240 protein-coding genes, 1 tRNA gene, 1 other RNA gene, 1 pseudogene, 1 CRISPR repeat array and 1 other annotated feature (1 of these 245 only partly in view) are annotated in these 230,686 nt (G+C 46.7%); of the genes and pseudogenes, 217 read left to right on the forward strand and 26 right to left on the reverse strand.

Annotated elements, in window-relative coordinates:
• The 17 genes from ACX4JR_RS07495 to ACX4JR_RS07575 all read left to right on the forward strand — a co-directional run.
• On the forward strand, positions 1-291 hold the 3' portion of the coding sequence (locus tag ACX4JR_RS07495; protein ID WP_476060383.1) for a DNA polymerase IV. The gene continues 897 nt to the left of window position 1, outside the view; 291 of the gene's 1,188 nt are visible here — the last part of the coding sequence; its start codon lies beyond the left edge, outside the window; the stop codon is at positions 289-291.
• The gene (locus ACX4JR_RS07500) at positions 284-580 is read left to right on the forward strand and encodes a hypothetical protein (protein WP_476060384.1); all 297 of its coding nucleotides are present in this window, start codon (positions 284-286) and stop codon (positions 578-580) included. The genes ACX4JR_RS07495 and ACX4JR_RS07500 overlap by 8 nt, the downstream gene beginning before the upstream one ends.
• 233 nt (positions 581-813) lie before the next feature.
• Positions 814-1,230 carry a PH domain-containing protein gene (locus ACX4JR_RS07505; protein ID WP_476060385.1) on the forward strand — a complete coding sequence of 139 codons (417 nt, stop codon included), beginning with the start codon at positions 814-816 and terminating at the stop codon, positions 1,228-1,230.
• Positions 1,231-1,378: 148 nt separating this feature from the next.
• Positions 1,379-2,809, forward strand: coding sequence for an MFS transporter (locus ACX4JR_RS07510; protein WP_476060386.1), 1,431 nt, complete (start codon positions 1,379-1,381; stop codon positions 2,807-2,809).
• Between the two features lie 311 nt (positions 2,810-3,120).
• Entirely contained in the window at positions 3,121-4,248 is a 1,128-nt protein-coding gene (locus ACX4JR_RS07515; RefSeq protein ID WP_476060387.1) for an FIST signal transduction protein, read from the forward strand.
• 3 nt (positions 4,249-4,251) lie between these two features.
• Entirely contained in the window at positions 4,252-4,419 is a 168-nt protein-coding gene (locus ACX4JR_RS07520; RefSeq protein WP_476060388.1) for a hypothetical protein, read from the forward strand.
• 351 nt (positions 4,420-4,770) lie between these two features.
• Positions 4,771-5,352 carry a DJ-1/PfpI family protein gene (locus ACX4JR_RS07525; RefSeq protein ID WP_476060389.1) on the forward strand — a complete coding sequence of 194 codons (582 nt, stop codon included), beginning with the start codon at positions 4,771-4,773 and terminating at the stop codon, positions 5,350-5,352.
• A 627-nt stretch (positions 5,353-5,979) separates the two neighbouring features.
• Positions 5,980-6,348 carry a hypothetical protein gene (locus ACX4JR_RS07530; protein ID WP_476060390.1) on the forward strand — a complete coding sequence of 123 codons (369 nt, stop codon included), beginning with the start codon at positions 5,980-5,982 and terminating at the stop codon, positions 6,346-6,348.
• 3 nt (positions 6,349-6,351) lie between these two features.
• Complete coding sequence (locus ACX4JR_RS07535; RefSeq protein WP_476060391.1) at positions 6,352-7,755, forward strand: ATPase domain-containing protein; 1,404 nt, start codon at positions 6,352-6,354, stop codon at positions 7,753-7,755.
• An 11-nt stretch (positions 7,756-7,766) separates the two neighbouring features.
• Positions 7,767-9,182: a sensor domain-containing diguanylate cyclase gene (locus ACX4JR_RS07540; RefSeq protein ID WP_476060392.1), complete on the forward strand. Its 1,416-nt coding sequence runs from the start codon at positions 7,767-7,769 to the stop codon at positions 9,180-9,182.
• A gap of 223 nt (positions 9,183-9,405) precedes the next feature.
• Positions 9,406-11,199, forward strand: coding sequence for an adenine deaminase (gene ade, locus ACX4JR_RS07545; RefSeq protein ID WP_476060393.1), 1,794 nt, complete (start codon positions 9,406-9,408; stop codon positions 11,197-11,199).
• Positions 11,200-11,239: 40 nt separating this feature from the next.
• Positions 11,240-11,512, forward strand: a complete 273-nt coding sequence (locus ACX4JR_RS07550; RefSeq protein WP_476060394.1) for an acylphosphatase — start codon at positions 11,240-11,242, stop codon at positions 11,510-11,512.
• 190 nt (positions 11,513-11,702) lie between these two features.
• The gene (locus ACX4JR_RS07555; RefSeq protein WP_476060395.1) at positions 11,703-13,403 is read left to right on the forward strand and encodes an FAD-dependent oxidoreductase; all 1,701 of its coding nucleotides are present in this window, start codon (positions 11,703-11,705) and stop codon (positions 13,401-13,403) included.
• A gap of 124 nt (positions 13,404-13,527) precedes the next feature.
• The gene (recJ, locus tag ACX4JR_RS07560) at positions 13,528-16,224 is read left to right on the forward strand and encodes a single-stranded-DNA-specific exonuclease RecJ (protein ID WP_476060396.1); all 2,697 of its coding nucleotides are present in this window, start codon (positions 13,528-13,530) and stop codon (positions 16,222-16,224) included.
• A 76-nt stretch (positions 16,225-16,300) separates the two neighbouring features.
• Positions 16,301-18,505, forward strand: a complete 2,205-nt coding sequence (locus ACX4JR_RS07565; protein ID WP_476060397.1) for a RelA/SpoT family protein — start codon at positions 16,301-16,303, stop codon at positions 18,503-18,505.
• A gap of 6 nt (positions 18,506-18,511) precedes the next feature.
• The gene (gene dtd, locus ACX4JR_RS07570; RefSeq protein WP_476060398.1) at positions 18,512-18,961 is read left to right on the forward strand and encodes a D-aminoacyl-tRNA deacylase; all 450 of its coding nucleotides are present in this window, start codon (positions 18,512-18,514) and stop codon (positions 18,959-18,961) included.
• 17 nt (positions 18,962-18,978) lie between these two features.
• Complete coding sequence (locus ACX4JR_RS07575) at positions 18,979-19,596, forward strand: MBL fold metallo-hydrolase (protein WP_476060399.1); 618 nt, start codon at positions 18,979-18,981, stop codon at positions 19,594-19,596.
• Between the two features lie 29 nt (positions 19,597-19,625).
• Here the strand turns inward: ACX4JR_RS07575 and ACX4JR_RS07580 are convergent, their stop codons facing one another.
• On the reverse strand, positions 19,626-19,823 hold the full coding sequence (locus ACX4JR_RS07580) for a hypothetical protein (RefSeq protein WP_476060400.1): 198 nt from the start codon (positions 19,821-19,823) through the stop codon (positions 19,626-19,628).
• 177 nt (positions 19,824-20,000) lie between these two features.
• Here ACX4JR_RS07580 and acsA point away from each other — a divergent pair, with 177 nt between their 5' ends.
• The 27 genes from acsA (at position 20,001) to ACX4JR_RS07715 (ending at position 46,736) form a co-directional block, all read left to right on the forward strand.
• Entirely contained in the window at positions 20,001-21,698 is a 1,698-nt protein-coding gene (gene acsA, locus ACX4JR_RS07585) for an acetate--CoA ligase (RefSeq protein ID WP_476060401.1), read from the forward strand.
• A 181-nt stretch (positions 21,699-21,879) separates the two neighbouring features.
• Positions 21,880-22,105 (forward strand) — a binding site (T-box leader).
• Between the two features lie 54 nt (positions 22,106-22,159).
• Positions 22,160-23,437, forward strand: a complete 1,278-nt coding sequence (gene hisS, locus ACX4JR_RS07590) for a histidine--tRNA ligase (RefSeq protein ID WP_476060402.1) — start codon at positions 22,160-22,162, stop codon at positions 23,435-23,437.
• 60 nt (positions 23,438-23,497) lie between these two features.
• Positions 23,498-25,297: an aspartate--tRNA ligase gene (aspS, locus tag ACX4JR_RS07595; RefSeq protein WP_476060403.1), complete on the forward strand. Its 1,800-nt coding sequence runs from the start codon at positions 23,498-23,500 to the stop codon at positions 25,295-25,297.
• A gap of 111 nt (positions 25,298-25,408) precedes the next feature.
• A non-coding RNA gene (gene ssrS, locus ACX4JR_RS07600) (6S RNA) lies at positions 25,409-25,590 on the forward strand.
• A 229-nt stretch (positions 25,591-25,819) separates the two neighbouring features.
• Positions 25,820-27,247 carry an ISLre2 family transposase gene (locus ACX4JR_RS07605; protein WP_476057840.1) on the forward strand — a complete coding sequence of 476 codons (1,428 nt, stop codon included), beginning with the start codon at positions 25,820-25,822 and terminating at the stop codon, positions 27,245-27,247.
• Positions 27,248-27,301: 54 nt separating this feature from the next.
• Complete coding sequence (locus ACX4JR_RS07610) at positions 27,302-27,475, forward strand: hypothetical protein (protein WP_476057841.1); 174 nt, start codon at positions 27,302-27,304, stop codon at positions 27,473-27,475.
• 172 nt (positions 27,476-27,647) lie between these two features.
• Positions 27,648-27,977, forward strand: a complete 330-nt coding sequence (trxA, locus tag ACX4JR_RS07615) for a thioredoxin (RefSeq protein ID WP_476060404.1) — start codon at positions 27,648-27,650, stop codon at positions 27,975-27,977.
• Positions 27,978-28,074: 97 nt separating this feature from the next.
• Positions 28,075-29,346 (forward strand): replication-associated recombination protein A, encoded by a 1,272-nt coding sequence (locus ACX4JR_RS07620; protein ID WP_476060405.1) that lies wholly within the window; start codon positions 28,075-28,077, stop codon positions 29,344-29,346.
• Between the two features lie 109 nt (positions 29,347-29,455).
• Positions 29,456-29,908 carry an RrF2 family transcriptional regulator gene (locus tag ACX4JR_RS07625; protein ID WP_476060406.1) on the forward strand — a complete coding sequence of 151 codons (453 nt, stop codon included), beginning with the start codon at positions 29,456-29,458 and terminating at the stop codon, positions 29,906-29,908.
• 18 nt (positions 29,909-29,926) lie between these two features.
• On the forward strand, positions 29,927-31,150 hold the full coding sequence (gene nifS, locus ACX4JR_RS07630; RefSeq protein ID WP_476060407.1) for a cysteine desulfurase NifS: 1,224 nt from the start codon (positions 29,927-29,929) through the stop codon (positions 31,148-31,150).
• Between the two features lie 55 nt (positions 31,151-31,205).
• Positions 31,206-31,583 carry a Fe-S cluster assembly scaffold protein NifU gene (nifU, locus tag ACX4JR_RS07635; protein WP_476060408.1) on the forward strand — a complete coding sequence of 126 codons (378 nt, stop codon included), beginning with the start codon at positions 31,206-31,208 and terminating at the stop codon, positions 31,581-31,583.
• 31 nt (positions 31,584-31,614) lie between these two features.
• Complete coding sequence (gene mnmA / locus ACX4JR_RS07640) at positions 31,615-32,706, forward strand: tRNA 2-thiouridine(34) synthase MnmA (RefSeq protein ID WP_476060409.1); 1,092 nt, start codon at positions 31,615-31,617, stop codon at positions 32,704-32,706.
• 193 nt (positions 32,707-32,899) lie between these two features.
• Positions 32,900-33,073, forward strand: coding sequence for a hypothetical protein (locus ACX4JR_RS07645; protein WP_476060410.1), 174 nt, complete (start codon positions 32,900-32,902; stop codon positions 33,071-33,073).
• 23 nt (positions 33,074-33,096) lie between these two features.
• The gene (locus ACX4JR_RS07650) at positions 33,097-33,294 is read left to right on the forward strand and encodes a YtxH domain-containing protein (protein WP_476060411.1); all 198 of its coding nucleotides are present in this window, start codon (positions 33,097-33,099) and stop codon (positions 33,292-33,294) included.
• 72 nt (positions 33,295-33,366) lie between these two features.
• On the forward strand, positions 33,367-34,407 hold the full coding sequence (locus ACX4JR_RS07655) for an AI-2E family transporter (RefSeq protein ID WP_476060412.1): 1,041 nt from the start codon (positions 33,367-33,369) through the stop codon (positions 34,405-34,407).
• A 152-nt stretch (positions 34,408-34,559) separates the two neighbouring features.
• On the forward strand, positions 34,560-37,199 hold the full coding sequence (gene alaS / locus ACX4JR_RS07660; protein WP_476060413.1) for an alanine--tRNA ligase: 2,640 nt from the start codon (positions 34,560-34,562) through the stop codon (positions 37,197-37,199).
• Between the two features lie 109 nt (positions 37,200-37,308).
• Entirely contained in the window at positions 37,309-37,572 is a 264-nt protein-coding gene (locus ACX4JR_RS07665; RefSeq protein WP_476060414.1) for an IreB family regulatory phosphoprotein, read from the forward strand.
• Between the two features lie 49 nt (positions 37,573-37,621).
• Positions 37,622-38,569, forward strand: coding sequence for an aldo/keto reductase (locus tag ACX4JR_RS07670; RefSeq protein ID WP_476060415.1), 948 nt, complete (start codon positions 37,622-37,624; stop codon positions 38,567-38,569).
• A 15-nt stretch (positions 38,570-38,584) separates the two neighbouring features.
• Positions 38,585-39,028, forward strand: coding sequence for a Holliday junction resolvase RuvX (gene ruvX / locus ACX4JR_RS07675; RefSeq protein WP_476060416.1), 444 nt, complete (start codon positions 38,585-38,587; stop codon positions 39,026-39,028).
• 62 nt (positions 39,029-39,090) lie between these two features.
• The gene (locus tag ACX4JR_RS07680; RefSeq protein WP_476060417.1) at positions 39,091-39,384 is read left to right on the forward strand and encodes a DUF1292 domain-containing protein; all 294 of its coding nucleotides are present in this window, start codon (positions 39,091-39,093) and stop codon (positions 39,382-39,384) included.
• Positions 39,385-39,535: 151 nt separating this feature from the next.
• On the forward strand, positions 39,536-41,155 hold the full coding sequence (locus ACX4JR_RS07685; RefSeq protein ID WP_476060418.1) for a VanW family protein: 1,620 nt from the start codon (positions 39,536-39,538) through the stop codon (positions 41,153-41,155).
• Positions 41,156-41,264: 109 nt separating this feature from the next.
• Complete coding sequence (gene mltG / locus ACX4JR_RS07690) at positions 41,265-42,338, forward strand: endolytic transglycosylase MltG (protein WP_476060419.1); 1,074 nt, start codon at positions 41,265-41,267, stop codon at positions 42,336-42,338.
• 8 nt (positions 42,339-42,346) lie between these two features.
• Positions 42,347-43,579: a peptidase U32 family protein gene (locus ACX4JR_RS07695; protein ID WP_476060420.1), complete on the forward strand. Its 1,233-nt coding sequence runs from the start codon at positions 42,347-42,349 to the stop codon at positions 43,577-43,579.
• Positions 43,580-43,634: 55 nt separating this feature from the next.
• Positions 43,635-45,332 (forward strand): peptidoglycan D,D-transpeptidase FtsI family protein, encoded by a 1,698-nt coding sequence (locus ACX4JR_RS07700; RefSeq protein WP_476060421.1) that lies wholly within the window; start codon positions 43,635-43,637, stop codon positions 45,330-45,332.
• 138 nt (positions 45,333-45,470) lie between these two features.
• A complete protein-coding gene (locus ACX4JR_RS07705; protein WP_476060503.1) occupies positions 45,471-46,238 on the forward strand; it encodes a helix-turn-helix domain-containing protein in 768 nt (255 codons plus the stop codon).
• Positions 46,239-46,340: 102 nt separating this feature from the next.
• Positions 46,341-46,517, forward strand: a complete 177-nt coding sequence (locus tag ACX4JR_RS07710; RefSeq protein ID WP_476060422.1) for a DUF362 domain-containing protein — start codon at positions 46,341-46,343, stop codon at positions 46,515-46,517.
• A gap of 30 nt (positions 46,518-46,547) precedes the next feature.
• On the forward strand, positions 46,548-46,736 hold the full coding sequence (locus tag ACX4JR_RS07715; RefSeq protein WP_476060423.1) for an FmdB family zinc ribbon protein: 189 nt from the start codon (positions 46,548-46,550) through the stop codon (positions 46,734-46,736).
• A 198-nt stretch (positions 46,737-46,934) separates the two neighbouring features.
• Here ACX4JR_RS07715 and ACX4JR_RS07720 read toward each other — a convergent pair whose 3' ends face one another.
• Together ACX4JR_RS07720 and ACX4JR_RS07725 are read right to left on the reverse strand one after the other, a co-directional pair.
• Positions 46,935-47,168, reverse strand: a complete 234-nt coding sequence (locus tag ACX4JR_RS07720; protein WP_476060424.1) for a glutaredoxin family protein — start codon at positions 47,166-47,168, stop codon at positions 46,935-46,937.
• Between the two features lie 89 nt (positions 47,169-47,257).
• Positions 47,258-48,229 (reverse strand): DMT family transporter, encoded by a 972-nt coding sequence (locus tag ACX4JR_RS07725; RefSeq protein WP_476060425.1) that lies wholly within the window; start codon positions 48,227-48,229, stop codon positions 47,258-47,260.
• 406 nt (positions 48,230-48,635) lie between these two features.
• Between ACX4JR_RS07725 and ACX4JR_RS07730 the strand changes: the two genes are divergently transcribed.
• The 31 genes from ACX4JR_RS07730 (at position 48,636) to ACX4JR_RS07880 (ending at position 77,133) form a co-directional block, all read left to right on the forward strand.
• Positions 48,636-49,604 (forward strand): MBL fold metallo-hydrolase, encoded by a 969-nt coding sequence (locus ACX4JR_RS07730; protein ID WP_476060426.1) that lies wholly within the window; start codon positions 48,636-48,638, stop codon positions 49,602-49,604.
• A gap of 280 nt (positions 49,605-49,884) precedes the next feature.
• Positions 49,885-50,628 carry a histone deacetylase family protein gene (locus ACX4JR_RS07735; protein WP_476060427.1) on the forward strand — a complete coding sequence of 248 codons (744 nt, stop codon included), beginning with the start codon at positions 49,885-49,887 and terminating at the stop codon, positions 50,626-50,628.
• A gap of 44 nt (positions 50,629-50,672) precedes the next feature.
• Positions 50,673-51,260 carry a molybdenum cofactor guanylyltransferase gene (gene mobA, locus ACX4JR_RS07740; protein ID WP_476060428.1) on the forward strand — a complete coding sequence of 196 codons (588 nt, stop codon included), beginning with the start codon at positions 50,673-50,675 and terminating at the stop codon, positions 51,258-51,260.
• Positions 51,261-51,288: 28 nt separating this feature from the next.
• Positions 51,289-51,819, forward strand: a complete 531-nt coding sequence (locus tag ACX4JR_RS07745) for a YqeG family HAD IIIA-type phosphatase (RefSeq protein WP_476060429.1) — start codon at positions 51,289-51,291, stop codon at positions 51,817-51,819.
• Positions 51,820-51,844: 25 nt separating this feature from the next.
• On the forward strand, positions 51,845-52,732 hold the full coding sequence (gene aroE / locus ACX4JR_RS07750; protein WP_476060430.1) for a shikimate dehydrogenase: 888 nt from the start codon (positions 51,845-51,847) through the stop codon (positions 52,730-52,732).
• Between the two features lie 22 nt (positions 52,733-52,754).
• Positions 52,755-53,510, forward strand: a complete 756-nt coding sequence (locus ACX4JR_RS07755; protein ID WP_476060431.1) for a prepilin peptidase — start codon at positions 52,755-52,757, stop codon at positions 53,508-53,510.
• 75 nt (positions 53,511-53,585) lie between these two features.
• Positions 53,586-54,746 carry a chorismate synthase gene (gene aroC, locus ACX4JR_RS07760; protein WP_476060504.1) on the forward strand — a complete coding sequence of 387 codons (1,161 nt, stop codon included), beginning with the start codon at positions 53,586-53,588 and terminating at the stop codon, positions 54,744-54,746.
• A 23-nt stretch (positions 54,747-54,769) separates the two neighbouring features.
• Positions 54,770-55,285: a shikimate kinase gene (locus ACX4JR_RS07765; RefSeq protein WP_476060432.1), complete on the forward strand. Its 516-nt coding sequence runs from the start codon at positions 54,770-54,772 to the stop codon at positions 55,283-55,285.
• Positions 55,285-56,367 (forward strand): 3-dehydroquinate synthase, encoded by a 1,083-nt coding sequence (aroB, locus tag ACX4JR_RS07770; RefSeq protein ID WP_476060433.1) that lies wholly within the window; start codon positions 55,285-55,287, stop codon positions 56,365-56,367. The genes ACX4JR_RS07765 and aroB overlap by 1 nt, the downstream gene beginning before the upstream one ends.
• Positions 56,368-56,408: 41 nt before the next feature.
• The gene (gene gspE, locus ACX4JR_RS07775) at positions 56,409-58,148 is read left to right on the forward strand and encodes a type II secretion system ATPase GspE (RefSeq protein ID WP_476060434.1); all 1,740 of its coding nucleotides are present in this window, start codon (positions 56,409-56,411) and stop codon (positions 58,146-58,148) included.
• A complete protein-coding gene (locus tag ACX4JR_RS07780) occupies positions 58,138-59,229 on the forward strand; it encodes a type IV pilus twitching motility protein PilT (protein ID WP_476060435.1) in 1,092 nt (363 codons plus the stop codon). Before gspE ends, ACX4JR_RS07780 begins: the two co-directional genes overlap by 11 nt.
• A 143-nt stretch (positions 59,230-59,372) precedes the next feature.
• Positions 59,373-60,347 (forward strand): type IV pilus biogenesis protein PilM, encoded by a 975-nt coding sequence (gene pilM / locus ACX4JR_RS07785; protein ID WP_476060436.1) that lies wholly within the window; start codon positions 59,373-59,375, stop codon positions 60,345-60,347.
• Positions 60,348-60,362: 15 nt separating this feature from the next.
• Positions 60,363-61,031, forward strand: coding sequence for a PilN domain-containing protein (locus ACX4JR_RS07790; protein WP_476060437.1), 669 nt, complete (start codon positions 60,363-60,365; stop codon positions 61,029-61,031).
• 25 nt (positions 61,032-61,056) lie between these two features.
• Positions 61,057-61,845, forward strand: a complete 789-nt coding sequence (pilO, locus tag ACX4JR_RS07795) for a type 4a pilus biogenesis protein PilO (protein ID WP_476060438.1) — start codon at positions 61,057-61,059, stop codon at positions 61,843-61,845.
• A gap of 25 nt (positions 61,846-61,870) precedes the next feature.
• The gene (locus ACX4JR_RS07800; RefSeq protein WP_476060439.1) at positions 61,871-62,383 is read left to right on the forward strand and encodes a type II secretion system protein; all 513 of its coding nucleotides are present in this window, start codon (positions 61,871-61,873) and stop codon (positions 62,381-62,383) included.
• A gap of 60 nt (positions 62,384-62,443) precedes the next feature.
• Complete coding sequence (locus ACX4JR_RS07805; RefSeq protein ID WP_476060440.1) at positions 62,444-64,123, forward strand: GspE/PulE family protein; 1,680 nt, start codon at positions 62,444-62,446, stop codon at positions 64,121-64,123.
• A gap of 16 nt (positions 64,124-64,139) precedes the next feature.
• Positions 64,140-65,363: a type II secretion system F family protein gene (locus ACX4JR_RS07810; RefSeq protein WP_476060441.1), complete on the forward strand. Its 1,224-nt coding sequence runs from the start codon at positions 64,140-64,142 to the stop codon at positions 65,361-65,363.
• A gap of 44 nt (positions 65,364-65,407) precedes the next feature.
• Positions 65,408-66,520: a type IV pilus modification PilV family protein gene (locus tag ACX4JR_RS07815; protein WP_476060505.1), complete on the forward strand. Its 1,113-nt coding sequence runs from the start codon at positions 65,408-65,410 to the stop codon at positions 66,518-66,520.
• 13 nt (positions 66,521-66,533) lie between these two features.
• Positions 66,534-67,121 (forward strand): prepilin-type N-terminal cleavage/methylation domain-containing protein, encoded by a 588-nt coding sequence (locus ACX4JR_RS07820; protein ID WP_476060442.1) that lies wholly within the window; start codon positions 66,534-66,536, stop codon positions 67,119-67,121.
• 14 nt (positions 67,122-67,135) lie between these two features.
• Positions 67,136-67,654: a pilus assembly PilX N-terminal domain-containing protein gene (locus ACX4JR_RS07825; protein ID WP_476060443.1), complete on the forward strand. Its 519-nt coding sequence runs from the start codon at positions 67,136-67,138 to the stop codon at positions 67,652-67,654.
• Between the two features lie 172 nt (positions 67,655-67,826).
• Positions 67,827-69,029 carry a type II secretion system F family protein gene (locus ACX4JR_RS07830; protein WP_476060444.1) on the forward strand — a complete coding sequence of 401 codons (1,203 nt, stop codon included), beginning with the start codon at positions 67,827-67,829 and terminating at the stop codon, positions 69,027-69,029.
• Between the two features lie 55 nt (positions 69,030-69,084).
• On the forward strand, positions 69,085-69,585 hold the full coding sequence (locus ACX4JR_RS07835) for a type II secretion system protein GspG (RefSeq protein WP_476057531.1): 501 nt from the start codon (positions 69,085-69,087) through the stop codon (positions 69,583-69,585).
• A gap of 31 nt (positions 69,586-69,616) precedes the next feature.
• Positions 69,617-70,108, forward strand: a complete 492-nt coding sequence (locus tag ACX4JR_RS07840) for a prepilin-type N-terminal cleavage/methylation domain-containing protein (RefSeq protein WP_476057532.1) — start codon at positions 69,617-69,619, stop codon at positions 70,106-70,108.
• A 23-nt stretch (positions 70,109-70,131) separates the two neighbouring features.
• A complete protein-coding gene (locus ACX4JR_RS07845; protein WP_476057533.1) occupies positions 70,132-70,509 on the forward strand; it encodes a type IV pilus modification PilV family protein in 378 nt (125 codons plus the stop codon).
• Positions 70,510-70,737: 228 nt separating this feature from the next.
• On the forward strand, positions 70,738-72,132 hold the full coding sequence (locus tag ACX4JR_RS07850; RefSeq protein WP_476057534.1) for an RRXRR domain-containing protein: 1,395 nt from the start codon (positions 70,738-70,740) through the stop codon (positions 72,130-72,132).
• Positions 72,133-72,232: 100 nt separating this feature from the next.
• A complete protein-coding gene (locus tag ACX4JR_RS07855; protein ID WP_476057535.1) occupies positions 72,233-72,694 on the forward strand; it encodes a prepilin-type N-terminal cleavage/methylation domain-containing protein in 462 nt (153 codons plus the stop codon).
• 50 nt (positions 72,695-72,744) lie between these two features.
• Positions 72,745-73,170, forward strand: a complete 426-nt coding sequence (locus ACX4JR_RS07860) for a hypothetical protein (protein ID WP_476057536.1) — start codon at positions 72,745-72,747, stop codon at positions 73,168-73,170.
• A 32-nt stretch (positions 73,171-73,202) separates the two neighbouring features.
• A complete protein-coding gene (gene pilM, locus ACX4JR_RS07865; protein ID WP_476057537.1) occupies positions 73,203-74,264 on the forward strand; it encodes a type IV pilus assembly protein PilM in 1,062 nt (353 codons plus the stop codon).
• Positions 74,264-74,920: a PilN domain-containing protein gene (locus ACX4JR_RS07870; protein WP_476060506.1), complete on the forward strand. Its 657-nt coding sequence runs from the start codon at positions 74,264-74,266 to the stop codon at positions 74,918-74,920. The genes pilM (ACX4JR_RS07865) and ACX4JR_RS07870 overlap by 1 nt, the downstream gene beginning before the upstream one ends.
• Positions 74,920-75,636, forward strand: coding sequence for a type IV pilus inner membrane component PilO (locus ACX4JR_RS07875; RefSeq protein ID WP_476057538.1), 717 nt, complete (start codon positions 74,920-74,922; stop codon positions 75,634-75,636). Before ACX4JR_RS07870 ends, ACX4JR_RS07875 begins: the two co-directional genes overlap by 1 nt.
• A 78-nt stretch (positions 75,637-75,714) precedes the next feature.
• A complete protein-coding gene (locus tag ACX4JR_RS07880; protein ID WP_476057539.1) occupies positions 75,715-77,133 on the forward strand; it encodes a TldD/PmbA family protein in 1,419 nt (472 codons plus the stop codon).
• Positions 77,134-77,290: 157 nt separating this feature from the next.
• On the opposite strand, the gene ACX4JR_RS07885 is transcribed toward ACX4JR_RS07880, so the two are convergent.
• Complete coding sequence (locus tag ACX4JR_RS07885) at positions 77,291-77,557, reverse strand: DUF3243 family protein (RefSeq protein ID WP_476057540.1); 267 nt, start codon at positions 77,555-77,557, stop codon at positions 77,291-77,293.
• Positions 77,558-77,836: 279 nt separating this feature from the next.
• On the opposite strand from ACX4JR_RS07885, the gene ACX4JR_RS07890 reads away from it, so the two are divergent.
• The 14 genes from ACX4JR_RS07890 to ACX4JR_RS07955 all read left to right on the forward strand — a co-directional run bounded on the left by ACX4JR_RS07890 (position 77,837) and on the right by ACX4JR_RS07955 (position 89,140).
• Positions 77,837-79,138: a TldD/PmbA family protein gene (locus tag ACX4JR_RS07890; RefSeq protein WP_476060507.1), complete on the forward strand. Its 1,302-nt coding sequence runs from the start codon at positions 77,837-77,839 to the stop codon at positions 79,136-79,138.
• 94 nt (positions 79,139-79,232) lie between these two features.
• Positions 79,233-79,682 (forward strand): type II 3-dehydroquinate dehydratase, encoded by a 450-nt coding sequence (gene aroQ, locus ACX4JR_RS07895; RefSeq protein ID WP_476057541.1) that lies wholly within the window; start codon positions 79,233-79,235, stop codon positions 79,680-79,682.
• A 9-nt stretch (positions 79,683-79,691) separates the two neighbouring features.
• Positions 79,692-80,762, forward strand: coding sequence for a M24 family metallopeptidase (locus ACX4JR_RS07900; RefSeq protein WP_476057542.1), 1,071 nt, complete (start codon positions 79,692-79,694; stop codon positions 80,760-80,762).
• 35 nt (positions 80,763-80,797) lie between these two features.
• A complete protein-coding gene (gene efp, locus ACX4JR_RS07905; RefSeq protein WP_476057543.1) occupies positions 80,798-81,355 on the forward strand; it encodes an elongation factor P in 558 nt (185 codons plus the stop codon).
• Positions 81,356-81,453: 98 nt separating this feature from the next.
• A complete protein-coding gene (locus ACX4JR_RS07910; RefSeq protein ID WP_476057544.1) occupies positions 81,454-81,897 on the forward strand; it encodes a CD1247 N-terminal domain-containing protein in 444 nt (147 codons plus the stop codon).
• Positions 81,898-82,111: 214 nt separating this feature from the next.
• Complete coding sequence (locus ACX4JR_RS07915; protein WP_476057545.1) at positions 82,112-83,800, forward strand: FAD-dependent oxidoreductase; 1,689 nt, start codon at positions 82,112-82,114, stop codon at positions 83,798-83,800.
• A 146-nt stretch (positions 83,801-83,946) separates the two neighbouring features.
• A complete protein-coding gene (spoIIIAA, locus tag ACX4JR_RS07920) occupies positions 83,947-84,936 on the forward strand; it encodes a stage III sporulation protein AA (protein ID WP_476057546.1) in 990 nt (329 codons plus the stop codon).
• Entirely contained in the window at positions 84,933-85,451 is a 519-nt protein-coding gene (spoIIIAB, locus tag ACX4JR_RS07925) for a stage III sporulation protein SpoIIIAB (RefSeq protein ID WP_476057547.1), read from the forward strand. Before spoIIIAA ends, spoIIIAB begins: the two co-directional genes overlap by 4 nt.
• 17 nt (positions 85,452-85,468) lie before the next feature.
• On the forward strand, positions 85,469-85,666 hold the full coding sequence (gene spoIIIAC / locus ACX4JR_RS07930; protein WP_476057548.1) for a stage III sporulation protein AC: 198 nt from the start codon (positions 85,469-85,471) through the stop codon (positions 85,664-85,666).
• Positions 85,667-85,679: 13 nt separating this feature from the next.
• Complete coding sequence (gene spoIIIAD / locus ACX4JR_RS07935; RefSeq protein ID WP_476057549.1) at positions 85,680-86,066, forward strand: stage III sporulation protein AD; 387 nt, start codon at positions 85,680-85,682, stop codon at positions 86,064-86,066.
• A gap of 6 nt (positions 86,067-86,072) precedes the next feature.
• Positions 86,073-87,245 (forward strand): stage III sporulation protein AE, encoded by a 1,173-nt coding sequence (spoIIIAE, locus tag ACX4JR_RS07940; protein WP_476057550.1) that lies wholly within the window; start codon positions 86,073-86,075, stop codon positions 87,243-87,245.
• A gap of 13 nt (positions 87,246-87,258) precedes the next feature.
• Complete coding sequence (gene spoIIIAF / locus ACX4JR_RS07945; protein ID WP_476057551.1) at positions 87,259-87,906, forward strand: stage III sporulation protein AF; 648 nt, start codon at positions 87,259-87,261, stop codon at positions 87,904-87,906.
• A gap of 15 nt (positions 87,907-87,921) precedes the next feature.
• Positions 87,922-88,533 carry a hypothetical protein gene (locus ACX4JR_RS07950; protein WP_476057552.1) on the forward strand — a complete coding sequence of 204 codons (612 nt, stop codon included), beginning with the start codon at positions 87,922-87,924 and terminating at the stop codon, positions 88,531-88,533.
• On the forward strand, positions 88,526-89,140 hold the full coding sequence (locus ACX4JR_RS07955; protein WP_476057553.1) for a SpoIIIAH-like family protein: 615 nt from the start codon (positions 88,526-88,528) through the stop codon (positions 89,138-89,140). Before ACX4JR_RS07950 ends, ACX4JR_RS07955 begins: the two co-directional genes overlap by 8 nt.
• Before the next feature lie 98 nt (positions 89,141-89,238).
• Here ACX4JR_RS07955 and ACX4JR_RS07960 read toward each other — a convergent pair whose 3' ends face one another.
• Entirely contained in the window at positions 89,239-89,661 is a 423-nt protein-coding gene (locus ACX4JR_RS07960) for a gamma-glutamylcyclotransferase family protein (protein WP_476057554.1), read from the reverse strand.
• Between the two features lie 235 nt (positions 89,662-89,896).
• Here ACX4JR_RS07960 and ACX4JR_RS07965 point away from each other — a divergent pair, with 235 nt between their 5' ends.
• The 32 genes from ACX4JR_RS07965 (at position 89,897) to spoIIM (ending at position 119,497) form a co-directional block, all read left to right on the forward strand.
• Positions 89,897-90,298, forward strand: a complete 402-nt coding sequence (locus ACX4JR_RS07965) for an Asp23/Gls24 family envelope stress response protein (RefSeq protein WP_476057555.1) — start codon at positions 89,897-89,899, stop codon at positions 90,296-90,298.
• 70 nt (positions 90,299-90,368) lie between these two features.
• Positions 90,369-90,728, forward strand: coding sequence for an alkaline shock response membrane anchor protein AmaP (gene amaP, locus ACX4JR_RS07970; protein ID WP_476057556.1), 360 nt, complete (start codon positions 90,369-90,371; stop codon positions 90,726-90,728).
• A 30-nt stretch (positions 90,729-90,758) separates the two neighbouring features.
• Positions 90,759-91,187 (forward strand): transcription antitermination factor NusB, encoded by a 429-nt coding sequence (gene nusB / locus ACX4JR_RS07975; protein WP_476057557.1) that lies wholly within the window; start codon positions 90,759-90,761, stop codon positions 91,185-91,187.
• Between the two features lie 130 nt (positions 91,188-91,317).
• Positions 91,318-92,169 carry a sulfide/dihydroorotate dehydrogenase-like FAD/NAD-binding protein gene (locus tag ACX4JR_RS07980; RefSeq protein WP_476057558.1) on the forward strand — a complete coding sequence of 284 codons (852 nt, stop codon included), beginning with the start codon at positions 91,318-91,320 and terminating at the stop codon, positions 92,167-92,169.
• The gene (gene gltA, locus ACX4JR_RS07985; RefSeq protein ID WP_476057559.1) at positions 92,169-93,581 is read left to right on the forward strand and encodes an NADPH-dependent glutamate synthase; all 1,413 of its coding nucleotides are present in this window, start codon (positions 92,169-92,171) and stop codon (positions 93,579-93,581) included. The genes ACX4JR_RS07980 and gltA overlap by 1 nt, the downstream gene beginning before the upstream one ends.
• A gap of 20 nt (positions 93,582-93,601) precedes the next feature.
• Complete coding sequence (folD, locus tag ACX4JR_RS07990; protein WP_476057560.1) at positions 93,602-94,489, forward strand: bifunctional methylenetetrahydrofolate dehydrogenase/methenyltetrahydrofolate cyclohydrolase FolD; 888 nt, start codon at positions 93,602-93,604, stop codon at positions 94,487-94,489.
• Positions 94,490-94,592: 103 nt separating this feature from the next.
• The gene (gene xseA, locus ACX4JR_RS07995) at positions 94,593-95,798 is read left to right on the forward strand and encodes an exodeoxyribonuclease VII large subunit (protein WP_476057561.1); all 1,206 of its coding nucleotides are present in this window, start codon (positions 94,593-94,595) and stop codon (positions 95,796-95,798) included.
• A gap of 19 nt (positions 95,799-95,817) precedes the next feature.
• A complete protein-coding gene (locus tag ACX4JR_RS08000) occupies positions 95,818-96,513 on the forward strand; it encodes a class I SAM-dependent methyltransferase (protein WP_476057562.1) in 696 nt (231 codons plus the stop codon).
• A gap of 336 nt (positions 96,514-96,849) precedes the next feature.
• Complete coding sequence (xseB, locus tag ACX4JR_RS08005) at positions 96,850-97,098, forward strand: exodeoxyribonuclease VII small subunit (RefSeq protein ID WP_476057563.1); 249 nt, start codon at positions 96,850-96,852, stop codon at positions 97,096-97,098.
• Positions 97,098-97,988, forward strand: coding sequence for a polyprenyl synthetase family protein (locus ACX4JR_RS08010; protein ID WP_476057564.1), 891 nt, complete (start codon positions 97,098-97,100; stop codon positions 97,986-97,988). The genes xseB and ACX4JR_RS08010 overlap by 1 nt, the downstream gene beginning before the upstream one ends.
• 696 nt (positions 97,989-98,684) lie before the next feature.
• Complete coding sequence (locus ACX4JR_RS08015) at positions 98,685-99,263, forward strand: hypothetical protein (RefSeq protein ID WP_476057565.1); 579 nt, start codon at positions 98,685-98,687, stop codon at positions 99,261-99,263.
• Between the two features lie 17 nt (positions 99,264-99,280).
• Entirely contained in the window at positions 99,281-101,227 is a 1,947-nt protein-coding gene (dxs, locus tag ACX4JR_RS08020) for a 1-deoxy-D-xylulose-5-phosphate synthase (RefSeq protein WP_476057566.1), read from the forward strand.
• A gap of 5 nt (positions 101,228-101,232) precedes the next feature.
• Positions 101,233-102,045, forward strand: a complete 813-nt coding sequence (locus ACX4JR_RS08025; protein WP_476057567.1) for a TlyA family RNA methyltransferase — start codon at positions 101,233-101,235, stop codon at positions 102,043-102,045.
• Between the two features lie 121 nt (positions 102,046-102,166).
• Positions 102,167-103,030: an NAD(+)/NADH kinase gene (locus ACX4JR_RS08030; protein WP_476057568.1), complete on the forward strand. Its 864-nt coding sequence runs from the start codon at positions 102,167-102,169 to the stop codon at positions 103,028-103,030.
• Entirely contained in the window at positions 103,023-103,631 is a 609-nt protein-coding gene (gene mnmM / locus ACX4JR_RS08035; protein ID WP_476057569.1) for a tRNA 5-(aminomethyl)-2-thiouridylate-methyltransferase MnmM, read from the forward strand. Before ACX4JR_RS08030 ends, mnmM begins: the two co-directional genes overlap by 8 nt.
• Entirely contained in the window at positions 103,628-104,083 is a 456-nt protein-coding gene (gene argR / locus ACX4JR_RS08040; protein ID WP_476057570.1) for an arginine repressor, read from the forward strand. The genes mnmM and argR overlap by 4 nt, the downstream gene beginning before the upstream one ends.
• A gap of 4 nt (positions 104,084-104,087) precedes the next feature.
• On the forward strand, positions 104,088-105,785 hold the full coding sequence (recN, locus tag ACX4JR_RS08045; RefSeq protein WP_476057571.1) for a DNA repair protein RecN: 1,698 nt from the start codon (positions 104,088-104,090) through the stop codon (positions 105,783-105,785).
• A 323-nt stretch (positions 105,786-106,108) separates the two neighbouring features.
• The gene (gene spoIVB, locus ACX4JR_RS08050) at positions 106,109-107,362 is read left to right on the forward strand and encodes a SpoIVB peptidase (protein ID WP_476057572.1); all 1,254 of its coding nucleotides are present in this window, start codon (positions 106,109-106,111) and stop codon (positions 107,360-107,362) included.
• 148 nt (positions 107,363-107,510) lie between these two features.
• Positions 107,511-108,281, forward strand: a complete 771-nt coding sequence (spo0A, locus tag ACX4JR_RS08055; RefSeq protein ID WP_476057573.1) for a sporulation transcription factor Spo0A — start codon at positions 107,511-107,513, stop codon at positions 108,279-108,281.
• A 158-nt stretch (positions 108,282-108,439) separates the two neighbouring features.
• Complete coding sequence (gene steA, locus ACX4JR_RS08060; RefSeq protein WP_476060508.1) at positions 108,440-109,561, forward strand: putative cytokinetic ring protein SteA; 1,122 nt, start codon at positions 108,440-108,442, stop codon at positions 109,559-109,561.
• A 21-nt stretch (positions 109,562-109,582) separates the two neighbouring features.
• Positions 109,583-110,473 carry a copper transporter gene (locus ACX4JR_RS08065; protein ID WP_476057574.1) on the forward strand — a complete coding sequence of 297 codons (891 nt, stop codon included), beginning with the start codon at positions 109,583-109,585 and terminating at the stop codon, positions 110,471-110,473.
• The gene (locus ACX4JR_RS08070; protein ID WP_476060509.1) at positions 110,463-111,143 is read left to right on the forward strand and encodes a glycosyltransferase family 2 protein; all 681 of its coding nucleotides are present in this window, start codon (positions 110,463-110,465) and stop codon (positions 111,141-111,143) included. Before ACX4JR_RS08065 ends, ACX4JR_RS08070 begins: the two co-directional genes overlap by 11 nt.
• Before the next feature lie 7 nt (positions 111,144-111,150).
• Complete coding sequence (locus ACX4JR_RS08075) at positions 111,151-111,999, forward strand: hypothetical protein (RefSeq protein ID WP_476057575.1); 849 nt, start codon at positions 111,151-111,153, stop codon at positions 111,997-111,999.
• Between the two features lie 91 nt (positions 112,000-112,090).
• Complete coding sequence (locus ACX4JR_RS08080; RefSeq protein WP_476057576.1) at positions 112,091-112,825, forward strand: nucleotide-binding protein; 735 nt, start codon at positions 112,091-112,093, stop codon at positions 112,823-112,825.
• Between the two features lie 85 nt (positions 112,826-112,910).
• The gene (locus ACX4JR_RS08085; protein ID WP_476057577.1) at positions 112,911-113,132 is read left to right on the forward strand and encodes a 4Fe-4S dicluster domain-containing protein; all 222 of its coding nucleotides are present in this window, start codon (positions 112,911-112,913) and stop codon (positions 113,130-113,132) included.
• Positions 113,125-114,189, forward strand: coding sequence for a 3-methyl-2-oxobutanoate dehydrogenase subunit VorB (locus ACX4JR_RS08090; protein ID WP_476057578.1), 1,065 nt, complete (start codon positions 113,125-113,127; stop codon positions 114,187-114,189). The genes ACX4JR_RS08085 and ACX4JR_RS08090 overlap by 8 nt, the downstream gene beginning before the upstream one ends.
• On the forward strand, positions 114,189-114,932 hold the full coding sequence (locus tag ACX4JR_RS08095) for a thiamine pyrophosphate-dependent enzyme (RefSeq protein WP_476057579.1): 744 nt from the start codon (positions 114,189-114,191) through the stop codon (positions 114,930-114,932). Before ACX4JR_RS08090 ends, ACX4JR_RS08095 begins: the two co-directional genes overlap by 1 nt.
• A 2-nt stretch (positions 114,933-114,934) precedes the next feature.
• Complete coding sequence (locus ACX4JR_RS08100; RefSeq protein WP_476057580.1) at positions 114,935-115,495, forward strand: 2-oxoacid:acceptor oxidoreductase family protein; 561 nt, start codon at positions 114,935-114,937, stop codon at positions 115,493-115,495.
• 83 nt (positions 115,496-115,578) lie between these two features.
• Positions 115,579-116,715 carry a M20/M25/M40 family metallo-hydrolase gene (locus ACX4JR_RS08105; protein ID WP_476057581.1) on the forward strand — a complete coding sequence of 379 codons (1,137 nt, stop codon included), beginning with the start codon at positions 115,579-115,581 and terminating at the stop codon, positions 116,713-116,715.
• 3 nt (positions 116,716-116,718) lie between these two features.
• Positions 116,719-117,801 carry a DUF3866 family protein gene (locus tag ACX4JR_RS08110; protein WP_476057582.1) on the forward strand — a complete coding sequence of 361 codons (1,083 nt, stop codon included), beginning with the start codon at positions 116,719-116,721 and terminating at the stop codon, positions 117,799-117,801.
• Between the two features lie 265 nt (positions 117,802-118,066).
• Positions 118,067-118,741, forward strand: a complete 675-nt coding sequence (locus tag ACX4JR_RS08115; RefSeq protein ID WP_476057583.1) for a hypothetical protein — start codon at positions 118,067-118,069, stop codon at positions 118,739-118,741.
• A gap of 96 nt (positions 118,742-118,837) precedes the next feature.
• The gene (spoIIM, locus tag ACX4JR_RS08120) at positions 118,838-119,497 is read left to right on the forward strand and encodes a stage II sporulation protein M (protein ID WP_476057584.1); all 660 of its coding nucleotides are present in this window, start codon (positions 118,838-118,840) and stop codon (positions 119,495-119,497) included.
• Between the two features lie 334 nt (positions 119,498-119,831).
• Here the strand turns inward: spoIIM and ACX4JR_RS08125 are convergent, their stop codons facing one another.
• From ACX4JR_RS08125 to ACX4JR_RS08145, 5 genes are all read right to left on the reverse strand, one after another.
• Entirely contained in the window at positions 119,832-120,026 is a 195-nt protein-coding gene (locus ACX4JR_RS08125) for a hypothetical protein (protein WP_476057585.1), read from the reverse strand.
• A 145-nt stretch (positions 120,027-120,171) separates the two neighbouring features.
• Positions 120,172-120,897 carry a LytR/AlgR family response regulator transcription factor gene (locus tag ACX4JR_RS08130; protein WP_476057586.1) on the reverse strand — a complete coding sequence of 242 codons (726 nt, stop codon included), beginning with the start codon at positions 120,895-120,897 and terminating at the stop codon, positions 120,172-120,174.
• Positions 120,898-120,942: 45 nt separating this feature from the next.
• Positions 120,943-121,116: a cyclic lactone autoinducer peptide gene (locus ACX4JR_RS08135; protein ID WP_476057587.1), complete on the reverse strand. Its 174-nt coding sequence runs from the start codon at positions 121,114-121,116 to the stop codon at positions 120,943-120,945.
• The gene (locus ACX4JR_RS08140; RefSeq protein WP_476057588.1) at positions 121,061-121,675 is read right to left on the reverse strand and encodes an accessory gene regulator ArgB-like protein; all 615 of its coding nucleotides are present in this window, start codon (positions 121,673-121,675) and stop codon (positions 121,061-121,063) included. Before ACX4JR_RS08140 ends, ACX4JR_RS08135 begins: the two co-directional genes overlap by 56 nt.
• Positions 121,659-122,495, reverse strand: coding sequence for a sensor histidine kinase (locus tag ACX4JR_RS08145; RefSeq protein WP_476057589.1), 837 nt, complete (start codon positions 122,493-122,495; stop codon positions 121,659-121,661). The genes ACX4JR_RS08140 and ACX4JR_RS08145 overlap by 17 nt, the downstream gene beginning before the upstream one ends.
• Positions 122,496-123,684: 1,189 nt before the next feature.
• Here ACX4JR_RS08145 and ACX4JR_RS08150 point away from each other — a divergent pair.
• The 3 genes from ACX4JR_RS08150 (at position 123,685) to ACX4JR_RS08160 (ending at position 126,597) form a co-directional block, all read left to right on the forward strand.
• Positions 123,685-124,527, forward strand: a complete 843-nt coding sequence (locus tag ACX4JR_RS08150; RefSeq protein ID WP_476057590.1) for a hypothetical protein — start codon at positions 123,685-123,687, stop codon at positions 124,525-124,527.
• Positions 124,528-125,082: 555 nt separating this feature from the next.
• Positions 125,083-125,238, forward strand: a complete 156-nt coding sequence (locus ACX4JR_RS08155; RefSeq protein WP_476057591.1) for a hypothetical protein — start codon at positions 125,083-125,085, stop codon at positions 125,236-125,238.
• A gap of 681 nt (positions 125,239-125,919) precedes the next feature.
• Complete coding sequence (locus ACX4JR_RS08160) at positions 125,920-126,597, forward strand: hypothetical protein (RefSeq protein ID WP_476057592.1); 678 nt, start codon at positions 125,920-125,922, stop codon at positions 126,595-126,597.
• Here ACX4JR_RS08160 and ACX4JR_RS08165 read toward each other — a convergent pair.
• Positions 126,551-126,979: a hypothetical protein gene (locus ACX4JR_RS08165; RefSeq protein ID WP_476057593.1), complete on the reverse strand. Its 429-nt coding sequence runs from the start codon at positions 126,977-126,979 to the stop codon at positions 126,551-126,553. The genes ACX4JR_RS08160 and ACX4JR_RS08165 overlap by 47 nt on opposite strands.
• A gap of 246 nt (positions 126,980-127,225) precedes the next feature.
• On the opposite strand from ACX4JR_RS08165, the gene xerD reads away from it, so the two are divergent.
• The 12 genes from xerD (at position 127,226) to ACX4JR_RS08225 (ending at position 137,207) form a co-directional block, all read left to right on the forward strand.
• Entirely contained in the window at positions 127,226-128,113 is an 888-nt protein-coding gene (gene xerD, locus ACX4JR_RS08170) for a site-specific tyrosine recombinase XerD (RefSeq protein WP_476057594.1), read from the forward strand.
• A 21-nt stretch (positions 128,114-128,134) separates the two neighbouring features.
• Positions 128,135-129,313, forward strand: a complete 1,179-nt coding sequence (locus ACX4JR_RS08175) for a phosphopentomutase (RefSeq protein WP_476057595.1) — start codon at positions 128,135-128,137, stop codon at positions 129,311-129,313.
• Positions 129,314-129,329: 16 nt separating this feature from the next.
• Entirely contained in the window at positions 129,330-130,634 is a 1,305-nt protein-coding gene (locus ACX4JR_RS08180; protein ID WP_476057596.1) for a pyrimidine-nucleoside phosphorylase, read from the forward strand.
• An 80-nt stretch (positions 130,635-130,714) separates the two neighbouring features.
• The gene (locus tag ACX4JR_RS08185) at positions 130,715-131,935 is read left to right on the forward strand and encodes a D-alanyl-D-alanine carboxypeptidase family protein (RefSeq protein WP_476057597.1); all 1,221 of its coding nucleotides are present in this window, start codon (positions 130,715-130,717) and stop codon (positions 131,933-131,935) included.
• A gap of 58 nt (positions 131,936-131,993) precedes the next feature.
• Positions 131,994-132,338, forward strand: coding sequence for an anti-sigma F factor antagonist (gene spoIIAA / locus ACX4JR_RS08190; protein ID WP_476057598.1), 345 nt, complete (start codon positions 131,994-131,996; stop codon positions 132,336-132,338).
• Between the two features lie 2 nt (positions 132,339-132,340).
• Positions 132,341-132,790, forward strand: a complete 450-nt coding sequence (gene spoIIAB / locus ACX4JR_RS08195) for an anti-sigma F factor (RefSeq protein WP_476057599.1) — start codon at positions 132,341-132,343, stop codon at positions 132,788-132,790.
• An 11-nt stretch (positions 132,791-132,801) separates the two neighbouring features.
• Positions 132,802-133,578 (forward strand): RNA polymerase sporulation sigma factor SigF, encoded by a 777-nt coding sequence (sigF, locus tag ACX4JR_RS08200; protein ID WP_476057600.1) that lies wholly within the window; start codon positions 132,802-132,804, stop codon positions 133,576-133,578.
• A 121-nt stretch (positions 133,579-133,699) separates the two neighbouring features.
• Positions 133,700-134,164 carry a stage V sporulation protein AC gene (gene spoVAC, locus ACX4JR_RS08205; protein ID WP_476057601.1) on the forward strand — a complete coding sequence of 155 codons (465 nt, stop codon included), beginning with the start codon at positions 133,700-133,702 and terminating at the stop codon, positions 134,162-134,164.
• An 11-nt stretch (positions 134,165-134,175) separates the two neighbouring features.
• Entirely contained in the window at positions 134,176-135,189 is a 1,014-nt protein-coding gene (gene spoVAD, locus ACX4JR_RS08210; protein ID WP_476057602.1) for a stage V sporulation protein AD, read from the forward strand.
• An 11-nt stretch (positions 135,190-135,200) separates the two neighbouring features.
• Positions 135,201-135,557, forward strand: a complete 357-nt coding sequence (gene spoVAE, locus ACX4JR_RS08215) for a stage V sporulation protein AE (protein ID WP_476057603.1) — start codon at positions 135,201-135,203, stop codon at positions 135,555-135,557.
• 32 nt (positions 135,558-135,589) lie between these two features.
• Entirely contained in the window at positions 135,590-135,697 is a 108-nt protein-coding gene (locus tag ACX4JR_RS08220; protein WP_476057604.1) for a hypothetical protein, read from the forward strand.
• Positions 135,672-137,207, forward strand: a complete 1,536-nt coding sequence (locus ACX4JR_RS08225) for a spore germination protein (RefSeq protein WP_476057605.1) — start codon at positions 135,672-135,674, stop codon at positions 137,205-137,207. The genes ACX4JR_RS08220 and ACX4JR_RS08225 overlap by 26 nt, the downstream gene beginning before the upstream one ends.
• A gap of 48 nt (positions 137,208-137,255) precedes the next feature.
• Here the strand turns inward: ACX4JR_RS08225 and ACX4JR_RS08230 are convergent, their stop codons facing one another.
• Positions 137,256-137,867, reverse strand: a complete 612-nt coding sequence (locus ACX4JR_RS08230) for a tetratricopeptide repeat protein (protein WP_476057606.1) — start codon at positions 137,865-137,867, stop codon at positions 137,256-137,258.
• Between the two features lie 244 nt (positions 137,868-138,111).
• Between ACX4JR_RS08230 and ACX4JR_RS08235 the strand changes: the two genes are divergently transcribed.
• The 18 genes from ACX4JR_RS08235 (at position 138,112) to aroH (ending at position 155,864) form a co-directional block, all read left to right on the forward strand.
• Positions 138,112-139,095, forward strand: coding sequence for an acyl-CoA dehydratase activase-related protein (locus ACX4JR_RS08235; protein WP_476057607.1), 984 nt, complete (start codon positions 138,112-138,114; stop codon positions 139,093-139,095).
• Positions 139,092-140,192 carry a CoA protein activase gene (locus tag ACX4JR_RS08240; protein ID WP_476057608.1) on the forward strand — a complete coding sequence of 367 codons (1,101 nt, stop codon included), beginning with the start codon at positions 139,092-139,094 and terminating at the stop codon, positions 140,190-140,192. Before ACX4JR_RS08235 ends, ACX4JR_RS08240 begins: the two co-directional genes overlap by 4 nt.
• A complete protein-coding gene (locus tag ACX4JR_RS08245) occupies positions 140,189-141,166 on the forward strand; it encodes an acyl-CoA dehydratase activase (RefSeq protein ID WP_476057609.1) in 978 nt (325 codons plus the stop codon). Before ACX4JR_RS08240 ends, ACX4JR_RS08245 begins: the two co-directional genes overlap by 4 nt.
• A gap of 89 nt (positions 141,167-141,255) precedes the next feature.
• On the forward strand, positions 141,256-142,614 hold the full coding sequence (locus ACX4JR_RS08250; protein ID WP_476060510.1) for a TrpB-like pyridoxal phosphate-dependent enzyme: 1,359 nt from the start codon (positions 141,256-141,258) through the stop codon (positions 142,612-142,614).
• Positions 142,615-142,747: 133 nt separating this feature from the next.
• The gene (lysA, locus tag ACX4JR_RS08255) at positions 142,748-144,091 is read left to right on the forward strand and encodes a diaminopimelate decarboxylase (RefSeq protein ID WP_476057610.1); all 1,344 of its coding nucleotides are present in this window, start codon (positions 142,748-142,750) and stop codon (positions 144,089-144,091) included.
• 94 nt (positions 144,092-144,185) lie between these two features.
• Positions 144,186-146,840 carry a CBS domain-containing protein gene (locus tag ACX4JR_RS08260; RefSeq protein WP_476057611.1) on the forward strand — a complete coding sequence of 885 codons (2,655 nt, stop codon included), beginning with the start codon at positions 144,186-144,188 and terminating at the stop codon, positions 146,838-146,840.
• A complete protein-coding gene (locus ACX4JR_RS08265) occupies positions 146,833-147,432 on the forward strand; it encodes a site-2 protease family protein (protein ID WP_476057612.1) in 600 nt (199 codons plus the stop codon). The genes ACX4JR_RS08260 and ACX4JR_RS08265 overlap by 8 nt, the downstream gene beginning before the upstream one ends.
• A gap of 30 nt (positions 147,433-147,462) precedes the next feature.
• Positions 147,463-148,446: a tryptophan--tRNA ligase gene (trpS, locus tag ACX4JR_RS08270; protein WP_476057613.1), complete on the forward strand. Its 984-nt coding sequence runs from the start codon at positions 147,463-147,465 to the stop codon at positions 148,444-148,446.
• 274 nt (positions 148,447-148,720) lie between these two features.
• Positions 148,721-149,266: a DUF2953 domain-containing protein gene (locus ACX4JR_RS08275; RefSeq protein WP_476057614.1), complete on the forward strand. Its 546-nt coding sequence runs from the start codon at positions 148,721-148,723 to the stop codon at positions 149,264-149,266.
• On the forward strand, positions 149,244-149,717 hold the full coding sequence (gene ytfJ, locus ACX4JR_RS08280; protein WP_476057615.1) for a GerW family sporulation protein: 474 nt from the start codon (positions 149,244-149,246) through the stop codon (positions 149,715-149,717). The genes ACX4JR_RS08275 and ytfJ overlap by 23 nt, the downstream gene beginning before the upstream one ends.
• A gap of 194 nt (positions 149,718-149,911) precedes the next feature.
• A complete protein-coding gene (locus ACX4JR_RS08285; RefSeq protein ID WP_476057616.1) occupies positions 149,912-151,693 on the forward strand; it encodes a chloride channel protein in 1,782 nt (593 codons plus the stop codon).
• A 122-nt stretch (positions 151,694-151,815) separates the two neighbouring features.
• Entirely contained in the window at positions 151,816-152,409 is a 594-nt protein-coding gene (locus ACX4JR_RS08290; protein WP_476057617.1) for a nucleoside recognition domain-containing protein, read from the forward strand.
• A 4-nt stretch (positions 152,410-152,413) separates the two neighbouring features.
• Positions 152,414-152,947 (forward strand): spore maturation protein, encoded by a 534-nt coding sequence (locus ACX4JR_RS08295; protein ID WP_476057618.1) that lies wholly within the window; start codon positions 152,414-152,416, stop codon positions 152,945-152,947.
• A 121-nt stretch (positions 152,948-153,068) separates the two neighbouring features.
• Positions 153,069-153,812 (forward strand): pseudouridine synthase, encoded by a 744-nt coding sequence (locus ACX4JR_RS08300; protein ID WP_476057619.1) that lies wholly within the window; start codon positions 153,069-153,071, stop codon positions 153,810-153,812.
• 84 nt (positions 153,813-153,896) lie between these two features.
• Positions 153,897-154,364 carry a hypothetical protein gene (locus tag ACX4JR_RS08305; RefSeq protein ID WP_476057620.1) on the forward strand — a complete coding sequence of 156 codons (468 nt, stop codon included), beginning with the start codon at positions 153,897-153,899 and terminating at the stop codon, positions 154,362-154,364.
• An 82-nt stretch (positions 154,365-154,446) separates the two neighbouring features.
• Positions 154,447-154,920 carry a hypothetical protein gene (locus ACX4JR_RS08310; RefSeq protein ID WP_476057621.1) on the forward strand — a complete coding sequence of 158 codons (474 nt, stop codon included), beginning with the start codon at positions 154,447-154,449 and terminating at the stop codon, positions 154,918-154,920.
• A gap of 128 nt (positions 154,921-155,048) precedes the next feature.
• Positions 155,049-155,471 (forward strand): HutP family protein, encoded by a 423-nt coding sequence (locus ACX4JR_RS08315; protein WP_476057622.1) that lies wholly within the window; start codon positions 155,049-155,051, stop codon positions 155,469-155,471.
• A 21-nt stretch (positions 155,472-155,492) separates the two neighbouring features.
• Positions 155,493-155,864, forward strand: coding sequence for a chorismate mutase (aroH, locus tag ACX4JR_RS08320; RefSeq protein ID WP_476057623.1), 372 nt, complete (start codon positions 155,493-155,495; stop codon positions 155,862-155,864).
• Positions 155,865-155,874: 10 nt separating this feature from the next.
• On the opposite strand, the gene ACX4JR_RS08325 is transcribed toward aroH, so the two are convergent.
• Complete coding sequence (locus ACX4JR_RS08325) at positions 155,875-156,285, reverse strand: YueI family protein (RefSeq protein WP_476057624.1); 411 nt, start codon at positions 156,283-156,285, stop codon at positions 155,875-155,877.
• A 207-nt stretch (positions 156,286-156,492) separates the two neighbouring features.
• Here ACX4JR_RS08325 and aroF (ACX4JR_RS08330) point away from each other — a divergent pair, with 207 nt between their 5' ends.
• The 17 genes from aroF (ACX4JR_RS08330) (at position 156,493) to ACX4JR_RS08410 (ending at position 172,910) form a co-directional block, all read left to right on the forward strand.
• A complete protein-coding gene (gene aroF, locus ACX4JR_RS08330; protein WP_476057625.1) occupies positions 156,493-157,299 on the forward strand; it encodes a 3-deoxy-7-phosphoheptulonate synthase in 807 nt (268 codons plus the stop codon).
• Positions 157,300-157,565: 266 nt separating this feature from the next.
• Positions 157,566-158,591 (forward strand): 3-deoxy-7-phosphoheptulonate synthase, encoded by a 1,026-nt coding sequence (aroF, locus tag ACX4JR_RS08335; RefSeq protein WP_476057626.1) that lies wholly within the window; start codon positions 157,566-157,568, stop codon positions 158,589-158,591.
• Positions 158,591-159,448: a prephenate dehydrogenase gene (locus ACX4JR_RS08340; RefSeq protein ID WP_476057627.1), complete on the forward strand. Its 858-nt coding sequence runs from the start codon at positions 158,591-158,593 to the stop codon at positions 159,446-159,448. The genes aroF (ACX4JR_RS08335) and ACX4JR_RS08340 overlap by 1 nt, the downstream gene beginning before the upstream one ends.
• A 6-nt stretch (positions 159,449-159,454) precedes the next feature.
• Positions 159,455-160,759, forward strand: coding sequence for a 3-phosphoshikimate 1-carboxyvinyltransferase (gene aroA, locus ACX4JR_RS08345; RefSeq protein WP_476057628.1), 1,305 nt, complete (start codon positions 159,455-159,457; stop codon positions 160,757-160,759).
• Between the two features lie 115 nt (positions 160,760-160,874).
• On the forward strand, positions 160,875-161,546 hold the full coding sequence (gene cmk / locus ACX4JR_RS08350; protein ID WP_476057629.1) for a (d)CMP kinase: 672 nt from the start codon (positions 160,875-160,877) through the stop codon (positions 161,544-161,546).
• A gap of 6 nt (positions 161,547-161,552) precedes the next feature.
• Complete coding sequence (locus ACX4JR_RS08355; RefSeq protein ID WP_476057630.1) at positions 161,553-162,137, forward strand: lysophospholipid acyltransferase family protein; 585 nt, start codon at positions 161,553-161,555, stop codon at positions 162,135-162,137.
• A 13-nt stretch (positions 162,138-162,150) separates the two neighbouring features.
• Positions 162,151-164,280, forward strand: coding sequence for a bifunctional 4-hydroxy-3-methylbut-2-enyl diphosphate reductase/30S ribosomal protein S1 (locus tag ACX4JR_RS08360; protein WP_476057631.1), 2,130 nt, complete (start codon positions 162,151-162,153; stop codon positions 164,278-164,280).
• A gap of 118 nt (positions 164,281-164,398) precedes the next feature.
• On the forward strand, positions 164,399-165,139 hold the full coding sequence (locus tag ACX4JR_RS08365; RefSeq protein ID WP_476057632.1) for a DUF1614 domain-containing protein: 741 nt from the start codon (positions 164,399-164,401) through the stop codon (positions 165,137-165,139).
• Positions 165,136-166,398: a stage II sporulation protein P gene (gene spoIIP / locus ACX4JR_RS08370; RefSeq protein WP_476057633.1), complete on the forward strand. Its 1,263-nt coding sequence runs from the start codon at positions 165,136-165,138 to the stop codon at positions 166,396-166,398. Before ACX4JR_RS08365 ends, spoIIP begins: the two co-directional genes overlap by 4 nt.
• 47 nt (positions 166,399-166,445) lie before the next feature.
• Positions 166,446-167,336 (forward strand): YIEGIA family protein, encoded by an 891-nt coding sequence (locus tag ACX4JR_RS08375; RefSeq protein ID WP_476057634.1) that lies wholly within the window; start codon positions 166,446-166,448, stop codon positions 167,334-167,336.
• Positions 167,337-167,361: 25 nt separating this feature from the next.
• Entirely contained in the window at positions 167,362-167,553 is a 192-nt protein-coding gene (locus ACX4JR_RS08380) for a capping complex subunit for YIEGIA (protein WP_476057635.1), read from the forward strand.
• Positions 167,550-168,032, forward strand: coding sequence for a DUF3189 family protein (locus ACX4JR_RS08385; RefSeq protein ID WP_476057636.1), 483 nt, complete (start codon positions 167,550-167,552; stop codon positions 168,030-168,032). The genes ACX4JR_RS08380 and ACX4JR_RS08385 overlap by 4 nt, the downstream gene beginning before the upstream one ends.
• On the forward strand, positions 168,029-168,505 hold the full coding sequence (locus ACX4JR_RS08390) for a DUF3189 family protein (RefSeq protein ID WP_476057637.1): 477 nt from the start codon (positions 168,029-168,031) through the stop codon (positions 168,503-168,505). The genes ACX4JR_RS08385 and ACX4JR_RS08390 overlap by 4 nt, the downstream gene beginning before the upstream one ends.
• 22 nt (positions 168,506-168,527) lie before the next feature.
• Positions 168,528-169,844 (forward strand): DUF512 domain-containing protein, encoded by a 1,317-nt coding sequence (locus ACX4JR_RS08395; RefSeq protein WP_476057638.1) that lies wholly within the window; start codon positions 168,528-168,530, stop codon positions 169,842-169,844.
• Positions 169,845-169,895: 51 nt separating this feature from the next.
• Positions 169,896-171,209: a ribosome biogenesis GTPase Der gene (gene der / locus ACX4JR_RS08400; RefSeq protein WP_476057639.1), complete on the forward strand. Its 1,314-nt coding sequence runs from the start codon at positions 169,896-169,898 to the stop codon at positions 171,207-171,209.
• Between the two features lie 27 nt (positions 171,210-171,236).
• Positions 171,237-171,827, forward strand: a complete 591-nt coding sequence (gene plsY / locus ACX4JR_RS08405; protein WP_476057640.1) for a glycerol-3-phosphate 1-O-acyltransferase PlsY — start codon at positions 171,237-171,239, stop codon at positions 171,825-171,827.
• Positions 171,828-171,863: 36 nt separating this feature from the next.
• Complete coding sequence (locus tag ACX4JR_RS08410; protein ID WP_476057641.1) at positions 171,864-172,910, forward strand: NAD(P)H-dependent glycerol-3-phosphate dehydrogenase; 1,047 nt, start codon at positions 171,864-171,866, stop codon at positions 172,908-172,910.
• A 60-nt stretch (positions 172,911-172,970) separates the two neighbouring features.
• Here ACX4JR_RS08410 and ACX4JR_RS08415 read toward each other — a convergent pair whose 3' ends face one another.
• Positions 172,971-173,444 (reverse strand): C40 family peptidase, encoded by a 474-nt coding sequence (locus ACX4JR_RS08415; RefSeq protein ID WP_476057642.1) that lies wholly within the window; start codon positions 173,442-173,444, stop codon positions 172,971-172,973.
• Positions 173,445-173,887: 443 nt separating this feature from the next.
• Here ACX4JR_RS08415 and spoIVA point away from each other — a divergent pair, with 443 nt between their 5' ends.
• The 7 genes from spoIVA (at position 173,888) to ACX4JR_RS08450 (ending at position 181,390) form a co-directional block, all read left to right on the forward strand.
• Positions 173,888-175,366 carry a stage IV sporulation protein A gene (gene spoIVA, locus ACX4JR_RS08420; RefSeq protein WP_476057643.1) on the forward strand — a complete coding sequence of 493 codons (1,479 nt, stop codon included), beginning with the start codon at positions 173,888-173,890 and terminating at the stop codon, positions 175,364-175,366.
• A gap of 204 nt (positions 175,367-175,570) precedes the next feature.
• The gene (locus ACX4JR_RS08425) at positions 175,571-176,869 is read left to right on the forward strand and encodes a homoserine dehydrogenase (RefSeq protein ID WP_476057644.1); all 1,299 of its coding nucleotides are present in this window, start codon (positions 175,571-175,573) and stop codon (positions 176,867-176,869) included.
• Between the two features lie 37 nt (positions 176,870-176,906).
• Positions 176,907-177,818, forward strand: coding sequence for a homoserine kinase (gene thrB, locus ACX4JR_RS08430; protein WP_476057645.1), 912 nt, complete (start codon positions 176,907-176,909; stop codon positions 177,816-177,818).
• A 13-nt stretch (positions 177,819-177,831) separates the two neighbouring features.
• A complete protein-coding gene (locus ACX4JR_RS08435) occupies positions 177,832-179,067 on the forward strand; it encodes an aspartate kinase (protein WP_476057646.1) in 1,236 nt (411 codons plus the stop codon).
• 21 nt (positions 179,068-179,088) lie between these two features.
• Positions 179,089-180,294 carry a cofactor-independent phosphoglycerate mutase gene (locus ACX4JR_RS08440; RefSeq protein ID WP_476057647.1) on the forward strand — a complete coding sequence of 402 codons (1,206 nt, stop codon included), beginning with the start codon at positions 179,089-179,091 and terminating at the stop codon, positions 180,292-180,294.
• 129 nt (positions 180,295-180,423) lie between these two features.
• Complete coding sequence (locus ACX4JR_RS08445) at positions 180,424-180,717, forward strand: autorepressor SdpR family transcription factor (RefSeq protein WP_476057648.1); 294 nt, start codon at positions 180,424-180,426, stop codon at positions 180,715-180,717.
• Positions 180,680-181,390 (forward strand): SdpI family protein, encoded by a 711-nt coding sequence (locus ACX4JR_RS08450; RefSeq protein ID WP_476057649.1) that lies wholly within the window; start codon positions 180,680-180,682, stop codon positions 181,388-181,390. The genes ACX4JR_RS08445 and ACX4JR_RS08450 overlap by 38 nt, the downstream gene beginning before the upstream one ends.
• A gap of 79 nt (positions 181,391-181,469) precedes the next feature.
• On the opposite strand, the gene ACX4JR_RS08455 is transcribed toward ACX4JR_RS08450, so the two are convergent.
• Positions 181,470-181,715 carry a hypothetical protein gene (locus ACX4JR_RS08455; protein WP_476057650.1) on the reverse strand — a complete coding sequence of 82 codons (246 nt, stop codon included), beginning with the start codon at positions 181,713-181,715 and terminating at the stop codon, positions 181,470-181,472.
• 125 nt (positions 181,716-181,840) lie between these two features.
• On the opposite strand from ACX4JR_RS08455, the gene ACX4JR_RS08460 reads away from it, so the two are divergent.
• The gene (locus ACX4JR_RS08460) at positions 181,841-182,194 is read left to right on the forward strand and encodes a hypothetical protein (protein ID WP_476057651.1); all 354 of its coding nucleotides are present in this window, start codon (positions 181,841-181,843) and stop codon (positions 182,192-182,194) included.
• An 81-nt stretch (positions 182,195-182,275) separates the two neighbouring features.
• On the opposite strand, the gene ACX4JR_RS08465 is transcribed toward ACX4JR_RS08460, so the two are convergent.
• The gene (locus ACX4JR_RS08465) at positions 182,276-183,379 is read right to left on the reverse strand and encodes a DUF362 domain-containing protein (RefSeq protein WP_476060511.1); all 1,104 of its coding nucleotides are present in this window, start codon (positions 183,377-183,379) and stop codon (positions 182,276-182,278) included.
• A gap of 256 nt (positions 183,380-183,635) precedes the next feature.
• On the opposite strand from ACX4JR_RS08465, the gene ACX4JR_RS08470 reads away from it, so the two are divergent.
• Positions 183,636-183,710 (forward strand) — tRNA-Val (locus tag ACX4JR_RS08470).
• 72 nt (positions 183,711-183,782) lie between these two features.
• Here ACX4JR_RS08470 and ACX4JR_RS08475 read toward each other — a convergent pair.
• Positions 183,783-185,216 carry an IS1182 family transposase gene (locus tag ACX4JR_RS08475; RefSeq protein ID WP_476057652.1) on the reverse strand — a complete coding sequence of 478 codons (1,434 nt, stop codon included), beginning with the start codon at positions 185,214-185,216 and terminating at the stop codon, positions 183,783-183,785.
• A 323-nt stretch (positions 185,217-185,539) separates the two neighbouring features.
• Between ACX4JR_RS08475 and ACX4JR_RS08480 the strand changes: the two genes are divergently transcribed.
• The gene (locus ACX4JR_RS08480) at positions 185,540-185,764 is read left to right on the forward strand and encodes a hypothetical protein (protein WP_476060512.1); all 225 of its coding nucleotides are present in this window, start codon (positions 185,540-185,542) and stop codon (positions 185,762-185,764) included.
• Between the two features lie 360 nt (positions 185,765-186,124).
• A CRISPR array of direct repeats spans positions 186,125-187,156; the repeat unit is 30 nt; unit sequence GTTTGTAGCCTACCTATGAGGGATTGAAAC.
• Positions 187,157-187,531: 375 nt separating this feature from the next.
• Here the strand turns inward: ACX4JR_RS08480 and ACX4JR_RS08485 are convergent.
• The gene (locus ACX4JR_RS08485) at positions 187,532-187,702 is read right to left on the reverse strand and encodes a hypothetical protein (protein WP_476057653.1); all 171 of its coding nucleotides are present in this window, start codon (positions 187,700-187,702) and stop codon (positions 187,532-187,534) included.
• A gap of 17 nt (positions 187,703-187,719) precedes the next feature.
• A complete protein-coding gene (locus tag ACX4JR_RS08490; RefSeq protein WP_476057654.1) occupies positions 187,720-187,848 on the reverse strand; it encodes a hypothetical protein in 129 nt (42 codons plus the stop codon).
• 33 nt (positions 187,849-187,881) lie between these two features.
• On the opposite strand from ACX4JR_RS08490, the gene ACX4JR_RS08495 reads away from it, so the two are divergent.
• Together ACX4JR_RS08495 and ACX4JR_RS08500 are read left to right on the forward strand one after the other, a co-directional pair.
• Positions 187,882-188,280, forward strand: coding sequence for a hypothetical protein (locus ACX4JR_RS08495; protein ID WP_476057655.1), 399 nt, complete (start codon positions 187,882-187,884; stop codon positions 188,278-188,280).
• The gene (locus tag ACX4JR_RS08500; RefSeq protein ID WP_476057656.1) at positions 188,244-189,311 is read left to right on the forward strand and encodes a stalk domain-containing protein; all 1,068 of its coding nucleotides are present in this window, start codon (positions 188,244-188,246) and stop codon (positions 189,309-189,311) included. The genes ACX4JR_RS08495 and ACX4JR_RS08500 overlap by 37 nt, the downstream gene beginning before the upstream one ends.
• A gap of 346 nt (positions 189,312-189,657) precedes the next feature.
• On the opposite strand, the gene ACX4JR_RS08505 is transcribed toward ACX4JR_RS08500, so the two are convergent.
• The 3 genes from ACX4JR_RS08505 to ACX4JR_RS08515 form a co-directional block, all read right to left on the reverse strand.
• Positions 189,658-190,830 carry a quaternary amine ABC transporter ATP-binding protein gene (locus tag ACX4JR_RS08505; RefSeq protein WP_476057657.1) on the reverse strand — a complete coding sequence of 391 codons (1,173 nt, stop codon included), beginning with the start codon at positions 190,828-190,830 and terminating at the stop codon, positions 189,658-189,660.
• A gap of 41 nt (positions 190,831-190,871) precedes the next feature.
• Complete coding sequence (locus ACX4JR_RS08510) at positions 190,872-191,723, reverse strand: ABC transporter permease (RefSeq protein WP_476057658.1); 852 nt, start codon at positions 191,721-191,723, stop codon at positions 190,872-190,874.
• A gap of 113 nt (positions 191,724-191,836) precedes the next feature.
• Positions 191,837-192,877, reverse strand: coding sequence for an ABC transporter substrate-binding protein (locus tag ACX4JR_RS08515; protein WP_476057659.1), 1,041 nt, complete (start codon positions 192,875-192,877; stop codon positions 191,837-191,839).
• Between the two features lie 595 nt (positions 192,878-193,472).
• On the opposite strand from ACX4JR_RS08515, the gene putP reads away from it, so the two are divergent.
• The 4 genes from putP (at position 193,473) to ACX4JR_RS08535 (ending at position 199,638) form a co-directional block, all read left to right on the forward strand.
• A complete protein-coding gene (gene putP, locus ACX4JR_RS08520; protein WP_476057660.1) occupies positions 193,473-195,005 on the forward strand; it encodes a sodium/proline symporter PutP in 1,533 nt (510 codons plus the stop codon).
• Between the two features lie 235 nt (positions 195,006-195,240).
• Positions 195,241-196,986 (forward strand): methyl-accepting chemotaxis protein, encoded by a 1,746-nt coding sequence (locus tag ACX4JR_RS08525; RefSeq protein ID WP_476057661.1) that lies wholly within the window; start codon positions 195,241-195,243, stop codon positions 196,984-196,986.
• Positions 196,987-197,028: 42 nt separating this feature from the next.
• Positions 197,029-197,703: a LysE family transporter gene (locus ACX4JR_RS08530; RefSeq protein ID WP_476057662.1), complete on the forward strand. Its 675-nt coding sequence runs from the start codon at positions 197,029-197,031 to the stop codon at positions 197,701-197,703.
• A gap of 120 nt (positions 197,704-197,823) precedes the next feature.
• On the forward strand, positions 197,824-199,638 hold the full coding sequence (locus tag ACX4JR_RS08535) for a DUF342 domain-containing protein (RefSeq protein ID WP_476060513.1): 1,815 nt from the start codon (positions 197,824-197,826) through the stop codon (positions 199,636-199,638).
• A 35-nt stretch (positions 199,639-199,673) separates the two neighbouring features.
• On the opposite strand, the gene ACX4JR_RS08540 is transcribed toward ACX4JR_RS08535, so the two are convergent.
• Entirely contained in the window at positions 199,674-200,420 is a 747-nt protein-coding gene (locus ACX4JR_RS08540) for a 2-phosphosulfolactate phosphatase (RefSeq protein ID WP_476060514.1), read from the reverse strand.
• Between the two features lie 131 nt (positions 200,421-200,551).
• On the opposite strand from ACX4JR_RS08540, the gene ubiB reads away from it, so the two are divergent.
• The 11 genes and pseudogenes from ubiB (at position 200,552) to ACX4JR_RS08595 (ending at position 211,513) form a co-directional block, all read left to right on the forward strand.
• A complete protein-coding gene (gene ubiB / locus ACX4JR_RS08545; protein ID WP_476057663.1) occupies positions 200,552-202,219 on the forward strand; it encodes a 2-polyprenylphenol 6-hydroxylase in 1,668 nt (555 codons plus the stop codon).
• 106 nt (positions 202,220-202,325) lie between these two features.
• On the forward strand, positions 202,326-203,129 hold the full coding sequence (locus ACX4JR_RS08550) for a flagellar motor protein MotB (RefSeq protein WP_476057664.1): 804 nt from the start codon (positions 202,326-202,328) through the stop codon (positions 203,127-203,129).
• Between the two features lie 45 nt (positions 203,130-203,174).
• Positions 203,175-203,957, forward strand: a complete 783-nt coding sequence (locus tag ACX4JR_RS08555; RefSeq protein ID WP_476057665.1) for a flagellar motor protein — start codon at positions 203,175-203,177, stop codon at positions 203,955-203,957.
• 26 nt (positions 203,958-203,983) lie between these two features.
• Positions 203,984-204,471: pseudogene (locus ACX4JR_RS08560) on the forward strand (chemotaxis protein CheW).
• Between the two features lie 10 nt (positions 204,472-204,481).
• A complete protein-coding gene (locus tag ACX4JR_RS08565; protein ID WP_476057666.1) occupies positions 204,482-206,611 on the forward strand; it encodes a chemotaxis protein CheW in 2,130 nt (709 codons plus the stop codon).
• Positions 206,595-207,659: a protein-glutamate methylesterase/protein-glutamine glutaminase gene (locus ACX4JR_RS08570; RefSeq protein ID WP_476057667.1), complete on the forward strand. Its 1,065-nt coding sequence runs from the start codon at positions 206,595-206,597 to the stop codon at positions 207,657-207,659. Before ACX4JR_RS08565 ends, ACX4JR_RS08570 begins: the two co-directional genes overlap by 17 nt.
• A gap of 63 nt (positions 207,660-207,722) precedes the next feature.
• Positions 207,723-208,022, forward strand: coding sequence for a flagellar biosynthesis anti-sigma factor FlgM (flgM, locus tag ACX4JR_RS08575; RefSeq protein ID WP_476057668.1), 300 nt, complete (start codon positions 207,723-207,725; stop codon positions 208,020-208,022).
• A 4-nt stretch (positions 208,023-208,026) separates the two neighbouring features.
• Positions 208,027-208,530 carry a flagellar protein FlgN gene (locus tag ACX4JR_RS08580; protein ID WP_476057669.1) on the forward strand — a complete coding sequence of 168 codons (504 nt, stop codon included), beginning with the start codon at positions 208,027-208,029 and terminating at the stop codon, positions 208,528-208,530.
• 148 nt (positions 208,531-208,678) lie between these two features.
• Positions 208,679-210,163, forward strand: a complete 1,485-nt coding sequence (gene flgK / locus ACX4JR_RS08585) for a flagellar hook-associated protein FlgK (protein WP_476057670.1) — start codon at positions 208,679-208,681, stop codon at positions 210,161-210,163.
• A 24-nt stretch (positions 210,164-210,187) separates the two neighbouring features.
• The gene (flgL, locus tag ACX4JR_RS08590; RefSeq protein ID WP_476057671.1) at positions 210,188-211,138 is read left to right on the forward strand and encodes a flagellar hook-associated protein FlgL; all 951 of its coding nucleotides are present in this window, start codon (positions 210,188-210,190) and stop codon (positions 211,136-211,138) included.
• A gap of 15 nt (positions 211,139-211,153) precedes the next feature.
• Complete coding sequence (locus tag ACX4JR_RS08595; protein ID WP_476057672.1) at positions 211,154-211,513, forward strand: flagellar protein FlaG; 360 nt, start codon at positions 211,154-211,156, stop codon at positions 211,511-211,513.
• Between the two features lie 53 nt (positions 211,514-211,566).
• On the opposite strand, the gene ACX4JR_RS08600 is transcribed toward ACX4JR_RS08595, so the two are convergent.
• A complete protein-coding gene (locus ACX4JR_RS08600; protein WP_476057673.1) occupies positions 211,567-211,974 on the reverse strand; it encodes a type II toxin-antitoxin system VapC family toxin in 408 nt (135 codons plus the stop codon).
• Positions 211,971-212,249 carry a ribbon-helix-helix protein, CopG family gene (locus tag ACX4JR_RS08605; protein ID WP_476057674.1) on the reverse strand — a complete coding sequence of 93 codons (279 nt, stop codon included), beginning with the start codon at positions 212,247-212,249 and terminating at the stop codon, positions 211,971-211,973. The genes ACX4JR_RS08600 and ACX4JR_RS08605 overlap by 4 nt, the downstream gene beginning before the upstream one ends.
• Before the next feature lie 248 nt (positions 212,250-212,497).
• Here ACX4JR_RS08605 and flgL (ACX4JR_RS08610) point away from each other — a divergent pair, with 248 nt between their 5' ends.
• The 13 genes from flgL (ACX4JR_RS08610) to ACX4JR_RS08670 all read left to right on the forward strand — a co-directional run bounded on the left by flgL (ACX4JR_RS08610) (position 212,498) and on the right by ACX4JR_RS08670 (position 224,221).
• Positions 212,498-213,697: a flagellar hook-associated protein FlgL gene (gene flgL / locus ACX4JR_RS08610; protein ID WP_476057675.1), complete on the forward strand. Its 1,200-nt coding sequence runs from the start codon at positions 212,498-212,500 to the stop codon at positions 213,695-213,697.
• Positions 213,698-213,773: 76 nt separating this feature from the next.
• On the forward strand, positions 213,774-215,603 hold the full coding sequence (locus tag ACX4JR_RS08615; RefSeq protein WP_476057676.1) for a motility associated factor glycosyltransferase family protein: 1,830 nt from the start codon (positions 213,774-213,776) through the stop codon (positions 215,601-215,603).
• 4 nt (positions 215,604-215,607) lie between these two features.
• Entirely contained in the window at positions 215,608-215,901 is a 294-nt protein-coding gene (locus tag ACX4JR_RS08620) for a hypothetical protein (RefSeq protein WP_476057677.1), read from the forward strand.
• Positions 215,902-215,952: 51 nt separating this feature from the next.
• Positions 215,953-216,579, forward strand: coding sequence for a pseudaminic acid biosynthesis-associated methylase (locus ACX4JR_RS08625; RefSeq protein ID WP_476057678.1), 627 nt, complete (start codon positions 215,953-215,955; stop codon positions 216,577-216,579).
• An 11-nt stretch (positions 216,580-216,590) separates the two neighbouring features.
• Positions 216,591-217,556, forward strand: a complete 966-nt coding sequence (gene pseB / locus ACX4JR_RS08630) for a UDP-N-acetylglucosamine 4,6-dehydratase (inverting) (RefSeq protein WP_476060515.1) — start codon at positions 216,591-216,593, stop codon at positions 217,554-217,556.
• A 2-nt stretch (positions 217,557-217,558) separates the two neighbouring features.
• Entirely contained in the window at positions 217,559-218,704 is a 1,146-nt protein-coding gene (gene pseC / locus ACX4JR_RS08635; protein WP_476057679.1) for a UDP-4-amino-4,6-dideoxy-N-acetyl-beta-L-altrosamine transaminase, read from the forward strand.
• Positions 218,649-218,834 (forward strand): DegT/DnrJ/EryC1/StrS family aminotransferase, encoded by a 186-nt coding sequence (locus ACX4JR_RS08640; protein WP_476060516.1) that lies wholly within the window; start codon positions 218,649-218,651, stop codon positions 218,832-218,834. Before pseC ends, ACX4JR_RS08640 begins: the two co-directional genes overlap by 56 nt.
• Positions 218,835-218,881: 47 nt before the next feature.
• On the forward strand, positions 218,882-219,601 hold the full coding sequence (locus ACX4JR_RS08645; protein ID WP_476060517.1) for a cytidylyltransferase domain-containing protein: 720 nt from the start codon (positions 218,882-218,884) through the stop codon (positions 219,599-219,601).
• Positions 219,601-220,665, forward strand: coding sequence for a UDP-2,4-diacetamido-2,4,6-trideoxy-beta-L-altropyranose hydrolase (gene pseG, locus ACX4JR_RS08650; protein ID WP_476060518.1), 1,065 nt, complete (start codon positions 219,601-219,603; stop codon positions 220,663-220,665). Before ACX4JR_RS08645 ends, pseG begins: the two co-directional genes overlap by 1 nt.
• A complete protein-coding gene (locus tag ACX4JR_RS08655) occupies positions 220,643-221,404 on the forward strand; it encodes a methionyl-tRNA formyltransferase (RefSeq protein ID WP_476057680.1) in 762 nt (253 codons plus the stop codon). The genes pseG and ACX4JR_RS08655 overlap by 23 nt, the downstream gene beginning before the upstream one ends.
• Before the next feature lie 668 nt (positions 221,405-222,072).
• The gene (locus ACX4JR_RS08660) at positions 222,073-222,291 is read left to right on the forward strand and encodes a PIG-L deacetylase family protein (protein WP_476060519.1); all 219 of its coding nucleotides are present in this window, start codon (positions 222,073-222,075) and stop codon (positions 222,289-222,291) included.
• 478 nt (positions 222,292-222,769) lie between these two features.
• Positions 222,770-223,822, forward strand: coding sequence for a pseudaminic acid synthase (gene pseI / locus ACX4JR_RS08665; protein ID WP_476057681.1), 1,053 nt, complete (start codon positions 222,770-222,772; stop codon positions 223,820-223,822).
• An 18-nt stretch (positions 223,823-223,840) separates the two neighbouring features.
• Positions 223,841-224,221, forward strand: a complete 381-nt coding sequence (locus ACX4JR_RS08670) for a polysaccharide biosynthesis protein (protein WP_476057682.1) — start codon at positions 223,841-223,843, stop codon at positions 224,219-224,221.
• A gap of 796 nt (positions 224,222-225,017) precedes the next feature.
• Here ACX4JR_RS08670 and ACX4JR_RS08675 read toward each other — a convergent pair.
• Positions 225,018-225,860: a helix-turn-helix domain-containing protein gene (locus ACX4JR_RS08675; RefSeq protein WP_476057683.1), complete on the reverse strand. Its 843-nt coding sequence runs from the start codon at positions 225,858-225,860 to the stop codon at positions 225,018-225,020.
• 211 nt (positions 225,861-226,071) lie between these two features.
• Between ACX4JR_RS08675 and ACX4JR_RS08680 the strand changes: the two genes are divergently transcribed.
• The 6 genes from ACX4JR_RS08680 to hepT all read left to right on the forward strand — a co-directional run bounded on the left by ACX4JR_RS08680 (position 226,072) and on the right by hepT (position 230,509).
• Positions 226,072-226,731, forward strand: a complete 660-nt coding sequence (locus ACX4JR_RS08680) for a hypothetical protein (protein ID WP_476057684.1) — start codon at positions 226,072-226,074, stop codon at positions 226,729-226,731.
• Positions 226,732-227,076: 345 nt separating this feature from the next.
• The gene (locus ACX4JR_RS08685) at positions 227,077-227,445 is read left to right on the forward strand and encodes a DUF8042 domain-containing protein (RefSeq protein ID WP_476057685.1); all 369 of its coding nucleotides are present in this window, start codon (positions 227,077-227,079) and stop codon (positions 227,443-227,445) included.
• Between the two features lie 280 nt (positions 227,446-227,725).
• The gene (locus tag ACX4JR_RS08690; RefSeq protein ID WP_476057686.1) at positions 227,726-227,974 is read left to right on the forward strand and encodes a hypothetical protein; all 249 of its coding nucleotides are present in this window, start codon (positions 227,726-227,728) and stop codon (positions 227,972-227,974) included.
• Positions 227,975-228,578: 604 nt separating this feature from the next.
• Positions 228,579-229,607, forward strand: a complete 1,029-nt coding sequence (locus ACX4JR_RS08695) for an Rpn family recombination-promoting nuclease/putative transposase (RefSeq protein WP_476057687.1) — start codon at positions 228,579-228,581, stop codon at positions 229,605-229,607.
• 52 nt (positions 229,608-229,659) lie between these two features.
• On the forward strand, positions 229,660-230,097 hold the full coding sequence (locus tag ACX4JR_RS08700) for a nucleotidyltransferase domain-containing protein (protein ID WP_476057688.1): 438 nt from the start codon (positions 229,660-229,662) through the stop codon (positions 230,095-230,097).
• Positions 230,087-230,509, forward strand: a complete 423-nt coding sequence (gene hepT, locus ACX4JR_RS08705) for a type VII toxin-antitoxin system HepT family RNase toxin (RefSeq protein WP_476057689.1) — start codon at positions 230,087-230,089, stop codon at positions 230,507-230,509. The genes ACX4JR_RS08700 and hepT overlap by 11 nt, the downstream gene beginning before the upstream one ends.
• Positions 230,510-230,686: the final 177 nt, after the last annotated feature.

The following is a 230,686-nucleotide window of genomic DNA, read 5'->3' on the forward strand; positions in this document are numbered from 1 at the left end:
TTTTTTTCCAGATCCCGAACCATGGCACAATATACCGACCTGCCTGATGAAATTTACCGCGCAGCATGTACTATTCTGCATAACCACTGGGATAACTCGTGGGCAGTAAGGCTTGTCGGGGTAACCCTCGGCAATTTAATTAAACGCGATTACTTCCAGTATGATATCTTCGGCGAGAGAATACGCCTGTCCAGGCTGGCCCGGGCCTGTGACACGATAAAAAATCGTTTTGGTGAGAAGGCAATTATGAGGGGCGTATCTCTTATGGAGGGAAGTATATTACATGGATAATAGGAACGTTTTGTGGGAAAAACACCGGATCTACCTTCCTGAAATGCGCAAAAGGGCCGTCCACCGGTGCAAGCACTGCAAGTTCTTCGTAAAGATACGAGGTGGAAAAGAAACCAGCAACGGCTGTGTCGTAAATATTAAGGCGTATAGCAATTTAAAAAAGCGGGTGCCTCCGGTTATGCCGATCGTGGAAGCTATAAAACGGGTTGGGCTCGAAGGTTTGGAGCAGTGTTTAAAAAATAGCAATCCGGAAGCGCAGAGTTGTGGAAAGTTTCAACTAAAGGGGTAAGGGGATGTAGCCAGGTGTATCAGCAGACCTGCACATGTGTTTGAAGGTATAGAGGTAAGTCACATATTTAAGAGCCTGAAGATTTCTTGCGTGTTTCATACATAATGCGACAAAACTTTCATCTCAAGAAGGAAGGGATAGTAATATAATAACCCTGATAGTAGTTTTCAACTTTTATATTTCCAAGAGAAAGGGGAGGACTACAAGTAGTTAAACAATTCAAGCTTGCTCCTTTGGATAAAACAGGTAAATTGACAACTTATCTTTTTGTTATAGGTATAGGGATAATTACTTTAGGATTTATCTATCTTTTACCTTTTCTGTTTTCGCCCCGCAGATACTTAGTGTCACAACAAGGAATTGTAATTCGCGCTCTAATTTCAAGCGAAATTATTTCCATAGATAATATTAAGTCAATTGGAATTGTTGACAATTTAAAGCCCGGGACAGGATTAACGTGGATGGGAGGGCTTTTCGGTTATGTCGGAGACTTTGCCCTTAAAGACGGAAGTGTTACAAAAGTTTTCGCAACTCGCTGGGACCGCATGGTACGAATAGCAACTATAAAAGGAGATTTTTATCTCCTTTCTCCTGCCGATCCGGAGATTTTTGTTGAGGCCGTGTTAAAGCAAACCCTTTACAGACAATAAACAAGAAGTAGTTATAATACCAGCTAAGAATTACAGTTCCTGTTCCTCTTCAGTGAAGAGAAAATTTTATCGCATTATCTATGAAATGTGCAAACATATAGGGATTTCATAATTAAGAGGAAATAAATAGAGGTGTAATAAATCAAACATGAAGAAAAGTATAGCAACTTTAAAAAACATCGATAACTCTTTTGCCAAGCACTGGGTACTGGTAAATGTTTCAATTGGTACTTTTATATCTACTTTGGATGGTAGCGTGGTTAACGTGGCTCTCCCTACTATAGGTAGGGAATTTCGTACAAGTGTAACTCACTTGCAGTGGATAGTTACCGCTTATTTAGTGACAATTGCCAGCTTATTGCTCGTATTCGGCAGGTTGTCAGATATTGTGGGGAGGAAGAAGGTCTACTCTACTGGTCTTGTCATTTTTACTGTAAGCTCTGCTCTTTGCGGCATGGCACAAAATATTTGGCAATTAGTATCATTTCGAGTGATGCAAGGGCTTGGAGCTGCTATGCTAATGTCCAATGCACTCGCTCTCATCACCCAGGTGTTTCCTGGAGAAAAGCGAGGAAGAGCCTTGGGTATTAGCGCTATGATTGTTTCTCTTGGTTCCATGACCGGACCTGCCGTGGGAGGATTACTGGTAGGAACATTAGGTTGGCGCTCTATTTTCTGGATAAATGTTCCTATAGGATTGGCAGGAAGTCTTTTAGCTTTTAGCATATTACCATCTGGAAATTCAGGAAAGCAGGAGAAGTTGGATTGGGTTGGAGCCCTTACTTTTGCAATAGGAATCAACAGTCTCCTTTTCCTTTCGATTTATTTACCTCAGGAAGGCTGGAATGCTAAAACTTTAACACTTTTACTGGTGGCGCCATTATCCTATGCGATATTTTGTTTGTGGGAGAAAAAAGTTAAGTTTCCCCTGGTTGATATGGAATTAGTTAGAAATTGTAGTTTTGCTGTAGGCAACATAGCACGGCTGTTAGTTTTTCTTGCTGTATGTCCGGTGATGTTTTTAATGCCTTTTTATCTTCAACTTGTGAAGGGTTTACCACCCCAACAAGTAGGGCTGGTTATGATGTTTTTCCCTATCGCTATGGCTATTTTTTCGCCTGTGAGCGGCCGCCTATCCGATTACTTTTCACCCAAATTGCTCACCGTAATAGGACCATTGGTACTAATTGTTGGCCTGGTTTTACTGGTTCGCTTGAATATGGCATCCAGTCTTTTACTAGTATGTGTTAGTTTGACCCTGATTGGTACGGGTATGGGCGTTTTCCAGGCTCCCAATAATTCTTTGATTATGGGAAACGTACCTGCTAACAGATTAAGCATTACCAATGCTCTTATTTCTGTTATGCGTAACATCGGTACTATTTTAGGTGTGGCACTGTCTGTTTTTGTTTTTAGCCTTTATGGAGCGAGAGGTGGAATATTCCTTGCTCAAGGTAAAGCATCCAATTTGGTACCTGAAACAATTGTCAGTGTTATCAATTCCACTTTGGGTATTTCGTTATTGATACTAGTTTTTACAGTTATTTTAATGTGCTGGGGTTACAGTTGCCTTTCATAATTATTGACAAAAACACCCTTTTGAGCCACGCGTATACCTTGTGGGGAAAAGGATATCCAGTCAGCAGTGCAGGTGGTGGGTTCTTGGAAAAGTTTTGCAGGGCGAACTGGATGATATATCCTTTCGTGGTGAGATAAATGGAAAACATGGTAATTACGAATAATGGATTCTTTGGGTTAGTTAATAAACAATAGGAGATTTATGCCGTTTGAACCAAAGGATACGTGACATAGGGTCGGGAAAAAGTCGGGGTGAGTAACAGCACATCAACTTCTTTGTTTACATCAAGTGGTTTGCCGGGGGGAAATAATATGCAGGTGGGCATAGGTTATAACCAGGAAAATGATTCAACCCTAGCGGGAAGATTAGCAGCAGAACAAGCCGTCAAGCAAAGTGGAGAACCTGCCATCACCTTTCTCTTTTGTACTGAAAATTATAATCAAAAATTGGTATTTCAAGCTGTTAAGAAGGTTATAGGTAAATCCAAATTAATAGGGGCATGTACTTCAGGTATTATTACCACTACTGGGGTATTGGAGAAAGGAGTAGGAATTTGTACGATTAGCGGTTCTGAAATTCAAGCTGTCACGTGTTTGCAAGAAAATATTGCTTTATCTCCCTGGAAAAGCGGAGAAGAGGCAGGTAAAAAATTGCGTATTAGTGGTGTTGACTCCGGGACGGTCTTTGTATTTCCGGATGGATTTGCTGCTAACCTCTCCGAGCTCCTGAGAGGAATATATAATGTTCTGGGACCGGACTTCATTTATATCGGTGGGGGAACGGGGCATAATCTTAAGTCTTTTCAAACCTACCAATTTACTGACCAGGGAATTAAAAGTAATGCCCTTGCAATTGCTCTTGTTAAGGGAATTAATTTTCAAATTGGGATAGGCCACGGCTGGCAGCCTGCGGGACAGCCTATGGTAATTACTAAGGCAGAGGGCAAAAAAGTTTACGAAATTGATGGACGTCCAGCATTCGAGGTGTACTCGGAATGCCTGGGAGGTTTTGATAAGGTAGATTTTCCCTGTTATGGTATGAAGCATCCCTTTGCCATACCCTGTGTGGGTGGTAATTTCCTTATCCGGGACCCCCTTAAAATTGAAGAAGATGACAGCATAATCTTTATTACGGAGGTTCCGCAAGGCACCGTGGTAACTCTTATGGAAGGTACCCTCGATAACCTAATCACCGCTACCGGAGAAATAGCTAAAACAGCTGTAAAAGCCGTAAAATTTCCAAAGATAGTATTTTTATTTAACTGCGTTTCCCGTTATTTATTAATGAGAAAAGAGTTTAAACGTGAATTGAAAGCGGTCATGGAAGTTATAGGGCCAGACGTACCTGTGATAGGCATGCTCACATTTGGAGAAGTAGGTACTTTTTCCGGTATCCCGTTCTTTCATAACAAGACCATCATTGTAGCTGTGGGGTGGTAATAGATGTTCCTAAATTTTTTAAATATATTCGAGTTGTTTATTTTATACGATATTGCCTCTTTTTCGTTTCCGGGGCGGGAAGAGGACTTAATGTCCGAAATAATTGAAAAGTCAACCCGGCTATTCCAAGTCCGCCGCCTGGCCTTCATCACCGGTGAAGGGGATGGCTGAAAATGTTTCAAAGCTGACTCATGGCCGGATATACCGGATATATAAAAGAGAGCAATTAGCCAGCAAGAACTTTGAAAGAACTCAATAGGTGTGCCGGTAGCCAGTTTGAACCGAAATTGGTTAAATTAATATAGACTTGTTTTCGGAATAAATTACCCTTCGGGAGAAAGGTTCTTTTCATTATCAAAACATCCTGTCTCATCTCAGTCCCTAACAACTTGCAATAAAGAATTTTCATTTTCTGCCAAAGGAAAAAGGGGTACCAACCAGAAATAATATTAAGAGTAAGGCTGCGCAATTAGGGAAATCTTAGTTTTTTACTGCAGGTTTTTTACAAGGAGGGGATTTATCGTGGCTGCGAAGAAGATTTTAATGCTCGTTGGTGATTATGTGGAAGATTACGAAGTTATGGTACCCTTTCAGGCATTGCAAATGGTTGGGCATACCGTCCATGCTGTTTGCCCGGGTAAGAAAGCCAATGATACAGTACGGACGGCAGTTCATGATTTTGAAGGGGATCAAACTTACAGCGAAAAGCCGGGACATAACTTTACGCTAAATGCCACCTTTGATGAGGTTAAAGTGGAAGATTATGATGCACTGGTCATCCCTGGCGGACGGGCGCCGGAGTATATTCGCTTAAATGAGAAAGTGCTGGAGATGGTGCGTCACTTTAACGAAACCAACAAGCCCATAGCTGCGATTTGTCACGGTGTGCAAGTGTTGGCTGCTGCCGGCATACTAAGGGGAAAGAGTTGTACGGCTTATCCTGCTGTAGGACCGGATGTAAGGTGCGCTGGCGGCAACTGGGTAGATATAGCAGTAGATAGGGCGCATGTTGAAGAGAATTTAGTTACTGCGCCAGCCTGGCCGGCTCATCCTGAATGGTTGGCGAAGTTTCTGCAAGTATTGGGAACAAAAATTGAACCATAAAAGACCGGGCATCCGCCTTTGAGGTGGAGCTTCGCACCCGTGTTTCCAGGGGCTAAAGGAAAGGTTACCGACCACTATGCTTGTGGACCTCACCAAACAGGATCACGTATAGAGAAGGACGGAAGTCCTTTTCCGGGAGTAACGGCTCGTATATCGAGCAAGACAGGGTCTGTTTTGGTCGAGAAATATTTTGATGGACGAAAGAGCCCTACTATGCCTTTTTTGGACATGTAGGGCTCTTTTATTTGTCTCGAAATGTGGTAAATTGGGGGTGAAAAGGTGAATGGAAGCCGAAACCGGCATTTTTCCCAAAGGGAAAATACCGATGCCAAGAATGCCGGGGGAAAGCACTGTAGGTAGCCAGGTTTTGGGAATCCATTTTAAAGTTTAAAAGCAGCCGGGATTCCAATTTCGCCTTTCCAATCTGATTAACCCGGGATGCAAAACTGGCGCCGGCGTGCGAAAAGTAGATTTCAGGAGGGGATTGTCGGGAAGATGTTGAATTAAGGTTCGAGATTTAAACGAATACAGGTAGCAATATGGGGGCCGTTGCATCCGGAGTTTGACAATGGAAAAACCGGGGCCCGGCTTCCTGGTGGGTTTTGATTTGATAAAGGAGGGACTGTAATGAGTGAAATCGTAAAGAAGCAGATCAAACGCTATGAAACTTTGCTGAGGGAGATGTGGGTTGCTTCTGCGAAGTACCTTGGAATACATTCTGCAAACCTTCTGATGGAAAGGGTGGTGTGGGAGGTTTCACTGGAGTATCAAGAAATAGAACTTCTGCAGTACGACCAGAATGGGATATCGTGCGCAAGGATAGCAGCCACTTTGGAGAAAAACCCAGACCTGCCGGCCGAAGATATGTTCATGAAATTTATCACCAGGTATGTAGTAATACTGGCCAAACTTCTTGGTCATGAAAGAGCGGAAGAAATAAGAAAAAGGCTGAAAGAAGAATTCGCTAAAATTCCTTTAACATCCAGGGAGGAATGAGAGATGGATAAATTGATAACAGGTATAAAAAATCTTGACGATATTCTTGGTGGCGGCATACCTGCGTATTCATTAAACATCGTTTCTGGCTCTCCGGGCAGTGGAAAGACAATATTTGTCCAAAATATCATATTTAACAGCGCCAGGAACGGTCTCAAAAGTCTATACCTGACCACCATATCGGAATCACAGTTCAAGATGGTAAGACACCTGCAAGGATTTGAGTTTTTCTCGGATGATTTGCTGGGGGACAAAGTTATTTACGGGGATTTGGGCTCTGTTCTGCGCAAACAGGGCACGGACAAGGGGCTGAAATACCTGACTCAAATGATCAAAAAACACCTGCCGAACATAGTTGTAATTGATAGTGTCAAGGTCATAAGAGACCTCTTTCCGGATGAAAAAACTTTTAGGGCCTTTGTTTTTGACCTGGCTGCCGCTCTATCGATATGGGAGGTCACTGCATTTCTCGTCGGCGAGTACGAAGAAAAGGAGCTGACGATTTTAAGCGAATTTGCCATTGCCGATGGGATTTTTCATCTTTACGGGCAGGAAGAAAAACGATTTCAAAAAAGGTTCATACGTATTCTGAAAATGAGAGGGACCAGTTTTGAACAGGGTGAACACCTCTTTCAAATTACCTCGGCGGGAATAGAAGTGTACCCCAGGATGAAGCCGGAGGGTAATGAACTCCAGTACGAGGCCAAGCCTGGGCGAAAGGGATTCGGGATCCCGGGCTTAGATGAAATGTTGTGTGGCGGGTTACCAGAAGGGACTATCACACTCATCTCCGGTGGTACAGGCACGGGTAAGACGGTACTCGCCCTTAAGTTCTTGCTGGAAGGGGCTGAAAAGGGCGAAAAAGGAATATTCCTTTCTTTTGAGGAGCCTGCAGCTCAACTTCAGAATACTGCCCGTCATCTGGGATGGGAGATAGACAAATATCTGGCACGGGGTCGACTGGACTTTAAGTTCATTTCACCCGTAGAACTGGATGTAGATAAACATGCTTTTGAGATGCTGGACATGCTCAGGGAAAAAAAGGTAAAGAGGCTTGTTATTGATAGCATATCCTCCTTTGAAAACAGCGTTTCTAATATGCAAAAGTACAAGGATTATCTCTGGGCAATCGTACAGCAACTCAAGAGACGGCATATTAGTGCTATATTTACGGCGCTTAACGAGGATCCCTTTTCACCAATGACAGTATCCAAAAATCAAATATCCTTAATTACCGATAATATAATCGTACTGCGGTATGTGGAGGATGATTCCAGCATTAAAAAAGTTCTTGGGATTCTGAAAGCCCGCGGAAGCCACCACGACAAAGCCCTGAGGGAGTATGAGATTACCCCAAACGGAATAAATATCCTGGGCAAGTTAGACAGAGCGGATATGCTAAGATGAGGTGATACTAAGTGCCAACAAACCTTTTCCTCAGTGTCTCAGTAAAGTACTGGCAGGATTTTCAGGATACGCTGGCAAAGATAATGGATACAAACATTTACATATTTGATATAAACGGTGGTTCTTTTTCCCAATTCAGTCTGCCCGTTGAATTATGCCAGAAGGTAAATAAAGGGAGAATACTCCGCAACGAAAAGTGTATCGGTTTTTATAAATCTGCCCTCAATTCGTTAGAAGACAAAGCCACACTTACCTGTCCTTACGGGCTTAAACTATGTGCGTACCGTCTGGGTACCTACACCCAAAAGATAGGATTCCTTGTCGTCACTCATCCCAGGCTTACAAACCGGGTGGGACGTGAGGAAGAAATCATCTTTGCTACAAAAGCACACAACATTTACCGAACGATCAATGAAGTTCTTAACGCTATCCTGGAAAAAAACCTGATAGGATTACGGAGGCTTGAACTGAACAGCATCTATGAGATCAGCTGCCTGATGACTTCGATCGTCGAACTGGACAAGGTTCTGGATCTTATAACGAACTCCTTGATCATAATTTACCAGGTCGACCTATGCTTTGTTGGCCTTAGAGAAGGTGGCAAAATTAGAGTAGCAGAGGGTAAAGGTGAACACGGCCGCTTATTGATCGGGGAGGAATGGCCGTTGTTACATCCGGTGATTGAGCAGGTTTTTTCAAAAGTTGAGCCGTCGTCTCTGAGTCTTGAGGAGTTAAGGACTCTACCTGGGTTTACCGGTGTGGAAGTTACTCCCGGCAGTAAAATCATGGTTTATCCCCTCCGGAATGCTTTGGGTACCGTTGGGTTGTTAGGTATAGTGGCTCCTATTTCCCTGGATGATAACGGTAGCAAAAACCTGCAGATATATGCAAACTTCGCCGCGGTAGCTCTGGCTAATGCAACTCTTATACGCCGTCTGGAACGAGAAGCTGAAACCGACTTCTTGACCGATCTCCTTAATAAGCGTGCCCTGCGAAGGGTACTGGCTACCGAACTTGAGAGGACGATGAGGTACGGTTCCCCCCTATCGGTTATTTTCCTTGACATAGATGATTTCAAGGCTTACAATGACACCTTTGGCCACCTGGCCGGCGATGTGGTGTTGCAGAAAACAGCAGAAATAATAAAAAACTCCATTAGGATTTTGGATACTGCGTGCCGGTACGGGGGTGAGGAGTTTATGATCATTCTTCCAGGAACAAAAGGGGAAGGTGCTGCAAGAGTGGCAGAAAGAATACGGAAATCTATAGAGACTTACCCCTTCCCGCACCGCCAGGTTACGGCAAGCCTGGGTGTAACTTCAGCTAAAGGAAACGATTCTGTTGACTCGCTGCTTGCAAGGGCGGATCGGGCCTGTTATGAGGCAAAGAGACAAGGTAAAAACCGCCTCTACTTGAACCCATTGTAACAATACTTGCTTTAATAATTTGTTTATGGAGAGATGCTGAACATCCGCCGGTTAACCCTGGTACTGATATTGGTTATGCACCACCCCTGGAAGGATTCAACAAAAACCTGCCGAAATCCTACAAAGTATTCAAATTCTGGTTAAATTATTGAAACAAATTATTGAAACATAATAGGCAATAGCAATTGGTAAATATGAGTATTTTTCCAAGGAGTTGTTAACAGTGGTTTTATTTAGACGCCCTCTGGCTGAAGTAACCCGGGAGCTGGTGGCTGCAGCTACAGGTAAAACAGCGGCTGATACGGTTATCCGCGGCGGCAAAGTGGTAAACGTTTTTACAGGTGAGATTCTGGCCTGGGATATCGCCATAAAGGGAGAGCGCATTGCCACTGTCGGCAATGTCAATCATACCATCGGTCCCGATACGGAAGTTATAGATGCCAGCGGTTACTACCTTTGCCCGGGTTTTATGGACGGCCACGTTCATGTGGAAAGCAGTATGGTAACGGTTACCCAATTTAGCCGGGCTGTTCTTCCCTGCGGCACCACAACAATATTCATGGATCCTCACGAGATTGCCAATGTACTGGGAATGGACGGCGTAAAATTGATGGTGGAGGAGGGCAAAAACCTTCCTTTAAAAGTTTTTGCCACCATGCCTTCCTGTGTTCCTGCCGCTCCAGGCTTTGAGGATGCTGGCGCTACCTTGGGCCCGGAGGAAGTAGCCAGTGCCATGACATGGCCGGGAATTTGCGGCCTGGGAGAAATGATGAACTTCCCGGCGGTCCTGGCCGGTGATGCAAAAGTTCACGGGGAACTTAAGGCCACTCTCAGTGCGCGTAAGCCCATAACCGGGCATTATTCCGTACCCGGTGATTTCCAGGGCCTGGCTGCTTATGCTGCTGCTGGTATTTCTTCCTGCCACGAGTCCGTTCTTATGGAAGATGCCCTAAATCGCTTGCGCCTGGGGTTTTACACCAAGATGCGCGAGGGTTCCGCCTGGCATGATGTAAGAGCCACCGTAAAAAGTTTAACGGAAACCAGGGTGGATTCCCGCCGTGCGGTACTGGTCAGCGATGATTGTCATCCTGATACATTGTTATCGGACGGGCATTTAGACCGCGTGGTACGCCGGGCTATCAGTGAGGGACTTGATCCTGTCCGCGCTATCCAGGCTGTGACTATCAATACAGCCGAATGTTTCGGCATGGCCCAGGAACTGGGAGCCATCGCTCCCGGGCGTTTTGCCGACATTCTGTTTTTAAGGGATCTTGCCGGGGTGGAAATTGAAAAGGTTATGGCAGACGGAAGGATAATAGCCGCCGGCGGCAACCTGCTGGTAGACTTCCCTGCCGTCACCTACCCCTCAAAGGTCCGCCATTCGGTGCATCTTAAGAAGCCGCTGACGGCTGATTGTTTCCGGCTGGCAGCTCCGGTAGAGACAGGTAAGGTGCAAGTTCGGGTAATGGAAATCGTTGAGGCCAGTGTTATTACCTTGCATAAAACAGCTGAAATTTCTGTAAAAGACGGCAAGCTGGAAGCAGTAGCATCCGAGGACCTGGCCAAGTTAGCCGTCATTGAACGTCATGGCGGCAGTGGCAGTATTGGCTTGGGTTTTGTTCGGGGTTTCGGATTCAACGGCGGCGCCGTTGCGTCAACGGTAGCCCACGACAGCCACAATCTCCTTATTGTGGGTATGAGTGACGCCGACATGGCTATGGCCGGCAATACCCTGGCCGAGTGCGGGGGCGGTATGGTTGTGGTGCGCGACGGAAAGGTATTGGCCCTTTTACCCCTTCCCGTAGCCGGGCTCATGTCTGATCAACCGGTGGAGGAAGTAGCCGAAAAGGTAAAAGCTTTGCACAAGGCATGGAAAGAATTGGGCTGCCATCTGCTGTCGCCTTTTATGACCATGTCCCTTCTTTCCCTGCCGGTACTGCCAGAGTTGCGCTTGACTAACCGGGGGTTGGTAGATACCATAAAATTCAAATTTGTGAATTTGATAAAAGAAGGTTAGGTAAAAGGCCGTAGTGCAGGTTTTGGGGGAGGTGTTTCCAGTGGTAACAAAGCATGTATACATTTCCGGCAAGGTACAAGGAGTGTATTTCCGCGACAGTACGAGGGAGCAGGCTCTAAAATTGGGAGTTTCCGGGTGGGTGCGCAACCTGCCCGACGGAAGGGTGGAAGCAGTTTTTCAAGGAGAAGTTGATAAAGTGCAAAAAATGCTGGAATGGTGCTGGAAAGGATCGCCAATGTCCAGGGTAGACAACGTGCAAGTAGAAGATATGGTGAAAGCAGAAAAATTTACTGGTTTTCGCATTACTGGCTAATAATAAAATAAGTATTTTAAAGTATGAAAAGGGGGCAAAGGACCGGGATATAACCTGGTTGCTTAAAATGCCCCCTAAATATTTAATTTGGAACATATGGAAAATTTTTTAGCTAAAAGAAGGTATCAGTTAACTTACGATGTATTTTATAATTAACATTTGTATAAAACAATATACAGGAGGTTTTGAAATGGCTAAACGGGTAGTAATTATAGGTGGAGTTGCAGCCGGTCCCAAGGCTGCATCCCGGATTAAGAGATGTGACCCCGAGGTTGAAGTTACTGTTGTTGAACAGGGAACACATCTTTCTTATGCGGGATGCGGCCTGCCCTTTTATGTGGGTGGAATGGTGGAAAAAGAAGAGGAGCTCATGGCTACCCCGGTGGGGGTTGTAAGAAGCCCTGCTTTTTTCAAGGCCGTTAAGGACGTGGACATACTAACCCGCACCCGGGCGGAAAAAATCGACCGGGAAAAAAAACAAGTTCTAGTTACTAATTTGGATACCGGTGAAACTTATAAGCTTCCTTATGACAAGCTGGTTCTGGCCACGGGAAGCACGCCGGTTCGGCCGCCGATTCCCGGTATGAACCTTAAAGGAGTGTTTACCCTCAGTAATCCCCGGGAAGCCGCTGCCATAAAGGAATTGGTGGAGCAAGGAAATGTAAAAAACATTGTAATTATCGGAGCCGGGCTTATAGGCCTGGAGCTGGCTGATACTTTGGGTATTAGGGAAGGTATTAACATTTCCTTGGTAGAGTTATTGGACCAGGTTTTACCATCCCTTCTGGACAGGGACATGGCACTCCTGGTAGCCAAGCATTTGCGACAAAAGGGGATAAATCTTTTGACGTCTACCAAAGTTGAAAAATTGGAAGGTGAAGATTCCGTACAAAAGGTTATAACTGACAAGGAAGAACTGCCCGCCGACCTGGTAGTGGTGGCCACCGGTGTTAAACCTAATGTGGATTTGGCCCGGGAAGCCGGGCTGGAGATTGGTGAAACCGGTGCTATCAAAGTTAATGAGACTCTTCAAACGTCCGACCCGGATATCTATGCGGGCGGTGACTGTGTGGAAAATATTCATCTTATTTCCGGTAAACCGGTTTATACCCCAATGGGCTCCGTGGCCAACAGGCACGGTAGAATTATCGGGGACAATATCTGCGGGGGTAATGATAAGTTTCCGGGGGTGCTGGGCACTACCATTGTAAAGGTTTTTCAGTTTAATGTGGGACGTACCGGGCTTACGGTAACAGAGGCAGAGAAGCTGGGATTCCGGGTGGAATCGTTCATCTGTCCGGCTCCCGACCGGGCTCACTTTTATCCGGGCTCTAATCCGGTAATGATAAAATTAGTTGCAGATAAATCTACCCGCAAGCTATTAGGCGCCCAAATTGTGGGCCCCGGGGCTGTTGACAAGCGCTTGGACGTGATAGTTGCGGCCTTGAGCACCCAGGTAACAGTGGACCAATTAGCTACCTTTGACCTTGCCTATGCACCTCCGTACGCCACCGCCCTTGATGCGGTTGCCCATGCAGCCAATTCCTTGCGTAACAAGCTGGACGGGCTGGCCAAATCTTTGAACCCGCTGGAAGTACGTGAAAAGATGGCTGCCGGGGAAGAATTCGTATTTCTTGATGTGCGTACCCCCCAAGAATTCCAGGAAGTTCGGCTGCCATATGATAATGTAACATTCATCCCCCTCGGTAAGCTCAGGGAAAGGGCAGGAGAACTACCAAAGGAGCGGCCAATCATAGTTTTTTGCAAGGTAAGCATGCGGGGCTGGGAAGCACAGCGCATTCTGGAAGGCCTTGGCTTTAACAATGTTACCTTCATGGAAGGAGGTATTGCCACCTGGGCCTTTGAGGTGGATAATACTCCCCAAAAATAGTTTACGCCTAAAAGTGCGGCCGATTCCCGGCCGCGCTATATTTTATAATAATTGCCAATAAAGGACAGCTTGTTTATAATCGTTAATAGTATTTTTATAATTCCGGTAAAATGAGGGTCCAAAGTTGAAGCAGAAAATATGGCGGGTAAAAAAGACTGATCCTGTTCTCCAAACCATTTTGTCCAGGGAATTAAATATTTCACCAGTAGTGGCGCAACTTCTGATAAACCGGGGTATCTATACCGTAGATGCTGCACGTACCTTTTTATGGGGTGATTTAAGGAATATTAATTCGCCGGAGTTAATGAAAGATATGGATAAAGCTGTGGACCGTATATCCCTGGCTCTGAAAAAGGGAGAAAAGATACTGGTATACGGTGATTACGATGCTGACGGGATTACTGCCACAGCCCTTTTAGTAAGCCTTCTTCGCAGGCTTGGCGGAATAGTGAATTATTATGTTCCCCACAGGATAAACGAGGGATACGGACTTCACCTGCCGGTTCTGGAAAGGGCTCGGGAAACCGGACATACCCTTGTAGTTACGGTAGACTGCGGTATCAGTGCCTTTGAAACAGTGGCTGAAAGTAACAGCAGCGGTGGGCCGGATATCATTATTACTGATCACCATGAACCTCCGGAAAATTTGCCGCCGGCCCTGGCACTTTTGAACCCCAAAAAGCCGGATTGCAATTATCCTTTTAAGGAGCTAGCCGGAGTGGGAGTGGCCTTCAAATTAGGCCAGGCGGTGGCAAAGACAATGGGAGTGGGCGATTGTTTTTGGCAGGATTATTTGGATTTGGTCTGTGTGGGAACGGTGGCGGATATAGTTCCTTTACAGGGCGAAAACAGGATTTTGGTTAAAGAAGGTTTATCGGCTTTAGCCAATACGGCAAATTTAGGACTTCAGGCTTTAATGCGCATTAGTTCAATAAAAAGCGAAAATATTGATGCAACCCAGGTTAGCTTTGCACTGGCTCCCCGTTTAAATGCCGCCGGGCGCCTTGGCGATGCCCGCCTAGCAGTTGACCTTCTGCTGGCGGAAAATTATGCCGAGGCCTGGGAACTTGCCTCTCAACTTAATCGTGAGAATCAACAGAGGCAGAAAATAGAGTCATTAGTATTGGCCGAAGCATTGGATATGCTGGAAAGTCACCCTGAGCTAGCCGGTAATAAGGTCCTCGTTTTGGGCTCAGAAACATGGCATCCAGGGGTAATCGGCATTGCGGCGTCCAGGTTAGTGGAAAAATTTTACCGGCCTGTACTCCTTGTATCACTGGACGGAGACACTGGTAAAGGTTCTGCCCGCAGCATACCTGGCTTTCATATCTACCGCGCCCTCGAGTACTGCAAGGATAAACTTCTGAATTTCGGGGGCCACGCCCAGGCTGCCGGGTTTTCCCTTCCCTGCCGTGAATTAGACGCTTTTCGGGAAAAAATAAACAACTACGCCGACGCGGTACTTACAAAGGAGTCACTCATTCCTGATATAAATTTAGACATTATTATTTCTCTTAACGAAGTAACCGAAGAACTGATAGAACAGGTAGATAAACTGTCGCCTTACGGCCACGGTAACCCGCATCCTTTATTTGCCTGTCATAATGTATCCCTTGTAAACTTAAGAGAAGTTGGTAAAGATGGAAATCATTTAAAAATGCTGGTTAAGGATGGGGGGGTTACCTTTGACGGCATAGGTTTTAACTTGAGCTCATACGTGGAAGTCCTTGCCGCCAGGGATGTGGACCTGGCATTTGTTCCAACTATAAACCATTGGAACGGAAAAAAACTTCTCCAGCTGGAAGTAAAAGATATTCAGCCCGCAAGCGCCGGCCTTTACTTCAACGAAGATAAACAAAGGGATAAAACCAGTAACATATTAAGCAAATTTTCCCCGGGTGATTTTAAAAAGCAGTATAAAGAAATATTTTGGCCCGTGTTTGTTATCAAGGAACTGGCTAAATGTGGTATAAAAAATAATTATTTAACTAATTGCAAAGAAAGTGTTCCTTCTATCGAATCTCTCTCGCAGCCAATTGAAATAAATGATTGGCGTGATTACTTCAACCGCGAAGATATTTTGGGCAGTATATGTTCCAAAGATGAAAGAACCGTAATAATTGTAAGTTGTCCCAGCCAAACTATAGAACTTTTCTTTTTCCTGACAAAACGTAATTTAATGGCCCCGGAAGAAGTTTCTATTAACTCCTTGCTGCACGAAAATTTGCAAGGTATTATAAAAGATACTGTAGATAAAAATCATGCCAGAGTATTAATATCCACACCTGAACCGTTGCATTTGCCGGAAAATTCCCCGGTTGACAATTTGGTTTTTTATAACATCCCTTATCATTCCACGGAATTTTATAATTTATTGACTTCCTATCGTGCAACACGGGTACACCTGTTATATAACAAGAAAGATGGGGAAATAGCTGAAGAATATTTGCATTCCCTGGCCCCTGAACGCAATTTTTTGGTAGGCTTTTACAACCTTTTAAAAGCTCTTTTTCAGGCAAAGCGACCATGTTTTTCAGCTCGAGATGCCATAAAAGTTTTAGCTGCAAACGGTTTTCCGGCGGCACATGAATTTAGCATATCTATAGCTTTTAAGATATTTAAAGAATTGCAACTTCTGGATTATGAAGAAAATAATAAATTTCAGTTTAAATTATTTCCCCCTCCAAAAAAAAAGTTAAATTTATACGATTCACCTACATACAGCTATTTGCACCAGTTAAAAGCATCTTGCTTAAAATGGTATCAGCTGGCCCTGGAAAAAAATTTTTTCCTAAATTGGCTAAAATATGTTCAATTATAATTATCGTTAAGTTTTCTTATTCTCATGTCCGCTTTAAAACCCGGCCTGTTTTATCGCTCCTAAGGGAGGGAATATAATGGCATTTGAAGACATAGTGCAAAAAGTCATTCTTTATAACCCTGCCGCAGATATTTCCCTTCTTAAAAGGGCTTATGCCTTTGCGGAAGAGGCTCACCGGGGTCAAACCCGTATTTCCGGTGAGCCTTACATCAATCATCCCGTTGCTGTAGCCAGAATACTGGCCGGGCTGGAACTGGACATGGAAACTCTTGTAGCCGGTTTATTGCACGATACGGTAGAGGATACTGAGGTAACTCTGGAACAAGTTGAACAGGAGTTTGGTAAAGAAATAGCATTGCTGGTTGATGGTGTTACAAAATTGAGCCGCCTGGAATATCGTTCCAAGGAAGAGCGCCAGGTGGAAAACTTACGTAAAATGTTTCTGGCAATGGCCAGGGACATTAGAGTTGTCCTTATAAAGCTGGCAGACAGGCTGCATAATATGCGAACACTGGAATACCAGCCGGAAATAAAGCAAAAGGAAATTTCCATGGAAACCCTGGATATTTATGCTCCCCTGGCCCACCGGCTGGGAATTTACCATTTTAAGTGGGAGCTCGAAGATTTGGCATTTCGCTATTCCCTTCCCTCAAAATATTACGAGCTTGCCGAAAAATTAAAACGCACCCGCCGTATGCGTGAAAAATATATCAACAAGGTTAATGTAATTTTAAAGGGAAAGTTGCAGAAAATGGGCATTACCGCCGAAGTTCACGGCCGGCCCAAACACCTGTATAGTATTTATCAGAAAATGATGCGCCAGGGAAAGGATTTTCATGAGATTTATGATGTTATGGCCACAAGGGTATTGGTGGATACCGTGCGGGACTGCTATGCCTGTCTGGGTATTGTGCATACCATGTGGGTACCAATACCCGGTAGATTTAAAGATTATATTGCCATGCCCAAGTCAAATATGTACCAGTCCCTTCATACCACTGTTATCGGGCCCCAGGGAGAACCTCTGGAAATTCAAATTCGTACCTGGGATATGCACCGGACCGCTGAATACGGTATTGCAGCACACTGGAGGTACAAAGAAAATAATAAAGGAGATAAAGCCTTTGACCAGAAACTCAGCTGGTTGAGACAGATACTGGAGTGGCAGCACGAACTAAAAGATACCAAAGAATTCATGGAAAATCTTAAAATAGATCTCTTTACCGATGTGGTATTTGTATTTACTCCCAAGGGCGATGTTATAGAACTTCCCGCCGGTTCGGTTCCCATAGATTTTGCTTATCGGATCCATACTCAGGTAGGGCATCGCTGTGTGGGGGCTAAGGTTAACAATCGCATAGTCCCACTGGATTACCAGCTCAAAAACGGTGATATAGTAGAAATTTTAACATCCAACCAAAGTAACGGTCCAAGCAGGGACTGGTTAAATATTGTAAAGACTTCCCAGGCAAAAAACCGCATTCGCCAGTGGTTTAAAAAAGAACAGCGGAACGAAAATATCGCAAAAGGTAAGGAGGCCCTGGAGCGGGAAGCCAAAAAGCAAGGAATTGAATTTGATAGCATAAAAAGTGATAAACTGGTTGAATATGGTAAAAAATTAAACCTTACCACTCCCGATGATGTGCTGGCAGCAGTAGGTGACGGCACAATTTCCGCTCAAAGTCTTATATATCGCATCAGGCAGGAATCAGCCGAACCAGAAAAGAAGGGCTATTTGGAAGAAGAAATCCAGTCTCTGGTAACGGAAACAAAGCCCGTTCTGGCGAAACAAAAGCCTGCCCGGGGAATAAAAGTTAAAGGTATCGACAATGTGCTAATACGCCTTGCCCATTGCTGCAACCCCGTACCCGGAGATCCAATTATCGGCTACATTACCCGGGGCCGTGGCGTTTCCATTCACCAGACTAACTGTCGAAACGTTCAATCCCTTATGGAAGAAGAGAAGTCACGCCTGGTTGAAGTTTCATGGGAAGACAATTTTGATTCCCCCTTTCAGGTTAGGCTGGAAATAACCGGGGTGGACCGTACAGGTCTATTAAGTGATGTGATGGCCGTACTCACGGATATGAAAATGAATGCCAGCTGGGTAAATGCCCGTGGCCGAAAAAATCACCAGGCAATTATAGAAATGGTATTACAGGTAAAAAGCCTCGAGCAACTTGAATACATCATCAATCGTATTGGCAAGATTCAGGATATATACCAGGTACACAGGAGCGGACATGGCGGGAGAAATATAAAAAAGAAAGGCATGGTGTAGTTAATCTTGCGGGCAGTAGTACAGCGGGTAACTGAGAGTTCGGTGGCAGTTGAAGGAAAAATAGTGGGGGCCATTGGCCCCGGCATGGTTATTCTTTTGGGAGTAGGAGAAGGGGATACCGACCGTGATGTAGAATATCTGGCAGAAAAGATTGCCAATTTGCGTATTTTCGAGGACGAACAGGGAAAGATGAATCTTTCTCTCCTGGATATCGGCGGTGAAGCCCTTGTTGTATCCCAATTCACCCTTTACGGGGATTGTCGCAAGGGGAGAAGACCAAACTTCAGCGAAGCTGCTCCCCCCGCCAAAGGAGAGGAGTATTACAACAAGTTCGTGGAAGCATTACGGGCCCGGGGTGTTAAGGTGGCCACGGGAATTTTCCGCGCTTATATGGCCGTTAAAATAATTAACGACGGCCCGGTAACCCTGCTTTTGGACAGCAGTAAACAATTTTGAAATGGAGGTTGTGAAAGTTGATTTTAGAAAAGCTTATTGTAGGTCCCATAGAATCCAACTGTTACATAATTGGCTGTGAAGAAACAAAAGAGGCCGCTGTAATCGATCCCGGTGCCGACGGGGACAAAATCGTCGCCCGGTTAAAACAGCTCGGACTTAACTGCAGGCAAATTATTATGACCCACGGCCACGTGGACCACATAGGCGCTTTAAACCAGGTACATCAAGCTACCGGCGCCCAGGTTCTTATTCATGAAAAAGATTCCGAGATGTTGACCAGTCCTGCCAAAAACCTGTCCATGTTCATGGGCTCCAACATTCAGCACAAGGGAGCAGACCGGCTTTTAAAAGACGGTGATATCATTAAAGTAGGAAATATTGAACTGGAAGTAATCCATACGCCGGGACATACTCCTGGGGGTATATGCCTGAAAACCGGTGATGTAATATTTACCGGCGACACCCTTTTTGCCGGCTCCGTGGGCCGTTCTGACTTTCCGGGCGGAAGTCACTCCACTTTAATTAATTCCATCAAAACCAGGCTTCTTAATTTCTCCGATGATACTAAAGTTTATCCCGGACACGGCCCCGCTTCCACCATAGGTACAGAAAAACGAACAAACCCGTTTCTTTAAGTAAAAACCCGGGAAACCCGGGTTTTTTATTATGCATCTTTAACCTTTACAGTAACCATAATTGCCTTACAGCAATCTATATTTTGTATAACAAAGCAATTTTCTTTTTCCTCCAGCTTATACGGACCGGTGGATTCCACTTCCAGTTGATCTTTGGTATAACTTCCTTTATCCACAAATAACATGCGCCCTAAAGGTACCGTTTTATTTTTGGCCAGGATTTTCACGCTAACAGCTCCTTTTGAAGATTTTAAAATTATAATTTAACATTTCTTTTAAATGTCCTGTTATCAAAAACAATTATTTTTCTTAATTTTATTACATGTTATGCAAGCAGGAATATTCAAAATATTCTAGTATACTTAAATATCCAATATTTGCATGAAAAGGGAGGGGGATTACGGTTGCTTGATAATATTATAATCGAGCCTTTGCCTGGTGACCATAACATGAATAATTACGAAGAACTGCAAAGAAGTTTTAACTTTAAAGAAGTAGAGAAAGAATTTTCCTGGTATTATTCCGGGAAGATTAATATCGCCCACGAGGCAGTGGACCGCCATGTAGAAAAAAACGGTGAAAATATTGCACTATATTATTGTAATAGTGAAAGGCAGAAAGAAAATTACAGCTTTAAACAGCTGACAGAACTTTCCAATCGTGCAGCCAACATGTTAAAAACCTTAGGCGTTAAAAAGAGAGATCGGGTAGGTATCTTTTTGCCCAGGAGTCCGGAATTATATATCAGTTTCCTGGGTATTGCCAAGCTGGGGGCAATAGCAGTGCCGCTGTTTGAGGCTTTTATGGAAGACGCCCTCAGGGATCGCTTGGAGGACTCCGGCGCTTCGGCCCTAATTACCACTTCGGAACTTTTGCCGAGAGTTCCCAGGCAAAAACTCCCCGATTTAAAACATGTATTTATAATCGATAAAGAAAACGCGCCGGATGATTGCATTAACTGGTGGTCCGGGGTAAAAAGTGCTTCTCCGGAATTTACTCCCGTGTGGGTGGACCGGGAGGACCCGTTATTCATACTTTATGCCGCCGGGGCCGATGGAAAGCCCAAAGGATTGGTACACGTACACAACTGTATGGTGGGCCTGTGGATTACGGCCAAGTGGGTGCACGATCTGCGCCCGGGTGATGTATACTGGTGCACGGCGGATCCCGGTTGGATAACAGGTATTGCCTACGGCTTTTTGGCACCCTGGCTGCACGGCATACCCGTGGTTATCCGTGGCGGCAGGTTTAATGCTGAAGATTGGTGCAGAACCCTTTCTGAATATGGTGTAACGGTATGGTACAGTGCCCCCACCGCGTTTCGCATGATAATGTCCGGCGGTGATGAGTTATTACAAAAATACGACCTCAGCAAATTGCGCCATATATTAAGTGTGGGAGAACCCCTTACGGAAAATGTTTTAAAATGGAGCCTGGAAAAGTTAAATTTACCCATTTACGACACCTGGTGGATGAGTGAAACAGGTATGAATATAATTTGCAATTACCGCTGCAGTAAGATTAAACTGGGTTCCATCGGAAGGCCCTTCCCGGGGATTGAAACTGCAATTATAGATGACGATGGCAACGAACTGCCTCCCAACCGTGTAGGAAACCTGGCGATAAAGGCCGGGTGGCCCGCTATGTTTCGAGATGTATGGAATGCCCCTGAAAAGTACGCGGAATATTTCAAGCACAAGCCCTGGTTCATTTCCGGAGATGCTGCTTACCGGGACGAAGAAGGTTATTACTATTTCCAGGGTAGAGTAGACGGGTTAATTAATACCTCGGGTGAGAGGGTCAGCCCGTGGGAGGTAGAAAAGAAACTTAAGGAGCATCCTGCTGTGGCCGATGCCGGGGTAACGGGTAAACCGGACAAGGTCAGGGGCGAAATAGTAAAGGCCTACGTAGTTCTCGAGGAAGGATATTCATGGTCGGATGCCCTGGGCGAAGAATTAAGGACATTTGTAAAAACGGAACTTGCCGCCCACACCGCTCCCAGGGAATGGGGGGTAACAACCCGAATACCCCGAAATTCAGATGGGTCCGTGGACCGTAAAGCATTGAAAACATGGGCCCTGGGACTGGAAAAAGCCAGGTAGAACTTAAAGCCGCGGCCTGCAGGCCGCGGCTTTAAGTTTACATAAAACAGCTTTAATTTGTCCTGCTCGTCCTTTTCTTCTCCTGTAAGTCCTTCGCTCTTTAAAGATATAAGGGAAACCAGGGTATAAGGTTGACAAGCCGATATTTTTTGCATAAAATTGACCACAGGTATGAATATAGGGTAAATCGTTGACCGGGAAGCATAGGCGTAGTCTTCCGGTTCAAGGAGGAAAGGCCGCGGACTGAAAGCCTTTCCCCGGAAATATGCTGAAAGACACCCGGGAGTGGCCGTTGAACGGCTTCAGACCCAGTAGACCGGCCCGGAGGCCCCGTTAAAGTCATATAAGTGGGATACCTTCAGTATCCAAGCAGGGTGGCACCGCGGGAAAATACTCCCGTCCCTTTCCAGGGGTCGGGAGTTTTATATTGAAAAAACTGGTTAAAGTGAGGTAATGCCATAATGTTAACCAGCAGGCCCAGGGGAACAAATGACATCCTCCCAGGGCAAGTGGAAAAATGGCTGTTTATAGAAGATACCATGCGTCAACTTTGCAGGGAATATAATTATAAAGAAATTCGCACTCCTCTTTTTGAACATACTGAACTTTTTGTTCGAGGTGTGGGTGAAACCACTGATATAGTTGAAAAGGAAATGTATACGTTTAAAGACCGGGGTGGCCGCAGTATAACCCTGCGGCCCGAGGGTACTGCCCCGGTGGTGCGGGCCTATCTGGAAAACAAACTTAGTTCCGGACCCCAGCCGGTGAAGCTGTATTACATCGGGCCCATGTTCCGCTACGACCGGCCCCAGGCAGGAAGATATCGCCAGTTTCACCAGCTGGGGGTAGAAGTTTTTGGCTCTCATCACCCGGGAGTGGACGCGGAAGTAATGGCCATGGCCATGGAATTTTATACCCGGGTGGGGCTTAAAAACATGGAATTGCACGTAAACAGTGTGGGATGTCCCCAATGCCGCCCGCGGTTGAGGGAAAAGCTGCAGGAATATTTCCGGCCGAGATTGGACGAACTGTGTTCCAACTGCAGGGAAAGGTTTGACAGAAATCCCCTGCGTATAATCGATTGTAAAAACTTCCGGTGCCGGGAAGTAGGCGTGGAGGCGCCTACAACCATTGAATGCCTGTGTCGGGATTGCCGGCAACATTTTGAAACCGTTTGCAAGCACCTTGAATTACTGCATGTTCCCTACATTATAAATAATAAATTGGTACGGGGGCTTGATTATTATACCCATACTGCATTTGAAATAACGGTCCCGGATATCGGAACCCAAAGTTCCGTGGGGGGAGGCGGCAGATATAACGGCCTTATCGAAGCCTGCGGCGGGCCTTCCATACCGGGCATAGGTTATGCTCTGGGCATGGAGCGCATTATCCTGGCCATGGACAGGCAGGGTGTTGAAGTGGAAGCATCTCCGGGCCCCGACGTATTTGTGGCTGTTTTTACCCCGGAGGACAAGCCGAAGGCATTTGAGCTGCTCTTTAAACTGCGAGGGGAAGGCATTTCAGCGGATCAGGATTACCAGGACCGCAGCCTTAAAGCTCAAATGAAATATGCCTCAAAAATAAAAGCCAGGTATACCCTTTTGTTGGGCGGTGATGAACTGAAGCGGGGAACAGCGATACTGCGCGAGATGGATACGGGGAATCAGGAAGAAGTACCCTTGGAAGAAGTGATAAAGAGGATAAAACAAAAAGACCAGCCCTGTACCGACAAATAAAAAACAAGGACCTTACCCTTTAATATCAACCACTAACCACAACTATTAGGAGGTAAGCAAATGCCTGAAGCAATGCGGAATTGGAAACGTACCCATTATTGCGGTGACCTGCGCCTGGAAAATGCCGGTGAGACCGTAGTTTTAGCGGGATGGGTGGATACGCGCAGAGACCACGGCGGCCTGATATTTATAGACCTGAGGGACCGTACGGGTATAGTTCAGGTTGTATTTAGCCCGGATAGGGCACCGGAGGCATTTAAAAAAGCCGAGACCGTCAGGTCGGAATATGTCCTGGCGGTCACCGGAAAGGTGGAGAAGCGCCCGGAAGGTACTGAAAATCCAAACCTTACCACCGGGGACATCGAAGTAATTGCCTCAGAATTAAAAGTGCTTAATACGGCTAAAACTCCTCCTATTTATATAGAAGACGGTATAGACGTGGACGAAAACGTGCGCCTGCGATACCGTTACCTGGACCTGCGGCGTCCGGAAATGCAGCGGAATATAAAACTGCGCCACCGGGCCACCAAAGTAATTCGCGATTTTCTGGACAGCAAGGGATTTTGGGAAATAGAAACCCCAATGCTTACCCGCAGTACACCTGAGGGAGCCCGGGATTACCTCGTGCCCAGCAGGCTAAACGCCGGTAAATTTTATGCCCTGCCCCAGTCACCGCAACTCTTTAAACAACTTTTAATGGTTGCAGGCATGGACCGCTATTTCCAAATCGTTCGCTGTTTCAGAGATGAGGACTTAAGGGCCGACCGGCAGCCCGAATTCACCCAGGTGGACCTGGAGATGTCCTTTGTTGACGTTGATGATGTGCTGGAACTTATGGAAGAAATGATGGCTCAATTATTCAAGGAAACTATAGGGCTGGAAATTGACCTTCCTTTTCCCCGCTTATCTTACCATGAGGCCATGGAACGCTTTGGAACGGACAAGCCCGACATCCGCTTCGGCATGGAACTGGTAGACATTTCTGACGTGGCTGAAAACTGTAAGTTTAAAGTTTTTAATTCCACCGTGGCCTCCGGCGGAATCGTAAAGGGGATCAATGCCGCCGGATGCGGGAATTTCAGCCGCAAAGAAATTGATGACTTAACCAAGTTTGCCGCCATCTACAGGGCCAAGGGGCTGGCCTACTTGATTATTACCGGGGACGGTGTAAAATCTCCCATAGCCAAATTTTTCGAAGAAAAGGAACTTGACACCATACTTACCCGTCTCGGGGCAAAGCCGGGGGATTTACTTCTTTTTGTAGCCGATAAGCCGCAAGTGGTATATGATGCCCTCGGGGCCCTGCGTATTCACCTGGCTGAACGTCTTAGCTTAATTCCCGAGGACAAATATCAATTTCTGTGGGTGTTGGATTTCCCACTTTTGGAATACGATGAGGAAAGCAAGCGCTGGGAAGCGGTTCACCACCCCTTTACTTCACCCAGGGAAGAAGACATTCCACTGCTAGATACCGAACCTGGTAAGGCCCGGGCCCGGGCTTACGATATGGTTCTTAACGGTGTTGAGGTAGGGGGCGGAAGTATACGTATACACCGCCGGGATGTACAGGAAAAAATGTTTTCAGTTATTGGCTTAAGCGAGGAGGAAGCCAGGGAAAAATTTGGCTTCATGTTGGAAGCTTTCGATTACGGTGCCCCACCCCACGGCGGTATAGCCTTCGGCCTCGATCGCCTGTTGATGCTCCTGGCCAGGCGGAAGACTATCAGGGACGTGATCGCTTTTCCCAAGACCCAAAGCGCCACGGATTTAATGATGGAGGCCCCCGGCCCGGTGGACCCGGCTCAGCTTGAGGAATTGTATATTAAAACCGTTACAAAGAACCAAAAGCCAGGCAAGTAGATCCAATATATCAATGTTATTCCTAAAACAAATAAAAAAATATCAATAAAATGCCTTACCCCCTTGCGAGCGGTAACAGTATATGTTAACATAATGCTAGCAAAAGCCAGTGACACCCTGCAGTGTACGTGGCCACCTTGAAGTTCTGAGCCAACACCATCACATAGGGAGCTTGACTCTAATTGTGGCTTGTATGCCCCTCAAAGGGGACACAAAAAGCAATTAGGAGGGCACCCACCTGTTGAGACCGGGTTCAAGAAACTTTAAGGGTCCACGGCACTTGTGGGGTTGTTAAGCTTAGGTGAAAAAAAAGTATCCAGCCTGAGATACGGCTGGATACTTTTTTTAAAGGAAACTCTACCTGAACTGTATAAATGCATTATTTTTGCCCGTAGGTTGTCGTTAAATTGGTAGGCCGTGTAAAATTTCAGTAGGCACCAGAAGGAAATCAACCTCCTAGAAATAGAAATGAGACCTCACCCCAAAAACACTCCAACGGAAATTAAAGGAGGGCGAGGTCTCATGTTAAATATTCGCCACATAGTGGGGGCAGTCCTTCTATTCGGTTCTGGCCTAACTAAATTAATTGGCGAGTGCAAAGACTTTTATGAGCTTGAAAAAGGCATCCATGAGCTGTGCCAGGCAGTCTGCAACCAAATTTTCACCTGGGCCCTGGAACAGATCGATACCCGCCTGATGAATGAACGTGACCGGAGCACCTGGGAAGTGGTCGGCTTTCGGGCTAAAACAGCAGTAAGCACCTTTGGGGAATTTCTCTTCAAAAGGCGCCTGTACAGGAACAAAAAAACCGGGGAAACCAAATTCTTTTTAGACGAGCTGCTGGGCTGGCCAGCCCGGGCCAAGATCACCCCCCGTTTAAAAGAACTGGCCGTCAAACTAAGCACCGAACTTTCCTTTGCCCGTGCCGCCGAGATCTTAAACCACCTTGTTTCCGGCCTAAGTCCCATGACCGTCTGGCAGGCTACCCAAGAAGTGGGAGAAGTCTTGCAGCAAGAAGGAGAAGAAAAAAGGGCAGCGGTTTTTGAAAAGGGCGAAGCTCCCGGCGGGAAAGAGGTAACCCCGGAGCTGTGTATCGAAGCCGACGGAGTGATAATCCGCCTGCAGAAGACAAAAGAGAAAAGAGGAGAAATTAAGCATATGGTCGTCTACGAAGGGAAGGAACAAATTGGCCAAGGTCGCTTCGCCCTGAAAAACAAGCTTGTTTTAAGCAGCCTAAATGACGGTAAGGCAGCCTGGGAAGAAAACTATGCCGTAGCCGGGGGAAAATGGGACCTGAGCCAAACCGAAAGGATCTTCATCGGCGGCGACGGGGCAGACTGGTCCAAGCAGGGAATTGATTACTTTCCCGGCGCTGTGTATCGCTTAGACCCATACCACCTGAGCAGGCATTTAACCGAGGCCCTCTGGTACGACGAAGAAACCTACCGGAAGGTGGCCCTGGCCATTTCCCAGGGTAACTGGGAGGAGACCCAAAGAGTTCTTACGGAAGCAGCAAAAAACACCAGGGGCAACCGGAAGAAGAGGATCACCAAACTTCTGCATTATCTTGAGGAAAACTGGGCGGGGATCGCTGCCTCGCCGGGAGCAAAACGTTTGGGCACCATTGAAGGGCAGATTCAACACAACGTGGCCCGGCGGATGAAACGCCTGGGAGCCAGGTGGACAATCCCTGGAGGAGACCGGATGGCCCGTGTTTTGGCCGCTAAGGCAAACGGGGAGCTTGGCAATTATACTTTGCGCTGGCCGGTGAAACACCGGAAATTGAGAGAAATTGCGCAGTTAAAGCCAGTCGAAAAACAAAAAACAGAGGATGTGGAAAAATGGCTGCAGGCGTCTGTTCCGGCTTTAAAGGGTCCTTTTGCTGACCGGCTGTGGATTAAGTATGTTTTACGTGAACTTAGCCGTCCCAGCTTTTCTGCTCTTTTGTAAAAGCATGTTCCTTGGAGAGCCTTTGAGGTTTTCAGGCGGCGCCGGAGGGTAGCCTTGACAGCCGGGGTCCCCGCATGTGATAAAATGTACAAGCCGGCGGGGTATGCTAAAGTATGCAGCATGTTCCCCGGAGCCGCCCCGTCGGTACTGAAACTATATCACATGCGGGGTGGCTGTCAAGGCCGCCGCCGTAAAACTAATGTTTTAAGCGGTGAGGTCTCATGTTAAAAGATACCTACTGAATCTTGACACGGACAAATTGGTATCTTACGTTGACAAGGTCTTAAACACGGTATTATAATTGGTAGTAAAATTGTACAAAAAGGCTCATGTACATATGTCAGATAATAAGTGATACAGTAAAAAATATAAAAGTTTTTCAGGAAAGGGGAGAAACTCTTTGGGCGATGAAAGAATTCAACAGTTGCGGGACGATAACTTTAAGAGCTTTGTAGAGAATTCTACCAAACCCGTGCTTGTAGACTTTTGGGCCGAGTGGTGCGGGCCTTGTAAGATGATTGCCCCGGTGTTAGAAGATATTGCAGCTGAATACGGAGATAAAGTTACAATTGGTAAGTTAAATGTAGATCAAAATAAAAATATCCCGGGAAAATATAAAGTTATCAGCATCCCTACCCTGATTTTGTTTAAAAACGGTGAAGAAGTTGAGCGGTCCATTGGTTTTAAAACCAAGAAGGAGCTGCAGGCCCTTTTGGATAAGCACATATAATGGAAAAGCAATCATTTTTAACTTCATAAATTAATATTTATCTTTAAAAATAGGCACGCTAAGGCGTGCTTATTCTTATCTTAAGAGGAGTGTTACAATGGGAAACCTCTTCGAGACGAAGGAAGCCATTTACCGGTTCAGCCCCCTGGCACTGCGCATGAGACCTGCTTCGCTGGAAGAATTTGAAGAACAGGAAAATGTTGTTGGCCGTGGCACTCCTTTGAGGAGGGCTATTGAGGCCGACCAGCTCCAGTCCCTAATTTTTTACGGACCTCCGGGAACAGGTAAAACAACTTTGGCCCGTATAATTGCAAACAGGACCAATTCCCACTTTGAAAGCATAAACGCGGTAATGGCCGGAGTATCCGACATCAGGCGTATCGTTAATGAAGCCCGGGAAAGGCGAGCCTATCATAACCGCAAAACAATATTATTTATAGATGAAATTCACAGGTTCAACAAATCCCAGCAGGATGCCTTGCTGCCCTTTGTGGAAGAAGGCCTAATCACTTTGATAGGTGCAACAACTGAAAACCCAATGTTTTCCATTAGCAGGCCACTATTATCCCGGTCCCGCCTGTACAAGTTCTCTCCTCTTTCTAAGAAAGCGCTGCTTAAGATTATGGAACGGGCCCTGCATAATCGGGATCGGGGATTGGGAAATTATAATGTGTCCATTCGGCCCGAAGCCATGGAGTTCCTGGCGGATATGGCCAACGGGGATGCCCGAATAGCTTTAAATTACCTGGAGATGGCCGTTTTAACTACCCCGCCCGATGATTCGGGAGTACGCAATATTACGCTGGATACGGCAGAGGAAGTTGCCCAGAAAAGAGTCCTGAATTATAACCGCCGCGACGAGCATTATGATGTATTGTCAGCCTGGATAAAAAGCATGCGCGGTTCCGATCCCCAGGCCACGGTCTACTGGCTTGCCCGTTTGCTGTATGCCGGCGAGGACCCTGTTTTTTTGGCCCGCAGGCTTATGATTCATGCTGCGGAAGACGTGGGCCTGGCCGACCCGCAGGCCTTAATACTGGCTACTTCGGCAGCCCTGGCCGTAGAAAGGGTAGGAATGCCGGAGGCCAGAATAATATTAGCTGAGGCCTCCCTTTACATAGCAAAGGCACCCAAGAGCAATTCATCCTACGTAGCCATTGAAAAGGCCATGCGGGCCGTAGAAAAGGAAAATACAGCTCCAGTGCCCTTACATTTGCGGGATAGCAGTTATAAGGGAGCCAAAGCCATGGGGCACGGGGTGGGATATAAATATCCCCATAATTACCCGGGAAATTGGGTCAAGCAACAATACCTGCCGGACCAGTTGAAAGAAAGGATTTTTTATACTCCGGGGAGCAATGATAAATGAATTCTGACTAAAATAGTAGGTTTTTAATTGACAAAAATCCTACTACTATGCTAATATATTCCCAGCTGAAACCCGAGTGTTTTAGTATGAATTAAAAGGGGGTGGGATATTGCGGCTTTCAACCCGGGGGCACTACGGACTGAAAGCCATGTTCGATTTAGCTTTAAATTATGGGACAAATCCCATACCCCTCAAAAGCGTGGCGGAGCGCCAAAATATTTCAGATAATTACCTGGAACAACTTATCTCGGTTTTACGCAAAGCAGGCCTGGTAAAAAGTGTCCGCGGGGCACAGGGCGGGTATATGCTGGCCCGGGATCCCAAAGACATTACTGTTGGAGAAATCATAAGGGTGCTGGAAGGTCCCATTGCCCCGGTAGAATGTGTTAGTGAAGTGGATCCTGCTGAATGCGATCAGTCCGATATTTGCATTACCCGAACGGTTTGGGCCCGGGTTCGCGACAGCATAGCGCAAGTATTGGACTCTATTAGCCTGGCAGACATGTGCCGGGATGCTGAAAGAATTAAAAAATCGAAGAACTATTATATGTACTACATTTAAAAAAAGGAGGAATCACAGTTGCGCAGAGTATATATGGACTACAGCGCGACTACCCCAGTACGTCCAGAGGTCGCAGAAGAAATGTACAAGTATATTACGGACAATTTTGGCAATCCCACCAGCCTGCATTACTTTGGCCGCCAGGTGAGAAATGCTGTAGAAGAAGCCAGGGAAAAGGTAGCAGCTGCCATTGGGGCCAATGCCGGTGAAATAGTATTCACCAGTGGGGGAACGGAATCCGATAATATGGCCATTCACGGAACTGCCCATGCGAATAAAAACAGGGGTAACCACATTATAACTTCTGCCGTGGAACATCACGCCGTTTTAAATACGGTAAAGGCCTTGGGCAAAGAAGGATTTACAATAACTATTCTACCGGTGGACCAGTACGGCATGGTTAACCCGGATGATGTTGCCAATGCTATTACCGACAAGACCATATTGGTATCCATAATGCACGCCAATAATGAAGTGGGGACCATTCAGCCCATTGAAGAAATAGGGAAAATAACCCGGGAGCGTGGGGTTATATTCCATACCGATGCTGTACAAAGTTTCGGTAAGATTCCGGTAAATGTTGACGATTTGGGAGTTGATTTACTTACCATTAGCGGGCATAAGATATACGGCCCGAAAGGCATTGGAGCGCTTTACATACGAAAGGGAACCCGCTGGAGACAATCCCTTTTCCACGGCGGGGCCCAAGAAAGGCTCCGCCGCGCCGGTACCGAAAATGTACCGGGCATTATCGGCCTTGGTAAGGCCTGCGAATTGGCGGTGAGAGATCTTGAAAAAGACACGGCTCACCTGAACAGGCTGAGGGACAGGCTTATTAAAGAAGTGACAAGCAAAATAAGCAACGTTAAGCTAACAGGTCATCCCACCGAGCGGATTCCCGGCCATGCAAGCTTCTGCTTCCAATTCATCGAGGGTGAATCGATGCTGTTGAGCCTCGATATGAAAGGTATTGCCGCTTCCAGCGGATCTGCCTGTACTTCCGGTTCCCTGGAACCGTCACATGTTTTACTTGCTATGGGTATTCCCCATGAAGTGGCGCACGGCTCAATAAGGCTGACCCTGGGAAGGGATAATACCGACGAAGATATTGATTACTTTATGGAAGTTATGCCTCCCATAGTGGAAAGGCTGCGTTCCATGTCACCCCTGGATCAGGAAACTGAATTCCAGATGACAAGCGAGTGTGAGGCTTGTAAAGTTAGCCGTTCCTGCCGGGCATAAAAACGTATAAATAGAACTGGGAATTCAAAATATATTGGTTGCGGGGAGGGTTCTAATGTATTCCCAAAAGGTAATGGATCATTTTGAAAATCCGAGAAACGTGGGTGAAATACCCGATGCCGACGGAATTGGCCAGGTAGGCAATCCCACCTGTGGAGACATTATGAAAATATACATTAAAGTTGAGAATGACCGTATTATTGATATTAAGTTCAAGACTTTCGGGTGCGGTGCGGCCATCGCCACCAGTAGCATGGTTACCGAATTGGTAAAGGGTAAAACCATTGAAGAGGCTATGAATATCAGTAACAAGACCGTTGCCGAGGCCCTGGACGGCCTCCCGCCCAAAAAAATGCACTGCTCCAACCTGGCGGCCGACGCACTACATGCCGCCATTAAGGATTACCAGGAAAAGAAAAACAATAAGAAATGAGCTTATCACAACCGTACTGTAGGTGAATGTCGTGGAAAAGAAAAGGGTTTTAGTTGCCATGAGCGGCGGAGTTGATAGTTCGGTTACCGCCGCCCTTTTATTAGAACAAGGGTACGAAGTAATCGGCATTACCATGCAAATTTGGGATCCCGGTCAGACCGAGGTTGACGGGGAATTCGTGGGGTGCTGTTCCCTATCTGCAGTAGATGATGCCCGTGCGGTGGCCAACAAGCTGGGCATACCGTATTATGTTCTTAACTTCCGCTCCCTTTTTGAAAATACAGTAATCGAAAATTTTGTTGAAGAATATTTGAGCGGGCGTACACCAAATCCTTGCGTGGTGTGTAACCGGCGGATAAAATTTGAAGCCCTGCTGGGTAAAGCGCTGCGTTTAGATGTTCACTACGTGGCGACGGGGCACTATGCCCGCCTGTCTTATGATGAAGAATTGGGCCGGTATGTTATAAAAAAGGCCCGGGACTCCAAAAAAGACCAGACCTATTTTCTCTATACCATGACCCAGCATCAGATTGCCCATACCCTTATGCCCCTGGGTGAATATACCAAAGACGAGGTTCGGGCAATGGCGGCTGAGCGGGGGCTGAAAGTGGCGGAAAAACCTGAAAGCCAGGAAATATGTTTTGTTACCAACAACGACTATCATAGCTTTATTAGAAAATATGCGGGCGACGAAATTAAGCCCGGCCCTTTCCTCGACCTGGATGGCAATGTACTGGGACGCCATAAAGGCATCCCTTTTTACACAATAGGTCAAAGAAGGGGATTGGGCCTGGCCACCGGTAAAAGAATATACGTTGTGGATATCGATCCCCAAAGGAATGCCGTAATAGTGGGACCGGAAGAGGCCCTGTATTGTTCTGAACTGGTGGCCGGGGATAATAATCTGATTCTTTTTGATAAGTTGGAAGGAGAAGTGGAGGCGGAAGCACAGATCCGCTATAACGCCAAACCTGCACCTGCAACTCTTTTTCCCCAAGATGACGGAACCATAAGAGTGCGGTTCAAAAAGCCCCAGCGGGCCATAACTCCCGGACAGGCGGTTGTTTACTACCGGGGGGATTACCTTTTAGGTGGAGGTACAATTTTAAAACGTATTGGATAGATAATGCACGACCTTTCGTGCATTTTTTATTTTTATAACGGTAATACTCATAACATATCGAATTGTCTCAGGGCAGGCGCTCATACCGTTTTACGGCACCGGCAGGTATTTAAGGAACAGGTAACTCGCTATAATAATTCGAAAGCCACAGCCGCGGTGTCAACCACCAACCACTACACAGGGAGGCGATACGGTGAACTGCCCGGTATGCGGCGGTAAAGCCACCGGCAAAGTGGGAGTTGACCAGTATTACTGTTGGGATTGCTGCAAAGAGTACAGGGTAACCAAGGAAGGTGTACAAATTTATGATGTTGCCGAAGACGGGAGCTTAGTTGCTTTTGACCCTGATAATCGTTACCTTCTTTAATCACAGCAGGGGGTGAAAATTAAGTGCGCATGGATTTCCTGAGAGGTGTTATTACAGGCGGCATACTGGGAGCCGTGCTGGGGTTGCTCCTGGCCCCGCAGAAACAACCGGAGAGAAAAGGATTTATAAGGATTGTAAGGCCGCGGCGCAGCCGGCTTCAGGTCATTGGCAGGACCGTTAATGAAGTTGGTAAAACCGTAAATGAATTTATTAAAAAATAAAATCAAAGGTATATAAATGCAGAACAGTGTGGGGAATAGGTATTCCTCACTATTTTTTTGGTGGTGGGTAAATTGACCTGGTGGCAAAAGAAAAAGTATTATCGCCTTGCATTATTGGTGCTGCTTACAGCTGCGGGTATCTATTTTTTGTACCTTGTACGGGGAATTTTCCTCTCTTTTTTACTGGCCGTTACACTGGCCTATCTTTTGAATCCGGTTGTGTCGCTAATGGAGCAAAGAGGTTGCCCCAGGGTTGCAGCCATACTGGTTGTGTATGCAGTGCTAATCATTATTTTAATAAGTTTGATTCTTTACGGTATGCCCCATATCAATAAACAATTAAATCGTATGGTTGATGTGATCCCCGGGTATACGGCTCAGATTACCGAGTTCGTCCAATCTATTCAAAAACATTATGCCCGGGCCGGAATTCCCGAGGCGCTTCGCGGCGTTATCGAAGAACGGGTACGCTGGATTGAAAATTATTTGATACAAATGGCCCGGCGGGTTACAGAAGCATTCATGGGACTTGCCGGCTACCTCTTTAACGTAATATTAGCTCCCATTTTGGCCTTTTACCTTTTAAAAGACGCGGAACTTTTTAAAGAAAAAGCAATAAACGTTATTCCTGTCCGGTGGCGGGAAGATATTTTAGCTTTGGGTTCTGAAATCCACCAGGTTTTGTATAATTTTATCCGCGGCTATGTGACCGTAAGTCTCATTGTAGGGGTACTTACCTGGCTGGCCATGATCATTCTGGGAGTAGAATTTCCCTTCATCCTGGGGGTTTTTGCTGGTATATCCCAAATTATTCCTTATTTCGGGCCTGTCATAGGTGCCCTTCCTGCCATAGCCCTGGCCCTTTTAACTTCCAAATGGCTTGCTTTAAAGGTTATAATAGCCTTTCTTATCATTCAACAGCTGGATGCAAGTTTCATATCACCCAAAATTCTGGGCGACCAAGTGGGTTTGCATCCCCTATTCGTTATTCTTGTCCTGCTGGCAGGGGGACATCTATTCGGACTCCTGGGAATGATTCTGGCAGTGCCGGTGGCAGCCATTTTGAGAGTTGTTTTAAGATTTACCATGAAAAAACTTTTAACTGGCGAGTAAAAGGTGTAATTTCTTGACATTTGAAAGGTGTATTTATATAATTATGGTGCAAATTTGTCCAGCACTGTCGGTGATACCAGGGATTCCTCGGAGCCTTTCCGCCCCCGACCGGGGAGAAAGGCTTTTTCATTATTATTATGGGGGGATTAATTATGACTGGCAATGAAATACGGGAAAAATTTTTACAATTTTTTGAGCAAAAAAACCATAAAAGACTTCCCAGTGCCTCTTTAATTCCGGAAAATGACCCTAGTATACTGTGGACGGCAGCGGGTATGGTACCTTTCAAGCCTTATTTCACCGGGACAGCAAAACCGAAATATAAAAGGATTACCACCTGTCAGAAATGTTTGCGCACACCGGATATTGAGGAAGTGGGCAAAACAGCCAGACACCATACCTTTTTTGAAATGTTGGGCAACTTTTCCTTTGGTGATTATTTTAAGGATGAAGCCATTACCTGGGCCTGGGAATTTGTAACCGAACATTTGGGCTTACCCAAAGAGAAACTATGGATAAGCATTTATTTAGACGATGAGGAAGCCTTTGAAATTTGGAACAAAAAAATCGGTGTTCCCGCTGAGCGTATTGTTCGCCTGGGTAAAGAAGATAATTTTTGGGAAATTGGTGTAGGGCCATGCGGGCCATGTTCCGAAATACATATTGACTTGGGAGAAAACCGGGGATGCGGGTCCCCCGATTGTTCTCCGGCATGTGACTGTGACCGCTTCCTGGAAATATGGAATCTTGTTTTTATTCAATTTTTTAAGGATGAAAACGGTGAATACAGTCCTTTAACCAACAAGGGCATCGATACCGGAATGGGTTTGGAAAGGGTAGCCTCGGTGCTTCAAGGTGTGCCCACAAACTTTGATACCGACCTTTTACGGGAAATAATAGATCATTCCGCCCACCTTTTAGGGGTTAAGTATGGAAACGATTCTGAAGTTGACAGGGCCTTAAAAGTTATCGCCGATCATACCAGGGCAATTACTTTTGCCATTTCCGACGGGGCCTTTCCCTCCAACGAAGGGCGGGGTTACGTGGTGCGCCGCCTTTTACGAAGGGCTGTCCGGTTTGGCCGGCTGCTGGGCAAAGAAGAGCCTTTCCTGTTTGATGTAGCAAAGGCGGTAATAAGGCAAATGCAAGATACCTATCCTGAACTTCTCAAAACCCGGGATCATGTAACTAAGATTATAAAAAATGAGGAAGAGAAATTCAGCGAAACTCTGACTCAAGGTTCGGAAATTTTAAATAAGCTTATCGACGAGGCCAGGAAGACAGGTAAAAATACCATTGAGGGTAAGGATGTTTTCCGCCTGTACGACACTTACGGATTCCCCCTGGAGCTGACCAGAGAAATTGCTGCCGAACGAGGCATAGCGGTGGATGAAGAAGGATTCAAAAAAGCCCTGGAGGAACAAAGGCAGATGGCCCGGAGTGCCCGGCAGGAAACCGATTACCTGTCCGAAAGGGATGCCTTATTCAGCGCTATAAGAGACGAAATAGGACAAACTAACTTTGTAGGATACCGGACCCTTTCGGCCCAGGCCAAAGTATTAAGCTTGGTTGTGGGAGATAAGCGTGTAGATAGTGTTGGCGCCGGCCAAGAAGCTTACGTGATTTTGGACACCACTCCCTGTTATGCCGAAGCCGGAGGTCAGGTGGCGGACCGGGCCAAAATTACGGCTCCCGGGCTGGAAGTGGAGGTTAAGGATGTTTTCAGGCCGGTGGAGGGCCTGCACGTACACTGCTGTAAAATACAGACCGGCACTTTGAAGATAAAGGATACTGTACAGGTAGAGGTAGAAGCCGGCCGGCGGAAAAATATTGCCCGCAATCACTCCGCCACCCATTTGCTGCACAGGGCTTTAAAAGAAGTTCTGGGCGAGCACGTCAACCAGGCCGGCTCACTGGTGGAGCCGGAAAGGTTACGCTTTGATTTTACCCATTATGCCGCGCTGACCCGGGATGAGCTCCGTAAAATTGAACGCCTTGTTAACGAGGCCGTGATGGCCGACTTGCCCATCGAGACCTTTGAAACTTCCCTTGAAGAAGCCAAGGCAATGGGGGCCATTGCCCTCTTTGGAGAAAAATATGGCGAGCTGGTGCGCGTTGTCAAGATGGGTGACTTCAGCATCGAACTTTGCGGAGGTACACACCTGAACTCCACGGCCCAAGTGGGCATCTTTAAACTTTTAAATGAAGGAAGTGTAGGTTCAGGTATTCGCCGGGTAGAAGCAGTTACGGGTGAAAAGGCACTCCGCCATATAGAATCCCAGGAAGAGCAATTAGCCAGTATTGCCGGATTGGTTAAGACTTCTCCCACAGAGGCAGCATCACGAGTGAAGACACTTGTCAAAGAACATAAGGACTTGGAGCGGGAAATTGAAACCCTGCGGGCCAAACTGGCAAGGTACGAAGTTGAAAGTCTTTTGAATAAGACAATCGAAGTTGGAAATATAAAAGTGCTGGCAGCGCAAGCCGAGGCACGGGACATGGATAGTCTGCGGGCTATGGTTGACCTCTTACGAGATAAGATGGGTTCCGGAATAATTGTTCTCGGCAACCGGTCCGGTGATAAGAAGGTAAACTTGGTGGCCGGTGTAAGTAAGGACCTCACTTCGCGTGGCTTGCATGCCGGAAAAATAATCAAGGAAGTGGCCTCCGTAGTAGGTGGCGGGGGAGGCGGGCGCCCTGAAATGGCCCAGGCCGGCGGAAAAGACCCGTCTCGCTTACAAGAAGCCCTGGATAAAGTTATTTCCATTGTAAAACAACATAAAGTTAAGTAATTTTCTCCTGTCCCTCTGGCATTTCATGGTATTTTAAGTTATACTAAAACGTAAGGGTGGTATGCCGGACAGTGTTACCTGAGGTTAATACCTGTGGGAGGTCGATACAATGGCCGCGGATTTTTCCGAAAAAACTGTAATGTTTAAGGTTCAGGCCGAAGAAGTAAACCAGGCCCGCGATATATTACTTGCCGTGTATAAGGCACTTAAGGAAAAGGGCTATAATCCTATCAACCAATTGGTGGGATATTTCATATCCGGTGATCCTGCTTACATAACCGGCCATAATAATGCCAGGAGCCTTATCCGCCAGCTGGAACGGGATGAACTGCTGGAAGAGCTTGTAAAATTTTATCTTAAACATCACGCCTGATAACCCGCCCTTGGGGCGGGATTTTTTCACCAGTAAAGGAGCCATCCGTGTGGAATACAGGAAAATGGGCAATACCGGAATTAGAGTTTCCCGGCTTTGTTTCGGCAGTCTCACCATCGGTCCCCTGCAGGCCAACCTGCCCGTCCGGGAGGGCAGTACCGTAATTAGAAAAGCGCTGGAACAGGGTGTAAATTTTATTGATACGGCACATACTTACCAAACATACCCGTACATAAAAGAAGCAATAAAGGGGGACTTTCGAAATACGGTTATTGCTTCCAAGTCATATGATTATACATACGAGGGTATGCGGAAAACCCTGTACGAGGCCCTTCGCTCCATTAACCGGGATTATATTGACATTTTCCTTCTTCACGAACAGGAATCGGCCCTTACCATTAGGGGACACTGGCAAGCGGTGGAATTCCTGGTAAAAGCCCGGAAAAAGGGCCTGGTAAGGGCCATAGGAATTTCCACCCATAATGTGGATGCTGTCCGGGCGGCTGCCGTGATACCGGAGTTCGATATCATTCACCCTATTGTTAATAAGGCCGGAATAGGGATCCGGGACGGCTCCATTAAAGATATGTTAGATGCCATATCCTTTGCCCGTGCTGCAGGAAAGGGACTTTACGGCATGAAAGCCCTCGGGGGTGGCCACCTGATTTCTGAAAATACCGAAGCCCTCAAGTTTGTCATGGATATAAAGGAATTATCGTCTATAGCAATAGGTATGCAAAGTATTGATGAAGTAAACTTTAATATAAACTTTTTTTCCGGTAAACCGGTTCCGCTGGAATTAAAAAAGAACCTTACAAAGCGCAGTCGGCGTCTACACATAGAAAAATGGTGCGTGGCTTGCGGCAGCTGTGTGGAAATGTGTTCCGCAGGGGCATTATCCATAGTTTCGGGCCGGGCACAGGTTAACATGAATCTCTGCCGGCTGTGCGGGTATTGTGGTGCCGCCTGCCCGGAGTTTTGTATAAAAATCATATGAAGAGAGGTAATTTAATTGCGAATAATGGGCCTTGACGTGGGTGATAAGACCATAGGAGTGGCTATTAGTGACGCTCTCGGGCTTACCGCCCAAGGGCTGGAGGTTATTCGTCGTGCTGAAAATTCTGAACAGGACTTTAAACGTTTAAAGCAATTGGTAAAAGCCCACGGGATAGCAAAAATTGTGGTGGGGCTCCCCCGAAATATGAACGGTACCTTGGGCCCGCAGGGTGAAAAAGTGCTGGCCTTTACCCGGGAACTACGGCAATTTTTACAATTACCGGTGGAAACCTGGGACGAGAGGTTAAGTACCGCTGAAGCGGAGAGGCTTCTAATCAGCGCTGACATAAGCCGGAGAAAGCGTCGCAAAATTATAGATAAAATGGCGGCATCCATTATCTTACAAGGGTATCTTGATGTCAATAAAACAGCTGGAAAAGATATTGATGATCTTCCTTGACAGCAAGCAGCTGTATCATATAGAATAGGCCTAACTTTTTAAAATGAAAGAGGTGACCGGTATTGCCCGATAACGGCCATAATCACGAATATGAAGCAGGAATTATTACCCTGTTGGATGAGGAAGGCCAAGAGCACAATTTCGAACTCATAGATATCATTGAAGTGGAAGAAAATGAATATGCGATACTTCTACCACCGGAAGAAGATGCCGAAGAGGCCATTGTGTTGAAAAGGACTCAAGATGAAGAAGGTAATGAAATTCTGATGGACATTGAAGATGAAGAAGAATGGCAAAAGGTTGCCGCCGCATGGGAGGAACTTATGGAAAAGGCGGAATTTCACGAGGAAAATTAAAGTACCGGCTTATGACTTTTTGTCATAAGCCGGTACTTTTTTGCCTATCCTTTTGTCCATATAATAAGAAGTAATTACAATAATCATTTTTAAAGTCCGGAGCAAATACTATTAATGATTAATACTTTAGGATATTTAAGGGGGAGGGCGCATGTCCCGCCGAACGGGAATGCTTACATTGATTTTTATACTGGGCATTGTATTTACGGCGGCTGCGTCGGGAGGTGCCACTTTTGTGTTTCTTTCTTCCCACCGGGTTATCCCAAATGTTTATGCCGGTGAAGTAAACCTTGGAGGAATGACCCGGGAGGAGGGGATTTTAAAACTCAAGCAATTCTTCCAGCAGCTGGAAAAAGAAACATTAACCCTAAAATACGGTAACCAAAGCTGGACCTTACCCCTTAAGGCAATAGGAGTAACAATAGATGAAGATACCGTGATGGACCGGGCCTTACGGGTTGGACACAGTGGTCCTCTTTGGAAGCGCTGGAATGAAAGCCTGCACGCTCGCAAAGAGGGAATGCATATTCCGCTGGCAATAAGGGTAAACCGGGATAAACTTCAAAAGGAAGTAAATAATCTCCTTGCCGATATTACTCGTCCCCCTGTGGATGCCGCTTTTTACATAACCTCCCAAGATGAAATTAAGATAATACCCGGCCGTAAGGGAGTAAAAGTAGACCATGCTTCCCTTCATAAAAATTTACTGCATCTTCTCGCCAGCGGCACTAAGCCCCTTCAGTTAGAGGTTTCATTGCTCAATGTACCACCTTCCCGAACGGTAGAGGATATAAGGGCAATGGGTATAAATGGCCTCCTTTCATCTTATTCCACCCGGTTCGATCCCAATCAGGCGGGGCGTACTTATAATATTCGGGTGGCTGCGGCTGCCTTGGACGGCCTGCTGGTACCTCCGGGAAAAGAAGTTTCCTTTAATAAGATAGTTGGGCCGCGAAGTTCAGAGGCCGGATATAAAAATGCAAAGGTTATTTTGAATAATGAATTGGTGGACGGCTTGGGCGGAGGTGTTTGCCAGGTCTCTACAACCCTATATAATGCCGTTCTTTTAGCCGACCTTACAGTAACCGAGCGGAGTAATCACTCTCTCCCGGTAAACTACGTTCCCATAGGCAGGGATGCAACGGTGGCATATAATTACCTGGACTTCCGTTTTCGCAACAGCACCGACAGCTACATACTGGTCAAGTCTACGGTAGGATATAATACTATCACTATTAAAATATACGGCAACACCGAAAATAAAAAAGATGTTTCCATTAAATCGTGGGTAACCCGTATTCTTGAGCCCGGTGTGGCTTATGAGGAAGATCCTAATCTGGCCAAGGGTGAGAAAGTAATAAAGCAAAAAGGCGTAAAGGGATATAAAACCTCCGGTATAATAAAAATTACTAAAAACGGAAAAACCATTACCCGGCCCCTGCCCAAAAGCCTTTATCCCCCAAGGGATGAAATTATTGCCATAGGCACCAAAGAAACTAATATTACCATCGATATTCAGCCTGATATCCCTGCTAAAGAAGGTGAAACCCAAGTAACGCTGCCGGTGGAAAATCCGCATGAAGAAGATTCCGGGGAAGAAAATCCCTGCGAAAATGTACCCGAAGAAAATAATATTAAGAAGGACCCCATTGGAAAAGGAAAAGAACCTTCTGAAAACGGTACGGAGAGCGCAAAAGTTCAAGAAGCCGCCCGGGGCCAGGGACAGGAGGCGGAAGAAGTTGAATTTGAACATACCAGCTCCCGGCAATAAGATGATATTTCCCGGTATTCTTACCTTAAAACAGCCCGTCCAGCGGGCCGTTTACCTTTTTTGTACAATCCCTGTTCAATATGAGTATAAAAATGTATAATTAAGGTATATGGAATTAGATGGTGACATAATGGACCTGAACAATACTTTCGGGGAAAAAACTAAATTCCGAAACATACGGGCCGGGAAAACGGCCCTATGTTTGGCTCTCGGACTGATTTTTGCGGTAAGCGCAGGGTTGATGTATATGTACGGCGCCCTTTCGGCAGTGTCCCCCGGCAGTAAAGAAAAAGTGGCGGTAACTATTCCCAGAGGGGCCAATACTTGCCAAATATCATATCTTTTAGAGGAAAAGGGATTAATTAAAAACAGACGGGCATTTGTTTGTTATACCCGGCTGACCGGACTGGACGGCAAGCTAAAATCAGGAAAATATTCCTTAAGTTCCGGCTATACCGTTCCGGAACTTGTTAATTTACTTGTGGCCGGTACCCAAGATACCGTGGTTTTTACCGTGCCGGAAGGTTATACTATTGAGCAAATTTGCAAGCTATTAGAGGAAAAGGAACTTGTAAAAAGGGAGCTCTTTTATTACCTGGTATCCAAGGGTGATTTCTCCTTCCCCTTTGTTGAAAATTTACCGGAAGGGCCCGCAAGACTGGAAGGCTATTTATTTCCTGACACTTACCACGTAGGGAGTAACAGCTCTGAAAGGGAAATAATCCGCTTGATGCTGCAACGCTTCTGGCGGGAAATGCAGGAACTGGACTTTCCCCGTAAAGCGGCAGAAAAAGGCTTAACCTTACATGAAGCAGTAACCATCGCCTCCATGGTGGAACGGGAGGCAAAGGTGGACAGGGAGCGCCCCATTATCGCCGGGGTTATTTTCAACCGCTTAAAATTAGGAATGCCATTGCAAATTGATGCCACGGTGCAGTATGCTTTGAAAGGACACCGTTCAAAATTATATTATAAAGACCTGAAGGTTGACTCCCCGTACAACACTTACCGGATTACCGGTCTCCCGCCGGGCCCCATCGGGGCGCCGGGCCGAAAATCATTGCTGGCCGTTTTGGAACCGGAGAAAACTGATTACCTGTATTACGTGGCCAAGCCTGACGGCACCCATGCTTTTGCCAAGACGCTGCGGGAACATAATGCAAATATTAGAAAGTACCAGTAGGTGATAAATTGAAGCCACCGGAACTCCTGGCCCCCGCCGGAAACATGGAAAAATTAGAAGTTGCCGTAGCTTACGGCGCCGATGCCGTCTACCTGGGAGGTACGCGTTTCGGCCTGCGGGCGGCAGCGGCCAATTTCGATGAAGAAAAATTGCAGAAGGCCGTTGTATTCGCCCACCGGCACGGGGTAAAGGTTTACGTAACGGTAAACATTTTTGCTCACAATTACGATCTTCCCGATCTGCCCCGTTATTTAAAATATCTGGAACAAATAGAAGTCGACGGAGTTATAGTTTCCGACCCCGGAATAATAGAGATGGTTAAAGAAATAACCCCGGGCCTTTCTATACACTTAAGCACTCAAGCCAATACCACCAATTGGATGAGCGCCCGTTTTTGGGAAAAACAAGGGGTTAAACGCATAGTACTGGCCAGGGAATTATCTTTAGAGGAAATAAAACAAATAAGAAATAAAGTTAACCTGGAATTGGAAGTTTTTGTGCACGGTGCCATGTGTATATCTTATTCCGGGCGCTGCCTGCTAAGCAACTATATGACCGGCAGGGATGCCAACCGCGGGGACTGTGCCCAGGCCTGCCGCTGGAAATATGCCCTGGTGGAAGAAAAACGCCCGGGTGAATATTTCCCCTTTGAGGAAGATCACCGCGGTACCTATATTTTGAGCTCCCGGGACCTGTGTCTGCTGCACCACCTTCCCCGGTTAATGGCTGCCGGGGTGAATAGTTTTAAAATAGAAGGCAGGGTTAAAAGCATTCATTATGTTGCCACCATTACCAGGGTTTACCGCAAAGCCATTGATGCCTACCTGTTGGACCCGGAAAATTTTTGCCTGCGTCAAGAATGGATTAATGAAATAGGAAAGGTAAGCAACAGGGATTACATAGCCGGTTTTATTGACGGCCCTCCGGATAAAAGTGGATTTACCCCCATAAAGGATATTTACAGGAGGTCATATACCTTCGTTGGGGTGGTAAGGGGATATAATAAAACCAAAGGTGCCGTGGAAATTGAACAGCGTAATCATTTTTCCCGGGGAGAGCTGTTAGAAGTAATGCCGCCTGAAGGCGAGGTATTTGAGTATCGGGTGGATGAAATGTATGATGAAGAGGGCAAACCAATTGAAAGGGCGCCCCATCCCCGGCAGACCGTTTACTTGCCGTCCATGCCCAAGGTGCCGCCATACAGTATGCTACGCCGCGCGGAACCACCGCAAGGGGTATAAAACCACCTTCTGGGGGTTAACCTTCTTGTAGGGAAATCCTGGAAGGTGGTTTTTTATGCAAATGCAAAGGCAGCGGCGTATGATAATAACATTCCTGGGCATTTCTATTTGTTTGCTGGCACTGCTGGGCCGCCTGGATTATATTCAGCTATGCCAGGGAGAGGAGTTATCGCGAATGGCACTGGCCCGGGATGCAAAAATAGTGTCTTTAGAAGATATTCCCAGGGGCGATATACTGGATCGTAACGGTAAGCCGTTAACAGGAGCATATATGGCAAATCGGATTGTTATTTTTCCTTCAGCCGTGGAAGACGTGCATAAAGCGGCAGTTGAGCTGGCACGGGTTCTTAACGTAAACCCCTCAAATTTAATCCCTTACTTTGGAGGGCCGCCCTGCTGCCTCCCATACGACTTGACAGCTGAACAGGTACAAAGGATAAGGCAAAATTCAAAACCGGGAATTACCGTTTTACCTGTAAAATTCCGCTACGGTTCCGACCCTTTGGCCCCTCACATAACAGGACACCTGGGGAAAATTTCCTCACTGGAAACCTATAAATTTCTTAACAATATGGGGAAAAAGTATTATAACTACGGTGACTGGATAGGGGTCATGGGGCTGGAAAAATATTATGAATATCAGCTCAAGGGTAATTACCCAACCCGCCAGGCTTACATGTTGATGGATGCCCGGGGAAGGCCAATATCCAAAAACCGCGTGCGTGTCGACAGGAACCCCATCGACCCGGGCAGGTATAATATAGTTACTACCATAGACCTGCGAGTACAGCAAGTGGTAGAGGGGATTCTCGACCGGCGGGTGGAAAAGGGGGCCGTAGTAGTGATGAAGCCCCATTCGGGGGACATCCTTGCCTGTGCCAGCCGGCCCGATTTTAACCCCGAACCCTCCAAGATATCCCTGGCCGACAATGAAAAAGGTATGTTTGTTAACCGGGCGGTGGCACTCTTTCAACCCGGCTCCCTATTTAAAGTTGTTCTGGCCTGCGCCGCCCTGGAAGAGGGGCTGGTGGAACCGGAAACTAACTTTTACTGCAAGGGTGCCGAAGATAAACCGGTCCGCTGCTGGTACTCCCCCGGACACGGTAAGCTGACTTTGTATGAAGCCATGGTGAATTCATGTAATCCTGCCTTTGTGCAGCTGGGCCAGCAATTAGGGGCAAAAAAAATAATAGAATACGCAAGGAAATTGGGCCTGGAAAATAACCGGATAATTGGCTTCCCCGAAGCGGCCAGTAACCGCCAAAATTTCCAAGCAATAGCCGAGCCTTACAACCTGGCCAACAGCTCCATAGGACAGGGACCTGTATTGGCAACTCCTGTACAGCTTACGGCCATGATGAATATAATTGCCTCGGAGGGGTTTTATTACCAGCCAAGAATAGCGAAGGAATTTCTAGCCGCGGATGGAAAGAAAATTGAATTTCCAAATCCGCCCGGCAAGAGAGTTGTCTCCGTTCAGACCGTTAATATTCTGAGGCGTATGTTGAAAGGAGTTACCAGGGAAGGTGTGGGACAAAAAGCCTTTGTTCAGTCTTACGGAAGTTCGGGTAAAACCGGCTCGGCACAGGTACGAGAATCATCCGGCGAATCTATTAATGCCTGGTTTTCGGGATATGTGCCTTCAAATAATCCCCGCTATGTTATTACAGTACTGGTACAAGGTGGGAAAAGCGGGGGAGAAACCGCTGCTCCCATATTTCAGGAAATTGCCGGGGAATTAATGAAGCTGTAAACGTAACCCCGGCCATTTTTACGATAAATTTTTTTGTATCCCAGCATTAGATTGACTGCCTAGTAAAAGTATAGTAGGATAATAGTGTCACTTTAGTTTAAATTAAAAAATTGTTCTTAAATATTGGGAGTGTTAATGATGAATGTTAGGGGAGATCAAATCCGCGCGTTGCGTGAAGAAAGAGGATATACGCTCCAGGAGATGGCCAAGCGGGCAAATCTATCCCTTTCCTATCTTAGCGAGATCGAGCGTGGTTCCAAAAGACCTTCCCTAAAAACTATTGAAAAATTAGCAGCAGCTCTTAACGTATCAAAAACCCAGCTCATTGAAGGAGACGTTACCGACATTGGGCTTTCCCTGGGCGATAAAATAAGAATGATGAGGACGGAAAAAAACCTTTCTCTTCAAGAACTGGGACAAAAAGCGGGGGTATCTCCTTCCTACCTGAGCGAGATTGAAAGGGGTACGGTATATCCCGCCATTAATACCTTAAAGCGTATCGCCAAGGGCTTGGGGGTATCTCCTTCGACACTCATAGGACGAGAAGGCACCCTGGGACAAAAGCTTAAGGCGCTCCGGGAAGAATACGGTTTAACCCAAGCCCAACTGGCAAATTTAGCCAATGTTACGGCAGGTTTAATTGGCCAAATTGAGCAGGGGAAAGTCCAACCTTCTTTAAAGACATTGGAGAAATTAGCTGAAGTTATGGGAGTATCACCTTGTTATTTCATTATGGAACCCTGCTCGGTGGACCAGATGCTTAGTTTAATGAATCCGGAATTGAGGGAACTTCTGATGCATCCCAATGTTCAGGCGGTTCTAGGGCTGATTTGCAATTTAAATGAAAAGGAGTTACAATTTGTGCTTAATTTTATTCGGTTATTTAAGCAATCTGATTTATCTTAAAAAAATAAATATATTGACGGGCCCCAAAAGCTATTGCTTCCGGGGCTTGTTTTTTGTATACTTTAATCGTAATATTAAAATATATATAAGAAAGGGCTTAATATGCCGGCTGTAGTCATTGAAAAACTTTGTGTGGGCTGCGGGCAATGTGCCAGTGTCTGCCCTAACGGAGCAATTACAGTTACGGTAAAGAAAGCGGTAGTGGACCCTAAAAAATGTGATAACTGTGAAGAATGTGTTTTTATTTGTATAAACGGGGCCATTACCACGGGAGATTGATTATTTTGTTAAAGTAGGAGGTGTACGATTTTGCCCATCTACGATTACAAGTGTGCTGAATGTGGTCACAGGTTTTCGCAAATGGCCAGTATTGACGAAAGAAAGAATGTATCCTGTCCCCAGTGCCAATCCAGGAAAGTGGTACAGTTAATTACCGGCTGCTCCATAAACACCGGTGGATGCGGAAGTGGTACATCAGCACCGGCCGGCGGCGGGTGAAGAATTTAATAATCTAACAGAAGCCGGGTGCTTCATTCAATTTTTTGTCCCGCTCTTATTTTTTAAAAGGGCCAGGCGTAGGCCTTAAAGAGTTTACTGGCCAAGAAGTTAAAACATTGTAAAAGCCCGCGATATCGCGGGCTTTTGATGTATATAGGCATGCAAACAGCGGATATCTGCCGAAATTGAGAACAAGTGCTAGTGTATTAGCTTCTCCAACTTATCTTTGTCAAAGCCGACGACCACTTCATCACCTATCACAATGGTAGGTACAGCCAATCTCCCGGTTTTCCTCAGCATTTCATTTCTGGCCTGCTCATCCTTTGCCACATCGTGTTCCTCAAAATCTACACCCTTTTGTGAAAGAAACTCTTTCACATTGCGGCAGTGGGGTCATGCGGGTGTGGTATAAACGGTAACTTCCTGATTCATCTTTTACATTCACTCCTTTTGCATATTTTTCCACATCGTGTTAATTATTTTTTGTTGAATAAATAAATTTTATACACCATAAGAAGCATTTATGGGTGCTTGAATTTTTCAGGGATACTTGCGAGGGATTTTTGCCTGCCGGCAACCTCCTTCGGTTTGCAGGCAAAATGATTTGTTCCCCATACTCCCAGCAAAATCAGCACCCCGCCCACAATTTGCCATACTGCCAGGCGTTCACCCAAAAATATAATGCCCGCCAGTACCGAAATCACCGGTGTCAAGTTCATAAATACCGAAGTGCGGGAGGCCGGTAAATGAGACAAGGTGTAATTAAGGAGAAAAAAAGCCACTACGGAGGACAAAATCCCCAGGTATAAAAGACCTGTAACCACCGGTGGGTGTAGCCAGGCATCAATATAATTATTTAACTGTCCAATCAAATAGCTTTGCACAAGGCCGGCAGCATTAAAAACCAAGGCTCCCAGCCACATCATTACAAAAGTGATGTCCAGGGGGAAATGTCCGGCGGAAGCGCGGCGGGAAAGCACGTTATAAAAACCGGCGGCCAACACGGCGCCGAACAGCAAAAAAACACCCAGCAGGTGACCGGGCTGCCCGGTAAAGCCACCGGCAGGCTTGCCTAAAGCCATAAATATAACACCCAGTACCGCCGCATTGATAAATATACCCTGCCAAAGTGTAATCTTTTCTTTTAGCATAAATATGGAGAGTACCGTTGTGGCCACGGGCACAAGGGCGATTATAACACCCGACTCAGAGGCGGAGGTAAATTTTATGCCGTAAGTCTCACAAATAAAGTATAACACCGGCTGCCAGATCGCTATCTTGAGTAAATCCGGCAGGTGGGCCGGGCGAATGTGCAGTCTAACCAGTCTGCACGCCGCCAGTATCGTCAGGCACAGCGCGGCCAGGGCAAAGCGCAGGCCAATCAACTGAAACGGGCTTAAATAATATAAAGCGCCTTTGGTAAAAAGAAAGGAAAAACCAAAAATAACGGCCACCGCTACGGCAGCCAAAGTAGGATAAAAATCTTTCAACATGGGGCCCTGCATCCTTTGCAAAATTAATAAAGTCTTACGTATATTGAACTTATTCTTGCATTTTATTCTTTATCCAAAAGTTTTTTCCTGCTGAACGTAATGGAATTCCCGGCCCGGCCGGTGAACCCGGCCGGGCATCTTTTACCTAGCCACTCAATATTGAGCACCCCGATATCGTTAATTTTCAAACTATATTTATATGCCTGATTTTCTTTCTTTTTTTATTGAAGGCGTACTTTTTCATAAACCAGCGGGTTGCCCCTTCCGTATTTTCAAATTATGTAAATTGAGGAAAAAAGAAACCGTTATCCAGTTAAAGATAAAAGCGGTAAAAATTTAAAGGTGTTGGGAATACTCTGTAGAATAAATGCAGGTAGGAATAGGCTCTTTTGAGGAGGGTTCCATTTTGTGGGAGGAAATTTTACCCGGCTTGTATAAACTGGAAATCCCCTTGCCCAATAATCCCTTGAAGGCTCTGAATTCCTATGTGTTAAAAGGCCGGGAGCGAAATTTAATTATTGATACGGGGATGAACCGGGAGGAATGTAAAAGTGTTATTCTTTCGGGACTCAAGGAGCTTGAGGTGAATTTGAGACAGACCGACTTTCTTATTACTCACATGCATGCAGACCATTCAGGCCTGGTTTCGGAACTCTGCACTGAAACATCAACAATATATTGCAGTGAGGCTGACGCCAGAATTATCAACCACGGCGTTCGCTGGGACGACATGCTCGACTTTGCCCGTTTGAGTGGTTTTCCCGAAAATAAGCTGCAAGAGGCTTATAAAAAACATCCCGGTTATAAATACAGCTCCAGGGGATACCTGAATTTCCGGATCATAAAGGAAGGTGACATTATAACAATTGGGAACTACCTGTTTAAGTGCATTGAGACTCCCGGCCATACTCCGGGCCATATGTGCCTTTATGAACCCCAAAAGAAGATACTGGTAGCGGGGGATCATATTCTAAGTGATATAACACCCAACATTTCACTGTGGTCTGATGAAGGGGATCCCCTGGATGAATACCTCAAAAGCCTTGATAAAATCCATAAATTCGATATCCGGCTGGTATTACCCGGGCACCGGAAACTTTTCAAGGACTGTAAAAAGAGAATTCAAGAACTGAAATTACATCACCGGAAAAGAACGGAAGAAGTTCTCTCCATCCTGAAAAAGGGCAGCCGGGATGCTTTCCAGGTGGCGTCGCAAATAAGCTGGGACTTGACCTATGCTTCCTGGGACCTGTTCCCTGTCCCGCAAAAATGGTTTGCCACCGGGGAGGCTATTGCTCACTTGAAATATCTCGAGAGAAAAGGAAAAGTAAAAAGGCAAGAGGAAGAAGGGAAGATGGTTTATGCTCTTAATTAATCATGTCCTGGGAAAAACCGGCCATCACTTTTGATGGCCGGCCTTTCAATTTTTAACCGTCCTTGAATTGGTAAACCTAATTAGGACCGGTAAAATGCCCCTGCATTTTACGTTCAAAACATAAACTGCAAACATTATTCTCTGGTGGATAAAAAGGATCCGTATTTCTCTTTCTTACAAAATTGATTATACTTATTTTTAAGGATGGATGTGGTTAAGTTGGAAACAAGGGTTCGTGGAAGGAAAAAGTTGTTGTATAAATTTCAAGTGGGGGGAAACTATGAAGGTTGTTTTCCATGAACGTTACCGGGAGGTTTATGCCGGAGATCCGGCTGCGGCCCCCGGCAGGTTGGACGGCATAGTGGAAGAGTTGCGTGATAGTTTTGAATTTGTGGAGCCGGCTCCCGCCACCGAAGCAGATTTGTTACTGGTGCACACCCAAAGACACCTGGAGCGAATAAAAAAGCGCGAACTTCTTTACGAAATTGCTGTTTTGGCGGCCGGGGGTGCCATTGAGGCAGCCCGGCTGGCCCTCCAGGGCGAGCCCGCCTTTGCTTTAATCAGGCCGCCCGGCCACCATGCCAGTCCTGACTCCTGCTGGGGCTTTTGCTGGTTTAACAATGTGGCCGTAGCGGTGGAAAAGGTGAGGCGAAGCGGAAAAATTGAGAAGGCTGTAATTATAGACATTGACCTGCATTTCGGAGACGGCACCAATAATATATTTGCCCCAAATCCCCACGTAAAGTATTACCATCTTGACAGTATAAACGAGCTGGAAAACTTTCTCCGGAAGGCGGGGAAGCATGATTTGGTGGCCATATCTGCCGGCTTTGACCGGCACGTGGCTGACTGGGGCGGATTGCTTAAAACCGATGACTATACCACCCTGGGCGAAATAATAGGCTCCTATGCCAAAGAGACATGTGACGGAAAAGTATTTGCTGTTTTAGAAGGCGGCTATAATCATGACGTTCTGGGTAAAAATGTAAAGGCCTTGCTTAAAGGATTACAGAAAACGGTATGAAATATACAATTAGGGGGCTGCACATGCAAACAACCGGCATCATAATGGCAGGAGGAAAAAACAGCCGCATGGGCGCGCAAAAGGCCTTTTTGCGGGTGGGAAAGGAAACCATGTTGGAAAATGCCGTCCGGCAGCTGGAAAAGGTGGTAGATCATATAATGGTTGTGACCACGAGGCCGGAGGCCTTCTCCCACCTGGGGCTGGATATCGTTACCGATATTTTTCCGGAATACGGCCCCCTTGGCGGCATACACGCTGGGCTTACTTATTCCCCCTCGGACATAAACCTGGTGGTGGCCTGCGATATGCCCTTCATTAGTCACCGGTTATTGGAATACCTTCTCCGCCACGGAAAAGATTATGATGTAGTAATCCCCAGGTTGGGAAACTACCTGGAACCCTTGATGGCCTGTTATAATAAATCCTGCCTGGAAGTAATTGAAGAACACCTGCGGGCCGGCCGGCTGAAAATCACCTCCTTTTTCCCCCGGGTTAACGTTATGTATGTGGACCGGGAAAAAATTGCCCGGCTGGCCAACCCGGATTATGTATTTTTTAATGTTAATACCCCCCAGGACCTTGAGCGGGCAAGGGAAATAAAAAGAAAATTGGGGTTGTTGCGTAACATTTGAGTGCCGGATTGAGGGGGTTTTTTCTAAATTGCGGAAATGGCTTTATCCCAAAATGTACCTTTCTTCCCTTTTTGACCTGGATCCTGAAATACTTCGAAAAAAGGATATAAAAGCTATTTTACTGGATTTGGATAATACCATAGTGCGCCGGGACAGCCAGAGATTTGAGCCGGCGGTGGAAAAATGGCTTAAGGACCTGCAGGATCAGGGATTTTCCCTGGCCATTGTATCCAATAACAGCCCGGAAAGGGTGAATTCCCTGGCCGGCCCGCTGAATATACCCACCGTCAGCAGGGCAGTAAAGCCCATGAAACAGGCCTTTGGGCGGGCCCTGAACCTCCTTGGTGCCAGGCCGGAACATACAGCGGTGCTGGGAGATCAAATTTTTACCGACATCCTTGGGGGAAACCGCCTCGGTCTCTTCACTATTCTGGTTGCACCTTTAAAAGGAAAGGAATTTTGGGCCACGCGCATTTTCAACAGGCGCATGGAAAAGTTGATATTAATGGACATTAAGCGGAAGACCGCCGGGAAAACAGGGTGTATACTTTTAGATTGAATTATACCTGAAACGGGGTGGCTCCATGGGTCAAAGCATAAACGCGGGGACACGGGTATGCGCGCTTTTCGGGCACCCGGTTAAACATTCCTTTTCGCCCGTCATGCATAATACAGCCTTTACATACCTTGGATTAAATTACGTATACACGGCATTTGACGTTTTACCGGCCAACCTGGAAGCGGCTGTAAAAGCAATAAAAGTGCTGAATCTTGCCGGGGTGAATCTAACCATCCCCCATAAGGAAAAGGCTTTATCGTTCCTGGATTGTCTGGACCAAACGGCGGAACTGACCGGGGCGGTGAACACCGTCGTCAACCGGGAAGGTGAATTGGCGGGATATAATACCGACGGGCCGGGATTTATCCGCTCCCTTAAAGAAGACTGCTCCTTTAAAGCTGAAAACAAGGCGGCTCTCCTGGTGGGTGCCGGCGGCGCGGCCCGGGCTGTAGGCATGCAACTGGCACTGGCCGGGGCCTCAGTCATTGGCATTTTAAACCGCAGCAGCGAGCGGGCGACTTTCCTGGCGCGAAGCATTCAAAATTCCACGGGCACTCAGACAGTGGTACTGCCATGGCCAGGGGAAGGGCGCCCCGACGGAGATAGGGAGCTGGCTCATTTTTTTGAAAATGCAGAACTGGTGGTAAACTGCACCCCGGTGGGGATGCACGGCATGCCCGGACAACTGCCGCCCCTTCCGTACCACCTTGCCCGGCCCGGCCAGGTAGCCTACGACCTTGTTTATAATCCACCGGAGACCCCATTTATAGAAAAATTCAGACAAAGGGGCTGCACCACCGCCAATGGCATGGGGATGCTTTTGCACCAGGGAGCGCTGGCCTTTGAACTGTGGACAGGACAGCGGGCCCCTCTGAACGCGATGCGCAAGGTCCTGCTAAAATGTATCAAATAACTTTTAAAAAAGGGAAAAGAATATGCAACAACTGGCCTTTTATTTTATATCCTTTGTTTTTGGAACGGTAATAGGCAGCTTTTTAAACGTTTGTATCTACCGTATCCCTGCAGGCCGGTCCATTGTCACCCCGCCCTCCCACTGTCCCCGGTGCGGTACCAGGCTTGCCCCCCGGGATCTGGTTCCCCTTTTCAGCTATATTTTTCTGAAGGGTAAATGCCGTTACTGCGGTGCCCGTATATCGCTGCAGTACCCCGCTGTGGAATTGCTTACCGGTATGCTTTTTGTGGCTGCAGCATGGCGGTTCGGCCCTTCTCCGGACGCCGTGGGTGCCGTTGTGTTCTTTTCTTTCCTTATATCAGTATCGGTTATAGATATCCATCACCGCATTATTCCCGACGGCATAGTGCTGGCAGGTCTTTTCTCCGGCATACTTCTCAACTTTCATTCCCTCAATGCCGTGTATAACGGGCTCCTGGGCTTTTCCCTGGGAGGAGGGATATTGCTGCTGGTGGCCCTGGCTTCCCGCGGAGGGATGGGGGGCGGTGATATCAAGCTGGCCGCGATGATGGGTGTATACCTGGGCTGGCAGCATATTCTGCTCACGCTTTTCCTGAGTTTTTTATCTGGTTCAATTATCGGAATGGGTATGGTTTTTATTCGGAGTAAAACCCTTAAAGATGCCATTCCCTTCGGCCCTTTCCTGGCGGCAGGGGGAATAGTATCCACGCTCTGGGGAGATACAATAATATCCTGGTACCTGGCCCTTTTCATTTAGTTGATGCGTGGTATAAAATTATAAAAGACCTGGAAATAATCAACAAACAACCAGAGTTAAAGGAGGTAAAAAATTATTTTGCGATTTTTTACCGCCGGTGAGTCCCACGGCCCCGTATTAACCGCCATAATAGAGGGACTGCCGGCCGGCTTGCCTGTTACAGAAGAATATATCAATTTTCAACTGGCCCGCCGCCAGGGCGGTTACGGCCGTGGCGGGCGGATGGACATTGAAAAAGACCGGGTAAAAATACTCTCCGGCGTAAGGGGAGGCTTTACCCTGGGAAGCCCCGTAACCTTGCAAGTGGAAAACCGGGACTGGGAAAACTGGCGGCATATAATGGGCCCCGAACCGGACGCAGCCGCTGCAGAGCGGCGGGTTACCCGGCCCAGGCCGGGCCATGCAGACCTGGCGGGAGGGATAAAATACCGGCACAGGGACCTGCGTAACGTGCTGGAACGTTCCAGTGCCCGGGAAACGGCAGCCCGGGTAGCTGCAGGGGCCGTTGCCCGCAAGCTCCTGGAAGAGCTGGACATAAGCCTGCTGGGGGCCGTCATTCGCATCGGCAATGTTGAAACAAAGTGGCCCCAAGTGCCATTGAAAAATATTATTGATGCATTGGATAAATCCCAGTTGTTATGTCCGGATCCCGAGGCGGAAGAGCAAATGAAACAGGAAATTGACAGGGCCCGGGAAGCAGGAGATTCCCTGGGAGGTGTTTTCGAGATTCACGTCCACGGCCTTCCCGCAGGCCTGGGCAGCCACGTACACTGGGACAGGAAACTTGACGGGCGGCTGGCCGGGGCACTTATGAGCATTCAAGCCATAAAAGGGGTGGAAGTGGGCATGGGCTTTAAGGCCGCGGCCCTACCCGGCTCTGAAGTTCACGATGAAATTTTTTATGCCCCCGGCAAGGGGTTTTACCGTAAAACCAACCGGGCAGGGGGCATCGAGGGCGGTATGTCCAACGGAGAGCCCCTGGTACTGCGTGCCGCCATGAAGCCCATACCAACCCTGTATAAGCCCCTGCGCAGCGTGGACCTGGAAACAAAGAAAACAGTGGAAGCATCCGTGGAACGTTCCGATGTCTGCGCGGTACCTGCCGCCTGTGTGGTGGGAGAGGCAGTGGTGGCCCAGGTACTGGCCCAGGCGTGTTTGGAGAAATTCGGCGGGGACCACCTGGAAGAAATTAAAGAAAGAGTAGACAAGTATAGAGAACACATATTAAAATTTTAACAATTTGCAGGAAGGATGATGTTGTGAAAAACATTGTGCTCATTGGATTCATGGGCACCGGCAAGACCACCGTGGGCCGGCGTCTTGCCGCCAGGCTGAACAGGAAATTCGTGGATACCGATACTGCCATAGAGGAACTTACAGGCAAAAGTATTGTGGAAATTTTTCGCAAGGACGGGCCTATCCGCTTTCGCTCCGAGGAAAAATTGCAGGCTAAAAAACTGGCCGATAAGGAGAATCTGGTTATTTCCACCGGCGGGGGAATGGTACTTGACAAGGAAAACGTTGAACTGTTGAAGAAAAACGGTGTGCTCATTTGCCTTACCGCCGATCCGGAAGTCATTTATAACAGGGTGAAAAATAAAAGAAAACGCCCCTTGCTTCAAAAGGGTAATGTCAGGGAAACCATTTACGCGCTAATGAAGGAAAGGGATGGGGTCTATGATGTGGCGGAATTCACCGTTGATACCGCCGAAGGAACTCCGGACGAAACGGTGGATAAAATTATCAATTTTTTAAAAGAGAAAGGGTATATTTGATGAACTGTGTCAAGGTAGAGTTGGGAAAGCGCAGTTATGAAATTATTATCGGCAGCGGCATTCTTGAAAAAGCGGGGGAATACCTGGACCGGCTGGGCCTGGGAAAAAAGGTGCTGCTGGTAACAAGCCCTGTGGTTTACGGCCTTTACGGTGATGTAGTGCGCAAAAGCCTGGAAAGTCGCGGTTTTGCGGTTACCGTAAGCGAAGTTCCCGAGGGCGAAGAATATAAAAACCTGCGGGAGGCGGAGAAGCTCTATGATACAGCCTTTTCGGCAGGACTTGACCGGAACTGCCCCGTAATGGCCCTGGGCGGGGGAGTAGCAGGCGACCTTGCCGGGTTCGTTGCCTCCACCTACATGCGGGGAGTACCTTTCGTACAGGTTCCCACTACCTTACTGGCCCAGGTGGACAGCAGTGTAGGGGGCAAAGTGGCGGTAAATCACCCCCGGGGGAAAAATATAATCGGGGCCTTCTACCAGCCATGTATTGTTCTGGCAGATTTGAATACTTTAAAGACTTTACCGCCCAGGGAATTGAGGGCAGGTCTCGCCGAAGTCATCAAGTACGGGGTTATCAAGGACAGTCATTTCTTTGACTGGCTGGAGACCAACCTGGAGGCCCTGCTCCGGCTGGATTACCGGGCTCTGGCCGTGGCGGTGGAAAAATCGTGCCGGATTAAGGCCCGCATAGTGGAGGAAGACGAAACGGAAAAAGGTGTACGGGCCATTTTGAATTTCGGCCACACAGTGGGGCATGCCCTTGAATCTCTTACCAACTATAAGGTTTACCGGCACGGCGAAGCAGTGGCCGTAGGAATGGCTGCTGCCTCACGCCTGGCTGAAAAAATGGGTATTTTTGACGGCACCGGCAGGAAAAGAATTCAATCCCTGCTGCAGCGGGCCGGCCTGCCCACAGAAATTCCCCCGGAAATACAGGCCGGTGAACTGGTGCGCTGTTTTTACCGCGATAAAAAAGTAGTGTCTGAAAAACTTACCTTTGTACTGCCGGTAAGGATCGGACAGGTAATAATAAAAAGGAACTTATCAGAAAAGGATCTGCTCAAATTTTTTAAGCTGTTTTGATTACTTTTTACGCAAAGCTTTTGGAAAGGGCGGAAAACCCGGTGGCAAAAAAAAGCAGTTCCCAAAAAGTGCTGGGCGACCTGCTTATTGAGAGCGGCTTAATTAACGAAAAGCAGCTGGAACAGGCCCTCCAGGTGCAGCAAAAAACCGGTGAGCGCCTCGGGAAGGCGCTGGTCAGCCTGGGCTTTGTCACGGAAAAGGATATAATGGACATGCTTGAGACCCAGCTGGGCACCCGGCAAAGTACAATTAAATATGAACCCGAACGTGCGCTTTTAGTCACCTTGCCCGAAAACCTGGTTAAAAGGCACAAGGTAATCCCGGTTAAAAAAGAAGGTAAAAAACTTATTGTGGCTATGGCCGATCCCTTTAATGTGGAGGCTATTGACGACCTTCGCCTTGTTACGGGCAGCGAAATTGACCCACTGGTTGTGCCTGAAAAAGAAATTGAGTACCTTATCCAGAAATATTACGGGATAACCGACATAGATAAAACTTTCCGGGATTTTAAAGTGGTGGAATCCAATACCCTTCAAATTGACCAACCGGAAGAGAACCATGTTAACGAGGCACCTGTTGTCCGGCTGGTTAATTCAATAATTGTAAAAGGAATTGAAAATAATGCCAGTGATATTCACATTGAGTCGCAAGAGGATAGGGTGAGGGTGCGATATCGCATTGACGGAATCCTTCGCGATATAATGAACCTGCCCATACGATCCCGGACTGCCATAATATCCCGGGTAAAAGTATTGGCCGATTTAAATATAGCCGAGAAAAGGGTTCCCCAGGACGGGCGGATAAAGATCCGGTACCGGGATCGGAATATAGATTTGCGTGTTTCCACCATGCCCACAATATTCGGGGAAAAAGTTGTTATAAGGATTTTGGATAAGAAAAGCGGCATTCTTAATCTTAACCAAATTGGTTTCCAGGAAGAGAATTTGGTGCAGTTCAATAACATTATAAGAAGTTCATACGGCATGGTACTGCTCACCGGGCCCACCGGAAGCGGTAAAACCACCACCCTTTACGCGACCTTGAACGAACTAAACAGTCCAACGAAAAATATAGTTACCATTGAAGATCCTGTGGAATACGTCCTTGACGGGATTAACCAGATACAAGTAAACGTTAAGGCGGGCCTCACCTTTGCCACCGGTCTCCGTTCCATATTGAGACAGGACCCCGACATTATTATGGTGGGTGAAATTCGAGATGCCGAAACCGCCCGAATAGCGGTACAGGCTGCTACTACCGGACACCTGGTACTTTCCACACTACATACTACCGATGCTGCCGGAGCACTGGTTCGCTTAATCGACATGGGAATAGAGCCTTTCCTTGTTGCTTCTTCTGTTCTGGGGGTTGTGGCGCAGCGCCTGGTACGCAGAATTTGCTCCCGCTGCAGGCGGAGCTATTATGTATTACCGGGCACTTCCGAGTTTTTCTTTATGGATAACCCTAAAGAAAAAATAAAGTTGTACAGAGGTGTGGGGTGCAAATACTGTAATAATACCGGTTACCGGGGGAGAATCAGTATTCAGGAAATTTTGCCTGTTGCGGAAAAAATAAAGACTTGTATTGCAAAAAGGGCCCCGGCAGGTGAAATCAAGCGTATTGCACTGTCGGAAGGTATGGTTGTTTTGAAAGAAGATGGAATGCGCAAAGCATTACAAGGAATAACCACCATACAAGAAGTGATGAGGGTTACATATGAGATAGGGGACTCAATTAAACCAATTTACTGTTCCGGGGAGGAGCCAGTGAATGCAAATTAAGGAGCTTTTTAACCTGGCCTTTAAACTGGGTGCCTCGGATGTTCACCTGAGCGCGGGCAGCCCCCCGGCATTCCGGCTGCACGGGGAACTACTGCCCCTGGGAGCACCGGAATGGCGGGAGAAATATAACCTGGACCCCGGGCCGGGAAAAATTTTAAACAGGTACGATATGGAGAAATTTTGCCGGGAAATTATGAGCGAAGATCAATATGAAAAATTTATCCGCACGGGCGAATATGATTTTTCTTTTTCCCTGCCCGATGTGGGCCGCTTCCGGGTTAACGTATTTAAGCAGCGGGGAACGGTAGCCATGGCTGCCAGGCTTATCAGTTCCCGCATATATTCGTTCAAGGAACTGGGCCTGCCGGAAACTCTAACTGAGCTGGCCCGAAAGTCCTGGGGATTGGTTTTGGTAACCGGCCCTACCGGAAGCGGTAAATCTACCACCCTGGCGTCAATGATTGATGTGATAAATTCCAATTACAGGCGGCATATAATTACATTAGAAGATCCCATAGAATTTATACATACAAATAAAAAAAGTATTATTAACCAGCGGGAAATAGGGAACGATTCCCCTTCCTTTGCCAGTGCCTTAAGGGCGGCCCTGAGAGAAGATCCCGACGTCATCCTGGTAGGTGAAATGCGGGATCCGGAAACCATTGGTATCGCCATTACCGCAGCGGAAACCGGACATCTTGTTCTTGCTACTTTACATACTTCCGGTGCCACCCAAACAATTGACCGGATAATAGACGTATTTCCGCCGCACCAGCAGCAGCAAATAAGAGTGCAGCTGGCTGATACCCTCCAGGGCATCGTGGCCCAACAGTTGATTCCAAGGGCGGACAGGCCCGGCAGGGTGGCCGCAGTTGAAATAATGACGGTAACCCCGGCCATAAGCAACCTTATCCGTGAGGGGAAAACCCATCAAATAGTTTCCCACATTCAAACAGGGGCCAGGTTTGGCATGCAAACCCTGGAGATGGCCTTGTACCGCCTTTATAAAAATAATATTATAAGTAAAGAGGAAGTATTAGCCAGAACTTCAAATCCCCAGGCATTTACCAGGAAATTTTAGGTATATTTAAAAACAGATGATTTTCTGATCTATTGAAGAAGGAAATCAGTCGAAAAAAGAAGTAAATGTGAATAACTAACTGATTTACCAGAGATTTGGTGGCAGCGATGGCCTTGATAAATAAATTTACGTCAAAATTATTTATGGATTTCCGGGGAAAAATCATCCGGGTGATTCAAGGTCGCCCCGTGGATAACAACCTGAATTTTACCGTGGACAGCTTTGGCTCCGTTGTTCTGCCCGGACCGGTAGAGCCCGAAATGGATAAAAGTAATATAACTGCCGGTGCCGGGAAATTAAAACAATTTCTCAAGGAAAAAGGTATGCGGGCTACCAGGGTGATCGCCGGGCTGGGGCAGGCCGGGGTCATTACCCGCAGTGTGCGGGTGCCCAAAATGACGGCCAGAGACCTGGCCGGTATGATGAAACTGGAAATTAACGACTACCTTCCCGTAAGCCCGGAGGAATACGCTTTCGATTATAAAGTTGTGGACGAAACGGAGGAAGACGGCCGGGAATACCTGGAACTAATGGTGGCGGCAGTTAACCGCAAGCAGGCAGACCATTTTGCCATGTTACTTGAAAAAGCAGGGCTAAAACCGGTGGCATTTGATATATTGCCCAATACGTTATACCGCTTGTTCGGCCACATGCCGTATCGGGACATCCTGGTAATAGACGGGGATGAAGACGGCACCCGCCTGGCCATTTTCAAGGGCGGAACACTTTTTATGTATGCGGACGTTCCCTTTGCCGTCAGCCCGGGCGATAAAAATAACTTGTCCGCCCTGGCCGGGGAAATGGGCGGTTACCTGGATTATTTCTCGTCCCGCAACTTCGGAAAAACGGTGGACAACATTACTGTATTGGGCGAGTTGGCGAAGGTACCCGGCATTGACGAAACATTAGGAGAGTTTTTTCCTATCCCCGTTAACGTCGGCCTGTCCGAAGCGGGGCCCTTTGGTTTTAAGGGCAGGGCCTCTGATTTCCGGAGCCATGCAGCACTGTATGCCGGTGTTTTAGGGCTGATGATGAGAGAAAGTAATTACCGCCTCTCTGCCGCCGTGCCCGCAGACCAGGGAATCTCAAAATCCTCCGGAGCATCTTTCGGTACTTGAGGCGAGGTTTTACACTTGATAAACAAGGATATCAACTTTCTGCCGGAACGGGTAATCAGAGCAAGGGAAAGAAGAAGGAAAAACGTACTGTATGGTTTAGCGGGGATACTTTTTTTTGCAGCCCTGGGATGGGCAATTCTGCTTCCCTTCCGGGCTGCCTGTGATTACAAAAACGAGCTTGTCTCCGTAAACCGCGAAATAAGCAAGCTGGAACCGGCCAGGCCTGTTTACGAGAAAAAGCAAAAGCTGCTGGAAGAACTGAAAAGAAAAGAGTCAGCCGTAAGGGATATAGAAGCCCGGCAGCTAAAAGTTATTGATATATTAAGGCAGATTAATTCCATTTTGCCCAGGGACTGTTACGTTACATACCTGGCCGTGAAGAATAAAAAAGATTTCATTATTGAAGTGGTGACCGGCAATCCCGTGGAAACGGCCCGGGTTCTCGTGGGGCTGCGGAAGCTTGGATTGTTTGAAAAAGTGGAGCTGGCCGACGTGGGTGACGTCCCCCTTGGAGAAGAACCCCGGCCGGTTAAATTTGAACTGAAGTTCGCGGGTGCGGGCAGCGAAAAGAAGGAAGTGCAAAAAGAAAACACACAACAGGAAAATATTGACCTGGAAAAAAAGGTTGATGAAGAAAGAATGAGAATCCGGGAACTGAGGAAACTGCGGGAAGAGTTAAAATAATCGCCCGAAAAAGGATGAAGCATAAGTGAGACTACCGGGATTGCATGCTGTTAAATTGCCTGCCCCCAGCAAGCGGGAGATAATCCTGGCTGTGCTGGTCTTTTTGGCCTCTACCGCTGTCCTTTGCTACAGGTTTATCATCGAGCCCCAGTGGAATGAAGTAAAAAAATTGCAGGCGGAGCTGGACAGGCAAAAACAGGTATTGTATTTTAGAATCAAGGAGGGTTGGAATGACATTCCTGCCCTTGAGGCGGAATGTAAAGAACTCCAGCGGGAAATTCACAGCATTTATAAAAAAATCCCCAATGTAAAAAATGAACCCGGCATACTGGTGGATTTCTATAAAATGGCGCAAGCAAATTATGTTGTGGCAGAAACAGTGAAATTTGGCGAACTGAAGGAGGTGAAGGGTAAGAATTACAGTACTTTTACAGTTTCTATGGAACTGGCGGGCCGAAATGTGAATATATATAACTTTATAGAGGAGGTGGAGAATTATCCGAGGTGGAACAGGATAGCGGAGATAGAATTCGAACCCCAAAGCCCTTCCGAGAGCACTTGTTCCCTGACCGTGGAGTTCTACGTTCTCCATGAAGTACAGCCGGACCCGCTGGACTATCCCTTTATGGAAGGGGAATACGGAAAAGGCCGGCCTTACCAGATTTTCGGGGTTTACAAACAGGAAGAGGAAAAGTCTCCCCGGGAGCCCGGTGGTAACGGGGCGGCCTCTGCGGAGCCCGTGCAGGCCCTTTCAATGCGGGAAAGCAGTCAATTGACTGGCAGCGGACCTCAGGTTGCCCCGGTAAAAAAATAAACTTTTTAAAGGAGTGATTCTTTTTATGAGAAGGCTTCTCAAAAACAAAAAGGGTTTTACCCTGGTAGAGTTGATGATGGTTATTGCGGTAATTAGTATACTGGCGGCGGTGTTGATACCGAAGATAGGCGGAGCAAAGGATTCCGCAAAGGAAGCAGGGGTTGAAGTCAATCAAAGAATGGTTTTAGCTCACGCACAGAGTCTTATTCATAAATATGACTCCGATGAAATTGCTGATTTTGAGGATGCGCTAGCTGATAAATTGGGCAGTGACATTGAAAATCCATTTTCTAAAGACGTTACTGTACACGAGGGTGATAGTGTATCAACTCCCCCCGCTGTTATTTATAGAAGTGGCGATAATACGAGTAGTAATCCTTATAACAGCTCTTATTGGCCAAATAATGAGGAGGATTACAAGGGCTCTGTTGTATTTGCTGCATTCGAGGAAGACAGTATATTGAAGTGCCAAATCTTTTACTACGACGCCAATGGGAAAAAATGCAATGAAAAGTTCGTGGAAGAAATAGGGAACTAAATTTTAACGAATTTTACTGTTGCAACTCCCGGCAGCTGCTTTTTCGGTAGGTGTGTAGCAGTGAATAAACCCAAACTCCGCCTGGGTGACATGCTCGTCCAGGCGGGTATTATAACCCCGGAACAACTTCAAGAGGCCCTGGGCAAACAGCGCGGCACCGGCAAGCGGCTGGGCCAGATACTCTTGGAAGAAGGCTATATAACCCAGCAGGAGCTGACCAGGGTGCTGGAGGAACAGCTGGGGATTGAAAGCATAAACCTCAGGCAAACTGCCGTGGATTACAAAACGGCCCGGATGATTCCCGAAAACCTGGCCCGCCGCCACGTTGTCATTCCGGTCAGGGTGGAAAAAGGCCGGCTGCTCCTGGCCATGAGCGACCCCCTGGACCAGGTGGCCATCCAGGATGTGCGCCTCCTGGTCCAGAAGCCGGTCAAGCCCCTTTTGGCCAGCGGGGACGATATCATGGCCAGTATTGACATGGTGTTCGGCCAGGTCACGGCCGCCAAGGCCGCCGACGATTACCTGCAGTCCCAGGCCGGGGCGCTGGAAGGGCTGGGCGATGTGGCCCTGGACGTAAACGCCGCGCCCATTGTGCGCCTGGTTAATTCCATTCTGGAAAATGCCGTGCGCAACGGGGCAAGTGATGTTCATATTGAACCGGACCACGGCCAAATGCGGGTTCGCATCCGGGTGGACGGTATCCTCCGGGAGGTTTTGAATACCAGCCTCAGCGCCCACGGGGCGGTTTGCAGCCGCGTTAAGGTCATGGCCGGCCTGAATATTTCCGAAAGGCGGGTGCCCCAGGACGGGCGCATAATGTTTACCGTGGACGGGCGGGATATTGACCTGCGGGTTTCCACCATGCCCACCACCTACGGTGAAAAGATCGTCCTGCGTATCCTGGACCGGGCCAGTTTCCTGGTGGGTAAAGAAAAGCTGGGGTTGAGCCCGGGCGATGTTGAGAAATTCAACCGCCTTATCAGTAAGCCTTACGGCATATTGCTGGTCACCGGGCCCACCGGAAGCGGCAAAACCACCACCCTGTACTCCATGCTGGTGGAACTGAACGACGATAAAAAGAATATCATTACCCTGGAAGACCCGGTGGAAGTTGATATAAAGGGCATAAACCAGTCCCAAATTAACGTGCGGGCCGGCCTTACTTTTGCCGCAGGCCTGCGGGCCTTTTTGCGCCAGGACCCGGACGTTATCATGGTGGGGGAAATACGGGACTCCGAAACAGCGGAAATTGCCGCCCGGGCCGCCCTGACCGGCCACCTGGTACTGAGCACACTGCACACCAACGACGCTCCCGGGGCAGTAGCCAGGCTTGTTGATATGGGCGTTGAGCCCTATCTTATATCTTCTTCCCTGATCGGGGTGGTGGCCCAACGCCTGGTACGCAAGATTTGCCCTGAGTGCAGGCAAAGTTTTGAGGCCGGGGAGCGGGAAAAACGCATTTTGCACCTTCCCCTGGATGCGCCGTTGATCCTGGCTGCCGGGGTGGGGTGCGATTATTGTAATCAAACCGGCTACAAAGGGCGGACAGGTGTTTTTGAAATAATGGAAGTGGACAAGGAACACCGTTTACTAATAGATAAAAGGGCCTCCACCGAAGAGCTGCGGGATACCGCTGTAAAAAAGGGAATGACCCCTTTATGGGAAGACGCCCGCCGCAAAGTGTTAAAGGGCATTACCACCCTGGAGGAAATGCTCAGGGTTACCTATACAACTATCTGACAGGGGAGAAATGGACATGCCGGAGTTCAAATACCGGGCCATTGATTCCCAGGGGAAAATAGTAACCGGAATCCTTACCGGTGATGATATATGGGCTGTGAAGCAAAATATTAAGAGCGAGGGGCTATGGCCTGTTGAAATAGTCCCGAATAAAAGATTGTTTTCCACATTTGCCCGTTCCCCCTTGATATTTAAAAGGGAAATAAGCGGTCGCGCCCTCAGCCACTTTTGCCGCCAGCTGTCGGTCATCGTACGATCCGGGATTAACATACTGGACGGCCTGGAAATGCTGGCCCGGCAAACCCCCGAAAAAAGCCTGCGGGCGGAAATTAACCGTATTTACCGGGAAGTTCAGAAGGGCCGGACCATTTCCGAGGCCATGGACGACCCCGCTTCCCGGATTCCAAAACTTTTAAAAGGTATGGTGGCCACCGGTGAAGCCAGCGGTACCCTGGACGAAGTGCTGCAGAATATGTCCGCTTTTTACGAGCGCGAGCACCGCATCAAACAAAAAATTAAGTCCGCCTCCGTTTATCCCACGGTAATGGCCGTAATGGCCGTGGGCTTAATCGTTTTCTTTTTTAACTTTCTGCTGCCCCAGTTCATAACCCTGATTATTTCCAGCGGCGGCCAATTGCCGCTGTCGACAAGAATTGTAATCGCCGTATCGAATTTCACCACCAGGTATTCTTTACTAATTTTGGCGTCTTTATCGGGGCTGGCGCTTTCTTTGAAACTTTACTTCAACACCCCCAAAGGTCGTCTTAACAGGGATAAGTTGATCTCGCGTATACCTCTACTGGGCAATACCCTGCGCCATGTGGCTACCATGCGTTTTGCCCGGACCGGCTGCATTCTCATAAAAAGCGGCCTTCCCCTGCTGGAGGGATTGGAGTATATAAAACAAAATGTTAACAACGCCCTGGTGGAAACCGCCGTGGATTACGCCATCGACGGGCTGCAGAGAGGAGAACCCCTGGCCGCCAATTTAGCCAGGGCAAATTACTTCGACCCGCTGGTTATTCACATGTTCTCCATAGGAGAACAAACGGGGGAGCTTGAGCAAATTTTGGAAGAGATGGCCGATTATTATGAAAAAGAATCTGATGCCGGTTTCTCCAAGCTCCTGGCCATGGTGGAACCGCTTATGCTGGTTGTAATTGGCGGCATTGTCAGCACCATTATCATTTCCATTATGCTGCCCATGATGGATTTGGTGAGCCATATTAAACGCTACTAGCCTTTTAAAGAGGAGAGAATACTTTGCGTGTAACCGGCAATTTTTTGCATAATAACAGGGGTATCACGCTGGTAGAAATAATGATGGCTTTAGCAGTGTTCGGAATAGTGCTGGCTGTTTTTGCTTCAGCAATTAGAGGCTACAGCCGCATCAACAGCGATAATTTGGACCAGATGCGCATGGCGGAACTAGCGCGCGCCATAACAGAGCTGGTTAAAGCAGATCCTGATGAATACCCCGAAAACGGTACTTATGACAGTTACTTGCTGACCGGCGATTCTCACCCCAAATATACTGTCGGCATGAATATTGAAGATATCAGCGGCGAATTAGGCGAATTAGGCAAAATATTAAAGGCTACTGTCAGGCCCGAAGGCGAAGAACAAAGCAGCTATCCTGACCGTTTTGTTCTTGTTAGCTGGTTGCCAGATACCGGTGTCGTTCCCACCCCTGACCCCGGTACCGGCGGCCTCAGCGACCCGTACAACCCGGAAAATTGGATATATTCCAATGGTAAACCTTATAAAGAAGATGATGGATATTGGGATATTTCGTCAGGTGGAATATCCAGAACATCCAAGGGCGGTACAGGTCAAGGTGGAGAGGAAGGTGGAAAGGGTAGAAAGAAAGATAAAAAGGAAAAAATCAATTATAATTATATTTTTTATAAGTCGCCCTTTAATACTTTCGATTTCACTGTGAATTTAGAATTTAAAAAGCTTTCTTCCGTTCAAAATTCCGGAACGGGCATTGTGCTTAAAATTTATGACGGTGAGTCTTACGATACAGACAAATATGTTTATTATATGTACGGGGAGCACAAAAAAGATCCAAAAGTTTTCTTAAACTTTATAAAAGTTACGCCAGGTGGGAGTGAAGTTCAACCCGGCTTTCCTGTAGATTCAGATGTTCCGCTCACAACTTCCAATAAATATTACCTCCGGGCAATCACGACCCCCGGCGGATCGCTAACATTGAAATTCGGTCTTTGCGATCAGTCCGGCAATCCACAGCCCCCTGCTTCGTCCGTAGATGTCGCCTCCTTTAACCCATCACTCTCCAACGATTACTTGTTAGGTTTATTTGATGAAACAGCCGGGTCGGTCAATTCAATTTTCACTATTCCTCCTTCCGTAAATGACTGCAAGTTGCAGTGATACAGGTGATGGAATGTTAAAGTTGCTGCGAAATAACCGCGGGTTCACTCTTATTGAAATAACGATGGCAGTTGCTTTATTGGGGATCGCCATTACTATTTTTTACGAGTTCATCGGCTTTAATTTTAAATTCTTGAACAGCCGCAACATCGAACATGATTCTTACCTTCAAGCCAGAACCGCCATGCTGAAACTGACAGAATTCATGCATAAATACCAGACCTTCAAGATGAATGAAACAGGCGACATAGTTACAGCAGTCGATAATGACGGCAATCCTGTAACTGACGCTGGCGGCACCATCATGGGGATAGATTTCCGCAAGGACATTCCAGACACCAACTGTAACTATCACTACTATTGTCCCCCGGGTGATACCGGGCAATTAAAGTCCAGCGGCAGTGTAGTAGCAGAAAATATCGAGATTTCAGTAGAGCCACTGAATGTTAACCCTGAAAACCATCTGGAACTAATAATTACCGATCCTGCAGAAGCTCAACTTATACGAATCACCGTCGAGGCATACCCGGAAGACGGCGAGGACAGTTCTGTAAAATTGTCTACAATACTGAGGCTTGACCGCAAAAGGACTACACAATAAGGGAGTTATATCCTTTGTTCGAACGTCCGCTTAACGACAAACACGGGTTAGCTTTACTTATAGTTATGTTGGTTATGTCCGTAACCCTTATCGTAATTTTTGTCATTTTCAGCATTGCTTCTTCGGAGACCCGCATGATTGACAATTACGGAAATCGCATCAAAGCGATGCAAATAGCGGAGGCAGGTGCCGATTTAGCAATAAGTGAATGGATACAATATATCAATGACCTTCATGATGAAGGGTTTAATGATGATTACATACAACTGCAGGAGTTCTATAACAGATTCGACCAAATTAAAAATCAATTATTATTAACATTGCGAGAGCATTACGGTGAAGACGACATAAGAATAAAATACAAATATCACCTTGACAAGTTAAAAGATTTTGATAATTGCAGCACTGCGGACGATCCAGAAGGCACCCTTATTCTCGAAATAACCGGCGTATACGCCGGGGAAGAGTATAATTATCAAGTAATGTTGAGATATTGCCATCATGGCAGAGCATGGTATCAAAAAGGTTTATAAAATTAAGCCCAGCTGCATCCATATGTTGGAAGCGGAAGCTTAAATGGCTTCCGTTTTTTTATGCTTCCAGAAACAGAAAAATTTAGTACAACTTAGAGGAATTTTGAGGCACTTAACGAATTTATTTCCTTAACGTTGAAATTGTTTATTTAACGGCGGGCGGTGGCGAAATGTGGCTAAAACTTACGCATACCGCGTCAGGGATAATAAGGGAAAACTTATAACCGGATTTTTGGAGGCAGAGGATGAAGCAGGTGCAGCTGCTCAATTGCGGGAACGGAATTATTTTATTATCGATATTCGCCGGGCACCGCAACATAAGCGAAAGCCGGTTTTGTTCAGAAAGGTTGGAACAAGAGATCTGGCGGTATATTGTAAGCAGTTTGCCACCATGGTCAATGCCGGTGTTCCTATATTAAATTGCCTAACGGTTCTGGAGAATCAAACGGAAAACAAAAAACTGGCCGGAATATGCGGTAGTTTGGCTGAATGCTTACAGGAAGGACGCACCCTGAGCGAGGCCGTTCAACGGTTTCCCGATATATTTCCCGCTATATTTGTTAGTATGATTAGAGTGGGCGAAGAAAGCGGTTCTTTGGACCGTTCGCTGGATCGCCTGTCTCTATATTTTGAAAAGGAGTACGAGATTAAAGAGAAACTTAAATCGGCTGTGATCTATCCTGCTTTTGTTTTGGTAGTTTCTTTTTTGGTTATATTTGTTCTGCTTACTTTTGTATTACCTGCAATAATTGCCATGCTGGTACAACAAAATGTGGTACTGCCCTTACCCACTCGAATTGTCATGGCCGTAAGCGGTTTTCTCTTTACTTACTGGCCCGGAGTTATTTGCAGTACATTGGCCCTGTGTACTGCCTGCGGCTGGTTCATCGGGACAGAGCGAGGAAGACATGTTGCAGATAATGTATTAATAAAGATACCTGTTTTCGGCGACCTGATAAAAAAGACGATCATTTCGCGCTTTACCCGTACATTTAGTATTCTTTTACACAGCGGCATTCCCGTTATTCAATCACTGGGTATTGTAAAAGAAGCGATATCCAACAGCATTATAACTGTTGTGGTAGAAAAGGCGGAAATCAGCATCAAGGAAGGAGCAGGTATTGCGGACCTCTTAGCAAAAGATAGTGTTCTCCCGCCTATGGTAACCCAAATGATTAAAATTGGTGAAGATACCGGTGCGCTGGAGGAGCTTTTGGAAAAGGTTGCTATATTCTACGAGCAGGAAGTAAATACTACCTTGTCCAGACTGGTTAAATTGGTTGAACCGGTATTGATTCTTTTCGTGGGTGGCATAGCTGGTATCATTATCTCTTCCGTCCTGCTGCCCGTAATTGAGATAACGGGAATATTTTAAAAAACACCCGAGAAGTTACCTTGGGAAAGGGTAGTAATCTGCGATGAGGAAGAAAATGATAAAGAGGGAACTGTACAATCAAAAGGGATTCACCCTCATTGAATTGTTAACAGTGGTAGCTATTATAAGTGTTCTGGCTGCGCTGGTGATACCCCACTTCAGCGGCCAGGCCGATAAAACCAGGAAAGGAAGGGCCATTGCCGAATTAAAGTTCATGAAAACTATTATTGACTTGTATTACGTTGAAAACGGAACTTATCCCAAGGCCTCCAATGAAAGTGGCGAGGAAAACATCCCCGCGGTTCTCCAGGCTGACGGTATCAACTGGACAGGAAGTGAGGGCGGAATAAAAGACCCGTGGAAACAAAGTTACAGGTATGCTGCAAACGATAACGGGTACGTAATTTATTCCGTGGGGAAGTCAGGTGCTGAAGGTGATGAAATCGTGGCAACCAATGACCAAAATCCCGTGGCCAATCAAACAGTAGAAGAAGGCACTGGTGTGAACTACGGGGATGCCAATTTTGAAACATTTGTAACTTCCACCGGAGATTAACCGGTTTAACCGTTATGAGGCAGGTGCTTCCATGCCGTTAAGGGACCAAAAAGGTTTTACCTTTCTCGAACTTATGGTGGTTACCTTAATTATCACCACAATACTTGCCCTGGCCCTGCCCAATTTCCGGCGATCGTTGGCCCACTATGAATTGTATGCAGCAGGACGCCAAATGGTAAGTGAAATAAGGAAATTACAGCAGCTGGCACTGACCGGTGAAAAATACAGTTATAAGATATTATTTCACGTAGATCCGGGCAGAAACAACCGTATCGACCAGTATGATATTATGAGCGGAATGAACACATTAAAAATTATAAAATTACCGCCGTTAGTGAACCTTTATAATTCCAATTTTACCAGCAACACCCTGCGCTTGAATTGTTCCGGCAACCCGATCTACGGCTTCGGGGGAACTATCCAACTGGAAAACAGTTTTAATGAACGGCTGTATATAATTGTGGCGAAAACCGGGAGGGTGCGGATGGATGATAAGCCGCCGGCATCCTCGAAATATTATTAAAAAATAATAGCCCGTGATTCATTATGAAATGCAAAAAAGGTTTTTCTTTAGTGGAAGTTATGGTAATACTTTTAATTTTGTCCGTAGCTATCCTTCCCCTCGTGGGAATGCTTTATTCTGGCAAAAAGATAGCAATGGAAGCCCGCGGCACGAACATAGCCCTGTATCTGGCCCAGGCTAAGATGGAAGAATTAAAGGGCTATTCCTTCGACAACCTGGTTAACATAAATGATAAAACTGCTTTCTCCGATTACCCCCATTATTTCTATACCGTAAACATTGAAAGGGAAAGCGATTACCTGAAAAAGATTACTGTAACGGTATATTATGAATTAATGGAGAAAGAAAGGAAATTAATGTTGACCGGTGTGAAGGCGAAAAGGTCAACTACCCCTTCCTGACGGAAGGGGCTTGCGGGCAGGGGCGCACCGTCTGCAAGCTTCCTGACGGGAAGTAGTTGAACGTGGGTGTACTGCTGTAGGACCTGACGTTTCAGGACGACACTCCCAGTTCTGAGAGACACCGGTGCAATCCCGGGGCCTTACGCATGGTGCAGCGGTACGCCTTAGGGAGACCCACCACCGTTAGGTGCCCGGATCACAGGGCTCCTCACGAGAGGAGGTAAAAACATGATATTCACGGCTGACAGAAACGGCAGTCCTGGCCATCCGACGAGAAGGTTTGACATGATTCGGAAGCTGAGAAAGCGCGGGAGAGTGAAGATCGTTGGTGGTGGTGTTTCCGGTAAGCCGCCGGTTGCGGTCTTTCTCGACAGGGAGTTTGACTACACACGGACTATGGGAAGAAAGCTCGTCGTAGCACTTGACCCCGGCTACCGGAACATCGGTTTTGCCGTCTGCGAGCCGAGGGACGGAGATCTGATCGTCTACTGTCGCGGGGTGCTCGCCACCCGGATTCCGGAGATCAAAGGCCTGATGCTGGAGAGGAAAGCTCACCGGCGTTTCAGGAGATACCTCTCCCGGCTCAAGAAGAAGCGCCTCTCTGCCAGGCAGGGCAGAGTTCTAACGAAGTACAAAGCTCCGAGAAACGTAAGATCGAAAGACAGGCTCAGCGCCACGCTCAGGCACGGCGTTGAGACGCACCTGAACCTGTTCCGGAAGCTGCTCAAACTCTTCCCGTTTCCTGCCCACCAGGTCGAGTTCGTCGTAGAGGACAACATCTTCGATGTGCGGGCAATGACCTGGGGAAAGGTCTCCGGAAAGGGTTACCAGGTGTCGCCGCGTATTCCCGTTGAGAGGAAGTGCATCCTGTGCGGGGCTGAGGACGATCTTCATCTGCACCACCTTGTCCAGAGGAAGTACGGCGGCACGGAAGTGAACGAAAACAAGGTGTATCTCTGCAGGAACTGCCACGAAGATGTTCATGCAGGGAGGGTCTACATCCCGGTCAAAAGCGTCAGGCAGTGGCGTGAACTCGGTACGGTGAATGCTGTTGTTGGGGTGCTGAGGAGTGTGCCCTGGCTCAAGTTTGTGCCGGCTCCCAAGGTGGTTCTCAAGAGGAGAGAGCTGGGACTGGAGAAGGGGCACGGAGAAGATGCCCTTGCAGCAGCCGCCGTCTTCTGCGGGAGTGCTGTGCTTGACACTTCCGGTGAGCGCCGCCTCTGCCTGGCCAAGTTCAGGAGGCACAGCCGTGCGAGGGTACATGCCCAGAGGGATCGGCTCTACAAGGTAGGAAAGGTTATCACGGCCAGGAACAGGCGAAAGAGGGCCGACCAGAGGGAGCCATCTCTGGCCGACGTGCTGCCCCTCACTCCGGAACAGCAGAGGAACCTCAAGGTGTATCCGGGGATCAAGATCCTCAACCCCTTCAGGAGGGACATGCCGTCTGTGGGTGGCGACGTTTGGGTTCACCTTCCGACGGGTAAGCGGTTTGTAGTGACCGGGGTGGTGTCGAAGAAGTACCTGTACTCTCCGGAGTTGAAACAGATCGTGGGCAAGCCTTACGTTCACTCGGACTGCTGCCGGCGGGTGATCCGGAACGAGGGGATAGTGGTCTGTGAATAGCCGCCTTTCATCCCCGCCCTCACGGGCGGGGTCTTCCCGGCGGCACTAGATAAAAAATATCCTTAAGCTTGTACCTGTAACAGGTAGAAGAGGTGAGACCGTGGCTGCCCGGGACCGGTCCGGGTTTACTCTTATTGAGGCTTTAATATCCCTTTCAATTTTAAGTATTGTATTAGTCACCATTTTAGGTATTTACCAGTTCCATCTGATTACCTGGAAGAGAAACGAAGAGTTAATGGAAGTTCTGGATAATTTGCGCATCAGCCTGGACAGGATTGGCAGGGAAGTAAGGCAGGCAAAGGCCCTTCACCCGGACAGCGATGATAATAAAATTAAATTTTATACCACCGGCAGCGAGACTATAGAATATTTCCTTGAGGAAATGAATATCTACCGGAAAAAGGGAAACGGCGTGAAACAGCCGGTTGCAAGTTATATTACCGCTTTGGAATTTCGGTACGGGCCGGAAGGATTGGTTACCATCAAAGTAACCGGTGGAACGAACAGAACCGGAGAAATTTCCTATACCACTTCCATAAGAATAAGAACCCTGGTTAACTAAATATAAATCCCCGCGCTTCCAGTCTTCATTTTATGGCAGGTGTTAACTTAATGCGGTTCGGAAGCGAAAAGGGACAAGCACTTATCCTGGCTGTAATGGTTGTGGTGGTGGTTATTACTACCAGTATTGTCGTCTTGTCCTTGAGTGGGGACCAGAAAATGATTTCAAATTACCACCGAGATAAAGTGCAAGCCTATTATAACGCCGATTCAGGTATTGAGAGGGTACTGGCCAGGTTAAGCCAGGATCCGGGGTGGGTAGATAAGCTGCCTCTAAATTCAACAGTCAATTTTTATGTTGATGACAATGTGGAAGTAAAAGTTGAAAAAAAACTTGACCTTGAAAAAATAAAGCTATTCATCCTGTCTGAAGGTTATCACAATCGTGGGAAGCAAACCCTGGAGGCAGTTATCGAATTTGACAGCCCATTAAAAATTTTATCCTGGAAAGAAAAGTATCCCGTATTTGTCGATTAACGGGATCACTAATAATTACGGAGGGCAACTTCTTGAAAAAATTTTTACAAAAGCTTCTCAACAGAAAGAAAAGCTGCATTGCCATCGACGTGGGAACAAGCGAAATTAAAGCAGCTGAGATAAGTTCCGGTTTCCCCGCCGTATCCACTTTGTACAAATTACCCACTCCCTCCGGCGTGTTCGCGGGCGGGCTCAACCCGGAAGTTCTGGCCGGTGCGTTAAAGCAAATAGCAGAAGAATGCCATTTGCAAAATAAAACGATAATCAGTTCCATTTGGGGCGATAAGGTTATCACCCGTCATATCGAAGTTCCTGCAATGCCCGCAAAGGAACTGGAAAAGGCAGTGCGCTGGGAGGCTGAAAAATTTATACCGGTTCCGGTGGATGACATGATAATTGAATTCGTGCGCCTCGGCGAAGCAGAAAAGCCGGAAACCGGAGGAACAAAACAAGAGCACCTGTTGCTGGCGGCAGTTGCGGCCGATCTGGTTTATAATTTTTATAACGCCTTTGAAGCGGCGGGAATGAGGCTGTCGGTTTTAGATTTGCAGCCCTTTGCCCTCTGGCGTGTTTTCGGCGGCACAGTAAAGGTTCCTTTTTTTAAGGCGGAAGGCAACCCCGGCGGGGAAGGAACTTTGGCCGTGGCCGATATTGGAGCATCCACTACTCATATTGTGTTTATAAAAGGCGGCCAATATAAGTATACCCGCGCCCTGCCGGTAGGCGGAGATGTTTTGACAGAATCGCTGCAGCAAGCCTTCGCCGTTGATTTTGACGCGGCAAGGAAAATAAAAGAGGAAACGGGACTTTTAAATATGGAAGGTGAAATAGACTATTTAATGCGCACCGGGATTGGGGAACTGGTTAAAGAATTGCGCCGCTCCCTGGATTTTTATAAAACCCGGGAACGGAAATCTCCCGTCAAAAAGCTGCTTATAACCGGTGGCGGCAGCAAGTTAAAGGGACTTGCGCCCTTTCTGTCGGAAGAACTGGGCCTTCCCGCTGAACCGGGGGTTTTAAAAAACGGTAAAGGGTATATAGACCCCGCTTTTACTATTTCCATTGGACTGGCTTTGCGGGAGGTGGTTGATTGATGTATGAAATCAACCTGTTGCCCGCTGAGCTGCGCCCCGGCTTTGAAATAGACCTGCGGCGGTTATTGATTAAAGGGATGATTATATTCTTTTTGGCCGGTCTGGCCGGTATATACTGTGGGTTCATGTATAGATTTTTTTCTCTTGAAAATGAACTCGCTGACGCCGGTGCAAAACTTGCTGAGCTGCGCCCCCGGGTAAAAGAAGTACGAGCTTTAATAGAAGAAAGGAAAAGAATCGAGGCCAGGGTGGAGGCTTTACAAAATTTGATTAACGGGCATAAGACATGGTCTCATGTACTGGCAGACTTAAACGATATTTTGCCCGTAGATACATGGCTAACCGGTATAAATATATACTACGACCCCAAGGCAGGTATAAAGCAAAAATCCGGTAAAGAGGAAAAGGATACCATAAACAAGGAAACCGGTAAACCCGGGAAAGTTGATGCGAATGCACAAGACGCCGCACATGTCCCCAATGCAGTGACTATTGAAGGAAAATCCCGCAGCGTGCCGTCGGTGGGTATATTTTTAAAAAATTTGAACGGGCTCACCTATTTTGACGCTGTTTTCCTAAATGACATGCATGAAAACTATAATGAGGGTACTGCAACTTTCAGCATAACCGCTTATATAAGGGAAAGTGACCGGTAATGTTGGACAGGCTCAGCACCAGGGAAAAATATTTGCTCGGCATATTAGGAATAGTTATTTTTATATTTATCTTCACCCGCTTCGTTTTGAGCCCGCAGCTGGAGGCATATGCCGCAGCAAGTAATGAGCTAAAGGTTATCAAAGCCCGGCTAGAAAGCAACCTTGAACTTATCGGATCCTTCGAAAAGGAAAAAAAGGCGCTGGAAGAGGCCCGCAGGGAATATAACGCCATTAAAACATTTTTTTCAACCAATATGCAGGACGGTGGGGCCCTTGCACGATTGGGCCTGGAGGCACAGGAGGAAGGAGTGACCATTACTCTTTTCCAGCCAGAGCCGGTTGCCGAAAGGGAACACTACCTTGAACTCCCAATTATTTTTGGTATACGGGGCCCGTACCAAAATGTAATTAATTACCTGGCCGAAATTGAAGACAGCGGAGATATTATAAACCATTCTGAAATCAAGCTGCTTACCATCCGGCCCTGGTCCGGGGGCAAAGATAAGAAAAGAGAATCCGGGGAAGTAACGGCAAAGTTTACACTGGTTATTTATGCAAACAAAGCACCGGAAGAAAAGATAAAATTTGAAAAATTATCCAGCTGGACCGTTGGGCGGTTTAACGGGTTTGAGGAGGCAAGCGCAGCCAGCCCTTACCCGGAAACTTTATTCACCGGGAATAACCGCACAAACAGCTTCAACCATATTTTAAAATAATTTGATATAAATATGAATATCAGCTTTTTAATGGTCAGAAAATATTGGAGCAAAGCTTTTCAAATGGAGGTAGATTCCTTGATAGACAAACAAATTCTTAAAGAAGTTCTTGCAACAGCCCTTTCCGAAGGCGGTGATTTTGCCGATATTTTTATTGAGAATAAAAAAGTTACTGGAATAAGCTGCGAGGGGGGAAAAATTGAGCGGGTACATACCGGTATTGACGTCGGCGCCGGGATAAGAGTGATTTCCGGAGAATCTACTTCTTACGCTTATACCAACGACCTTACCCGCAAAGGTTTAATGGAAGCAGCTGAAATTGTAAGCCGTGCCGCCAGTGGCAGCAAAAAGGACCTGAATATAGACCTGACCAAATTGAGGCCGGTAGTTAACTTTGAAATCAAGGAAAGGCCGGATGAGGTAAAAACAGAAGAAAAAGTGAACGCCGTAAACGCCGCCGACAGGGCCGCGCGAGAGGCCGGGGGAGAATCGTTAAAACAGGTTATGGTGGGCTACGGGGATGTGGTGCAGCAGGTAACCATAGCTAACAGCGAGGGCGAATACGTAGAAGACGAGCGTATACGTACCCGGCTTTTTGTTCAAGCGGTGGCAGCTGAAGGGGATACCATGCAAACCGGCCTGGAAATAGTGGGAAGCCATAGCGGCTTTGAATTAATAAAAAATTATGCTCCGGAAACCGTAGCCAGGCGTGCAGCCAACCGGGCCAGGGAGATGCTTAAGGCTCAGCCGGCCCCCACCGGGAAAATGCCGGTGGTAATGGCCGCGGAGGCCGGCGGAACCATGGTCCACGAGGCCTGCGGGCACGGCCTGGAAGCCGACCTGGTACAAAAGGGGCTTTCCGTGTATGCCAATAAAATCGGCCATAAGGTGGCATCAGAAAAGATAACCGTGGTAGACGACGCCACCCTTAAAGGCCGTTACGGCTCCTACCGCTTTGATGACGAGGGAGTGCCGGCCCGGCCGGTAACCCTTATTAAAAATGGTATTCTAACCGATTATATGTATGACCGTTTGACGGCTTCCGTTGAAAACCGGAGATCCAACGGCCACGGGCGCAGGGAATCCTACCAGGAAAAGCCCATCCCCCGCATGGGCAACACCTATATTGCCCCGGGCAAGACCGACCCGGAAAAGATTATTAAAGAAGTGGGAGAAGGGCTTCTGGTAAAAAAAATGGGAGGTGGCCAGGTAAATACCACCACCGGGGACTTTGTTTTTGAAGTTGCCGAAGGTTATCTGATTAAAGACGGGGAAATAGGCCCCATGGTGCGGGGAGCCACTTTGACCGGTAACGGTCCCGAGGTGCTCAAGGACGTTGAGATGATAGGCAGGGACCTTGGTTTTACCATCGGTACCTGCGGCAAAGACGGCCAGGGCGTTCCCGTCAGTGACGCCCAGCCCACCATGGCCATAAAGGAACTTATCGTGGGGGGAACCGCTCATAGAAAAAGCGATAGAAAAATCAGGAGGCTTTAAAGTAAGCTGAAGCCCTGCCCGCAGTTTTCGTTGGGGCCTTTGGTAAAACACGCAATCGCACGGGCTTTTTTAATTGATTTTGATATATTTAGGAAAAATTTTTACTGCCATCATATAAAGGAGGACGGTATTTTTACTGAAATACCGTCCTCCTGGATTATTGTTTCATAACCAGTTTGGTCATTAAGTTTGCCAAAACTTTTTTTTCACCGGGGTCGGCCACCTGCCAAAGTTCTTTTACTGCCTTTTGCTCAGGATTGGCCGGGGGTACGTTTTCAGCTAATACGTCTCCCGCCTGTTCTGCCAGAGATCTTATTTTATCCTGGGGTATTCCCAGTTCCCCAGCGAATTCCACGGCCTGCTTCAAGTATTGTTTCCAACTGTCCCAATCACTGCTAACTTTAGTGAATTCAAAATTAATCATATTAAATCATCCTTTCTTTAAATAATCTTTGCCTCTACCTATTCTGTTCCTGCTTTTTCTATATTATTTTTTCCTTCAATACGGGAATTATTCAATTGAGCCATATAAAACTGCATCGGTGGAAGATTTTGTTTTGACTCAAAAAGGAATACTTTTTTCGTGGGCGAATTATACTAATGTGACAATTTTAAAACCTGTACTAACGGCATTATTTTCCTGAAAGGGGCGTATTTCTTGAAGAACCAGGATTTCCTAAATAATGCCGAACACGCGGTAGTAATGGCCAAAAAGATGGGGGCCCACCTGGCTGAAGCTTACTTAAGTAATAAAAAGGAATTATCCATAGACGTTCGCGGGGGAAAGGTAGAAACCTTAAAATTGGCCGAGGAGCGGGGCCTTGGCCTGAGAGTGCTGGTAGGTGGTAAAGTTGGGTTCGCCTTTACCTCGAATTTGGGACCGGAATCCATTGAGCAAGCAGCCAGGCAGGCCCTGGCCAATGCAGCAAATACAGCTCCCGATGAAAACCGTAACCTGCCCGGTCCTTTTCCCCGATACCCAAGACTTGACATTTTCGACCCTCATATAACATCTACCCCGGTGGAGGAAAAAATAAACCTGGCCAAAGCCATGGAAGAAGAAGCCCGCTCATATAGCCCAAAAGTTAAAATAATTGAAAGTTCCTCCTATCAAGATGGAGAAATTGAAGTGGCCATATATAACAGCTTGGGCATTTCCGCCAGCTACCGGGGAACTTACTGCGGAGTGTATATATCCCTGGTAGCGGAAGGAGGAGAAGACGACCAAACCGGCTTTGCCCTGGATTTTAACCTGCGTTACGGGGAACTAAACCCCCGGGCGGTGGGCAGAAAGGCTGCGGAGCGTGCTGTTCGCATGCTGGGGGCAAAACCTGTACGTACCCAGCAGGTTCCTGTTATTTTGGATCCTTATGTAGTCACGGGGTTCCTTGGACTTCTGGGACCCTCTCTCACCGGTGAGGCGGTACAAAAGGGACGCTCCCTCTTAGCTGGCAAGGTGGGAAAAAAAGTGGCCTCAGATAAGGTGAATATAGTGGATGACGGTACGCTTCCCAGCGGTTTGGCTTCATCGCCCTTTGACGACGAAGGTTATCCCACATCCCGCACAATTTTGGTAAAGGAAGGTATCCTGCAGGGCTTTTTGCACAATACATATACCGCCTCCAAGGAAGGTGTCTCCTCCACCGGAAACGGTACGCGGAGTTCCTATAGGAGTATACCGGAAGTAGGTATTACCAACTTTTTCATTGAACCGGGGAACGTTAACCCTGAAGAACTTGTAAAGGATGTTAAGAATGGTTTTTACGTTACCGAAGTAATGGGCCTGCATACTGCCAACCCCATTTCCGGCGATTTCTCCCTGGGTGCCGCCGGCCTGTGGGTAGAAAACGGTACGTTCACAAGGCCGGTACGGGGTGTGGCTCTAGCCGGAAACCTGGTGGAATTATTAAAAAACATAGAGGAAGTGGGAAACGATTTGCAATTTTTCGGCAGCAAAGGTGCCCCTACTATAAAGATATCTAAAATGAGTGTTAGCGGGCATTGAATTCGTTCCCCGGAAGCGCCTAACCGAACCGGCTCTTTGCCCGGATACTGAATTATGGTAAAATATGTACAGCAATCTAGGACGGTGGCTGGGAATGAAAATACTGGTTTTAAACGGCCCTAATTTAAACCTCCTGGGCAAGCGGGAACCGGGGATATACGGTCAAGCCACCCTGGATGAGATATATGGCAAATTATCGAAGCTTGCTGAAGAGCTGGGGGTAGAACTGGCATTTTTTCAATCGAATCACGAGGGGGCCCTCATCGACCGCTTGCACCAGGCCCCGGGCAAGGAATCGGCAGTAATATTTAACCCCGGAGCCTTTACCCATTACAGCTATGCGCTCCGAGACGCGGTTGCTGCCATCGGTATCCCTACCATAGAAGTACACCTTTCCAATATTCACGCCCGGGAAGATTTCCGCAGGCATTCTGTCATTGCCCCGGTGGCGGCAGGTCAAATCAGCGGCCTGGGCCCCATGGGCTACCTGCTGGCCCTGAGGGCCGCAGTGGCACTGGCGGCTGAACAACAGAGGAAAGAGTAGGAGGCAAAGATGAACAACCGGCTCCAAAAACTAAGGGAACAGCTTCCCCGGCACGAAATAGAGGCCTTAATGGTTAGTCACCCGCGGAACTGCACCTACCTCAGCGGGTTCACCGGTACATCGGCAGCCCTGGTGATTAGCCGCCAAAACGCTTACTTGCTTACCGACTTCCGCTATATAGAGCAGGCCAGGGAACAATGTCCCCACTTCGAAATTATTGAAGTAAAAGAAGAACTTTATTCAACCCTGGCCCGGTTATTATTCGAAACGGGCATTCGCAAGTTAGGCTTTGAGGCTGATCACCTTACATACCACCAGTTCACTTCACTGCAAGAAAAATTGCCGGCAACTAACCTGGTTCCCACGACCAAAATAATACAAAAGCTTCGTGCCATAAAAGATGCGAATGAAATTGCTGCCATTGAAAAATCCGTACACATACTTGACCGCGCCTTTACGTACATAATGGAAAAACTAAAGCCCGGCCTGACGGAAAGGGAAATTTCCCTCGAGCTTGAAATTTTTGCCCGCCGGGAAGGCGCCGAAGAAAAAGCATTTCCCTTTATTGTTGCTTCCGGGCCCCGGTCGGCGCTTCCCCATGGTACTGCATCCGACCGTGTTATCCAGGAAGGAGATCTGGTTACCATAGACTTTGGGGTCACTTACAATGGTTACGCCTCGGACATGACCAGAACCGTGGTGATAGGGCGGTCCAACAAGCGCCAGGAAGAAATCTATAATATTGTGCTTAAGGCACAACTCGCCGGCCTGGCAGCCGTTAGGGCCGGAGTTAAGGCCAGTGAAGTTGACTGGGCGTCCCGGGCGGTAATTGAAGAATACGGCTTCGGACCCTGCTTCGGTCACAGTACGGGGCACGGGGTTGGATTGGAAGTACATGAAAGTCCCCGCCTTGCCAAAAAAGATGATACCATTTTGGAACCCGGTATGGTAGTCACCGTAGAGCCGGGTATATACCTTCCCCAGTGGGGTGGAGTTCGCATAGAAGATACTGTAGTAGTGGAAGAAGATACTTGCAGGATACTCTGCAACTCTCCCAAAGATAAATTAATTTGTATCTAAGAAAAAAGTTTACATAAAGCAAGGAGGCAGAAACCTTGATCTCAACAAATGATTTCCGTACCGGCCTGACAATAGAACTTGACGGGGAAATTTATCAGGTAATTGACTTTCAACATGTAAAGCCAGGTAAAGGATCGGCTTTTGTCCGGTCGAAGCTGCGCAATTTGCGTACGGGGGCAGTAATCGACAAAACCTTTAACGCCGGTGAAAAAATCCCCAGGGCGCATCTTGAGAGGCGTGAGGTACAATATCTTTATAATGACGGGCAGAGCTATCACTTTATGGACATGGAAACTTTTGACCAGTTTTCCATGGAAGCAGACCAGCTGGGTGATGCGGTAAACTATCTTAAGGAAAACATGAATATCAAGATTCTCATGTTCCAGGGAAAATCCATAGGTGTAGAACTTCCCAACTTCGTGGAATTGAAGGTTGTGGAAACCCCGCCGGGGATCAAGGGAGATACGGCCTCCGGCGGTACAAAACCTGCCACCCTGGAAACGGGCTATGTGGTTCAGGTACCCTTCTTCATCGAAGAAGGAGATATTTTACAAATAGATACCCGTACAGGGCATTATATTAAGAGAGTATAAATTGGTTTAGGAAATAAATGTTTAAAAACCCCCTGATGGAGAGATACTAGAAACATCAGTACCGTGATTCGGTATTAATTTTAAAGGGGGTACAACCAGTGCAGAACCTAAAGGCTCGTGTAGCCTATCTCCAGGGATTGTCCAGGGGAATGAATTTGGACGGAAATACAAATGAAGGTAAACTCTTAGCCGGCATTATCGATGTTTTAGAGGACTTTGCCAATTCCTTTGACAGGTTGGAAGAAGCCCAAGAACAAATGGAGGACTACCTGGAAAGCATTGATGAAGACCTCTATCAGTTGGAAGATACCGTATATGACGGAACATTCCAGGAAATGAACCCTGAAGACTATCTAGAAGTTGAATGTCCCAATTGCGGCGAAACCGTTTGTTTCGAAGCAGGAATACTGGAAGATGATGATGTTGTAGAAGTTACCTGTCCCAATTGTGATGAAGTGGTATTTGTCAACGATGAAGGTTACCAGTCCGCCGACGAGCCTGAGCAACTGGAATTTAAGTCAGGTGCAGAGAATAACGTCTAATTTAAATTTAATTTTTGGTTTTGCGAGCGACTCCTCCAAGAGGGGAGTCGTTATTTTTTCTGCCCTTGACTTTTCGTAATATTGCAATATACAATAAGGCCAGGTTATACCAGGTAATAACTAAGTAATTGGCGACGGCAAGAGCGGTTTAAAGAACAGGCCTGCTGGCAAGATTGTTATTATCATAATTTTTTAGGAAAGGCAGGGAAAACAGTTGGGTGCTCAAAAGATACTTATAATCGGGGGCGTAGCAGCGGGTCCGAAGGCCGCTGCCCGTGCCCGCAGGCTTGCACCGGATGCGGAAATTACCATAGTGGAGCGCGGCAATTTGGTATCTTATGCCGGTTGCGGCATGCCATTTTACCTGTCGGGAGAAGTTTCAAAGTTTGAACATTTATTTGAAACAACATATGGGGTAATCCGTGACGCTAATTATTTCTGGCGGGAAAAAGGCTGTAAAATGTTAACCCGTACCGAGGCCAAGGCCATTGACCGGGAGAAAAAGGAAGTACTGGTAGAAAACCTGGAAACCGGGGAACAGTACACTTTACCCTATGACAAACTGGTATTGGCGACGGGGGCTTCTCCCGTGACACCTCCTATTGAGGGATTGAATTTAAAAGGAGTACACCGCCTGAATCACCCTGATGATGCACAGGCTATTAAAAAATCACTGGAAGAAAATGAGGTAGACGAAGTTATCATTGTGGGCGCCGGCCTCATCGGGCTGGAAGCGGCAGACGCCCTTTCCAAGTTACACCTTTTTACAACGGTGGTAGAACTACAGGACCAGGTATTACCCGGCCTGCTTGACCCGGACATGGCCGCCTGGCTGCGCAGAAAACTGGAAGATGCAGGGGTGGAATTTAAACTCGGTCAAAAGGTACTGCGCATAGAAGGGGACGAAGAAGGTAATGTCACCGGCGTGGTAACCGATAAGGAAAAGTTAGACGGGCAAATGGTAATCATTGCCGTGGGTGTAAGGCCGAATGTAGAACTGGCCAAGCAGGCCGGCCTAAAACTGGGTAAAACCGGTGCCATTGCCGTTAATGAATACTTACAAACCAGTGACCCTGATATATATGCCCTTGGCGATTGCATCGAAAATACCCATCTTATTACCGGTGAAAAAGTTTATATTCCCCTGGCTTCAACGGCTAACCGCCAGGGCCGTGTAGTGGGCGATAACGTTACCGGCGGAAACAGCACTTTCAAGGGAATTCTGGGCACGACTGTTTTACAGGTAATGGGCTATAACACAGGGCGTACCGGCCTGGGTGAAAAACAGGCCAGGGAACTTGGCTATTCCGTTATCACCGCCCTCAATAATACCTTCGACCGTACCCACTATCACCCGGATCACGGGATGATGATGATGAAATATATTATTGACGAGAAAACCGGGCGTCTCCTCGGGGCCCAGGGCCAGGGCACCGGGGACGTGGTTAAAAGAATCGACGTTTTGGCTACCGCCATTACCTTTGGTGCCACAATGGAGGATATTGCTAACCTGGACCTGGGCTATGCACCGCCCTTTTCCACCCCCATTGACGTCGCCCAGCACACCGCCAATATTGCCCGTAATAAGATGTGCGGCCTAGCCCAGTGTATAAGTGCAGAAGAATTGAAGCAAAAGATGGAAACCGACGATGATTTTGTCATCCTGGACGTTCGTACCGAGGAACAATTTAAGGCAAGACATCTTAGGGATGACCGGGTAATGCTGGTAGTTTTGGGTGATCTGAGGGAACGAATTGATGAAATTCCCAGGGACAAGGAAATAGTGGTTATCTGCGCCTTAGGAACCCGTAGCTACGAGGCACTGCGCATCCTGAAGGGCGCCGGTTTCAAAGATGTAAAATACCTGGAGGCGGGGCTTCAGGGCTGGCCTTACGAGTTGTAACAGTAAGATATTTGTAACAGGGGTGGGGTTAAGTATCAATAAGAGCCAGGCAAAACCTGGCTCTCTTTTTTTATTTTCAAAGATAATTTTCCATTCATAATTTGGCAATTCCAACCATATTTATTAACACGGAGGAGGGACAAACATTGAGTGTTTACATCCCCGAAAATATACCCTACCGGCAAGTGTTTTCCGTACTGCCGGATAACCTTCGAAGCATGATGGCACGCCTGCCCGTGGTAGTAATGGATAAATTAGAAGAAATTCGCCTTCGCCAAAACCGGCCCCTGGTCCTGGGCCTCACTTCCGGAGACAGCTACCTGGGTCCCAGTGGCGAACCCACCGATAACCCGCTAAGGGCCTACCTGGTAACGGAAGATGACATCAAGAGGGTCACCAGAATGGTAAGCAATTCATCTTTATATGCCCTTGAAGAGGAACTTAAAAACGGTTATGTCACCTTACCCGGCGGGCACCGGGTGGGCATAACCGGCAAGGTGGTGGTGGAAGCCGGAAAGGTAAAAACCATTAAGTATATTTCCGGATTCAATATCAGAATATCCCGGGAAGTAAGGGGGATTGCCCAAAATATACTGCCTCACATACTGGACGGGTGTGCAAAAGTAAGACATACTCTCATTCTTTCCCCTCCCAGATGCGGAAAAACCACCTTACTCCGGGACATGGTACGTTTGTTGAGCAATGGAGTGCCGGAATTAAATTTTCCCGGGGTTACCGTGGGATTGGTAGACGAGCGCTCGGAATTGGCCGGCTGTTACCGGGGTATTCCCCAGAGGGACGTGGGACTGAAAACTGACGTCCTGGACGGCTGTCCCAAGGCGGAAGGAATGATGATGCTTCTGCGGGCCATGGCCCCCCAGGTACTGGCCACTGATGAAATAGGAAAACAGGAAGACATACGGGCCCTGGAGGAAGTCATCAATGCCGGCGTAACCGTACTTACCACCGTTCACGGCTCCTCTCTGGAAGAAATAGCCAGGCGGCCGGCCCTTAAGTACTTGCTGGGTCTGAAAGTAATAGAAAGGTTCATAATACTCGGCCGCTCCAGGGGGGTGGGAACGGTGGAAGAGATCGTAGACGGCAGAACCATGCAAGCCCTGGGAGGGAAAAAATGATTAAACTCCTTGGCGCGATAATAATCATTACGTGTACCGGATTATTAGGAATGTCTAAAGCCCGAAAGTACGCCCTGCGCCCGGCGGAACTCCGCAATCTCCAATCCGCCCTGCAAATACTGGAAACGGAAATTATTTACGGGGCCACTCCCCTGCCGGAAGCCATGGAACAGGTTGCAGCCCGCACTGAAAAAAGCATATCATCCTTCTTTGGTAATGTCAGGAAAGAATTGTTATCCATGACCGGCTGCACTGTAAAGGAAGCCTGGGACAGGGCCCTGGAGTTATTTGCTTCCCGTACCGTCCTGGATAAAGCCGACATCAGCATACTTCGCCAGCTCGGCACTTACCTCGGCATGTCAGACCGGGAAGACCAGGCAAAGCACCTGCACCTGGCCATGGAACAATTAAAACTGGAAGCCGCCAGCGCCGCCGAGAAAGCGAAAACTCACGTAAAACTCTGGAATTACCTGGGCTTTTTGTCAGGATTGCTGCTGGTCATTCTCTTTTATTAATAAGGAGGCTTCAATCTATGGATGTGGATCTTATTTTTAAAATTGTGGGAATTGGGATTCTCCTGGCCGTTGCCCATACTATCTTGAAATCAGCCGGGAAAGAAGATATTAGCTTCTGGGCAACCACCCTGGGTTTAGCTGTGGCACTTCTTTTAGTAATAGACTTGTTAGGTGATCTATTCAACCAGGTTAAATCGGTATTTAAACTCTTTTAAATGAGGTGGCAGCATGGAAATCCTCCAGGTAGTGGCCTTGGCCATAGTGGCCGCGGTAATGGGCATTATGCTCAGGCAGAACAAACCGGAAATAGCAGTATTGCTTAGCATTGCCGTGGGTACCGTTATTTTCCTGACGGTACTGGGGAAAATCGGCTCCGTTATAGACATTCTGAAACAACTGGCGGAGCGGGCAGAAATAAGCAACATTTACCTGGGAACCATTCTCAAAATTGTGGCAATAGCATACATAGCTGATTTCGGTGCCCAAATATGCCGGGATGCCGGGGAAGGTGCCATTGCTTCCAAAATTGAATTTGCGGCCAAAATAATGGTTCTGGTACTGGCCGTACCCATCGTCGTGGCAGTACTCCAGGCCCTGTTAAAGCTTGTACCGTAAGGAGGAATGCCCGTGCGCCGCTTCTTAAGTTTATTACTGCTTTTTTTTATAACGTTACTTTTTCCGACGCTGGCCCTGGCCGGAACAGAAGATAATACCTGGAGCGAGCAGCTTTCAGAATTGGACATGTCCGACGTGGAAAATTTCGTTGACCAGTTAAACACGGAAATAACCGGGGCTGTACCGGAATTAAATTTTAAGGAACTGGTAATTAAAATTGCTTCCAGGGATGTAAACTGGAAACCAATGGATTTATTAAATAACTGTTTGAGTTATATCTTTCGGGAAGTAGTCGCTAACCTGGCCCTGCTGGGGAAGCTGGTCGTCCTGGCTATCATTTGTGCTGTACTGCAAAACTTGACTTCAGCCTTTGAAAAGGGAACAACCGGCCAGCTCACTTATATGGTTACCTTCCTGGTCCTCATCACCATTGCCCTGGGGTCGTTCGGGCTGGCTGTTCAGGCCGGCCGGGAAGTGGTGGACAAGATGGTTGCCTTTATGCAGGCATTGCTCCCGGTAATGTTAACCCTCCTGGTGGCAGTGGGGGGAATCGCTTCGGCAGCCATTCTGCATCCGGTAATATTTACAACCATTACTATCATCGGGACCGTCATCAAAAACGTCATACTTCCGTTAATTTTCTTTGCTGCAGTATTGGATATTGTTAGCCACCTTTCGTCCAGATTTCAAGTGTCCCGCCTGGGCGACTTGATGAAGACCTGGTCAATGGGAGGTCTAGGGATCTTATCAACCATCTTCCTGGGAATACTAGCTATCCAGGGAGTGGCAGGGGCGGTGGGGGACAGCGTAGCCCTCAGAACCGCCAAATTCGCCACTGACGCTTTTATTCCGGTGGTTGGCGGAATGTTCAGTGACGCTGTGGAAGCAGTTATCGGATCATCATTGCTGTTGAAAAATGCTGTAGGTATTGGCGGCCTGGTAGTAATCTGCCTCATGATGGCAGTTCCCCTGTTAAAAATTATATCCCTTGCTTTTATTTATAAGCTGGCCGGTGCTCTCATCCAGCCCGTTGGCGACAACCAAATGGGCGACTGCCTGAACAGTTTGGGAAACAGCCTTTTGACCATTTTTGGCGCCGTGGCCACTGTGGGACTATTGTTTTTCTTTGCCGTCACCATAGTGCTGGCACTGGGCAACTTTACGGTCATGTTGAGATAGGGGGTCATCCTCTGTGGACATTATAAAAGATCTGGTCCAAACCCTGATTATTATTGTGGTATTGGCCGTTTTCCTGGAAATGTTCCTGCCCCGGGGCAAAATGATGCCCTATGTAAAGATGGTAATGGGCCTACTGATTATTATTGCCGTCCTCCAGGCCATAAGCGGGATGCTCCGGCAGAACTGGTTCCAGGACGTTCCCGGGGTAAAAGCCCGGGTGGAGGGCCCCGCTCCCCCGCTGGAAGAAATTATGGCGGCGGGAAAGCAGCTGGAATATAAAAGCCGTGACCTGGCCCTGGAAAACTATCGGGAAGGAATCTCCAGGCAGATACAGGCACTGGCAAGGCTAAACCCCCGGGCCGGGGTAGTGGATGCCGAGGTGGAGCTTAGCAAAGAAGCCGGTGAAAAATATTACGGGAAAATAAAAAAAATTACCCTCATTGTTAAACCTTCTGCAGAGGAAGACGGGATTACGGCTCAAGGCGGCAGCGACATACAACCGGTACACATAAAAGTAGGAGAAACCCCTTTAAAAGAAGAGGAACGCAAAGAAAGGGAAATTTCCCCTGAAATCAAAAAGGCGGCCAGAGAAGTGGCTGATTCCATAGCTGATTTTTATAACCTGTCCCCGGATGAAATATCGATAGAATACAAAAATTGACGGGAGGGACGCAAAGTGAACGATAAATGGAAGGAATTGCGGGAAAAATTCAAGGGCGCCAACAAGCAGCTGTTGTTTCTGGTTGCACTGGCCTTGGTAGGAATCACCCTTTTAATTTATAGCCCGGGAAACACAAACCCGGAAAATATATCCGAACCTCAGATCACTGAGCAGAACAATTTGATACAGCAGGGTAGCCAGGGAATGATCCGGGAAGAAGAGGAACTGGCCCGCAAGCTGGAGACCATGCTGGGCAGTATAAACGGTGTGGGTGATGTAAAGGTATCAGTTAGACTGGCTGCCTCAACCCATTCTCATTACGCCTTTAATACAGATAACGGGGAAAAAGTGACCCGGGAACAGGATCAGTCAGGCGGTACCAGGACAACTACGGAAACTACCCAAACGGAACAGCTGGTGCTGGTACGGGGGCCGCAGGGCAGTGAAAAGCCAGTTATTGAAAAGGAAATCGCCCCGGACATTGCTGGGGTCTTGGTAGTGGCCCAGGGTGCCTCCAGGCCGGAAGTAAGGGCCCGGCTCTTCCAGGCCGTTCAGGTATCCCTGGGAGTAAACCCGCACAAGGTGATTGTTTTACCCATGGAAAGGAGTGAGGGTTTAAATGACTAAAATAATAATACAAATTCGCAAACGCAACATAGTACTTACCTTTTTGGCCGTACTGGGAATTGTTTTTCTGGCCATTGGGTGGAGCGGCACTCCTCAAAAATTCCTGGGAAAAGAAAAGGAAACTGCCCCGGCGGCCACCCTGGCCACGGAATCAAAAACGGAAAGGCAGCCTGTTCAAAAAAACGGAGAATCAACTACCGAAACAACAGCTAACGTAGTAAAAATGCCCGATGAAGTGGCCCTGTCCGGTGATAAAGGTGCCAGCTTTTTTGTGGACTACCGCCTGGACCGCCAGCGGGCCAGGGGACAGCGCCTGGAATTACTCAGAGAAATAATAAATAACCCGGCCAGTGAAAAGGAAGCCCGCAATAAGGCCCAGCAGGAAATCCTGACCATAAGCAAAAACATTTCCCGGGAATTGGAGCTGGAGAGTTTAATTAGGGCCAAGGGGTTCGATGATGCCATAGTTTTTCTGGAGGAAGACAGTGCCAATGTAGTGGTAAAATCAGAAAACGTTACCCCCGAAGAGGCAACCCGCATCTGTGACCTGGTAGCCCGTGGAACGGGCATCCCGGAGCAGAATATAATAATTATACCTCAAAAATAAAATGCACAAGAACAATGGATTGAGAAAGAAAGGGGACTTTTCAGAACCCGGACCTTGCCCAATAATGCAAACAGAAGCTCGCTGCAAGTAGCGAGCTTTTACTTTTTATTCTGCAAAAACCTCAGCCAGTCACCGCCGTAAACGATTACAGCGTTTTCTTTCAGCCACTGGGCTTTAGAGGGAGGCCATAAATACATATGTGCCTTGCATTTTTCTCCCGTTTCAAGAATTTCTATTTCCCTTATTTCCCGGATCAGGTGGCTTTGACTTTCAACGCCGGTGTATTTATGAATTTCATCAATTTGCGGTAAAATTACCCCCAGGTCGTCGGACTCATACAGCACCCCTTTTATTTCTCCTTCACCCTCCAACACAACAGGATACCCGTCTCTCGGCAGGTAATACATTATCCCTTTTGCCCTGGCCGGATATGTCTTGGGCCGGCTGGCTTTAAGAAAGCGGTTATAATTATCCAGCCCGGGAAGCAGGGTTCCGTATACAAAAAGTTTATTTAAATACACGCAATATCATCCCTTTCCTTCAAGAAAAGTAATTTTATTAATAATTTTCTTTGTTAATATAGTTTTTCCTTTATCTAATTTACGAGACCAGGATATCACGGCCCGCGGGTTACCATTTTATCGACGGAAAAACCCGGTAATCGTACCGTCTCTTGATTCCCCGGCACTCCGGTATATTGCATCATTTTCCGTATTTTAGTATACTTTAGTGAGTAGTATCCAAGGAGGTTGAGGTATGGACCAAAACGATATTGTACTTAACGGGGAAAATACCGGCCTGGGTTCAATTCGCATTGCCGACGAAGTGGTGCGCATTGTTGCCGGGCTGGCAGCCACGGAAGTACCCGGGGTTGCCGGCATGAGCGGCGGGGTGGTGGGCGGAATTACGGAAATGCTGGGACGTAAAAACATGTCCAAAGGCGTCAAAGTAGAAGTTGGAGAAAAGGAAGCTGCCGTAGACTTATACGTAGTAGTCGACTATGGAGTAAGAATACCGGAAGTTGCCGCCCGCATTCAAGAAGCGGTGAAAAAAGCCATTGAAGAAATGACCGGCTTATCCGTGGTAGAAGTAAATGTAAATATTCAGGGTGTAGCCTTCCACAGCGAAGTTAAGGAAGAGGAAAACCGGGTAAAATAAAATTAATTCCTGCAGGGCTCAGCTATGAAAATTTTTGCCGCCTTTATTTCCAGGGAGGGTGCCGCGAACAGTGGGCTTAAAATTATTCCGCTCTGTATTGGCGGGAAAAAAGAGAAAGTACGTCACAATTCGGCAATGTTCTCTGGGGAAAATACGCATATCCGGGCGGGCCATTGAATCCCTGGTGAAAAAAATAACCACCGGAATGGCAGGAGTTCAGGAAGCTAAAGTTAAAATTGTGGCTATGTCCCCGAGTATCAATATTGAGGTGCAAGTTACCACCGTTCTGCCTCAAAATAACCTGCCCTCCCTGTCAAAATCGGTCCAGGCCAGGATTAAAGAAGAAATTTTTGAAATTACGGGAATTCAGCTTCGAAAAGTAAAAGTGAAAATTGATAAATTAACTCCTCAAAAGCCCCGGGTAAAATAAAAAAGGATAAACCGTGAAAGGTAGGTACACATGGCCAGGCGACAGGCAAGGGAAGCCGCTATGCAAATTTTGTACGAAATCGAAGTAGGAAAGGGCGACACTGAGCAAGTTTTTCAACGAACTGTTCAAAACAAAAAACTTAATGAGCAAGATAGTGCTTTTGCAAAACAGCTGGTTTTTGGTACACTTAATAAACTTCCTGCCCTTGATGATATTATTTCCCTTCTGAGCAGGGATTGGAATATCGATCGTTTGGCCTATATTGATAAGAATTTGCTCCGCATGTCATTGTACGAAATGTTGTACATGCCAGAAATACCTTATAGCGTTTCCATTAACGAGGCCATAGAATTAGCTAAAGTTTTCGGAGGAGAGAATTCACCCAAATTTATTAACGGCATTCTGGGCAAAGTAGCCGAGGACCCACAGCTTTATATCCAAGCTAAGACCCGCGAATAAGCGGGTCCTTATCTTTTTAAAATTTTGTTCGTTACTAAAAGATTAGCAGGAATCCCTGTCTTGACCGCGAACTTATAATTTAGCATTTTTGTCAGAAAATTTTTTTTGAGGGAGGGGACAAAGGTATACCATGTTCAAGATTCTAGATAAAAAAATATTCTCCCCGGTAATTAAACAACTTGTTATCGAAGCGCCCAGAGTCGCTAAAAAATGCCAGCCAGGACAGTTCGTCATCCTGCGCATTCACGAAGAAGGCGAGCGTATTCCCCTGACCATCGCAGACTTCGACCGGGATAAAGGCACCATTACCATTGTATTCCAGGAAGTGGGTAAAACCACCATGCAATTGGGGGCCATGGAAGCAGGCGACTGCATTAAAGATTTCGTCGGCCCTTTAGGTGAGCCTTCTCACATTGAAAACTTCGGCACCGTTGTTTGCGTGGGTGGCGGCGTTGGCGTAGCCCCGGTACATCCCATTGCCCGTGCCTTTAAAGAGGCCGGCAACCATGTAATCGGGATTATCGGCGCCAGGAACAAGGAACTTTTATTCTGGGAAGACAAAATGAGAGAAGCCTGCTCGGAACTTTTCGTCACCACCGACGACGGCTCTTACGTGCGAAAGGGATTTGTTACCGATGTCCTGAAGGAAGTAATTGAAGACAGGGGCAAGGAAAATATAGCCCTGGTGCTGGCCATTGGCCCGCAGCCAATGATGAGGGCTACGTGCAACTTAACCAAAGAATACGGTCTTAAAACCATCGTGAGCTTGAATGCCCTTATGGTGGACGGCACTGGCATGTGTGGTTGCTGCCGGGTTTCCGTCGGCGGGAAAACCAAATTTGTTTGCGTGGACGGCCCTGAATTTGACGGGCACGAGGTGGACTGGGCCGAACTTGCCCGCCGGTCGGCAATTTACAAGCCCGAGGAACAACGCGCCCTGGAACGCCATAAGTGCCAGTGTGGATGTGGAGGTGGCAAATAATGACTGAAAACAAAAAGCCCAAAAAAGAAATTATTCCCCAAAAACACCCCATGCCGGCCCAGGATCCCGTAGAGCGCGCACGTAATTTCAATGAAGTTGCCCTCGGGTACGACGAGGAAACCGCTGTTGCCGAGGCCAAGCGCTGCCTGAACTGCAAAAAACAGCCCTGTCGGCAGGGCTGCCCCGTGGAAGTAGATATTCCTGCATTTTTGCAGCTGGTTGCCCAGAGAGACTTTGAAGGTGCAATTAAAAAAATCAAGGAAAAGAACGCCCTTCCTGCCATCTGCGGGCGCGTTTGCCCACAGGAAAATCAGTGTGAAAGCTACTGTACCCTGGGCAAGAAGCATGAACCTGTGGCCATCGGACGCGTGGAGCGTTTTTGTGCAGACTGGGAACTTAAAAAGGGAGTTACCCCGCCCCAGGTGGAACCTCCCACCGGTAAAAGGGTTGCCGTTATCGGCTCCGGTCCTGCAGGCCTGACTTGTGCCGCCGACCTGGCCAAGAAGGGACATGAGGTTACCATTTTTGAGGCCCTGCACGTGCCGGGCGGTGTTTTAATGTACGGTATTCCGGAGTTCCGCCTGCCCAAGAGAGTTGTGCAGGCCGAAGTGGAAAATCTTAAAAAATTAGGTGTTAAAATAGAAGTCAACTCCGTGGTGGGTAAAGCCACTACCGTTGACGAACTTCTTGAAGAAGGTTTTGACGCGGTATTTATCGGTACCGGTGCAGGATTGCCCTACTTCATGAATATTCCGGGAGAGAATGCCTGCGGCGTTTACTCCGCCAACGAATTTCTGACCCGGACCAACCTTATGAAAGCTTACCTGTTCCCCGAGTGGGATACCCCCATCAAAGTCGGCAAGAAAACTGCAGTAATCGGCGGCGGTAACGTTGCCATGGACGCTGCCCGCACGGCACTTCGGCTGGGAGCCGAGGAGTCCTGGATTGTATATCGCCGTTCCAGGGAAGAACTGCCGGCCCGGGCCGAAGAAGTGGAACATGCCGAGGAAGAAGGCGTAAAGTTTGCATTTCTCACCAGCCCGGTGGAAATTTTTGCTGATGAAAACGGGTGGGTAAAGGGAATGAAGTGCATAAAATATGAGCTGGGTGAGCCGGATGAATCCGGGCGGCGCAGGCCCGTTCCCATTGAAGGCTCGGAATATACAATGGATGTGGATACGGTGGTTATAGCCATCGGCCAGGGGCCGAACCCACTGGTACCCCGCACCACCAAAGGCCTGGAACTGACCAGGAAAGGTACTATTGTGGCCGACCCGGAAACTGGAGCCACCTCTAAGCCAGGAGTATTTGCCGGCGGAGACGTAGTCACCGGCGCAGCTACCGTTATTCTGGCCATGGGCGCAGGACGTAAGGCTGCCAATGCCATTCATGAATACCTGAGTAAAAAATAAAAAGGAGGAGATCGATCAATATGGCGGCTAAGGTTATTTCCGGTAAAGAAGTGGCACAGCAAATTCGGGCGGAAATTAAAGCCGAGGTGGAAGAATTAAAACAAAAGTATAATGCTGTACCCGGGCTGGTAACCATTTTGGTCGGTAACAACCCTGCCTCCGTCAGCTATGTTACCGCAAAAAACAAGACGGCCAAAGAACTGGGCTTCAATTCCATCCAGGACAACCAGCCGGAAGATATTACCGAAGAACAACTTCTTGCTTTAGTAGATAAATATAATAACGACGATACGATTCACGGTATTTTGGTGCAATTACCGCTGCCCAAACATATAGACGCCAACAAAGTTCTCTACGCTATTAACCCCGACAAGGACGTGGACGGCTTCCACCCGGTTAACGTGGGCAGGCTGGTGATTGGCGAAGCAATATTCAAGCCCTGTACCCCTGCCGGTATACAGGAACTTTTGATAAGGGGCGGCGCCCAAATCGAAGGGGCAGACGTTGTAGTGGTCGGCAGAAGTAACATTGTAGGTAAGCCGATTGCCAACATGCTCCTGCAAAAAGGGAAAGGTGCCAATGCAACGGTTACTGTCGTTCATACCGGTACCAAGGATCTTGCCGCTCATACCAGAAGGGCCGATATTTTAATCGTGGCTGCCGGAAAGCCCAAAGCAATTACCGCCGACATGGTTAAAGAAGGGGCTGCCGTTATAGACGTGGGCGTTAACAGAATCGGCACTACGCCAGAAGGCAAGGCAAAGCTTTGCGGGGATGTTGACTTTGAGGCCGTTAAAGAAAAGGCCAGCTTAATTACCCCGGTACCCGGCGGTGTAGGCCCCATGACCATTACCATGTTGATGAAGAATACCCTGGAGGCCTTCAAGTACAGCCTCAGGAATAAGTAAAGCAGGACAAAGTGCTCTGCTTCAAGCAGGAAATTAAATGATCAGTTATAGCACAGGTGTTTCCACCTGTGCTATACTATTTTTGTGGAAAGGGAGGCTTTTCATGCGGACGCTTACCATCACGGAGTTAACCAGGCACATAAAAGATCTTCTGGAAAACGATCACCTGCTGGCCAACCTGTGGGTGGAAGGAGAAATCTCAAATCTTAAGCGGGCTGCTTCCGGCCACTTATATTTTACCCTGAAGGATGAATACTGCTCCATTCGGACCGTAATGTTTCGCTCCCGCGCCCGTTATTTGAACTTCCAGCTTGAAGACGGCATGTCCGTCCGCGTACGTGGATATGTATCCCTTTACGAGCGGGACGGGCAGTATCAACTTTATACCCTGGAAATTGAGCCCAGCGGTGCCGGGGCCCTTTATATAGCCTTCGAGCAACTAAAAAGAAAGCTTCAGCAAGAAGGACTTTTTGACCCGAAATTTAAAAAGCCCCTGCCGGCCTTTCCCGGGCGCATTGGCCTGGTGACATCACCCGTTGGAGCTGCGGTACAGGACATGATTAACATTATCCGCCGCCGCTGGCCCGGTATCGAAATAATTTTAGCACCGGTAAAAGTACAGGGAGATGACGCGCCCCGCGAAATTTGCTCCGCCATACAACTGCTTAACAGCATAAAGGGTATCGATGTTATGATTATCGGAAGGGGCGGCGGTTCCCTGGAAGAACTTTGGGCTTTCAATACCGAGTCAGTGGCCCGAAGTATTTTTAATTCGCGCATTCCCGTTATTTCTGCAGTAGGGCACGAAACCGACTTCACAATTGCCGACATGGTTGCGGATTTAAGGGCCCCTACTCCCTCAGCGGCAGCGGAAGTAGCTGTTCCGGACAGCCTGGAGACGCGCAGGTATTTACAAAACCTTTATTCCCGCCTTACCCGAACTATGGTTGAAAGGCTCAAAGAGCAGCGCCTGCGAATGGAGTACTGCCTGAAGAGTCCCGTAATGTTACGGCCTGTGGACACCATTTGCAGCCAGCACCGCCAAACCGTTGACCAGTTACAAAGACAGTTATTAAATTTAACGTCCCAAATCATTACCAGGGACCGCAGCCGCCTGGCTGAACTGGCCGGGCGCCTGGAAACCCTTAGCCCACTGGCTACCCTGGCCCGGGGTTACAGCCTTTGTACATCTCCGGAGGGAAATATTATCAGGGAAAGCCGGCAAGTATACGAAGGCAGCCGGGTTAATGTATATTTACATAAAGGATCCCTTCACTGTGAGGTAAAAGAGCGGCACCTGGAAAATTAATTTTAGGAAGGCGATTAATTTGGCGAAACAGTTATTTGACAACAAGGCCGCAACCTATGATCAATGGTACCAAACCAGGGCAGGTATGATAGTTGATAAAATCGAAAAAGAGGCCGTTTTTTCATACCTTCAGCCCCGGGCAGGGATGAGTGTGCTCGACATAGGCTGCGGTACGGGAAATTATTCCCTGGACCTGGCCAGGAAGGGGCTTAAGGTTACAGGCATTGACATTTCTTCCGGGATGCTGGCCAGTGCCCGCACCAAAGCTGCAAAGGAAAACCTGGACGTAAAATTTCTTCTTGCCGACGCCAGGCAATTGCCTTTTCCTGATAAATGCTTTGACAGCGTTATCGCGGTAAGTTCTTTGGAATTTTTACCGGATTTACGGGAGGCTTTAAATGAAGCATATCGAGTTTTAAAGCCCGGCGGCAAATTAGTGGTTGGTGCAATCGGCCGTAACAGCGCATGGGGCCGTTATTACATGGAAAAGGCACGCCGGGACAGCAAAAGTGTTTTCAACCGGGCCCGTTTTTATACCTTGGAAGAATTAAAAAACGCCATGCCGGGTAAGGATCCCCGGGCCCGGGCAGTTCTTTTCGTCCCCCCGAACTTCAATTACGAACTGGAGCAGGCGGCACAGGAACTGGAAGCCGCAGCAGTGGAAGCCGGCCGTACGGACGGCGGTTTCATAGTTGCAGTATCAATTAAGCAATGATTAAAGCTCCGGCACGCCCAATGCGCACATGCCCAGCGAGCCCTTAACCGCAGACATCGGTTAAGGACAGGTCAGAGTAATAATTATCCACCTTTAAAAGCCACTTATAACACCGGCTGCGATCAAAACCTTCTTTTTCTAATCTACCGCAAAACTTCCCACCCTCCCCGCGCAGCCGGCATCGGTAATCAGCAAATTGTTAGGCAGGAAAGGGACTTTTTTAATAGTCGGAGTGGTTACTTTTCATAGTTATCACCTCAATTTTATTATGCAAAATTAAAAATGTTTGTTGTTATTTATGTTATAATATGGGGAAATTGTAAGTGGAGGAATAATATGACCCACAAAGAAATTAATTTCGAAACAGCTCTAAATCAACTGGAAGAAATAGTACGACAATTGGAAAATGGACAAGTGCCTTTGGAAAAGGCACTGGAGCTCTTTACCGAAGGTATACGCCTTACCAAATTATGTAACAGCCAGCTGGATATGGCTGAAAAAAAGATACGGCTTCTTCTCAGTGACATTGAAGGAAAACCGATTTTGAAAGAAACAGATGATTTATTTTGTGGGGGAAGGGAATAATGGGTTTCCTCGAGCAGCTTAAAAATAAGGCCGCCCTGGTAGAGAAAGCCCTGGATACTTATCTGCCTCCCGCAGATACATACCCGCCTGTTATTCACGAAGCCATGCGCTACAGTATCATGGCGGGCGGTAAGCGCCTGCGGCCGGTATTGACCATTTCCGCAGCAGAAATATTAGGGAAAGACCCCGGTCCGGTAATGCCTGCAGCTTGTGCCATTGAATTGATTCATACTTATTCGCTGGTTCACGATGACCTCCCGGCAATGGATAATGACGATTACCGCCGGGGGAAGCCCACCAGCCATAAAGTATATGGAGAAGCCGTAGCCATATTGGCGGGGGATGCGCTGCTCACCCTGGCCTTCGAGCTTTTAGCCCGAACCAGCGAGGAGTGTGGGGTTTCTCCGGAAAAAGTACTCCGGGTGATTTCTGAGATCTCCCACGCATGTGGTACCGGTGGTCTCATTGGTGGTCAAGTAGTAGATATTTTGTGTGAAAACAAGCCCATAACCCCGGAAGAATTAAAGTACATTCATACCCATAAAACCGGCGCCCTTTACCGGGCAGCGGTACGTACGGGAGCCATATTATCCGGTGCCTCCGAAGAGGAAATTAAGCTCCTCACCGAGTATGCAGATAATCTGGGCTTGGCCTTTCAAATTATTGACGATATCCTGGACGTGGAAGGTGATGCCCAAAAGCTGGGTAAGCCTACGGGAAGCGACCAAAAAAATATGAAAGCAACCTACCCCTCCCTTTACGGCATTGCAGCAGCCCGGGAAAAGGCCAGGGATATAGCAATGCAGGCCGAAAAAACCCTTGAGCCCTTCGGCGATAAGGCCCAGTTTATGCGTGACTTGCTTTATTTCATTATATCAAGGGATTTTTGACATGTGTTTATTATTAACATTGCTACATTATTGAACATCATGCTATAATATTTTATATCATAATGCAGAGGGGTAAGTGACGCTGTATTCTAGTCAAGACATCCTTTCCTGAAGACGGGCCTAAAAATCCGTCAATGGCACACCGATGAAGTTCCTGGTGCTGGCTGCTGACGCCCAGTCGGGGGTCGGTACTGGGAGTTAAGGGGGTAGGGCGACCCACAAGGGCATGTGGACGTCGACCCTGCTCCCGCGGAGGCCCAAGTGCGTGGGAGTTGTTAAAGACAACGACTATGGCTTGGGGTATGAACCTGCACGTGGCCAAAAGTTGCGTGCAGTGTAGCCTGCCTTGAGTGGTAGCGGTGAATCCCTTGGATGCACACAGTTACTACCGGGCCCTACGTAACTGCGTGCTGGTGAAACCGCTATTGCAAAAGAGGCTAGGGAAAGGTATGTCTTGTCGGGGAAAGCCCCTAGACAGTTTGCGCTATGCAAGGCGGTATGGGCTTTGCAGTGCGGACTAAGTGGCAATCCGGCCCCGGGAAAGCCCCGGAAATCCCCTTAAAGGGAAACCGCCGGTCTGGCGACAGCCGGTGGGGATTTGGGAAAACCTGCCGGACCTAAGCCGCAACATTAACCCATACCGTCGTCCTTACCCCCGGCTTATAGATTACCTCATAATACATGAGGTGACTTTTTTTGAGAAATAATAAATCTACCGTTTCCGGTATTTACATAATTGGAATCGGTATAATTTCCTTTATTCTGGCAGCCATTTTTTTTGTCCTATCGCAGCTGCTGGCAGAAAAGCTGAATAATCTTTTAATATCGTCTATTTTTTTAATAATAATTATTTTAGTGGGCATTCTTTTTGATATTGTCGGAACCGCTGCCACTGCCGCTACGGAAACAATCTTTCATGCCCGGGCGTCCAAGCGCGTAACCGGAGCGAAGGAAAGCGTATACCTGGTCCGAAATGCAGACAGGGTAGCTAACATAGCAAATGATGTAATTGGTGATATAGCGGGCACCGTTAGCGGAGCCGTTGGTATTTCCCTCGTGCTTCAAATCATATCCTACTATCCCTGTATAAATAGATTTCTTCTTACCATGATTACCACAGCCATGATAGCAGCTCTTACCGTAGGCGGAAAGGCTTTTGGTAAGAAATTGGCTTTAAGCAGGGCAAACGAAATTATATTTATTGTGGGAATTATATTTGCTCATGTAGAAAAAATAACCGGCCTGAGTATTGTTCCAAAACGGCGCAAGAAATAATTACTTGATTTATAAATATGTACGGCAGGATAGAGGTGGAAACTTTGTCTAAAATTTTACCAAAGATAAATTCCCCCCGGGACTTACGCCGTCTTTCGCTATCGGAAATGGAAAAGTTGGCCCAGGAGATTAGGGAGGAAATTATTTACACCGTTTCCCGAAACGGGGGACATCTTGCGCCAAATTTAGGAGTTGTGGAATTAACCCTTGCCTTGCACAGGGTATTCTCTTCTCCCCGGGACAAGTTAATTTGGGATGTGGGTCACCAGTGTTATGCTCATAAACTTCTCACCGGGCGGCGAGACAAGTTTCATACCCTCCGCCAATTGGGAGGGCTGAGCGGTTTTCCCCGCCCGGAGGAAAGTGAACATGACGTTTTTGGTACAGGACATAGCAGTACCAGTATTTCGGCTGCCCTGGGCATGGCCATAGCAAGGGACTTGAACGGGGAAAAATACCACGTGGTTGCCATTATTGGAGACGGAGCCATGACCGGCGGGATGGCCTTTGAAGCCCTCAATCATGCCGGAGATCTGAAAAAAAACCTAATAGTGGTACTTAACGATAACGAAATGAGCATTTCTCCTAATGTGGGCGGGCTGGCCAGTTATTTTACACGCTTGAGAACCGATCCCATGTATTCCCGCGGTAAGGATGAAGTGGAGCAGCTTTTACGAAAAATACCGTCCATAGGCCCTACGGTATTAAAGGTTGTTGACAAGTTAAAAGACAGCTTGAAATACCTTGTGGTACCAGGCATGTTTTTTGAGGAACTGGGTTTTTTCTATTTAGGTCCAATTGACGGGCATAACTTACAAAGCCTTATTACTGCCCTTAAACAGGCAAAGTCCACCCCAGGGCCTGTACTGGTACACGTTATCACACGAAAAGGCAAAGGTTACCTGCCGGCCGAAAACAATGCCGACAAATTTCATGGAACCGGTCCTTTTGACATTTCCAACGGAAAATCCACCAGCAGCAAAAAAATTTTGTCATATACTGAGGTATTCGGTAGAACCCTGGTGAAGGAAGCCCGGCATAACAAAAAGATAGTGGCCATAACAGCGGCAATGACCAGCGGTACCGGGCTGACCGAGTTTGCCCGGCTGTATCCCGACAGGTTTTTTGATGTAGGTATTGCCGAACAGCATGCGGTAACCATGGCAGCGGGCATGGCCCGGGCCGGTTACAGGCCGGTTGTAGCCATATACTCCACCTTCCTGCAAAGGGCTTACGACCAGGTGCTGCATGACGTTTGCCTGCAAAATTTACCGGTGGTTTTTGCTATAGACCGGGGCGGCCTGGTAGGCGACGACGGTCCCACTCATCACGGGCTGTTTGATTATGCCTATCTCAGGTCAATGCCTAACATGACAATTATGGCCCCAAAGGATGAAAATGAACTCCGCAGTATGATAAAGACAGCCCTGGAACATCCCGGTCCTTGTGCAATCCGCTACCCCCGGGGAGCAGGACTGGGGGTTCCCCTGGATGAAGACCCTCCGACAATTCCTATAGGCAAGGCGGAAGTATTGTGCGAAGGCAATGATATTACTTTTATTACTTCCGGCAACTGTACCGCATTGGCGGTAAAAGCTGCAGAGGCCCTGGCAGCTCAGGGCATTCAGCCTACGGTTGTTAACGCCAGATTTATAAAGCCCCTTGATACTGAATGCATATTACGTTATTCTACTCGGACGGGCAAAGTAATCACCGTTGAAGAACATGTTTTGCCGGGCGGTTTCGGAAGCGCCGTTCTGGAATTATTGAATAAAAACGGCAAGGATAATTTGCAGCTTGAGCGGGTAGGGATACCCGACACCTTCGTAGAACACGGTAAGCCGGATTTATTGCGGGCCAAATACGGTTTGACGGTAGATTACTTAATAGATAAAGCCCTTAAAATGACCGGGTGCCGGCAAGCCCGGGTAAAAAAATTGGAAATACGGGCCGGAGGTTTTTAAACTCCATGGATTCAAAACAGGCCAAAAGCAGACTGGATGTTCTCCTGGTTAATAAGGGGCTGTTTCCTACCAGGGAAAAGGCACGGGCCGCAATAATGGCCGGCCAGGTATTAGTTAACAACCAAAGGATTGATAAACCGGGAAAAAATGTTGATATTGAGATCCCCATAAAAGTTCTCGGGCGCCAAAAATATGTAAGCAGAGGAGGCCTTAAACTGGAAAAGGCCCTGAATTCTTTCGGCATTAATTTGGAGGGAAGAATTGTTCTTGATGTCGGTGCTTCCACCGGCGGGTTCACCGACTGTGCACTGCAAAACGGGGCTAAAAAGGTTTATGCCGTTGACGTTGGATATGGCCAGCTGGACTGGTCATTGCGTAACAATCCCAAAGTTGTGGTAATGGATAGAACCAACATAAGACATCTGGAAATTGATAAGTTTGACGAAATACCCGATTTCGCCACAGTGGATGTGTCCTTCATATCCCTTACTCTGGTATTCCCGCGGGTGAATATATTAACTACTGCAGACGCTTCCGGTGTGGCCTTAATTAAGCCCCAATTTGAAGCAGGACGGGAAAAGGTAGGAAAAAAAGGTGTTGTGCGCGACCCGGCCGTTCATGTGGATACTATAAGAAAAGTAACAGGGACAGCAATTAACCTGGGCTGGGGCATCCTCGGCCTGGATTATTCTCCCATTAAAGGCCCGGAAGGAAACATTGAATATCTTTTATATTTTGCCAAAAACGCTCCCGTTATCTCCAACCTGGAAAATATTATAAGAAATGTTGTAAAATCAGCCCACCTCAATCTCAACTGAGGGGCTTTTTTCTTCTTATTGATTTAAAAATGAATCTTAAAGAGGAAAATAAGTAGTATTATAGTAATAGTTTTAATGTAATATTTACCTTATTTTTAAGCATTCAACAGGGGGTATTCCTTTGAAAACCATAGGAATTTGGGTAAATATGGAAAAACAGCAAGTGGTGGAATTAATAGCAGAAATAGTACAGTGGCTCAAATCCAGAAAATGTAACGTTCTTCTTGAGCATCGGGCGGCTTTAAAGCTGAGCACGGATACCCCCGGAGTAAACTTTCACGAACTTAACAGGCAGGCCGACTGCCTGATGGTATTGGGCGGAGACGGCACCCTTTTAAACTGTGCCCGAATGACTGCACCTTATGGTACGCCCCTATTCGGAATCAACCTGGGCCACCTGGGTTTTTTAACAGAAACAGAACTGCCGGACTTATTTACGTCTCTGGAAAAATTGTTGGAGAACCGTTATTCAGTGGAAGAACGGATGATGCTACAAGCCCGGGTAATCCGGAATAAAAAAACGGTTGAAAAAACAATTGCCCTAAATGACGTAGTCATTACCAAAAGCGGCTTTGCCCGCATTATTGCGCTGGAGACACTGGTAGATAACCACTTTTTCACCACTTACCCGGCTGACGGCCTGATAATATCCAGCCCTACCGGTTCAACTGCCTATTCCCTTTCTGCCGGTGGGCCGCTGGTAGCACCAAACCTCGATTTAATGATCATTACCCCTATTTGCCCCCACGCCCTCTGGGCGCGCCCGCTGGTGATTTCTCCCGATAGTGAAGTTAAAGTAACGCTCCTTTCTGATCAAAGGGAGGTAATGCTTACTGTTGATGGGCAGCACGGATTTAAACTTCAGCAGGGGGATTCCGTTATGGTCAGCCGGGCGCCTTACCGGGCTAAATTTTTAAAACTAACGGACCGTAGCTTTTTCAGTATTCTTAGACAGAAACTAAAACAGGGGGACAGGAATGGGTAATTATTCATTTTTCAGTAAAATGGGTGATTCCCCTAGGGCGACAAATATAGCCCAGGGTTTTATCGGGGAAATACTGAAGCCCGGTGACATTGCCGTCGACGCAACCGCGGGAAACGGAAATGATACGCTGTTTCTGGCCCAAAGCGTTGGGAAGATGGGCAAAGTTTATTCCTTTGATATCCAGGAGGAGGCCCTGGCCAAAACTTATGCCCGCTTGCAACAAGCCGGCTTGACCGACAATGTTGTTTTGCTGGCCGCAAGCCACGAACATATGGGAGACTTTATTGACAATAATTCCTGCAAAGCCATAATGTTCAATTTGGGTTACCTACCCGGCGGCAATAAGAACATAACAACCCTCCCCCAAACGACCGTAGAGGGAGTTAGGCAGGCCCTCAGGCTACTTTCCCCCGGGGGACGCTTAAGTATAGTGGTTTATCGGGGACATCCCGGAGCCGTGGAGGAGGCCGGTGCCCTGGATAGCCTTATTTCATCCCTGGACGGGCGCTCTTACTGGGTGGCGCAAATTACCTTCCCTAACCGTGATCCCCGCGCTCCATACGTTATTCTGGCACAAAAGAAGGCGGGTGCTTTAAAATGAAGGCCCAGCGGCAAAAAAAAATTTTAGAAATAATATCTAAACAACCAATAGAAACCCAACAACAGCTGGCCGCTGAACTACAATCCGCCGGGTTTAACGTTACCCAGGCAACGGTATCCCGGGATATCAAAGAATTAGGGTTGATTAAAGTAACTGGAAATAACGGTACCGTGTACTACACCGCTCCTGAACGCACCTTTTACCCCAAAAATGATGAGCGACTTAAGAGATTCTTCAAAGATTCAGTTATTTCAATAGATTTTAGTGAAAATTTAATCGTAGTAAAGACCTACCCCGGGGAAGCCCAAGGCGTGGCTTCCGCACTGGATCACACCAATTGGAAGGAAATAATCGGCACGGTAGGTGGAGATGATACGATACTCATTATTGTCAAACCTAAAGAAGCTGCGCCCGTTGTTATGAAGCGCCTGGCCGCCCTTTCCGGGAGGTGATTACATGCTTTTAAGCCTGGAGATAACTAATTTTGGCCTCATTGAACACCTGGAGTTACAATTTAAGCCCGGGCTCACCGTTTTAACGGGAGAGACCGGGGCCGGAAAATCAATTGTTATTGAGGCCTTGCAGGTTGCCCTCGGAGGAAGAGCATATGGTGAATATATAAAAAGCGGTGCAGAAAAGGCCTTGGTTCAGGCAATTTTTGAGTTAAAAAAATTACCCGATCTGGAAAAAAAGCTGTCAGATTTTGGCCTGGAATGTGAAGACGGGCTTTTAATCTTGACCAGACAACTTTCCAGGTCCGGGCGCAACATATGCCGCATAAACGGACAAGTTACCACTTTGCAGCAATTCAAGCAAATAGGCAGTTATTTGTTGGACATGCACGGGCAGCACGACCAGCAGTCCCTTTTAAACCCATCCAGACATATGGACTTGCTGGACCGGTTCGGTGGGGATAAACTGCTGGGTATAAAAGAAAAAGTTGCCGGGCTATATGCAACGTGGCAATCAGCCAGACGCAAACTCGACAAGATTCGGCTGGATTTCAGGGAGCGGGCCAGGCAGGCAGAAATGTTGCGCTTTCAAGTTGAGGAAATCGACACCGCCTCGTTATCGGAAAATGAAGAAGAGATTTTAATAGCGGAAAAAACGCGCTTGGCCAATGCCGAGAAAATTTTTCAACTGGCCCAGGCCGGATACGTTGCCTTATATGCAGGAGAAAACAGAATGCCATCTGCTGTTGACCAGTTGGGCCGGGCAGTGGAATACCTGGAAAAGTTAAAAGAACTTGACGACAGCCTGGTTCCGCTACTGGAAACGGTATCCTCCGCCTTCTATCAGGTTCAAGAAGCGGCCCGGGAACTGGTTTCCTACCGGGACAGCATTGAATTCCAGCCCGAACGCTTGGAAGAAATAGAAAGACGGCTCAGCGAAATTTCCCGTTTAAAAGCGAAGTACGGGGACTCCATAACAGAAATATTGACATACAGGAATACCGCGGCAGCCCAACTGGAAGAACTGGATAACAGCGAAATACGGGAAAAAACTCTGGAAAAAGAAGTCAAAGAACTGGAAGATTCTTACAAAGAAATGGCAACAAAACTCTCTTCGTTAAGAAAGGACGCTGCCCAAAGGTTAAAAGAAGCCGTGGAAAAAGAATTAAAGGACCTGGAAATGCAGGGAGTTACAATGGATGTAAAAATAAGCCCTTTAACACCCGGCCCCCATGGCCTCGAAGATATAGAGTTCCTCATTTCAACCAATACCGGTGAACCGCCTAAGCCGCTGGCCAAAATTGCCTCAGGGGGAGAACTTTCCAGAATAATGCTGGCCTTCAAAAGCATCTTGGCGGCGGTGGACCAAATTCCTTCCCTTGTGTTTGACGAAGTAGATACAGGTATAGGGGGTAAAACCCTTCAGGCCGTGGCCCGTAAACTGGAAGAGTTAAGTCAGCACCGCCAAACCATAGTTATTACCCATGCTGCTCCTATTGCTGCATTAGCTGATACCCACTATTACGTTTATAAGCAATCTGTTAACGGTAAAACTATTACCCAGATCTCCCTCTTGGAAGAGGAAAACAGAATTCAGGAATTAGCCAGAATGTTAGGAGGAAAGGAAATATCCCGGCCGGTTTTGGAACACGCCCGACAGCTTTTGCGGCAAAAGCAAAAAATTTGCAATTCAAGCGCTTAGGCCGTTAAAAACACGGCCTTTTTTTTTCGGAAAATGAACAAAAAACTAACAACGTTATTCTGACCCTTGAAAAATGTGAATCTGGCAAGCAGCGACATATATGGGTGGAATATTAGGATTCTGCTCAGGTCAACTTAATAATACATTCTCTCCTTTAGTTTTTCGTTGTTTTTCAACATAAAATTACTACACAAATGGAGGTGAAATTGTAATAACCAAAAATCCAGGGAGGGATTGACCTGAGCAGCCATCGTCGTAGAAGAATTTGCTTATATCTAATATTATTTTTTCTCATTTGCTTTATTTTATCCGGAGTCTTAAGTATGATGGCTTTTCCGCCTTACAAAGATCTGGTCGCTGGTGACAAACTTGAACCGGACCTCCCCGTTCCCCAAGCGGTCTTAAAAAATATCAGTATTCATATTAATTATGCTGATGCAAATACTTTGATCCTTGACGGTTCTGCCAGTAAGAATTTCTCCTTCTCACCGGGTGATAAAATTCCAGTTACCAATACCCCGGGGAAATTATACATGCAAGTAAAGCTTTTTGATCTGATCCCTATCCGTGAGATGGTTGTCAACGTAGTTCCCAGGGTAAAGGTTATTCCCGGTGGACAATCCATAGGAGTCCTTTTGCACACCCGTGGCGTAATGGTTGTCGGCCTCGCAGATATAAAAACTTCTGGGGGGAAAAAAGTTAATCCCGCTGCAAAAGCCGGAGTAGCGGTGGGGGATATCATACTAAAAATCAACGGAAACGAGATTAAAAGCGACACCCAGGTTCGGGACATAGTAGATAAATATGGAAATAAGAAAAAACCTTTAATCTTAAAAATAAAAAGGGGTAAACGTATTTTTTCCACTACATTAAAACCCGTATATTGCACGGAAACCCACCGTTATCGGATGGGCCTTTTTATAAGGGACAGTGCAGCGGGAGTGGGAACCCTTACCTTTTACCACCCTCCCAGCGGCTGTTACGGCGCTCTGGGACATATGATTACAGATATTGATACGTCGCAACAAATTAATCTAGCTGACGGCTGCATCGTAGGAGCTAAAATACAAGGTGTTCATCCGGGAAAAAAGGGTCAGCCGGGTGGAAAAATTGGCCTATTTGAAGGAGAAAGTCAATTAATGGGCAATATTACAAAAAACACTAAATACGGGATATTTGGTAATCTGGAACATCCGGTTACCAACCCGATTTATAACCAGCCCATCCCTGTAGCCTTAAGCCATGAAATTTCAGAAGGTCCGGCTACAATTCTTACTGTGCTGAGAGGTAACAAAATTGAAAAATATAATATTGAGATTAAAAAAGTATTACCAATGTCTTATTCAGACGGAAAAGGACTTATAATCAAAATAACTGATGACAGGTTACTTAAATACACCGGCGGAATTATACAGGGAATGAGCGGAAGTCCGATAATCCAAAATGGCCGTCTGGTAGGAGCTGTTACCCATGTATTTATTAACGATCCTACTCGCGGTTATGGTATCCTGGCCCAGTGGATGCTAGAAGAAGCAGATATATTCTCGGAAAAAAATAACCTTAAAAAAGTTTCTTGAGGCAATAAGCCTCATTTTTTTTACTCGGAAAAAAATTCCAAATAATTGCCATCTTATTAGGAGGAAATTTCCTGTCACCGTCGAATGTTTTGGGTATAAATACCTAGATAAATAAAAAAGTAAAATAATTTAGGAGGCGGGTAATCTAATGGTGAGAAAGATAACTAAACTAGTTATTGCCGATGATAATCGTGAGTTTTGTGGACTTTTACAGGAATTCGTAAACCAACAGGAAGACCTGGAATTGGCTGGGATCGCATATAACGGAAATGAAGCCCTTAAACTTATCGAAGAACATAAACCTGATATTGTTGTTCTTGATATTATTATGCCTCACCTTGACGGTATCGGTGTTTTGGAAAAACTGGCTAATAAAACAATTAATCCACGCCCTAAAATAATAATTCTTACTGCATTTGGTCACGAGAATATAACCCAAAGAGCCGTTGAGCTCGGGGCTGATTATTATATATTAAAGCCCTTTGACTTTTCGGTTTTAGCTACTAGAATCCGACAACTGGCAGAGGGCACCAATGTTTCTCAATATATTAATTCCTCAAAACCTAAAAATCTGGATGTAGCAGTTACAAATATAATACATGAAATGGGTGTACCCGCACATATAAAAGGTTATCATTATCTACGAGATGCCATTATCATGGTTATTAATGAAGTAAACCTTTTAGGAGCAGTAACAAAGGAACTATATCCCTTAATCGCCAAGAAATATCATACAACTCCCAGCAGAGTCGAACGGGCTATAAGACATGCCATAGAATTGGCCTGGGACCGCGGGAACGTGGAAATGATGAACAAATTCTTTGGTTATACAATAAATTTAGAGCGTGGAAAACCTACCAACAGCGAATTTATTGCCATGATTGCAGATAAACTTCGTATTGAAACCAAAGCCGGATAATCTGACAAAGTTATAAGAAAAAACCTGACTTTTTTAAGTCAGGTTTTTTTATAATAACAGAATATTCTAATTTACCCTTTCCTTGACTGTAAAGATAGGAAAAATTACAATGTTAAATGTTACAAGATTATTATGTATTAATTTTGAGTGGTGTTATTATGCACGTCAAAGGTATTGCACGAAGTGATAAAAAAACAAAAAACTTAGTAAAAAGGTTACAGCCCGGAGAAATTGCCATTATCAATCACCCCGACCTGGACGAAGTAGCTGCCCGCTCCCTGGTGGAAAGCAAAGTTAAGGCAGTGATCAATGCGGCATCCTCGATAAGCGGACGATACCCTAACCCGGGCCCGTTAAAAATTGTTCAGGCGGGAATCCCCCTGATTGACAGCGCAGGGGAATCAGTTATGTATGAAATTTTCGAAGGACAGGAAATAGAAATTTTTGACGGGACAATAGTTGCAAACGATAAAATTATTGCCAGAGGACAACTTCTCAGTGAAGAATATATTAAAATAAAAATGGAACAAGCCCGGAATCGCATGGGAGAACTGCTTCTGGATTTTGTCCATAACACACTGGATTATGCAAAATCCGAAATCGGGCTTGTTTCCGGAGAATATCCGGCGCCGCCGGTAAAAACCAGATTTAAGGGCAAACACGCTCTTATCGTGGTAAGAGGCCAAAATTATAAAAGTGACCTTATGGCGATAAAATCTTATATAAAAGAAGAAAAGCCTGTACTTATAGGTGTAGACGGCGGGGCCGACGCCTTAATGGAATTCGGGTTTAAGCCCGACATGATCGTGGGTGATATGGACAGTGTCAGTGATTCGACACTGCAATGTGGCGCCGAAATCGTGGTGCATGCTTATCCTGACGGACGGGCCCCCGGTTTGAAAAGAATACAAGATATGGGGCTAGATGCCGTAACATATCCAGCACCGGGCACAAGTGAAGACATTGCCATGTTGTTAGCTTACGACTTGGGTGCGGAATTAATTGTGGCAGTAGGAACTCACTCCAATATGATGGATTTTTTAGAGAAAGGGCGCAAGGGAATGGCCAGTACCTTTCTCGTGCGCTTGAAAGTAGGCTCTATTCTGGTTGACGCCAGGGGAGTCAGCCAGCTATATAAAAATAAATTAAAACCCCAACATGTCGCCCAGTTACTTTTGGCTGCCCTTTTACCTGTGGGAGTTATAATGGTAGTTTCTCCTCCCATACGTGAAATATTAAGGCTGCTTTATATTCAAATAAGGTTGCTTTTTGGTATTTAAAGATAGGGAGAGTGAGAATTTTTGATCGACCTTAAATATCATATAGCATCCCTGGTGGCGGTGTTCCTTGCCCTGGGTATTGGTATTCTGGTGGGCAGCACCATGTTAGGTAATGACACTCTTATAGAATACCAAAAACAGGTTACGGATCGCCTGGAAACACAGCTGGAAAGCCTGCGCCAGAAAAATGAAGCCATCCAGGCTACTGCCGATAGCCTGGAAATGGATCTCAACATTCAAAAAGAATTCAATAATATAGTTCTACCGGTTCTGGTTAATAACAGGCTGGAAAATATTAATTTAGCTGTAATCGAAACCAACGGTTACCGTTTTTCCGGCAATCTCCTCGACACCCTTGAATTGGCCGGTGCAAATGTAACCTCCATAACCAGCTTTATAAATTTTTCCAGGGCCGACCTTGAGGGGGAATTAGCGGAAAAATTGGGCTGGAATGGAGAGGATAATGAAAAGTTGCCCTCCTTTGTGGCCTCTTTGGTGGGTAACGCTATTTTAAGCGGTGATATGTCCAAAGTGAACCTGCTCGCCCAATACGATATCATCCAGTTTTCAGGAACTTATGGAGAACCATTGGACGGAATTATCATAGTTGGCGGAAGCCAGGGTGAAAAAACAGCCAGGCTGAAAACCCTTGACCTGCCGTTAATTAAAATTTTTCAATCCAAAAACCTTCCGGTTTATGGGGTGGAAGAATCATCAGCCGGTTATTCTTACATGGAATTCTACCAAAAACAACGCGTAACCGCCACAGTAGATAACATTGATACCGTCCCCGGTCAATTGGCCCTGGTTCTTTCCATAGACGGACAGCCAGGTCACTATGGAATTAAATCCACCGCCCAGCAATTAATACCGGAAATCAAACCGGTCCAAGGAGCGAAAAATAGTGGCTGAAAATGTTTCCGTTATAATCCCGGCCTACAATGAATCGGGTAAAATAAAGCACACCGTTGCAGCCGTAACTTTGATACCCGAAGTAAAGGAAATACTGGTGGTAGATGACGGTTCCACCGATAATACCGCTGAAGAGGCCCGGGCCGCCGGGGCCCGGGTATTTTCCATGACCGAAAACAGCGGAAAAGGTGCGGCCTTGACCTATGGTGCATCCCAAGTAAAACATGATGTAATTGCTTTGCTGGACGCTGACTTAGGCGATACGGCATCTGAAGCCCGCCTGCTAATGCTTCCGGTTTTGGAAGGAAGGGCAGACATGACCGTAGCCCGGTTTCCTCCCCCTCGCAAAAAAGGAGGATTCGGCTTAGTTAAAGGTCTTGCCCGCAGGGGAATAAAGTTTTATACCGGTTTAGAAATGTATTCCCCTCTCTCCGGCCAGCGGGTGATGACCAGGGAAGTAATGGAAAAAGTTCTCCCTTTTGCATCGGGGTACGGCGTAGAAGTAGCCCTGACCATTAAGGTAGCCAAAATGGGATATAGAATTATGGAGGTGCCGGTACAAATGTTCCACGCTGAAACTGGCCGGAATTTAAGAGGGTTTATCCACCGCGGCAGGCAATTTGTGGACATTATACGGGTTCTGGCCGGGTTGCGAAGGGAAGGTGCTTAAAAGGACCGTGATTTCTTTGTTCCTTGAGGAGAAATTTTTGCTCATGATCCTGGGAGCCTTGACCCTGGGCTGTTGTATTACATTTCTTATCCAAAAAAGCATTCTTGAAATGATCAGGCAGGCCCAATTTGTTCGCCCCAACTTCAAAAACAATCCCATTCCCGTTGGTTCGGGAATTGTCTTTTCCATATCCCTGCTTATGGGCTATGTACCCTTACTGCTAATATTACCGGAAAACCAGTGGACAAATGCTTTTATATTTATATTCGTTGTGGTTTGCGCTACCTTACTGGGCCTTATTGACGATTTTTGGGGATCCAGAGAAACATCGGGATTGAAAGGGCACCTGGGAAGTTTATTTAAGGGTCGCTTAACTACCGGTGGATTTAAAGCAATTTTCGGTGGCATACTTTCGCTGCTGGTAGCAACCGTGGTCGGGCCGGTATCAGCTATCCCGGTAAATGCGCTCCTGCTGGCCCTTTCCATAAATGCAATCAATCTGCTGGACCTGCGCCCGGGCCGGGCAGGAAAGGCTTTCATTTTATGGGCGATGCTTCTGGGGACTGCCGGCTGGAGGCAACAGGAAACGGTGCTGTTGGCAATGCTGTCAGGTAGTCTCCTGGCCTATATGCCCCTGGACCTGAAGGCCCGGACCATGATGGGTGATGCGGGATCCAACGCCCTTGGAGCAAGTCTCGGGCTTATGTCGGTATGGTTATTGGAGCCGCGGATAAAGGTAGTATTGTTATTATTATTAATCGCTTTTCACCTCGTGGCTGAGAGATATTCCCTTACCCGGATTATTGCAAAAAATAGATTCTTAAATTTTTTAGATACCCTGGGAAGGGAAAAGTAGCTTTTTCTTGTTACTAATAACAAGGAATTTTTTTTATATTTGTCGAACCCTATTACTAATTAAAGTTACAATCAGGACGGTAGATTATATAATGTTCAAAGACGTGCGTCACATTACCATATTTTGCGGCAACCTGGGCAGCGGAAAAACAGAAATAGCTATTAATTTTGCCCTCGCCCTTAAAAAAAGAGGAAAACCTGTTAGCCTGGTCGATATCGACATTATAAATCCATACTTCAGAACCCGTATGGTAAGGGATTATCTAGCCCAAAAAGGGCTTAATGTGATATGTCCCGTAGGTGAGCTGGCAGGTGCCGATGTTCCGGCTCTCCCTCCGGCCATTCTTGGGATATTGGAAAACCCCGAAGTATACGGGGTTTTTGATGTAGGGGGAGATGATATCGGAGCCACGGCTGTGGGCAGATTTAAACCGTACCTGCCGGAAGGTTCATATAACCTTTTTTTTGTGGTTAATACCAATCGTCCCTTTACCCGGGACGTGGAGGGAATACTGAAGTACCTGTCCTCCATAGAAAAGGCTTCGCGGCTTACCGTTACCGCTCTAGTTAATAATTCCAATTTAGGTTCGGAAACTGACAAAGAAACACTCATTGCCGGACACCGGACAATTACCCGGGCGGCTGAAAAACTGGGTATTCCTGTTGCTTTTGCGGCATCTCCACGCCACCTTACCCCCGGCTTGGAAAAGGAACTGGGCACCCCGGTACTACCCCTTGACCTTCACATGCAGCCGCCGTGGAACAATCCGGAGGAATACCGGGACAATGTTCGCTTTAAAGTACCGGGGGAACGTTTTTTTAAATAACATGTTCATTGTTCCCACGCTCCAAGATAAGTACATGTAATTTTTTGATATATAAAGCATTCCATGATTTAAGGAGGGACACTTTTTGGCACGGGTAATATTCAGAGAAGATCGCTGCAAAGGATGCGAATTATGCACCACCGTATGCCCCAAAGGACTACTTACCATGGCTGAGCACATTAACGTAATGGGCTTTCACCCGGTTACCATTACCGATATGGATAAATGTACCGGGTGTGCTACCTGCGCCCGTATGTGCCCTGATATTGTAATCGAAGTCGAAAAGGAGGAGAAAAAAGTTGGCTAAGGTTCTAATGAAGGGTAATGAAGCCATCGGTGAAGGTGCCGTACGGGCAGGATGCCGTTACTTTTTCGGCTACCCTATAACACCGCAAAGTGAACTGCCTCACTACCTGGCCAAAAGGTTACCGGAAGTTGGCGGCGTATACCTGCAGTCTGAAAGCGAAACGGCAGCCATAAACATGGTGTACGGGGCTGCAGGGGCCGGAGCCAGGGTCATGACTTCATCATCGGGGCCGGGCATCAGTCTCATGCAAGAAGGCATATCTTACCTTGCCGGAGCCGAGCTGCCCTGCGTTATTGTTAACATGATACGAGGTGGCCCCGGGCTGGGTAATATAGCACCCGCACAGTCGGACTATTTCCAGGCCGTCAAGGGAGGCGGGCACGGAGATTACCGTGTAATTACTCTTGCCCCTGCTTCCGTTCAGGAAATCATTGATTTTATGAAAGATGCATTTGAGCTTGCCGATAAATATTTAAATCCGGTAATGGTTCTGGCTGATGGAATTTTGGGCCAGATGATGGAACCGGTGGAACTGGGGGAAGAAGAAGAAATAAAAGTTCCCCCACGGCCATGGGCTGCAAACGGCAGGAGGGGAAGAGAAAAGAAAAATTTGATTAGTTCCCTTTATATTGTTCCTGAAGAGATGGAAAAACATAATCATAAACTGGCTCGAAAATATGCTGAAATCGCTGAAAAGGAACAGCGGTGGGAAGAATACCAGGCTGACGATGCGGAAATGATTCTGGTTGCCTTCGGTACCGCTGCCCGTATTTCCAAAGCTGTGGTGGATAAAGCCCGGGAAGAGGGACTGCGTGTGGGGCTTATCAGGCCTATACTGGTCTGGCCGTTCCCGATTAAAGCCTTCGAAAAGGCTATCTCCCATGCCAAGCAATTTTTAACCGTGGAAATGAACATGGGACAAATGGTGGAAGACGTTAAGTTGGCCGTGGCCGGCCGGAGGCCGGTACACTTTACCGGCAGAACGGGCGGCATGCTTCCTGTTGTGTCTGATGTCCTGCGGGAAGTCAAAAAGTTAATGTCCGGGGGGGTGGACTAATGAAAAAGGTATTCAGCCGTCCCAAATCTTTAAAAGACGTGCCCATGCACTATTGCCCCGGATGTACCCACGGTATTATACACCGCCTGGTTGCCGAAGCAATTGACGAGCTGGACATTTTAGACCGGGCCATCGGAGTGGCCCCGGTGGGCTGTTCGGTTTTCGCCTACGAGTATTTTGAATGTGACATGTTCCAAGGGGCCCATGGCAGGGCACCTGCGGTGGCCACAGGCATTAAAAGGGTAGTTCCTGACGGTGTGGTGTTTACCTACCAGGGTGACGGGGACCTAGCTGCCATCGGTACTGCGGAAATAGTGCATGCTGCCGCCAGGGGAGAAAAAATTACGGTTATTTTTGTGAATAACGCCATATATGCTATGACAGGCGGGCAAATGGCCCCTACCACCCTGCTGGGCCAAAAAACCACCACTACACCTTATGGCAGAGACAAGGAAGTTAATGGATTTCCCATTAGGATGTCCGAGATGCTCAGTACCTTGGACGGGGCCGCATATATCAGCAGGGTATCGGTACACGACCCCAAGAATATAAATAAAGCTAAAAAATCTATAAAGAAAGCCTTTGAAATTCAAATGGCCGGTAAGGGCTTTACCATGGTTGAAGTTTTGTCTGCCTGCCCCACCAACTGGGGATTGCCTCCCAAAGAGGCCCTGAAATGGCTGGAAGCCAACATGATACCTTATTATCCTTTGGGAGAATTTAAAGTACCGCCGGAGGTGTAACTATGTTTGAAGGTATTCTTATCGCCGGATTTGGAGGGCAGGGTGTTCTTTCTACCGGACAACTCATAGCCTACGCCGGCATGTTGGATGATAAACATGTGGCCTGGATTCCTTCCTACGGCCCTGAAATGCGTGGAGGTACAGCCAATTGCGGAGTCACTATTTCCGACCATCCCATAAGTTCACCGGTAGTTAGTGAGCCAACGATATTAATTGCAATGAACAGGCCTTCATTGGAAAAATTTGAACCTTCGGTAATGCCCGGGGGCATAATAATGGTTAACAGTTCCTTAATTGACTTAAAGGTACAGCGGGATGATGTCAAGGCAATTTATATCCCCGCAAATGATCTGGCAGAGGAAATGGGTAACGGAAAAGTAGCTAACAACATTATGTTGGGGGCCCTGATTGGATTAACCGGCGTGGTATCCATGGAATCGATAGTTGAATCTCTCAAGAAAGTTCTGCCCCCGAGGCGCCACAACTTGATAGATATTAACCGCCAAGCCCTTAAAAAGGGAATGGAACTGGCTGAGAAAGTCAGGGCCAGGACTGCGGTATGATATCAAACCCTGGTATATCAGCTGACCACCAGCAACGACCCCTTGGAGACGCTGGTGGTTTCTTCTCTGGAGGTGATTTTATCATGGTAAACCAAGACCGGCTGATTGAAGAATTTATGGAACTGGTTAAAATTGATAGTTTAAGCGGTTATGAGCGGCAAATTGCTGACGTTTTAATTAAAAAATTAAAACAACTGGGCCTGTCGGTTTACGAAGACGGAGCGGGGAAAAAAGTTGGTACCGAAACCGGCAATCTTATCGCCCGTTTGCCGGGAAATACACCCGGTGTGCCGGTATTAATGTTCTGTGCCCACATGGATACGGTGCAGCCGGGAAAAAATGTTCAGCCAGTTATAAAAGGCGATACCATATATTCAGCCGGAGACACCATATTGGGTGCCGATGACAAGGCAGGGATAGCGGCAATACTGGAAGCCCTGCGCGTCATAGATGAAAACAACATCCCTCACGGCGAACTGGTCATAGTATTTACCATTTGGGAAGAAGGCGGGCTGATAGGTTCCAGAAATATTGAATTGGAGCGGATTAAGGCAGACATGGGAATAGTACTGGACTCCGACGGTGACCCGGGCACTATCATCATCCGCGGTCCCTCCCAGGACAAAATTACAGCCACCATAAAGGGTAAAGCAGCCCACGCGGGAATTAACCCCCAGGACGGAATTAACGCTATTCAAGTAGCCTCTATAGCTATTTCAAAAATGAAACTGGGCAGAATAGATGATGAAACAACCGCTAATATAGGCATGATTTCAGGGGGTAAAGCTATTAATATAGTACCCGATACCACCACGATATATGGAGAAGCCCGGAGCATGAATCCGCAAAAAAGGACTGCCCAAACTGAATCCATGTGCGCCGCCTTAAGGGAAGCCGCAGAACAGGCAGGAGCAACGGTGGAAATTCAAACGGAAACTCTCTACCCCGATATTAACCTGGATAAAAGTGAGCCGGTGGTGCAACTGGCAACATCGGCCGCCGGGGCCCTGGGCCTAAAGGTAAATCTTACTTCCACCGGCGGGGGAAGTGACGCCAATATTTTTAACCATTACGGCATTCCCACCGTTAACCTGGGCATAGGCATGAAGCAGGTACACACCACATCGGAATATATAACTATATCAAACCTGGTTGCCAATTCCCGTTACATTGCAGAAATAATTCGTAAGGCCACTGAAAAAACCTTTCGCAAGGAGTAAACCATGATCCGTACCAGAACTGCTGAAATTTTATCCGTCATAAGCCAGAGACCGGGTATAACTGAAATTGAAGTTTTAGTTGAGGGTAAGAAAGCCCGCGCCCTTAATTATGATAACCTTACCGGGCCGGTTCAGCCAGGTGACCGGGTAGTTTTAAACACCACGGCAGTTTATAAAAACCTGGGAACCGGGGGTACTCATTTTGTCATGGCCAACACTTCCCGCCCCGAAAGGGAAGCCCGGGAAGAAGGTCACATTATGAAAATGCGCTACAGCCCGTCCCAGGTGAAAGTTTTGGCAGTGGAGGAGCAAGAAAGTCCTTACGCGGAAATTATTTCCCGCATCCATTCCCTCGATGGCACTCCGGTAATAGTGGGTTCCCTGCACAGCATGCTGGCACCGGCTGCGGCTTCCATTCACCGGGTATCAAAAGGTAGGGCCAAAGTAGCCTATGTAATGACAGACGGTGCGGCGCTGCCGCTTCCCCTGAGCAAGCTTGTTCACCAATTGAAAGAAAAGAGACTTATTCACACAACCATAACCTGCGGCCATGCCTTCGGTGGCGATATGGAAGCCGTTACGGTTTACAGTGCCCTATTGGCAGCCAAAGCAGTGGCCGGGGCTGATATTATCGTAGTAGCCATGGGCCCCGGCATAGTGGGCACGGCTTCACAGTTTGGCTTTACCGGAGTGGAACAGGGAGAAATAGTCAATGCCGTAAACATACTGGGAGGGCGCCCCATAGCCATACCACGGATCAGTTTTGCAGACAAGCGAAAGCGGCATTACGGTCTCAGCCACCACAGCCGTACCGCCCTGGGCAAGGTGGCCCTTACCCCATGCCGGGTAGCTCTGCCGCTAATGAGTCCCGAAAAGACAAAACTCGTTCGCAAACAATTACAGGAATCAGGTATATTAAATAAACATCATGTGGTAGAAATTGACGGCACCCCCGGTATAATGTCCCTCGAGGAAATGGGCATAAAAGTAACAACCATGGGGCGTACGGTAAAGGACGACCCGGAATTCTTTTTAGCTGCAGGGGCCGCCGGAGTTCTGGCCACTGAATTAGGCAAAATAAATTAATTAATGCAAGTGACGGCTTATCATTTCCAAAAGCGTTTTGTGATTTCTTGCATGATACTTTAAAATCTTTTGTAAATCTTTAACCTTTCCAATAAAATAAAAACCGCTTTTGCAAACCCAACTTTGCAATGTTACAACCCCATTTGAAGGAATTTTCCTTAATTGGCAGGACTTAACTTGGAAAATTCCCTTGTGCCAATTCTTTGGCAAATTATATGTGCCGGGATAGTAAAATATACATTTGAGCTGCAGGGAGAAACAAGTAATGAGTAAAGCCACAACCTTGCCTCCGATAATATTAACGTCTGACGCCAGCGGTGCCGCAAAGGGTGCTAAAATGGGATACGTGGTAATGATAGTGGACCTGATTGACATGTCCACCACGTCAGAAGCGTTAATGGACGCCGGCGCCGCTGCAGTCTTTGGCGCAAGCCCGGACACGGCCAAACCTCCCGTTCCCATAAACCCCGAGCAAATAGGAAAGATTGCAGGAAACAAGGCAAAACAACTGGGGACGGACATAGTTTTAGTAGCGGAACCAAGAATTGCCGGTGATGGAGAGCGGAAAAGGAATGTCACCCGGGTTATGAAAGGTATAAAGGATTCAGGAGCTGAAATCGGGGCCCTCCTGCCGAACCTCGGAGCGGAAACCCCCCGCCTGTGCGATGTTTCCGGCAGGGTTATAGTAGCGGCCACGGGTACCGGCGGCGTTGCCTTTGACGCCGCCGTTACTGCCGGGGCCCCGGCAGTAATTACCGGCACGGTGGCAAGAACTCCTTACAAAAAAGGTACCCGCCCGGCCCGGGACGCGGCCGAAAGGGCCATTTCCCTGGCGAAAAACCTGAATACCGGAATAGCCATAGTAGCAGCCAGCCGCAATTCCTTGGAAGACATCCTTTCCGCCGAGTACATTGCTAAACTTATAATGGAACAGTGGTAGACATAAAAGCCGCCAGCAGGCGGCTTTTTTTCATAAATCAAATTCCGGTGCATAAACATTAACATGGACAGGTCTATAAAAAAGGGGGCAATCCCTTTGCATTACCGTAATAAATTCCAACAATTACTTTCTTCTTCCATCAGGCAAAGCTGGCCCCTTTTTTTAGGTATAATTTTTGTCTTTAGCCTGGGTGTTTTCTTTGGCGCCCTGGGGGTTAATACCTTATCCCAAGAAAATATCGACCAGTTAACCGCTGTTATAGATAAACTACTGGCCAGCCCGCCAAATTTAACATATACCGAGCCCTTAACTGCAGCCCAAAGTGCCCTGACGGAAAACCTTATCACATGGGGTGTTCTGTATTTCCTGGGACTTACTATCATTGGCATTCCCCTAATTTTGGTGCTTATCTTCATGCGGGGATTTACCCTGGGTTTTACTGTAAGCTTTCTAACAAAACAAAAGCCGGGCACCGGAACACTGTTGGCGATAGCTTCCATAGCTCCTCATAATTTAATACTGCTTCCTGCTTTATTTATTTCCTGCGTGGCTTCCCTGTCCTTTGCCTTAATTTTACTGCAAAGATTTTTCAACACCCAAATCCGTATTTTCCCTAATTTTCTGGGATACTCCGGGGTCATGCTTGTAACAGGAATTACTGCCTCCTGTGCAGCCATTATTGAAGCATATTTAACCCCATGGCTTGCCCGCACGACTTTATCCATATTTACCGGAAACTGGTCGCTGCCTTTTTAAGTTTAAAGAAAGGGAAATTTACATGCGTATTTTAATTACCCGCATCAGAAACAAAATAATGCTGTTCATGCGACTTTTATTGTTTATAGCAATATTGCTAATCCTTTTAGGGCAGATTTTTTCAATCGTGCTTAATAGTGGACTACCAAACAAATGGCTGCATAATTCACCTAAAGGAAAACCCATGCGGGTTGAAAAGGGAACAATGGAAATGGATTCTGATGATGTTCAAGAAAGAAATTAATAGCCTTAAAAAAGGTAGAATAATCTGATTGCTGATATAAACCCAGGGGTCTTTAGCCCTGGGTTTATAATTATAAAAGCGGAAACATTTTTATTGTTTGTGTGCTTTTCTAATTGTTTCAATAATAGCATATGTACAGCCTACAAGTAATGCACATAAGATATAAACACCAAAAGCAACACGGCCTATAACATCACCCATAAAGATACTCAAGAATAATACTACAATAAAAGTTGAAATAGCGACGCCAATGGAATACAATACCAATAAAGTAATAAAATTCACCTCGCTTGGATTTGTGTCGGGACCGGTAAATCGCCTGCTTAAGTGTAGTGTGTAGTTAAACTCACGTTTGAAGTCAAACCCCAATTAAACAAAAATTATTGGTACTGGAAGTACTTTAAGTACATTCCTGTATTCCGCTTTACGATTACCAGCCAGCCTTGTTTAAATATTTCAACATCCCCACCTTGCCCCGGCTTAACAGGGCTCTTTGGGCTGTATGTGCAAATTCTATCTCGTAACTCCTGTCGCCCCATTTCTCGACTTTTCGAATATACTTTTTGTTAACTATATAGGATCTGTGACTCCTGAAGAAATCTTGCTGGTTTAATTTTTTCTCAACCCTATCCAGGGTTTCATTACTTTCATATACTCCGCCAGTTGTGTAAAATATACAGTTTTTTTTGTGCTTTTCAATGAAAATAATGTCATCTGTATCCAGTATAACGGTGCTATTTTTGTTCGTTATGGCGTAAGTTTCAATTTTGGAGCTTTGGTTATCTAGTCTATTCAATACCCTGGCTATGCAGCGGTCCAACCTTTTACCATCAAACGGTTTAACCAGGTAATCGGTAACTTCCAGGTCAAAAGCCGTCACCGCAAATTCTACATATGCCGTTACAAACACAACTTGCAAGTCTGGCCTTTCTTTTCTGAGATATTTCCCCACTTCCGAACCGGCAATGCCCGGCAGGGCCAAATCCAAAAAAGCAACTTCACAGCTTAACCCGCATTTAAGCTCGTCCATAAACTGCTCACCGCTATTGAAGATGCCGGTGACGTTTATTTGCTCGCTTTTTGTTAGCATTTTACTGAAAACCTTGGCAAAGTACGGGTCATCTTCAACAATTGCAGCGTTAATCTTTTCCGGCATACTGATCCCTCCGGGAAATAAGGGGACGTAAATTACGCCCCTACACTACTCTTTTAAGCATTCAGGAATATCCGGTTGATAGAACATAAATATACTAAAGGGCCCTACATTTAGTGTAGCAACGGCTGCCACAAACGTACAAATCGTTGAGAGCACATAAACTTTAACCTTTTGCATCATCTTTAGCCACCCCCTTTCTAATGTACTGGAAAGATTCATCCACCTTGCTGATCATGAATATTCCTAAAGGAGTCAGGCTGAACACTTGCCACGCCAAGCCCATAACGGTAGCAGCAATCAATTCTTTCTGTAATTGTAAAGTGGTGCTTATCCCAAAAATTAGTACCAGAAAAGTTAAAGAAGATAATTTCAGCACAATTGTTTTTTTCTTCATTAATATTTTTTTGGTATTTACAGGTGCCCAAATGGCGGTTGCCAGCAGCATAATTGCATAAATAGTTACAAGTAAGTACATATCCATAGTTATTTTCAAAGCAAGATAACCGATTGATATAAAAACAGTTGTGGAAAGGACAGTGCAGGAATAAAAAGTTGAGCAATGAATTCCTCCCGAAAGAGAACGTAAGATAATGGCTGAAATTAAGGCAGCCAGGACGGTAGGAAAAATGTGGAGCAAGTATGCAATTATCATAATAATTACTGTTTGAACCATTATATTGAGAATAATCTCCAACCCGTATGAAACAACTTCCACAGGCCTGTCGAAATGGGCTTCCCTAACCATTACTGAAGCCAACCGGTCAGCTAATTGCTTCACTATTATGTACACTCCTTAGTGGCAATATAATAGTACAGAGTACTTTACCCCCGGCATTTTGCAATTCTATTTTACCGCGGTAACTGCTTATAATCTTTTTAGCGATATACAAACCTATCCCCTGGTGTCCTTCCTTACCCGATACCCCCGGTTCGAAAAGGCGCAAACTTTTCGGAATTTTCCCCGGATTAGTGATTTCAAAATGTACTTTAGAGCCCTGCCTGTATATTTTAAGTTTTACCAGTCTTTCTTTTACCGGGTAAGATATGGCTTCATCGAATGCGTTATCAATAACATTCCCAAGGATCTTAACCAGGTCATGAGCCTTTACTGTTAATGGGGACAATTTGCATTCAATATTTATCTGGAAATTAATATTGTTTAGAACTGCTTTGCTGCGCTTGGCATTTAACAATGCAGCTACTTCGGGCCGGTCAACAATTATCATTTCGTTGAGTTGCTTGGTTTCTTTGAAAATATCCGAGATATATTCCTTTGCCGCATCGTTCATATCATGGATGAGCATTCCGTACAGGGTTTGAACGTGATTACCGAAATCGTGCCGTTGGGACTTCATTGCCTGGAACAACTCCTCCATGCTTTCGGAAAAAGCCGCCTGGGAATTTAATTCCGCTTCTTTTTCGACAAGCTGGAGAAGCGATCTTATTATTAACCCATTTACAATCAAACCCGCAATAAGCGAAAAGGAAATACCCATGATGAGAATATCATTGGGTATGGTAAAAAAGACATCCTGAGAGCTTACATATAGACTACCGTTCATAATGCTCAATAGCAAAATTAAGACAATAAACGACATTATCAAGTATAATGTCAGCTTTTCCCTCACAATAAACACCTTTATTATCAACTATTTAAGTTAAAAAGATATAAACTCCTACGCTTTAGGAAGCAGTACAAGGCAGTCATGATCATTAAACCCGGCAAGGGAAACAACACCATATAGGCTGGCACCTGCATAACCTGCTTATAGTCAATTCCCGTTAAATAAGTAAGAACAGGTTGCAATATAACTTCCAGTGAAATTTTAATAATTACGCCGGCTGATACGGCAATTACACATTTAACCAGAGGAATCCGGGTAAAGAAGTGGGTTATGACAATAATTACCATGGTCTGTAAAATTGTGTGTAAACCGAAAGGGATGTCCAAATGCCAGATTACATAACAGAAAGGTGCGTAAACCAGGGATGTATATATTATAGGTAATAGGGTAAGCCGGTAATTTATCAGGTACAAACCCAGGCGTACAATCAAAGAACACTCCGGAATAGAATAGAAAACTATTACAGGCCAGGATATATCGTACATTTTTTATCGGAACTCCCTCCAGGTTTTTACTGGAGAATTCGCCATATTTTCTCAATATCCTGTTTTAAAATTACATTTTTGGCAATTAAAATCCTTCCATGCGGGTTTGAAATGCCGGTTTAAGGGCGCGAAATGCCAGGCAAACATGAAAAACTGTGTAACAGAAACATTCCCAGTTAAAACCCTATCCGGCTATTCGAACCCGTAAACCGGGAGGATAGGCCTAGGGTATTGAAAAGCCAGTCTTTGCCAAATATAATTGGGACAATAAAAAAGGAAATGAGAAGGGAAAGAGGGGATGATTGTCATCGGTTAATTTGTTAGATGGACTATGCATTGGAGTGAATTAAGAAATAGCCCGTTGGGTAACCATCGGTTTGACCCCGCTTTAAGGACATGAAACCACGCTGGCTCCGATAAATAAGCCCCAAAACAAATGAATTTTGAGACCCCAGTTAAGGGATGCCCAGGGAGACATAATAGGTAGGGTGTGTGACGGGAGATTGTCCCAGTGGGTTAACTCAGTAGTTTTCAGTTTGCTCGACAGGATTTTATTTCACGTAACCAGACTCAAACAAATTGATTCATTTAAGGGTTTTTGTGCCAAGGCGGCACTGGTAAAAAAATGAAAAACTACGCAAATATGAACAAATAATTGAGATTGGGAGGTTTTATTTTTGAAGCGATTGTTTCTTGCAATTAGTATCACGGCTATTATGTTTAGTGTAGCCTTAGTAACAATACCATCTGCATTAGCGTCCGAGAAATCTAAAATAAAGCGTGGAACTAAAGAATATGTAGAACAAATGCTAGATAACAATAGAAAGGAAGTCTTAAAGAAATATAAAGAAAAATCCGGTAAAATTAAAGAGCTAAAGGATCAAGGCACCTCTCTCATGGATGTAGGTATTATGAGCAGTAGTGTTACGGTAGGACAGGATAAAACTTTTTACTACTCTGATGGCGGGTCTAAAATGGTAGACCAATATGGACAGGAACCCCCATTTTCTTATGGAGAAGCCGATTGGGGTAGCGATTGGGCCGATGCCGGCTCATCAGTAGGTGCAAATGCAGATTGTGAAGCATGGGCTTATATGGGGCCAATATTCTCTGTTTCAGGTACTTCTTCTGATACTGCTAAGATTACATTTAACGGCAACTATTTAGGTGAATTATATACCTATCAAACTGATATAAAAACAAATGTTGCATCAGGTGCTATGGTATGGCTGGAAATATATGACCATACAGATGATAAAACTATATATTATAATGAAATTTACAGTAAAGTTATTGATTTGGGAGGGCTTTCTTTTGGTGACAATTTTTCCGTATCAACGTACGAAACTTTAGAGCCAGGCCATGTATATGGTATTTATATGGGTTCGGAAACAGCATGTAGCAGCACAGCTCTTCAAAACAGAGCACATTCTAAACTATGTGATGTTGAAAATGATCAATGGATCCCACAATCTGGAGGATATGGTACGAATATGGCGAATATAAAAATAGAATGGTAATTAACATAAGTCCTCTCTTTTTAAGAGAGGACTTGGAGTTTAATGGCTTGCCTTCTGCAGCGTAATACGATAGGATGAGTATACACAGTCAGCTCTCCCTTTTAGTGGTTGTTGTGGTAAACACCATTATACGGAGAGCGCTGTGGATACTCAACCATCTGGGGCAAGCCCAGGTGGTTGAGTTTATTTTTCCTCCTTATTCCAATCTGTCAACCCATACTCAACTTAACACAGTTAATTTATTGATCGTTGATGAACTGTCTTACATTTCTCTTCCGCGTCAACATACCTCCTGTTGATTAAATTTTATCATTAAGATACATAGTCCAAGGTTATTGGAGGGCTAATAAGAATTCACCTTAAACAAGGTCAAAAAAAGACTTGACAACTTTAGCCACCATAATTTATCGTGTCCATCAAACTAGGGTATGGTCAATTGAACTGAAGCAAACAGTTCAAGAGTAGATAATATAGAGCGACTTGCAGGAAAACTGCACGAGCCGTTCCATTGAAGGGCTGGCCTATTATATCACCAAACATTTTTGGAGGTTCTAAATGAACATAGATTATTTTGCTTATGGACAAACACTTTTAGCAATTTTAATAGCTCAGGTTATTGCCCCATTACTGATTATCTGGTTATTTTATAGAGCATATAAAAAATATCGAGAAAGTTCATCAAATAAAAATAAAGAAAAAAACAATCCTTAACATTAAATGGAAAGCATACTGAAAGGCGAACTGTTCCGTGATGCTTAGGGAAATCCAGGAAGTAGTTATAGTAGCGGGTTGTTCTTTGAGCCAGGCCTATCGCTAAAAATTTAATTAAACGAAAAAATAATTTCGAGCAGAATGGGCAAAAAATTAAGATACAATCCTTTAGAGTAAAATGCTCCCAATCTGTACTTGACGATTTAAACGAAAACTTCAATAACAGAATTAGAATGATAAAAAAAATTTGATTTGCCGCAATAATAATATTTTCAATGAATAGAAAGAGGACTTCACATGAAGTTTTTGCGTTTATTCACCCTTTTATGCTTGTTCGTAATATCCTCAACTCTACTAGCATTTGCTGAATCCCGGCTAACGAACACTTGGGTTCCTACTTCAGATTATACCTATGCCATTGATGGAAGTGCCTATCCTGATACTGTGTTCATGTATACCGATTGGGAATGGTCAAGCTCAAGTAAGATGTGAAGTATAGGGGTTATTACCGGACTACCGGTAAAATTATCAGTCTTACCCTACATACTTATACCACCACACCCCTTAGGGAAATTGACATATTAAAAACTCTGTTGTACACAATCCTTTGATTCTCTAATTGGTTTTGGAAAGTCACTGCAAACCGTAATAAAAATAGTTTTACATAGGAGATGGTCATTGTTGAATAAAAGTATTCGAGTTATTTTTAAAATTCTTTTTGGATTTGGTATTTTGTTATTATTAAGTCCTATTTTTTTGCTTTGGTTTATACACAGTGATGCCCATAGGTTTGAATGGATAATTAACGGCCCCTTCCCTTTTAGCAATTTAGGGAGCGGACCTTTTCAAATAGCAATTTGCATTGGATTATTTTTTAGTGGCCTCTTAGTAATCTTAATTTTTTCCTCCTTACTATATGAAACGCCATATATAAGGATTATCTATAACAGGAACAGTTTTGATAAAGAAGAGCTGAAAGCAATAAAGATACTACAACGCAATATTCGGCAACACATCTGGTCAAGGGAATTTTGGTCAGCGGAATTTCCACTGTGGATTAATATTGAAATAATAGACAGTAAAGTTCTGGTTGAGCCTAAGGAAATAAAGAACAACCCAATAATTATAGTTTGCCCTAAGAAAACACCACCATTATCAGAAGTGCAAAATACAATCAATGCCAATAAACAAAAGCAAATCTGCCCTGCAGGGAGTTACTTGTTAACAGCAATCATCAGAAAACGGTGGTGGAACGTAAGCAAAGCCTACAATCACTTAGTAGGAACCAAGCTAATATTTTGCATCACTTGGGTTAATTCTGAACTGCCAGGCGGGCCTCAACCAGCTCGCATTCCTTAAGGATTTCCTTGACCCGGCGCAGCTGATATTGGAGCTCCATCCTGGCACCTTCAAGGCCATCTCTTACACCCACCGACATCCTGGCTTTTTCCTTTAGGAGCTCAGCGTGTTTGAGCCCGACCCGGTTATGAGTGGCCCGGCTTAAAACTTCAGCCACTTCATCTACCGGCTTTTCAATGAGGTTGGCTGGAAAAGGGAAATTACCTAGGGCAGCCATGGCGGCCTTTCCTTTAATAGACTTGAAAACGTCTTGAAACTCCGGAAAGTATAGGTCCAAGATGTTGATTCGCGCTTCGCATTGTTGAAGGTCCTTGTTTAACCGTTCCCGGAAGTTGACGAGATTGCGGATATCCGCTATTGCGCCGGCATGGTTTGGTTCCACCTTCCTCAGTATTGTTTTATCAAAAGGAAGGGGGCCTATCCAATTTAGTGTCCATTTTTTGGGATCTACGTCACTCGTTGTGAAACATTATAAAAAAGCAAGGGTTTTAAGCCTGTTTAATATAAGGCTTAAAACCCTTTTTCATTACCACAGGTAAAATTCACAAATTCTTAAAGGATTCTAATCTTTGGTGTGGAATATTCAAGCAAAGAAGTTTATGGTTATTAATTCCAGGGGGGCTGGCCTTTGGAAAAATACTTGTTATCTTTTTTGGATTACCTCGCCGTCGAAAGGGGACTGTCCACCAATACACTAATTTCTTATCGCAGTGACATTGAACAATTTTTTAAATTTTGCCGCCAACAAAATATTCCCCACAACCAAATTCTCAACCAATCTACCTTGACCCTTTACTTATTACACATTAAGCGCAGCGGTAGGGCACCCTCTACCATTTCCCGTCATCTTGCATCCTTACGTTCCTTTTGCCGCTTTCTTTTAAGCGAAGAAATTATTAACCGCGATCCTACGGACAATTTTGATACTCCCAAATTAAAGCAGCGCCTCCCCAATGTACTGACACCGGAAGAAGTGGAAATTCTTTTAAGTCAGCCCAATACCGGGAAACCCGCAGGATTAAGGGATAAGGCCATGCTTGAATTACTTTACGCCTCCGGTCTGCGGGTATCAGAGCTGGTATGGCTTAACGTGGAACACGTAAACCTGGAATATGGCTTTGTAAGGTGCATCGGTAAAGGAAATAAAGAACGTATAATTCCTACAGGCTCAATGGCGATAAAGAGCGTATCCGAATATCTTACCCGCGGCAGGGCCAAACTAACCAAGGGAAAACCCTGTGCCGCATTATTTGTCAACCAGCACGGAAGGCGCCTTACCCGGCAGGGCTTTTGGAAAATCCTTAAAAAATATGCCCATAAAGGCGGCATCAAAAAAACAATTACTCCTCACACGCTACGACACTCCTTCGCCACCCACCTTTTGGAAAATGGTGCGGACCTGCGGGCTGTACAAGAAATGCTGGGTCACGCGGATATAACAACCACCCAAATATATACTCATTTAGCAAATGCACACTTGAAAGAAATGTATAAAAAAACCCACCCGAGGGCCTGAATTAAATTGGAGGAGGAAAATATGGAAATAAATCGAATCACTTTGATTATTATGGACAGCGTGGGTATTGGGGAGTTACCCGATGCAGCTAAATACGGTGACCAGGGAAGCAATACCCTTGTTAACTGTGCCCGGGCCGTTGGCGGGCTGAAACTGCCCAATCTGGCCCGCCTGGGGCTGGGATATATAGCGAAAATAGAAGGAGTGCCGGCAGTGGAAAAGCCGCTGGCGGCCTACGGGAAAATGGCGGAACAATCAGCCGGCAAGGATACCACCACCGGGCACTGGGAAATAAGCGGCATTATATTATCCTCTCCTTTTCCGGTGTATCCCGAAGGTTTTCCCCCGGAAGTCATAAAGCCCTTTGAGAATAAAATCGGGCGAAAAGTACTTGGCAATAAAGCGGCATCGGGCACTCAAATTATAGAAGAACTGGGCGCTGAACATATGAAAACCGGACGCCCCATTGTATATACCTCCGCTGACAGTGTATTTCAAATAGCAGCCCACGAAGAGATAATTCCGGTTGAAAAATTATACTCAATGTGCAGAATTGCCCGGGAAATTTTAACCGGGAAGCACGCGGTAGGCAGAGTTATCGCCAGGCCGTTTCTGGGACAGCCGGGTTCCTTCTGGCGTACAGCCAACCGCCAGGATTTCTCCTTGAAGCCTCCTGCCCCAACGGTTCTCGATCTATTAAAAGATCACGGCCTGGAAGTTATGGCCGTGGGCAAAATTGAGGATATTTTCGCCGGTGAAGGTATTTCCCGCTCCGTTCATACCGAGGGGAACATGGACGGTGTGGACAAAACATTGAAGTTTATGCGCGAACCCAACAACCGGGGACTTATTTTCACCAATCTGGTGGACTTCGACTCCCTTTACGGGCACCGAAACAATCCCCAGGGTTATGCCGGCGCACTGCAGGACTTTGACGAAAGAATCCCCGAAATATTGGAAGCGGTACGGGATGATGAAATCTTAATCATCACTGCCGACCACGGTTGTGACCCCACCACGAAAAGCACCGACCACTCCCGGGAGTATGTTCCCCTGTTGGTTTACGGGAAACAAGTGAAAGCAGGCACCAACCTGGGCATACGTAATTCCTTTGCGGACGTGGCAGCCACTATTGCCGACCTGTTCGGCCTTTCATTTCCTGTGGGCGAAAGCTTCGCCAAAGATATTTTGGTTAAATAGAGGAGCGAAAAAAATCATGCGCATGTACGACATCATCCTGAAAAAACGCCGGGGCCTGGAACTCTCCCGGGATGAAATAAATTTTTTCATCCGTGGTTACACCAACGACACCATACCCGACTACCAGGTGGCCGCGCTCTTGATGGCCATATACTTTAAAGGACTGACACCCCGGGAAACAGCGGACCTGACCATGGCCATGGTGGAATCCGGGGATACGGTAAACCTGTCACCCATTCCGGGAATCAAGGTTGATAAACACAGCACCGGCGGGGTGGGTGACAAAACCACCCTGGTCCTTGCCCCCCTTGTAGCGGCTGCGGGAATACCGGTGGCCAAGATGAGCGGCCGTGGGCTGGGCCATACCGGGGGCACTATTGATAAGCTGGAATCAATACCCGGGTTTAAAGTTTCCATACCCCCGCATGAATTTCTCGAACAAGTAAAAAGGATCGGGGTAGCCGTGGTAGCCCAAACCGGTGAATTGACCCCGGCGGATAAAAAGCTTTATGCTTTAAGGGACGTAACAGCCACCGTAGACAGTATTCCCCTTATTGCTTCCAGTGTAATGAGCAAGAAAATTGCTTCAGGGGCTGATGCCGTTGTTTTGGATGTAAAGTGCGGAAGCGGAGCCTTTATGCGCAATATTGATGACGCCCGGGCACTGGCCCGCACCATGGTGGAAATAGGGAAAAGTGTGGGCCGGCAAACTGCCGCCGTTATAACTAATATGGACCAACCCTTGGGCTGTGCCGTGGGTAATGCCCTGGAAGTGCGGGAGGCCATTGAAACCCTTAAAGGTACCGGTCCCCCGGATCTGGTGGAATTGTGTCTCGCACTGGGCAGTGAAATGCTGGTTTTAGGAGGCCGGGTCGAATCCCGGAAAAAAGCCCGGGCTATTTTGCAGGAACTGCTGAATAACAGAAAGGCCATGGGCAAGTTTAAAGAAATGGTAGAAAAACAGGGCGGAGCGGTAAGAGTTTTGGAAAATCCCGAAGAACTGCCACGGGCACAATACATCCACGAAATTAAAGCACCAATAAATGGTTACGTATCTGCCATCAACGCAGAAGTGGTAGGAAATACTGCCATGCTCCTGGGAGCCGGCAGGAGAACCAAGGGCGAATCCATAGACCCTGCCGTGGGGGTAGTTATTTACAAAAAAGTAGGGGATAAAATTAAGGCCGGGGAAACACTGGCGGAACTGCATTTTAATCACCCGGCTATACTACAGAAAGCCAGTGAACTTTTAGCATCTGCCTATACCTTTTCCCAACAACCTCCCAAAGCAGCCCCTCTTATTCTGGAGACGGTATACTGAGATATACCTGCATAACTTTTATCCCCCTTTAACATAATATTTTTTAAATCCAACAAGTCCATTCACAAGGGGGATAACAAATGCGTCATAAATTAATAAGCTTCCTTGCAACATTAACAATATCTCTCATATTTGCCCTGCCGGCACATACTGCTCAGGACAAGATTACGGAACAAAATTCTTCACAACTGGAAACCAAGGCTGAATCAGCTGTACTTATGGATTATGTATCAGGGAAAGTTCTTTATTCCAAGAATCCCGATAAAGAACTACCCATGGCCAGCGTAACCAAACTGATGACCTTACTTCTGGCCGTAGAAGCAATTGACCAGGGAAAGCTCAACCTCTCTGACATAATTATAACCAGTGAACACGCGGCAAGCATGGGCGGCTCGCAAATCTACCTGGAGCCCGGTGAAGAAATGACCGTGGAAGATATGTTAATTGCCATTGCGGTGGGCTCGGCCAATGATGCCAGCGTGGCCATGGCCGAACAGGTTGCCGGGTCGGAAGAAGCTTTTGTTGACCTTATGAACCAAAGGGCAAAGGAACTGGGACTGAAGCACACCCACTTTGCAAATCCCACCGGGCTTCCCGCCGAAAACCATTATACATCTGCCTATGATGTGGCCGTTATTCTCAGGGAAAATCTTAAATACCCCCTTTTTAGAAAGGTTTCGGCCATATATGAATACGACCTCCGGGGGGGAGAATTCAAACTTTGGAATACAAACAAACTGCTCAAATGGTACCCCGGTACGGATGCCGGTAAAACAGGCTGGACAACGGAAGCCAAGTACTGTCTTGCCTCTTCAGCCAAAAGAGAAGGCTTAAGGCTTATTGCAGTGGTTCTCGGAACACCAGAGCCCAAAAGTCACTTTCGGGAGTCCATCAAACTTTATAATTACGGTTTTGCCCGCTATCAAATGGTAAACCTGGCCGGTGCCGGTACCCGGGTCAAAACTATAGATGTTAACAAGGGAACGGTGGAAAGGGTAGGAGTTGTTACCGAAAGGCAGGTAGGATTTGTTGTCCCGAAGGGACAGGAGAAAAGTGTTCGCGGCCAAATTAAGGTTCCCAGCGAAATTACCGCCCCCGTAAAAAAAGGGCAGGAAATAGGCACTTATGTAGTATTGAAGGATGGCCGGGAAGTAATGAGCGTGCCGCTGGTGGCAGAAAATGCCGTACCTAAAGCCTCCATTTTTAAGCAAATGTTTAAAGTGCTGGACAAAATGTATAAAATGAGCGGCCAAGACAGGCTTACCTGTCTTTTTTCTTTATTATATTATCTTGCCAATTAACAATATATTTGGTAATATTTAGTAAGCATTTAACATTTAATTAGGGAGGTCTAAGGGTATGCAGCTGGATACAAGCTTTAAAGAGCATACATTACTGGTTCATTTATCAGGGGATTTAGATCTTAATGTTACAGATAAATTACGTGAAGCTTTAGATAAAAAACTCGATGAATTGCCCGTGACAAATCTTGTTTTAGATCTGTCCGACGTGAATTTCATTGACAGCTCCGGACTAGGAGTATTACTCGGGAGATATAAGCGAGTATCAAAGGCCGGGGGAAAAGTAATTTTAGCCGGCGCTAAGCCCCACGTACGAAATGTTCTCGAACTGTCGGGCTTGTTACGTATTATGGAAGAATATCCATCTATTGATGATGCCCTGATAGGGCAAGGAGGAGTTTAAAATTGGCTAAAACAAATCAATTAACCATTGAATTTTCAAGTTTGCCTGAAAATATACCCTTTGCCCGGGTAGCCGTGGCAGCTTTTGCATCCCAATTAAATTTTACCTTAAATGACCTGGAAGAAATCAAAGTTATGGTATCGGAGGCGGTAAGTAATGCCATAATTCACGGCTACAATAACTCTCCCAATGAAAAGGTAAAAATTCGCGCCTTCATACACGAGCAAACCCTAACTATTTCCGTAGAGGATACGGGAAAAGGAATAGAAGATATTGCCCGGGCGTTGGAGCCGGCTTATTCCAGTGATCCCGAGCGTATGGGACTGGGATTTGTATTCATGCAATCCTTTTCCGACCATATGGACGTGGAGTCTGCCCCTGGGAAAGGTACCAAGGTAACCTTAATCAAAAAAGTGAGCACTGAAATAGGAGCGGCATGTTCCGCCCATTAAAGGGAGATACTATGAGCGGAAAAATTTTGGAGATGGACCTACCGCAATTTCCCCTTTTGCGGGATAACGAAATGCGAGAATTATTGGCCCGGGCCCAGACCGGTGACGAGCAGGCCAGAGAAAAGTTAATTAATTGCAACCTGAAACTGGTTTTTAATGTGGTTAAACGGTTTCAAAACCGGGGCTATGAGCTGGAAGACTTGTTTCAAATAGGTTGTATAGGGCTAATGAAAGCCATTGACAAGTTTAACCTTTCCTATAATGTAAAATTTTCCACATATGCAGTTCCCATGATTGTGGGAGAAATAAGACGGTTTTTAAGGGATGATAACCCGATAAAGGTCAGCCGCTCCTTAAAAGAATCTGCGTATAAAATTCAACAATCCAGGGAAAGACTCACCTCGAAACTTGGCAGGGAGCCGACCATTCAAGAAGTTGCCAAAGAATTGGGAATGACCAAGGAAGAGGTTGTTAATGCCCTGGAGGCTTCTCAACAACCTGCATCCATATATGATACGCTCCATCAAGATGACGGCGACCCCATTTATCTGCTGGACCAGCTCAGTAACCAGGAAGAAGGTGATTCTCCCTGGCTGGACAAAATATCTGTAAAGCAGTTATTAAAAACACTACCGGCAAGGGACCGGCAAATATTACTTTGGCGATTTTTTGAAGATAAAACCCAGGGGGATATTGCCAAGCGCCTTGGGCTTTCCCAGGTCCAGGTTTCACGCCTGGAACGGCAGGCTTTGAAAAAACTACGCGACTTAATAAATGAAAAGGAATAATAAATGAACCCATTCCCGACGGAATGGGTTCATTTATTATCCATCAACCAATGCATAAAATAGGGTGAATAACACATAATACAACTGCTGTTTTAAAAGACTATAAGAAGAGGTGTAACAGGTGGTAGAGGTTAAAGATTCACAGCCCGCTGAAATACAAAAACGCCAATATAAACAACTGGTAAACAGGATTAAGCCAAAACCTACCCTGGCCAGAAACGTAATTTGGGCCTTTATTGTAGGAGGTTTAATTTCTCTGATAGGTCAATTTTTCTTAAATTTATATTATAACCAGGGGCTAACCCTCAAGGAGGCCGGGGCCGCCACTTCCATTACCCTTGTATTTTTATCGGCTTTGCTAACCGGCCTTGGGTATTATGATGAAGTAACTAAACTGGGCGGTGCCGGCGGAATTGTTCCTATCACTGGATTTGCCAATGCCATGATTTCACCGGCCATGGAGTATAGAACAGAAGGTTTGGTTCTGGGTGTAGGAGCAAAATTATTTACTATAGCCGGCCCCGTACTGGTATACGGCATAATAGCCGCCTGGCTGGCCGGATTCATTTATTATCTGGCAAAATAGGAGGAAACCCAATGGCAGCTCCTAAAAAGAACGGACAACAGACAATAGCTTTTTCCAACCCACCTGTGATAATAGCCACAGCCAGCATTGTAGGCCCGGAAGAAGGTGCCGGTCCCCTGGCAACTTCCTTTGACAAGGTGATTAATGACGAGCATTACGGAGAAACATCTTGGGAAAAAGCGGAAAGACGCATGCTCGAAGAAGCTTTTAACATGGTCCTCCAAAAGGCCGGGCTTCAGCCTCAAAATGTGGATTATATGCTGGCAGGAGACCTTCTAAATCAAATTGTTAGCGCCAACTATACAGCGAGAGCTTTGGGCATTCCTTTTATTGGGCTATACGGGGCATGTTCAACCATGCAGGAAAGTATGATTTTAGGAGCCATGTTAATTGACGGCGGCTTTGCAGAATACGTGCTGGTGGGAACGGGTAGCCATTATGCCACTGCCGAACGACAATACCGCTTCCCCATTGAACAGGGAGTACAAAGATCTTTAGCATCTCAGCGGACTGTTACCGGTGCAGGCGCTATGGTACTTGCCAGTCAGGGACAGGGACCCAGGATCACCCATGCCACCGTAGGCAAAGTAATCGACCTGGGGCAAGGAGATCCCATGGACATGGGATCAGCCATGGCCCCTGCTGCTGCCGATACCATAGCAACTCATCTTTCTGATACTGCCAGGGACCCGGTAACTTATGATGTCATTATTACAGGTGACCTGGGGACTTACGGTAAGAAACTGGCCCAGGAACTTTTAAAACAAAAGGGTATAGATGTCTCCGACCGGTTTACCGACTGTGGCATTTTAATCTACAGTCCAGACCAGGATACCCATGCCGGGGGAAGTGGATGCGGTTGCTCCGCGGTGGTAACCTGCGGGTACCTTATCCAGCAGCTAAATTCAAAAAGAATTAAACGGGTGCTCGGCATTGGAACAGGCGCACTGTTGAGCCCGGTTATGACCGGCCAGGGCGAAACCATTCCATGTATTGGACATGCAGTGGCTATAGAAATGCCTTAGGGGGTAGTAGAATGATATTCTTAAAGGCTTTTATTATAGGTGGTTTAATCTGCGTAGTGGGCCAATTATTAATGGACCTTACTAATTATAAAATAACTCCTTCTCATATTTTAGTAGGGTTTGTCACGCTGGGTGTTATTCTCAGTGCTGTAGGTATTTATCAACCCCTGGTGGATTTTGCCGGAGCCGGCGCAACGGTCCCCCTCACCGGATTTGGTCATACTTTAGCCCAAGGCGCTATCCAGGGAGTACAAAAGAACGGGCTTTTAGGAGTTTTTACCGGAGGAGTTGCAGCAGCCGCGGCGGGAATTACCGCTGCCGTTGTATTCGGTTACATAGCTGCCCTGGCCTTCAAGCCCAAGGCTTAAAAACGTAATCGGTATAGGTTGATATCGGAAAAATGGACGGCTTTGATGATTACAGGCGAGGTGCCCCTTTAATCACTAAGGCCCTCAAGGAGATAATGGAGAGGAGTGGATTTTTTGACTCAAGCCGCCGTGGAAAATAAAACTAAATTAAGCAAGAATCTGGACGATAACCTGTCTTTACTGGACTCAAAACTGGCCTTTGACAAAAATTTTGACCTTATAAAAAGGGAAATAATGGTTGGTGGGCGCAGGGTAGCCCTTATTTTTGTAGATGCCTTCGTTGACGCGGAATTGATGACCCTGATACAGCGCAATTTGAGCGAATTGGGACGGGAAGATCTGTCCGTTGACGCCTTTAAAAAACTATTTCACCAGTATATAAATTATGTGGAAGTGGATACAGCTGAACACCTGGAAGACGCCGCTGAAAAAGCATTGTCCGGTCCCCTGGTAATGATTGTTGACGGATCGGACCGGGCAATTGTCATAGATGTCCGTACCTATCCCGGGCGCCAGCCGGCGGAGCCGGACCTGGAAAAGGTGGTTAGGGGCTCCCGGGATGGATTCACTGAAACCTTAGTATTTAATACGGCCCTTATCCGGCGCCGGCTAAGAGACCCCAAGCTGCGTATGGAATACGTTCAGGCCGGAAACCGCTCTAAGACAGACATCGTTGTTTGCTATATCGAGGACATAGCCAACCCGGAACTGGTTAACAGCATAAAGGAAAAACTGAAAAATATTTATATTGACGGGCTTCCCATGGCGGAAAAAGCAGTGGAGGAACTAATTACACCGGGAAGTTACTGGAACCCTTTCCCAAGGGTGCGGTACACGGAAAGGCCGGATGTTGCCGCCGCTCATCTCCTGGAAGGACACGTTCTGGTGCTAGTAGACACATCGCCCAGTGTTATAATAGCACCGGCCACCTTTTTCCATCATGTCCAGCACGCCGAGGAATACCGGCAAAGCCCTACCATAGGGATTTACTTGCGCTGGGTGCGCTTTGCGGGGATATTGATTTCGGTATTTTTACTCCCTCTCTGGATGTTGGTGGTACTGCACCCTGAACTTCTCCCCAAAAATCTGGAATTTATAGGGCCCAATAAAACAGGACAGGTACCCATATTCTTGCAATTTATCATTGCAGAAATTGCGGTAGACTTGGTGCGCATGGCAACCATACACACACCTACGGCCCTGGCCACAGCAGCGGGATTGATTGCCACCTTGCTTATCGGTGAAATGGCGGTCTCTGTGGGACTTTTTAATGTTGAAGTAATCATGTACACAGCAACAGCAGCCATAGGAACCTTCATGACTCCCAGCTACGAGCTCAGTATGGCTAACCGCCTTGCCCGCTTAGTTCTTTTGATAGTAACATTCCTTTTTGGCTTACCCGGATTCATTATAGGCACGGCGCTTTTGATATTCTGGCTGGCCTCGACAAAATCCTTCGGCATACCTTACCTGTGGCCGCTTATACCGTTAAATTTAAAAGCTTTGGGCACAATATTAGTTCGGACGCCGGTACCTATTACCAATACCCGTTTTAGTGTTTTCAGTCCCCAGGATCGCGACCGGCAGGGAAGACAGGGGGTGCCCGAACCTGCCCGCAAGCCTGTTACCAAAGAAAGAAGAAAACGATAACTCGAAAAATGAAAAAAGGAGCGGGTTTCCGCTCCTTTTCACTTTTTATTAGGCCGCTTTTTCCATGGCTTCCCTGGCCATGATCAACAGCTGGCGTGCCCCGTCATTTTTGGGGTTAAAATAAAGTTCTTTTTGTAAACAGGTACAGGCTTCTTTATATTTCCCCAAGTAATAATAAGCTTCTCCCATGGCGGCAAAAATAAAGGTCCAGCGAGGCCTGAGGAAAGCCAGTAACGACAAATATGTTAAGGCTTCCTTATATCTTTCCAGGCGCAAAAGACAAATGGCAAAATTAAACATAGCTTGCGGGTTTAGAGGCCGCAATTTCAGAGCCTCACGGAAATTAGATATTGCATGAACCCAATGACCGTTTAAGCTGTGAATAACCCCCATAGCAAACTTTCCAATATAACCTTCCGGCTTCAACTTATAAATTTTAAAGTAACAGCTTTTTACTTGCTCCAGGTTACCCCGCCTGGATGCCCTCTCTGCCCGGCAAGCCAGCCAGTGAAGATATAGGTCCTTGCCCCAGAACAACAGTAGTAGGCCCCCAAAAACCCCTAACAGCCACTGAAAGGAAATATCCCGGGAGGGTGCCCAATAAGCCGTCAAGCCTGCTGATGCACAGGCGGCGATTGCAAAATATAATAATTTTTTCATGTTCTTCACCCCTCGCTTTCTTTATCCCATTTTATTAAATCGTGAATTAAGTGGTCACCAATTATACCGTAAACAGTCTAAAATAAGGGTCCGCCGGTTAATAAGGAAGCAATACATTTGAGTATATTTTACTATTAACCTGCCAATACTATTGAAGTGATATAAATGCCTAGTACCGGTTAATATTACAACATATGTTCATCCCGGTAAGTACTTTTAGGCAGTCCATGCGGAGGAATTAAAGGTGCAACAAACCGTAGGCATACCGCGAGCTTTACTTTATTATGACTTTTTTCCCATGTGGAGTACATTTTTTAACTATTTGGGTGTAAAAACTGTCGTTTCCCCGAAAACCAATAAAAAAATTTTGGAGGCCGGTTTAAAAAATACCGTTGATGAAGCATGTTTACCTATTAAGCTGGCCATGGGTCACGTAATTGAGCTGGCCGGAAAAGTGGACTATATATTCCTTCCCCGCCTGGTCAGCTTAATCCCCCGGGAATACATTTGCCCCAAATTCCTCGGATTTCCGGATATGGTTAGGCAGTGTACGCCCGGTACACCAAAACTGATTGACGTAAATATAAATCTTTATCATCCCCGAAGCAAGGCGCAAAAAACATACCGGGAAGTGGGAAAACTCTTTTCCCGAAATCCGGTAAAAATAGATCTGGCCTATTGGAAAAGCTGTAAAGCTTTAAAACATTATAAAAAGCTTTTAAGTCAATGCATTCTTCCTGATAAAGCTATGGAAATAATGCAAGGAAAGGAAATCAAACCGGAATATAATCCCCAAGATACCACCATCGCCCTAATCGGCCATTCATACAACATTTACGACCGGTACATCAGCATGAATATTATTGGAAGACTAAAAAAGATGGGTGTAAACGTGGTTACCGCGGACAACCTTTCCGAAGAAATAATTTGCCGCGAAACCGGGACCTTGCCTAAAAAAATTTTTTGGTCTATGGGAAAAAGGATGATGGGGGCAGCCCTCCATTTTATGCATAACCCGCGTATCTCGGGAATTATATGCGTCACCTCATTTGGATGCGGGCCGGATTCCCTCATCGGCGAGCTTATTGAGAGGTACTTACGAAGAACTAGGCAAATTCCTTTCCTTAAACTAACCCTGGATGAACATACAGGGGAAGCAGGGGTTATAACCCGGCTGGAAGCTTTCCTTGATATGGTGCACTGGAAAGCGAGGAGAATTGGCGTATGAAAGTAACCTTCCCCCACATGGGGCACCTGTGGATTTCCGTAAAAGCAATGTTGGAATACTTGGGAGTAGATGTTCAAGAACCACCTCCCACTACCAAAAAAACGCTAATTTTAGGTACCAAACACGCCCCTGAATTCGCCTGCATGCCTTTAAAGCTAAACCTGGGCAATTTTATGGAAGCGGCAGAATTGGGGGCGGATACCATAATGATGGCCGGAGGGTGCGGCCCATGTCGCTTCGGCTACTATGCCCAGGTCCAACATGCCATTTTGAAGGATTTAGGCTACAACTACAAACTGGTAGTAATGGAGCCGCCAGAAAAAAAAATATCCGAACTTCTAATAAAAATCCGTTACATAACTGGTAATCATTCTTGGTGGAAGGTGATTAAAGGTATTCGATTTGGTTATAACAAGGCCAAAGCCGTAGATGAACTGGAAAAAAAAGCTCACTGGCTGCGTCCCCGGGAAATTGTCCCCGGGTCCACGGACAGAGCTTTCAAAAAAGCGCTAGAACAAATAATTAATGCCAAAACTCCGGAGGAAATGCCGGAAGCGGAAACAAGAGCAAGGCACATATTGGAACAGGTAGCGTATGATAGCCGCCGTCCCGTGGTCAGGATAGGGATTGTAGGGGAGATTTTCACATTATTGGAGCCCTTTGCAAACCTTGACCTGGAACGACACTTGGGTCGTTTAGGAGCGGAAGTGGACCGCTCAATTTACCTGAGCGAATGGATAAATGACCACCTTTTCATGGGGCTTATCAAGGGAATGCGCAGCAGCAAGGACTCACGCCGGGCAGCCCCTCCCTATCTGAACCACTTCGTAGGGGGCCACGGACAAGAAAGCGTGGGGAGCACGGTACTTTACGCCAAGCAGGGGTTTGACGGGGTGATTCAACTCCTTCCCTTCACCTGCATGCCGGAGATAATAGCCCAAAGCATTCTTCCGGAAGTGAGCACCGACCTGGGAATACCTGTCCTAACCCTTATAGTAGACGAGCAATCGGGTGAAGCAGGCATAATCACCCGCTTGGAAGCATTTATAGACCTTCTAACCCGAAAAAGGCAAGAAAAAGAGGTGCTGGCCCAATGAAAGCCTATTTGGGAATTGATGTGGGATCAGTAAGTACTAACCTTGTATTGATAGATGAACAATGTAAAGTAATTGATTCCATTTACTTGCGTACCTGTGGGCAGCCCATAATAGCCCTGCAAAGGGGGCTGCGGGAAATAACTTCCAGGCTACCGGAAAAGATCCGGCTGAGTGGTGTGGGAACAACGGGAAGCGGGCGCCACCTGGCCGGAGTCATAGTAGGGGCCGACGTTATTAAAAATGAAATTACCACCCATGCAGTGGCAGCATCCTGGGTGGTGCCGGGAACACAAACTATTTTAGAGATAGGTGGTCAAGATTCAAAGATAATAATTCTCCGGAACGGAGTAGTGTCTGATTTTGCCATGAACACGGTATGTGCTGCAGGCACCGGGTCATTTCTGGACCAGCAGGCAGCCCGCTTGAATATAGCCATAGAAGATTTCGGTCCTATTGCTTTGAAAGCCGTTACCCCCGTAAGAATCGCGGGCAGGTGTGCAGTTTTTGCAGAAAGCGATATGATTCACAAGCAGCAACTGGGCTATAACTTACCGGATATTCTGGCCGGATTATGCGAAGCTCTGGTTAGAAACTATCTCAATAATGTGGGAAAGGGAAAAGAAATTTTACCCCCAGTGGTTTTCCAGGGGGGCGTTGCTGCCAACGTAGGTATGAAAAGAGCCTTTGAAAAAGCTCTGGACACGGAAATTCACGTACCTAAATATTACAATGTCATGGGAGCATTGGGAGCAGCCATTTTGGCCAAGGAAGAAACCGAAAAAACCGGATTAAGTAAATTTAAAGGATTTTCAGTAGCCGATACCAATTACCAGGCCGGCGGATTTGAGTGCCACGATTGTCCTAATCTCTGTGAAGTAGTTGAAATATCGGAATCCGGTACAGTGGTTGCCCGGTGGGGTGATCGTTGCGGTAAATGGTCCAGTAATATAGAAAAACAAGAAAAAATAAGCTAAAAGAGCAAAAAATGTTGCAGGATTTTTTAAAATAAGCTAAAATGGCCACATGGTACATTAAAATACTTAGAAAAGAGGAGATTGATGAGATGAGGGAAACAAAAATATTACTTTCTGACAATGAACTTCCCACCAGTTGGTATAACATTCAAGCAGACATGCCTAATTTGCCGAAACCTCCCCTTAACCCGGCTACCAAGCAGCCGGTGGGACCGGAGGACCTCTCTGCCATATTTCCTCCCGAGCTAATAAAACAAGAAGTTAGCCAGGAACGCTGGATAGAAATCCCCGAAGAAGTTCAGGAAATTTATCGCCTGTGGAGACCTTCCCCGCTAATCCGCGCCCGGCGGCTGGAAAAAACACTGGACACCCCGGCCCGCATCTTTTTTAAATGTGAAGGAGTAAGTCCCGCCGGCAGCCACAAGCTCAACACAGCAGTACCACAGGCCTATTTTAATAAAAAAAGCGGGATTAAAAGGCTGACCACCGAAACAGGCGCCGGCCAATGGGGTGTGGCCCTTAGCCAGGCCTGTAATTTCTTTGGCCTGGAGTGCAAAGTATATATGGTAAAAGTAAGCTACCAGCAGAAACCATATCGCCGTTCCATGATGCAAATTTTTGGTTCCGATGTAGTACCCAGTCCCAGTGAAGAAACCGAAGCAGGAAGAAAGGTGCTCGAACAAGACCCCGATTCCCTGGGCAGCCTGGGAATTGCCATCAGTGAAGCCGTTGAAGTGGCAGCCAGTAGGGATGATACCAACTATGCCCTTGGCAGCGTGCTGAATCATGTATTACTGCACCAAACCGTTATCGGCCTTGAAGCTAAAAAGCAAATGGCCAAGGCAGGGTACTACCCTGACGTGGTAATCGCCTGTTGCGGCGGGGGCAGCAATTTCGGAGGGATGGCCTTCCCCTTTGTCCACGATAAATTAACCCGCGATGCCCGGGTTCGCTTGGTGGCTGTAGAGCCCACTGCATGTCCCACCCTGACGAGGGGTAAATTCGGATATGATTTTGGTGATACGGCAGGCTTGACGCCACTATTGTCCATGTATACCTTGGGTGCGGAATTTATGCCCCCGGGTATTCACGCAGGCGGCCTGCGTTACCACGGAGACTCGCCATTAGTCAGCCAGCTGTATCATGACGGAATTATTGAAGCCAGGGCAGTGGAACAAACAGCCATCTTTGAAGCCGCAATTTTATTTGCCCGCTCCGAGGGAATAGTTCCGGCCCCGGAATCCGCCCACGCCATTCGCGGAGCCATAGACGAAGCACTGGCCGCCCGGGAGGCAGGGGAAAGCAGAACAATTCTATTTAACCTCAGCGGGCACGGCCTTCTGGACCTGCCCTCCTACGACTCCTATTTTGCCGGCAAATTGGAAGATTACCGCCTTCCCGATGACGTACTGCAAAAATCGCTGGCCAAGTTACCTGAAGTTAAGTAAATGGCTGCAGCAAATATGCTGCAGCCATTTTTACATTTACATTGACCGACAAATAGTGTCATGTTAAAATCATTCAAGGTTTTAGTTGTTCTTTTAACGAAAAGACAGGAATTATTGGGAGGCTAAGTAAATCATGAAATTGCAAGGAACCATGCGTATAAATTCCCGGGGTCACCTGGAAATAGGCGGGTGTGACACCACAGAGCTCGTCCGGGAATTTGGAACTCCCCTTTACATTCTTGACGAACAAACCTTCCGCGAACGCTGCCGGCAATATTACCGCTCATTCACCGAAAAATACGGAGGTCTCGTTTTATATGCCGCAAAGTCTCTCCTCACCCTGGCCGTCTGTCATATAGTAAATGAAGAAGGCCTCGGACTGGACGTGGTTTCCGGTGGAGAATTATATACCGCTTTAAAAGCGGAATTTCCCCCCGAGAAAATATATTTCCACGGAAATAACAAATCTTCTGAAGAATTAAAAATGGCCCTGGAAGCAGGAGTGGGCCGCTTCATGGTTGACAATCTCTACGAATTGGAAATGTTAAATGACCTGGCCGGGAAAATGGGCGTAACGGCCAATGTCGACCTGCGGCTGACCCCGGGCATAGAGGCCCACACCCATGAATACATTAAGACCGGTCAAATAGATAGCAAGTTCGGCTTGGTCATTGAAAACGGACAAGCCATGGAAGGCATAAAGAAAGCCCTGGCAATGCAAAATATTCAATTAAAGGGTTTACACTGCCATATTGGCTCGCAAATTTTTGAGCTGAATTCCTTCGCCCATGCCGCTGGTGTAATGCTGGACTTTGCCAAAGAATCCAAAATTGAAACCGGCTGGGTGCCGCAGGAACTGGACTTGGGCGGCGGACTGGGAATTTATTACTCTTCCGGAGACCAGCCCAGGCCTGTGTCTGAATTAGCGGAACTGGTAATGGAGACTATTCGGAAAAAGGTTTCGGAAATAGGTATACCAGTGCCCAGAATAATTGTCGAGCCCGGCCGTTCCGTATCCGGGCCGGCGGGTATTACCTTATATACCATTGGATCAATTAAAAATATTCCCGGTATAAGAAAATACGTAGCAGTGGACGGCGGCATGGGTGACAACCCCAGGCCGGCCCTTTACCAGGCTGTTTACGAGGGCATGGTGGCCAACAAAGCCAGTGAAGAGCCCAAAGAGGTGGTTTCTATAGCCGGCAAGTGTTGTGAATCAGGTGATATGCTTATCTGGAATATAAAATTACCCCCCGTAGAGCCGGGTGACATTCTGGCCGTAAGCGCCACCGGTGCTTATAATTACTCAATGTCATCCAATTACAACATGCTTCCCAGGCCGGCAATGGTTTTAGTAAAGGACGGGCAGGCCGACATTATTATAGAAAGGGAAACTTATGAAGACCTGTTAAAAAAAGATATCGTTCCAAAGCGGCTTTTAAAAAATAAAGTAATAGATATAGCCTCTGCAAAATAATTACGGCGCCCCCGGGGCGCTTTAATTCTATATGTCTGTATGATATAATACCTATATTTGGAATGGCATTGGTACCAATTACGGAGGCGATTGCATGCAAGTCATTACCACCCACACTAACACGGATCTGGACGGCTTGGCCGCAGCAGTTGCCGCCCAAAAGCTCTACCCGGGCGCCGTTCTAGTGTTTCCCGGTAAACTTTCTCGAAACGTGGAAGAATTTTTGGCCTTACACAAGGATACTTTTGCCATTCAGAATCTTAAAAACATTGACCTGGAACAAATTACGAGGTTAATTGTGGTAGATACCAAAAATCCCCGCCGGCTGGGTAAGCTGGGTGAAATAATCTCAAAAGACGGCCTGGAAATACATATTTATGACCACCATCCCTGGGCGGCAGGTGACCTAAGGGGTTCAACGGAAGTGGTTGATGCCGTAGGAGCTACCGCAACGTTGCTAGTAGAGAAAATTAAGGAACAGAATATTCCCATTTCGCCCCTGGAAGCAACCACTATGATATTGGGTATTTACGCCGATACGGGGTCCTTGTTATTTACCAATACCACGCCCCGTGATATCAAGGCAGCGGCCTACCTGCTGGAACAGGGAGCCAAACTTTCAGTGGTTGCCGATTTTCTTGGCCGCCCTTTAACGGATGAGCAAAAATCTCTGCTTAAGGACCTGGTAATGTCAGCCACACATTATTCCATCAGGGGAGTCAAAGTTCTTGTAGCCAAAGCCCGGGTGGATGAATTCATTGTGGGGCTGGCTACCCTCACCCATAATCTCGCGGAAATTGAACGCCCGGACGCTATTTTTACGGTAGTTGAAATGGAAGACCGGGTACATATTGTAGGGCGCAGTAATGTGCCCCAGGTAGAGGTAAATAAGATAGTATCTTATTTTGGGGGTAAAGGGCACGCGGAAGCTGCTTCCGCAACGGTAAAAAATGAAAATGTTGACGAGATTGCCGAAAAGCTTTTACAAATCCTTCATGACAAGATAAAGGCCCCATTACTGGCGGCTGATATTATGTCCAGTCCCGTTAAATCCGTGGTACCTGGTACAACCATTGCAGAAGCAAATCAAATAATGCTTCGCTACGGTCATACAGGATTACCCGTGGTAGAAAAAGAAAAGGTAGTAGGGGTAATCTCCCGCCGGGACGTGGAAAAGGCAAACCGCCACGGCCTTGGACATGCACCGGTAAAAGCCTTTATGACCAATAACGTAATAACGGTTTCGGAAGATACCCCAATATCTAAAATACAAGAATTAATGATTGAGCACGATATAGGAAGGTTACCGGTTACAGCCAACGGGAAGCTTGTAGGTATTGTTTCCCGCACTGATCTTTTGCGCACATTGCACGGGGAAATACAAGCCCGGCACCGAACTGTCTATACCAGCCCCAAGGAACTTCCATATTATAATAATATAAGTGATTTGCTGCGGCGCAGCCTATCACCTTCCATGTGGAATATCTTGAAACAGGCCGGGAAAATAGCTGATGACCTGGGTTATAATGTTTATGCTGCCGGAGGCATAGTGCGGGACGTTATGCTAGGCGCAGACAGCCTGGATGTCGACCTGGTGGTAGAGGGAGACGGAATTGCATTAGCCGAGGCCCTGGGCGCCTTTTACCGTGCCAGGGTTAAAAAGCACGAAAAATTCGGCACGGCTGAGATTCAATTTTCCGAGGGGCTAAAGGTAGACGTAGCCACGGCCAGGGTGGAATTTTACGAATACCCGGCAGCACTTCCCCAGGTGGAAAGTTCCTCCCTCAGACACGACTTATACAGAAGGGACTTTACCATCAATACCATGGCTGTTTCCCTGAATGAAAAAAACTTTGGAAAATTGATTGATTATTTTGGGGGAAGGGAAGACCTGCAATATGGCCTTACCGGCTTAATTAGGGTGTTACATAATTTGAGCTTTATCGAAGACCCCATCCGAATGCTCCGGGCCGTGCGATTCGAACAGCGCTACCAAATGACCATTGAACCCCAGACATTAAAACTTTTAACCGAAACTGTTCGACAGGGCGTACTGAGCAAGGTTTCCAATGCCAGGCTCTGGGAGGAACTAAAACATATTCTAACGGAACCCCGGGCGGGTGAAATGCTTGAACGGCTTAACCAGCTGGGGTTGTGGCCGTTTCTCTTTCCTAACGTAAATTATGAGGAAACGGAAGCGGTTCAAAAAAAATTAGCCAGCTCCATATCCCTTTTAAATTCTTGGGATTTCTCGGAATCTAAAATAAAATGGCTGCCATACCTTATTGCCATTCTTCACCGGTCCGACCGGAAAACTTGCTTAAAAATTTGTCAAAAGTATAACCTGGGAAAAAGACAAACGGAAAAAATCCTTGCTACCGCTTCAGGCTGGCGGGATGCATTATTTTTAATCAGCAAAGCCCCTAAAGGAACCCCCCCCAGTAAACTGGCGGGGCAGATTCTCAGCCTTCCCAGTGAATCCTATCCGGTGCTGCTTTCTATTATGGACGAAGAATGGCTTAAAGAAAGGTTTAAGCAATTGTTATCCGCCATTCAAAGAAGCAAGCCTGGTATTAGCGGCAAATATATTAAAAGCTTAGGATATCACCCCGGTCCCATTTACCGGGAAGTACTGGAAGCAGTATGGCGGGCCCGGCTTGACGGGGAGATTTCCACCGAGGAAGAAGAGAAGGCCTTTGCCAGAAAGTATTTAAAAGAAATTGAAGGAGAGAAGCTAAATAATGTTTAATATTGATATCAGGCAAACTTTATTATTACTACCGGGGATATTTGTCGGGCTTACCTTCCATGAATTTGCCCACGGCTGGGTGGCGGATAAGTTAGGAGACCCTACCGCCAGGTACCAGGGCAGGCTAACCCTTAACCCTATTGCCCATATAGACCCCATAGGATTTTTAATGCTCTTATTCTTTCATTTCGGCTGGGCAAAACCGGTTCCCGTAAATCCTTACAATTTACGGGTAAATCCACGGCAGGGAATGCTTTTCGTAGCTCTGGCCGGGCCGGTAACTAACCTTCTCCTGGCTTTTATACTGGCCATATTTCTCCGCCTGGGGCTATTCAGTTTTATGAACGAGATTTATTACATGGCCTGGCTGGCGGTATATATAAACATAGTGCTTGCCGTTTTTAACCTTATACCGATACCCCCGCTGGACGGCTCAAAAATTCTTGCCGGTATTCTGCCGGGAAACACCCCCTGGCTTTATAAACTCGAAACTTATGGAACCATCATTTTGTTACTGCTCTTATTTACCGGAGTTATCGGCCGTATCCTGGCATTTATTATCAATCCTCTCGCTGGTTTGCTACTACCTTAACACTGAAAAAAGAAAGGAGTAACACCTGGAATGAGTCGCGGTAGAATTCTTAGCGGAATGCGCCCTACAGGAAAGTTGCATATAGGACATTTAAGCGTCTTGAAAAACTGGGTTAAACTGCAGGATGAATATGAATGCTTTTTTTGCGTGGCCGACTGGCACGCCTTAACCACCGCCTTTGACGATCCCGGAGGTATTGCTGCCAATACCAGGGAAATGGTTATTGACTGGCTGGCCACGGGAATAGATCCGAATAAAAGCGTGGTTTTTGTACAATCCCACGTACCGCAGCACGCTGAATTACACCTTCTTTTTTCTATGATAACCCCACTGGGCTGGTTGGAAAGAGTACCCACCTACAAAGATCAAGTTCAGCAACACCGTAAAAAAGGCAAAGACATAATGAACTACGGATTTCTAGGATATCCTGTACTTCAGGCCGCGGATATATTGGTATACCGCGCCGACACCGTTCCGGTAGGGGAAGATCAACTGCCCCACCTGGAATTATGCAGGGAAATTGCCAGAAGATATAATCACCTTTACAGCCCCATTTTCCCGGAGCCAAAGGCCAAACTGGCCCAGATGTCCCTGCTCCCCGGTGTTGACGGGCGTAAAATGAGCAAAAGTTATGCCAACGACATAACCATTTCTGCTGACCCCGAAGAAATAAAGAAAAAAGTTAACTCCATGATTACCGACCCCGGACGTATTCATAAGACAGACCCCGGCAACCCCGAAGTGTGCATAGTACACAAGTACCACGGGATATATTCGGCCCCGGAGCTGCCGGCCATTGAGGAAGATTGCCGCCGGGGCAACATTGGTTGTGTAGCTTGTAAGAAAATACTGGCCGAGAAACTTGACGAGGTTATTGGACCCATCCGGGAGCGCCGCGCCCAAATAGCAAAGGACCCGGGATATGTGGATGACGTGCTGGCCGAAGGAACACGCAAGGCCAGGGAAGAAGCGCAGAAGACCATGGAATTGGCCAGGAAAGCCGTGTTCGGTTAAGTAAATCATAAACAGATAAACAAGGCCCGCAGCAGCTAATAAATTAATCTGCTGCGGGCCTTGTTTTTTAAGGCATACTTAATCTTCTAATGAGGAATATTAAAAAATTAAAAAGTAACCAAAGTATTTTTTCAAGGCAGGTGAACCAATGTTACTTTTAATCCCCCTATTACTCTTTCTGACAGTTTTTTTGATTTTTTTGATAACCCCCTTAAAAATAAAAATTATTTATCGCAGGAAAGACCAAAATGATTACCTGGCCGCGGAAATACTTATGCTTGGAAACCGCTTGCCTGTCAGGTTGGAATTATACTCCCTGGACGGGCCCGGGAAGATATTCAAGCCTTTCTTAAAAATAAGGGGCAAACTCACCGGCGGGAAAAGACCTATAGCTTACTCCCAAAAGATACTTTCGCCATCCCGTTTATACCGCATATGCTGCAAAATCATGCAATATTTCCACCTGTTTAAACCGGCCCTGCATTATATGGCCAAAAGAATAAAAATACTTGATTTTCGGTGGAACACAAAACTAGGATTTAAAGACGCCGCTTCCACCGGAATGGTTACCGGTGTCCTCTGGACCTTCAAAGGATTGTTTTCCAGTATACTTTATCAGATTATGGACCACCAGGGAAAATATCCACAGATAACCATAAATCCGGCATTTAACCAAAAATTATTTGATACGGAACTTGACTGCATATTTGAAGTACACCCCGGTCATATTATTATTACCGCTCTTAAAACAATAAAGTTATGGTTATCAAGTCAAGTAAATCCAGGGAGGAAAGAATATGCCCGACCAGCACCCAATTGAAGGACTCATGAAAACAGCCATGGAAAGCATAAAGGAAATGACCGATGTAAATACAGTGGTGGGCGACCCGGTTGAGTCACCCGATGGAAGTGTTATAATACCCATTTCAAAGGTAGCCTGTGGCTTTGGAGCAGGAGGCGGGGAATTTGAGGCGCCCGGAAGCCAGGATAGTAATGGAAACCAGGAACAAATGCCTTTTTTTGGCGGAGGTAGTGGCGCCGGGGTTTCGGTTCAGCCGGTAGGATTTTTAGTAGTGGGAAACGGTCAGGTTAGATTGCTGCCCGTAAATGCCAATGTCACCGCGGATAGAATCATAGATATGGCACCCCAAATACTATCCCAAATCCAGTCCATATTAAGCCGGTGGAAAAATAAGGATCAGGAAAAGGACGGCGGCGGCCAGGCTCAGGCATCCACACCTGCGCAACCCCCTCCAACGGCACCAATTTAATTTTTTTAAAGTGGGCTCAAAACCCGCTTTTTTTATAACCATATTTATATTACACATTAGAAAAGTTTTTATAATTGAAGCAGGAATTTTTGCAAGTTTTGTGGAAATTTCAAATGAAAGTTTCCCGTTTCTGTCCCTTCAAATAAAATAATTAATTATCAGATTTAGCACAAACGTAAAAGGGGATGTGCCATATGAGAGATAAAAGCGAATCTTCCTATCTCACTAAAAAGTTATCGAACCATACCGGAAGAATTCTACTGGCACTAATAATAGGTTTGGGGACGGGACTGGGCGCAGTTGGTTTTCGTTATTTAATTAACTTTTTTAAAGAATTGTTCTTTACCCAAGGCGGTAACGCCTTATCGCCTCTTATGGGCCACTTTTATGTAATTATAATTCCGGTCCTGGGAGGTTTTATTGTTGGCCCGCTTACGTATTTTTTAGCCAGAGAAGCCAAAGGACACGGTGTTCCCGAGGTTATGGCCGCTGTGGCCGTTCGGGGCGGCAAAATCCGACCGCGGGTGGTTATTGTTAAAGCCCTGGCATCAGCAATTTGCATTGGCTCCGGCGGTTCAGTGGGCCGCGAGGGCCCCATTGTACAAATCGGCTCCGCCATAGGGTCCACTATCGGCCAAATTGTCAATGTCCCTACCCGAAAGTTAAGGGCCATGGTAGCCTGCGGGGCAGCGGGCGGTATAGCAGCCACCTTTAACGCCCCCATTGGCGGGGTACTGTTCTCCTTGGAAATCATCCTTGGAGAATTTACCGGCAGCCATCTTATGATGGTAATCCTTTCCGCAGTGACTGCTGCATTGGTAGCCAGAATATTTCTGGGTGACGCGCCGGCCTTTAATGTCCCGGCCTACTCGTTAAACGACCCTGTGGAGCTTATTTTTTATGCCCTTCTTGGAGCTTTATGCGCTGTGTTTGCGGTTATCTACATCCGGGCTTTGTATAAAATGGAAGACATCTTTGATACTTTTAAATTTATCCCCGAATATCTGAAACCCGCCCTCGGAGGCCTGCTTGTAGGGCTTATAGGCTTATTTTACCCGCAAGTTTTCGGAGTAGGTTATGAAAGCGTTGAATTGGCCCTGACCGGTAAAATGGTACTGGCAACAACCGCCACCCTTGTCCTACTGAAACTACTGGCCACTTGCATTACCCTGGGTTCGGGCGGCTCAGGTGGCGTGTTTGCCCCGGGACTGTTTATGGGTGCCATGCTCGGAGCAACCTACGGCTTGATATTGCATCAACTTTTTCCTTCCATCCCCATTATTCCGGCTGCGTACGCGCTGGTAGGTATGGGCGGCGTCTTTGCAGGAAGTGCCCATGCGCCTATCACAGCAATTATAATGCTTTTTGAAATGAGTAATGACTACCACATAATTCTTCCCCTTATGGTAACCTGCATTATATCCTCGGTATTGGCCCGGAGCCTGTATAAAAATAACATTTACGTTGTTAAGTTAATTCGCCGCGGGCTGGATATTGAGGCCGCAAGAAGGCCCGACGTTTTAAAAAATGTTCTTGTCAGAGATGTAATGACGAAAACATTGGAAACCCTTCCCGGTGAATTTACCGTGTCCGATGCGTGGAAATCAATTTCCGGCAGTCCGCACCAGGGCTTTCCGGTAGTTTCAGAAAAAGATGCTTTGTTGGGAATTATTACTCACCATGAACTGGAAGAAGCAGTTAATAAGGGACTTAAAAACGAAAAGCTGGCTAACTTAACAAATCGTCAACTGGTGGTGGTTACTCCCGACGAGCCCCTCAGCGTGGCAGCCAGGAAAATGGACGTGTACGATATAGGGCGGCTGCCGGTAGTAGATCCCGACGACAATTCCAAATTAGTGGGGCTGATAACCCGTTCCGACGTTATTACTGCTTACGGCAGGAAGTGGGTTTTAGACGACGATGAAGATAAATTCGATAAACCCCCTTCTTATATCAAAGTAAACAATACTTTTTAATATAACTATTGAAAAACCGGGGTTACCGATTTTTACGGTAACTCCGGTTTTTAATTTCATAATTGAATCCTTGTCCTCATAAACGTATTATTGATACTTTTAAGTGGAAGGTGAATCAACTTATGGTCAATTACGTCTGGCTGACCATGATGGTATGTGGAATTCTGGTGGCGGCATTTAAGGGACAAGTGGAAGTGGTAACCAAGGCAGCCCTGGAAGGAGCACAAACGGGTGTTGCCACTGCCATAGACCTTATTGCCATCATTACTTTCTGGCTGGGAATTATGAAACTGGCAGAAAAGGCAGGTTTGGTACGCGCACTGGCCAAAGTGGTACGCCCGATAATGGGTTTTCTTTTCCCATCTGTACCCAAGGAGCACCCGGCCATGGGGGCAATTGTAATGAACCTGAGCGCCAACATTCTTGGACTGGGGAATGCAGCAACTCCCATGGGCTTAATTGCCATGCAGGAATTGCAAAAACTTAACTGGGGAGATAAAAAGACGGCCTCGGACGCCATGTGTACCTTTCTGGCCTTAAACACTTCCTGTATAACTTTAATACCCACCACCATCATCGGTATCAGATTAATTTACGGGTCTCAGGATCCCACTGAAATAGTGGGTACAACCATATTTGCCACCGCCTGCGGCATGACTGCGGCCATTATTACAGATAGAATTTTGAGGATAATTTATAACAGCCAGGGGAGGTAATTCAATGTTCAGCTTCATTTCGGACCTTTCTCGGTGGGCGATTCCCATAGTTCTTTTAGTTATTCCCCTGGTTGCCCACCTTAGAGGAGTAAATGTTTTCGAAACCTTTGTTGAAGGAGCAGAAGCCGGATTTGGCACAGCCATTAAGACCATTCCCTATCTGGTGGCAATGTTAGTTGCCATAAGCGTTTTCAGAGCATCCGGTGCCATGGATGTATTGGTACAGATCTTCTCACCTGCTTTAAATTTGGTAGGAGTTCCTGCTGAAATAATTCCCCACGCCATAATGCGCCCTCTTTCCGGCGGGGCAGCCCTGGGTATTGCAACCGACCTTATTAAAGCCCACGGGCCGGATTCTTTCATAGGCAGGCTTGTTTCCACCATGCAAGGTAGCAGCGATACCACTTTCTATGTCCTCACCCTTTATTTCGGCTCCGTAGGGATTGCCCGCTACCGGTATTCTATTATCTCTGGTCTTGTAGCTGATTTTACAACCCTGGTAGCATCCATATATATTGCCCACAAAGTTTTCGGCTGATTTATTTCTCACCAATTTTAACGCCTGACCAGGCGTTTTTTTTTATATCACCCGGTTAAACTCTTTGAAAGAAGGTTTTTTGAAGTTTACCGGCGTATGTAAAACCAAAGGTGATAGCTTTATGAAAGAACGGCTGCAAAAATTTATAGCCCGGGCAGGGGTGGCCTCCCGGCGACATGCGGAAAAGTTAATAACTTCGGGAAGAGTTAAGGTGAATGGTATTGTGGTTAAAGAATTAGGAACGAAAATTAACCCGGACATTGATACCGTCACTGTAGATAATAAACCCGTAAAAGCAGAAGAAAAAGTCTACCTGCTTTTAAATAAACCTAAAGGATACGTTACCACCCTTTATGACCCCCAGGGAAGACCCATTATAACCGATATACTGAAAAATGTTCGGAAACGGGTTTATCCGGTAGGAAGATTAGATTACGATACGGAAGGCCTTTTGCTGGTAACCAATGACGGACAGTTAACCTATGCCCTGACCCATCCCCGGCACGAAGTACCTAAAACTTACCACGCCCTGGTAAAAGGTGTGCCCTCCAGAGAAAAAATTAACCAGATGCGAAACGGGCTAATGCTTTCCGACGGCCCCACTGCACCGGCCAAAGTTCGCCTCTTGGGACGGAAAAAAGGTAACGGTCTTTTAGAAATAACGATTCATGAAGGCAGAAACAGACAGGTAAAGCGGATGTGTGAACATATCGGCCACCCCGTTTTAGAGCTTAAACGGGTAAAACTGGGCAACCTTACCCTCAAGGGACTGGCAACGGGCCAGTACAGGCACCTTACCCGAAAAGAAATAAACGAGTTGAAGAAATTAGCGGGTAACGGAAGTAAAGGAAATGCTAACAAATAAGTAACTTTTAAAGCAGGATTTGCCCGATTTTAATCGAATAACCGAAAGTAAAGGTATAATTTGGCAAGGAGTGATAGCACCCATATGGATAATTATAATGAACAAGTAATTGCAGAAAAAATTAACAAACCAATAAAAGTTAAAGTTCGCCTGGACTTTAAAGGAATCGGCAAGCCGGGCCGGTTTCTTTTCGGCGGCAAGTCACAGGAAAAATCTGCTGAAGATACCAGAGAACAGCAGGTGGCCTTATTCAGAAATGTTCCAATACAAGGAATATATATTGAAGATATAGATGTAAGTATTGATGTGTTTACAGTATTTGATGACGCCTTAAACGGTGAAGTTGCTTATGCTCCCGTTATTCTTACCATTTATGCCGATACTTTAGAAGACATAATTCCCTTTATTGCCCGGGAGGAATTTAGGAAAATAGAAATTCTTGAACCTCAAAATTTCTCTTTATCCAGGCAAGATACCGAAAGACTGTTATTTAAAATTCACCAACAATTCAAGAGAGAAATCAATATTTTAGAAAGAAAATATCTCAAGTAAAATCAAAAATTTTAACATGGATAATTTAACCTGCCGGGGCATATATAATTAGCCAAGACAATTTACAAAGGGGTGTCTTGGCTTGCGTAACCGGAATTTTCTGGGCTGGGGAAAAAAACTTGAAAAATTACTTATCCACCTGGTAATTCTATGTGCAGTTATCCTGGTAGTTGCCCAGTCTATAGTAGTTAAAGATCCCATGCACCGGGCAATCGGTTACGTTAACCTGGAAGATGTAATAACTTCACCCGCCGCTAACCAACAATTGGTTGCGGGAGAGCCAACCATTACCCTTTATCTCAAAGATTATTACAGTTTACCTAAAATGTATGTTTTGGTAAATGGGGAAACCGTAGGTCAATTCAGTGACCGCTACGTATCCTTTCAAGTACACGATGGAGATCTAATCCAATTGGATGCAACCTTTTACGATTACCCGGTAGAAGTTCAAGTATTAACAACTTCAGAAGAAATAATTTATCCTTCAGAAGATAAAACAGTTAAAATAACGGGAATTTCATCACTGGGTAAGGTGAAAATCGATAAATCCAAATAAGTTTCCCTGTTTATTGCTTTTAATATAACCCTTAAATATAATAATAATTATCTGGGTTTGATAGAGATAACAAGGCTATATATCGCACTCTCCGGGAGTGCATTTTATATTTGGGAGGTATCTCACCTATGGCTTATCCGGGAAGCCGGGAAGTGGCCAGGGCGGCTATTAAAATGGCCCTCAGCGAAAGCCGTGAAGAAGAAAAGGAACTAAAAAAACTTTTTGCCCGAAAAGAAATCAAAGCTGCTGCTGTTGTTTACGGCGGCGACTTTGTAACCTCGGTAAATAAAATAACGGAAAGGTCGGTTGTGGCGGCAAAAAGGGAAGGAGTCATTCAAGAATTACACGCTGATGAAGGCGCTATAGCCGGGGCAACGCGGGAAGCCCTTTCACAAGTTATGCCCAAAGCAATTGGACTTAATGTTGGCGGAAAGATTGGCATTGCCCGCTATAAGGATCACATTAGCGTAGCAGTATTTTTTGGCGTGGGTCTCCTACACCTGGACGAAGTAGCCGTGGGGCTTGGCCACCGGGCAGTATCATCACCGTAATCATTTCAAGGGGGTATCAAGTTGGGTAACCTGATGGTAAGAGCTATCAGGGGGGCCATTACCGTAGAAAAAAACACCCGGGATGACATAGAAAAGGCAACCCGGGAGTTGCTTGAATCCATAATTAGAGAAAATGAATTAGAGCCGGAACGAGTAATAAGTGTTTTTTTTACCCTTACTCCGGACCTCAATGCGGGGTTTCCCGCTGCAGCAGCCAGGCAACTTCGGGGCTGGCAATTGATACCCATGCTTTGCGCCAGGGAAGTAGCGGTACCAGGACAATTACCCATGTGCATCAGGGTAATGATTCATAGCTATACCTCTAAAACTAAAGAAGAAATTAAACACGTATATTTACGTAGAGCCAGGGCTTTAAGGCCGGACCTTGACTAACCATATTCCTTTAATGCACCGGCTGATCCGGGAATACTTGGCTGTCAGGCAGGTCTACTGCATGGTTGCTCACCACCAAGAGTCCCACATCACCTTTGAATTGTGGATCGTAAATAGTACTTGCCTCTACTCCATGTTCTCTGGCGAGACGTTCATATTTTAAAATGATTTTAGTTGGAAGATTTCCCTTTAATATCACTTTTGACGCCCTGATATCCCTAAGGGCTTGTTCTAATTCTTTTGGTACTTCCCCCTTCTTTACCCGGTCTTCGGTCAGGGCCAGAATTAATCTTTCCCGAAGCTGGCCCAAATAGTGCATGCGCTCCTCCTTCTTAACTTCGGGCTCGCTGTAAATGCCGTAGGTTAAAGCCCTCTCCAATTCATCATGATCACCGGGAAAAATTTCTTTTCTTATATCCATAAAAACTCCCCCTTTTGCATTGCATCTTTTCCCCCGTTCCCAAAATCTATTCTGAAAAAACCATTCTTATTTTCGGGAATTACTTTTCAAGCTTTGGACAAATTAGATTGAAACGAAACCTTGAAATAAATGTTGCCGAAGCCGGCAGGACAAACAGCAACAATCAGCGAATGCTACTTTTAAAGGTAAGTTCAAGGGGGAATAACGGTGTCAGCCCCAAAACTAGTAAGTAAACAAAGTAATAAAAAAAATACCGTCGTCACAGTGTCCAAGCACCGTGTGGGAGATGGGGGTATAACCGTCATTGCCGGGCCATGCGCCGTAGAAAACCGGGATGAACTGCTGCAGTTGGCAATTCAACTTAAGGATATGGGTGTACATGTTTTAAGGGGTGGGGCTTATAAGCCGCGAACATCTCCCTACGACTTTCAGGGTTTGAAGGAAGAAGGTTTAAAAATATTATGTGAGGCCGGAAAAGTCGCGGGGCTCCCCGTAATTACCGAAGTAACGGATATCCGGGACCTGGAATTAATAATGAATTACGCGGACATTTTGCAAATAGGTAGCCGCAACATGCAAAACTTTGCTTTACTGAAAGAAGTAGGGAAGACCGGCCGACCGGTTTTATTAAAGCGGGGTTTTTCAGCCACCATAGAAGAATGGCTGCTGGCAGCCGAATATATACTGGCCGAGGGCAACTGGCGGGTTATTCTGTGCGAGCGGGGCATACGTACTTTTGAGAATTACACCCGCAATACCTTTGATATCAATGCTATACCGGCAGTTAAAAACCTTTCCCATCTACCGGTGATAGCCGATCCCAGTCACGGAACCGGTAAACCTGAATTAGTAGCACCGGTGGCCAGGGCAGCCATAGCCGCCGGGGCCGACGGGATCATGGTTGAGGTCCATCCCCGCCCGGAGAAGGCACTTTGTGACGGGTTTCAAAGCCTTACCCCCGGCCAAATGAACGACCTGATTAAAGATGTCAGGCGCCTGGAAAGTTTGAGATAAGTAACCACATCGTTAAATATTTTTTAAAACAGTTGTCTTTATTACAATCCTTATGATAATATAATTACACGGTAGGATGGTTGAATGGTAGATTTATTGTAGTATGGCTGTTAGCTGAAATAACGGTAGTACGGTAGGGGAGGCGAGAATATGTATTTTGACTATTTAAGGCACTCCCGGGGAGTGCTTTTTTCAATTTTATACCGCTAACTAAAACACCCGCCATCCTGCCGGAAAATCACCTAAATCCGGAGGTTGGTTATAAAATGATAGTCGTAATGAGCCATGGCGCAGAAAAAAGCCAAATTGACGAAGTTGTGGCCCACCTGGAAAATTCCGGCTTTAGCATTCATCTCTCCCGGGGAGTGGAACGTACCATTATAGGGGCAATTGGCGATAAAACCCGCATGAGTGAACTGGCCCTGGAAGCTCTGCCGGGCGTCGAAAAAGTAGTACCGATTTTAGAACCTTATAAGCTGGCCAGCCGGACATTCAAGCCGGACGACACCATTGTTCGCGTGGGAGACCTTGAAATCGGAAATAATGTCGTACAGGTAATGGCAGGGCCCTGTGCCGTAGAAAGCAGGGAACAATTAATTTCAACAGCTCGAGCGGTAAAAGCCGCAGGGGCGACAATTCTAAGGGGCGGTGCCTTTAAGCCCCGCACATCACCCTATTCCTTCCAGGGATTGGAAAAAGAGGGGCTGAAATTGCTTGCCGAAGCCAGGGCCTTAACCGGACTGCCCGTTGTCACCGAAGTCATGGACATAACTAATCTTTCCACGGTTGCCGCGTATGCCGATATATTGCAAATCGGGGCACGAAACATGCAAAATTTCTTCCTCCTTCGGGAAGTTGCCCGGGTGGGTAAGCCTATCCTTTTAAAGCGGGCACCGTCCGCCACCATTGAAGAATGGCTTCTGGCTGCGGAATATATCCTGGCAGAGGGAAATCAAAATGTTATACTTTGCGAGCGGGGAATCAGAACTTTTGAAACATATACCCGCAATACCCTCGATTTAACGGCAATACCCGTTTTAAAGCACCTGACTCACCTGCCGGTAATTGTTGATCCCAGTCACGCCATCGGCAAATGGCGTTTTATAAAGCCCATGGCCCGGGCGGCAATTTGCGCAGGGGCGGACGGACTGCTTATTGAAGTCCACCCGGAACCCGGCAGGGCCCTTTGCGACGGGCCCCAGTCCCTAACCCCGGAAAACTTTAAGTTAACAATGGAGGAAATATTTAAGGCAGCATCCGTAATGAATAAAAAAGTGGGACGTGGAACCTGATGCCATTATTTAATAAAATTCTCATCATAGGCCTGGGTTTAATAGGCGGTTCACTGGCCAGGGCCATAAAAGAAAGAAATTTGGCCGGCGAAATAATAGGTGCTGATAACAACAAGGAAAACCTGAAGTTAGCGCTTAAGGACCGTGCCATCCATAAGTCTGCGGAACTGCCCCGGAAAGTAACCGGTGTCGAGCTGATAATACTGGCCACTCCCGTTAAGGCCATTAAAGAAATTCTCAAACAAGTTACCCCGTATCTCTCCCCGGGCACAATTATCACCGATGTGGCCAGTACCAAAGAAGAAATTGTAAGCTGGGTAAACGCTAATTTGCCCGCCAATATTCATTTTGTTGGCGGACATCCTATGGCCGGGTCGGAACAAAACGGGTTCAAGAGTGCAAATCCTTATCTCTTTGAAAAGGCCTATTACTTCATTACACCGACAAAAGGAACATCTTCACTGGCAATGGGTAAAGTAATATCCTTGGTTGAAGGCATAGGAGCCGTTCCCCTGAAATTATCCCCGCGGGAACACGATCGAATTGTTGCCTTAATAAGCCACCTTCCCCACGTGGTGGCTGCGGCCCTGGTCAATACCCTCCAGGCTTGCCGGGATTACCGGCAAATTATGCCCCTGGCCGCCGGGGGATTTAAAGATACCACCAGAATTGCCTCCGGCGTTCCCGAAATGTGGCAGGAAATATTGCTGTCCAACCGAAAAGAATTAATACAAACACTGGATAAATTCTTGCGGGTATTGGAAGAATACAAATTTGCACTGCAGAAAAGCGATGCCCAAACCCTGTTGGATAAACTTAAAAGCGCCCATGAAGCCCGCTCTAAACTAACCTCTTGAAAAGGAATGAAAAATATGGACCCTTTAAAAATCAAACCGGTAAAACTTCTCAAAGGACGCATCCCGGTCCCGGGAGATAAATCCGTCTCCCACAGGGCGGCTATTTTAAGCGCCCTAGCCGAAGGCACGACCCGTATAAAAAATTTTTTAACAGCCGCGGACTGCCTGTCCACCGTGAATTGTTTAAAAAAACTTGGGGTAAAAATCGAAGGGCCGGAAAACAACTGCCTGGTTGTGCACGGCACCGGCCCGTCTGGATTTAAAGAACCCGTTGATATTCTTTACGCGGGGAATTCGGGTACCACCATGAGACTTTTAACCGGTGTTCTGGCTTCCTTACCCTTTTTCAGCGTAATCACCGGGGACCGCTCTCTCCGTGAACGCCCCATGGGGAGAATAGTTGCTCCTTTAAGCAAAATGGGAGCAAAAATAGCGGGGCGCCGGGAAAACACCCGGGCCCCCCTTGCCGTTACCGGAAGGCGGCTAAAAGCCATCCGCTACACCACACCGGTTGCCAGTGCCCAGATCAAGTCGGCCATTCTTCTTGCCGGGCTGCAGGCAGAGGGTGAAACCGTTATTACCGAACCAGCCCTTTCCAGAGATCATACGGAGCGTATGTTGGAACATTTCGGAGTGCCCGTTAAAAGATCGGGCCTGACGGTTTCCCTGCGCGGCCCCTGCCGCCTCCGTGCCGGGGGAGATTTTACCGTTCCCGGAGATATATCCTCTGCTGCCTTCTTCATCGTGGCGGCATCCATCATTCCCGAATCGGACATTACCATTGTGGGGACAGGTATTAACCCCACCCGTACCGGCATTTTGGACGCTTTACGGCAAATGGGGGCCGATATTACCCTCCAAAATGTTCGCGAAGAGTGCGGGGAGCCAGTTGCCGATATTAGAGTACGCCACGCCCCTTTAAAGGGAATTTCCATTGGGGCTGACACCATCCCCCGCCTCATAGACGAAATACCGGTACTTGCCGTGGCCGCCGCCGTTGCCCGGGGAGAAACGGTTATAACCGGGGCAGAAGAATTAAAATATAAAGAAACCGACCGCATAAAGGCCATAGTTACGGAATTAAGTAAAATGGGAGCAAAAATAAAGGAACTTCCCGGCGGCATGGTTATAGCCGGGAATACCCGGTTTGCCGGCGGCCATTGTTATAGCTGGGGAGATCACCGCATGGCCATGGCTCTTGCGGTTGCCGGGCTGGCCGCTAAAAAGGAAACCGTTATAGAAGGTGCATCGTGTATTAAAATTTCCTTCCCCGAATTTATAAATGCATTAAATTCTTTAACGGTAGAATAATACAGCCTGGAAGGGTTTTTCCTCCTCCGGGCTTTTATTTTGATTAAAAAAAGGAAATTGGTTATAGGTGTCGAAAATACTAAAGTATTGCACATGTTTCATTTTGGGAGGTATTATGCCAGGAAAGATTAAAATAGCCATCGATGGCCCGGCAGGAGCCGGTAAGAGCACGGTAGCCAAGCAAGTTGCCAAAAGGCTAAATTTTTTATACATAGATACCGGTGCCATTTACCGGGCGGTAACGTTCATGGCCCTGCAGCGAAATATAGACCTGGAAGATGAGGAAGCGGTTACAGACCTGGCCCGAAAAATGATTATTGAAATGGTTCCGGACAGCGAAAAACTATATCACATTTATGCCGACGGCATGAATGTTACAAGCGAAATCAGGAAACCTGAAATATCTCGCAAGGTTTCCCTGGTGGCAAAAATACCGGGAGTTAGAGAGAGCCTCTTGCAAAAACAAAGGGATATGGCCAGGGAAGGTAAAATTGTAATGGAAGGAAGGGACATTGGTACCACGGTTTTACCGGAAGCGGACTTTAAATTTTTTTTAACGGCAACTCCGGAAGAAAGGGCCCGGCGCCGGTATAAGGAACTGGTTTCCCAGGGCTACCGGGTCAGCCTGGACACCCTGCTGGAAGAAATAAAGGAGCGGGACAGAATAGACAGCACCAGGGAAGTTGCTCCACTAAAACCGGCCCCGGACGCCGTTATAATAGATTGTACTGAAATGAAAGTTGAACAGGTAGTCGATTATATTGTCTCCAAAGTTACCGGGAGGTAAAATTTAGTGTTTTACCGGATGGCCAGAGTTATTTGCCGAATTGTGCTGGCATTACTCCGCCGGTGGGAAGTTCGGGGAGCTCAAAACCTGCCCCCGTCCGGGGGCGTTATAGTTATAGCCAACCATATCAGCTACTGGGATCCGGTGGTAGTAGGTTGCACCTTCAACCGGCAAATTCATTTTATGGCCAAAGCGGAACTTTTTAAAATCCCTTTATTAGGCCCTATAATTACCAAATTGGGAGCCTTTCCCATTCACAGGGACGGGCCCGATCCCCCGGCCATCCGCCACTCATTGCAATTACTTAAAGCCGGCAAAGTACTCGGTATTTTTCCTGAGGGGACCAGAAGTCACACTGGGGAACTTTTAAATCCCCATCTCGGAGCTGCCATGCTGGCTCTTAAAGTAGGTGTACCGATACTGCCGGTGGCTGTTAGTGGAACAAAAGGCATATTTGGAAAAGTACGCGTTACCGTAGGAAAACCCATAGAGTTTAGCGTTTTATATCGACAAAAACCCACAAAAACCGACCTGGAAAATGTAAGCCGCCAGGTTATGGCAGAAATCGATAGGTTGCGGAGAAATAACTAATTGTGGTGATAAAATGGAAGTTCATATTGCCCCCAAAGCAGGTTTCTGCTTTGGTGTTAAAAGAGCTATTGAAATGGCGGTGCAGTCCGCCAGAAACAGGGACGGGCCCCTGTACTCCCTTGGTCCTTTAATTCACAATCCGCAAGTGGTAGCAGCACTTTCAAAAGAAGGGATTAAAGAAACAGAAAGTGTTTCTGAGGTCAAGCCCGGCGACGTATTGATTATCAGATCCCACGGTGTTACCCCTGCAGAGCTTCAACAGGCCAAAGAGCTCAATCTTAAAGTAGTGGACGCCACCTGCCCCTTTGTAGCCAAAGCCCAGCAATTGGCCAAAAAATTAAAGGAAGAAGGGTATCAGGTGGTTGTGGTGGGAGAAAAAAAACACCCCGAAGTAAAAGGACTGGTAGGCTGGGCAGGAAATGGGGCACTGGTAGTCAAGGATTCCCGGGAGGCCGCTAGCATTCCCTTTTACCCCCGAATAGGGGTAATCGCCCAAACTACGCAACCCCGGGAAAATTTTCATGAAGTGGTGGAAGTTCTTAAAAGTAAATGTGACCAGATTCAGGTGTATGATACCATCTGCCACGCCACCTCCGAGCGACAAGCATCAGCAATTGAATTGGCCCAAAAGGTGGATGTAATGGTGGTAGTAGGTGGATTTAACAGTGCTAACACAAGAAAGTTGGCCATGTTATGTCGCGCTACCGGAACCCCTACCTACCATGTGGAAGAGGCAGGCCAATTGAACCCCCGGTGGTTCAAAGGAGTTAAGGTAGCAGGCTTAACGGCAGGGGCATCTACACCTGAATGGATTATAGAGGAGGTTTGTAGGCGCATGAAGGAAGTAGGCGAAATGAATTTGAACGAAGAAGTACAGCCGGTGGAAGAAAAAATTTCCCCCGAAGAGCAAACTCAACAAAATGCAGATATCACTTCCCAAGAGCCGCTACAAGGTAACATGGAAGAGGCAATGGAAGTGAAATCTCTCCGCCCGGGAGACATCGTCAGGGGCACTGTGGTTCAGTTATCCGACGGTGAAGTCCTCATTGACGTAGGTGCCAAATCGGAAGGCGTTATTCCACTGAAAGAACTATCCAGCTTCGATATTAACTCTCCCAGGGACGTAGTCCAGGTGGGAGATAAAATAGACGTGCTGGTCTTAAAAAGTGAAGATAACGAGGGCAGGCTCCTTCTTTCCAAGGAACGGGCCGACGCTAAAAAAGCCTGGTCGGCCTTGGAAGAACACCTGGAAAGTGGAGAGCCCGTTGAAGGTATTGTACGGGAAGTTGTTAAAGGCGGCCTTTTGGTGGACGTGGGTTTACGTGCCTTCCTGCCAGCATCCCTGGTGGAAATGGGATATGTGGAGGATTTAAGCCAGTATATTGGCCAAACCATTCAAGCCAGGGTAATTGAGCTAAACCGCCCCCGGAGGAAGGTAATTCTTTCCAGAAAGGCCGTACTGGAAGAAGAAAACGCCAGAAAGCGAAAGGAACTGCTGGAAAACCTTCAAGAAGGGGATATAATTAAAGGGATTGTACGCCGTCTTACCAACTTTGGAGCCTTTGTGGATATCGGCGGCATCGACGGCCTGCTGCACATTTCGGAAATGGCCTGGTACCGCATCAACCATCCCTCTGACGTGGTCAGTGTAGGTGACGAGCTGGAATTAAAAGTTTTGCGCGTGGATAAGGAAAATGAAAAGGTTTCCCTGGGACTTAAACAAGTTCTTCCCAACCCGTGGGACAACGTGGAGAGCAAATACCCGGTGGGCAGTATAGTGGAGGCCAAAGTAGTTCGGCTTGCCCCCTTCGGAGCCTTTGTCCAGCTGGAACCAGGGGTTGAAGGCCTCGTTCACGTTTCACACCTTGCCGAACATTACGTTGCAGAACCCAGTGAGATTGTCAGTGAGGGCGATGAGATTAAAGTTAAGGTGCTCAACGTGGAACCCGAAGAAAAACGCATCCGCTTATCCCTTCGGGAAGCAAACGGAACTAAAGGCGAGCATAACCGTGAGCGCGCACCAAGGCGGCACGTCGAGCAGCAATTTCAAGAAAAAGCCAAAGCCCATGATACAGTAAGCGACGGTGCTACTGCAACTATAGGTGAAATGGTAGGAGATATTTTCAAAAAAAGAGAAGAGTAAATTATTCCAAAGGCCCTAAGGGCCTTTTTTTTTGCATATTTACCTTTAAGCAGGGAAATCTAAAGACTGCAAAGTATAATATGCCCGCCTGAACATAAAAGACCAAGGGGGAATATAAATGACACGGTTACCCATAGGCCTGATAGTACTTATCATAGTTTCCATTCTAATCTACTTTGGCCTTGCCCAAAGGGTACTGGACAGGCTCAGGCTATCCGACAGGGCAGCTTTGGGCATCATTGCCGCTTTAATTGTAGGAAGTTTTATAACCATACCTTTATCCACGGGACGCTACGATGTATCCCTTAATGTTGGGGGAGGATTGGTCCCCATAATCGTGGCAGGTTACCTGCTGTCAAAAGCAGGTACTTTCAAGGAACGGACCCGAGCAATTATAGCAACGCTTATTACAGCAGGCGTTATATTTGGAGCAGGTTTCTTATATGGGGGCATCGATACCGAACCCGGTGGACGCCTCTTTGGGTATCTAGATTCCATATGGGTTTACCCTCTCATTGCAGGTATTGTCGCTTACGTGGCAGGAAGGTCGCGCCGCTCTGCCTTCATTGCCGCCACCCTTGGCCTGGTTTTGGTGGATATAGCTTATCTCGTATGGCTTATCACCACAGGAGCCCCTGCAGGAACAGTTGCCATTGGCGGCGCCGGAGCCTTTGACGCCATCGTCCTCGCTGGAATTATAGCCGTATTACTTGCCGAAATTATCGGTGAAGTACGGGAACGCATCCAGGGCGGCCCGTCAGCTAAACGCCCGGAATCCGTAATGGAAGGACTGAAAAAACCTGTACCGGAAGAACCAGCGGCACAAGAAGAAGGGGATAAAGGAGGTGGACCGGCATGAAAAAACATCGCTGGCAACTGGTAACAGGCGCCGGCCTTTTGGTATTAGGTGCCTTTCTAATGCTATACCTTTCCAAGGGGACTTCCCCTGCTTTTTCTCCTGCACTACTACCTAATTTCCGCTTATTTAATTCTGTGGAGGCGTGTCACGAAGACGGGCGCGTTTTTACCATCCGGGATGTGGAAAATAATTTAATAAGCAAAATGTCCCGGATGGTAACGGTAGGGGACGAAATTATAACCGGCGATGGCAGGCTTTACCGCATCAAAACGGTGGACGGCCAAAGTGCTGTAGCGGATTTTCAAGGGTTGGATAAGGACTTTATTGCCTGGCAAGATCATTTTTCCAACCAAGCAATACCGGTAATAAATCAGCAAGGAAACAAGAGCAATAACAAAATAGCCATATATCATACTCACAGCGCAGAATCCTACATTCCCTCCGACGGGACAGAAAGCAAACCGGGAAACGGCGGAATTTTCCAGGTAGGTGAAGCCTTTGCTAAAGGGCTGAGACAACAGGGCGTTGAAGCAATTCACGATTGGTCGGCGCATGAGCCCCGGGATAAAAATGCTTACAATCGCTCCCGCCGGACGGCTGTAAAACTATTGAAAAAGAATCCGGCAGCCCTTATAGACGTGCACAGAGACGGCATTCCCGATGCCAATTATTACCGAAAAAACATTAACGGCCAGCAGGTTACCCAGCTGCGCCTGGTGGTAGGCAGGCAAAATCCCAAGATGCAGGCCAACAAGGATTTTGCCAAAAGAGTAATGGCAGCAGTTAACCAAAGCTATCCAAACTTAATAAAGGAAATATTTATTGCCAACGGTAATTATAACCAGGATCTGATACCCACCGCCATGCTGGTGGAAGTGGGTACCCACACTAATTCCAGAGAAGCGGCTGAAAGGGGTGTCAGCCTTTTTGCCAGTACCCTGCCCAACGTTTTGGGCATAGGCCCTGCCGGGCCAACCCAAGATAGTTACAGGGATCCCAACGCCCGTACACCGGGTGGTTGGGCATCAACAGCCGTACTGTTGGCTGTACTGGTCATCGGCGGCGGTGCATTTCTGCTGATAAGTTCGGGAAATTGGCAAAACGTCAAGGATAGGCTTAACAGCTACATCAGCAAGGAATTTGTCAACCTGCTCATGCCCAGGCGAAACAAACGTAAATGCAAAGAAAACGAAGGTGTTTACGACCCGGATGCCAACGAAGCCGCACGGGGCAGGCTAAACGATATACAAAAGGACTAAATTTATCAACTGCATTTAAGAAAGCCATAATGCAGGTGAACACTTATATGGAAAATTATATTACCGCTGTTGTTACGGGCACCCTGGTAGGAACTCTTGCCAGGGTGCTCCTCCTAAGACTGGATTACCGGCAGTATCCGGGATATCCCCACGGGTGTATTACTCACCTTTCCCTGGGGTTTATCGCCTCCGCCCTCGGGGCAGTAGCTGTCCCGGCAATCCTGGAGCCCGATTATACCGCCTTTACTTTCCTGGCCTTGGCCGCCCAGCAATTCAGGGAGATCAGGAACATGGAAAGAAAAACCCTGGAAAATTTGGAAGATACCTGGCTGGTAAATCGCGGTAAAGATTACATAGAAGGTATTGCCCGCACATTTGAGGCCCGAAACTACCTGGTCATGCTGGCAGCCTTTTTCACCAGCCTTGCCCACCAAATAGCCAGTCTTCCCGGCGCAATCGGACTGGGGATAATACTTATTTTTTTTTCCGTGACCTTTAAAAGCGGAGAAAGTATTGGAGACATATGCGAAGTTATCCCCGCCAGGGTACACTTTAAAAATTCGCTTCTGTATGTGGGGGACATAAACTTTATGTCGGTGGGGCTCAAAGAAATGCGGGACAAAATCGCCCGGGACGCCCTGGGTGTAATTATAAAGCCCAAGGACAACGATGCCAGGGCAACATTGAGTAACGTGGGACAGCGCATGGCCATAGCTCATACCGCCGCCCTTATCCTGGGCACCAAAAAAGATGTAGATATTCCCGAATTTACCCCCCTGGTCCGAAAAGACCCGGATAGCGGTAAAGTTGCCCTTTACATAGTACCAGTGGAAAAAGACATGGACGCACTTATAGCCGCCGTAAACAGAACACCCGTGCTAGAAAGCGCCCGCATACGCCCCTCCAGAACCCAAGCAGGCCGCATAGCTGCAGACTGAAACCACATAAAGGGGGAAATTTTTATTGGGTGACTATGAGCCCAGCGGGATACTGGCTGTAGTAACGCTGGATAAAGAACTGGTAACCGGAGGAGTGCCTGTATTCCTGGCCAAGGATGAGGAAGAAAGGGAAAAGCTGGCCGAATACCTGGCCAGGTCTCTTGATGCAATGGTCCACGACCTGGAAAACGGATGTTATATTATTGTTCGTCATTGAAAGACGGTGAAACATTGAAAATCATTTACCATTGTTATGGAGGCACCCATTCATCAGTTACGGCAGCAGCCCTTCACCTGGGCTGGCTCCCCTCTGACCGCCTTCCAACGATTGAAAAGCTGCTTCAAACCCCTTATTTCGATACTCGAACTTCAAAAGAATTCGGATACATTACCTTCATGGGTACCGATGAAAGGGGCAATGAAATTTATGTTGTGGGACGGAAAAGTATGCCGCAAGTGCTGGCAAACCTTATTGATGGACTGGCCGCAATCTTTAATATTCCCAAGGACACTTTCCGGCTCATCAATGTAATGCCCAAAGTTAACTTCAGTATGCGCATCGGCGGAATTCTTTCCCGAAGGTTCAAGTTAGTAAACCTGGGAAGACCCCTTGTTGCATGGGGGACAATCAAAGCATTTCCCTACATTCAAGAACTTATAAAAAGCACAAAGGATAATTTGGAGACGAATCAATGAAATGCCTGTTCTATTACAGCAACAGTTCCTTTCCCTATGCCGGACTGGCTGCCGCCATGCACCTGGAGATCCTCCCGGTCCAGCCACCTTTCCAAATAAAAGAACTTCCCCCGTGGATATTTACCAGGACCGCGGGTAAGCCCATTAATGCCGGTACCGACCGCTTTGGAAACCGCGTGTATGCAATCTGGGATGCCGGCAAGCCGGAGATGATAAAAAATATTATTTTCAGTTTTTTACAAATATATAAAATACCCCAGGAATGCCTCTTGTTCCTGGATACGGGCCTGAAAGACGACATTCTATCCATCGCGGCCAATATGTTACTTAAGAAACCTAAAACCAAGTCCCTGGGTGAATTACTTGTGCAAAAATTATTAAACAAATATTTTTTCCGTCTTGCCGAAGCGGTGGGAAGAAGCTATGCTCAGAACTTGACTAAAACTACCAATTATCAGATAATGTTACCATAACAGCAGCGAGAGGAGGGTCCCCATGGGGGACCGGCAATTGGTAGTAAAGTCCGTTTCTCCCGGAAGCATCGCCGAAGAATTAGGAATAAAACCAGGGGATGTTATTCTACGCATAAATGAACAGGAAGTTATGGATATCATAGATTATCGCTTTTTAATTGCCGATGAGGAAGTAAATATTTTACTTCAAAAACCTGACGGTCAGCGCTGGTTGTTGGAAATAGAAAAAGATTGGGACGAGGAATTGGGCCTGTCCTTTCAGCATGGCGGGCTTGGAAAAACCATACGTTGCCAAAACAGGTGCATCTTTTGCTTTGTGGACCAGATGCCACCTAAAATGAGAAAAAGCTTATATGTCAAGGATGATGATTACCGGTTATCATTTACCCAGGGGAATTTTATAACTTTAACCAATGCCAGTGAACGGGATTTAAAAAGAATTGCGTGCATGCGCTTAAGCCCTCTCTATGTTTCCGTTCATACCACCAATCCCGAACTGCGTGCCCGCATGATGGGGAACCGCAGGGCCGCTAAGATTATGGAACAGCTGAAATATCTGGCCGGTGCAGGCATAGAGATACACGCCCAAGTAGTTCTTTGCCCGGACATAAATGACGGCAGGGAACTGGAAAAAACTGTGGCAGACCTCACAGGCCTCTGGCCCTCAGTCCGCTCCCTGGCCCTTGTGCCGGTGGGGCTTACCTGCTACCGGGAAAACCTTTATCCATTACGTTCTTTTACGGGCCCCGAAGCCCGGCAAGTAATAGAAAAAGTTCACTGCTGGCAGGATGAATGCGTCAGGCGTTACGGCTATCCACTGGTATTTGCCAGCGATGAATTTTACCTCCTGGCGGGCGAGAACATCCCGCCCGCTTCCCGTTACGGTGGATTTCCCCAAACGGAAAACGGGGTGGGGCTGGTCCGCCTTTTCCTTGACCAGTGGAAAGAAGAAAAGGCTAAGTTGCCCCCAAGTATTCCAGCAGGCCGCAATGTACTATTGGTCACCGGCAAATTGGCCAAGCCGGTGCTGGAGCCGGTAGCCCGGCGGTTAAATGAAATAAAGAATTTAACCGTAAAACTGGTGGCAGTGGAAAATAAATTTTTCGGCTGTAGCGTTACCGTGGCCGGATTGCTCACCGCCTCGGATATAATGGAACAAGTAAAAGCAACGGAAGAAACGGACGCCGTTATCATACCCAGCGCAGCTTTAAGGGCGGACATGCCCGTATTTTTGGACAATCCCACGTTAGATGACCTCTCCCGGAAATTAGGCGTACCGGTAAAAACAGCCGGTAACCCTAAGGAATTAATACAGGCCGCCACGGGTATAATGGTTTAATTTCTGCAATAAAGTTAAAACTGGAATTAAAAAGTAAAGCTGGTGATGGTAATGTCAAAACCGGTTGTTGCCATAGTTGGCCGTCCCAACGTGGGTAAATCCACCCTTTTTAATCGAATAATAGGTGAAAGAATCGCCATCGTTGAGGACAAGCCGGGTATAACGCGGGACCGGCTCTACCAGGACACCGAGTGGAACGGCACAGAATTTACCCTGGTAGACACGGGCGGCCTGGATTTCGGGGAAGCAGATACCATTAGCAGCAAAGTACGGTCACAGGTTAACATGGCCATTCGCGAATGTGACGTTATATTATTCCTCGTGGACGCCCGCCAGGGAATATTGCCGGCAGATGAGGAAATTGCTTTAATTTTACGCAAAGCTGAAAAACCGGTAATCCTGGCTGCCAACAAGGTAGAAAACTTTAAAGATAAATCCCAATACATGGAATTCTACCGGTTGGGTCTGGGGGAACCCATCCCCATTTCCGCAGCCCAGGGATTAAATACAGGAGATCTATTGGATGCTGTAGTGGCGGCACTGCCGGAACCAGTCCATGAAGAAACGGAAAATGATGTAGTACGTATTGCAGTCATTGGACGCCCTAACGTCGGGAAATCTTCCCTGGTTAATTCCATTCTGGGAGAAGAAAGGGTTATCGTAAGTGATATCCCGGGAACGACCCGTGATGCCATTGACAGCCCCTTTTACTGGGAGGGCAACTCCTATATTCTCATAGATACGGCAGGAATTCGTAGAAAAAGCCGCATTGACCAGTCCACGGAACGGTACAGCGTTAACCGCTCTCTTAAGGCCGTGGAAAGGAGCGATGTTGCCCTCATGCTCATTGATGCCGTTGAAGGCGTAACCGACCAGGATAAGCGCATTGCCGGTTTTGCCCATAACAAGGGTAAAGCCGCAATAATTGTGGTAAATAAATGGGACCTGGTGGAAAAGGACGATAAAACAGCTAACCGTTTTAGAGAGCATATAAAACAAAACCTTTCCTTTCTTCCTTACGCGCCCATTATATTTGTCAGTGCCCTAACCGGACAGGGTATTCACCGGGTTTTAAAGATGGTCGACCACGTAGCCGACCAGGCATCCATGAGAATCCCCACCTCCCGGCTAAACGAGCTAATACAAGATGCAGTACTTTACAATCCGCCCCCGGCCAGGAAAGGTAAAAGGCTTAAAATATTTTATGCTACCCAGGAAGGGGTAAAACCCCCGACTTTCTTGATTTTCACAAACGATCCTGCACTGGTTCATTTTTCCTATATACGTTACCTGGAAAACCAGCTTCGAAATGCGTATGGTTTTGAGGGAACCCCTGTAAGATTTGTTTTTCGCAGAAAGAAATAAATTTAAGGACTTATTTGAGGTGAATGTATGTTATTTGTCCTGGCACTCATTGCCAGCTACCTTATAGGCTCCATACCGGCAGGTTACATAATTGCCAAAGCCAAGGGCGTGGACATACGGCAACACGGGAGCGGCAATATAGGTACAACCAACGTTTGGCGTACTTTGGGAGCTGCTCCCGGCCTTATAACCCTTCTGGGGGATACTGCCAAAGGTACCCTGGCGGTAATCCTGGGAATGCAGGCCGGTGGCCAGAATCTTGAATTGTTATGTGGCCTGGCGGCCATAGCCGGACACAGCTGGCCCGTATTTTTACGTTTCCGGGGCGGCAAAATTATCGCCACCAGCTTTGGAGTACTCCTCGCCCTTTCCTACCAAACCGCGCTGCTCGCCCTTGCTGTATGGTTAATTACCGTGATAATTAGCCGGTATATATCACTGGGCTCCATAGTTGCCGCAATTTCAGTACCCATTTGGATGTTACTTCTGAACCTTAAAAGCTCATATCTGGCCTTTGGCATCGCAGCGGCAGTATTCGCCGTTTACAGGCACCGAAGCAATATACAAAGAATAATTAAAGGGACCGAATTCAAAATCGGCCACGGGAAACGGGTATAAAAAGCAACGAAAGGGGGGGACGGAGTAACGGGTTTCATGTCAAAAATTGCTATAGTAGGCGCTGGAAGTTGGGCTACAGCACTGGCTATCGCCCTTTCCCGCCATCACTCCAATATTCACCTCTGGGCCAGAAGAAAAGACCAGGTTCGGGAAATCAATGAAGAAAGAAAAAACAGCCGTTATCTCCCGGGAATAACCCTGCCGGAACAAATAATCGCTTCCAATTTCCTTGATGATGTACTTTCCGGTGCGGAAATTGTTGTCTTCGGAGTACCTTCCCATGCTTTTCGCGAAGTCCTGCAAATTTCAAGGCCTTACATAGAACAGGCAGCTATTATCATTAATGTCGCCAAGGGACTGGAAGAAGATACCCTCATGCGGCTGTCGGAAGTTTTTAAAGAAGAAATGGGCGAAGAAACTGCCCACCGCTATGTAATCCTTTCCGGTCCCAGTCACGCGGAAGAAGTGGCCCGTAATATTCCCACCGCTGTGGTAGTAGCCTCTTCGTCCCTGGAATCAGCCCAAAAGGCCCAGGACATATTTATGGACCCTTACCTGCGGGTATACACTAACCCCGACGTAATCGGCGTGGAACTGGGCGGGGCTTTAAAAAATATTATCGCCCTCGGGGCCGGTATAATAGACGGCCTCGAATTCGGTGATAATACCACCGCTGCCCTTATTACCAGGGGGCTGGCTGAAATAGCACGCCTGGGCATAAGCATGGGCGCCAATCCTCTTACCTTTATCGGCCTGGCCGGTGTGGGGGACCTCATGGTTACCTGTACCAGCAAACACAGCCGCAACCGCAGGGCAGGCAGGGAAATTGGAAAGGGAAGCACTTTGCAGGAAGCATTAGATAAAGTAAACATGGTAGTGGAAGGTGTACGTACCACCAAGGCAGCATTCCATCTTTCCCGCAAATTAAATGTTGAAATGCCCATAACCGAGCAGATGTATAATGTCCTTTTCAAGGGACTTTCCCCTCGCACTGCGGTAATTAATTTAATGACCCGGGGAAGGCGCCATGAAATGGAAGAAGTTGCTGAGGCAAAGATCAAGTGGTGGACAAATTTCAAATAAGAGCGTTTAATTACAAAAAGCCCCGCGGCTTAAAAGCCGCGGGGCTTTTTGTATGCAAGCCTAACCCGGTAACAGCCTGCTGGCTCCCTTATAATTTTGGACGTAGTAGTCATTTGAGAGGGAAGTAATAATAACCCCTTTCCTGGAAGAAGCATGAACAAATTTGCCGTTACCAATATAAATACCCACATGCTGTATGGTTGAACCACCATAATAACTGAAAAATACCAAATCCCCGGGGCGCAATTCATCTTTCGCAACCTTTACCCCATATTTTGCCTGTTCAGAAGCAAGATGGGGTAAATTAATCCCTACTTTCTTAAATACATATAAAGTAAAGCCGGAACAATCAAAACTCTCCGGACCCGCTGCCCCGTATACATACGGACGCCCCAAAAGAGCCCTGGCCGCGGTCAACACTTTTCTTACATCCGGCCGGATACCCGCCCTGGAAGGACCTGCAGGTGGTACTTTAATGTTTGCTGCCTGAAATTTTGCTTTATACCGTGCCGTTTTAAAGTATCTGATTATCAACTTCTCGGAATCCCGGTCCTTTTGCACCCAGCACCTGGAAGGTTCAACGGGGACCGCCCCGGCTAATGTTGGAAAGAAACCAAATAAAAAAAACGATGTTAAAATTATTACTGCACATTTTAACAATATTTTATAAAAACTCCTTTCCATGTCCATCTTTTTCTAGTTGTTGTTTTCGACAACCCGATCCTTAAATCCTACAATAAAAACAAAAAAATGTAAAAAATTTTAGAACAAGCTAAACTTTCTTTTTCTAATTTATTCCTGTAAAAATCCAAAGACAGGTAATAATTATGTCCGGCAAACATATATATATATTGTTAATGTATGCCACTGGAAAATAATACACCTTGAAACCGGGCTGGGGCCTATCTACTCACCCAAGACGGTGGGGGGGATGAAAAAAGTTTTTGTTTTAATTTTTGCGAGGAGGGAGTGCGTGCATGGAAAAGCAGGACATTTTCCGTGATATTGCGGAGCGCACCGGCGGGGACATTTATCTTGGAGTTGTCGGTGGTGTTCGCACGGGCAAATCAACCTTTATCAAAAAATTTATGGAACTTATGGTAATACCAAACATTGAAAATGTTTATGACCAAGAGAGGGCCACCGATGAACTTCCCCAAAGCGGAGCAGGAAAAACTATAATGACAACTGAACCTAAATTCATCCCCAATGAAGCAGTGGAAATTGAAATAACCCCCCAAATCCAGGTAAAGATACGCCTTGTGGACTGTGTGGGCTACCGGGTTGAAGGGGCGCTGGGCTACGATGAAGAAGAAGGGCCGCGCATGGTATCTACTCCCTGGTTTGACGAGCCCATCCCATTTGAGGAAGCAGCTGAAATCGGCACCCGCAAAGTAATCAGCGAACATTCAACCATGGGAATAGTTATGACCACTGACGGCACTATTATTGACATTCCCAGGGAAAATTACATTGAGGCAGAGGAACGGGTTGTCGAAGAATTAAAAAATATTAACCGTCCATTCCTGATTATCTTGAATTCTACCGATCCCGAATCCGAGGATACCATCAACCTTGCCGGCGAGCTCACCGAAAAATACGACGTGCCGGTAATTCCTTTGAACGTACTTGAATTAACCCAGCAAGACATATTAATAGTGATGGAAAAATTACTCTTCGAATTCCCGGTAAATGAAGTTAACATTTCCCTACCGCCCTGGTTAGAGGAACTGGACAGCAAGCACTGGCTGCGCGAGCAATTTGAGAATGCCGTTAAGGAAACTGTGCAAAGCGTACGGCGCCTTCGCGATATAGACGGTGCAATGGAGAAACTCGGCACTTACGATTTTGTGGAAAAAATACAGCTGGAAAAAATGGACATGGGCACTGGTTCAGCAGACATTAAGGTTACTTCCAAGCCGGAATTATTCTACAGGGCATTAGAGGAAGAAACAGGATTTACCCTGGAAGGGGAACAACAGCTCTTCCGCCTGGTTAAGGAACTGGCCGTGGCCAAGCGGGAATACGATAAGATAGCTCCCGCCCTGGAAGAAGTTATGGAAAATGGATATGGTGTGGTTACTCCCAACGTGGAGGAAATGCAACTGGAAGAGCCAGAACTTATTCGCCAGGGGAGCAGGTTCGGTGTTAAATTAAAGGCCAGCGCCCCTTCCCTGCACATTATTAAAGCCGACATTACCACGGAAATAACTCCCATTATAGGTACTGAAAAGCAATGCGAAGAACTGGTTAGCTATATGCTCAGCCAGTTCGAAGAAAACCCGACAAAATTCTGGAATTCAGAAATTTTCGGCAAATCCGTAAATGAACTGGTTAGGGAAGGAATTCAAAACAAACTTTATCGCATGCCTGAAAATGCCCAGCGAAAATTACAGGAAACCCTTCAGAGAATCGTTAATGAAGGAAGTGGAGGCCTTATCTGTATAATCATCTAACCGGTTAACAAAACCGGTTTTTTTTTGCCCGTTCTTTATCAACTATTGTCACCCCATATTAATAGTGGTATAATTTCTGCTATCATGGAATAATGTCCATTTTGCACGAAAAATTTAAAGCTGCCCCGGCAAAGGAAGTGCATTGACGTTTATATAATATATAATTAAAACCGGGTTCATGCCAAAGGGGAAAGGAGAGATACCGTGTCACGCTCGGAAATAAAAGTCGGCTTAATGGGACTGGGAACGGTGGGCCGGGGTGTTTATCGTATCCTTACGGATAATCGCGAAAACATCCGGCGCAAAGTGGGTATACCCCTGGAAATAACAAAAATTTTGGTAAAGAACCCTGCCAAAGACAGAGGATTAGAGATAGATACCCGGCTATTAACGACTAATGCACCGGAAATAATTGATAATCCTGAAATCGACGTGGTTGTCGAATTAATTGGCGGCCTGGACCCGGCATTTGACTATGTTAAAACAGCCCTTTCCAACGGTAAAAGCGTGGTTACAGCCAACAAGGACATGATAGCCCTTCACGGAAAGGAACTTTTCCAAATAGCCGAGGCCAACAATACCAATCTTTTATTTGAAGCCAGCGTGGCAGGGGGAATTCCCATTATCCGCCCCCTTAAACAATGCCTGGCTGCAAATCGCATCCAGCAAATAATTGGTATAATTAACGGAACAACTAACTATATGCTTACCCAAATGACAGCCCGGGGCCGTGATTTTGACGAAGTGTTAAAAGAAGCGCAGGCAAAAGGGTATGCAGAAGCAGACCCCACTTCCGACATTGAGGGCTATGATGCTGCCCGTAAACTGGCCATACTGGCGTCCATCGCCTTTAACAGCCGGGTAACCATCAATGACGTTTACGTGCAGGGAATAACAGAAATTACTGCTACAGATATTACTTATGCCAGCGAATTAAATTATGTGATTAAGTTACTGGGCATTGCCAAAGAAACCGCCGAGGGAATTGAAGCAAGGGTACACCCGACTTTAATTCCCGCCAGCCATCCCCTGGCTTCGGTCAACGATGTTTTTAACGCCATTTTTGTAAAGGGTGATGCGGTGGGAGATACTATGTTTTACGGGCGGGGGGCCGGTGAAATGCCTACTGCCAGCGCCGTTGTGGCCGATATTATGGATGCATCCCATGCCATCTTGCGCAATGTTCCTGACATAATGGGCTGCACGTGTTTTGAAGAAAAGCCAATCAAGGCCATGGGCTTGACTGAAAGCAAATATTATATCCGCCTGCGGGTCATTGACCGGCCCGGAGTTCTGGCCTCCATCGCCTACGCCTTCGGCGATAAAGAAGTCAGCCTGGCTTCGGTAATTCAAAAACAGACAAAAGATGACACCGCCGAAATAGTAATGGTAACCCACAAAGTTAGAGAAAAGAATTTACTCGACGCCATAGAAATAATTCGGCACCTGTCGTCGGTAATCGAAGTATGTAACTTCATTCGGGTAGAAGGAGAAAATTTGTAAGTTTTAAAGAATATTTAAGAAACCCGGGAGGAACAAAGTGGTTCGCGTACAGGTACCGGCCAGCACTGCCAATTTGGGCCCCGGCTTTGATTGCCTGGGCATGGCCCTAAAATTGTACAACACCGTGGAAATGACCGAGACAAGTTCCGGCCTGGCCATTGAAGTGACGGGTGAGGGGGCAAGCGAGATCCCCAAGGACACAACTAACGTGATTTATAATTCCGCCCGGCAAGTCTTTAAAAAAACCGGGTATAATCCCGCAGGCCTAAAAATACGCTTAATCAACAACATCCCGGTATCCAGGGGACTGGGAAGCAGCGCCGCGGCCATCGTAGGGGGGATGGTAGCGGCCAACGTTATCTCCGGCGGGAAATTAAACCTGCACCAGCTGTTAAAGCTGGCCGTCGAAATGGAAGGGCACCCTGACAATGTTACCCCCGCTTTGATTGGAGGCATTACCGTTTACGTTCATTCGGAAGATGAAGTAAAATATCTAAAAATAGAACCTCCTGCCGGATTGAAAGCAGTGGTGGCTATCCCCGCTTTCCCCCTTTCCACAAAATCAGCCCGAAAAACCCTGCCCAAGCAAGTGAACCTGGAAGATGCGGTATTCAATATTGGTCGGGCTGCACTACTGGTAGGCGCCCTGCAAAAAGGGGACTTGGATTTTTTGGGGGTAGCCATGGAAGATAGACTGCACCAGTGTTACAGGGCCGGCCTAGTTCCCGGTATGAGAAAAGTTTTTGCCGCAGCTAAACTGGCCGGGGCAAGGGGAATTGCCTTAAGCGGGGCAGGCCCTGCTTTAATAGCCCTGGCCGACAAAAACCTGGATCTTATAGCCAGGGTAATGAGGGAAACCTTTCTCCAGAGCGGCATAACTGCCAGGTCCCTTATACTGGACCCCAGCCCCACAGGGGCAAGGGCATTGGAAATAAAAAATCTTGCATAGGAGTGGACGACAAATGCTGGTAGTACAAAAATATGGAGGAACTAGTGTAGCAAATCCTGAACGAATTCGCAAAGTAGCTCGCCGGGTAGTAGACATGCACCGCCAGGGACACCAGATAATAGTGGTAGTTTCCGCCATGGGCGATACAACAGACGAATTGATTGAATTAGTTAAGGAAATAACTGATGATCCCCCGGAGCGGGAAATGGATATGCTTTTATCTACCGGAGAGCAGGTGTCCATCGCCCTGCTGGCCATGGCCATTAAGGCCGTAGGTGAAGACGTCATTTCCTTAACCGGGCCCCAGGTAGGCATTAAAACCGACAATATACATAGCAAGGCCAGGATTATCGATGTTGACACCACGCGCCTTAAAAAAGAATTAAATGACGGTAAAATTGTGGTGGTGGCCGGGTTCCAGGGGGTTAACCAGGCAAATGATATAACAACCCTTGGGCGGGGAGGCTCGGATACCACAGCCGTGGCCCTGGCCGCCGCAATGAAAGCCGATATATGTGAAATTTATACCGACGTTGACGGGGTATATACCACCGACCCGCGGGTAGTTCCGGAGGCCCGCAAGCTGGATACCATAACATACGATGAAATGCTGGAACTGGCTCATCTTGGTGCCGTGGTGCTCCACCCCCGGGCCGTTGAATGTGCCAAACTTTACAATATACCTATCCATGTACGTTCCAGCTTTAACCATAATTTGGGGACCATTGTTAAGGAGGTAAGCGACATGGAAAAGGATATGGTTGTAACCGGCGTAGCCCACGACCTGAACGTAAGCAAGATAGGAATTTTCGACGTACCCGACAAGCCCGGCATAGCCTATAAGATATTTAACGCCCTGGCCCAAAAGAGCATAAACGTGGATATGATTATCCAAAGTGCCGAGCGCAACCAAGTCAACAGCATATCCTTCACCGTCTCTCAAAATGACCTTAAGCGAACCCTTGAAATAGTGGAACAAATCAAGGACGATGTGGGCTATAAGAGCTATACCTATGATCAGGACGTGGCCAAAGTTTCCATAGTAGGTGCGGGCATGATCAGCAATCCCGGTGTTGCGGCAATGATGTTTGAAGCCCTGGCCGATGAAAACATCAACATAGAAATGATTACAACTTCGGATATTAAAATTTCATGCATTATTAAAAAGAACCTGGCTGAAAAGGCTGTTAAGGCACTGCATAAAAAGTTCGGCTTAGCGGAAAAAACCCCTTGCGCCCGCTGCAGCTAGAGAATTTACGGAGGGATAATCTTGAAATATGTTGTTATACTGGCTGACGGCATGGCAGACGAAGGGTGCGAGGAACTGGGGGGAAAAACCCCCCTCCAGTACGCCCACACCCCCAACATGGACTTTTTAGCCGGTCAAAAACAAATGGGAACGGTACGAACTGTCCCGGAAGGATACCCCCCCGGCAGTGACGTGGCCAACCTGTCGGTACTGGGATATGACCCCAGAAAATATTACACCGGCCGCTCTCCCCTGGAAGCCGTCAGCATGGGAATTGAATTGGGCCCGGACGACATTGCCTTCCGCTGCAACCTCGTAACACTCTCCGGGGAAGAGGACTATGCAGAAAAAACAATGGTTGACTACTGCGCCGGGGAAATATCCTCGGAAGAATCGAAAAAACTAATAAAGAAAATAAATAGCAAACTTTCCACCAACCAGATTCATTTCTACCCGGGAGTCAGTTACCGCCATTTAATGGTCTGGTGGGGCGGGCCGGAAAATTCTGATCTTACCCCGCCCCACGACATTTCTGGACAAAGGATAAACAAACACCTGCCCAAGGGCGAAGGCAGTGAATTTTTACGCAGCTTAATGCTAGCCAGTTACGATATCCTTAAAGATGACCCGGTTAACAGGGAACGCATTAATCAATCTAAAAATCCGGCCAATTCCATCTGGCTGTGGGGACAGGGCAAAAAACTTTCCCTGACCGGCTTTTATGAAAAATTTGGCCTGCAAGGGGCGGTAATTTCAGCGGTAGACTTAATAAAAGGCATTGGAATTTGTGCCGGGATGAAAGTTCTAGAGGTACAGGGAGCCACGGGAAACATACATACCAACTTCCCCGGCAAGGCCGAAGCAGCCCTGAAAGGCCTAGAAGGCGGCCTGGATTTTGTTTACATTCACGTAGAGGCCCCGGACGAAGCAGGGCACCAGGGAGACCTGGAAACAAAAATTAAGGCTATTGAGGAAATAGATAAAAAGGTTCTGGGAGAAATCCTTTATGGATTGAAGAACACAGGAGAATTTAAATTAATGGTCCTCCCCGACCACCCCACACCAGTGAGCATTAGAACTCATACGGCGGACCCGGTGCCCTTTGTTATATATCATTCCGGCTGCAAAGGGAACGGGAACGGAAAATTTGATGAAGAAACAGCCCGCAGATACCCGCTTAAATTGGAAGAGGGACATACTTTAATGGATTACTTTTTAAAAAAATAGTACCTGCCTTAAACCTCCTGAAAAAGGGGGTTTTTTTCTCCAAAGGTATTTACAAAAGCAGCTGTTTTAACTTATAATTATTATAAGAAATTTAGATAATTTTCTAATTATCGAAACGAGGTGAGGTGATTGGTATTTGATAATTTATTTAAGGCCCTTTCCGATCCCACCAGGCGAAAAATTCTAAAATTACTCCGTTCGGACGACATGACAGCCGGAGAAATTGCCTCCCACTTTAATATATCAAAGCCCAGCGTATCCCATCATTTAAACATCCTTAAGCAGGCCAAACTGGTTCTGGATGAGCGGAAAGGGCAATATATCTATTACTCTTTAAACACAACGGTTTTACAGGAAGTTCTTAGCTGGATTTCCGAGATGATGAATGGAAAAAAGAAAGGGGATAAAAATGTCCGGGAATAACAGTTTTTACGCGGAATTTTCTATCAAGAAACAACTGCGGCGCGACTGGCCGGCCCTTTTATTGCTTGCCGCCAGCCTCGTTGTAGCCATCGCGGTTTACCCCCAATTACCCGACCAGATACCTGGCCACTGGAATTTCCGGGGTGAGGTGGACCGCTATACTTCACGCGCCTTCGGCGCCTTCGGATTTCCCTTGATCACCATGGGACTCTACATTTTAATGGTAGTGGTTCCCTACCTGGACCCCAAAAGAGATAATTACCTGAAATTCTCCGAAGTCTACCAGGTGCTGAAAGTAACCCTGATATGCTTTTTGGTGGGACTCCACATGACCGTACTGGCCGCAGCCCTTGGCTATCCCCTGCCGGTAGACAAAATAGTACTGGCCGGAATATCCCTCATATTTATCATCACAGGCAATTTCATGGGCAGGATGCGCCACAACTATTTTGTAGGTATTAAACTTCCCTGGACGCTGGCCAGTGAAAAGGTTTGGACAAAAACCCACCGGCTGGCCGGCAGCATCTGGGTGCTGGCGGGCCTGGCAGGTCTTGTGGGTACCCTTTTTGGAGGTACCACAGGTGGAGTGATTTTATTCACCGCTCTGGGCATTGCCGTACTGGTGCCTGCAGTTTACTCTTTCCTGTTATATAAAAAAATTCACAACGGGTAGCGGGCAATCCCGCTCGCTCCCGGTAGAATTAATGCATTATTGGCCGGATATCCCGGCTGGGACATCCGGCTGTTCTCGTTTATTTCATTTCCCGGTCAATGCGCTGGCGAAGCCTTTGCAAGAACCCTCCTACCCGGGAATTTAATTGTTCTAAATGCTGGATTTGTTGCACATCGATCTGGCCCGATTGACCGGATGCCACTTGAGACAGCATGTTACCTATTTCCACCGTTGCATTTTGAGCCTCCCTCAGCTGGTATAAAAGTTGTTCTTGTTCCATTGCTTCATTGGACTGGTTACCAAATACCCTTTTAAGCCAGGTCAATTTAAATCCCTCCTAGTATTTATTCACAAATCTTTAATAAGTATCTGCAGATTGATAAAATGGTATTTGAAAGTGACAGGTGAAAATTCGATCCAGAATATTTTTGAAGGGAGATGTAACTGAAAGTGGCTAAAAGTTTCAGCAAAAAGAGACCCACTTTTACCCAATTTCGGGAATTGTTCCTTGACGTATTGAAAAATAATTACGGGAAGGACATAGATCCCTTTTCGCCTTGGAAGCAAATTGGCAATGATAAACAAAGGGCCCTGATCCTTGCATCCGTCAGGGACAAATTAATTGAAAAATTTGGCCTGGGAGAGAACCTGGAAATTCACAGGCAGTTAATAAATTTAGAAGGATCGGTGGAAAGCGTAATTTCCCAACTATTCCATTCTTTTTCAACTTTAACCCTGGTGGAACATATCAATGAAACCGTTCTTGAACAGCAACGGGCCCGCCGGGAACGGGAAAAACAGTAGTATTTTCAGGGCCTTGCCAGCATTTTTTAGCAAGGCCCGCTCTACTTTCCGTAATTAAAAGACCGGCCAAGCCGGTCTTTCTCAAATTTTAATTAAATTATATTTTCTAGTACCCAATCCCATCTTCTCACCGTGAGCCAGCTGCGCGTTCCAATCAACGTCCTTGTACACGGCACGGAACTTATCTTCAACATCAGGCCTGTCACCTATGCGCGAAGTTTGCACAACCTTTGCCTTATTAACCAAATCTATACAGGCCTGATCAATGGCCACCGGGTCCTTTGAAGCCAAAATACCTATGTCGTGAACCAGTGGAACGTCACTGTACGACACGCAGTCACACTCGGGCGTTATATTCATCAAAAAGGTAATAAATCCGGCCTTTCCTTTTTTATTCTTCAACACTCCAGCCGTATATTCCACAATTTTCTCCTGGATGGCCTCCGGTGTAGTTTTCCAATTAATTGCTATAGCACCTTCCGGACAGGTAACGGTACACTCGCCGCAGCCTATACACTGCTCCTTATCAATCACCGCGTGCTCTTCAACCTCTATGGCACCGGCAGGACACCATTCACTGCACAACCCGCAGGACAGGCATTTTTCATCCTGTACCGCAGGCAATACATCCGAATGCATGATCTGCTTACCGCTCCGGCTTCCCAATCCCATACCCAGGTTCTTGAGGGCGCCGCCAAATCCCGTCAACTCATGCCCTTTGAAGTGGGTAATGGCAATGATAGCATGGGCGTGGTAAGCGGCACTTCCTATCTTTACCTCTTTCAAGTGTTTTCCCCCGTCTATGGGGACACTTATATAATCTTTACCGGTCAGGCCATCGGCTATTACCAGCGGGCAGTTAACCACCGCATAATCAAATCCGTTTTCAATGGCAGTTTGCAAATGGTCAACTGCATTTGACCTGCTGCCCACATATAAAGTGTTGGCGTCTGTTAAAAAAGGCTTGCCTCCGCACTCCTTGACCTTATCCACTATCCTGCGCACAAACTGGGGCCTTATATAGGCCGTATTACCCTTTTCGCCAAAGTGAATTTTCAATGCCACCAAATCCTTAGGTTTAATTAATTCCGCAAAACCTGCAGCTTTGAAAAGCTTGTCCACCTTATCTAAAAGGTTTTCCTTGCTATTGGCCCTCAGATCGGTGAAATAAACCTCGGACACGATGTAACCCCCTTTCCAGGTGTTCAAAAGTGATTGTAACATACTCTTACGTCTATTTCCATGAGATCCCATAATGTAACTGTATACATTTTGAGGAGGTCATTCTTTTGAGCGAATGCGAACTTATCAGATGAAGGGCTGGAAGAAGATATGGTGGGCCAGCCCGGGGTGGTGGAACTGGTACAAGAAGCCCAGGAAAAGAACGTACTGGTTATTGACAACAGGCATATTTGTGGTAAAATAAAATACACAAGCTAATGGGGGCGTAGCTCAGTGGGAGAGCGCTTGACTCACATTCAAGAGGCCACAGGTTCGAACCCTGTCGTCCCCACCATAAAAAGCAAAAGCCCCGAAAAAACGGGGCTTGAGATTGCTGACAAACCCGGGTTTTGCCCCGGGTTTAACTTTACATTGCATATTTCAAGCTAAATTGCTTTTGCGAAAACTTTTGTATTATCCGAACCAGCAGTGGTAAAAAAGGAGGGTTACCCCTCTTCCAGAGATAATTTGCCATCTTTTTCATATTCTGACAGGCAGCTGTCAATAAGCACTGCTCCATAACTTTTGCTCTACCCCTATAACGGGCATAGCGTAACCCGTGGAGTTCTTTGGCATCAGCAAAACTCCGCTCAACAGTTTCTTTTCTTCTTTTGTATAAGGCTTTCCCCCGCTCACTGAGGCGGTTCTGTCTTACCCAGTCTTTGCTATCTTCCCAAACGTGTCGAGTAATTACTTTAGTATAGCTTTTGGAATGGGTGCATTTAGATAAATATTTGCAGATTTTGCATATCCGGGGGTCTGAAACATATTCCCGGAACCCCTGGCGGTTGGTGGTACGGTAGGTAAGTTTCTGTTTGGCAGGACATATATAGCAGTCATTTTCCTTATCATATTTGAATTGCCATTTGTGAAATAAGCCTTTCTTAGGATGGTAACGTCGATGGGCTATAACAGCAAAAATATCTCTTTTTTGCAGTTCATGGCATATAGGCATGGTTAAATACCCGGCATCCAGGGCTACTGCTTCCACTTCAAAGCCAAAGCGCTTTATCTGACGGTCCAAACGGCCTATGTAAGGTGCAGAATCATGCACATTTCCGGGGGTAACATATACGTCGGTAATCAAGCTTAGCTTTCCATCAACCGTTACGTGGTTAAGGTAATAAAAACCCTGGGGTTTGCCGTCCCTAACCATGTAGCCACTTTCCGGGTCCGTGGTGCTTACCCGTATTTCTTTGTTTTTTTCAAGTTGTTCTTCTTTTGGTTTCAACGGCTTTTTTCCATGCTTTTTTCTATCATCCTCCACTGAATGCTCCAGTTCTTCCAAATAAGCTTGAGTTGAACGTTTCACTTTTTTGAGTGTGAATTTATTTTTGTTGGCATTGGCCTTTAAATGTGTAGAGTCCGTAAATAACTCTTTTCCATCTATTAGTCCTTTCTTAATTGCTTGCATAACTATTTCATCAAATATTTCCTGACAAATATTTGTGCCGTTAAATCTACGCCGCCGGTTCTGGCTAATGGTGGAATGATGAGGAACTTTATCTGTTAGGGAAAGGCCCAAAAACCAACGGTAAGCTATGTTAACCTCTAATTCTTTAACCAGTTGCCGTTCAGATCTTATGCCAAAGAGGTAGCCAATAAAAAGCATTTTAAAAAGCATTACGGGATCTACACAAGGACGACCGTTATCCGGGCAATATAGGTGTTTGACCTTTTCTCTTATGAAGTTAAAGTCTATGAAGCGACTTATTTTCCTCAGCAAGTGATCTTCAGGTACCAGTTGTTCCAGGCAAACAAGTTCCAGTTGTCCTTGGCGGTACCCTGGTTTTTTTAACATGTTTGTTCGCTCCTAATTCTTATTTACTCAATTTTACCATAAAATAAAAGGCTGTTGACTTGTTTTTGTCAACAGCCTCAAGCCCCGAAAAAACGGGGCTTTTGCTTTACCCGAAAAACCTTGATTTTAAAGGGCCGAGCGGGAATTTACTATCCAGAATAGTCCAGTTAGAATGCCTTAAAATCAAAGCATCTGAAATAGTTCGTTAGCAAATTGGTTAGCAAACGGTTAGCAAATCCCACAGTCGGGTTAGGCCTTGGCGGAGGCTGCGCGCCCGAAATGTTCTACGGAGAGGGATCTCCCGGGAACTGGACGTCCTGGACCTGGCCAAGAAGCACGGAATTGTCCAGAAACCCAGCGCGTGGTACTCCTATGGCAGGGAACGCCTCGGCCAGGGCCGGGAGAACGTGCGGAAATTCCTGAAAAAACATCCGGAAATCGTGGCCGAGCTGGCGCAGAAAGTGGTGGAAAAAGCCGGGATTAAGACAGCAGATGGAAAAGTTGTTGAGAATAATAATGTAGTGCCGCTGGTTAGGAACCCGGATTAGCCGGGTTTTTTATTTAGCACTACGTCAGCACACATGTGGAACATATGTCCAAAAAGGATTTTTCATTTTTATGTAGAATTTGTCAATGCTTTTGACAGGTGGATAAGAGGGAGGGACAATTGGTGGCAGAGGAAATGCTGGGAATAGAAAAGGGTGGCTTTGACAACTTTTTGTAAAGCTGCATGCCCGAAATGTCGTCGAACCCCGGTAGCGCAAAAATTCCGGGGGATCGACGACATTTCATTTTGATTCGAAAACCTGATGTTGGCTGGTTTTTTGCAATTTGAGAGAAGTAAGTTATAATCATTACAGAAATATTCATGTTTAGCTTGAAGTAGCAAAAATATTGGAGTAAAATGGGTTTGTAGCCTACCTATGAGGGATTGAAACTACTCACCGACAGTGTCTTTGATTTGCTGGATTTCATGTTTGTAGCCTACCTATGAGGGATTGAAACAACTTCTTCACATCACGGCTGCGGTACAGACCGTATACCAGTTTGTAGCCTACCTATGAGGGATTGAAACAAATACACTGCGAATTCGCTCGGCCCGGGCCAGGTCGTTTGTAGCCTACCTATGAGGGATTGAAACTTTCATGTCCGCAAAAACATGGTTTCGCTTGTATTCGTTTGTAGCCTACCTATGAGGGATTGAAACCCGGCAAAGACAGAAGCGAAAGCTGGTGATTCCGTGAGTTTGTAGCCTACCTATGAGGGATTGAAACTATCCACGGCAATGACAGCCATACACTCCGGCCAGGTTTGTAGCCTACCTATGAGGGATTGAAACGTTGAACCGGCAGGACGCCGAGTTTACGACCGCGTCGTTTGTAGCCTACCTATGAGGGATTGAAACGTTCATATGCGTGATTGCGCAGGTCGGCTATAGGCAGTTTGTAGCCTACCTATGAGGGATTGAAACCGGCTTCAATACTTTCCATGGTTACTGGCTGCCCCAAGTTTGTAGCCTACCTATGAGGGATTGAAACCTGGTTGAATCTGTTTAAGAAACGTGTAAAAGATAGGGTTTGTAGCCTACCTATGAGGGATTGAAACTGTATAAGCGTATGCTGGTAATGGGAAAAGTAAAAAAAGTTTGTAGCCTACCTATGAGGGATTGAAACGTGCAAACAGGCGCGGCACGGCATAGCGGTTAAACAGTTTGTAGCCTACCTATGAGGGATTGAAACCGGTAGATATAAACAAGAATTTAGCACCGTTTAGTAGCGTTTGTAGCCTACCTATGAGGGATTGAAACTCTTTGTAATGGTCATAATTCAGTATCAGATGATAAAGTTTGTAGCCTACCTATGAGGGATTGAAACAATGTACTGGATCAATTTCATTGTTTTCAATAAAAAGTTTGTAGCCTACCTATGAGGAATTGAAACCCGGTTCAAGATCGTTAAAGTACGCCGTCATACTTCGCTTGTAGCCTGCCTACCCTGAAAACATTGACTTAAAAAAGGCAATACTCAAGTAGGGCCTCGTGTTAATTTTTTAAAACGAGGCTTGGATAGGAGAAGAGTTGAAATTTTGATTGTCAAAATAATCGGCACCAAGGTCAATATAAGGTTGACGTTTTTTCAAATTACAATGATAGAGTGAGCAACAGCAGCGCAGTTGGACCCCCTGCAGGCAGCAATCCGGTGGCACTGGGCAGAAAGATAGGTATTTTTAGTACGAGCGGCAGCACGGACTGCTTCTACAAGAATGGCACGTAAATATTTGTTTCCTTTTGTTGTTTTTCCCGATTTGCGCTTACATTATTGCCCGGAGCTTACGGATTCTGCGCTGGATCTGCCGATGCCGGGTATGGCCTCCAATAGCTCCGGAGCTTCTTCAGAAGGGCAGAGGCGGTTTGCTATCTCCTGGCTTAATGCAGCGATTTGCTGGGCCAGAAAATCGATGTGCTGTAACTGTGTTGAAAGGATCAATCTCTGATGCAGGCCCACTAAGCCACGAAGGGCACGTTCAAGTTCTTTTTTTCTTTCATCCGCCCTTTAGCCAGCTGACTTAAAAGATGGGGGTCGTCTGGTTCCGTGGATGATGGCTTCCAGCATTGCGCTTGCTGAAGCACCAAAGATATCACTTGCTACTGAAGAGAGTTTAATATTTGCTCCTTCCAAGACTAAGCGGGAGACACAAGTACTGGCTGTACGACGTCTACATCATGCACCACGTCCGGCTGATTGCGTTCAACCCGGACAACGCCGCGGTGAACTTTTCAAGCAGCGGGTTTGCCCTCGCAAATCTGAAGTTGGCTGTGAAGCATATCGGATCTTATCTCTCCGATTACATGGACGCAGACGTTGATATCGTCTCTCCCGACTACGACCAATACTACGCTCCTATCTTTTACCGGCTGACTGACTTTTCCCTCGGCCCGGGCGAGAGCAAAGTTCTTTATGACGTGGTCGATACCGGGGAAAATTCTTTCAGAGGACAACACAAACTATTTTCAGGGAGGAATAAAAGGTGCGCAGAAAACTTCGCTTGCTGGTTGCTTTGCTGACCGTGAGTGCGTTTGTGTGTGGTGTTGTGGAAGCGGCTTTTGGCGCCGATGTTTCCGGCGTGTTCCCCAAGGCAGTGGACAAGGCCGAAACCTGGAGGGAGATGAGCCAGGTCGCACCGCCAGTTGTACAGCACAAAGAGCGTCAGAACTTCGAGGTCAAAACGCGCACGCGGAATGCAGGAGAGGAATTCCGGCTCAGGGTGAAGCAGAGGCTTGAGAGCGAGATCATTGAGGGAATTGAAAATGCAGAGGAAAAAGAACTTGAGAAACTCATTACCAGGCTGGAGCAGAAGCTGGCGGAAAAACCTGGCGACCCGCAGTTACTTTGGCGGCTGGCGGTGGCTTACCGGAACACCGGGGAGTACGATAAGGCCATTGAAGTATTGAAGGAACTCGAAACGCAGATGCCGCACCCGACCGCCGGGGTAGCGGTGCTGCTGGCCCAGTGCCTGAAGGCGAAGGGTGACCAGGAAGCAGCGCTGGCCGAACTGGAGAAACTGCTCGAAACGGCCACCGTGCCTGGAGCGGTATACGCGTACAGGGCTATCCTGAAAGAAGAGCTGGGCCAGGTAGATGAAGCGGCAGAAGATATTGAGAAGGCCATTGCTGCTGAACCCAGGGACGAGGTTCTTTACAACAAGGTCGGCGAGCTCTACAAAGAAATGGGCAAGAAGGGTATTAAGGTTTTCGTGAAGGGCAAGAAACTCCGCTTTGATGCTCAGCCCTTTATCGAGAAAGGCCGCACCCTGGTACCTGTCCGGGCCATCGCAGAGGGGTTGGGCCTTAAGGTAGACTATGACCGGAAGTCCAGCACGGTAACTTTCACAAACCCGGCCAACGGGGAAACGGTGGTACTATACCTCGGCCAGAACAAAGCAAAAGTCGGCAACCGGGAGATAAATCTTGACGTGCCGGCGAAAGTGGTGCCGCCAGGGCGAACAGCGGTACCTTTAAGGTTTGTGAGCGAAGCTTTTGGTAAAGATGTCAAATGGCTTAAGGACGACCAGGTGGCGGTAGTTAATGAACCGTAATATAAGTATTGTGCGGGAGCCCGGTGCTTTTTTAGCGCCGGGCTTTCTTGCTTGTACGCCTAGCATGGACGATAACTTGGGGGTGAAAGTCCCCTTCGAAGGTTAGCCGTTAAGAGTAATCTCCAAAAGCCAGGGAGGGTTCTCCGGTCCCCGGCCAGGGGGAGGCTCAGCTGAACAACGGCGCGGTCGAAAACAACCGCGCTTTTTCTTTTTCAAAAACCTCGGGGTACTGCAGTAAACTGCAGTACCCCTTTTTATTGCAGTGAAAAATTCGTGGCTGCCACTTCCTTAAAGATATACCTTCTTTGAGGAAAAATAAAAGGTCCTTACGAACATCCTAAAAGATTTAAACAAAACTTGAAAGGACAGAAACACGAACTATAATTCCTAATAATCTATTATTTTCATCAACAACCGCTATAGGAAACTTTGTATCTGTAGCCATTGGTATAAGGTCCTGTACATACGTTTCAGCATCTGTGGTATAATAATCGTTCCTTAAAATATCCTTCAAAGTTTTGCTTTCTTTAGCAGCCTGGATGGTATCGTCAATGGTAACAATTCCCCGAAGTTTTCTTTCAGCGTCAACAACAAAAACACTGGATATACCATGAGATTCCATCACCCTGATAGCAACCCTGGGCCCATCTTTAAGAGAAACCAGCGCTGAAGGCTTAAACATTATGTTTTTCGCCTGAAGAACTTTAGTCCTGTCGATATCTTTTATAAATTCTTCAATGTATCTATTTTTGGGACTTGATATAATTTCCTCCGGGGTGCCTATTTGTTCTATTTTTCCGTCCTTCATTACTGCCACTCTATCTCCAATTTTGAAAGCTTCATTTACATCATGGGTAATAAATATGATTGTTTTCTTTAGTTTTGCTTGAATGTCCAAAAGCTCATCCTGCATCTCGCGGCGGATTAATGGATCCAGAGCGCTGAAGGGCTCATCCATTAAGAGTATATCAGGATCATTAGCCAAAGCCCGGGCCAAACCAACCCGCTGCTGCATTCCTCCGCTAAGTTCACCGGGCATTTTATCTTCCCAGCCTTCGAGGCCGACGGTAACGAGGGCTTTCATGGCAATTTCATGTCTCTCTTTTTTGGGAACGCCCCTCACTTCCAAGCCGTATTCCACATTTGCAATAACACTCCTGTGAGTTAAAAGTCCGAAATGTTGAAATACCATGGCTAACTTTCTTTGTCTTAGTTCCATAAGTTCTTTTTTGTTATAGTCAACAATATTTTCGCCATCAATATATATTTTTCCTTCGGTTGGAATATTTAACAAATTTAAGCACCGAATAAGGGTAGACTTACCACTTCCCGACAGACCCATTATAACAAAGGTTTCACCTTCACCCACTTCAAAGGATACGTTATACACCCCTACCGTATGCCCGGTCTCCTCCAAAATCCTTTTCTTGGAAACTCCTCTTTTAACTTTTTCCAGTACAGCTTTGGGATTTGGACCGAAAATTTTTGTTAAATTTTCTACTCTCACTTTTACCGTCATTTTATAGCTCCTGCTTTCAGATTTTAATAACTTTAATAATATTATTTGGGAACTTCAAATCTTCTGGCTATCCCTTGAGAAATCCTGTCAATTATTATGGCTAAAAAAACAATACTAAGTCCCGATTCAACACCCCGGGCAATATCTATCCTGTTAATGGCAATTAAAACCTCCATTCCCAATCCCTTAGCACCAATCATTGAGGCAATGACCACCATGGATAAAGCCATCATGGTCGTCTGGTTAACTCCGGCCATAATGGTAGGAAGTGCCTGGGGCAATTGCACCTTTGTCAAAAGCTGCCAGCGGGACGAGCCAAAGGACTGAGCAGCTTCTACCATTTCTTTGGGAACCCGGCGAATACCCAAGCTCGTCAACCTTATTACCGGCGGGATGGCATAAATAGTGGTAGCAAATACAGCAGGTACTCTTCCTAAATCAAAAAGCATCAAAGCAGGAATTAAATATACAAAGCTGGGCATAGTTTGCATGCCGTCTAAAATAGGTTTTATTCCTGCATCCAAACGCGAGTTATAAGCTGCTAAAATTCCAATAGGAATTCCAAATAGAAGAGATATAAATACTGATGTTAAAACAATGGCCAAAGTCGACATCATTAACTTCCAAAGGCCAAAGGCACCTATAATAAACAATAATAGGGAAAATATTAAACCACTTAAAATATTTCTCAGCCGCCAGCCCGTGATAAAAACCACAGCCAATACCAGCCACCACGGCAGCCATTGCAAAAAGTTTTCAATATTAATCATAAACCACCGAATGACGTTACTGATTGCCTCAAAGACAGTCCCGTAATTGCTATTAAGCCATTCTATAAATTTATCTACATACACACCAAATTCAAAGCGCAAAAATTCTGGGAAATTATGCATGGCTCTTTGGGCTGCTATTGGTAAACTGCACCCCTTTTCACTCCATTCTTTGGTTATTTATAACAACTATAAGACAAAGTTGGCCTCTTCTTTTAAGGCCAACTTCGCGGAAATTATTTTTCATTAAGTGCTTCCTTAACCTTTTGTACAACTTCCTTGGGAACCCATTTGGTCCAAATTTCTTCATATTCTTTTAAAAACCACCTGGCTGTTTCTTCTGCAGTTGCCTCATTATCCTGCATGTAGGCCAAAGCTTTAGCAGTAAGATCAGTGCTTGTTTTATAGTGCTTTAAAAATTCCACCACTTCAGGTGCACGTTCTACCACATCCTTGTAAACACAAACAGTGACGTCAGTACTTGGCCATTCACAAGCATATCCATTATTCCATTTTTCATCGCTATATTCATCTTCTTCCAGTAAGGTTAGATCGTATTTACCGGATATCCAGGTTGGTTCCCAATAATAACCAACCCACGGCTTTCCTTCTTCCACAGCTTTGGCAATTGCAGCTGCAAGTGCAGTATCGGACCCCGGGCGGAAATAATTAAATTTTGCGTTTAAACCATAAGTTTTAAATTTTTCAAACAAAATTTCATCAGCTTTCCAGCCCGGTACGGCACCAAAAATACGTCCTTTACCCGGATCTTCGGGATCCTTAAAAAGCTCCCAATATTTAGGCAGGTCTTTTACAGACTTTAAATCCGGAGCCATGGGCTCTATTCCCCTGCCGGGGTCACCTTTAATTACAAATGTTGGCACATACAGTCCCTGGTGGTTATCATCAAAGTTTATAGAAACCTCTACTATTTCTCCTTTTTTAATTGCGTCATTATATTCATCGATGATGTTTTGTTTCCATAATTCCATGTAAATATCTATGTCACCGTTTCTTAAACCTGTAAACGTAGTAGGGGTGGAGCCGGGAATTACATCGGTTTTATAATTATAGCCATTTTCAATAATAAACTGGGCGACGCTATTATGGAAGCGAATGCTGTCCCAACCTGCATCAGCAAATACAAGTGTTTCCTTTTTCTCCTGGTTTGAAACCTGCCCCCCTTGACCCGCGCAGCCAACCATTGTTAGCGAAAGAATAAAGAGACATAAAACCAACAAAACCCTTGAGACATTTTTAAACATTATTAACCTCATTAACATTAACCTCCCCGTATAATGGAATTGACTTAATAAGCACCTTCCCCATAAGCGGGTAACCCGCACCGGCAACCAACAGTAACCCACTTATCAGAGGTGTATCACGACAAAATTGTTACATATTGGCATCGATATTGGTAAGCCCAAGCATGCAGGCTGTTTTACGTTTTAAGGAGTACCGGTGCTTTTAAATAAGTAAACCTTCGATAAAGTCAATATGTTAAACGACCTCCAACTTAATATACATTAATGATGTGTCATTTCAAAATGTATTTATATGCACAAATTAAGAAAGAGATAGGATTATCATAAAATAAGTCGATTTTTCTTGAATAAATAAATAATTTTACAGGGGAATAATTTTTGAATAGTTTTGAAATTATACCTAATTGTTATTTAGGGAAGGTTAATCTTGTATCAACAGCGAAAAAAATAAGACATTAAATTTTATTTTTTTAAAGGGGGGACAACTGTGGAATATAGCTTAACGCCGCTGACATGGTTCTGGCTGTTCGCACCCACGGGCCTCATTGTTATTTTGTCACTAATTAACTTGATAGCAGCAAGCAATAAACACGGGAGGTAATAACCGGTGCAAAGTCCAACTGTCGCTGTTTTCCTCATCTACATAATGAGTATGATTTTGATTGGGGCACTGCTTTATCAAAAGAATAAATCCATGGCCGACTATTTCCTGGCCGGGCGCTCCTTAAACGGTTATGTTGCCGCCCTGAGCGCCGAAGCAAGTGACATGAGCGGGTGGCTATTGCTGGGTCTTCCCGGTGCCGCCTATGCCGGCGGCATAAACGCCATGTGGATTGCCATAGGCCTGGCTATAGGAACTTATTTGAACTGGCAGTTTGTGGCCCAGCGGCTCCGCCGCTATACCGAACTTGTCAATGCCATTACCCTTTCCGATTATTTTGAATATCGCTTCCGCGACAAGAGCCGTTCCTTGCGCATTATTTCCGCAATACTCACTTTAACCTTTTTTCTTTTTTATACTTCCTCCGGCCTGGTAGCCGGCGGTAAATTATTCGAAACCACCTTTGGTTTCGATTATAATATGGCCCTTTACGTAGGAGCAGCAGTCATTATTACTTATACCTTTCTCGGCGGTTTTTTGGCAGTCAGCTGGACTGACTTTGTACAGGGCACCCTTATGCTTTTCGCCCTTCTCCTGGTACCCGCCATACTTATTACTGATATGGGCGGGCTAAATCAACTATGGCAAAACCTGGCATCGTTCAACCCCGACTTGCTGGACGCCATGAAAACAGTAAACTATAACCTTGCCGGTGGCGTTATGTGGGTTAGCGATTCCAATTCAATTACCTTGCTGGCCATTATTTCCCTGGCCGCCTGGGGCCTGGGCTATTTCGGACAGCCCCATATCTTGGTTCGCTTTATGGGCATCAATTCACCCCGGGAAGTGCCCAAGGCCCAGTTTATTGGCGTTACCTGGGTTGTTATAACTTTAATATCGGCTGTTTTTGTAGGTATAGTCGGCATTACCACCCTCGATCCCCTGGCCGACCCCGAAACAGTTTTCATCAACCTGGTGGATATGCTCTTTAATCCCTGGATAGCCGGCTTATTCCTGGCCGCCATCCTTGCCGCGATTATGAGTACCATAGACTCTCAGCTACTGGTTTCATCCAGTGCCCTTGCCGAAGATTTCTACAGGCAGCTGGTACGGCCGAAGGCATCGGATAAAGAATTAATGTGGGTCAGCCGCGGGTCCGTAATCTTAATTGCCCTTATTGCCTTAATTCTCGCCAAAAGCGGCGGCAGCGTGCTGTCCCTGGTGGCTTATGCCTGGGCCGGGCTGGGAGCTACATTCGGCCCCACAGTAATTCTTTCGCTGTTCTGGAAGAGAATGACCAAAAACGGCGCCCTGGCCGGCATGCTGGCCGGCGGCCTTACTGTTATCATTTGGAAAAATTTCCTCTCTCATACCGGTCTTTACGAAATCGTTCCGGCCTTCATTCTCTCAGTCATTGCCATTGTGATAGTTAGCCTTTTAGATAAAAAACCTTCTGAAGAAATAGAGAAAGAGTTCGAAACTTGTGCCAACGGGTCAGCCGACAGGTTAACTGCAGGCAGGTCTATCACCACAACTTAGGCCAGAAGGGCTTGCAGCCACTTCTGGCCTCTTCAACCGGTACCGTCGGTCCCAATTAATCCCGGTCCAGGTCTTCCATGCAGTGGGAACAGCCGTTACGGCCTTCTTCCGCCAATAACTGTCTTACATTTTCAAAACTATCCAATCTACCCTGGAGGATTCTTTTTTTTTATAACGAAATAATAAATATCAAATTTTTAAAAATATTCAGAATAATTTTCTGGAGGTGTCCCCCTTGATAATCAATTTCAAGAGTATACAAGGAAAACTGCTGCTGCTCATCGGTATTGTCGTCTTGTTTTCCACTGTCCTTATAGCTTACTTTTCAATAAATCAACTATCTCAATACGGCAATAAAAATATTGACAACCTGAGAAATCAATTGGAAAACGATCATAAAGAACGTTTAACGGACCTGACGGATACAGTATTCAGCCTTTTAGAGGTGTATTATGAGCGGGCCAAAAATGGAGAACTAACCGTAGAAGAAGCTCAAAAAAGGGTTATAGCCAGGATAGAGAAAATACGGTATGATAACGGTGAGGGGTATTACTGGATTCACAGTGCGAAAAATCCCCGGCGCCCCGTCATGGTCATGCATCCCATCAAACCCCAGCTAAACGGCAGTGATTTATCTGGGACGAACGATTTCGATACTGTTGAAAAGATTTTTTACAACGGTGAAATTTACCCGAAAAATGCTGAAATAATCAGGGAAAACATTGAGCCTACGGACCTTTTTATAAAAATGAACGAGGTATGTCTCACTGAAGGTGCGGGATTCGTTAAATATTACTGGCCGAAGGCAGAAGCCCGGGACGATGTAGGATATCCCAAATTGTCTTATGTCAAAATATTCAAGCCGTGGAATTGGGTAATTGGAACAGGAGTTTATATTGATAGCGTAGACCGGCAGACAGCCGAGGCAACAGAGTTAATGTATACCAGTATAAACAGGGCAAGGCTTAAGATTATAACAGCGGCAACTTTTTGTCTAATTTTGGGTTGTTTGCTGTGCATCTGGTTTGGTTCCCGGATTATAAGGCCCGTAAAAGAAATGGTATCAAATGTCCAGCGTATTGCCGAAGGCGACCTTACCCAACAAATTAACGTCAAATCTAAAGATGAAATGGGCCTTTTGGGCAGTGCATTAAATAAAATGATTGCAGATTTAAAGACCACGATTGCCGGTATCCGGGATACTTCGGATAAAATTGCCGCTCACAGCCAGGAACTGGCCTCATCCAGCGAGGAAGTAAGTGCTACTGTGGAGGAAGTGGCCAGCACCTCCAGCGAAGTGGCGGCCACCTCCAGCCAGAGCGCTGCTAATGCGGAAGCTGCGGCTGAAGAATCCGAGCAGGTACGGCAGGTGGCAGAAGAAGGCAACCGGGCTGTCCGGGAAACCGTAGAAAAAATAAATTCCATTGCTGCCGCCGCTGAAAATGTTTCCCGTGCAGTACAAAAACTTGGCAAACAGTCTGCACAAATCGGTGAAATTATAAGCACAGTTACAAATATAGCGGACCAGACCAACCTCCTGGCCCTCAATGCAGCCATTGAAGCAGCCAGGGCAGGGGAACACGGCCGCGGGTTCGCCGTAGTGGCGGAAGAGGTTCGCAAGCTGGCCGAGCAATCAGCTGATGCTGCAAAACAAATTACCAATTTAATTAAAGAAATTCAAACTGGCATTGAAGAGGCCATAAAGGCAATGGACCAGGGGACCGCGGAAATGAATGAAGGTGTTCAAATGGCGAACAACGCCGGTGCTGCCCTTGAGCAGATTATTAAAGCCGTAGAAAAGAACACTGCAGTCATCAAAGATGTGGCCGCCGGCTCCAGGCAGGCCAGCGAAGGAACTCAGCAACTTTCCGCTTCCAATGAGCAGATTACATCCTCAATACAGCAGGTATCAAGCGCGGCCCAGGAACTGGCCAGCATTGCAGGGGAACTTCAAAATGCAGTTATCAAGTTCAAGATCTGAGGCGAACCCCGTAAAGAATATTATCAAGAGAGGCATCCCCAAATGGACTTGTCATACCTTTTCATAACCGCCTTCATCGTTGGCTTTTCAGGCGCCATGATGCCGGGCCCCCTCCTTACGGTAACCATTACCGAAAGCGCCAGGCGCGGGTTTACGGCAGGGCCGCTTTTAATTCTCGGGCACGCCATTCTGGAAGGGGCCCTGGTAATTGCCCTCACCCTCGGCCTGGCCCCGGTACTTACCAAACCTCCCGTTGGCGCAGTTATTGCTGTGGTGGGCGGGGCGTTTTTAATCTGGATGGGATGGGACATGGCCAGGAACGCCTACCTGGAAAAAGTAACGCTGGAAGACATAAACCTGGATAAAAGTAATCCCCCGCCTGATACCCGGCCGGCTGGAACAAAATTAACCTCCGGTTCCATGCCCCCGGTACTGGCGGGTATACTGGTCAGCCTGTCCAACCCCTACTGGACTCTCTGGTGGGCAACCATCGGGCTGGGATATGTTACCATGTCTTTAAAGCAGGGCACAGCGGGTATGCTTTCCTTTTTCAGCGGGCACATTTCAGCCGACCTGGCATGGTACTGCTCAGTGGCGGCAGCAGTGGCGGGCAGCAGGCGCTTTCTGAAACCCGGAACTTACCGGGGAATTATTATCATATGCGGCATATTCCTGGTGCTGCTGGGCGGGAGTTTTATATATTATGGTTTTAGGTGAACGCGGTAAAATTGCCGGCAATTTTTTATTCCTTGCTACAAAAATCAGCATCATAAAGGAATTCTAAAAAAGGGGGAAGAAGTGATCAGTTAGCGAAATTTTTTAGAAAGAGTGATACCGATGCAAGGGGAAAAAAGACAACATCGCGGGCCGGGCCTGGCCGCCGTGGAAAACGGTAAAATTAAGGTAATCGATCCCTCCCCCGGGGAGCCGCCCGCCACAATTACACCGGCCGAGGGAATTATTGCTAAAGTTAATGGAAACCAAATATTTGAAGAAACAGAAGTCACTGAAAACGACACCATTGAAATTAAACCCGAAACCCGGGTTACCCCGGCAGAACTTAAGATAAGCGTGTCAGAAAATAAAATGGAAGCTTACCTGGAAATTAATCCCGAAATTAAAATAACTTACGTTCTGAAGGAACAGCCTCCGGTGAAAAACCTCCGCTTGTTGACTGAAAAACAAGTTTTTAAAACCGTTCCCTATACTTTTGACGATGTAATGGCGGAAGTAAAAAAGCAGGGTATCGTAAAAGCGGACCAGGAAGCCCTCAGGAATGCTCTGGAATCCGCCGGCCACAGGCGGGTCAAGATTGCCTCCGGAACCCCCCCGACCCCTCCCCGGGATGAAAAGGTGGAACTGAAATTTTTCACGGAAAAAAGTTCACGGCCGGTGATGAAGGCAAACGGCCGGGTGGATTTCAGGGAATCCGTCGGCAGCATAATCAGCGTGGAGCCAGGAAATATCATCGCAGAAAAAATTCCGGGCGCTCCCGGCAAGCCGGGAACCGATGTGTACGGCAAAAAGGTGGACCCCCGGGAACCACAAAAGGTTTTCCTGCAAGCCGGCAGCGGAACCAGGCTCGATGAAAGCGGAACCAAAGTTGTAGCTGTCACGGCGGGCCAGCCGGAAATAAAAATGTCCGGGTCCACCTACCATTTCTCTGTACAGCCCAATTTCGTTCATAAAGGTAACGTTGACCTGAACTCGGGCAATATCAGATTCAAAGGAAACATTCAGATTAAAGGCAACGTTGAACAGGGAATGCTGGTCTCGGGCACCGGAGAAGTACAGGTGGACGGCCTGGTAAGCAATGCAACAATTGTATCGGGCGGCGATTTAACCCTTAATAAGCATGTCCTTGCCTCCAGAGTCGAGGCTGGCGCTGCCATATCCACCATCAACGTGTTGTTGCCTTTACTGGAAAACCTTCAACAGTCCCTCGCCGACCTGCAAGTTGCCGCCGAACAAATCGCAACAAAACTACATGGGAAAGCCCCTTTCGGAAAAGCGGTTGCTCTTCTGCTGGATAAAAAGTTTCCGTCCATTCCCCGGATAATAAAGCAAATTTTAAATACCATAGAAAAGGATTCAAAATTCCCCCGGGAAGTTGAGCAAATGTCCGTAGACTTGCGGAAAAAACTGTGGGGAATCAATGTTCTGCAGCTGCGGGGTCCAGAAGACATTAAGGATATTACGGACAAACTGGACAGCACAAGTTCCTATTTAAAGATTCTGCTGGACAGCCGGGCCAATGCTTACCTGCAATATTCCCTGAACAGCTCCATTGAAGCCACGGGAGATGTTTTCGTAATGGGCCAGGGCTGCATTGACACCAGGATAAAGGCCGGGGGTTCTGTTTACGTGTCAGGAATATTCAGGGGCGGCAGCATCGAGGCCGGTGATAATGTTACCCTGGGCGAAGCCGGCTCAAAAGTAGGAACACCGACATTTATTAAGGTTCCCGGAGATAAATCCATATTTATGGGAAAAGCTTACGAAAACGTAACCCTTAAACTGGGAGAACAACAATTCACCCTGAAGGAAATCGCAAGCAATATCCAGGCAAAGCTGGATGTATATGACGTGGTAGAGTTTTCCCCCTGGGAACCCCCGAAGGGGGGCCCGGTAAGGAACAAAATCAAGAGGTAAAAACTTTTAAAGCTCCGGGCCGGCGTCCTGGAGCTTTATTTTATCATGGCAATTCCGTCTCCATCCAGCCGGGGTACAATATTAAACAAATCGGTTTTCCCACACCACACCAGGTCTTCTTTAAAGCCCAGGTCCAGCAGTTTCCGGCCGTGAACCGAATCGTAAAGGCTCCGGGAAATATCTTCACCGTAGCCGGCGGCCAAGCGGCCCACGGCGGTGGCCGCATCGGTCATCTTTAACTCGAAGACGGGGGAATCCCCGCCAGCCGCTGAAATTAAGTGCTGCACCACCAGGCCGGCTGCCACGGCGTCCTCCAGGGAAAACTCGCCCCCGGTGCCGGCGCAGACCAGGATCACGTCATTATTTTCACCGTACAACCGCCGGGCAACCGCCCTGGCGTTCATAAAACTGCCAATATATACCCTTGCCGCGGCCTCACAGGATCTGATGGCCTTAGTACCGTTGGTGGTGGTAAGTACCACGATTTTCCCTGCAATAGCGTCGCCGGTATATTCCAGGGGGGAATTGCCGCAGTCAAAGCCCCCGGGTTTCCGGCCCTCCCTCTCGCCCCCGAGGATTACCTGCAGGCCCTGTCGCCTCATGCGGCTCACCAGCTTTCTGGCTTCGGTCACACCGGCGACCGGAACAACTCCCCGGCAGCCCCTTGCCAGGGCGGTTACTATAGTGCTGGTGGCCCGCAGAACGTCGAATACCACGGCTGCGGCACCCTTTAGCTTCTCCTCTGTAATATCGTCCACGCGCATGCAAACATCTATTCTCACAACCTGCAAATCCTCCCCTCATATATCTCCCTAAATTTTACTGACAATTCCCGTTTCAATCCGTTATGGTATTATTAGCTAATAACCGGAAATACTCCTTTTAACCGGTAACCAAAGGGGGGGAATATCCCTTGCAATTTCACCTCCGCAAGCGCTATAAACATTTTAAACGCTACCGGGAAATCGCCCACGTTCTGGCCAAGCACGGATTCGGCTATTTGTTAAATCAACTGGGCCTGGCCGAATTTATCAATTTTCCCCGGCCCAAGTATCGCGAAAAAAAGGACAGCCCGCCCGCCTCCAGGGCAAGGCGCCTGCGCCTTATACTGGAAGAACTGGGTCCCACCTTCATAAAACTGGGCCAGCTTTTGTCTACCCGCTCCGACCTCCTGCCCGCCGAGTACGTGGCGGAATTATCAAAACTGCAAGATGAAGTGCCTCCTTTCCCCTTTAACAATGTCAGGGAAAGGGTTCAAATGGAACTGGGCACAAGCCTGGAAAATATTTTTTCATCCTTTGAGAAGGAACCCCTGGCGGCCGCTTCCATCAGCCAGGTACACCGGGCCGTTCTGGCCACCGGCGAAAGAGTGGTGGTAAAGGTGCAGCGCCCCGGTATAAAGACAGTAATGGAAGCAGACCTGGAAATACTGTATGACCTGGCCCGCCTGGCAGACCGCCGCAACCCGTGGAGGCGGAATTACAGTTTAGTAAAAATGGTTGAAGAATTTGACCGTATTCTGCACGAAGAACTGGATTTTACTGTTGAAGGCAAGCATGCAGAAACCTTCCGCAAAAATTTTGCACATGACGGTGATGTTCGCATCCCTGAGATTTACTGGGACTATACCACCGCCAAAATTTTGACCATGGAGTGCATAGAAGGGATAAAACTAAGTAAGCCGGAGTTAATGGACAAAGAGAACCTGGACAAAAAAACAGTGGCCCGAAAACTGGCCGATGCCCTGTTGAGACAGATTTTCGTATACGGCTTCTTTCATGCCGACCCCCATCCCGGAAATATTGCCGCCCTTCCGGATGAAAAAATTGTCTTTATGGATTTTGGCATAGTAGGCCGGCTTGACGATGAAATTCGAGAAAAAATTATCAACCTGGTTTTGGGCCTCATCCACCGCAACAGCCGGGAAGTGGTGCGGGCCATAGTAAGCCTGGGCGTAGTGCCCGGAAGTATTGACTTTACCGCCCTCAGGCGCGATATTGAACGCCTGAGAGATAAATATTACGAGATCCCTTTAAAGGATATCAGTGTCTCCGAATCCCTCGGGGACATCATGCAACTGGCCTTTAAGTATAATATTCGCGTCCCCACTGAATTCACCTTAATGGTAAAGGCCCTCATTACCCTGGAAGGCATTACCCTGAAACTTGACCCGCAACTGAGTATTGTTGAAATACTGAAACCCCTGGGCAAAGAACTGCTGGCCCAGCGGTACGGCCCCCGGGCAATACGCAAAATTATAACAGAAAACCTCCCCGAATACCGCGATATGCTCGCCCGCCTGCCCCGGCAGCTAAATCAACTGCTGGATCTGCTGGCCGGCGGCGAGCTCAAAATTAAGGCTGAAAACCCCCGGCAGGACATTATCATCAGGCACCTGCACAAAATATCAAACAGAATCGCCTTAAGTGTAGTTACCGCGGGACTGACAGTAAGCGCAGCCTTACTGGCCGGTAAAGGTTTGACACTCCGGGGCGTCCCGGTGGAACAAATAGCTCTTTTCGGCAGTGTCCTGGCGGGACTGCTGCTGACCATTTCCATCATGCGCTCCGGAAGACTCTGAGTGCAATTTCGACACATAAATTCCGACAAATTAATCTGCCAGGCAGGAAGTTCCATCACAAAGGAGAATATTAATTCACTGAAGCCAAAATGCGGCTTTAGGGGTGGTGCTTATATCCAGGCGGAGAGCAAGAAAAAAAGAATCCCACAACAACCTGGAGCGCTGGCTCATTACCTACGCCGATATGATAACCCTTTTACTCATTTTTTTTATTGTTATGTACGCCATCAGCAGGGTTGACGCCCATAAGTTTCAAGCCCTGGCAGCCTCCCTGGCCGAAGCCATGGGGGCCGGGGGAATGATCATGGAAAGTCCCGGGCCTTCTTTTGTACCGGGAGCCAGCGAAAGCCCTGGTGATGAGCTTTCCGAAAAGCAGGAACTGGAAAATATTCGCCGGAAACTGGAAGCCTTTGCCCGGGAAAGAGGACTTTCAGCCAAAATTACCGCCACCACCGAACAAAGGGGCATCGTACTCAGCTTCCAGGAAGACGTGCTCTTTGCCCTTGGCTCGGCTGAACTGACGCCGGAAGCCAAAAAACTCATTGGAGAAGTGGCCCCGGTTCTCCTGGAAACAAATAATTACATCCGGGTGGAAGGACACACGGACAACTTACCCATACATACCAGCAGGTACCCGTCCAACTGGGAACTCTCGGCGGCCAGGGCCATCAGCGTGCTGCAGCAGCTGCTAAAAACAGCCGACTTCGAACCGGGGCGATTATCGGCAGTGGCCTACGGGGAATACCGCCCCCGGGTACCCAACAATTCTCCGGAAAACCGGCAGCTTAACCGGAGGGTGGATATTGTCATTTTGCGCAGCAAATACGAGGGCTCGGAACCGGAAGCGGCAAGAACGGCCTCACCTCCTGATACTACTCCAGTCATTACCGGTCCGGTCCTGGAACAGTAAATTTTTATGAATCAATTAGACAATTAACGACAGAAAGGGATAGCCATGGAACTCACCACTATTGGAGGCCTTATTTTAGGAACAATCGCGCTGGTAGGCGGGTTCCTTCTGGAAGGCGGCCACGTAGGGGCCCTTTTTCAACTTAGTGCAGCCATAATTGTGTTCGGCGGCACCATCGGGGCCACCGTCATTGCTTTTTCCCCGAAGGAAGTCCTAACCGTCCCCAAGTTATTGCGCATTGCCTTCTTTTCCAAACAGCCGGAACCCGCCGATATTATAGAACTGGTAGTTACGCTGGCCGAGGAAGCCCGCCGGGAGGGCCTCTTGTACCTGGAAAACCGCCTCGAAGAAGTGGAAGACCCCTTTATGCGCAAGGGAATCCAGCTGGTGGTTGACGGAACCGACCCGGAAGTGGTGAAAAACATTCTGGAAACCGAACTCTATAACCTGGAAGAGAGGCACCGGGTGGGCGCCGCCATTTTTGAGGCCGCGGGCGGCTACGCCCCCACCATGGGCATTATCGGTACGGTAATGGGGCTGGTTCACGTGCTGGGCAGCATATCCAGCCCGGAAAAAATGGCCCCCGCCATCGCCGTGGCCTTTATGGCCACGCTGTACGGAGTGGCCAGCGCCAATTTATTCTGGCTGCCCTTGAGCGCCAAGCTGCAAAACCTGAGCAAAAAGGAATTGCTGGTGCGCGAGCTCATGATGGAAGGAATTATATCCCTTCAGGCCGGTTACAACCCTATTTTAATCAGGGAACGCCTCACCGCCTTCCTTGCCCCGGCTTACCGGGAAAGTTCCGTTGAAGGCGAAGAGGAACTTTAAAATACCCCCTACGGGAGCGTGATTAAATGGCACCCGCAAATTCTTTCGAAGACCAACAAGTGGTTGTATTCACCCTGGGAGAACAAACCTACGGGGTACCCATATCTGCCGTACGGGAGATTATCAGAATGGAAAAAATTACAAGCATACCCCGCTCAGTTGACTTTATTGAAGGAATCATTGAAATCCGCGGCAGTGCTGTACCGGTAATGGATCTCAGAAAAAGATTTGATTGCAAGGGGCGGAACATACCCATTCAACAAGAATCATAATAGTGGATATGGACAATACCAGCATGGGCATAATTGTGGACTCGGTTTCCGAAGTGCTGCGGGTACCCGCGGACAATATAAAACCGCCACCGCCCGTAATTACCGGTGTGGACCAGTCTTTTTTAAGCGGTATAGCCCTCCTGGACGAAAGAATGATTATTTTGCTGGACCTGGCCAGGGTACTGTACGACGAAGAAAAAGAAGTTCTGCAGTCCATGGTGACTTCGGAACAACTGGCTTGAGGTGAGACAAATGTTTTCCGATGTGGAAATTGCCGTATTCATGGAAGAACTGGACGAGAAAATCCAGGTTATCAGTGACAACCTGTTATTAATGGAGAAGGAAGGGGGCAGCCCGGAAATCCTCCACGAAATATTCAGGGCCGCCCATACCATCAAGGGTTCGTCGGCGGTAATGGGCTACGATAAAATGTCAGCCCTTACCCACGAAATTGAAAATCTTTTCGACCAGCTGCGCCGGGGAACACTGCAGGTGACACCTGCCCTGATAGATGCCCTTTTTGATGCCCTGGACACCTTGCACGCCCTGCGGGACGAAATAACGGGTGAAGGGGAAGAAGTGGATACGGCACCCGTGGTGGCCAGAATAAGGAAATTTCAAGAGGGGGCAGAAGCCCCTGACGCGCAGGACGACCGGCAAGAGTCACTCCCTGCCCCAAGCCCGGCACAGCCCGGTGAAATTTCGGCAGCCGGCATCCAGCTCCCCCCGCTGGAAGACGTGGAAGAATCCCTGATCCGGGAAGCCGAGCTAAAGGACTACCAGGCCTACTGGATTACCGTTTTATTAAGCTCGGACTGCCAGATGAAAGAAGTCAGGACTTTCCTTATTTTTGAAACCCTCCAGCAGGCCGGGGAAATAATCAAAAGCAGCCCGCCGGCTGAAGAATTGCAGGAAGGCCAGTTTGACAGGCATTTTACAGTTATCCTGTTAACCAAAGAGGACGCCGACCGGATCAGAAACCTGGTCCTTTCCGTGGCCGAAGTAGAGGATGTACATGTAAAGCAGGTAAAAATTGAAGAAAAACAGGAACAGCCGTCCGGCGATGAACAGACCGGGGGCAGCGGAACACGGGCCGCCGGGGAAAGTCCCCCGGCCGGGCAGCAGCAAAAAGCCGCCCCGGGAGACGGGGATAAAAAATCCCCCGCCTCAAAGACCGTTCGCGTTGACGTTCAAAAACTGGACACGCTGATGAACCTGGTGGGCGAGCTGGTGATAGACCGCACCCGCCTCGACCGTTTTGTGGAAATTTTTGAAAGCCAGTACGGCTCGAACGAGCTGGCCGAAGAAATTATGGAAATATCCAACCACCTGGGCCAGGTTACCACCGGCCTCCAGGATGAAATCATGAAAGCCCGCATGCTTCCCGTTTCCTACGTATTTAACCGCCTGCCCCGCATGGTGCGGGATATAGCCCATAAAATGCACAAAGAAGTAGATTTTATCGTGGAAGGCAAGGAAACCGAACTGGACCGCAACGTAATAGAGGTTATCAGCGATCCCCTCATTCACCTTTTGCGCAACGCCATTGACCACGGCATTGAACCCCCGGAGGAAAGGGAGAGACTGGGCAAACCCCGCACCGGAACGGTTAAATTGAAGGCTTCCTACGTGGAAAGCCATATTGTTATCACCCTGGAAGACGACGGCAGGGGCATGGACGTCTCTAAGATCCGCCAAAAGATAGTTGAAAAGGGCCTGGTATCGCCGGAACAGGCCGGGAGGTTGAGCGACAGGGAAGTGCTGGAGTACATTTTTGCCCCGGGCTTTTCTACCGCCGAAAATGTCAACGACATTTCGGGACGAGGTGTGGGAATGGACATCGTTAAAAACCAAATCGAGCAGATAAACGGGTCGGTGGAATTCAGCACCGCCCCGGGCAAGGGAACCACCTTTACCATTAAACTTCCCCTCACCCTGGCCATTATCCGGACCCTTATGGTTGCCCTGGGTGAACACACCTATGCCTTCCCGCTAACCCACATAGTGGAAACCCTGGTCATAGAAAGGAACGAAATAAAAATGGTCCGGCACAGTGAAGTGGTGGTGGTAAGGGGTTCGATCCTGCCCCTGGTGCGGCTTTCGGACATTTTCAACCAGCAGTCCACGGCAGGAGAAGAGGGTAAAATTTGCGTAGTTGTACTGGGCTCAGGGGACAAAAAGGTGGGCGTCATAGTGGACCGGCTGCTGGGAGAACAGGAAATAGTCATCAAGTCCCTGGGCTCCTATCTGGGACAAATCGACGGCCTCTCCGGGGCTACCATACTGGGTGACGGCAAGGTAGCCCTGATCGTGGACGCTCGGGGAATAATTAATAAGCTGGGCGCAAGCCCGGAGGATATGGCCTATGCGGCAGCCAATTAGAGTAGTCGTGGTGGACGACTCCGCTTTAATGAGGCTCCTGATAAGCCGCCTCCTGGAAGAAACGGGGAAATTTAAAGTGCTCGCCACGGCGGCGGACGGGAGGGAAGGGGTGGAGAAAATATGCGCCCTCAAGCCCGAAGCCGCCACCATGGACGTGGAAATGCCCCGAATGGACGGCCTGGCGGCATTAAAGGAAATAATGCACCGGTGTCCCGTTCCGGTAATCATGCTGAGCACCCTCACCACTTCCGGGGCCAGAACCACCATGCAGGCCCTCTCCTCCGGGGCGGTGGATTTCGTACCCAAGCCTTCCAGCCCCGCGGAAGTGAAAAATATAATCGACCAGCTAACAGAAAAAATCACCGCGGCGGTGCTCTCTTCCGCCATACATAAAATAAAGAAAAAAACGGCGCCGCCCGTACCACCCAAAGCCCTGCTTCCCAGGAGGGTGCAACCTCCCGAACCGGGGCAAATCGACCTGGTGGTAATAGGGTCCTCCACCGGGGGACCCGCCGCCCTGCAAACATTGCTTCCCGCCCTTCCCGAAAACTTTCCCGCCGCCGTGGTGGTGGTGCAGCACCTGCCCAGGGGCTTCAGCGGCCCCATGGCCGACCACCTGGCCCGCAGGTGCCGCATGCAAGTGCGCCACGCCCGGCAAAATGACCCGGTGGAGCCGGGGAAAATACTGGTGGCCCCGGCAGGATTCGACCTGGAATTCCGCGCTGCCGGAAAACAGGTTACCGTAAAACTGGATGAAGGTCTGGGCCGCTCCTTAAAGCCCGGAGAATTCCGCCCTTCCGTAGACGGGGTGATGTCCTCGGCGGCCAGAGTTTACGGCAGCCGGGCCATGGGCGTGCTGCTCACCGGCATGGGTAAAGACGGCGCAAGGGGAATGGGCCTTTTAAAGCAGGCCGGCGCCTATACCATTGCCGAACACGAAAGTACCTGTGTGGTGTACGGCATGCCCAGGGCCGCCGTGGAAGCCGGCGCGGCCAGCACCGTGCTGCCCCTGCACCAAATTGCCGCTGAAATTATTAAAAGGGTGTAAAGTCCGGCCATTCCGTGCCGATTAATTATAATAAGGCAACCACAAGGAAAGAAGGTCGGTACCGTGAAAATAAACCCCAACGGGCTGAAAGCCCTGGAAACCTATACATCCCAGATTAAAAACCAAAAAGATAACCGGAATATGCCTAAAACTCCCGGCATCCCCCGAAACGACCGGCTGGAAATATCCAGGGAAGCCCGGGAGCTGCAGAAATACCGCCTGGAGCTGCAAAAGCGGCCCGGGGTCAGACAGGAACTGGTGGCATCCCTCAAGGCCAGGATAAAAGAAGGCACTTACAAACCTTCCCCGGAAAAAATCGCCGAAGGAATGATCCGGGAAAGACTCCTGGACGAAAAGGTATAAAAGCATGAAGACGAAGGAACAGCTCTTTTCGGAACTCCAGCGGCTGCTAAAAGAGCAGGAGGAAATAATCGACCGGCTTATATCTGCCGGGGAGGAGCAGGCGGAATGCCTGCGCAAAAACGATATCAAAAAACTGCAGCAAATCGTGCAGCGGCAAAACATCCTTTCAGCCGGGCTAAGGGCCCTGGAAAAAAAGCGCGTGCAGGTGCAGGGGGCCCTGGAAAAAGAACTAGGCCTACCCGCGGGGTCGGCCCTGCGGGAGCTGGCGGCTCGCGCAGGCGACCCAGAGCGCGGGCAGCTGAAGAAGCTCGGGCTTTCTCTGAAAGAAAAAATAAACAACCTGCAGCAGGTCAACGAGTTGAACAGAACTCTTACCCGCCAGGCCTTGCAGTTCACGAATTTTATGCTCAACATCATTTGCGCGCAGGCCCCAAACGCCGGCTATACCCGAAACGGCAGTATAAAACCAGGCCATGAAAACAAGTCCAGAATAAATAAATCTGTATAACATTTTAATAGCCTCAATACAAAATATTGAAATAGGGCCAACAAATTTTACAGGCTTTTTTTGCCAAAACGAATACTTCCATAACTTTTTTATCCTGTTCAATCCTGTTAATCCCGTCAAAATAAATTCTTTTGAGTAGGTGTTTTGAATGTCCGGACCCGGAACATTCTTCGGAATCGAAATCGCCCGCCGGGGGCTCATGGCGCACCAGAAGTCCCTGGAAGTAACGGGCCACAACATAGCCAACGCCAACAACCCTGGATACAGCCGCCAGGAGGCGGTGCACGCCGCCGGTTCCCCCTACCCCGCACCCTCCCTAAACTCCAGCACCGCCCCGGGGCAGCTGGGAAGCGGAGTAAAAATCAGCGAGATACGGCGCATCCGCAACGAATACCTGGACGCCCAGTACCGGGACTCCACCTCAGCCGAGAAATTCTGGGAAAGCCGGCTGGAGATACTGGAACAGGTAGAGTCCATTTTCCCGGAGCCCGACGGCCGGGGCATCCAGGAAGTACTGATCAATTTCTTCAGCGACTGGCACGACCTGAACAACACCCCCCAGGACGCCGGCATCAAGTCGGCAGTGGTGGAGTCGGGGAAAGAACTGGCCAGGCTGTTCAGGGAGACATATAACCAGCTGGAAAATGTAAACAAGAGTATTATGACTGACATCGACGAGACCACCAGGGAAATTAAAGGCGGCAAGCTATACGACCAGAAAAGCAGAATTGACGAGCTGGTTGACCGCATTGCAGGCGTAACCGAATCCATCATCCGGGTCAAGCGGGAAGGCCGCCAGCCCAACGACCTCCTGGACAAAAGGGACGCCCTGCTGGATGAGCTGGCGGGGTTCGGGCCTATAGAAGTGGAAAAAGTTACGGACAGCCGCGGGCAGAACACCGGCGGCATCAACCTTACCATGTTCGGAGAGGCTTTAATTCAAACAGACAGCACCAGCCTGCAGGTGGTTCGACAAGGCGTCAGTATAACTTACGATAATGTTAACAGGGAAATAACCTTGAATATAGGAACAACGGGGAGTGTCCTCCTCAACGACCGGGTCAACAACGGCACCGGCAGCCTGGTGGGCATCGTATCGGCGTGGGAAGACAATAACCACTTCATTGACAAATTGAACAAGCTCGCCCGCTCCCTGGCGGACGCGGTAAACGCCCTGTACGACCCGGACGATGAAACACTGCCGCAGGATTTCTGGGAATTCAAAGACGCCGACGGCAGTACGGTTACGGGTGACAGCAGGACAGCGGGCCAAATTTACGTTAACGAAGAACTAATTGATAATCCTGAAAAGCTGGACGGCACCGAAGCTCTGGGCGTAGCCCGGTTGCGGAATAATCATCTTGAAGATCTGGGTGATAGCACCCTGGAAGGTTATTACCAGGGCTATATCGCCGAAATAGGAGCCCTGACCGAATCGGCCCAAAACATGCACGAAAACCAGCGGGCCATACTGGATCAGATAGAAGGCCTGCGGGAATCTACCTCCGGCGTGTCCCTGGACGAAGAGCTCAGCCGCGTGATTGAATTCCAGTACGGCTACCAGGCCTCCGCCAGGGTATTAAGCGTTCTGGACGATATCCTGGATACCCTGATCAACCGCATGGCCGTCTAATATTTCTCAAAGGGGGAACGCCCCGTGCGCGTGACTAACTTGATGATCGGAAACGCCCTCAAACAGCACATACAGAATAACCTCTCCCGGCTCTCCCGGACCCAGGAACAGCTGTCCACTGGAAAAACAATTCTGCGGCCCAGCGACAGCCCCACGAAAACCAGCCACCTCATGGCCGTGAAGGCCCAGCGGGAAATAAACAAGCAGTACACCCAGAACATCGATGACGGGCTGGCCTATTTATACACCGCCGATGCCGCCCTGGGCACAGTGGGGGAAATACTGGCCGAGGCCAGCGAACTGGCCGTGCAAGGCGCCAACGGCACCCTGACCAGAGAAGACATGGCAGCCATCGCCGAGCAAATTGACAAAATGATCGATGAACTGGTCGACGTGGCCAACACCACCGCCGGGGGCAAGTACATCTTTGCGGGAAGAACCAATCACCGCCCGCCCTTCGAGCGCAGCGGCGACATCATTATTTATAAGGGTGACCTTAAAAGAATTACCCGTGAAATAGCCAACCTTTCCGAACATACCGTGGACGCCCCCGGCGTTCTCGACAATAGCAGCAATTCTACAGGCGTCTTCGGCAATGTAGACAGCAACACCCTTGAAAGCAGTGGAGAAGCTGAAGTATCCGGAGGCCTGTTTGATACTCTTTTAAACTTGCGGAACGCCCTTAAAAGCGGAAAACATGAAACGGTAAACTCGCTAATTGGCGACATACAAGACCAGCTGGACAACGTCCTCAAATACCGGGTAGCCATTGGCGCCCGCACCCGCCACTTCGAAGCCGTCAAACAACAAATGCTGGACCAGGAAATCACCCTTTCTCAGGTCTTGGAAAATATCGAGTCCGCCGACATAGCCCGGCTGTCCATTGACCTCAGCGAGCAGCAGCTGGTATACCAGACGTCCCTGGCCGCGGGGGCCAGTATTCTCCAAACCAGCCTCTTAAACTTCCTCAAGTAAAGGGAGGTGAAACCGGTGAAAATAGGAGACGGCGGCTTGCAGGGACTGGCCACCCACGACGACGTGGCGGCCCGGCAGGTGCAGGAACAGCAGCAGCGCAAGCCCGACGGCACGGAAAATTTGGTGAAAGACCGGGAAACCGCCACCTTCCTGGACGAAAACGCCCTTAACAAGGCCGTGGAAAAACTCAATGAAAACGCCCGGGCCCACAACCTGCCCCTGGAGTTTGCAGTGAAAAAAGAAGAGGGAAAAATTTTTATCAACATGCAAAACACTGAGAGCGGAAATTCCCGGCAATTGCAGCCGGAAGAACTGCCCCGGCTCGTATGGGGAATGGAAAATAACAAAGGCCTTTTAATCGATGAATACTTCTAAAACGGAAAGGGCTGCCGTCGGGGCAGCCCTTTATCTTTCTTGCTTTCCATATCTTATAAAACTTCAAAACCCTGTTCCGAAAAGTGTATGTCAAAAGCAAAAGCCTTTTTAATGCCGAGACGCCGCATCAATGCAAAACTGATGCAGTCCACAAGGCTGAGATTTCTCCGCCCCGCGGTTAACACGGCATCCATCCCGGCCCCGTAGAGCGTGGAATCCACCCAGTATACATCAAGTACCGGGTATATATCTTCGTGGAATAAACGTAGGGCATCTATTCCGAAGCGGCGTTGCATCAGCGCGCAAGTTTCAATTAAAACAAAACTGCTGCATACCAAGCGGGTTTCCGAGCGCAACAGTTTTTCCCACACAGCGGCCGCATGCCTGTGACAGCGGTCATCGGCATCCAAAACCGCTAAAAAAGCCGAAGTATCAATATATACAGCCGCTATAATAATCACCTCTGCTCCGAAAGTTTCATTCGAGATTCATGGTTAGCCGCCTCTGCAAAATATTCGTCGTGTTGTTCCGCAAGATCGCCCAGCCCCGACCTGAACTTGCCCGCCACGGCAATAGCCCTCTCAGTGCGGTCCTTTAAACCAGTTGCTCCCCGTGTTTCCAGCAGCCTGTCCAGCGCCATGCGAATCAATTCCGCTACGGAAACACCTTCAGCAGCACTCACCGTCTTTAACGCCGCGTACTGCTCTTCCGTAAGTTGCACCTGAGTACGTACCATAAACTCCCTCCTCCACAGCAATGTAATCATGCTTAAATATACTTTATTATTACATCACTATAACGTCAACAATTCAGATAATTTTTTTCGTCTACATTCCCGAGCCGGACTCAAAATTTTTTAACAAACCCTAAAGTAAGCCTTAAAATAACCGAATACAATAGCGAGGGAAATTTTCCCTTAAGGTGGCCACCGGGAGAATTTCCAGTACAGGGATGCAAATTCTATCTTTAAGGGGGGAATGACCTGTGAGAATTAACCATAACATCGCAGCCCTTAACACGTATCGTCAGTTGACGATCAACAATATGGCTACTCAAAAATCATTAGAAAAACTTTCTTCTGGCCTTCGTATTAACCGTGCAGGTGATGATGCCGCAGGTCTAGCCATTTCAGAAAAAATGCGCGGTCAAATCCGGGGCTTAGAGCAAGCCTCCCGCAACGCCCAGGATACAATTTCCTTATTGCAAACCGCTGAAGGCGCATTAAACGAAACCCACTCTATCCTGCAACGCATGCGGGAATTGGCTGTACAGGCTGCTAATGATACCAACACTGACGCTGATCGCCAATCCATCCAGGACGAAATTAACCAATTAGCCGACGAAATTGATCGTATTGCCAATACCACCGAGTTTAACACCAAAAAGTTGTTGGACGGATCAGTAGTAGGTGTAAACCCTGAAAAGAAAGGTACCTACACCATCCAAGCCAATAGTGCCGCCACTTTATCGGCTGCGACAGGCGCGGCTACCAATATTGCGGATAAATGTATTGTAAATGGTGCCATCACCATTACTCGCATTACAGAAGCCACCAATGCTGAAAGTGCATATGAGTTTAGGGATTCATTAGGTAATGTAATTGCTAGCAGCAAGATTACTGTCAGTACAACTAATGCCACATTCACATTTGCCTCTGGCGTAATCGCTACGGGTGCTGTCGTGACTTTTGCCATAGATAATTTTGGCAAATTTAAATCTGGCGAAAGTTTTACTATAGTTTTAAATAAATATGAGGCTGGAACCACTGATACCAGCAAATCAATTACAACCCACATTGGTGCCAATTCCGGTCAAAATATGCAAATCGGTATCAATGACATGCGGGCTGAAGCACTGGGAATTAAAGACAGCAGTGGGAATGCAGTTGATGTAACTGATAAATATGGCGCTAACGCCGTTATTTCTACAATTAACAATGCTATTGAGAAGGTTTCCACTGAGCGTTCTAAGCTGGGTGCCATTCAGAACCGCCTGGAACACACCATTAATAACCTGGGTACAGCCGCTGAGAACCTGACCGCTTCCGAATCTCGCATTAGAGATGTGGATATGGCCAAAGAAATGATGGAGTTCACCAAGTTGAATATACTCGCCCAAGCAGCTCAAGCCATGTTGGCCCAAGCTAACCAGCAACCTCAAGGGATTCTTCAGCTTCTGCGGTAATATATCAATCCCAAAAAAGCCAGCCTTCTCATGGCTGGTTTTTTTGGGATAATTCCCCATAGGACGGGGAGGATTCATGAATAAAAAACTATTTAACAAAAACCTTAGGTGGTTGAAAAAAAATAACTTCGCCATATACAATAAAACAAAAAACATAATACCTGAAAATACATTTTTAACAAAAAACTTTCAGGGCGAATTTAATTTGATCAAAAAAATTGGGGATAAAGAATATCCTGTTTATAGTAATTATAATATGGCCAGGCAATGTTCTTTTTGGCTCGAATATGTACAGCAGAATATTTTTAATTATGAAATTCTTATTATCTATGGTATGGGCCTAGGGTATGAACTCAAAGAACTTTTACAGAAAGATCTACCCTGTACAGTATTCCTTATAGAACCCGATGAGGAAATTTTTTATTACAACCTACATTTTTTTGATCTCACTATATTGGAAAAACATAAACTATATTTTATCCAAGATAGCCGCCTGGAGGAAATTTCAAACCTACTTTCAGAAATTATTAACCAGGAAAAAAGTGTAAAGTTTTTCTTTGCTCCATTACCCGGATATCATTACATTTTCAAAGATCATATTAAACAGTTAGAAATGTCTATAAAAGAAAACATAAATACCTTATTAGTAACCGTCAATACTATCATGGCACATGATAAACAATGGTTCCAAAATTATATTTTAAATCTCAAACAATTAGCCGGCTCTGTAACAATAGAAAAATTTTCCAATATATTCTCAAGTATCCCGGCCATTATGGTGGGAGCTGGGCCCTCTTTAGAAGAGAATTTGGAAATTTTAAAAGAGCTTTATGATAGGGCACTTATTATTCCGGTAGGTAGCGCCTTTTCAGTTTTGGATAGCCACGGTATTAAAGGTCATGCGGTGGGTGCCATTGACGGCGGTTATGGTGAATATAAAATTTTTACCAATAACTTTCATAACAAAGATATAATTTTATTTTTCAGTTTTATGGTTAATTATAAAGTACTACCCTTATTTAAGAAAGAGAAGTTTTTCTTTGCTTTGCACAATTTTGATAAATATATTTACAATAAACTAGGACAATCTTGTATACCCATTGCTTCCGGTGGTTCAGTTTCTATTTCCATCCTGGATATATTAGCAAAAATGGGTTGTAATCCTATCATCCTGGCCGGACAGGATTTATGCTATTCCAAAAACCAAACCTATGCCAGGGGCGCTACTTATTTTAATGAAGTCGATGCAGAAACTTTAAAAAAGCAAGGCTACATAGAAATTAAAAATAAACAAGGGGAGATAGTTTATACTACGCGAGCCATGTTGGCCATGCGATGGTCTACTGAAAGGATCATAAAAAAACACCCTAATACTACCTTTATTAATTGCACCAGGCATGGCTTACCCATAGCCGGGGCTATAGATTCTACGTTAGAAGATGTAAAAAAACAAGAACTTACTAAAAACTATAATATAACTCAAAAACTAAAAGAAGTTTATAAAAAAAATAAGTATATTGTAACACCGGAAAAAATCAAAACAATTATACAAGAAATAGAGGACCAGACAAAGTTAATTCAAAAATACTGCGGCGAAATTATTACCACATTGAAAAATGCAGAAAAACATGACTTTCAAAAGTTGGCCATAATTATTAAACAGTCAGAAAGAAAACTAACTAAATTAAACTTTTTTAATCAAGTTTTAAGCAAAGAAACAGGTGTATATAACTTTTTGTTTAGTAATCTTTATTTTAAAAGTGATAATGAATTAAAAGAAATTAGGAAACAATTAGAATCTAAAAAAAGGTACTACTCTAAAATCTATGAGCTCTGTTTAATCATTCTTAACGCCATTGAATATGGAGATAAGGAACTCCAATCAATTACTGAAGGTAAGGATTGAGCTTATGGAAAACAGCGATATCTTATATAAACATATTTTATCTGTTGCTGACTTATGCACAAATTCATGGCAATATTTAATTAATGGTAAAGAAAGAAAAGCTATGGATTTAGTGCTAAAAATTATAGATTCTTTAGAGAAAATTATTACTTATAAGAGTAACCTTCTTCTGATACAAAACATGCAAAAAGAAATAATTAAATTATTACCTGATTTATTAAAAGCCATGGAGGATAAAAATGGTATAGTCCTTGCTGACATATTGGAATATAAATTAAAATCTATTTTAATGAAATGAGCCTATCTGTCTATTTGGAAAAGTTCCTTGTAAGTAGAAAGGGATGTAAAAATGCCTGAGTATAAAACAGAACAAGAATATTTCTGGGCATCAGAATTTGGTAATCAATACACTAGAAGAAATCAGGATTTAACTTTGATAGCTAGAAATACGGCATTATTTGCAAGGATATTGAAGTCTACCAGTTTAATTAAATCGGTAATAGAATTTGGTTCTAATATTGGCTTTAACTTACTGGCAATAAAACGACTCCTACCTGAGGTTGAGCTTTCAGCTATAGAAATTAACGATGAAGCTGTAAGACAGCTCAAGTCGAGAGTGGTCGGGGTAAAAATTTACCACCAGTCTATCTTGGATTTTAAGCCCGATTATCAAAGGGATTTAGTTTTTACCAAAGGGGTACTAATTCATGTTAATCCGCAAATGTTGTCACGGGTTTATGATCTGTTATACCAGACAAGTAAAAGATATATTTTAATATCCGAATACTATAACCCAACTCCTGTTGAAGTGATGTATCGAGAGCACAGAGGCAAGTTATTTAAGCGTGATTTTCCCAGGGAGATTCTCGACAGGTTTTCAGATTTAAAGCTAATAGATTATGGATTTGTTTATCATAGAGATTATAACTTTTCTCAGGATGATATTAACTGGTTTTTATTAGAAAAACGTAGCTAAAGGTGGAAAAAATGCTAGACGGGAAGATAATACTTATTACCGGCGGAACCGGTTCTTTTGGTAAGAAATTTGTGGAAAAGGTATTAATCTCTTATAACCCTGCCAAAGTGATTGTTTTCAGCCGTGACGAACTCAAACAATACGAAATGGCCCAAAAATTTAACGACCCGCGCCTGCGCTTTTTTATTGGTGATGTGCGTGATAAAGATCGTCTTTATCGCGCATTTGATGATGTAGATATAGTGGTTCATGCTGCCGCATTAAAACAAGTTCCTGCTGCTGAATATAATCCCTTTGAAGTAGTCAAAACAAATATACTAGGCGCCCAGAACATAATTGATGCGGCAATAGACAAAGGCGTAAAAAAAGTGATAGCACTCAGCACAGATAAAGCCGCCAACCCCATCAACCTTTATGGTGCTACCAAACTCTGTGCGGACAAGCTATTTATTGCAGGTAACTCGTACGTCGGTAAAAGAGAAACACGTTTTAGCGTTGTCCGCTACGGCAATGTAGTAGGCAGTCGGGGAAGTGTCGTACCCTTTTTCAAAAAGATGAAAAAAACCGGTACCATACCCATTACGGATCCCCGAATGACACGTTTTTGGATTACTCTTGACCAAGGGGTAGAATTTGTACTCTACTGCCTCAAAAATATGTATGGCGGTGAAATCTTTGTCCCCAAGATACCAAGTATAAAAATTACCGACCTGGCTGAAGCCATAGCCCCGGAATGCAATATAAAATACATAGGTATAAGACCTGGAGAAAAATTACATGAAGTGATGATTCCGGAGGACGATGCCCGCCACACTGTGGAATTAGATAATTTTTATGTCATCCAGCCCCAGTTTCCCTGGTGGGGAAAGGATAATTGGAAAGAGGGAAAACCGCTCCCGGATGGTTTTAGATACAGCAGTGACACTAACGATCAATGGCTCTCCGTAGAAGAACTGAGAAAAATGGTTGGTGACTAAGCTTGGACTACATACCTTATGGCAAGCAATACATCGAAGAAGATGACATACAGGCGGTATTGGAAGTTCTCCGCTCCGATTGGCTTACCACAGGACCCAAAATACAGGAATTTGAAAAACAATTAGCTGAGCGGGTTGGAGCCAAATATGTGGTGGTCTTCAGTTCCGGAACAGCCGCGCTTCATGCAGCTTACTTCTGTGCCGGAGTAGAAGAAGGAGACGAAGTTATAACTTCTCCCATTACTTTTGCCGCCACGGCCAATGCTGCCTGTTATCTGGGAGCAAAACCTGTTTTCGTTGATATAAAAGAGCAAACTGCTAACATAAATCCGGAACACATAGAAGGAGTTATTTCATCTCGCGCCAGGGTGATAGCTCCTGTAGATTTTACAGGACAACCGTCCGACCTGGGCCCCATTATGGAAATTGCCCGAAAACATAAATTAGTGGTAGTAGAGGATGCAGCCCATGCCCTAGGTGCAACCTACAAAGGCAAACCTATAGGTTCGATAGCAGATATGACAATTTTTAGCTTTCACCCGGTAAAGCACATCACTACCGGTGAAGGAGGAGCCGTTGCAACCAATAACGAAGAATATTACCAAAAACTTTTAAGCTTTCGCAACCATGGCATTATGAGAGATAAAGAGAAGCTATCGGAATATCACGGTCCATGGTACTATGAAATGCAATTTCTAGGATTTAACTATCGCATTACAGATATTCAGTGTGCCCTGGGAATAAGTCAGCTTAAAAAGCTTGACAGGTTTCTAAAAAGACGCAGGGAAATAGCTCAACTTTATAATGAAAAATTTAAAGACATTGCCGAAATCCAAGTACCGGTTACTTTCCCTGATAGAGATTCCGCCTGGCACTTATATGTAATAAGGCTACAGGGAAAAAACCCGCCCAGGCGACAGGTGTATGAGGCCCTGCATGAGCGGGGCATCGGCGTACAGGTACATTACATTCCTGTTTACTGGCACCCTTATTACCAAAAAATTGGTTATCAAAAGGGTTTGTGTCCTGTTGCCGAAGATTATTATAAGAGATGTCTTTCTTTGCCAATATTCCCGGCTATGTCGGATGCAGATGCGGAACGAGTTATTAACAACCTCAAATCGGTCATCAGGGAAGTTTATCCTTAAAAAAGGAATATGTCCAACTGCAGAATGGTATTACGAGCGGGCATTAACGTTACCGCTTTTTCCGGCTATGAAGGATGAGGATGTAAGGAGAGTAATAGAAGCGGTTAAAAAAACGGTGAAACGTACTTAGAAAATAATTAAGAAGGGGAGAGAGTAAAAATAAATGTTACGGCTATAATCCAGGCGCGCATGGGTTCTACCCGCCTGCCGGGCAAAGTGATGAAAGAAATTGCTGGACGAACTATGATTGAGCAAGTGCTGCATAGATTAAGCCGGGCAGGAAGGCTTGATAAAATCATCATAGCCACTTCTACTGCCGCAGGTGACGATGCTCTGGCAGAATTACTTTACAAAAACGGCGTATTAGTCTTTCGCGGCTCAGAAGACGATGTGCTCTCAAGGTACTACGAAGCTGCAAAAGTTTTTAATGCGGACGTAGTAGTAAGGCTGACTGGGGATTGTCCTTTAATTGACCCTATTATCGTTGATGAAGTAGTTAAACGCCACCTAAACTCAGATGCTGATTATACTTCTAACATCTTAAAGCGGACATTTCCCCGCGGCCTGGATACAGAAGTCTTTTCTTTTGAGGCACTGGAAAAAGCTTACTTTGAGGCAAGAGAAAGTTACCAGCGGGAACACGTAACGCCGTATTTTTATCTCAATCCGGGCATCTTTAAACTACAAGGAATAAAAGCTGAAGGAAAATTACATCGTCCCGACCTGCGTCTTACGGTGGACACAGCAGAAGACCTTGAGCTTATCAGAGCTATTTATAGCAGGCTTGGCCAGAATGGCAGGTACTTTCATACGGAAGAAGTTATTGAGCTGTTAGACGCCGAGCCCGATTTGGTTAAAATTAACGCCCATGTACAGCAGAAAGGGTTGCACAAGTGATGAAAGTGGCGCTATTCCGCTTAGATGCTTCTTTTCATCTTGGCACGGGTCACCTAATGCGCTGCTTGGCCCTGGCCCAGGGCTGGCAAGACGCAGGCGGAGAGGCCACCTTTATAATGGCCACGAAGTGTCCCGCTCTTGAAGGCCGTCTAAAAGATGAAGGAATGAACGTCATACATCTGAGAACCAAGGTTGGCAGTAATGAAGATGCACATCGAACAGCAGAAATAGCACACGAATTAAGGGCTGATTGGGTTGTCCTCGACGGCTACCACTTTGGTGCCCAATACCAGCAGATTATAAAAAGGGCTGGCTTGCAGCTTCTTTTCATAGATGACAATGCCCATTCAGAGCATTACTATGCAGATCTAGTCCTCAACCAAAACATGCATGCTCATCAAAATATGTATATCCACAGAGAACCTTACACTAAGCTGCTTCTAGGCACTCGCTACGTTCTCTTGCGGAGAGAATTCCTGAAGTGGCAGGGGTGGAAGCGGGAAATTCCGCAGGTAGCCCGAAAAGTGCTGGTTACTTTGGGAGGCAGCGATCCCCACAACGTGACCGAGAAGGTCATTAAAGCTTTACAAAATCTAAATATAAAAGGTCTTGAGGCAACAGTTGTGGTGGGAGGAAGCAACCCTCATTACGAAGAATTACAGTCTATAGTCAAAATTTCACAAATTCCCATTACTTTGAAAAAAAACGTTAAGGACATGGCTGCATTGATGGCGTGGGCTGATGTGGCAATTTCCGGAGGAGGCAGTACCTGCTGGGAACTTGCCTTTATGGGATTACCAGGCCTTATCGTGATTCTTGCTGAAAACCAGGAACCAATTGCCAGCCAACTTGAGGCAGTTGGTGCATCTCTAAATTTAGGTTGGCATCACAGACTTTCTTCGGCAGTAGTAATTCATAAATTGGAACAATTATTAGTATCCGCTGCTGAGCGAACAAAAATTAATTGTCGGAGTAAAAAGTTGGTGGACGGTAATGGAAACACTCGAGTTGTGAAGGCATTACTCACTTTAGGAGGCACAAATGAGGATTCTATATCTTGGTAACAACTGGGTCGGGTGGCAGGTCCTAAAATGGCTAAAAAAACAAGGAGAAAATATAGTGGGTTTAGTAATTCACCCACAAGGAAAGCAAAAATATGTTAAGGAAATTTTACAAGAGGCAGATCTTCCCTCAGACAGAATCTTTGATGGTTCACAATTGTCAAAGCCTGAAATAGTAAAGTTAATACATGATCTCACTCCTGATATTGGTCTCTCTGTTCTATTCGGCTATATCCTAAAACCTGATTTTATATCAATTTTTCCTAAAGGTGTAATCAACTTACACCCATCCCTTCTGCCCTATAATCGCGGCCAGTATCCCAACGTCTGGAGTATTGTTGAAGGAACCCCTGCTGGAGTAACCTTACATTACATTGATGAAGGGATAGATACTGGAGATATCATATCCCAGCAAGAGGTTCCAATTGAACCAACCGATACAGGAGAGACACTGTACCGTAAACTTGAACGCGCTTCTATTGAATTGTTTCAGGAAGCGTGGCCATTCATCAAGACCGGTAGAGCTCCCCGTAAACCACAAAAACGTGGAGAAGGAACCTATCATTGCACACGAGATGTCGATGCAATCGATGAGATTGACCTGAACCGCTCCTATATTGCGCGCGATCTCATTAACATACTCAAAGCGCGCACCTTTCCCCCTTACAAAGGGGCATTTTTTAGAGAGAACGGGAAAAAGATTTACATGAGACTCCAACTTGAATACGGTGAGGAAGAGTAACGATGGGGGCATTGAATACTTGCCTCGTCCTTGGGAGCAAACCATAGAACCGACGAGTCTTCGATAATATTATTAAAAATTACCCGGGGTCCTGGCACTTTTTAGACTCCCCCGAACAGCTAACAAGCGAATTACTGTCAAAACTGAATCCTCGTTATGTCTTTGCCCTCCACTGGTCGTGGAAGATTCCAGACGAGATTGTGGAAAACTATAAGTGTATCTGCTTTCACATGAGTGATGTTCCCTATGGGCGGGGTGGAAGCCCGTTGCAAAACCTCATAGTTGGAGGGCATCGCCACACTAAACTCTCTGCCTTGCGGATGACTTCAGAAATCGATGCCGGTCTTGTTTATTTGAAGGAAGACCTTTGCCTTGAAGGAAATGCTGGAGGAAATATACATACGTGCAACTTATTTTGCTGCGAAAATGATCTGCCAAATCATTTTTGAACGATTAGAGCCCGAACCACAAAGCAGAGATATTGTGGTCTTTAAATGTCGCCTACCCGAAGAAAGCGAAATTCCTCATTTATCCTTCTTACAAAAGCTGGAATGTTAGATGTAAAAGGTTACCCAAAAGCTTTTTTGATTTACAAAGGCTTTTTGAAATGACGGAAAAATTGTAGCTGGCGTTGCCATCCCGCCAGTGGAGGAACCAAAATGAGGTAGATTCTTGTTGTCGCTGCCCACCCCGATGACGAGGTATTGGGCTGTGGGTGGACAATCGCCAGATTAGTAAAGGAAAGTTGTGAGATATACATTTCTATTCTCAGGGAAGGAATCGCTTCTCGTTACAGGAACCGGAGTGACGCAGACACAAAACAGATAGAAGAACTCCAAAATAGTGTTCGCCAAATGGCCCAAGTTCTTGGCGCAAAAAAACTGTAATCTTGCATAACTTACCTGACAACTGCTTTGATGCTGGTGTCCCTTTTAGGCGTAATCGAGATCGTTGAATAAGATGTAGAGACAATCAACCCAGAGATCATATATACCCACAATAGAAACGACTTGAACATAGATCACATGATAGTCCACCGGGCTGTCTTAACTGCTACCAGACCGATAACAGGCAGAGGAATACGGGAGATCTATACTTTTGAAACACCCTCTTCGACAGAGTGGGCTTTTCATCAGTTCCCGCCGGGTTTTCGTCCGAACTTTTTCGTTGATATTTCGGCAACATTAGAAACCAAGTTAGAAGCTCTCAGCCTCTACAAGTCAGAAGTGCGCTCCTATCCTCATCACCGGTCACCAGAAGCTATCCGGACCATTACTCGCCGCTGGGGAAGTGTCGTGGGATGCCCTGCTGCCGAGGCCTTCGAACTGATCCGTGCAATACGGTAATTCTTAAGGGGGTAATCGAATGAATTCATACATCAAAATCGGCCAAAGGCGGATAGGTCCAGGTGAGCCAGTTTACACGGTAGCCGAAATCTCAGCTAATCACAATCAGAGTTTTGAGCAAGCAGTTCAGCTCCTTAAAGCCGCCAAAGATGCTGGAGCAGACGCTGTTAAACTCCAGACTTATACTCCTGATACGATGACCATTCAGTGCAATAATAAATATTTTCGCATTGGGAAAGGAACAATCTGGGAAGGCCGGAATCTTTACGATCTCTACAGCGAAGCCTATACACCATGGGAGTGGCAGCCGAAGCTCAAAGAGATCGCTGAAGATCTTGGCCTCGACTTTTTTTCAACTGCTTTTGACCCAACCGCTGTCGATTTCTTGGAAGACCTGAGTGTGCCAGTCCACAAAGTGGCTTCTTTTGAGATCGTGGACATCCCGCTCATTGAAAAAATGGCTCAAACTGGTAAACCGTTGATTGTATCCACAGGAATGGCGACACTCGCAGAAATTGAAGAAGCCGTGCAGGCCGCTCGAGCTTCCGGAGCTACCCAAATTGCTTTACTGAAATGCACTAGTGCTTATCCTGCGCCTCCTGAAGAGATGAACCTACGGACAATTCCCCACTTAGCAGAAGCTTTCGGAGTGCCTGTAGGGCTCTCAGACCACACCCTGGGAGTTGCGGTTCCGGTTACAGCAGTGGCACTCGGAGCCTGCATCGTTGAAAAGCACTTCACGCTGTCCCGTTCCATCCCGGGGCCAGACAGTGCATTTTCGCTTGAACCTCACGAATTTGCAGAAATGGTCAAGGCCATTCGAACAGCAGAGAAAGCATTGGGGAAGGTCCATTATGGAGTAAATGACAAGGAATCTAAAAGCAAAGTTTTCAGGCGCTCGCTTTTTGTGATTGAAGACATGAAGGCGGGGGATGTCTTCACTGAGAAAAATGTCCGGTCAGTCCGGCCAAGCTATGGTCTTAAACCTTCCTATTTAAAAGAGGTACTTGGCCGGAGAGCCGTGCGTGACATTGCAAAAGGCACACCTTTAGATTGGAGTTTGATAAGTTAAAGTAAACAAGCAATTTTCGTGCCCAAGATTCCGAGTATGAACATCATGGATCTGGTAGAGGTAGTGGCTCCAGATTGTCGAGTTAAATACATCGGAATAAGGCCGGGAGAAAAGTTGCACGAAGTGCTGATTTCCGAAGACGAGGCCCGGCATACCGTCGTAGACGTCGGAGACATGTACGTTATACGACCGCTATACCCGTGGTGGCGGATGGACAACTGGGCGGAGGGCACACCTTACCTGAAGGTTTTCGTTACTCGAGTGATAAAAATGAACGATGGCTTAGTGTGGACGAGCTACGCAAATTGGTGGCCGCAGCCGGCTTTGCACCGGCTGTTGAAGTCACATCTTGTGGAGGCAAAGTGGAATGAATTACGGTGGCTTGGGGGGCAAAGGTGAATGATGGGAATCTACCAAGGGAGCGCTTCCTACCTTATACCCGACACTGGGTAGATGCCGAAGATATAGAGGCTGTCTCCGGGGTGTTATCCTCGGACTGGTTGACGATGGGATGTAGATCGTAAAATAGAATTGATCTCCGATCGTCAAGTAAAACTGACCCACCCTATGATAAAATCTCCCTATCTCAATATTTTGCAGTAAAGCTTTAATTAGCTTTTAATTACTGTCAATTTTAAATATTTACCTTGAGTGGTCTAACCCACAATCCACCCCCTGCTTATCCTATCATGTCTCCCTGGGTCTGTGCCCTGACATTCCTTCGTTCAGCATATTGGGGGTGGGGCACCGGTACTCGTACGCAGGGTCATGCCCTAATGGAGATATTACAGGTTCCCCCACCCAAGGTTAAACTTTTATTTTATGATCATGAATATGAACTTGGCTTACCCGTTGTTGCTTTAAAAGGATTCATGAGGTTATTCTTAATTTAGAGGCAGGGAGAAGAAATAAGGCTGCCTTTTGATATCGCATCTAAGAGAGCACTTGCCTATGAAATGAGATTGGAAAGCTTACTTGATTTAAAGAATACCCTGGTTGAATGCTTTAAGGAAATTCAGGAAATAAGATCCAGGGTACTGAAATAAGTGGGGAGTGAGAAAAATGATTGCGGTTGAGTTTATTCGCTCTATAATATTCAATAAACTGAGTTACGTTGGCAAGGGGTTTACACATTGGAAATAAATAACAGCCCTCCGCATAATTCAATATGTTCTTGGTGAGCCCCGAGGCAATTTCAATCAAAGTAGCGCCGTAAGGGAAGTCTTGACAGACGGGGTCCCCGCATATGGTACAATGGCGTTTTCGACGGGGGATGTATAATTTTCTCACATGTTCCCAGGGTCGCCCGTCGGCAGTTATTACGAACCATAGACGAACCATATTCTTTGCCGTTATCTGTAAGAACCGCTAGTAACTTGACGCCCATAGACTCATAGGCGTGGTGGGTGTATTTGAGAAAATCAGCAGCAGAATCAGCAGTCTTGTCGGTATACAGCCGGGCCCAGCCAAAACTGCTGGCACAGTCGACACCGACCTGGACATAAACTCTTCCAATCCCGGCTATATAGCCAATCAGCTTTCCGTCCTGGCTCATGAGATAGCCCGGTACCGGGGCATGTACATGCCGGTGTTTACTGGCTTCTTTGTCCAATTCCCATGCTGTTTTCTCCTTTGGAGGTTGTAGTGAATCAACCCACCTAAGCCTTTTTTGGCGGGTGTTAAGATCATTTCGTTTAAGCACCCCATAAACAGCAGTTTCACCAACTTTTATGCCACCGTTTTTCGGCTTTCTTAACTCGGCACTGATCCTTCTCGGACCATAAGTAGGATGTTCCTGGACATAGGCCAAAATAGCCTCTTCAACATCTGGAAGAGTCTGGTTGGGCCAAATCTTTGGGACACGTTCTTTATCATATAAGCCAGCCTCACCTTGTTCTTCATATCGTCTGAGGACCTTGTAAAAGGTGGTATGGGACATCTGGCACCTTTGAGCTATTTCCCGGCGGCTAATAACTTTCATGGTATCGAGTTTAATGGCTTGCCTTCTGCAGCGTAATACGATAGGATGAGTATACACAGTCAGCTCTCCCTTCTAGTGGTTGTTGTGGTAAACACCATTATACGGAGAGCGCTGTGGATACTCAACCATCTGGGGCAAGCCCAGGTGGTTGATTTTGTTTTTCCACCTTATTCCAATCTGTCAACCCATACTCAACTTAACACATATTATATATTTTCTATATATTTTCACTGCTCATGCTGGGTGCAGTCACAAGGAGTGTGATATTTTGAAGCAATATGCTGTTGTACGAGAATTATCTCAGCTTATCAGTAGGGCTGCAGAAAAAACAATAGAGGATTTTAATGAAAGAGTGATTGAACAAGAGTCCAATTTTACCGATCGATTACTTACTCGTATACAGGATGCAGTAAATGGTTACAGTAGTAAAGGTATTATTTGGAAGGGCAAGGTTCTTACGGATCGTGGATACAATGCACAAGAAAAAAGATTTGGTGCAGATTTTGCAGGATTGCTTAAAATAAATTTATCTGATTATAAAGTATCCAAAGGATTTTTGGCTCAAGCTAAACTAATAGGCACTGGTAAAAATAATAAAAAAGAAATTAAACGTTTAAAGGATCAATGTATAAGAATGCTAGAAGTAACTACACACTCTTATGTGTTTATTTACAATAGCGATAACATTAGAGTTGTCCCTGCAATTTCAGTACTGTCTATAGAAGAATTGTCGTTGGAATTATTGTTAGATAAACTTTATAATGTTAGCATAGCCAGTTTTTATGAAAATCATTTTAAATCTTTTATTGGCGATTTACATATATTTAAAAATATATTTGATATTGGTCAATTACATCAAGTAACAAATCAAAATATACGAACAGCTTTAATTATTGAAGCTAGAGAAGAAGAAACTATAACGGATTGACCAACCATGGAAACGGTTCCTATGGTAGGTTTAGCCACCCTACTAAAAATAGCCAATGCTTGTTTTTTGCAGGGGGAAACCAGGGGAAGGGGGGGAACAGCTAGGGGGAGGTTCCTATGGCCAGGTGCAGCAATCCTACTAACCAAAGGAAAAGCCGGGTGCCAGGCACTTAACTTATTAACTTAGTTGGTATTATATCGAATGCCACAGGCAACTCGAAGCGCGCAAAGTACCTCGAAGCACTTTTAGAGATGTACCCGATAAAATGGGATACCGGTTTGTAAGAACATTAGGGACGGTTCCAGATGTGAATCAAAAAATAAACTTTGAAACGGGGCGGGAACATTGAAAGAAAATTTCGAAATCATCAGTAGGATGCTGGAGCTGGCAGAAACCTGCCAGGAGGGCCTGGAGTACGCCAGGGACGCTTTAAAGCGGGACATAGCCGGCGACTCGCTAGCCGTCATGGCGGACGCCCTGGAGGCCTTCTCCAGGATGGAGGCGAGCCTGCAGCCGCTGCTGCCGGGCCTGCCGGAGAACCGCATCCCCGAATTGACCGGTAAACTCCGCGGGGCCTTCGACCTGGTGGTGTCAGCCCACGAGGGCGGTAGCGCGGGCAAGGCCCTGGAGTACACGCAGTTCGTCCTCGTCCCGGGCTACCAGCAGTGGCGGGAGGAGCTGGAGAGGTGCCCGCGGCCGTTCGTTGCCTCGTAGCGCGAGGGGGCGACCTGGTGAACCAGATGCTGGGTAATGCGGCGGAAGGCAGGGACGCGGCCCAATTTATAATTGTAGCTTCAAGAAAGCTAGTCAAAAGGTGTGTTTTTTCTGTCACAAAGAGAAGGTGAAATATGCTAAAAAATGTATTATTTTCTAAATATTTTAGCGATAGAAGAGAAAGAATAATTTCTTATTAGATACCGATATTTTAGCCGACATTGCACAAGGTGGTTAAAGTCAAAAGATTTCTCATGGCCTTCGATCGCGAGGTATAGTTTTGGTGTTTGCCCTTCCCAGTATAATGGAACTTGGTTTTGGATCAAATGAACAAGCTAAGCCCGAAGAAATAAAATTATATACAGATATGTATAAGTCAACAGTAATAAATCCTTACCATGCTATGGAATTAAGATCAGAATTAAGAGAAAACTATGATGCATTTAGAGGGTCTTTGATTGGTGTATCTCCTGATCCTAATGACTGGTTTGCAGCTAAAAAAGCTCTTGGCTTTAGCAACTTTTCCTGAATTAAAGGATTGTCGTCACGTCTTAAGGGGATATAATGACAATGCCAATATCATAGACGAAATAACTGATATTGTTTATCACACCAATACATTTACAGAGACACAAGAAAACGTACAACAATCGTTCCATAAGGTTATTGAACTCTTAAAATTGACAAAAGACATGACAGTTCACCTGTACGAATAGATTATCCCAGGCTTTTACCTTATTAGCATAGTCACATCGGGAACGGTTCTCGGATGTGAATTCGGGACCGTCCCTGTGGAACACGTAGTCTAATCACCCTCACCGGTCACCGTCGGCGGGGTATTTTCCTTATTCCCCGCCGGTTCCCGGGGCCGGGGAAGCGGTGGCGCGGGTTCATGCAGGCCGCCGGTTTGCGCGGCGAATTGGACCGTTTTTGCGGCGCGAATTTCCCGGCACCCCACGCTGAACTCCTAGCATCACCCACCTACACGAAAACGTGTCAGTTTCGGCCACCAAGACCGGGACAAAACGTTAAGAATTCATAAAGTTATTACATTATTAACAGCGAGAAAAATCTTGCCGGCCTCCTGCGGCCCGGTGTAAACTGTAACCAGGAATAAAAAAGGAGACGGGCTGATGAACAAAAACCACATCGACCACGACCGCCTGTTCAAAGAACTGCTGGAGACCTTCTTTGCCGAGTTCATGCGGCTGTTCTTCCCCGAGGCCAGCCGGGCCATCGACCTGACCCACATCAAATTTCTACAGCAGGAGATTTTCACCGACGTTACGGCCGGCGAAAAGCACAAAGCGGACATAATAGTCGAAACCAAACTCAGGAAAGAACCGGGACTGATCCTGGTACATGTGGAAGCCCAGTCGTACATGCAGAAGGAATTCAGCGAGCGGATGTTCATTTACTTCAGCCGGCTGTACGAAAAGTACCGGCGGAAAATACTGCCCATTGCCGTTTTCACCTACGACCGGGCCCGCGACGAGCCGGACAGTTTTGAGCTCGGCTTTCCTTTCCTGGACGTGCTGAACTTTCGCTTTTACAAACTGGAGTTAAAGAAGCTGCACTGGCGCAACTACATCCACAGCGACAATCCCGTGGCCGCGGCACTTTTAAGCAAAATGGGTTTCAAGCCGGAAGAGAGGGTGCGGGTGAAACTTGAATTCATGCGCATGCTGGTCCGGATGAAGCTGGACCCGGCGCGGATGGAGCTGCTGGCCGGCTTTTTCGAAACTTACCTGAAGCTGGACGGGCGGGAAGAAGAAGCGTTCTACCGGGAACTGGGCAGAATAGATAAAGAGGAGGCCGATGCAATCGTGCAGATTACCACGAGCTGGCATGAGAAAGGCCGGATGGAAGGCCGGATGGAAGGCTGGAAGAAAGGCCGGGTGGAAGGCTGGAAGGAAGGCCAGATAGAAGGCTGGAAGAAAGGCCGGGTGGAAGGTGAGGCCATCGGTGAAGTGAAGGCCAAGCAGGAGGTCATTTGCAAGTTCCTGGCGGCCAGGTTCGGGCTGGATGCCGCTGCAGTCAAGGAAAAAGTACGGCACTTGACTGACGTGAAGCTGCTGGATAAGGTGCTGGCGGAACTGTTCACCGCGAATTCTTTAGAAGAGGCGCAGAAAATAATGAAAGGGGCAGGCTTGAAATTGTGAGTTTTTTCATTTTCCTGGGATGCATCCAGTTCAGATTTGGGAGAGATAAGTAATGGGAAATTTAATTACACTGGATACTAATGCTGTCACCCGTCACGTATCAAATGTTTTGAAAAATTTTCCCGAGATTGCCGGTGCCTACCTTTTTGGCTCCGCCCTGGGAAAATGCAGGCCGGACAGTGACATTGACATCGGGCTGGTGCCTGAGAATATCTGGCTCACCGACAGAGAAGCAGCACAGCTGGAATCTGAGGTATCCCTTTCCCTTAAGCCGTTCGAAGGTCACCTTTACGATATTGCATTTCTGAGTCCCCGTCACACAATATTCAGTTTTCGGGTTATCAAAGAAGGGAAATTGTTTTACGTACGGAACATAGAGCGGATTCGAGACCTGATGGAACTGGTCAGCAGGCGCTATGCCGACGTATACCCCCGGTACAGGTTAGCCCTTGAAGAGATAATAGCTGAGGTGGTCTCCGGTGGGAGTTGACCGGGAACGCATTTTAAAAAAGGTAAGTTACATACGGGAACAGGTTTCCGGTGTGGAAAGGCTTTTGACGGAAAAAAGCAAGGAAGATATTATTCACGACCCGTGGATCATTAAAGGATTAAAATATACATTACAAACAGCCATAGAAGCCATGATTGACACGGCGTATCACATTTCAGCAAAAGAATATGATTATGCTCCGTCCGACGCAAGGGACGCCTTTAACAAGCTGGCAGAAGCTGGTTTAATATCACGCCAGGACTTACCGGTTTACGGAGCCATGGTTGGCTTTCGGAATCGAGTTGTACACGGTTACCAGGAAGTGAGCGCAGAAAGGGTAATGGAAATTGTCCAGAATGAACTGGGAGATTTTGAAAAGTTTATCCGCCAGGTTTCTGTTCTGCTTAAGTAGCTGCAGACCACAGCAAAAGTGTGGGTGGATTAAATGAACCACTAACACTGATGTCGAATTTATATTTCAGGCTAGTAGATATTAGGTTATGTAGCGGTCGGGTCACATTGGGGACGGTTCTGGAATGTGAATTTGATAAAAGGAGACGGGCTGATGAACAAAAACCACATTGACCAC

The organism is Desulfofundulus sp. JL263-se (assembly GCF_056316025.1).

Bases quoted from the DNA above. Each gene is read 5' to 3' on its own strand.
- ACX4JR_RS08110 (WP_476057582.1), top strand. From the start codon at position 116,719: ATGATCCGTACCAGAACTGCTGAAATTTTATCCGTCATAAGCCAGAGA.
- ACX4JR_RS08515 (WP_476057659.1), bottom strand. From the start codon at position 192,877: ATGAGGTTAATAATGTTTAAAAATGTCTCAAGGGTTTTGTTGGTTTTA.
- ACX4JR_RS08130 (WP_476057586.1), bottom strand. From the start codon at position 120,897: ATGCCGGAAAAGATTAACGCTGCAATTGTTGAAGATGACCCGTACTTT.
- ACX4JR_RS08435 (WP_476057646.1), top strand. From the start codon at position 177,832: ATGCTGGTAGTACAAAAATATGGAGGAACTAGTGTAGCAAATCCTGAA.
- ACX4JR_RS08615 (WP_476057676.1), top strand. From the start codon at position 213,774: ATGAATAAAAAACTATTTAACAAAAACCTTAGGTGGTTGAAAAAAAAT.
- ACX4JR_RS08620 (WP_476057677.1), top strand. From the start codon at position 215,608: ATGGAAAACAGCGATATCTTATATAAACATATTTTATCTGTTGCTGAC.
- dxs (WP_476057566.1), top strand. From the start codon at position 99,281: ATGTACGGCAGGATAGAGGTGGAAACTTTGTCTAAAATTTTACCAAAG.
- ACX4JR_RS07885 (WP_476057540.1), bottom strand. From the start codon at position 77,557: ATGATTAATTTTGAATTCACTAAAGTTAGCAGTGATTGGGACAGTTGG.
- ACX4JR_RS08655 (WP_476057680.1), top strand. From the start codon at position 220,643: ATGAGGATTCTATATCTTGGTAACAACTGGGTCGGGTGGCAGGTCCTA.
- aroA (WP_476057628.1), top strand. From the start codon at position 159,455: ATGAAAAATATGGACCCTTTAAAAATCAAACCGGTAAAACTTCTCAAA.
- ACX4JR_RS08115 (WP_476057583.1), top strand. From the start codon at position 118,067: ATGAGTAAAGCCACAACCTTGCCTCCGATAATATTAACGTCTGACGCC.
- ACX4JR_RS07555 (WP_476060395.1), top strand. From the start codon at position 11,703: ATGGCTAAACGGGTAGTAATTATAGGTGGAGTTGCAGCCGGTCCCAAG.
- ACX4JR_RS07605 (WP_476057840.1), top strand. From the start codon at position 25,820: ATGTTAAATATTCGCCACATAGTGGGGGCAGTCCTTCTATTCGGTTCT.
- ACX4JR_RS08265 (WP_476057612.1), top strand. From the start codon at position 146,833: ATGTTTAATATTGATATCAGGCAAACTTTATTATTACTACCGGGGATA.
- ACX4JR_RS07835 (WP_476057531.1), top strand. From the start codon at position 69,085: ATGATAAAGAGGGAACTGTACAATCAAAAGGGATTCACCCTCATTGAA.
- ACX4JR_RS07800 (WP_476060439.1), top strand. From the start codon at position 61,871: ATGAGAAGGCTTCTCAAAAACAAAAAGGGTTTTACCCTGGTAGAGTTG.
- ACX4JR_RS07870 (WP_476060506.1), top strand. From the start codon at position 74,264: ATGTATGAAATCAACCTGTTGCCCGCTGAGCTGCGCCCCGGCTTTGAA.
- ACX4JR_RS08505 (WP_476057657.1), bottom strand. From the start codon at position 190,830: ATGACGGTAAAAGTGAGAGTAGAAAATTTAACAAAAATTTTCGGTCCA.
- ACX4JR_RS08695 (WP_476057687.1), top strand. From the start codon at position 228,579: ATGAACAAAAACCACATCGACCACGACCGCCTGTTCAAAGAACTGCTG.
- ACX4JR_RS08260 (WP_476057611.1), top strand. From the start codon at position 144,186: ATGCAAGTCATTACCACCCACACTAACACGGATCTGGACGGCTTGGCC.
- ACX4JR_RS07620 (WP_476060405.1), top strand. From the start codon at position 28,075: ATGGGAAACCTCTTCGAGACGAAGGAAGCCATTTACCGGTTCAGCCCC.
- ACX4JR_RS08570 (WP_476057667.1), top strand. From the start codon at position 206,595: ATGCGGCAGCCAATTAGAGTAGTCGTGGTGGACGACTCCGCTTTAATG.
- trpS (WP_476057613.1), top strand. From the start codon at position 147,463: ATGAGTCGCGGTAGAATTCTTAGCGGAATGCGCCCTACAGGAAAGTTG.
- alaS (WP_476060413.1), top strand. From the start codon at position 34,560: ATGACTGGCAATGAAATACGGGAAAAATTTTTACAATTTTTTGAGCAA.
- ACX4JR_RS08555 (WP_476057665.1), top strand. From the start codon at position 203,175: ATGGAACTCACCACTATTGGAGGCCTTATTTTAGGAACAATCGCGCTG.
- ACX4JR_RS08510 (WP_476057658.1), bottom strand. From the start codon at position 191,723: ATGCATAATTTCCCAGAATTTTTGCGCTTTGAATTTGGTGTGTATGTA.
- recN (WP_476057571.1), top strand. From the start codon at position 104,088: ATGCTTTTAAGCCTGGAGATAACTAATTTTGGCCTCATTGAACACCTG.
- ACX4JR_RS08580 (WP_476057669.1), top strand. From the start codon at position 208,027: ATGAAGACGAAGGAACAGCTCTTTTCGGAACTCCAGCGGCTGCTAAAA.
- ACX4JR_RS08175 (WP_476057595.1), top strand. From the start codon at position 128,135: ATGGAAATAAATCGAATCACTTTGATTATTATGGACAGCGTGGGTATT.
- ACX4JR_RS08180 (WP_476057596.1), top strand. From the start codon at position 129,330: ATGCGCATGTACGACATCATCCTGAAAAAACGCCGGGGCCTGGAACTC.
- ACX4JR_RS08640 (WP_476060516.1), top strand. From the start codon at position 218,649: ATGCGGAACGAGTTATTAACAACCTCAAATCGGTCATCAGGGAAGTTT.
- spoIVB (WP_476057572.1), top strand. From the start codon at position 106,109: ATGATGGCTTTTCCGCCTTACAAAGATCTGGTCGCTGGTGACAAACTT.
- ACX4JR_RS08135 (WP_476057587.1), bottom strand. From the start codon at position 121,116: ATGAATCTTTCCAGTACATTAGAAAGGGGGTGGCTAAAGATGATGCAA.
- spoVAD (WP_476057602.1), top strand. From the start codon at position 134,176: ATGGCAGCTCCTAAAAAGAACGGACAACAGACAATAGCTTTTTCCAAC.
- ACX4JR_RS07780 (WP_476060435.1), top strand. From the start codon at position 58,138: ATGCAAATTAAGGAGCTTTTTAACCTGGCCTTTAAACTGGGTGCCTCG.
- ACX4JR_RS07700 (WP_476060421.1), top strand. From the start codon at position 43,635: ATGCAAATGCAAAGGCAGCGGCGTATGATAATAACATTCCTGGGCATT.
- ACX4JR_RS08010 (WP_476057564.1), top strand. From the start codon at position 97,098: ATGGGTTTCCTCGAGCAGCTTAAAAATAAGGCCGCCCTGGTAGAGAAA.
- ACX4JR_RS08220 (WP_476057604.1), top strand. From the start codon at position 135,590: ATGGACGGCTTTGATGATTACAGGCGAGGTGCCCCTTTAATCACTAAG.
- ACX4JR_RS08360 (WP_476057631.1), top strand. From the start codon at position 162,151: ATGGAAGTTCATATTGCCCCCAAAGCAGGTTTCTGCTTTGGTGTTAAA.
- ACX4JR_RS08365 (WP_476057632.1), top strand. From the start codon at position 164,399: ATGACACGGTTACCCATAGGCCTGATAGTACTTATCATAGTTTCCATT.
- ACX4JR_RS08230 (WP_476057606.1), bottom strand. From the start codon at position 137,867: ATGAAAAAATTATTATATTTTGCAATCGCCGCCTGTGCATCAGCAGGC.
- ACX4JR_RS07810 (WP_476060441.1), top strand. From the start codon at position 64,140: ATGCCGGAGTTCAAATACCGGGCCATTGATTCCCAGGGGAAAATAGTA.
- ACX4JR_RS07725 (WP_476060425.1), bottom strand. From the start codon at position 48,229: ATGTTGAAAGATTTTTATCCTACTTTGGCTGCCGTAGCGGTGGCCGTT.
- ACX4JR_RS08155 (WP_476057591.1), top strand. From the start codon at position 125,083: ATGAACATAGATTATTTTGCTTATGGACAAACACTTTTAGCAATTTTA.
- mobA (WP_476060428.1), top strand. From the start codon at position 50,673: ATGGCAGGAGGAAAAAACAGCCGCATGGGCGCGCAAAAGGCCTTTTTG.
- ACX4JR_RS07980 (WP_476057558.1), top strand. From the start codon at position 91,318: ATGTTCAAGATTCTAGATAAAAAAATATTCTCCCCGGTAATTAAACAA.
- ACX4JR_RS08145 (WP_476057589.1), bottom strand. From the start codon at position 122,495: ATGTCGTTTATTGTCTTAATTTTGCTATTGAGCATTATGAACGGTAGT.
- ACX4JR_RS07500 (WP_476060384.1), top strand. From the start codon at position 284: ATGGATAATAGGAACGTTTTGTGGGAAAAACACCGGATCTACCTTCCT.
- spoIIIAC (WP_476057548.1), top strand. From the start codon at position 85,469: ATGGATGTGGATCTTATTTTTAAAATTGTGGGAATTGGGATTCTCCTG.
- ACX4JR_RS08100 (WP_476057580.1), top strand. From the start codon at position 114,935: ATGTTTGAAGGTATTCTTATCGCCGGATTTGGAGGGCAGGGTGTTCTT.
- aspS (WP_476060403.1), top strand. From the start codon at position 23,498: ATGCCTGAAGCAATGCGGAATTGGAAACGTACCCATTATTGCGGTGAC.
- ACX4JR_RS08105 (WP_476057581.1), top strand. From the start codon at position 115,579: ATGGTAAACCAAGACCGGCTGATTGAAGAATTTATGGAACTGGTTAAA.
- ACX4JR_RS07665 (WP_476060414.1), top strand. From the start codon at position 37,309: ATGGCCGCGGATTTTTCCGAAAAAACTGTAATGTTTAAGGTTCAGGCC.
- ACX4JR_RS08295 (WP_476057618.1), top strand. From the start codon at position 152,414: ATGTTCAGCTTCATTTCGGACCTTTCTCGGTGGGCGATTCCCATAGTT.
- ACX4JR_RS08340 (WP_476057627.1), top strand. From the start codon at position 158,591: ATGCCATTATTTAATAAAATTCTCATCATAGGCCTGGGTTTAATAGGC.
- ACX4JR_RS07520 (WP_476060388.1), top strand. From the start codon at position 4,252: ATGTTCCTAAATTTTTTAAATATATTCGAGTTGTTTATTTTATACGAT.
- ACX4JR_RS08530 (WP_476057662.1), top strand. From the start codon at position 197,029: ATGGACTTGTCATACCTTTTCATAACCGCCTTCATCGTTGGCTTTTCA.
- ACX4JR_RS08535 (WP_476060513.1), top strand. From the start codon at position 197,824: ATGCAAGGGGAAAAAAGACAACATCGCGGGCCGGGCCTGGCCGCCGTG.
- aroE (WP_476060430.1), top strand. From the start codon at position 51,845: ATGGGTCAAAGCATAAACGCGGGGACACGGGTATGCGCGCTTTTCGGG.
- spoIIIAD (WP_476057549.1), top strand. From the start codon at position 85,680: ATGGAAATCCTCCAGGTAGTGGCCTTGGCCATAGTGGCCGCGGTAATG.
- ACX4JR_RS08450 (WP_476057649.1), top strand. From the start codon at position 180,680: ATGGAAAAAAGAAAGGGGATAAAAATGTCCGGGAATAACAGTTTTTAC.
- xseA (WP_476057561.1), top strand. From the start codon at position 94,593: ATGCGGACGCTTACCATCACGGAGTTAACCAGGCACATAAAAGATCTT.
- spoIIIAB (WP_476057547.1), top strand. From the start codon at position 84,933: ATGATTAAACTCCTTGGCGCGATAATAATCATTACGTGTACCGGATTA.
- spo0A (WP_476057573.1), top strand. From the start codon at position 107,511: ATGGTGAGAAAGATAACTAAACTAGTTATTGCCGATGATAATCGTGAG.
- mltG (WP_476060419.1), top strand. From the start codon at position 41,265: ATGGAATTAGATGGTGACATAATGGACCTGAACAATACTTTCGGGGAA.
- ACX4JR_RS07875 (WP_476057538.1), top strand. From the start codon at position 74,920: ATGTTGGACAGGCTCAGCACCAGGGAAAAATATTTGCTCGGCATATTA.
- ACX4JR_RS08245 (WP_476057609.1), top strand. From the start codon at position 140,189: ATGAAAGCCTATTTGGGAATTGATGTGGGATCAGTAAGTACTAACCTT.
- ACX4JR_RS08300 (WP_476057619.1), top strand. From the start codon at position 153,069: ATGAAAGAACGGCTGCAAAAATTTATAGCCCGGGCAGGGGTGGCCTCC.
- ACX4JR_RS08325 (WP_476057624.1), bottom strand. From the start codon at position 156,285: ATGGATATAAGAAAAGAAATTTTTCCCGGTGATCATGATGAATTGGAG.
- ACX4JR_RS08565 (WP_476057666.1), top strand. From the start codon at position 204,482: ATGTTTTCCGATGTGGAAATTGCCGTATTCATGGAAGAACTGGACGAG.
- sigF (WP_476057600.1), top strand. From the start codon at position 132,802: ATGAGCGGAAAAATTTTGGAGATGGACCTACCGCAATTTCCCCTTTTG.
- ACX4JR_RS08275 (WP_476057614.1), top strand. From the start codon at position 148,721: ATGCTTGGAAACCGCTTGCCTGTCAGGTTGGAATTATACTCCCTGGAC.
- ACX4JR_RS07510 (WP_476060386.1), top strand. From the start codon at position 1,379: ATGAAGAAAAGTATAGCAACTTTAAAAAACATCGATAACTCTTTTGCC.
- ytfJ (WP_476057615.1), top strand. From the start codon at position 149,244: ATGCCCGACCAGCACCCAATTGAAGGACTCATGAAAACAGCCATGGAA.
- spoVAE (WP_476057603.1), top strand. From the start codon at position 135,201: ATGATATTCTTAAAGGCTTTTATTATAGGTGGTTTAATCTGCGTAGTG.
- spoIIIAE (WP_476057550.1), top strand. From the start codon at position 86,073: ATGCCCGTGCGCCGCTTCTTAAGTTTATTACTGCTTTTTTTTATAACG.
- spoIIAA (WP_476057598.1), top strand. From the start codon at position 131,994: ATGCAGCTGGATACAAGCTTTAAAGAGCATACATTACTGGTTCATTTA.
- argR (WP_476057570.1), top strand. From the start codon at position 103,628: ATGAAGGCCCAGCGGCAAAAAAAAATTTTAGAAATAATATCTAAACAA.
- ACX4JR_RS07860 (WP_476057536.1), top strand. From the start codon at position 72,745: ATGCGGTTCGGAAGCGAAAAGGGACAAGCACTTATCCTGGCTGTAATG.
- ACX4JR_RS07565 (WP_476060397.1), top strand. From the start codon at position 16,301: ATGGCATTTGAAGACATAGTGCAAAAAGTCATTCTTTATAACCCTGCC.
- ACX4JR_RS07850 (WP_476057534.1), top strand. From the start codon at position 70,738: ATGATATTCACGGCTGACAGAAACGGCAGTCCTGGCCATCCGACGAGA.
- gltA (WP_476057559.1), top strand. From the start codon at position 92,169: ATGACTGAAAACAAAAAGCCCAAAAAAGAAATTATTCCCCAAAAACAC.
- aroF (WP_476057626.1), top strand. From the start codon at position 157,566: ATGATAGTCGTAATGAGCCATGGCGCAGAAAAAAGCCAAATTGACGAA.
- ACX4JR_RS07735 (WP_476060427.1), top strand. From the start codon at position 49,885: ATGAAGGTTGTTTTCCATGAACGTTACCGGGAGGTTTATGCCGGAGAT.
- flgK (WP_476057670.1), top strand. From the start codon at position 208,679: ATGTCCGGACCCGGAACATTCTTCGGAATCGAAATCGCCCGCCGGGGG.
- folD (WP_476057560.1), top strand. From the start codon at position 93,602: ATGGCGGCTAAGGTTATTTCCGGTAAAGAAGTGGCACAGCAAATTCGG.
- spoIVA (WP_476057643.1), top strand. From the start codon at position 173,888: ATGGAAAAGCAGGACATTTTCCGTGATATTGCGGAGCGCACCGGCGGG.
- ACX4JR_RS08315 (WP_476057622.1), top strand. From the start codon at position 155,049: ATGGCTTATCCGGGAAGCCGGGAAGTGGCCAGGGCGGCTATTAAAATG.
- ACX4JR_RS08605 (WP_476057674.1), bottom strand. From the start codon at position 212,249: ATGGTACGTACTCAGGTGCAACTTACGGAAGAGCAGTACGCGGCGTTA.
- ACX4JR_RS08185 (WP_476057597.1), top strand. From the start codon at position 130,715: ATGCGTCATAAATTAATAAGCTTCCTTGCAACATTAACAATATCTCTC.
- ACX4JR_RS07535 (WP_476060391.1), top strand. From the start codon at position 6,352: ATGGATAAATTGATAACAGGTATAAAAAATCTTGACGATATTCTTGGT.
- mnmM (WP_476057569.1), top strand. From the start codon at position 103,023: ATGGGTAATTATTCATTTTTCAGTAAAATGGGTGATTCCCCTAGGGCG.
- ACX4JR_RS07900 (WP_476057542.1), top strand. From the start codon at position 79,692: ATGAACAACCGGCTCCAAAAACTAAGGGAACAGCTTCCCCGGCACGAA.
- der (WP_476057639.1), top strand. From the start codon at position 169,896: ATGTCAAAACCGGTTGTTGCCATAGTTGGCCGTCCCAACGTGGGTAAA.
- ACX4JR_RS08625 (WP_476057678.1), top strand. From the start codon at position 215,953: ATGCCTGAGTATAAAACAGAACAAGAATATTTCTGGGCATCAGAATTT.
- ACX4JR_RS07965 (WP_476057555.1), top strand. From the start codon at position 89,897: ATGGACCAAAACGATATTGTACTTAACGGGGAAAATACCGGCCTGGGT.
- nusB (WP_476057557.1), top strand. From the start codon at position 90,759: ATGGCCAGGCGACAGGCAAGGGAAGCCGCTATGCAAATTTTGTACGAA.
- plsY (WP_476057640.1), top strand. From the start codon at position 171,237: ATGTTATTTGTCCTGGCACTCATTGCCAGCTACCTTATAGGCTCCATA.
- pseB (WP_476060515.1), top strand. From the start codon at position 216,591: ATGCTAGACGGGAAGATAATACTTATTACCGGCGGAACCGGTTCTTTT.
- ACX4JR_RS08080 (WP_476057576.1), top strand. From the start codon at position 112,091: ATGTTCAAAGACGTGCGTCACATTACCATATTTTGCGGCAACCTGGGC.
- aroQ (WP_476057541.1), top strand. From the start codon at position 79,233: ATGAAAATACTGGTTTTAAACGGCCCTAATTTAAACCTCCTGGGCAAG.
- ACX4JR_RS07955 (WP_476057553.1), top strand. From the start codon at position 88,526: ATGACTAAAATAATAATACAAATTCGCAAACGCAACATAGTACTTACC.
- ACX4JR_RS07820 (WP_476060442.1), top strand. From the start codon at position 66,534: ATGTTAAAGTTGCTGCGAAATAACCGCGGGTTCACTCTTATTGAAATA.
- lysA (WP_476057610.1), top strand. From the start codon at position 142,748: ATGAAATTGCAAGGAACCATGCGTATAAATTCCCGGGGTCACCTGGAA.
- xseB (WP_476057563.1), top strand. From the start codon at position 96,850: ATGACCCACAAAGAAATTAATTTCGAAACAGCTCTAAATCAACTGGAA.
- ACX4JR_RS08375 (WP_476057634.1), top strand. From the start codon at position 166,446: ATGGAAAATTATATTACCGCTGTTGTTACGGGCACCCTGGTAGGAACT.
- ACX4JR_RS08290 (WP_476057617.1), top strand. From the start codon at position 151,816: ATGGTCAATTACGTCTGGCTGACCATGATGGTATGTGGAATTCTGGTG.
- ACX4JR_RS07840 (WP_476057532.1), top strand. From the start codon at position 69,617: ATGCCGTTAAGGGACCAAAAAGGTTTTACCTTTCTCGAACTTATGGTG.
- ACX4JR_RS08390 (WP_476057637.1), top strand. From the start codon at position 168,029: ATGAAATGCCTGTTCTATTACAGCAACAGTTCCTTTCCCTATGCCGGA.
- ACX4JR_RS08395 (WP_476057638.1), top strand. From the start codon at position 168,528: ATGGGGGACCGGCAATTGGTAGTAAAGTCCGTTTCTCCCGGAAGCATC.
- spoIIP (WP_476057633.1), top strand. From the start codon at position 165,136: ATGAAAAAACATCGCTGGCAACTGGTAACAGGCGCCGGCCTTTTGGTA.
- ACX4JR_RS07515 (WP_476060387.1), top strand. From the start codon at position 3,121: ATGCAGGTGGGCATAGGTTATAACCAGGAAAATGATTCAACCCTAGCG.
- hisS (WP_476060402.1), top strand. From the start codon at position 22,160: ATGTTAACCAGCAGGCCCAGGGGAACAAATGACATCCTCCCAGGGCAA.
- steA (WP_476060508.1), top strand. From the start codon at position 108,440: ATGCACGTCAAAGGTATTGCACGAAGTGATAAAAAAACAAAAAACTTA.
- aroB (WP_476060433.1), top strand. From the start codon at position 55,285: ATGAACTGTGTCAAGGTAGAGTTGGGAAAGCGCAGTTATGAAATTATT.
- pilM (WP_476060436.1), top strand. From the start codon at position 59,373: ATGGATTTCCGGGGAAAAATCATCCGGGTGATTCAAGGTCGCCCCGTG.
- ACX4JR_RS07685 (WP_476060418.1), top strand. From the start codon at position 39,536: ATGTCCCGCCGAACGGGAATGCTTACATTGATTTTTATACTGGGCATT.
- ACX4JR_RS07710 (WP_476060422.1), top strand. From the start codon at position 46,341: ATGCCGGCTGTAGTCATTGAAAAACTTTGTGTGGGCTGCGGGCAATGT.
- ACX4JR_RS07755 (WP_476060431.1), top strand. From the start codon at position 52,755: ATGCAACAACTGGCCTTTTATTTTATATCCTTTGTTTTTGGAACGGTA.
- ACX4JR_RS08410 (WP_476057641.1), top strand. From the start codon at position 171,864: ATGTCAAAAATTGCTATAGTAGGCGCTGGAAGTTGGGCTACAGCACTG.
- ACX4JR_RS07530 (WP_476060390.1), top strand. From the start codon at position 5,980: ATGAGTGAAATCGTAAAGAAGCAGATCAAACGCTATGAAACTTTGCTG.
- ACX4JR_RS07705 (WP_476060503.1), top strand. From the start codon at position 45,471: ATGAATGTTAGGGGAGATCAAATCCGCGCGTTGCGTGAAGAAAGAGGA.
- ACX4JR_RS08305 (WP_476057620.1), top strand. From the start codon at position 153,897: ATGGATAATTATAATGAACAAGTAATTGCAGAAAAAATTAACAAACCA.
- ACX4JR_RS08250 (WP_476060510.1), top strand. From the start codon at position 141,256: ATGAGGGAAACAAAAATATTACTTTCTGACAATGAACTTCCCACCAGT.
- ACX4JR_RS08700 (WP_476057688.1), top strand. From the start codon at position 229,660: ATGGGAAATTTAATTACACTGGATACTAATGCTGTCACCCGTCACGTA.
- ACX4JR_RS07845 (WP_476057533.1), top strand. From the start codon at position 70,132: ATGAAATGCAAAAAAGGTTTTTCTTTAGTGGAAGTTATGGTAATACTT.
- ACX4JR_RS08240 (WP_476057608.1), top strand. From the start codon at position 139,092: ATGAAAGTAACCTTCCCCCACATGGGGCACCTGTGGATTTCCGTAAAA.
- ACX4JR_RS08475 (WP_476057652.1), bottom strand. From the start codon at position 185,216: ATGTTAAAAAAACCAGGGTACCGCCAAGGACAACTGGAACTTGTTTGC.
- ACX4JR_RS08285 (WP_476057616.1), top strand. From the start codon at position 149,912: ATGAGAGATAAAAGCGAATCTTCCTATCTCACTAAAAAGTTATCGAAC.
- pseG (WP_476060518.1), top strand. From the start codon at position 219,601: ATGAAAGTGGCGCTATTCCGCTTAGATGCTTCTTTTCATCTTGGCACG.
- ACX4JR_RS08095 (WP_476057579.1), top strand. From the start codon at position 114,189: ATGAAAAAGGTATTCAGCCGTCCCAAATCTTTAAAAGACGTGCCCATG.
- nifU (WP_476060408.1), top strand. From the start codon at position 31,206: ATGTATTCCCAAAAGGTAATGGATCATTTTGAAAATCCGAGAAACGTG.
- ACX4JR_RS07890 (WP_476060507.1), top strand. From the start codon at position 77,837: ATGGCCAAAAAGATGGGGGCCCACCTGGCTGAAGCTTACTTAAGTAAT.
- ACX4JR_RS08025 (WP_476057567.1), top strand. From the start codon at position 101,233: ATGGATTCAAAACAGGCCAAAAGCAGACTGGATGTTCTCCTGGTTAAT.
- pseI (WP_476057681.1), top strand. From the start codon at position 222,770: ATGAATTCATACATCAAAATCGGCCAAAGGCGGATAGGTCCAGGTGAG.
- cmk (WP_476057629.1), top strand. From the start codon at position 160,875: ATGCCAGGAAAGATTAAAATAGCCATCGATGGCCCGGCAGGAGCCGGT.